This window comes from Hymenobacter fastidiosus (genome assembly GCF_039539565.1).
GTDB classification, from domain to species: domain Bacteria; phylum Bacteroidota; class Bacteroidia; order Cytophagales; family Hymenobacteraceae; genus Hymenobacter; species Hymenobacter fastidiosus.
The window spans coordinates 114145-281261 of the sequence record NZ_BAABDJ010000015.1 but is presented as its reverse complement, the minus strand read 5'-3'; the positions used below and the strand labels follow the sequence as shown (position 1 = coordinate 281261).

The following is a 167117-nucleotide window of genomic DNA, read 5'->3' as shown; positions in this document are numbered from 1 at the left end:
GGTGGCCTCCTTCCGGATAAAGGCAATTGGTTTTTGGTGGGTGGTTGTTGGTGGGTGGCCTCCTTCCGGATAAAGGCAATCAACCAGCACAGTTTCCCACATCCAGCAGGGCTAAAAACCACCCACCAAAAACCAATAACCACCCACCAAAAACCAACAATCACCTGCCAAAAACCACTCTACAGCCAGGGCTTTAACTCTTCCAGCGTGATGGTGCCTTCGTAGATGGCTTTGCCGATGATGGCGCCGTGCATCCCGATTGCCGCCAGCGCCTCCACATCGGCAATAGTTGTGACCCCGCCACTGGCAATCAGCCGGGCCTGGGGCAAGGCGAGGCGCAGCTGCCGGTAGGTAGCCGTTGACGGGCCCTGCAGCTTGCCGTCCTTGCTCACGTCGGTGCAGATGAAGGTGGTAGCGCCGGCCTGCAGGTACTCATCAATAAACTCGGTCAGGGTCCGCTCCGACTGCTCCGCCCAGGCATTGATGGAAATATGATTGTCGCGGAAATCCGCGCCCAGCAGGATCCGGTCCGGCCCGAACGTGCGCAGCCACTGCTGTACCGTCGCGGGTTCGCGCACGGCGATGCTGCCGGCCGTAATCTGGGCCGCGCCGGCGTCGAAGGCCTGCGCCAGGGCTTCCTCACTCTGCAGCCCGCCCCCGAAGTCGATGACCAGACTGGTATGGCGAGCCAGGCGCTCCAGCACCGGCAGGTTCACCGGCTGCCGGGCCCGGGCGCCGTCGAGGTCCACCAGGTGCAGGCGCTTCACGCCGTGCTGCTCGAAGCGCTGCGCCACGGCCAGCGGATCGGAATCGTAGGTGGTTTGCCGGGCAAAGTCTCCCTCGGTCAGGCGCACGCACTGGCCATTGATGAGGTCGATAGCGGGTATTATTTCCATTTTCTGGTGCTTGGTTATTGGTGCCTGGTGCTGCGTCCGGACCTGTCATCCTGAGCCGGCGAAGGACCTGGTGGGATATGAACGACCCGTTAGAGCAAATGTCGTTCAACCGTGGTAAGGTCCTTCGCCGGCTCAGGATGACAGCCGGCTACAGCTTTAAAAAATTCTCCAGGATGCGGGTACCAACCGGGCCGCTTTTCTCGGTGTGAAACTGCACGGCGTAGAAGTTCTCGTGCTGCACGGCCGCGCTGAAGGGTGTCGGGTACTCGGCTTCGGCAATGGTGTACTCCCCGACCGGGGCGTAGTAGCTGTGCACGAAGTAGACGTAGTCTTCTTCCCGCAGCCCGGCAAACAGTGGCGAGCGGAGCTGCTGCAGATTATTCCAGCCCATGTGGGGAACTTTCAGACCTGAGGCTTCCGGAAACCGCACCACGTCGAAGGGCAGGATGCCGAGCATCTGGGCGTTGTTCTCCTCGCTGTGCCGGCCCAGCAGCTGCATGCCTAAGCAGATGCCCAGGAAGGGCTGAGTCAGGGTGGGCAACAGCTGATCGAGGCCCTGGGCCCGCAACTCCTGCATCGCCGACGAGGCTTCTCCTTCGCCGGGAAACAGAATCTTATCCGCCCCGCGAATCACGTCGTGGTCGGCCGTGAGCGTGGCCTGTACCCCCAGGCGCTCCAGCGCAAACAGCACCGACTGCACGTTGCCACCCTTGTAATCTACGACTGCTATATTCATTTGAGCAACCTTTATTATTTACTCATTTGTTTAATAAAGCTGCTTATCCAGCTGCCTGCCTTATTCTTCTCCTCGTTCGCAAATCACTGCTTAACTGACTTCAACCCAGACTTATCCAAATGTTATAACATTTGGATAAGTCTTACAGGATGCCTTTCGTGCTCGGAATTTCCATCTTCCCGGCGTCGCGCACCAGGGCCATTTTGATGGCTTTTGCTACGGCCTTGAAGATGGCTTCGATCTTATGATGCTCGTTCTGCCCCTCCGCCTTGATGTTGAGGTTGCAGCGGGCAGCGTCGGAAAAGCTCTTGAAGAAATGGTAGAACATTTCGCAGGGCATATCCCCTACCCGCTCCCGCTTGAAGTCGGCTTCCCACACAATCCAGGGCCGACCGGAGAAGTCGATGGCCGCCTGAGCCAGCACGTCGTCCATGGGCAGCAGAAAACCGTAGCGGGCCAGGCCGCGCTTGTCGCCGAGGGCCTGGGTGAAAGCCTCGCCCAGAGCAATGGCCGTGTCTTCAATGGTGTGGTGCTCGTCGATGTGCAGGTCGCCTTGTACGTCGATCTTCATATCCACGCCCGAGTGCTTACTCAATTGATCGAGCATGTGGTCGAAGAAACCCAGGCCGGTGCGCATCTGCGGGCGGCCCGCGCCGTCGAGGTTCAGCTCGATGCGGATCTTGGTTTCGTTCGTGTCGCGTTGTACTACTGCCGTGCGGGCGGGCAGCCGCAGGAATTGGTATATACTTTCCCAGCTCGTGGTGCTCAGCGCGGCGCGGTCGTCGGCTTCCTCCCGGATCAGGATCGACTGGCAACCCAGATTCTGGGCCAGCTCCACGTCGGTGAGCCGGTCGCCGATGACGAAGGAGTTCTGCAGGTCGTAGCTGCCTGCCACCAAATACTGTTGGAGCATGCCCGTGCCCGGCTTGCGGGTCGGCAGGTTTTCGTGGGGGAAGCTGCGGTCGATATGCTCGCGCACGAACTCCACTCCTTCCGAGCGCAGCACGTCGAGCATCATGGTGTGAGCCGGCCAGAAGGTTTCTTCCGGGAAGCTGGCCGTCCCCAGCCCATCCTGGTTGCTGACCAGTACCAGCTCGTAGTCCAGCTCGCGGGCAATGCGGGCCAGGCCGCTGATGGCCCCGGGCACGAACTGAAATTTTTCCCGGGTCAGGGCATCCACCTGAAAATCCGTCGGCGGCTCGATCAGGATGGTGCCGTCGCGGTCGATGAGAAGTACTTTTTTCATGATTGGCAATTTCTACTTATGTGCGGCTGAACCGGCTGCAGCAGCTCTGACTCTTCGTCGATTTGCTATTGCAACGTCAGCCCGCAAAATGCTTCGTTGGCTCAGCAGGACAACTGATGTTGCTTACTGATTAGTTGAACTCGCGCAGGGCCTGCAGCAGCTGCTCGTTTTCGGCTTCGGTGCCCACGGTCAGGCGCAGTGTGCCGGCGCAGCCGGGCTGGGTGGTGCGGTTGCGGACCACGATGCCTTTCTCCAGCAGGTAGTCATACACCGCCGTGGCATCGGGACCGAAGCGCACCAGCAGGAAGTTGGCATCCGAGGGAAACACTTCCTCCACGATGGCCAACGCCGGCAGCCGCTCCGCCAGCCAGTCGCGGCCGGTTAACAGCTCCTTGCGCATCTGCTCGAACCGGGGCGCGTCGTGCAGGGCCGCCAGTGCGTGCTGCTGGGTAGCTTCCGACACATTATACGGCGGCTTGATTTTATTGAGGTAACCGATGATTTCGGGCGAAGCGAAGGCCATGCCCAGGCGCAGGCCGGCCAGGCCCCAGGCCTTGGAAAAGGTCTGGAGCACCACCAGGTTCGGGAATTCCGCCAGCCGGGTCGTCCAGCTCGGGGCGGCGGCGAAGTCGGCGTACGCCTCATCCACGACCACCAGGCCGCGGAAGCCGCGCAGGATTTCTTCGATGGCGGCGGCGTGCAGCAAATTGCCGGTCGGGTTGTTCGGGGAACAAAGCCAGACCAGCTTCGCCCCTGAAGCCAGGATCTGCGCGGTAGCCTCGGCCGAAAGCTGGAAGTCGGCGGTGAGCGGCACCCGTTCGATGGCCACGTCGTTCAGGTTCGCGGCCACCTCGTACATGCCGTAGGTGGGCGGCAGAATCAGGATGCTGTCCTGCTGGCCGGGCGTGCAGGTGAGGCGCACGAGCAGGTCGATGGCTTCGTCGGAGCCGTTGCCGAGGAAAATCTGGGTGGGACTCACGCCTTTGAGCTGCGCCAGCTCCGCCTTCACGGCCCGCTGGTGCGGGTCGGGGTAGCGGTTGAACTGCCCGGGGCCGGCGCTGCCCAGGCTGTTTTCGTTGGCGTCGAGCATCACGCGGGCGTCGCCCTGAAACTCGTCCCGCGCCGACGAATACGGTTTCATCGCGCGGATGTTGGGGCGAATAAGGCTTTCTAAATCCATAATCACTGATTTTAACTGATGGGCGCTGATGACGCTGATTATTTTGACTGTCCTGCTGAGCTAGCCGCAGCCTCTCGCCCGCTTTGTTGAGTTACTATTCTGACATCAGCCCGCCAGATGCTTCGGCTTCGCTCAGCCTGACTGTTCTTATGAAAGCTGACCCGCCAATGACTCCAGCCGCAGGGTGACGGCGCGGGCGTGGGCGCTGAGGCCTTCGGCTTCCGCCATCGTTTCGACCACCGGCCCAATGTTGTGCAGCCCTTCGGCGGTGATACGCTGGAACGTGATTTTCTTCAGGAACGAGTCGAGCGACACGCCGCTGTAGTTGCGGGCGTAGCCGTTGGTGGGCAGCGTGTGGTTGGTACCCGAGGCGTAGTCGCCCACGGCCTCCGGGGTGAGGTGACCCAGAAACACCGAGCCCGCGCTGGTGACGCCCTCGGCCAGCTGCTCCGGATTTTTCACCGCCAGAATCAGGTGCTCGGGCGCGTACTGGTTGGAGAAGAACAGCATTTCCTCCGGCGTGCGCAGTAGAATGGCGCGGCTTTCGGCCAGGGCCTGCGCCGCCACCGCGGCCCGGGGCAGCGTGGCCAGCTGGCGCTGTACTTCGGCCTGGGTGGCTTCAAGTATCGCCAGCGAATCCGACAGCAGAATCACCTGCGAGTCGGGGCCGTGCTCGGCCTGGCTGAGCAGATCGGCGGCCACGAAAACCGGATTGGCCGACTCATCGGCAATGACCAGCACTTCCGACGGCCCGGCCGGCATATCGATGGCCACGCCGTAGCGGGTAGCCAGCTGCTTGGCGGCCGTGACGTAGCGGTTGCCGGGGCCGAAGATCTTATCCACGGCCGGCACCGATTCCGTCCCGCCGCTCAGCGCGGCCACGGCCTGGGCTCCCCCGGCTTTGATGATGGTGGTGATGTTGAGCAGCTGGGCCGTGAACAGAATAATGGGGTTCACCGAGCCATCCGACCGCGGCGGCGTGCAGAGCACCACTTCGGGGCAGCCGGCCAGCCGGGCCGGCACCCCCAGCATTAATAAGGTGCTGAACAACGGCGCGGTGCCGCCGGGAATATAGAGGCCCACGCGCTGCACCGGCACGGCCCGCCGCCAGCACTGCACGCCCGGCATCGTCTCGACCCGCTCTTCCGTGGGGCGCTGCGCCTCATGGAAACGGCGGATGTTGGCGTGGGCCTGCCGAATGGCCGTTTGCAGCTCCGGGGGCACCTGGGCGCCGGCGGCCTCCAGCTCTGCGGGCGTCACGCGCAGTCCGCCGCGCAGATCGGCCCCGTCGAGCTGCTGACCATACTCGACCAAAGCCGCGTCGCCGCGCTGGCGCACGTCGGTGAAGATCTGCTGCACGCGCTGCTCCACGTCCTGAGCCTGCTGCGCGGCGGCCCGCAACTGGAGCGCCGCCCATTCCGGCTGACTGGGATATTGAAAGATCTGCATGCGGTTAATGCGGTTAATGTGCTGATGTGGGGAATGTGATTAATGTGCTGATGTGATTTAATGTGCTGATGTGGGGAATGTGATTAATGTGATTAATGTGCTGATGTGCTAATGCGGGGAATGTGACTAATGTGCTGATGTGATTTAATGTGCTGATGTGCTAATGTGGGGAATATGCTGGGGTGCTGATGTGCACAATGTGTTGACGCGCTGATATTGAACATACTACTGACAGGCAGCACATTCTCCACATCAGCACATTACCCACATCAGCACATTAATCACATTAATCACATTAGCACATTAGCACATTAATCACATTAGCTAATCATCTTCTCAATCGGAAGGACCAGAATGCCTTCGGCGCCGACGGCTTTGAGCTGGCCGGTGATGTGCCAGAAATCGTCCTCGTTCACTACCGACTGCACCGACACCCAGCCTTCCTCGGCCAGCGGCGTCACCGTAGGCGACTTGATGCCGGGCAGCAGGGCTTTCACGGCGTCGAGGGCGGCGGTAGGCGCATTGAGCAGAATGTACTTGTTGCGCCGGGCCCGGCGCACGGCCTGCATCCGGAAGCGCAGCTGGGCCAGCAGGTCCTGCTTTTCCGCGGATAATGCCTGGTGGGCAATCAGTACCGCTTCGGAGCGGAACACGGTTTCCACTTCCCGCAGGCCGTTGCCCAGCAGCGTGGAGCCCGACGAGACGATGTCGCAGATAGCCTCGGCCAGGCCAATGCTCGGCGCAATTTCCACCGAGCCGCTGATGGTGTGCAGGTGCGCCTGCACGCCCTGCCCGGCCAGGTAGCGGCCCAGAATCTGGGGGTACGAGGTGGCAATGTTCTTGCCCTGCAAATCAGCTACCGAGCTGTAGGCTTCGTTGCGCAGCACGGCCAGCGACAGGCGGCACTTGCTGAAGCCCAGCGTTTCTACTTCCAGGTCCGGGAAGCCGGCTTCAACCAGCACGTTCTGACCCACGATACCCAGGTCGGCCACGCCGTCCTGCACGTAGCCGGGAATGTCGTCGTCGCGCAGAAACAGGATTTCGAGGGGGAAGTTGGTAGCTTCGGTTTTGAGCTTATAGGTGCTGCTGACGAAGGAGATTCCGCACTCACGAATGAGATTAAGCGAATCCTCGCTCAGGCGGCCCGACTTCTGAATGGCTAAACGAATCATGGGAATGTTAACTACTGAAGGATGATGGATGAGTGGCGCTGGCTGCGGGCGTAACCGCTATTGCGGGAAGACTGATTGCGGAGCGATAACCGGGGCGGCTTGGGAAAGCCGCAAATAGCGGTCGGGCCGCCTTTGCGGGGCGGCCGGGTCGCCGGCTAGCGGCTGACCCAACGGGGGCGATATGCTGTGTTCATTCCTCTACAAAGAGGAATGGTGGCCGGGCACATGATGGTGCGCCGCGCGCAGCCAGCCAGCGGCAACGCCCACGGTGGGGGCGGCGGCTTGGGGGCGGGTGCGGAAAAGGGGCGCGACGAGGATCATGGAGGCGAATTGCTGCGCAAATGTACAAGCGACAGACTGGGAACAAAATTTTATCCCAAATAAATTATTCAAAAACCGGACCTTTGGGCTCCCGTTTTGGGCCAACCATATCTTTGGCACTATTGTTTCGGGAGACGGGCAGTGCGCCCGTCCGGCGTCCTTTTCCAGCTTCTTCCTCTCCTATGCTTTCCTCCCGCTTTTCTGCTTTGCTCCTTGGTTGCGGCCTTGCCGGCTGCCTGCTTACCGGCCGGGCTACCCAGGCGCAGACGTACGCCGAGCAGCAGCAGCTGCCCCTGCCCCAGATGAGTCCGCACGCCGTGGTGCAGCAGACCGTGGGCCTCACCGACGTCGTTATCGACTATCACTCGCCCAGCGTGCGGGGCCGCGCCATCTGGGGGGCGCTGGTACCCTACGACCAGGTGTGGCGGGCCGGAGCCAACGAGAATACCCTGATTTCCTTCGCCGACCCGGTAACGCTCAACGGGCAGGCCGTGCCGGCCGGACGCTACTCCTTCTACGTGGTGCCCCACGACGGGCAGGACTGGGAGCTGATCCTCAACCGCGTCACGACGCACTGGGGAGCCGAGGGCTACAACGCCAAGGATGATCAGCTGCGCCTGAAGGGCACCCCGGAACCGGCGGCCATGCACGAAAACCTGCTGTACTGGTTTTCGGAGCTCAAACCCAACCATGCCCGCCTCAACCTGACCTGGGAAAAGCGCACGGTGAGTTTAATAGTCGAAACCGACGTGAACACCAAGGTGCTGGCCACCATCGAAAAAACCATTACCGCCCAGCCGAAAAACTGGCAGCTGCTGGCCCAGGCCGCCGACTATCTGGTGCAGAACAGCCTGGAGTCGGAGCTGGCCCTGCGCTACATCAACGAGTCCATCCGGCTGAAGGAAGCCTACAACAACACCTGGATCAAGGCCCGGCTGCTGGCGTCCAAGCAGGATTACGCCACGGCCATTGAGGTGGGCCGCAAGGCCATCAAGCTGGGTGAGAAGCAGGATACCGCCTTCAAAACCCAGCTCCCGGGGATGCGCGTCGCCCTCACCGAATGGCAAAGCAAAGCGTACTAAGGGAATTCTGAATTCTGAATTTTTCCGTTCAGGGTTTCAGGATAAAGTGGCAAAGCAACGGGCGGCAGTTTCACTGCCGCCCGTTGCTTTGCCAGAGGCGTTACCGAGGGGTATATCCCAATTCAGACTTCTTTTAAAATCTGGCAATCACCCGCAGGTTGACCACGCGCTGCGACAGGTAGTTGGGAACGGCGTAGGTGCGGGCATTCACGTCCTGCACGTAGCTGTAGCCGGCCACGTTGTTAGCGGCCAGCACGTTGAGCACTTCCAGGCCGACCCACAGACTTTCGAGCTGGCCGGGCCGGCGGGAGGCCTCCGGCCGGTTGCCCAGAAACAGGACTTTGGAAAAGCCCAGGTCCACGCGCTTGTAGGACCGGGTGAGCCTGGTGGTGCCGCGCTCCTCCGGCAGGGCCGGTGGGCTGAACGGCAGGCCGGTACCAAACACGAAATTCACGTAGCCTTTCACCGTTGGGTTGTTCGGCAGCTGGTCCTGGAAGAAGATGCCGAAGTTCAGCCGTTGATCCGAGGGCCGGCGGATGTAGCCCTGCGCTTCGCGCCCGCTGGCCGCCCCCTGCGCATCATAGAGCGTAATAGAGTCCCCGTCGATATTCTCGCGGGTGGTGAGCACGCCCAGGCTGAACCATGATTCCGAGCCCTTCACGAACTCGCCGCTCACCCGCGCATCGAGGCCGGCGGCGTAGGCCGTGGCGTTGTTCTTGGCGAAGTAGCGCAGGCGCACGTTATCAATATCATAGGGCACCACGTCGGTGAGGTACTTGTAATAGACCTCGCTGCTGAACTTGAAAGGCCGCTCCCACTGGCGGAAGCGCAGCTCGGTGCCGGCAATGAAATGCAGGGAGCGTTGGGCCCGCAGCTCCGGATTCAGCCCGGCCCGCTGCACCAGTACGCTCCGGGGCGTGGCACGGGTGCCGGTATTCTGGTCGCGCAGCTCCCGGTAGAATGGCGGCTGGTAGTATACGCCCGTAGCCAGCTTGAACGACAAATCAGGCCGCCGGCGGGTGATAAACGAATACTGCACCCGGGGGCTCACCGTCAGCTGCCCGTTCACGGTCCAGTAGCTGGCCCGCACCCCGTAGGTAAGCGTCCGCAGCGAATCCAGGGCCAGGGTGTGCTGGCCGTAGCCCTGGTAGCGGTAGCTGGCCAGGTCGAGGTCGGAAAGCAGCCGGGTCCGGCGATAGTCGGGCACGAAGTCGGCCGAGTCGACGTAGCGGTATTCGTTGAGCTGGTCCTGAATCTGCTCCCGACCCGCTTTCAGGCCCCAGCGCACGGTATGGCGCTGGCCCGGCGTCCAGCGCCCCCGGCCTTCGAGGGTGGCTATCCGGGCCATCAGGGTGTTGCGCGAGTGGTCGAAGCGGGAGCCCACGTCGCGCTGGCGCACGGCCTGGTTGAAGTCGGGCGAATTAGGGTCGCGGTTGATTTCGGCGAAGCTGTAGCTGGCTTCCACGTCGCGGTATTCCAGCTCGCGCGACGTCATGGCCCCCGCCAGCAGCTCGCCCTGCAGGTTGCGGGTGAAGTTGTGCTTCAAGCTCAGCCCGCCCTGGTAGGTATCGTACTGCATCCGCTCGCGCCCGTCGTAGACGATAAACAGGCGCGTAGACTGGTTGGTGGCGGTGCTGAAGGTAGCCTGGCCGGTTTCGGGGGTGAGGCGAAAATCGTTGTGGGCAAAGCTGGTCAGCAAGCTCAGGCTGGTGCGCTCCAGATCTTCCTTCGGCCCCAGCGCGGCGCTGACGTACGCCTGCCCGTCGTAGAACGTCGGGTTGTAGCCGCCCTGCTGCTGCTGAAGGGAGCGAAGCACGTAGGTGGCATTCTTGTAGCGGATGCCGGCCAGGTAGCTCACCCGCTTGTTGGGCGACACGGCCTCGACGTGCATGGTGCCGCCCACCAGACTGCCCGTAGCCGAGCCGGCAAACTGCGCGGGCTTTTTATAGTCGATGTTGAGTACCGACGACAGCTTGTCGCCGTACTTGGGCTGCCAGCCGCCGGTCGAAAACTCAATCTGGCTCACCAGATCGGGGTTGACGAAGCTCAGGCCTTCCTGCTGGGCGGCCGTAATCAGAAACGGCCGGTACACCTCAATACCATTGACGTAGACCAGGTTTTCGTCGTAGTTGCCGCCGCGCACCGAGTAGGTACTGGTCAGCTCATTGTTGGCCACCACGCCGGGCAGCGTAGTCAGGATCTTGTTGAAGTCGCCGAAGGCAGAAGGCAGCTCTTTCACCGCCCGGGGGTCGAGGCGGGTGATGCTGACCTGCTCGCGGGTGTCGGCCGCGTCGTTGCCGCCGCGCACGGTCACGTTTTTCAGGGCCCGGGCGTCGGCAACCAGCGTCAGGGTCAGCTCCTGCCCGCTGGCCAGATTCAGCGGCAGGCGCACGGCCAGATACCCCAGACGCCGGGCCACCAGCACGGGCGGCTTTCCACTCAGGGGCCGCCCCACGTTGAGGGCAAAGCGGCCGCGCTCATCGGTGCTGGTCCCGCCGGCCTGGCCCTCGATGCCCACGCCCACCAGCTCCAGGGGCAGGCCGGACGCGTCGCGTACGGTTCCCGCAACCAGGACCCGGGCGGCCTGCTGGGCCCGGGCGGCGGGCCGGGTTACGAACAGAAAAATCAGGACCAGCCAGACCACGCGGCCCGCTAGTCCTTCTACTACCCTCCGGTAACGCGGCGGCATTAGGGTTGTTCTTGGGCGGCGGCCGCCATCAGGTGAGCCCGCAGATCGGCCAGGGTTTTCACCGGGTCGGGGGAGTTGAACACGAAGCTGCCCGCCACCAGCACATCGGCCCCGGCTTCCACCAGGGCACTGGCGTTGTCGAGGGTCACGCCGCCGTCAATTTCAATCAGCGCCCCGGAGCCGTTGTCGAGCAGCAGCTCTTTGAGGTCGGCTACCTTGCGCAGGGTATTCGGAATAAAGGATTGCCCCCCGAAGCCCGGGTTCACCGACATCACGCACACCAGATCCAGGTCGGCGGCAATATCGGTGAGCACCGACACCGGCGTGTGCGGATTCAACGCAACCCCGGCCCGGCAGCCCAGGGCTTTAATCTGCTGGATCACGCGGTGCAGATGCGTACAGGCTTCGTAGTGCACGGTGATGTTGGCGGCCCCCGCGTCGCGGAAAGCAGCCAGGTAATGCTGGGGTTCCTCAATCATGAGGTGCACGTCGAGCGGCTGTTGGGCGTGGCGGTGAATAGCCTGCAACACCGGAATGCCGAAGGAGATATTGGGCACGAAGCGGCCATCCATCACGTCGCAGTGCAGCCAGTCGGCGGCGCTGGTAGCCAGCCGCTCGGTTTCAAATTGAAGGTTGCCAAAGTCGGCGGCAAGCAGAGATGGGGCCAGTAGCGGGGCCAGACGTCGGGACGGGTTCATACGACGAAGGTAACGCATTGGGGGGCAGGTTTTGGTATGGCGGGCCCCGTACGGAGACTTCCTTTTTTCACGGTTGTCATCCGGAGCCGCGCGAAGGACCTTCCTCATTCCGCACTGCAAACTCATTTCGACGCACAAAGCCCTTTTCCGCGTCAACGGAAAAGGGCTTTGCTCATTTAACGCGGCTTCTGCTTTGCCCGGAGGAAGGTCCTTCGCTTTGCTCAGGATAACCGCCGATAAACGATTTACTATTTACCTTCTACCGGCTTCTTCCAGGCTTGCCAGTCCAGGTCGCCGTTTTCGCGCTTGCGCAGGAAGTAGGTCTGGTCGTCCTTCTGGGTTTTGCCGAAGGTTACGTCGCCGCGGCAGTCGAAGCACTTGACGGAGGTGTACTTGAATTTGTCCTGGGCCAGGCGCGACGACAGGTCCAGGTTGTCGGAGCCGCACAGGCCGCAGGCGGCCACATCGGGGAAGCTGAGACGGTCGTATTCGGCTACCACTTCGTGCAGGTTGGGGCCCTGGACGGTGAAGTGAAACTGGCGGCGGCCAATACGTTTAGTAATCATGAGCTGCAACATGCTGATCAGAAGGTAAAAAGGCGAATAAAATGAAACAGGCGCTGATTCCAGCTACTTCCCAACACTAATATGGTTGGAATAATTACCAATAAAAACTAAAAGGGGGAGAAAGTCAGCTGCCCGACGTTCTCCCCTTCCCGCCGCCGGCCGAAGCCACCGCTTATTCTAGAGCTTCACGAACCGCACCGTCCGCTGGGCTTTCGCCGAGCTCACCACGCAGGTATACATTCCCTTGGCGAGGTGACCCGCTGACAGCCGGATATCGGCCGCGTTGGCCGGAGCCAGCTGTAGCTCCCGCACGAGGGTGCCCCGGGAATCGAACACCCGCACCTGCAGCGGCAGAGCGCGGAAGGCTGCCCCCAGCTGCAGATTCAGCTCTTCGCCCCGGCTGGGGTTGGGATAAATAGCCAGCACCTCGTCGGCCGGCACCGGACTGGCCGAAGCCAGCGGATTGTTAGGGTTAGCCAGGTTGTAGGCCGTGACGAAGTTGGGGATGCCGTAGCCCAGCGTATTGTTGGGCGTAGCGGCCAGGGAGCCCGAACTCTGCAGGAAGCCGATAACCTGCTGCACGGTCAGCTTGCGGTTGGCCTGCCAGAAGCCGGTAGCCATGCCCGCCATAATGGGGCAGGAAAAGGAGGTGCCGTTACTGGTGGCGGTGCCCCCGGAAGAATTCAGGACAGCCGCCTGCTGCCCCTGAGCTACCACGTTGGGCTTGATGCGGCCATCGGCCGTGGGGCCGTAGGAGCTGAACGACGCGTGGTTGCGCTGGGCGTTCACGGCGCCTACCGTCAGCACGGAATCGGCATCGGCGGGGGCCGAGATATAACGCCAGCTGGAGTTGCCATCGTTGCCGGCACTGTTCACGACCAGCATCCCGACGCGGGAAGCCACTACGGCGGCCCGGGTAGAAATAGCCGTGCGCCCGTTCATGTCGGCGTAGGTGTAATCGGTGGAGGGCGCGTCGAACGTGGTGTAGCCCAACGACGAGCTGATTACGTCGACCCCGGCGGAGTCGGCGTATTCGGCGGCGACGAGCCAGTTGGCTTCCTCCACCGGGTGCTCGGAGTTGATATCCTCGGTGATGAACAGCCGGTAGGTGGCTTTCGGGGCCGTGCCAATGAAAGTACCCGGCTGGTTGGCCGCCATCGTCGACAGACAGAGCGTCCCGTGGTTGTTGCGCAGGTACACGTTCGGGATTTTGTCGACAAAGTTAAAGGTGCTGGCCAGGCGCTGCTCCTGAAACAGGGGCGCGAAGGCCGGAATCTGATTTACGCCCGGAAAGCCCGCGTCGAAAACGGCAATCTGCATTCCCTCACCCCGGAAGTTGGCGTTGTGCATAGCCACGGCCCCAATCATCTGGGCCTGGCCGTAGGCAATACCATAGTCGGCGGGGCTTTTGGCCTGGACCTGGGGCGAAACCGGCTCGTCGGTGGGCTGGCGCGGGCCGGCCAGCCCGCGGTTGAGCGTCTGCGCGCCCTGCACGCAGCTCAGATTGCGAATCAGCGTCAGCGTAGCCGAGTCGCAGGAAACGACGGCGGCGTTAAACCAGCGGGACGTATACCAGAGCTTGGCGCCGGCTACGGCCTTCACCTGAGCCACGTAAGCCGGGTTCACGGGCAGGTCGCGGGGCTTGAGCGCGATGCCCTGCCGGGTACGCCGCTGCAAAGCCCGCCCCGATAAAAAAGCCTGGGGCTGGCTGAGGCTGAAGGGCGAATTCGCCTTGTTGGTGAAATAGATCAGGTGCTTGCGCACCGTGGCCGCGGAGGGCCGGGCAGACGGGCCATCGGTTGGCTCCGCTGCAGCCAGCGTAGTTCCCGCCCCGGCCCAGAGCCCGGTGAGAAGAAGGAATTGGGAAAAGCGCATGAAGAAGAGTGAGAGTGGACGTACGGAAAGATACGGATTTGACGAGGAGTTACGCCCTGATAACCCCGGCGGGTCAGATTAACCGGGCTGAGTCGCAAACAGTGCTAAAGCAGAGGGGTCGCCTAAAAAAAGCGCGGCTGGTGAAAATCACCAGCCGCGCTTACAGACCTTGCCGGGCAGCAGCCCTGGCGGGCGCTGATCCGACAAAGGAAATTCAAGGGGTATTGCCTTTTTCCAGTAAGGCTTCCCTTCGGATCTGTCCCTGGAAAATTCGATCCGGGTCGCAGGTACCGCCATTGCAATACGCTAGTCGGCGGCGCATCCGATACACCGGCCCGCTGCCCTTGGCATAGACCTGGCGGTACTTGGCTACATTGAATACCCCATCATCGAAGGCCACAGCCTCCACATCCTCGGTGGTCAGGGTATTCTCGTAGCGCACGGGCTGGTTGTTGGCCCTGGTTTCAAAAACTTTACCGACGCGCAGATACTGGCGGTTTTCCGCGACAATAGTATCGCGGGAGTTGAAGGCATCCCGGTTCCAGCTGTGCTCCGGCCGCACCGGAAACACCAGCTCCACCGTGCGGCGGTTGTTGCGCGTGAGCTGCAGGGTTTTGTCATCGGCCCTGATCACCATTACGCTGTCGTCGCGCCAGGTATCCGTGGGCAGCGTCCGTCTGGAGCGCACGAGCCGGTAGGCCGGCTGACCGCTGGCGTCCGTGATTTTCTCCGTGAGCCGCTCCCGGAACTGAAAGCGGTTCACCGGCTGCAGCTGGTAGTTCACCCAGACCGAATCGACCACGGCAAATACCCGGTAGTCGCCGACGACCAGGGGGTAGTAATCAGTGCCGGCTTCGGGGCCGGGCTCCGATTCATTCTGGCAGCCAACGACCAGGAGCATCAGCAGGCTGGCGGTGGCAAACAGCGCCGGGGTGCCACGGAAAGAAAAGGACATCGGATAAAAGCGGTTAGGACGTAACAACGGCAGGATGAAGGGAAGATACGGGAACTTCGCCGATGACGTGACGCTCAATCCAGCCGCCGCCCAGCACATCCTGCCCGTCGTAGAACACGGCGGCCTGCCCCGGGGTCACGGCGTGCACGGCTTGCTCGAAGTAAACGTGGATTTTGTCGCCGATCTGTTCCAGAAACGCGGGGGAGCCGTCGTGGTTGTAGCGGATTTTGGTTTGGCTCGGCACCAGCCCCCGCCCTTCCAGCGACGCGAACTTACCCATGTTGAGCTTGCCCACCAGCGTGCGGGTACTGGCCAGGTCGTCGAAGTTGCCCAGCACCACCTGGTTGGTATCGGGGCGGATTTCGGTCACGTAGGCCGGGAAGCCCAGGGCAATGCCCAGCCCCTTACGCTGCCCGATGGTGTAGAACGGGTAGCCTTCGTGGTGGCCCAGCACGGTACCGTCGCGCATTATAAACTCGCCACCCGCCACCCGGGCTTCCAGTCCTTCCACCCGCCGGCGCAGAAAGCCCCGGTAGTCGTTGTCGGGAATAAAGCAGATTTCGTAGCTCTCGGGCTTGTTTACCAGCTCGGTGAACCCGCGGCGGCGGGCCTCGTCGTAGATTTCAGTTTTGCGCATGCCCCCCAGCGGGAACAGCGTGCGCGCCAGACTCTCCTGGCTCACCCCCCAGAGCGCGTAGGACTGGTCCTTATTTTCGTCGAGGCCTTTACTTACGATATAACGGCCCTCTTCGTGGCGCACGTTGGCATAGTGGCCGGTGGCAATGAACCGGCAGCCGAGCTGATCGGCGCGGCGCAGCAGGGCATCCCACTTGATGTGGGTATTGCAGAGCACGCACGGATTGGGCGTGCGGCCGGCCAGGTATTCATCGGTGAAATTGTTGATAACAAAATCCCCGAACTCCTCGCGAATGTCAATGATGTAATGCGGAAAGCCCAGCTCCACGGCAATCTGGCGGGCGTCGTTGATGCTGTCGAGCGAGCAGCAGCCGGTTTCCTTCTTGGAGCCGCCGGCCGAGGCGTAGTCCCAGGTTTTCATGGTCATGCCCACCACTTCATACCCCTGCTCGTGCAGCAGGACGGCGGCGACGGACGAGTCAATGCCGCCGCTCATGGCAACCAGGACCCGGCCTTTTGTGTCTGACGTATTCGTATTCATACAAGTGAAAAGCAAAGAGGCGAGCTGAAAGTTTCCGCCGCCGTTGCGCAAAGGTAGGAAGTCCGCGGTTGGGCGGCCCGCTGTTTCGCTCCCGGAAGCTGGCCGCCAGCATCCGGGCGGCGCCAGGCCGTCGGCGCCAGGGCCACGGGAGGCAGCAAGCTTATCCTTAAGCTATTAGCCCAGAAAAACCTTGAATTCATCCAAGTCAGCAGTTTTATTCCCAATATTGCACCGTGCTTAGGGTGGGCGCAGTCATTATTGCTTTGCTTTTGGTCTTGCCATGTCTTTGATTACGCCGGTGCTGGTTCGGGGCATCAACAACCTGTCCGATGCCCGTTACTGCGCGGGCATGGGGGCCGAATACCTGACCTTCCGTCTCGACCCGGCCCTGCCCGGCTATCTGCAGCCGGAGGCGGTGCGGGAGCTCAGCGGCTGGGTGGCGGGCGTGCAGCTGGTAGGCGAGTTCGATACGCTGGCCGTAGATGAAATCAACACGCTGGCGCAGGCCTGTGGTCTGCACTACGTGCTGCTGCACCGGCGTCGCCCCGCCGAAGAACTGGCCCGCCTGACCGTCCCGGCCCTGAAACTCATTAAGTGGATTCCGGATATGCTGCCCGAAGATGTCGAAAAGCGCTTCCACGACCAGCAGAACCAGGTGGCCGGCTTCCTGCTGGCTACTCCGCCGCCGCATCCGCTTACGCCCATGCAGCTGGCCCAGCTCACCCAACAGGCTCGCACCTATAAGATATGGCTGGGGCCCGGCTTCGCGGGTGCGACTTCTATCCGGACCTTCGTGGAACGGATTCAACCCGCTGGTCTGGTATTGGACGGGGGGGAGGAAATCAAAACCGGCCTGCGGGACTTTACCGAACTGGAAGCCATTTTCGAGCAGCTGGACGACGAATAGCCGAATTTTCATTCGGCTAACCTTACGGCAATCAGGTCATATCCCGGTTCGCCAAACCGCGGCCAGCCCGCAGCCAGCCCGTGGCTTGGCGCAGCCGGTACCTGGTACCGCCCGCCCCACCGGGGCGGGCCCGGGGCGCTGGTGGGGCGGCAAGGGGGCCATGGCAGCTTCGGAAAAAGGACGGGTTAGCTTACCTGAAACTGCAGATACTTGATCGGAATACCCTCGGCCCGGAAGCGCCGCTCGTAGTGCGTCTGGATATCTTCCGCGTGCGGGAGCAGCTCCGGGGTGGCATACAAGTCCCTGGTATGAACCCGTACGGTGGCCCCGGGGCGCTGCTGCACCACTTCCAGCGAGTAGTCGAACAGGGCTTCGTCGTCGGTCTTGAGGTGAATCAGTCCCCCGGGGCGCACCAGCTGCTGATACAGGTTCAGGAAGCGCGGGGCCGTGAGGCGGCGCTTGGCGTCGCCGAGGCGGGGGCGCGGGTCGGGAAACGTAATCCAGATTTCGCTGAGCTCGCCGGGAGCAAACTGCCCGAGCAGGTCGAGGGCGCGCATCCGCACGAAGCCCACGTTGGTCAGCCCCAGCTCCTGGGCCCGGTGGCTCCCCTTCCAGATCCGGTCCCCCTTGATGTCGAGGCCCAGAAAGTTGCGGGCGGGGTAGCGCTCGGCCAGGCCCACAGTATAGTCCCCTTTGCCGCAGCCCACTTCCAGGGTAATCGGATTGGGGCGGGCGAAAAAATCGGTTTGCCACCGGCCACCCAGCTGCTGAAAGTTTTCCTTGCCCGGCTCCACAATATCGGGCCGCTCGGCGTTGTTGGCAAAGCGCTTCTGTTTTACTCGACTCACTGAATTGGTTTTTGGTTATTCGTTGTTGGTTTTTGGCTCGTTGCCAGTCTCGGTTGGTTGGTTTTTGGTTGTTGGTTTTTGGCTCTTTGCCAGTCTCGGGTGGGGCCCACGGCGTAGAAACAGCACCGGCCATAAACCAAAAACCATAAACCAATTGGTTGTTGGTTTTTGGTTTTTGGCCGGTCTCGGGTGGGGCCCACGGCGTAGAAACAGCACCGGCCAAAAACCAAAAACTATAAACCAAAAACCAGCAGCCAGCTTTACAGGCCTTCGATTTCGGCCACCACAAAGGTACTGCCGCCAATGAACACCACGTCTTCGGGGCGGGCGGCGGCGCGGGCCGCCGCCACGGCTGCCATCACGGGGCCATACGCCTGACCCCTCAACCCAAAAACCGCGGCCTGCTGGGCGAGGTCAGCCGCCGGCAGGGCCCGCGGAATTGCGGCCTGGCAAAAGTAATAGGTTGCCGCCGTTGGCAGCAGGCTCAGCATTTTCGTCACGTCCTTATCGTTCACCACGCCCAGCACGAAGTGCAGCTGCCGGTAGGGCAGCCGCGCCAGCTGGGCCGCCACGAAACGGATGCCGGCTTCATTATGGCCCGTGTCGCAGACGACCAGCGGCTGGCGGCCCAGAATGGTCCAGCGCCCCCGAAAGCCGGTGAGTTGGCTCACGTCGCGCAAACCAGTCCGCACGGCGGCTTCGGAAATCACGAAGCCCTGGCGGCGCAGCTCATCCACCACGGCCAGCACGCCGGGCAGGTTCAGCCGCTGATAATCGCCGGCTAAGGCCAGCTCCAGCGCTTCGAGGTGGGCGGCCCCGCTGATTTGCAGCTGCTGCGCGTCCGCGTCCGGGGCCGCCTCGCCGGGTTGGGCTACCTGATACTGCTGATCGGCAAAAAGCAGCGGGGCGTCGAGGGCCTGCGCTTTTTGCTGAAACACGGCCGCCACTCCGGGCTGGGTCTGGCCGATGATGACCGGCACGCCGGGTTTGATGATGCCGGCTTTTTCGGCCGCAATTTCGGCCAGCGTATCGCCCAGCAGGTTCTGATGGTCGAAGCTGATGTTGGTGATGAGCGACACCAGCGGGGTAATGATGTTGGTGGAATCGAGCCGCCCGCCCAGGCCTACTTCCACGACGGCAATATCCACCCGCTGCTCGGCGAAGTAGGAATAGGCCAGCGCCACGCACATCTCAAAGAACGAGGGCTGCACCTGGGCAAATAACGGCCGCCATTGCGCCACCCATTCCACCAGATACTCCGGGGCCAGATCCTGACCGTTGATTTTGATGCGCTCCGTAAATTCCCGCAGGTGGGGCGAGGTATACAGCCCGACATTGTAGCCGGCGGCCTGCAGGACGGCGGCCAGCAGGTTGGAGCTGCTGCCTTTACCGTTGGTCCCCGCTACGTGCACGGCTTTGAACCGCCGCTCCGGATTCCCCGTAGCTTCGGCCAGGGCCTCGGTACGGGCCAGGCCGGGCTTGTAGCCCGCATCCCCTACCCGCTGAAACATCGGCAGCTGGTCGTAGAGAAAGGCTAGGGTTTCGGCATAGGTCATCGGAAGGCAAGGCTGAAAGCGGGGGGAAGTGGTGGTGGTGGTGCCACGAATTTTTCGGTCGTGGTACCACTATCGTTGAAGGCATCAGCAACGATAGTGGTACCACGACCGAAAAAGTCGTGGCACCACTCCTGCCCGCAAAAGTAAAACCGCCGGCCGGAGAATTCCGACCGACGGCGCTTTTTGCTGGAGTAGATAGTTTAGCGCACCGTGAAGCGGAAGGTGTAGAAGCCGGTAGCGCCGCCCGCCGTGGCGCTGGTGCGGCGGAAGTCAGCGTTTTGCAGCGCATCGCGGCACACCTTTTCCTGGGCCGGCGTCACGTTGCCGGAAACCTTGGTCACGGCTTCCACTTCCCCATCGGCGTTGATCTTGATTTTGAAGCGGGCAAAGCCGGAAGAGTTATCCACGTAATCAACGGCGGGAATCTTCACGAAGGCCCAGCCCGCCATTTCCAGGCCGCCGGAGCCGGGAGTTCTACCACTACCGCCGCTGCCGGGCTGGCCGTACAAGGCCTTGGCATCCAAAGAGCCGTTCGGGTCGCCTTGGTCGCCGACGGAGCCGGGCCGGTCGCCGTTGTTGTTGCCGGTCGGGGCGTTGCTGGTGCCGTTTTCCCCGTTGCCGCCACCGTTGGCGCTGCCTTTGGGCGTGTAGAGCGTCCGCGGCTTTTCGGCAGGCCGGGGTACTTCCTTCACTTCTTCGCGGCGCGGCGCGGCTTTCTCCACCGGCGGCACGCTCACCGGGCTTTCCTCGGCTTCGCTGGTGATGATCTTATCCTCGGACGCTTCCTGAGGGACGGGCTCCGCAGCCTGCTGCACGGGGCGCGGCGTGGGGTCGGGCGAAGAGGCGGGCGGGCGGCTGTCCTCCCGGTTTGGCGACTCGTTGGCTAGGGCCTTGCTTTGCACGTCGCCGGAGCCGGCCTCGTCGATGCCGTAATTCAGCTCCACCCCATCGCCCCCAAAGGCGGCCAGCGGCGGATCGGGTCCTTTAAAGATGGTGAAGATGAAGGCTGCGGCCAGCAGCGCATGGATAGCCACCGTGCCAATTAGCGCCTCGCGGCGGTGCTCTTCGCGGTAGTCCATATCAGTTGCCGGTTGCGGGTTGCCAGTTACCAGTTTTCATTTGCCCAACATAGCCCATGAAGCATTCGTTGCGGGTTGGAGGTGCTCGTTGCCCGTTCTGGGTGGTACTCGTTGAACAAACCGGCAACCCGCAACCCAAAACCGGCAACTCATTGGGCGGACGACTGCTGGGCCTGCGTGGCCATGACCATCTTCACCTTGAGCCGGTTGCCGATTTCGAGGATATCGACCAGCTTCTGCACGTTCAGCGACGAGTCGACCCGCAGCACGACGGTCGGGCTTTCCAGCCCCGCAATGCGCTGGGCCAGGGCCGGCTCCAGCGTGGCCGAAGTCACCGGTTCGCGGTCCAGAAAGTAGGCCCCGGCCGCATCGACCGATACGTTGATGGTTTGCTTCATCACCGCCTTGCCCGAGCGGGCATTGGGCAGCATGAGCTTAATCACGTTGGGGTTGACCATGGTGCTCACGATCAGGAAGAACAGCATCAGGAAGAACATGATGTCGTTCATCGAGCTGGTCTCGACGTGCGAGGAAAGCTTACGGCGCCGGCTGAGGTCCATTGGAATCAATTAAGAATTAACAATTAGGAATTAAGAATTAGGAATCGCTTCAGCCTGTCGGCTAATTCTTCATTCCTAATTATTAATTACTAATTATCCTGCAGGATGTCCATGAATTCGATGGCCGAGTTTTCCATGCGGAAGACGAGGCGCTCGACCATGATGCTGAGCCAGTGGTAGCCGATGTGGGCGATGATGCCCACGATCAGGCCGGCGGCCGAGGTCACCATCTTGGTGTACAGACCACCCGAAATCTGGGCGATGCCGAAGTCGCCGGTGGCGCTGATGGCGTAGAAAATCTTGATTACCCCGATGATGGTACCCACGAAGCCGAGCATAGGGGCAATACCGGCGATAATGCCCAGAATGCTGATGTTCTTTTCGAGGCGGGCAATTTCGATCTTACCCACGTTTTCCACGCTGGCTTCAATGTCCTTCAGCGGCAGGCCCACCCGGCGGATGCCCTTCTCAATCATCCGCGCCAGTGGCGACGGGTTTTGCGCGCACAGCATCTTGGCTCCCTGCAAATCACCCTTCACCATCAGCCCCCGGATACCCCCCATGAACGACTCCGGGTTGACGGCGGCCCGGCGAATGGTGATGAAGCGCTCGATCATGATGTAAAGCGACACGAACGACAGCAGCAGCAGCGGCAGCATAATCCAGCCCCCCTTCAGAATCAGGTCGAGCAGCGAGAGGTCGGTGGTAACGGTGGCGGCGGCGCCGGTGGCGGCGGCGGTAGCGGCAGTATCGGTGGCAGTGGTAGCGGCGGTGGTAATCTGCAGCAGGAATGCGGTCATGCTAGTAATTGAGAACCCAAAGATCAGAACCTAAGTGCTTCCGCACCAGGGGCAATTGTTGCTGTGCCTGCGCCTTGCTGGCAAAGTCGACGGCAGACAGGCGGTACTGGCGGCTGCCCCGGGCCGGCAACACTACTTTTGCCTCGCGGTGGCCGTGGCGAACCAGGGCTAAGCGGCCCTTTTCGGCGTGCGCCAGGGTGGTATAGGCGCCCACAATGATGAAGGAACGACCTGTGCGGCCTTTAATTGTAGTCGGACCCGCGGCGGCGGCCGGAGCAGCTACCACGGGCTTAGCGACGGGAGCCACTGACGACTTAGCCGGAGCTTTGGCTACAGCCGGCTTACGAACGGCTACGACAGCGGGAGTTTTGGCCACTACCACCTTGGCAACCGGGGCCGCAGACTCAGCCACCGACCCGGCGGCTTCAATAGATACCGCCGCCGCGGGTGATGCTTCCGACCAGCCATTGTTGGCCAGCGTGGCCTGCTGCCGGGAAATGACGGGCTCTGCCGTTGGCCCGGCTACGGGCTGACCTGACGTTGGCTGGGGAGCCCAGGCGGTATTTAGAGTAAGGCTTTCAGGCAGGTAGCCCAGCTTCAAGGCAATCTGGTAGTTAGCCGACAGAACCAGGCCCGCAATAATTAGCGTAGCGGCGGCCCGGAAGGCCCGGGCCAGCCGGCGCGAGCGGCTCACGGTGAGCAACGGCGCGGCGGGTTGCCGGTCGCGGGCCAGCAGCGCATCGGTGGCCCGGATGGGGCGCGACACCAGCTCGGGCAGGCCGTAGCTGGCCGCCAGCAGGTTCTGCTGGCCCGTGTATTCGAAGTCGAGGCCCCGGCCTGCGGAACGGCGGAAAATGCCGATACCCGCCAGCTCCGTCCGCTGACCGGTTTCCAGCTCGGCCTGCAGGCGCAATACGGCATCACGCACGAGCTGCCGGGCCTGGGTGGGCGACACATTCAGCGCCGTGCTCAGTGCGTCTACCAGCAGCCCGTCGTTACGGATCAGTGACTGATTGAACGCAATGCGCTTGGCCGGCGGAGCCAGCGTATGGCGCACGGGGTGAATGCTGGCCGGGGCGTAATCAGCAATCAGGCCCCCGAAATCAGGAATGATAACGCAGTCGTGGTCCCGGAGCAGGGTGCGGATATGGTCGGAAAGCTGCATGGGGCAATGGTGTAAGGACGGGGTGAAGCAGGGCTTTCAGGCAGGCAACGCGAAAGACCTTCCGGGCGGCCGAGCCGCTGGTGCCGAAGGGCAAAAAGCGGGTTGCGGGCGACCAGAAGGCCTTGCGGGCACTAGGATGAAGGCGAATACGGCATCAACTCAGTCGGGTTCTAGAAGTCGTAGGTTACGCCCGCCAGTACGTTGAGGCCCTTCACTGGGTAGTTCAGGAAACGCTCGTACTTGCGGTTCAGCAAATTATTGCCGGAAGCAAAGATGGACAGATTTTCCATAATACGGTAATCCGCCCGCAGGTTCAGGTCGATGACGGCATCGGTAGCGGTAGGTATTTCCCGGTACAGGACCGGCGGATCAAACACGGTAGCTTTTCGGGTGCTGGACCCGAAGCTGGCGCTATAGGTGTACAGCTCAGCGCCCAGCAGCAGCTTGCCGTACATATTGTAGGTGGCAAACAGCGTGGACTGAAAGGCCGGGCGGTGGTAGGCCTTGGCCAGAGATTTTACCTTGTAGCCATTGTAGTCGGCCTTGAAGCCGATGCGGACCTGCTCAGCGGCGTTGTACAGGATTTCGCCGTGGATGTTGACCAGCTGGGTGGCTTTCTGATCGTAGACCAGGTCGAACCGGGTGGAATCCCGGAGTGCGTTTTTGTAGAAGTACAGGTTCCGGTCGTTGCTCAGCGTCACCTTGGCATTCACGGCTAGGGCCCGGGCCGGCGTGGCGTTGAAGCCGAAGTACACCGTCGGGCCGCGGTGGGTGTCGGCCACGCGCTGGCGGCTGGCCAGCCACTGGTTTTCGGTGCTCAGGTCGTAGAGCGTGACGCGCTGCAGCGCCCCGCCCAGGCCGGCAAAGGCCACGAACTTATCCTCGACGAGGGTGTAGCCCAGGCGAATGGCCGGGTACACGTTGAACTGCTGGACCCGACGGATGGTGTCGCCGGTGTAGCCCAGCGTGGCCCCCACCGACACGTTCAGCCGATTCAGGGTCAGCTCGTAGGCCGGCGTCACCTGCACGAAGGGCCGGCTCACGGAGTAGGCCGAGTCTTTCTGGGAAATGAACGACACGTCGCCATTCACACTCACCCGGCTTTTCTCGCTGAGGGCGTAGCCGGAGCGCAGCCCGGCGTGGACGTTGCTTTCGGTGGCCTCAAAGTTGTCTTTCCAATAGTTGAAGCCCAGGCTGGCCTCATACTGGAAGGCCGCATCGGCGGCGCGGTTGCGGGCGTACACCTTGGCGGCGGCGCGGTAGAACACCTGCTTGAGGCTGTCGGTTTCGGGCGGCAGCTTCAGCGTGTTGCGGTTGTAGCCGTAGAAATTGTAGCGCTCCCGCCCCAGATCCACCTTCGCGCCCAGCGTCATCGGGCCGCGGTAAGTTTCGCCGTTCAGGCCGAGGCTGTTCTGGCTGAAGCCCGAGTTTTTCTTGTCGATGGGCCCATTGGCCGAGGCCATATGGCTGAAATCGAGGCCGTAGGAAGCCGCGTCGCTGCGGGTGTTGTGCAGGTAGATTTTGCCGTAGGTGGTGCCGTAGTTGCCCAGGCCGGCCTTCACGTAATTACCGGTTTGCAGCGTCAGCTCTTCCTGGCGGATGGTCAGCACGCGCACCGAGGGGTTGAGCCGGTCGGCGGGCAGGCGGAAATCGGGGTAGGTATAGGTGACTTTGCCCGCCTGCTTAGTAGGCGCGTCGATCCGGATTTTCTCGAAGTTGCGCGTCGCCTCGGGCAGCTGGTTTACCCGCTCCTTCACGATTTCAATCTCGGCGTCCTCAATCTTGCCCCCGGGCCTGGTGGTGCGTTGGGCCTGCGTGGTGAGGGGCGCGGCCGCCGCCAGCAGAAGGGCCAGGGCGAATGGTTGACGAAGGGTCATATGGTGGGGTCTTGGGGTCTCAGGGACTGGGGGGCTTGGTGTTCCCGCCGCGCCATTGACTTGCAGGGTTGATTTAAATAAGCAGCTCTACTCCTATTAAATAGAGCTGATTCCGATCCGCTCAGGAATGTGGAGCATCCTTGCGGCTCAACCGGTATGGTGGTTGTTTAGCCGCAAGGATGCCTCTGTACCCCTATTCCTCGCCGGGCGTAGGCGTGGCCGAAGAATCGGCCGGCGCCGTTTGGGTGGGCACCAGATTGCGGGCCGGCGCCTTGCCTTTGGCGGGCGTTTTTGGCGTGGCCGTCCTGGACGGGGCCTTCGTCGGCGGCGTTTTCGTGCCGCCCGTCGGAGTACCCGTGCCGGAGCCGCCGGCGGGAGTTTCGGCCGGCAGGGCCGCCAGCCGCTGCTTCGCGCCTTCGATGATTTCAGCCACCGGGAATTTGTTCTCGATGACGGAGGTCAGCGTGGCGCGGGCCTGGAAGGTTTCGCCCTGGGCCTGGTAGATGTCCGAAATCAGCAGGAAGCCCCGGCCCTGCCAGAGCTCGTAGTTCGAGGAGTTGGTCTTGTAGGCCGCATCCAGGGCTTCGGGGTACTTCTTCTGCTGAAACAGCACGTCGGCCAGCAGGTACTGGGCTTCGGCGCCGGTTTCGTCGGTGGCGGCGGCGGCCGTGGTCAGCTCCGGCAGGGCCTGGTCGAAGTTGGCGGCTTTGTAGCTGGCCTTGGCCAGGTAGAGCGTGGCGGCGTTGGTAGCGTTGAGCGTGGCCCCGCTCAGGGCGCGCAGCTCCTCGGCCACGCGGCGGGTGGCGGCGTAGTCGCCGCTTTCGTAGTAGCTCTTCAGCAGCCCGATGCTGGCCGTGGCCACTTCGCGCTTGTTCTGCGACGACTCCCGCAGGCGGCCGTAGTATTTGATGGCTTCGGGGTAGTTCTTGTTCTCCAGCTCCAGGTCGGCCACCCGGCCCACGGCGCGGTTCACAAACTCGCTCTTGCCTTCCTGTACCACCGCCTTCAGGCGGGCCAGGGCGTCGGTCTTCCTGCCGGTTTTCAGCAGGGCATCGGCCAGGAAGTAGCGGCCGTCGGCGGCCAGCGTGGTGGTCGGGTACTGCTTCAGGTAGGCTTCGAGGCGCGGAATGGCCTGGGCGTACTTCTCGGCCAGGTATAGCGACTTGGCCGCCTCAAACTCCACGCTTTCGGTGGCGCTGCTTTCCGGGTTCTGCTGCTTGAACTGGGCCAGGTACTGGTCAAACTCCTCCGTCTTGCCCAGGGCCGTCAGACTTTCCTGGAGGCTGAAAATAGCGCTGCCGGCCGATTTGGTGCGCGGAAACTGCGTGAGCACCTGCCGGAAGTCGGTCACGGCTTTGTCGTGCTGGTTGAGGTTGGCATACGCCACGCCGCGCTTCTGCAGGGCCGGCGGAATCAGCGGCGAGTTGGGCCGATTCTGAATCAGGCGGGTGAAGCCATCCACGGCGGGCTGGAAGTCGCCGGCCTCGTAGTCGAACTGAGCCTGCTGGAACACGGCATCGTCGGCGTAGCGCGAGGTGGGCGCGGTGCGCAGCAGGGTGCCCAGGGTTTTGGTGGCTTCCTCCCGGCGGCCGAGCAGGCCCAGCGTCACGCTCTTCTGGTAGTAGGCGTAGTCCTTATCGGCGGCATTGGCCTGAATCACGTTTTCGTAGAGGTCCAGGGCCTGCTGGTAGCTCTTGGCAATGTAGTAGGTGTCGGCCAGACGCAGGGTCACGTCGTAGTAGTTCGCGTCGGTGGGCCGGGCAATCGGGTCCTTCAGATAGGCCTGGAACTGGGTGCGGGCGCGGTCGTACTGCTGGGTGTTGTAGTAGGCGTAGCCCAGGCCGTAGCGGGCCTTCTGGTCGAAGTCGGTTTCGGCCGCGGCCCCGTCGCGGGCGGTGCGGGCGGCGGCGGTGTAGGCCTGAATGGCTTCGGGGTATTTCTGCCCCACGCTGTACACCTCCCCTTTCAGCACCTGGGCCGCGGCGCGCAGCGCGTCGTCCTGCGGGTATTTCAACGACTTGTCCAGCACCGGCAGCGCGTCGGAATACTGACCGTTATTGTAGAGCGTGGCAGCCTGCAGATAAGCCACGCGCTGGTAGGTGGCGTTGAGCCTGGTGCTGCGGTCGTCGAGCCCGTCGAGGTAGCGCAGGGCCTGGGCGTAGTCCGACGAGTTCAGGAAACTCTCGCTCAGGATGTCGTCGGCCGCGGCCCCGTTCCTGGAGCGCGGAAACTTCTTGTTGAAGTCCCGGAGGGCGGCAATTACCTCCGGCGAGTTGCCCAGCTCGTAGTTGATCTGGGCGTACTTGAGCGTGGCGTTTTCGGTGATGTTGCGGTCGAAGGCGGCCTTGCGGGCGGCGTCGAGGGCGGCCAGGGCAAACTGCTTCTGGCTGGTTTGCAGGTAGCTCAGCCCCAGGTGGTAGGCCGCGTTCTGCCCCAGGGAGTCGCGCTGGGCGGCCACACCCTTCAGGCTGCCGATGGCGCCCTTGAAGTCGCCCATCTTGTAGTTGGCGTAGCCGATCTTATACTGCACTTTGGGCTCCACCTTCTTGCGGCCCGCGGCGTACTGATCGAAATACGCGGCGGCCTGCTTGTAGTCCTGCTTCTGGTAGAAGGCGTCGCCCACCAGCAGCTGAATTTCATCGGCCCCCTGGGGCGGCGGGGTCTGGGCCAGGGCTTTGGTGCCGTAGTCGATCAGGCCGTCGAAGTTGCCTTCCTTGTAGTAGATCTGGCTCATGATGGCGGGCACCACGGGCCTGTAGGCGTCGTTTTCCTCGGCAATAGCCAGATCCTTCCGGGCCCCGGGGTAGTCGCCGGCGCGGAAGGCCAGGTAGCCCGCGTAGTAGGAGCTGGCGTAGCGGTACTGGTGGTTGCCCTGCTTGTTGCGGTCGAAGAGCAGCTTGGCCTTGTCGAACTCCTTCTGGGCGAAGTAGCTGTAGCCGAGCTTGAACTCCGACTCGGCGCGCTGGTCGTTGGAGAGGTTGTTGGCCCCCACGCGCTGCAGGTAGTCGATGCTCTTGGCGTAGTTCTTCTGGTCGAAGTAGAACTTGCCCAGCTCGAAGAAGGCCACGGCGGCTTTCGGATGGGTCGGGTTGTGGGCCGCGAAGGCCAGAATCCGGTCTTCGGCATCGGGGTGCGAGAGATTCAGGCCCGCCACGGCGTAGTAGTATTCCGCCTCAATGGTCCGGTCGCGCAGCTCGCCGGTGCGGCGCTGGGTCAGGTCGAGGTAGCGCTGGAAGGCCTGCTGGGCGGCCCCGTACTTACCGCGGTCGAAGAGCTCGAGGCCTTCCTGAAAGTGGCGTTCATCGGCGGCAAAAACCTGCGTCTGCTGGGCGTGCGCGGCTATTGGAGCCGCCGCGCTGAGCGTGGCAGCCAGCGCAATCCGGGAAATTATCTTCATTACGAGGCGTTACGGGGAGAGGGCGCAAGCGGCCCGATGCTGGCCAAAAGTAGCGAAAAAAGGCGGTGGGTTGCGCTAAAAGCCATTTTGGTCGACTCGCAGAACGCCGCCGCCGATATTTTGGTATGTCCGGCAGGCCCTGCCGGGTTGTTTGGTCCGCTAAATTCTGCTTTCCAACTGGGTTTGTCCCGCCAGCCCGCAGTAGCTCCAGCAGCTGCGGGCGTATCGCTTACTCCGGCTCCGGGGCCTTGATGCGGGCGTCGAAGCCGAATTCTTCCTGGGTGAGCAGCCGGATGCGCCTGAAATCGGGGTGGCGGGTGTATGTAATTGGCTTCCTGAGATACGATGGACGAGGGCACCCGCAGCACGACCGCCGGGCGGGCCTCGTACCAGGCGTCGCCCAAGGGCTGGCAGATAGCGTAGCGGCTGGCCTGCGCCCAGCCGGCGGGCAGCTGACCGGTGGTTATTTCGGCCACGGCCAGGTCGTCGGGCACGTCGATAACCAGGACCCGAAACTGCCCGTTGAGGCCCTCCCCGCTGCGATGGACCACGTTTTCGAGACAGGCCAGGGCGCGGGTGGCGGCGGTGTAAATCACGAACTTATCCGGGGTGTTCCAGCGGGCCCGGCGGCCGGCGGCAAACAGGTCGTCGGCGTATTTGGCCAGGCAGATGCGGTACACGAGCATACGCGGCAGTTAGGCCAGGTCGCCGTAGGCAATGCGGCTCAGCTCCTCCGCCACCAGGTCGATGCCGCCGCTGGTTTCGAGCAGGGGCAGCGGTACTTCGCCGGCCAGGCCGTGGGCGGGCTTGCCCAGCCAATGCCGGAAGGCCGGCGCGTCGCCGGACACTTCCACGCCCAGCTGGTAGAGAGCAATAATCTTGAGGGTTTTCTCGCTGCCGGCCGCGTTAAGCAGCTTTTTGCTTTGCGTATAGCTGCGCAGCGTCTTGGTGGAAAGCTCGTAGATGGCCTCCAGCTGGGGCGTTTGCAGTTCAAAAGCCTCGGCTACCTCAAACGCCGTGGCGGCCGGCAGGCCCTTACGCGCGGCCATCACCAGGGCAAACGTTGCTAAGACGCCTGTCACTAAATCGCCGCTCAGGATGACAGGCGATTTAATGACAGGTGACTTAAACCGAAGGACGGGCAGAACTTTCCACCATCTTCACCCCCCGCATCAGCGCCACATACACCACCGCCGACAGCGCGAAACCCACGAACCAGGCATAGTTATACAGCGCCACCAGCCCGGACCACACGGCGTCTTTCGGCAGCCCGCCGATGGCCACCAGGAAGCCCGGTACGTTGGGTGCAATGCCGACGAGCAGGGCCAGGATGGCGGCGGTATTGAAGCCGTTGCGGTAGGTGTAGCGGCCGTGGTACTGGTACAGATCCGGCACGTCGAGCTGCTGGTGGCGCAGCAGGTAGTAGTCGGCAATCATGATGCCGCCAATGGGGCCCAGCAGGGCCGAGTAGCCCACCAGCCAGGTGAAGATGTAGCCCGAGGGGTCGGCAATGAGCTTCCAGGGAAAAATCAGCAGGCCGATGACGCCGGTGATGTAGCCCCCGGTTTTGAAGCTGATGCGCGTGGGCGAGAGGTTGGCGAAGTCGTTGGCGGGACTCACGATGTTGGCGGCGATGTTGGTGGCCAACGTGGACAGCGCCACGGCCAGCATGGCAAAGCTCACCAGCAGCCGGCTCTCGAAGCGGGCTGCCAGCACCACCGGGTCCCAGATGGTCTGGCCATAGATGATAACCGTGGCCGAGGTCACGACCACGCCCACGAACGAGAACAGGGTCATGGACGCGGGCAGCCCAATGGCCTGGCCCAGCAGCTGGGCGCGCTGGCTGACGGCGTAGCGGGTGAAGTCGGGGATGTTCAGCGACAGCGTGGCCCAGAAGCCCACCATGCCGGTGAGGGCCGGAAAGAAGTAGGCCCAGAAGGCCGCCGACGAGGCGAACTTAGACGGCTGGGCCAGAATCGGGCCCAGACCATGACCGGCGGAAATAGCCCAGAACAGCAGGGCCAGCGCGGCCACGGGCAGGAAAAACGCCTTGAACACGAGCAGCTTCCTGATGCTGTCCACGCCCAGGTGCACCACGTACATATTCAGCCCCCAGAACAGCAGAAACGTAATGGCCGGGCCGGTAGCCAGCCCCCACGACGCGGGAAACACGGCCGGCAGCGTACCCAGCGCCGGCAGCCAGAGCACGCCCATCTGATACAGCGCGTAGCCGCCAATCCAGGTCTGGATACCGAACCAGCCGCAGGCAATCAAAGCCCGCAGCAGCGCCGGAATATTGGCCCCGCGCACCCCGAAGCTGGCCCGGGCAAACACCGGAAACGGAATGCCATACCGGGCTCCGGCCCGGCCATTGAGCAGCATGGGCACCAGCACGATGGTATTGCCCAGCAGAATCGTGAGCAGGGCCTGCCACCAGTTCATACCGCCCTCAATCAGCGAGCTGGCCAGCATGTAGGTCGGAATGCACAGGCTCATACTGATCCACAACGCGGCATAGTTGCCGGTGGTCCAGCTGCGGTCGGCCCAGGCTACGGGGGCCAGATCGGGGCTGCTGAGGCCGGCGGTGGAGGGCTCAGCAGTGGCAATGGGCAGGTCGTGGGTGGTTTCCATCGGCAGCGGGGAGGTGAATGGCGCCGGGGAATGTAGAAAGATGCACCGTGATTTCCATAATTGGCTGTCATTGCCAGGAGGCACGACGACGCACCCTACTCCTTCTCCAAGCCGGTGCAGCATTGAACGATGTAGAGACGCGACACTTCGCGTCTCGACGGCCGCGCCGTTGGCCGATATCTTCCATGCCGGGCCCAAGAGGTTGTTCAACGCCGAGACGCCGTTCGGCCCTATCTTGCGGGGCTGTATGAACGATCCGGAAATCCGCGCCCTGCTGTATCCTCTGCTCCTGGAAGGCGTCTACGTCGATGAGCTGCCCACCGGCACCACCCGCGCCGACGTGGTGCACATCACCCCCGCCTTCATGCACGGCTACGAGGTGAAGGGCGACGGCGACACGCTCCAGCGGGTGGCCAACCAGCTGCGCTGCTACGCCGAGGTCTACGACTTCGTCACGTTCGTCGTCACCGAAAAGCACCTGACCAAGCTGCTGCCCCTGCTGCCGGCGTGGGTGGGCGTACTGGTGGTATCAGCCGACGGACTACACCCGCACCGGCCCGCGGGCTACAATGCCACCGTGGAACGGGCCGCTATTGCCAGCCTGCTGCTGCTGGAAGAAGTGAAGCAGTTTCTGCTGGCCCGGGGCTTCAGCGGCGTCAGCACCCTGCGGCGGCGCGAGGTGCTGCACTTTCTGCGCCACACCCAGCTGGTGCCGCTGTCGCACCTGGCCCAGTTTGCCCGCGACCAGCTCACCCTGCGCCTACCCCAGCGGCTGTTGAATAGGGCCGAGCGCAAAGCCGAGCGGTCCGCCCGCCCGGCCCGCCCCAAACCCCACCGGCCGAAGAAGCGCAAGGCCCCGAAGAAGCCGGCCCGGGCAGGAAAGCAAGCCTAAACCTACAGAACAGTCATTCCGAGTAATAAGAACGTCATTCCGAGCGCAGCCGAGGAATCTCGCGTGCTGACGTTGGAATAGTAATCCGCCGTCAGCACGCGAGATTCCTCGGCTGCGCTCGGAATGACCGTTCTGGTTTCCCCATTACTCCCTCACAACCCCAGCACCAGCTGCCGGCCCGGTTCCTGCTCGCCTTCCAGCGTGGAGACCGTAACGCCCAGCAGGCGTACCCCTTTGTCCAGCGGCACCTGGGTACGCAGCAGCTCCAACGCGGCCAGCTCCAGAGCTTCCCGGGTGGCTACCGGTGCAAAGCCGGTGCGGCGGCGGGTGATTTGCTGGAAGTCGGCGTACTTGACCTTGAGGGTGACCGTGCGCCCCCGGGCCCCGGTCCGCTCGCAGGTTTGCCAGACCGATTCGGCCAGCGGCAGCAGGGCCGCGCCCAGCTCGGCCAGCGTGGTCAGGTCGTGCTCAAAGGTGGTTTCCGAGCCGATGGACTTGCGCACCCGATTGGGCTGCACGGGGCGGTGGTCCTCGGCCCGGGCAATGGCGTAGTAGTACGAGCCGGCCTTGCCGAAGTGCTGGCGCAGAAAGGCCTCGGGCTGCTGCCGCAAGTCGAGACCGGTAAAGATGCCGAGCTGGTTCATGCGCCCCGCCGTGACGTGGCCGATGCCGTGAAACTGACCCACGGCCAGCGTTTCCACGAAAGCCAGCCCCTGGTGGGGGCGGATGACGTACTGCCCGTTGGGCTTGCGGTAGTCGGAGGCCAGCTTGGCCAGAAACTTATTGTAGGAGATGCCCGCCGAGGCGTGGAGCTGGGTTTCCCGGAAGATGCGGCCCCGGATTTCCCGCGCCAGCTCGGTAGCCGTGAGCGGGCTGGGACTATGCGTGACGTCGAGGTAGGCTTCGTCCAGGGAAAGCGGCTCAACCAGGGGCGTGTAGTCGGCGAAGATGGCCCGGATCTGCTGCGAGACGGCCTTGTAGACCTCGAAGCGGGGTTTCACGAAAATCAACTCCGGGCACTTGCGCCGCGCCACTGCCGACGCCATGGCCGAGCGCACCCCGAACTGCCGGGCCTCGTAGCTGGCCGCCGCCACCACGCCCCGCTCCCGCGAGCCGCCCACGGCCACGGGCTGCCCCCGCAGCTCCGGGTGGTCGCGCTGCTCCACGGAGGCGTAGAAAGCGTCCATGTCGAGGTGAATAATCTTGCGCGGCGGGGTTTCCAACTATTTTAAAGCCCTGGTAGGAACGTCATGCGGAGCGAAGTCGAAGCATGACGTTCTTTTTGGCTCGTTCAGCTAACTTCTACCCCACAATGGCGCTCAGCGGCACCGGGTGCAGGATCAGGAACACCAGCTCGCGCAGGATTTCGCCGTCGGTCATCGAGCCGCTTTCCACACCCTTGCTCTGCAAATCGGCGCGGCGGATGAGGTGGATGATGGCCCGGGTGCGGCCGAAGTCGTACACCCGCATGGCCAGGGTATAGTCTTTCTGGGCGAAGCTGTGCATGATGCCGAGCTTCTTGAAGTCGGCGTCGGAGGGGTTGCCGCGCTGGTGCAGCACCAGCAGCTTGGTGAAGAAGCCGAACAGCAGCGTCAGGTTCGGGATGATGGGGTTGGCCCTGGGGTTGGCCTCGAAGTAGGAAAGGATGCGGTTGGCCTTGAGCACGTCGCGCTGGATCAACGCCTTTTGCAGCTCGAAGATGTTGTAGTCCTTGCTGATGCCCACCATGCGCTGCACCAGATCCTCGTCGATGCTGTGGCCGGGCAGCACGTTGAGCAGCAGCTTGTCGATTTCGTTGGTCAGCCGGCCCAGGTCGGGGCCGATATATTCGGCCAGCATGGCCGTGGCCTGGCCCGAAATACTCTGCTGCCGGCTGCGCACGTAGCCCGTAATAAAGGCCGGCACGTTGTTGTCGTAGATTTTCTTGCTGGTAAGCACGGCGGCTTTTTCGGCCAGCAGCTTGCCCAGCTTCTTGCGGGCGTCGAGGGTTTTGTGCTTATAGCAGAACACCAGCACGGTGCTCGTGAGCGGGTTTTTCAGGTAAGCCTCCAGAAACGGCCAGTTCTTCTCCGCCTCCAGATCGGCAATGGCCTGGGCTTCCTTCACAATCACCACCGACCGCTCGGCCATCATCGGGAAGCGGCGGGCCTGGCCCAGAATGGTGGCCAGGTCGGTATCCTTGCCGTAGAGTACCACCTGGTTGAAGCCCCGGTCGGCCTCGGGCAGCACGGTTTGCTCCAGCTTGTCGGCTATCAGGTCTACATAATAAGGCTCCTCCCCCTGCAGGAAGTACACGGGCTGAAACTGCCGCTGCTGAATCTGCTTGAGAAGGTCGTCGGCGGAGAAGGTCAAGTTTTAATTAAGAATTAAGAATTAAGAATTAAGAATTGCCGGACGGGTTCCGGGAGGGCCACAATTCTTCCCACCAAAGGTACAGCTTAGCCCTTACCTTTGCCGTCTGCCTTGGGAGACTTGCGCCTGCCGGGACCATAGATGCCCCGCATCGACCGGTTCTACTTGCCAATTCTTAATTCTTAATTCTTAATTCTTAATTCAACTTGAACCTCCTCGACGAACTCCGCTGGCGCGGGATGCTGCACGATGCCATGCCTGGTACGGCCGAACACCTGGCCGCCCAACAGCCGGTTTCCGGCTACATCGGCTTCGACCCCACCGGCGTATCGCTGCACATCGGCAGCCTGGCTACTATTATGCTGCTGGTGCATCTGCAGCGCGCGGGGCACCGGCCGGTGGCGCTGGTCGGCGGCGCCACGGGCATGATTGGCGACCCTTCCGGCAAGTCGGCCGAGCGGAATCTGCTGGATGAGGACACGCTGCGCCGCAACCAGGCGGGCATTAAGGCCCAGCTGGAGAAGTTCCTCGACTTTACGCCCGGTCCGAATGCCGCCGTCGTGGTCAACAACTATGACTGGTTCAAGGACTTCGGCTTCCTAGATTTCCTGCGCGAAGTGGGCAAGCACCTGACGGTAAACTACATGATGGCCAAGGATTCGGTGAAGCGCCGCCTGGGCTCCGGGGAGGCCGAGGGCGAGCAGCGCGCCGATGGCCTCTCGTTCACCGAGTTCAGCTACCAGCTGCTGCAGGGCTACGACTTTCTGCACCTGTTCCGCACCCTGAACTGCACCCTGCAGATGGGCGGCTCCGACCAGTGGGGCAACATCACGACCGGCACCGAGCTGATCCGCCGCCTCGGCGACTCCGACGCCAAGGCCTACGCCCTGACCACGCCGCTCATCACCAAAGCCGACGGCACCAAGTTTGGCAAGACGGAAGGCGGCAACGTGTGGCTCGACCCCACCATGACCTCGCCCTACCAGTTCTACCAGTTCTTCCTCAACGCCGCCGATGAGGACGCGCCGCGCCTGATCCGGGTGTTCACTTTGCTCACCCAGGCCGAAATCGAAGCCCTGGAAGCTGAGCACGCCCGGGCCCCGCACCTGCGCACCCTGCAAAAAGCCCTGGCCCAGGACGTCACTATCCGGGTGCATTCCGAAGCGGCCTACGAAACCGCGCTGGCGGCCTCCCAGGTGCTCTTCGGCGGTGGCGAGCTCAGCAGCCTCGACGAAGCCACCCTGCTCGACGTATTCGGCGGCGTACCCCAGGTAGAAGTGTCGCGCGCGCTGCTGGCCGAAGCCAACGTGGTAACCCTGCTCAGCGACGCCACCAACGGCGTGATCTTCCCCTCCAAAGGCGAAGCCCGCAAGATGATGCAGAGCGGCGGCGTGAGCCTGAACCGCCAGAAAGTAGCCCCCGAGCAGGTAGCCCTCGATATCCCCCTCCTGCTCGACAAGTATATGGTGGCGCAGAAGGGCAAGAAAAACTACTTCCTCATCAAGCTAAATTAATCCGGACCACGGATTCGTCCAGATTTTTCGGATTGGTCGGATTTTGTAGTTGGCGCGGATGTGAAACCCAACCGCCAGTCACGCAAAAAGGCTACCCGGACGGGTAGCCTTTCTTGTGCCGGAGTAATCGTCCACAAAATCCGACGAATCTATGGCGCGGTACTGTTTGCGCTGCCTGCGTTACTTGGTAATCGTCCACAAAATCCGACGAATCCGAAAAATCCGGACGAATCCGTGGTCCAAAATCCGGACGAATCCGTGGTTCAGCAACGGGCAACTAAAAAGGCCCTGCCGGATGGCTTGTCCTTACCCAAATCTTTTTTGGACTGCTCAGAGCCCACCAAAAGGCCTTTTCTCACCAGCTGACACGGCCTGAAAAACAGCAAATCAGTTTGGCAACCTCGCAAAAAAGCCCTTCCGGCCACATGGCCGGAGGGGCTTTTGAGTTTTGGGTAAGGACAAGGCCGGATGGCAGGGCCTTTTGGTACCGTCCACAAAATCCGCGAAATCCGAAAAATCCGCTGGAATCCGTGGTTCAGACTTACTTCTTCTTGGCGGCAGCAGCTTTCTTGGCGGCCGGAGCAGCGGCAGCTTTCTTAGCCGGAGCAGCCTTGGCAGCGTCAGCGGCCGGAGCGGCGGTGTTCTTCGCGTTCTGAACCTCGGTGCGGATGCTCTGCGCCATGTTCTTCAGCTCCTGCATGCCTTTGCGCACGCGGGTACCAGCGGCTGAGTTCTGCTTGTCGTAGAACTTCTCGAAGTCGCCTTCCAGTGCCATTACGAGGTCTTTCAGTTTGCCAAAGTTGTTCATTGGGGAGGGGTTGATTGGTGTGGGTTAATGTTTTTGACTGGGCCTAATATACAGGGATTTCAAATACAAGCAATAGTTCTACTTTTTTTCTAAACCCCCTTTCCCCGCCCCTAAAGGCATTTTTTACCCCTAAAACACCGCCTGACCAACCACTTCGAACTAGTCACCATCTGGGAATAGCACAAAAAAGCGGCCGGTAACTCCCTGAGTTGCCGGCCGCTTTTGCCACTTTTGCCTAAAAACCGCGCTGATTACACGGTAACCGTATTTTTGGAGTACAGACCCTTATCCAGCTTCACGGCCACGGCCTCGAAGGCAGCAATCGTCTCCCGCACGTCGTCCAGCGTGTGCACGGCCGTGGGGATCAGGCGGAGCATAATCACGCCCTTGGGCACGACCGGGTACACCACGATAGAGCAGAAAATACCGTGATTCTCGCGTAAATCGAAGGTTATTTGGGTGGCATCGGGGATTTCCCCGGCCAGGAACACCGGTGTTACCGGCGACTTGGTAGTGCCCAGGTTGAAGCCCTTTTCGCGCAAACCGCTCTGCAGGGCCCGCACGATCGTCCAGAGGTTGTCTTTCAGCTCGGGCTGGGTCCGCAGCAGCTCCAACCGCTTGATGGCGCCCACTACGAGCGGCATAGGCAGGGATTTGGCGAAAATCTGGCTCCGCATGTTGTAGCGCAAATATTCAATTACACTCTCCGGGCCCGCTACGAAGGCGCCGATGCTGGCCATGCTCTTCGCAAACGTCGAAAAATAAAGGTCAATACCTTCCTGGATGCCCTGCTCTTCGCCCGTTCCGGCGCCCGTAGCGCCCATTGTGCCGAATCCGTGGGCATCATCGACGAACAGGCGGAACTGGTATTTGTCCTTCAATGCCAGCACGCCCTTCAGGTCGCCCATGTTGCCCGACATGCCGAATACGCCCTCGGTAATGACGAGGATGCCGCCGCCGGTTTCGTTGGTGAGGCGGGTGGCCCGCTGGAGCTGCTTTTCGAGGCTCTCCATGTCGTTGTGCGGGTACACGAAGCGCTTGCCCTGGTGCAGCCGTACGCCGTCGATGATGCAGGCGTGCGACTCGGCGTCGTACACAATCACGTCGTGGCGGTTCACCAGCGCATCGATAATAGAAACTACGCCCTGGTAGCCGAAGTTGAGCAGCAGGCAGTCGGGCTTCTTCACGAACTCGGCCAGCTCGTTTTCCAGCTGCTCGTGCAGGTTGGAGTTGCCGCTCATGATGCGCGCACCCATGGGCAGGCCCATGCCGAAGTCGGTGGCCCCGTCGATGTCGGCCTGCCGCACTTCGGGGTGGTTGGCCAGGCCCAGGTAGTTATTCAGACTCCAGGTGAGCACCTCTTTGCCGCGAAAAATCATGCGGGGCTTGATTTCGCCTTCCAGCTTGGGAAAGGTAAAGTAGCCGTGCGCATAGTGGGAATGGCTGCCCAGCGGGCCACGGTTGGAGGCAATCTTCTCGAAAAGATCCACGGAGGAAACGTTAGTTGTGAAAGAAAGTCGGAGAGAACTGTTCTGCAAACTCCGGCAGCTTGTACAAAGTTATGGCAATTCGTAAAGGTAGCCCTTGCCCGCCTGCCGTCCAACTTCGCCTGGCCCGCCTTTAATTTAGGCATTCCGGTTTAGGAAGCCGCAGGAATGGCGTTTCTTTGCCTATTCAGTTGCCAGTTGCGAGTTGCCGGTTGCCAGTTCGTTCTTTCCAGGAACGTCTGCTAACCGGCAACCAGCCACTGGCAACCGGCAACTCACAACTCACAACTCATGAAAATCACCAAGCTCCTCGTGGCCAACCGGGGCGAAATTGCCCTGCGCGTGCTGCGCTCGGCCAAGGAAATGGGCATCCAGACCGTGGCCATCTACTCCGAAGCCGACCGCCAGGCCCTGCACGTACGCTACGCCGACGAGGCCGTGTGCGTGGGCGGGCCGCAGTCGAGTGAGAGCTACCTGCGCGGCGACGCCATCCTGGAAGTATGCCGCCGCCTCGGCGTGGATGCCATTCACCCCGGCTACGGCTTTCTTTCGGAGAATGCCGGCTTTGCCCGCAAGGTGAAGGAAGCCGGGCTGATTTTCGTGGGCCCCTCACCCGAAGCCATGGAGCTGATGGGCGATAAGCTCTCGGCCAAGCAGACCGTGAAAGCCTACAACATTCCGCTGGTGCCCGGCACCGACGAGGCCATTTCGGACGTGGAAGAAGCCAAGCGCATTGCCAGTGAGGTGGGCTTCCCGATTCTGATCAAGGCCTCGGCCGGCGGCGGCGGCAAGGGCATGCGCATCGTCAACAACGCGGCCGAGTTTGAGGAGCAGATGCAGCTGGCCATCAACGAGGCCGTGTCGGCCTTCGGCGATGGGGCCGTGTTCATCGAGAAGTTCGTGACCGGGCCGCGCCACATCGAGATTCAGGTGCTGGGCGACGAGCACGGCAACATCGTGCATTTATTCGAGCGGGAGTGCTCCATTCAGCGCCGCCACCAGAAGGTGATTGAGGAGGCGCCCTCCTCGGTACTCACGCCGGAGCTGCGGGCCGAAATGGGCCGCTGCGCCGTGGAGGTGGCCCGGGCCTGCAACTATACCGGGGCCGGCACCGTGGAATTCCTGCTGGATGATAAGCACAACTTCTACTTCCTGGAGATGAACACCCGCCTGCAGGTGGAGCACCCCGTGACGGAGCAGATTACGGGCCTCGACCTGGTGAAGGAGCAGATCCGCGTGGCCGAGGGGCACCCGCTGGCCTTCACCCAGGAGGACCTGACCATCACCGGCCACGCCCTGGAGCTGCGGGTGTACGCCGAAGACCCGGCCAACAACTTCCTGCCCGACATCGGTACGCTGACCACCTACGTGCGCCCCCAGGGCCCCGGCGTACGCGTCGACGACGGCTTCGAGCAGGGCATGGACATCCCGATCTACTACGACCCGATGATTGCCAAGCTCGTCACCTTCGGCAAAGACCGCACGGAGGCCATTGAGCGGATGCTGCGCGCCATCGACGAGTACCAGATTACGGGCATCCAGACCACGCTGCCCTTCGGCCGCTACGTGCTCCGGCACCCGGCCTTCGTGAGCGGCAACTTCGACACGAACTTCATCCGCGACCATTTCACCCCCGCCGACCTCACCCCCGCCGCCACCGACCCCAACATTGCCAAAGTAGCCGCCGTGCTCACCGCCATGCTGATGACGGAAAAGAAAGCGCCGGTGGTAGCTTCCAGTGATGCTCCGGCCGTTACGGGCTCCAACTGGAAGCGGAACCGAATGGGGGCGCGGTAGAGCAAAAAGTCATTGTAAAGCAAAACGCCCGGCCAGATGGTCGGGCGTTTCGCTTTATAGCGGTTTCGGAATCGGTGTACCGGTCATTGGCTCCGGTCCGGCGGCTTTTTCAGCCGTCGGGCCGGTCGAAGGTCGCGGATATTGTTTCATCCTGGCGGGTTGTTCTGGCGGCAACCGGCCCGACGGCTGAAAAAGCCGCCGGACCGGAGCGTACACCAATCATGAATCCGCTGTATGTGTATACTTGTGACTGGCCCACCTAATGGGGAAGCATACACTTGTAAGCTTCCCCATTAGGTGGGCCAGTCACAAATACAGGATTCAACTGCCTGGCCTACTCCGCTTCGTCTGGAGGAACCTGCGCGGCGTGGTCGTTCCGGCGGTAGGCTGCGCCTCATGCCAGAACAAGTCAAGAGTTACGGCTTCGCCTAAACTCCCCACTGGCGCGAGTTTAGCGCCGCGTAACTCGTGACCAGCCATGACGTGGAGGGTACACCTCCCCTGCCGCGCCAGCGGCAAGCCGGAAACGCGCCGCCTGAAGAAGCTTGGGTAGCGTTATCGTTATAATGGTAATGGGCAGGCGCAGCCTCCTGTTATGGCTGGGCACGAGTTACGCGGCGCTAAACCCGCGCCAGCAGCGGCCACGCTACGCTACATCCCCTCCCGGCCGCTGACGGGCAACGCTGGTGCCTCTGGGTTTTCCGCTGAGTGCGTCAGGGCTACTGCTGCCCGTGCAGCCACGCCTGGGCAGCCTCCAGTTCGGTAAAGGACTGAATGGGCAGGTATGCCTGCAGGCGGGTCAGATATTCCTGAGTCACGAACTGGTTGTACATACTCGGGGTAAACACGTGGGCGCAGGCCCGCAGACCGTACTCCTGGGCCTGGGGCAGCCACTCAAATTCCAGCCAGTCCAGGGCCTCGGTCCAGTCGCCGGTAGCCAGGCTGATGTCGTTGAGCAGCCAGCGGTACTTCAGCTGCTGGGCCAGCAGCAGGGTGGTATGCCCCCCGAAAATCACCGCGTCGGTCGTCAGATTGCTGTGCCACTGGGCGTGCATGAGCTCCTCGGCGGGGTAATAGGTGTAGCGCAGCAGCGGGGATCCGTGCTCGTCGTGCAGAAAAAGCGGCTGCTGCCCATCCCGGAGCTGTAGATACTGCTCCGGATTCGGGGCATCGTAGAAGGCTAACCCAAGGCTGGACATGACGGACGGGACGGAACAAGCTGGACGAAGGGAAGTAAAGTATACATAAAATACTATATACGCTTCCCTGGTCCAAACCGCCCCCCCCAGGGTAAACCCCACTGGCGCCCCCACTGGCGCGAGTTTAGGCGAAGCCGTAACTCGTGCCCAGCTTTGACGCGGAGGTTGAACCTCCACTGCCGCGCCAGCGGCAAGCCGGAACCGCGGCGCCTGGAGAAAGCCTAACGGCGCAGGAGCCACTCAGCCGGGCCGAGTGACGGTGGAAGCCGCTTCGTTGGCAGCCCGCCGGATGTAAAGACGCATCCTGGCGTCTCGGCGTTAAACGACAATCGGTACACCGGCGCGGCCGCCGAGACGCCAGCCTGCGGCCCTACCCGCCACGGTTCACAACACCCTCTCAGTCCCGGATGGCCTCCCAGGTCAGGTAGCGGACCTCGCCGTGCAGGCCCAGGTAGTAGAGGCTGTTGTCGGCCTGACGGACCAGGCCCCCGCCGCAGTTCTGCACGGCCCCGTACTGCTCCCCCACCCACCCGGCGGCCGCCGGCTCGGGAGCCGGGCACCACCGCGCACTGCGGATGTGGTGGCCCCGCTGGTAGAGCAAGGCACTGCTGCCGGTGACGATGATAGGCCCCCGGGCCCCTTCGGTGCCGGTCACGACAGTATGCGCGCCCCACCCCGGCGTGGCGGCGCCATAGTTGTAGCGGGCGCTGCCGATGCTCCCGGCCTGGGTGTGGTAATAGAAGACCACGTCCTCCGAATCGGGGTTGGTCTGCTCCACGGCCAGACTGCCCACGGCATCCCGGACCACGCCCGGCACCGGCTCCCAGGCTCCCCCGACCAGCCGAAGCACCTTGAGCTGGTGGTTGGCGACGTAAGCCACGGTGCCCGGGGCGGGGCAGGCAATGGCCCCCGCCGCCGAATCGACCGCCACATTCAGCGTTGCGTGCGCCCAAGTGCCGTCGGGCTGCTGCTGCACGTAGTCGAGCTGGCCCCGGGTGCTGCGGTAGAAGACGGTGGGCGTGTTGGTCCGCTGCTGCAGCCACCCGGAGGACTCAAACACCAGATCACCGCCCACGTTGGCCGGCACGGCGCTGGTAGCCGAGTCGGTGACGCGGGGCCTCCAGGATTTGGGGGCGGCCTGGTACTCGCAATACGCCACCTTATGGTCGGTGGTGCGGTAGAAAAGCAGCCCGGCCCGCAGAAACAGCAGGTCCCCCGCCGCATTGGTCACGTCCGGGATGGTGCCCAGCTTCCACTGGGGCGGCGCCGCCGCCGCGTCCCAGCGGGCGTAGCGGATCAGCCCGGATCCGGCATCCACCCAGAACAGGGAGCCGTCGGCCTCAACGGCCAGGTTGCTGGCCGCAGTATTAACGGGGCTGCTGGGGTGGTGGGCCCGCACCGGACCGGCCGGGAAGTAAGTCGCCGGCGCCGGGCTCCATAGGGCTTTAATCCGCTGCACCTCCGGGTTGCCCGGGGCATTGAACCGGTAATAGCCCGACTGCGCCCCCGACAGCTTGCGGCGTCCCGGCATTTGCAGGCGCACGGCCGGGGCGTTGCACTGCAGCCAGCCGTGGACGTAGCGCAGCCAGTCGGCGCGGTAGGCCCGGGGCTGCGCGGCAAACCAGCTGATTTCGTCCCAGCCCCACATCCGTTTATGGGCCGCCGGATTGGGGGCTGCCGGGTCGCTGAGGCTGTTATCGAGCTCCACCAGCCACAGGCGCGGATTGTCCGGGCTGCCCAGGCCACTGTTGAATTCGGAGGAGCACTGGTTGCGGATCAGCTGGGTGCCAAACACGGGGGCCCCATAAAAGCTGGGGGTGCCCCCGGTCAGGATTCCCTCCGCGCTGATGGGAGAAGAGTAAAAGTCGAACAGGTCGGTGGCGACCCCGCTGGCTCCGGCCCGAAACAGGATGGGGCGGCGGCTGTGGCAGTCCAATACCACGAAACCCCGGCGCGCCCCCCGCCGCTGGTTCAGCTGGGGGAAGCCCGGGGTGCCGTGGGCGGCAAAGTCCCGGATCTTGCGGAACAGCTCCCGGGTATAGTAGTACGGCGGATGGACCGCGGCCCCCCCTTCGTCCAGCCCCCGGGCATCGTTGACCGCCATCGTGTTCCACTGGCCCATGTGCAGGGCTTCCATATCCGCCGCCAGGTAGCTGCACGCCCGGTAGTAGAGCCACATGCGGGCCTGGAGCCGGGTAACGTCGGGCACCAGAAACGGCTGCTCCTTATCGGTGGCAGTGGGGTCGTTCGGGTCGCTTCTGCGGTAGGCAATGTCGGCCGCCGAAAAAGTCCGGCGCACCGCCGTGGGTTGCCCCCAGGCTTGCAGCACCCACTTCGGAATGGTGATAACGTCGGCGTTGAAGGTCGTAGGGCCGCCGTAGGTAGACTTGGTGGGGTCGGTTTCGCGGCCGGCAATAAACTCGAACACCCCCGCCTGCACGATGCGCTCCGGCACCGGGCCACTCAGCAGGGCCCGGGTATTGCGGTAGCTCCGGCGGAAGTGGGCCTGCTCCTCGGCGTCGCCGTAGGTGGTATTCCACCAGTAGGCGGCCCGCCCGATAAACCGGGCCCCGGTGGTATTGACCGCCGCAATATCCTGGGTGCGGGTGGCCTCCGCGTACCTATCGCTGCACACCCCCTGCATCGATATCGCCTTGCGCAGCACACGCTGCAGGGCGGCGTCGCTGATGGGCGCGGCCGGCTGCACCCGCGCCTGCCCCGTGGCGCGGAGCCCTAAGAACGCCAGCAATAGCAGCAGCAGCGCCGACTTCATAGGCATAGCAGATGGCAGGCTTGGAGGAGCGGTTTCATAAACGGGGGGCCGCTGGCAGACACCCGAAGGGTCGCGTTGCTGCACCCTGGGTATAGGGTTTGGGAAACTGCTCTAAATAGATGCTGTACGCCTGGTAGCAGCCCGAAGGCCGGGCCTGTAACCAGCCGCTTAAATCAGGTCCGTCAGCTGGCGTACGCCCACCACCCGCTCGCGGGTGAAGCCTTCGCCAAACTCCACCCCGATCAGGTGGCCGAACTCGCGGGCCCGGGCTTCCATGAACTTGGTGAACACCGGCGTAGACAGGTAGGTGACGGGCTCGGTGCTTTCCAGGTCGAAGAACTGCGTTTTGTAGGCCAGAATCGACTCCCACTTCTTCGCCCAGTGCCCGGTGATATCCACCACGAAGTCGGGGCTGATCTGGCGGTCCTGAATGAAATGATACACGTGCTTAGGCCGCCACGCGGCTTGGGGCTGGCCGTCGGCACCGAAGGTTTCAATCATCCTGAGGCCGGCCAGAAAGCAGGCGTCGGAAATGAGCTGGGCACCGCGGCCGTGGTCGGGGTGGCGGTCGTGGATGGCGTTGCAGAGCACGATGTCGGGCTGGTAGCGGCGCAGGGCGGCAATGATGGGCAGCTGATGTTCCCGGTCGTTGCGGAAGAAGCCGTCCGGCAGCCCCAGGTTCTCGCGGGCGTGCAGGCCCAGAATCCTGCTGGCCGCCGCCGCTTCGGCCGCCCGGCTGGCGGGGGTACCCCGCGTACCCAGCTCGCCCCGGGTAAGATCTACAATCCCTATTTTCTGCCCCGCCGCCGCCGCCGCCAGCATAGTGCCGGCCGCCGACATCTCCACGTCATCCGGGTGGGCCGCAATGGCCAGAATATCAAGTTTCATTGTTTTTGGGGGCTTGGGATCTTGGGGGCTTAGGGGGTTGGGGTCTTAGGGTCCTGGGAGCTTGGTTTTTATCGTCTGTCATCCTGAGCCTGCGAAGGACCTTCCTCCTAGTTTACTGCACTGGCCATTCAACGCACAAAGTCCTTTCCCGCGCAATGGTAAAGGGCTTTGCTCATTTCACCATGCTTTGTAGTGTCGAGCAGGAAGGTCCTTCGCAGGCTCAGGATGACAGACGACATAAAACCAGGCACCAGGCACCAGGCCCTACTTCACCCGGAGCGTTTTGCCGACTTGCAGGGTGCGCACGTTGCCATTGAGCCGGCGCAGCTGGGCCTGGGAGACGCCGTACTTCTGGGCCACTTCCGAAAGCGTGTCGCCGCTGCGAATGCGGTGCGTGACCACCCGGCGCGCCGACGATGGGCGGCTGGAGGAGCGGTGCGCGGCCTTGGCCCGCAGGGCGCGGCTGTAGTAGTCGAACAGTGAGGAGGTGATCTGGAAGTTATCCTGCTTGAGCTTATAGTCGGGGAAGTCGTACATGCGCTCCGGGTCGATGGGGTTGCCCTCGTAGCGGACCTCAAAGTGCAGGTGCGAGCCGCTGCTGCGCCCCGTGCTGCCCCCCAGCCCGATGACCTGTCCGGCTTTCACGAACGTGCCGGGCTTCACCAGCGCCCGGCTCAGGTGGCCGTAGAGGGTTTCAATACCGTTGTAGTGGCGCACCAGCAGGTAGTTGCCGTAGCCCCCGCCGTCCCATTTCGAAATGCGCATCACCCCGTCGAAAGCCGCCCGCACGGAGTCGCCGGTTTCCAGGTCCAGGTCTACGCCGTAGTGCCAGCGGTAGCCGCGGAAGCCGAAGTCGGAGGTGAGCGGGGTGGTGCGCAGGGGCATCTTGCCAAAGCGCTGCTTTTCGGGCTCGGTAAGGTGCAGCATGAGCGTATCCCGGATCCGGCGGCCATCTACCCGGTAGGGATTAATGTTGTGGGTGTCCCAGATGGAATAATAGCCCGCCACCTTCACCCAGGAGCTGTCGATGAGCACCTGCTCCGACACCTCCACAATCTGCTGTTCGCCCTCGTCGAGGGTCGTGGTATCCTCACTGACGAGGGACAGTTTCTTGGCCGGATTGAAGAAGATCGACTTGGCCGCTTCCGAGTTGTCGTCGGGCAGGTCCTGGGTTTCAATCAGCACCGTGGTATCGGGCCGTACGTAGCGGATGGTGGGCGACTTGATCCGAAAGAAATCCTTGCGCTGCCCGGCCGACCCCGCCTTGGCTTTCGGCACCGTGGCTTTGCGGCGCTGGGCCTGCGCCGCCCCGGGCGTGGCCCAGAACAGCATCAGCAACAGCAGCGGCCCCAGCCAGTATTTAAGCAAATGAAGCAAAGGCAGAGTGGTGAAATGTGGGTAATGTGGGTAATGTGATTAATGTGCTGATGTATTAATGTGCTAATGTGATTAATGTGCTGATGTGCTATAGCGGTTTCGCGAACGGTGTAGGTCCCGGTCCGGCGGCTTTTTCAGCCGCCGGACCGGTTTCCGTTAGCTGACGCTGTTCAGGCGGCATAGCTCAAGCGACGACCGGCCCGACGGCTGGTAGCCGCCGGACCGGCAGCCACACCGTGCGCGAAACCGCTATAATGTGATTAATGTGCTGATGTAATTAATGTGCTGATGTGGGGAATGTGAATTGATGTGCTGATGTGGGGAATGTGAATTGATGTGCTGATGTGGGGAATGGGCGGTTTCTGCTTTGCCAGGTAGGATAACTGCTTCACCAGCTACCAGAAAGGGGGTTGTCCCTTGTTGGCTTGAGCTAAAAGCCTGTTTCCAACATCAGCCCATTACCCACATTGCCCACATCAGCACATTGCCCACATTCCCCACATCAGCACATTAATCACATTACCCACATTATCAGTGTTCGCCCAGGGCGGCCAGGTAGCGCTCGGCATCCAGGGCGGCCATGCAGCCGGTGCCGGCGGCCGTCACGGCCTGGCGGTAGGTGAAATCCTGCACGTCGCCGCAGGCAAACACGCCATCAACGTTGGTTTTGGACGAGCCGGGAATGGTTTTCAGGTAGCCCTGCTCGTCGTGGTGCAGGTAGGGCTGGAAAATCTTGGAGTTAGGGTCGTGCCCGATGGCCACGAAGAAGCCCTCTACTGCCAGGTCGCGGGTTTCGTGGGTCAGCGTATTCTTTACCCGCACGGCTTCCACGGCGTGCTCGCCCAGAATCTCGTCGGTCACCGTGTTCCAGAGCACCTCAATCTTGGGGTTGTCCACCACGCGCTTCTGCATGATTTTCGAAGCCCGCATCTCCCCTTTCCGCACCACCATGTACACCTTGCGGCACAGGTTAGCCAGGTAGGTGGCTTCTTCGGCCGCCGTATCGCCGGCCCCCACAATCACCACATCCTTGCCGCGGTAGAAAAATCCGTCGCACACGGCGCAGGCCGATACGCCCGAGCCGTTCAGCCGGGCCTCCGACTCCAGCCCCAGCCACCTGGCCGAGGCGCCGGTAGCAATAATTACGGAGTCGGCCGTAATCTGCTTGCTTTCGTCAATCGTGATTTTGTGCGGGTGACTGGAAAAGTCCACCGCCGTGGCCAGCCCGTAGCGCACGTCGGTGCCAAAGCGGGCGGCCTGCTTTTTCATGTCCTCCATCATTTCGGGGCCCATCACGCCATCGGGGTAGCCGGGAAAGTTCTCCACGTCGTTGGTGATGGTAAGCTGGCCGCCGGGCTGCAAACCCTGGTACATCACGGGAGCCATGTTGGCCCGGGCCGCGTAAATGGCCGCCGTATAGCCCGCCGGGCCGGAGCCGATAATCAGACACTTAATGTGTTCGGTGGTGGTAGTATCCATTGCTTTGGAAAAGCAGAGTTGATGAAATGAATTGCAAAAGTAATCCGGCAGCCGGATTCTGCCACTGCAAGCTAACAGAACGTCAGGCCGAGCGCCGCGAAGCACCTCGCCCGTTTCGCCTGAATGGTATAACAACGAAGCGGGCGGGATGCTTCGCGGCGCTCAGCATGACGTTTTAAAGGCCGGCAGTCCGCCAACAAAAAACCCCAACTGAGGGCTGGGGCTTTTTGAGGATGAGACGGTAAAAACTATCCCAGATACGGTTTCAGCGCTTTGGAGCGCGACGTATGCCGCAGGCGGCGAATGGCCTTCTCCTTAATCTGGCGCACCCGCTCGCGGGTCAGGTTGAACTTCTCCCCGATTTCTTCCAGGGTCAGGGAATGCTCCCCGTTCAGGCCGAAATAGAGCGTAATCACGTCGGCTTCGCGCTTGGTGAGCGTGCTCAGGGCGCGCTGCACTTCCTTGCGGAGCGAGTCGTTCATCAGGCCCGTGTCGGGGCTCTCCTCGTCCTCATTTTCGAGCACGTCGAGCAGGCGGTTTTCCTCGCCCTGCACGAAAGGAGCATCCACGGACACGTGGCGGCCCGAGATTTTCAGGGTATCCACCACTTCCGAGGTGGTCAGCTCCAGCACTTCAGCAATTTCCTCGGGCGAAGGCTCGCGCTCAAATTTTTGCTCCAGCTCGGAGAAGGATTTGCTGATCTTGTTCAGCGAGCCCACCCGGTTCAGCGGCAAACGCACAATGCGCGACTGCTCGGCCAAAGCCTGGAGAATCGACTGACGAATCCACCATACGGCGTAGGAGATGAATTTGAAACCGCGGGTTTCGTCGAAGCGCTTGGCGGCTTTAATCAGGCCGAGGTTGCCCTCGTTGATGAGGTCACCCAGCGACAGGCCCTGGTTCTGGTACTGCTTGGCAACCGACACCACGAAGCGCAGGTTGGCTTTGGTCAGTTTCTCCAGCGCCTGCTGGTCGCCTTCTCTAATGCGCTGCGCCAGCGTTACCTCCTCGTCGGGAGTGAGCAAATCAACCTTGCCAATTTCCTGGAGGTACTTATCCAGCGACTGGCTTTCGCGGTTGGTGATCTGCTTGCTTATTTTAAGCTGTCTCATTGCGGGCGCGAAATTGTATTTTTGAAAGTATTAATCATCACTAGGGCCTTCCTAGAGGTCGGCAATTGTAAACAACGTGCCGACCTCCGTGAAAGTTCGCTAAGGTTGCTTTAGCCTTGAGCCTCGTCGGCGGCCCGCTCGGGCTTGGGCAGCAGGGCCTTGCGCGAGAGGCGGTACTTGCCCGTTTTCTTGTCGATGTCCATCAGCTTCACGTCGATTTCCTGGCCTACCTCGAGCACGCCTTCCAGCGCGTTCAGGCGCTCGTGCGATACTTCCGAGATGTGCAGCAGGCCATCCTTGCCCGGCATGATTTCCACGAACGCGCCGTAGGGCTGGATGCTGCGCACCTTGCCTTTGTAGGTTTCGCCCACTTCCGGCGTGGCCGCAATGGCGCGGATCCGGTCGATGGCCGCCTGCATGTCTTCCTGGTTGGAAGCGTAGATGCTTACGTGGCCTTTCTCGTCCTTCTCCTCGATGATCACCGTAGCGTTGGTGTCTTTCTGGATCTGCTGGATAACCTTGCCGCCGGGCCCGATTACCGCGCCGATGTACTCCTTGTCGATCAGCATCTTGTGCGAGCGGGGCGTGTGAGGCTTCAGCTCCGCGGCCGTCTCGCTGATGGTCTTGGCCATCTCGCGCAGAATGTGCAGGCGGCCTTCGCGGGCCTGGTGCAGGGCGGCGGTCATGATTTCGCTGCTCAGGCCCTGGATTTTGATGTCCATCTGGCAAGCCACGATACCTTTCTCGGTGCCGGTTACTTTGAAGTCCATGTCGCCGAGGTGGTCCTCGTCGCCGAGGATGTCGCTCAGCACGGCGTACTCGCCGGTTTCCTTGTCCTGCACGAGGCCCATGGCGATGCCCGAAACGGCCGCGCGCACTTTAATGCCCGCGTCCATCAGAGCCATCGAAGCGGCGCAAACCGTCGCCATCGACGACGAGCCGTTCGACTCCAGGATGTCCGACACGATGCGGATGGTGTAGGGGTTTTCGTCGTCGGAAGGCAATACCTTCTTCAACGAGCGCATGGCCAGGTTGCCGTGGCCGATTTCCCGGCGGCCGGGGCCGCGGTTCGGCTTCACCTCGCCGGTCGAGAAGGCCGGGAAGTTGTAGTGCAGCATGAACTTGCTGTAGCCCGAGGTCATGGCCGTGTCGATGATCTGCTCATCGAGCTTGGTACCCAGGGCGACGGTGGTCAGCGACTGGGTTTCGCCGCGGGTGAACAAAGCCGAGCCGTGGGCCCCGGGCAGGTAGTTCACCTCGCTCCAGATCGAGCGAATCTGGGTTAGGGCGCGGCCGTCGAGGCGGGTGCGCTCCTTGATCATCATGTCGCGGATGCCTTTCTTCTCCGCCGAAGCGTAGTAGCGGCCGAACATTTTCATGTCCAGCTCCGGGTTTTCTTCGAGCAATTGAGCCAGCAGCGGCTTCTTGATGGCGCCGAAAGCGTCCTTGCGGCCGGCCTTGCTGGGGTTGCCCGACTTGGCTACGTCGTACGCTCCCTGGTGCACGGCCTGCATGATCTGCTGCTTCAGCGCGTCATTCTCCTCGTACTGCGGATACTCGCGCTTCACGTGGGACTTTACCACCTCGGCGGCCAGCTCGCGCTGCACGCGCACCTGCTCCTTGATGGCAACGTGGGCGAAGGCAATGGCTTCTACCATCTCCTCTTCGCTCACTTCGTTCATCTCGCCTTCCACCATGGCAACCGAGTCAGCGGTAGCACCGACGATGAGGTCGATGTCGGCGCGGGCCAGGTCGGCGGTCAGCGGGTTGATCTGCAGCTTGCCGTCGATGCGGGCTACGCGTACTTCCGAAATCGGACCGGCGAAGGGAATGTCCGAAATCGACAGGGCGGCCGAGGCGGCCAGGGCAGCCAGGGCGTCGGGCTGCACGGTCTTATCGGCCGAAATCAGCGTTATCATCACCTGCACCTCGTAGTGATAGTCCTTGGGGAACATCGGCCGCAGGATGCGGTCTACAATGCGGCACACCAGGATTTCGTAGTCCGACAGGCGGCCTTCGCGGCGCTGGAACGAGCCGGGAATGTTACCGGCACCACCAAATTTCTCCTGGTAATCCACCGACAGCGGCAAAAAGTCCACGTCGCCGCGGGAGCTGGGCTGCGACACGACCGTGGCCAGCAGCATCGCGTCGCCGAGGCGCACGACGACGGCACCGTCGGCGAATTTGGCCAGCTTGCCGGTTTCCAGGGTAATCTGCCGACCGTCGGGCAGGGTAATGCTCTTGGTAATAGCGTTGTAGTTGGGCATCGAGGAGTGCTTTTTAAAAGCGTGCAGCGGGCGAGCAGCCAAAAGAACGGAACCGGCAACGGGGCCCTTCTACTCTGAAAATCAAGGTACTTCGGGAAGAAAACAACGAAAGCCGCGCAAGTGCTGACGGCTCCGAATAAAAAAAGAGTAGGGAACCCTCGCAGTGAGGGTTCCCTACTCCAGCGAGGTGGGTTACTTGCGAATGCCCAGCTCCTTGATGATGGCGCGGTAGCGGTTGATTTCGCGGTGCTGCAGGTAATCCAACAGCCGGCGACGCTTACCAACGAGCTTCAGCAAACCCAAACGGGTCGAGAAGTCCTTCTTGTTTACCTTCAGGTGCTCCGTCAGGTGGGTGATGCGGTGCGTGAACAAGGCAATTTGCGATTCAGCCGAACCCGTGTCGGTTGAGGTCTTGGCGAGGCTATTCTTTTCGAAAATAGACTGCTTGATTTCGGTAGTGAGTTTCATCGGCAGATAGGTTCCCCCGTCTTGGATTAAGCGTGAAAAAAAGAGAAAAGGACCACCCCGCATTTCGGGATGGCCGCAAAGGTACATTTTTAATTAACAATTAACAATGAGCCTACGCCTTTCTGCCCGGGCCGGGTTGCCCAATTGCTCATTGATCATTGCTCATTGATCATTGTTGGTTGACTCACACCGACCGCTGGTAGCCGCGGAACGGCCAGCGCAGCTTCGCGGGGATCAGGCGGCCGAAGTCCAGCTCGAGCAGACCCGAGTCGCGGCGGGCCTGATTGAGGAATACCAGCCCGGCAGGCAGCAACAGGATGGTGGACATCCACATGCCAATGCCAACCGGCATCACGCCCTCCCGGCCGTACTTCTCGCCCATGATGGACAGCACGTAGTAGACGATGAAAAACACGATAGAAATCAGTACCGGCACCCCCAGCCCGCCTTTTTTGATGATGGCGCCCAAGGGTGCGCCAATCAGAAACATGAGCAGAATGGCTACCGACTGCACATACTTGCGGTAAATCTCAATGCGGAAGTTGCCCGCTTCTTTGGCCAGGTTGCTCAGCCGCTCGCCCGTGCTGCCAGCATAAGCCTTCACGTTCCGGGCCCGGTTGGCGGCCTGCTCCAGAAACTGAGCATTCACCGCCGGCAGGCGGGTGGTCGCGACCTGCCAGCTTTCAATGCGACGGGCCTGCTTCTGGCCGGTAGTATCAAAGCGCAGGTAAGTGTAGTAGGGCGTCAGCTGCTGAGGCAGCTGCTTACGCTCCAGCGTCAGCCGCTGATGCAAAGAGTCGGTATAGCTTTTCAGCTGCGGCAGATTCTTCATCATCTTGTTTTCGGCGAACAGCTCCTTTTTGGTCCGGTTCAGGTCGAACGACGACAGCGAGAAGGTAATCATGTTGCGGTCAAACGCCTCGCGCACGAAGCTGGCGCCGGCCCGGTCGCGGGCATCGGGCTGCTCCACGTACATCGTGCCCCGAAACAGCTCCAGGCCCAGATACTGCCCCCCAAAGCGCGTGAACATGCGGCCGGAGTCGGCCAGAATCACGGTGGAATTGCCCTGCCCGTTGGTGTGGTCGTAGATCATGACCCCCATTAGCACGTCGCCATTCTCCCCCAGCTTCTGGTTCACCTTGATCGTGTAGCCCGGAATGCCATTATAAAACACGCCTTCCCGGATATCCAGCGCCAGCTTCTGCTGGCGCAGGTCCCAGAGCAGGCTGTAAGCGCTCAGGTTGGCCTTGGGCACAATGGTATTATTGAACCAGAACGAAAAGCCCGCCAGGGCCACGGCAACCAGCAACACCGGCCGTAGAATCCGGGTCAGGGATATGCCGGAGGTTTTAATGGCGGTCAACTCATGGTGCTCGCCCAGCGTGCCGTAGGTCATCAGCGACGAAAGCAGCACGGCCAGGGGCAGGGAAACCGGCACCATCAGCACACTGAAGTAGAACAGGAGCTGGGAAATTATGGCCACTCCCAGGTCTTTACCTACCAGGTCGTCCAGATACTTCAGCATGTACTGGGTGAGCAGAATGAACTGCACCACGGCCAGCGTCAATAGAAACGGCCCGGCAAAAGCGCGTAAAATTAATTTATCGAGTTTTTTCATGAACGGTACTCCCCGCATCCACATCGGACAGGGCCAACAAAAAAAGGAGTAAGAGTAAAACGAAGGTACGCCCCGTTTCGCTCTTACCCCTCCCGGATTTTTTTGGGCTGACTCTAGCCGCCGACTAATTCACGCAGCTTCAGCACCAGGCCCTCCCACATGTCCAGCAGCTCACTATCGTCGGTTTCTTCCGAATAATCGACGATTCGCAGGTAGACTTCCTGCGTCAGCTGCGACTCTTCCAGCGTAAAATCCAGATAGTTCGCGTCGGTGGTATGCCGCTTATTCTGATCCAGAAAGACAAAACGAACCGAACGATTCGTGCGGTGAGAGCTCATCTCGGCAAAATGAGGCTGGTTGTCCCAGATAAAGTTGTAGCGATGATCTTCATCGATGTGCACATCCTGGCAATACCATTGCGAAAGTCCCGAGGCCGAAGCCAGGTAGGGATAAAGGATTTTGGGCGAAGCATTTACGGGTAACTCTACCGTAAAGCGGTGTTTGGAACGAGTAGCAGAAAGCGGCATAAGCTGAACAAAACAAGGAAAGAGGGCTGACCTTCGGCTGACTCAATAGCGGGTCGGGGCCAATATACGCGGGTTTTTTTTCATGTAGGGCTTGCACGGGTTCGAATCTTGTTCCTACCTTTGCGGCACCAAAAACCCGGCGGGGTAGCTCAGTTGGTTAGAGCACAGGATTCATAACCCTGAGGTCGGCGGATCGTACCCGCCTCCCGCTACCTGGTGAAACCGCATCGGCCTTTCCGCCGGTGCGGTTTTCTTTTTTTCGCGGAGTGCAGTATCTCAGGCTACCTTAGGCTACCATCCTTGCCGGCTGCTGGCCGGGGCTGCTTTTCTCCCCTATGCCGCGGGAATTTAAAAACCCGTTTGGTAAGACCTGCCTCCCGACCGGATACGATACCGCCCGGAACTGGGTGTATAACAGCCGGCAGGGCCTGCTCTCGACCGACGCGGTGATTCAGGGCGGCCCGGGCGTACTGACCCTATCAGAGGCTCCTCACTGGCACTACATGCTTAATAATAATCGGGGCTAATAGGCTCGTGGCAGCAGGCCAACGACTGGATTGAGCAGCAATGGCTGCCCAAGGCTCTACGGGCCGGCCTCCAGCGCTTCGCCCACATCGTTTCCCCGGGGGTATTTAGTCAGGCCTCGGCGGAAGAAATGCACTTACGCGTGGGCAGCAAGTCCGGGATGCGCCTGTTCCAGGAGATGAGTACAGCTCGCCACTGGCTGCTGGAAGCCCTGCACCAGGTTCCTCAACGGACGTGAGCCTGCCGCTCCCATAAAGGTTTTTTTCAACACCAGGAGCACAAAAAAAGAGCCTGACCATATGGTCAGGCTCTTTTTTTGTGCTCCTGCAAAAGATCTACTTGATCTTCTCCACGATGCCTTTGAAGGCTGCGGGGTGGTTCAGAGCCAGGTCAGCCAGCACCTTACGGTTGAGCTCGATACCGGCTTTCTTCAGGCCGCCCATCAGCTGCGAGTAGGACAGGCCGTGCTCACGGGCACCAGCGTTGATACGCTGAATCCAGAGGGCGCGGAACTCCCGCTTTTTGGTTTTACGGTCGCGATAAGCGTAGAGCAGCGCTTTTTCAACGGCGTTTTTGGCAACGGTCCATACGTTTTTGCGACGGCCGAAATAGCCTTTCGCCAGACGCATTACTTTCTTGCGGCGGTGGCGCGAGGCCACATGGTTTACACTTCTTGGCATAACCTACTTTTTTTTGGCGGCCGGTGACTATTCAATAAAGTCTTCGAGACCGGACACCGGGTTGGAAAATTGTTTGGTTTTTGGTTGGCGGTTTTTGGTTTTTGGCCCGAAGAGTCAAAAACCAAAAACGGACAGCTAAAAACCAATCAGATATTCAGCATGTCCTTCACGCGGTTCATGTCCGCGGAGCTTACCAAGGTGATGTGCGTCAGATTACGCTTTTGCTTGGTCGTCTTCTTGGTCAGGATGTGGCTTTTGAAGGCGTGCTTCCGCTTCACCTTGCCCGAGCCGGTGAGCGTAAAACGCTTCTTAGCACCGGATTTCGTCTTTACTTTTGGCATTGTGGTATGATTGAGAAAAAAAGAAAAAGCTGGTTAGTGGGCCGCAACAGGCCGAAGCCTCCTTGCGGCCGACGGTAGCTACTCAGCGGCGGCCGGGGTCGGAGCCTCGGCAGCCGCAGGGGCCTCGGCCGCAACAGGAGCCGGTTTGGCGGCGGGAGCCGCGGCACCTTCTTTGGCGACCGGCTTAGGCTTCGCCACCGATGGAGCCACCTTCGGGGCCAGGTAAAGGAACATCCGCTTGCCTTCGAGCTTAGGCAGCTGCTCTACTTTGGCCAGCTCCTCGAGGGCCTGGGCAAATTTGAGCAGCAGGATTTCGCCCCGCTCCTTGAAGACGATAGAACGCCCGACGAAGTGCACGTACGCCTTGATCTTGGCACCTTCCTTCAGGAATTCCTGGGCGTGCTTCAGCTTAAAGGCGAAATCGTGGTCGTCGGTGTTCGGGCCGAAGCGAATTTCCTTGAGGATCACTTTCGTGGCCTTGGCCTTCATCTCGCGGGTGCGCTTCTTCTGCTCGTACTTGAATTTCGAGTAGTCGATAACGCGGCACACGGGCGGGACGGCGGTAGGCGAAATCTCCACGAGGTCGAGATTCTGCTCCTGGGCCATTTTGCGGGCCTGCTCAATCGGGTAAATGCCTTGCTCGATGTTTTCACCGACCAGGCGTACCTCACGGGCCGTAATCTTCTGGTTGATTTTGAACGGCTCCTCCACCTGAGCGCGGGGGATGTAGCGGCGATTTGGGGTAGCTATGAGTTGGTCCTCCTTCTGAAAGGTGAGCTTAAAAGTCTGTTTGTACTCATTGGGCCACGAAAATACGTATTTCGGCAGTCCTATGAGGGGGCGAATATCCGGCTTTTTTTCGAATCTAAAAAAGCGGCTATATAAAATAGCCCAGAAAGCCGCCCGCCACGGGTCTCTGACAAGGAATTATGAGCTGGGATAGTTCGAATACGGTGGTCATTGCCAGTAGCGCAAAGCAATCTATTCTGCGCAACCCACCTCCTTTCTCTCAGGTAGAAAGCCCCGACGGGAGTGTCCGTCGGGGCCTTCTCGAAAACTTTTGTAGCGGCAGCGAGGAAGCTTTCACGCAGGGTCTCGCAGAGGTAAAGCGCAGGGTTCCGCCGTATTTTTACTGAATGGCACTGCGAGACCCTGCGCTTTACCTCAGCGGAACCCTGCGTGAAATATATCCGGGCAAGCCCGCTCAAGATTTGGGGAATGACAAGGCGGGAGTGTCCGTCGGGGCCTTCTCGAAAAAAGAGCGGGGCTCCGTTCAGAGGACGGATCGCTTCATTCCTCGCAACGACAGCTTATGCTTTCCCGTCCATCAGCTCCGCTACCTGAGCCTGGAAGCTTTTGATGAAGGCATCGATGGGCATGGAGCCTAAGTCGCCCTCCCCGTGCTTGCGCACCGAGACGATACCGTTTTCCTGTTCCTTTTCGCCCACGATGAGCATGTAGGGAATCTTGGAGATTTCGGCGTCACGGATTTTACGACCGATTTTCTCGTCGCGGCTGTCCAGGGTGCCCCGCAGCTCGGCCTGTATCAGGCGGTCGTACACCTGCTGGGCGTAGTCCTGATACTTCTCCGAGATGGGCAATACGGCGAACTGCTCGGGCGAAAGCCAGAGCGGGAAGTTGCCGCCGCAGTGCTCGATGAGCACGGCCACGAAGCGCTCCAGCGAGCCAAACGGAGCGCGGTGAATCATCACCGGGCGCTGACGCGAGTTGTCGGAGGCCACGTATTCCAGGTCGAAGCGCTCGGGCAGGTTGTAGTCGACCTGAATGGTACCGAGCTGCCACCGGCGGCCCAGGGCGTCGCGCACCATGAAGTCGAGCTTGGGGCCGTAGAAGGCCGCCTCGCCCAGTACGGTCACGGTAGTCAGGCCTTTCTCGGCGGTAGCCTCCTGAATGGCGCTTTCGGCGCGGGCCCAGTTTTCGTCCGAGCCGATGTACTTGGTCTTGTTCTCCGGGTCGCGCAGGCTGATCTGGGCCGTGAAGTCGGGGAAATCCAGGGCTTTGAGCACGTAGAGCACAATGTCAATAACCTTCAGAAACTCCTCCTTCACCTGATCGGGGCGGCAGAAGATGTGGGCGTCGTCCTGGGTGAAGCCGCGGACGCGGGTCAGGCCGTGCAGCTCGCCGCTTTGCTCGTAGCGGTACACCGTGCCGAACTCCGCCAGACGCACCGGCAGGTCGCGGTACGAGCGGGGCTCGGTTTTGTAGATCTCGCAGTGGTGGGGGCAGTTCATCGGCTTGAGGAAGAATTCCTCGCCGGGGTTAGGCGTCTTGATGGGCTGGAACGAGTCGGCCCCGTACTTCTCGTAGTGGCCCGAGGTCACGTAGAGCTCCTTGGAGCCGATGTGCGGGGTCACGACGGGCAGGTAGCCGGCCTTCATCTGGGCCCGACGCAGGAACTGCTCCAGCTTTTCGCGCAGGGCAGTGCCTTTGGGCAGCCACAGGGGCAGCCCCGCTCCTACCTTATCCGAAAACGCGAACAGCTTCAGCTCCTTGCCCAGCTTGCGATGGTCGCGGCGCTTGGCTTCCTCCAGCTTTTCGAGGTATTCGGTAAGCTCCTTGGCTTTAGGGAAGGTGATGCCGTAGATGCGGGTGAGCTGCTTGTTCTTTTCGTCGCCGCGCCAATAGGCGCCGGCCACGTTGAGCAGCTTCACGGCCTTGATAGGCGAAGTATCGGGAATGTGGGGGCCGCGGCACAGGTCGGTGAAATCACCCTGGGTGTAGAAGGTGATGGTGCCGTCGTCGAGGCGCTCCAGCAGATCCAGCTTGTAGGGGTCGGCCTTCTCGGTGAAGTAGGCAATAGCGTCGGCCTTGCTCACGGCGCGGCGCTCGTAGGGGCTTTTCTTCTTGGCCAGCTCCAAGATCTTCTTCTCGATTTCGGGGAAGTCCTCGGAGGAAATCGTGCGGCCTTCACCCAGGTCGATGTCGTAGTAGAAGCCGTTTTCGATGCTCGGCCCGATTCCCAGCTTTACGCCGGGGTACAGCGCTTCGAGCGCCTCCGCCAGCAGGTGAGCGGAGGAATGCCAGAAGGTCGACTTGCCGTCCTCGTCGTTCCAGGTCAGGATTTCGAGCTTGGCACTTTGGTCGAGGGGCCGGTGCAGGTCGCGCACTTCACCGTTGACGCGGACGCCGAGGGCGTTGCGGGCGAGGCCTTCACTGATACTGGCGGCGACGTCGTAGCCCGTGGCGCCATCTACAAACTGGCGCACGGAACCGTCGGGGAGCGTAATGTCAATCATGTTGAAAAGGGGGAAAAGAAGCTATACAAACAGCGTGAAGCCGCAAGTTAGAAGTTAAAGTAAAGAATGGGGTAATGCCGGGCGGATAAAATGGCCGCCCTGAGGACGGCGCGGCTCCTCTGGTCCGTCCCGCTTCGGCGGAACCCCAGCCTGTCGGTCTGGCTTGAGTTATCCTCGTGGCGAAGGGGAAGACAAAAACGGCGTAGGGTGCGGGGCTTGCCCCCGCCCGTCGTTGAACGAATCACCAGGAGCTCGTTCAACGACGGGCGGGGGCAAGCCCCGCACCCTACTTCGCTACGAGGATAAAAGCCTATAACGACGGCCGGGACGCCGAAATGGGTTCCACGGGAGCAGTAGCAGCCCGCCGGATGGTGTCGGTAAAAACACCCCGGGCGCGGTTTCCGATTTTCCAGGCTTTGTAGGTCCAGCGCTTGTTGCCGGGCTGCTCCGTTACGAGCACCCGGTACTGGGCGGCAGCGGCGGGGTAACGACCAAGGGCCTCATAACTCTCGGCCAGCATCTGCCGGGCATTAGGCAGCCGGGGGGCACGGCGCAGGGCCCGTTGCAAATGGGGCAGCGCGGCGGCATAATGGCGCAGCTTGTACTCACTCAGCGCCAGGCGGTAGTCGGCACGGTACAGGGTGGTGTCGAGTTGGGCGGCCCGGCGGTAGTAGCGCAGGGCACTGTCGGGCTGGTTCTGGAGCTCGAACTGGCGGCCATGGTCGTACCAGAGCGGGCCGTAGCCGGGGGCCAGCTTCAGACCGCGGGCCGCGTAGGTGGCCGCGTTGGCGGGCAGGCGGTAGGCGTTGGAGAGAAAGGCCAGCTGATGCAGGGTTTCGGGCTGACGCGGGTCGCGGGCCAGGCTGGCCCGCAGGTAGTCCAGCGCCTGCCCGGTATCAGCCACGGAGAGGTAAGCAAGGCCCTTATAGAACAGGGCCGCGGCATGATCCGGCTCCTGCAGTAAAGTGCGGTCGAGGTGGTCGAGGGCCGCTTCGTAATTATGCGCGGCGAGGTTGGTTTCGCCCACCAGCAGGTTCAGGTCGGGCGAGGAAAAGCCTTGTTTGGAGGCCTCCCGGGCCGCGGCCAGCGTAGCCTGCAGCCGGCCCTGACTGCGCAGGGCCCGGGCCTTGGTGAAGTAATACTCCCCGGGGGCATCGTCTAACTCAATGGCCTGATTGATGTCCTGCAGCGCGGCGCCCGTTTGGCCGGCATCGAGGCGAAAAACCGCCCGGCGGGCATACAAGGCCGCGTTACCGGGTTGACGACGGATGGCCCCATCAAGTTCGCGGGCCTGAATCCGGGGTCCGCTCTGCACCGTCTGCAGGTTTACCATCCGCGCAGTCTGCTCAGCCGGCGTACGGTCGCAGCCCGTGAAGAAGGCAGCGGAGAGGGGCAGCAGCAGAAGGGAGGATGGAAGCTTCACGAAAGCAGGGACTGGAAGAGGGCGTAAAGATACGCGACGGAAGCAGGTAGACGGCGGGCGGCCGGCAGCACCAGTTATTTACCGGAAAGAAGGCTGGCGCAGACCAGTAAAACACCTGCTGAGCGTATCGCGGGAGAGCGGCCGGGTTACCTTCATCCGCTAGGTGGCCTTGATCTTACGGTGCAGCTGCCGGAGCATTTGCCGGTTGAGCTGCATGAGCAGGCTTCGGCAGCGGCGGCTCATTTCCAATTCCTCGCTCGTTACGGGCGTCAGCTGGACCGCCTCCTGCAACACGGCAACAGCCTGGCTGCGCTGGCCCTGGTTGAGCCGCACCCGGGCCAGGTCGTAGCAGAACTGGATGCGCTTGGGGTCCAACTCGTGGGCGGTGGCCAGGGCAACCAGCGCGCGCCGGGTGCTGGCCCCGTTGGGCATACCACCCAGCACCAATTTACTGAACGCCCGCTCCAGAGGGTTGTAATGGTCGACGCGGTAGTGCCAGCGGCCCAGCAGCTGCCAGGCATCGGCCCACTTCGGGGCTTTTTCAGTGGCTTTGAATACGTACTCCCGCATTTCCCTGTAGGCGATGAGCCGGCCGCGGGCACTGAGCAGCGTGGCCTGGTTCGCCAACACCAGGGCCTCGGCATAGTTGCCCTCCGCTCCTTCCGGCTTCACCACCAACGCCCGCGTAGAGTACAGCCGGGCGGCGGCGAAGTAGGCGGCTTTGCGGGTTTCGTCGGTGTAGCGGGCCCCGATCCGGACGCTCAGCACCGCCGCATTCCAGAGCGCCTCGTAATGGCCGGGTACCTGGCCCAGGATCTGCTCGTACTTAGCCAGCGCTTCCGAATCCTTGTACTGCTTCTGAAGCGCCTCAGCCTCGGCCAGCAGCTTGCCGATGTCGAAGACCGTAACGTAGCAGCCGGCAACGACGGCTGCGTTGCCGGCCTGGACCGCTACGGGCAGTATGCTGAGCAGCAAGCAGGGCCCCAGCTTCCAGATTGGACGCAACGCAAAGGGAAAGATTGACGGCAAAGTTAGCGCTTGGATAGATTGGGCCGCGGCCGTAAAAATACTGGTGGCATTTCCCGCCCAGGAACACATAGCTTCCGCCGAGGTGCGCAGCGTGCTGAGGCCCCGAAAACCACGTCTTCGCCCGCAACAACACTAAAAGAGCCCTGGTGAATCCCCCAGGGCTCTTTAATTTAGAATAATCCCAGCTGGGCCTTTGGTCGGCGCAGCACCGCCTGGGCCCGTTCCACATCCTCGCTGGTTACTTCCACCGGGCCGGTCAGCTCGGGCAGCGGGCCGGTTTCTTCCGCCGCGGCGGCCGCCGGGCGCGGAATGGTAGCGGGGCCTTTCCTGCGGGCTACCTCGCGCCGCTGGGGCTCGGGACCTTCGTCGGTGAGCAGGTTCACGGCGTGAATGCGGAAGTAGTTGAGCTTGTTGCCCATGGCCTTCCAGCCTTTCACGTCGATGAACTCGGCCAGCAGCAGCTTCTCGGTTTCCTTATCGGCCTTCTTGTCGCGCTGGAGCTTTACTTCCACCTGCGGCTCGGCGTTGGCCGTCACGACCAGCATTTTGGAGCCTTTGGTTTCGGAGATGAACGTGAAGCGCTTGCCGATGGTGGTGGTTTCGATGTGGAAGCGCTTGACGAAGTGGGTCTTGTTTTCGCCTTCCATATACACCGTCGAAACTACTGCCTCCGCGTCATTTTTGCGCAGCAGCACGATGTTGGGCACGTCGAAATGGATGGCCGGATCGGGCGCGAGCAGCTCGTAGCTGCCGTCCTTATACACCACCAGCACCGTGTTGTCGGTATCGAAGGTGCCCAGGTAGCGGCCGTGGCCGGCGGTGTTGAGGCGGCCCACCACGGCATCGAAGAACACTTCCCGGCCGCCCAGGGTGGAGTCGCCGAGGCTTTTCTGGGTGATTTTCTTGATCGGCTGCTTGGTCACGATATTGCCCATCGAGCCCTTGCCCTTGATGGCCAGCTCGGCAAAGTCGAAGTCGAACTGCTTCACCCGGGCCGGGGCCTTGTCGGTGAGCTGCACGCTCACCAGCTCCGACTCCGAGTTAGGATTAGCCGTCAGGTAGAGCACTTTGGAGCTCTTGCCGCCCTTGGTCAGGTCATATACTTTGTCGCGGGTGATGCCCGTGACGAGGAAGCGCTTGGCGTAGGCCACGCCCGAGGGGCCGTCCTGGTACATCATGTTGTACACCAGCCGGTCGTCGTTCTTGTTGTAGACGCCCACGTGCAGGATATCCTTGCCCACGAAGGTCTTTTCCGAAATGCGCACTACCGTAAAGGAGCCGTCGCGGCGGATGGCGATGATGTCGTCGAGGTCGGAGCAGTCGCAGATGAACTCGTCCTTTTTGAGGCCGTAGCCCGCGAAGCCATCCTGGCGGTTCACGTAAAGCTTCTGATTGGCCACGGCCACCTTCTGGGCCGTTACCACGTCGAAGGTGCGGAGCTGGGTTTTGCGCTCCCGGTTCACGCCGTACTTTTTCAGCAGATTCTCGAAGTAGTGAATGGCGTAGCGGGTGAGGTTGGCCAGGTGGTCGGCGACCTCGGCCAGCTCGGCTTCGAGCTTCTGAATGTACTCGTCGGCCTTGAAGCCGTCGAACTTGCTGATGCGCTTGATGCGGATTTCGGTCAGCCGCGTGAGGTCGTCCTCGGTGATGGCGCGGCGCAGCACGATGCGCTGGTCGTCGGCCTTCGCCTTTTGCCCATCAACGCGCACGAACTTGCCCAGCCCCTTCTCGATGGTTTCGAGAATGTCGGCCCAGGTTTCGCACTCCTCGATTTTGCGGTAGATGCGGTTTTCGATGAAAATCTTTTCCAGCGAGGCCGAGTGCCACTTTTCGTGCAGCTCATCCTGGCGGATTTCCAGCTCCCGCTCCAGCAGGCGCACCGTTTTGCCGGTGCTCAGCTTCAGCATATCCTCCACGCCCACGAAGCGCGGCTTATCCTCGATGATGACGCAGGTGTTCGGCGAAATCGAGATTTCGCAGTCCGTGAAGGCGTACAGCGCGTCCATCGTGAGGTCGGGACTCACGCCCGTGGGCAGGTGAACCTGGATTTCCACGGTGGCGGCCGTATTGTCGACCACCTTTTTAATCTTGATTTTATTGGCTTCCGAGGCTTTCACGATGCTTTCCATCAGCGCCGTGGTGGTGGTGCCGTAGGGAATGTCGCGGATGACGAGCATGGTCTTGTCGGCCTTCTCGATGGTGGCCCGCAGGCGGATTTTGGCCCCGCGCTGCCCGCTGTTGTAGTTGGTGACGTCGCAGAGGCCGCCGGTGCTGAAGTCGGGAAACAGCTGGATTTCCCGGCCCCGAAGCACGTCGATACTGGCCTTGCACAGCTCGCGGAAGTTGTGGGGCATGATCTTCGTGCTCAGGCCCACGGCAATGCCCTCTACGCCCTGGGCCAGCAGCAGCGGAAACTTGACGGGCAGCGTGGTCGGCTCGCGCTTGCGGCCGTCGTAGCTCATCTGCCAGGCGGTGATGTCGGGGTTGAATACCACATCGAGGGCAAACTTGCTCAGCCGCGCTTCGATGTAGCGCGGGGCGGCCGCGCCGTCGCCGGTGCGGATGTCGCCCCAGTTGCCCTGGGTTTCGATGAGCAGATCCTTCTGCCCCAGGTTCACCATTGCGTCGCCGATGCTGGCGTCGCCGTGGGGGTGGTACTGCATGGTCTGACCGATGACGTTGGCCACCTTGTTGAAGCGGCCGTCGTCCATCTCCTTCATGGCGTGCAGAATACGGCGCTGCACGGGTTTCAGGCCGTCTTCGATGGCGGGCACGGCCCGCTCCAGAATCACGTAGGAGGCGTAGTCCAGAAACCAGTTCTGGTACATGCCGGCCACGGTGGCCACGTCGTGAATGGTTTCGCCGGGGGCAAACTTGGGCTCCTCCTCGGTTTCCTCGGTCACGGGCGTGGCTTCCGTCACGGCCTCCACGTCGTCCGATGATTCGGAAAGCAACAGCTTGGAGGCGTCCGGGGCGGCGTACTCCTCGCTTTCCGGGGCTTCGGGCCGGGCAGCCGCAGCTTCGGGCTCAGCCGAAGCGGACCCGAACTCAATGGAGTCGCCGGCGCCAAACAGGTTGGGTTGCTCTTCCGGGCTCAGGTCGTGGGGGTTCTTCTCTTCTGACACAGTGGGGTGTGGCGGGCGCCACGGTTAAAGTTCTTGTACCTCTCTCCGGCAACCTATCGGAGGACTGTTTTATTAAAACCTTAATCTGCCAACAACCGCTTCGAAGCTGCTCAGATAATCGCACTGCTTTGAGCGCAACTCCAGTAGCAGCTCAGGTTTTTTAAAATCCGCCTCATTCCGGGAAACGAAGATATTTTCGGCAACCTCGTTGTCCGGTATGCCGGCATAAACGGAAGCAAAAACCAGCGCGTCCTGTGGCGTAAGGGAATGGCGTAGCTGCGCTTGCTGAGCGCCCTCCACTACTTCCGTGGTGAGGGGAAGTAGCCGGGCAATGCGGGCTAACTTTGCCGTCACGGCAAACAGGTTAGCGGTCTGAACTTCCGTGCGGGCAAGCAGCAAATCCCGCAGCAAAGTACCCAGACTTTCCATATCCGCAGTTACGACACCTACCTCCCGCAGGTGCAGCTTGATTTCCTGGCGCACAAATCGCTCTACCTCGGCTCGCTCTGTGCGGCGGCTGCCAAGCGTTTGAAAAACTTCCGGCAAACTATACACCGGCAAAAAAAGGTGAATTTGACCTGTTTCTGCCGCAAGTAACAGTTTTTCGCACGCCGAGTGTTCCTGCTGCACAAAGGCCAGCTCCAGCACGAAGTTGGACTCCACAAACACATTCATCTAAGCAGCCTCCTGTTGAATGTCACCATGAAAAATAGTGGCGTGCAGCCCGGAGGTTACCAACCATTGCTGCGCTGGATCGGCCAGCAACTCGTCCGCCGTTTTAAACTGACTGAACATCAGCCAGGAGTAGACGGCCGAGACGAGCTGCTGCTCATCCAATTGTCGCAAAGGGAAGCGGGTGGTATCCAGTTGCCGCTGTAGTACGGCGGTGGAATCCGCGCCCACTATTTGGGTTCCCAGCTCAGGGTCGCCGGGCGCAAACAGCAGCATGCGCTCCGGTGTCACTAACAGAAAATAACAGTCAAAATAGCCGTGCTGCCTACGAATTTCAGCCGGCCACTCTATATGCTGCTCATCTACCGGCTTGGATGGACGCACCTTCACATCTACCAGAAGCTTAGGTTTTCTATCCGGAGAATACACTACGATATCGGAGCGAAAAGGCGGGTTATTCATGGCTGGCGGATTTCGTTGAGGCTTTTTGCTAACTGACTGAAATTGCTCTACGCAAACGCCATATCTTCCTCGGCCACCTCACTCACCGGCAGCACGTCGGAAATCACCAGGTCCTTCTCCTGGCGCAGGTTGTCGATGATGAATTCCTGGCGGGCGGGCGTGTTCTTGCCCATGTAGTAGGTGAGCACCTGCTGGATGCTGCGGTCGGACTGCAGAATCACGGGCTCGAGCTTGATGTTGTCGCCGATGAACTTGCCGAACTCGTCGGGGCTGATTTCCCCCAGACCCTTGAAGCGGGTGATTTCGGGGTTGCGGCCCAGCTGGCGCATGGCGGCCTGCTTTTCCGCCTCGTTGTAGCAGTAGATGGTGGTTTTCTTGTTGCGGACCCGAAACAGGGGCGTTTCCAGGATGAAGACGTGGTTGTTACGGACCAAGTCGGGGAAGAACTGCAGGAAGAAGGTGAGCAGCAGCAACCGGATGTGCATCCCGTCCACGTCGGCGTCGGTGGCAATAACCACGCGGTTGTAGCGCAGCCCCTCAATGCCTTCCTCAATGTTGAGGGCGTGCTGGAGCAGGTTTAGCTCCTCGTTCTCGTACACGATTTTCTTCTTCAGCCCGAAGCAGTTCAGCGGCTTGCCGCGCAAACTGAACACGGCCTCCGTCTCCACATTGCGGCTTTTGGTGATGGAGCCCGACGCGGAGTCGCCCTCGGTGATGAAGAGTGTGGTCAGGGCTTCGGCGTCCTGCTTACCTTCGCCGAGGTGGAAGCGGCAGTCACGCAGCTTACGGTTGTGGAGGTTGGCTTTCTTGGCGCGCTGGTTGGCCAGCTTCTTCACCCCCGCCATATCCTTCCGCTCCCGCTCACTCTGCTCGATGCGCTTTTTGAGCGCCTCGGCCACCGCCGGGTTCTTGTGCAGGTAGTTGTCGAGGTGCTCCTTCACGAAGTCGAGCACGAAGCCGCGCACCGTAGGGCCGTCCTCGCCCATGTTGAGGGAGCCGAGCTTGGTTTTGGTCTGGCTCTCGAATACGGGCTCCTGTACCCGCACCGAAATGGCGGCAATGATGGAGCCGCGGATGTCGGTGGCGTCGTATTCCTTCTTATAAAACTCGCGCACGGTTTTCACCACCGCCTCGCGGAAGGCTGCCAGGTGGGTGCCGCCCTGGGTGGTGTACTGCCCGTTGACGAACGAGTAGTACTCCTCGCCGTAGTCGTTGCCGTGGGTCAGGGCCAGCTCCACGTCGGGGGCCTTGAGGTGGATGATGGGGTAGCGCAGGCTCTCGGCGTCGGCCTTGCGGGAAAGCAGGTCGAGCAGGCCGTTTTCGGAGTAGTACTTCTGGCCGTTGAAGTTGATGGTCAGCCCCGCGTTGAGGTAGACGTAGTTCCAGATCTGGTTTTCGAGGTACTCCGGGATGAAGCGGTAGTTCTTGAAAATCGTGTCGTCGGGCTGAAACACCATCAGCGTACCGTTGCGCTGGGAGCTTTTGGTGGGCTGGGGGTCCTGCACCAGCTGGCCCTGGCTGAACTCGGCCGACTTCATCACACCCTCGCGCACGCTCTGCACCAGGAAGTAGTTGCTGAGCGCATTCACGGCCTTGGTGCCCACGCCGTTCAGGCCCACCGATTTCTGGAACACCTTGGAGTCGTACTTGCCGCCGGTGTTGATCTTGCTGACCACGTCGACCACCTTGCCCAGCGGAATGCCGCGGCCGTAGTCGCGCACCTGCACCCGCTGGTCCGATATCTTGATGTCGATGGTGCGGCCGTAGCCCATCACGTGCTCGTCGATGGAGTTGTCGATAACCTCCTTCACCAGCACGTAGATGCCGTCGTCGTAGGCCGAGCCGTCGCCGAGCTTGCCGATGTACATGCCCGGCCGCAGGCGGATGTGCTCCCGCCAGTCGAGCGAGCGAATGGAGTCTTCGGTGTAGGCGTGGGGAGCGGCGGGCAGTTCTGGTTCGGACATGGAAAGCGGAAGCTAAATTTGAGGTAAAATAACGCAGAATTTCGGCTATTTCCCGTACTCGTTCGTAAGGCGGGGCACGGGTACAGCCCCGGAAACAGCCCGGCACCCAACTCGCCGCTTTGGCGAATCTGATTAGCACAACCCGGGTGCAAAAAGCCTGGATCCGCGCACCAAGCCAAATATACCGGGTTTCTCCCGCTTTTCCGTTCTCCTGATTTCCTAATTTTTTTAGCTCATGCTCCCCAGACCAAACTCTCTCAATGGTCCGCATCACCCCACCCCGCCTACTGAGGCCAGGCTGCCGCCGGTGATCCACTACACTTTCCTGCTCATTGGCCTGTCCTTGCTGGTATTCGTGCTCAACAAGCTCGACGACGTGCTGCTGCCGCTGCTGTTCTCAGTGCTGTTCGCGCTGCTGCTGCTGCCGGTGTGCCGCTGGTTTGAGAAGCGGGGCCTGGGCCGGGTGTGGGCCATTATTCTGTGTCTGCTGCTGCTGACAGCCCTGTTTGCGGGCATCGTCTACGGCTTTGGCTCCCAGCTGGGCCAGTTCCGCAACGAACTACCCAAGCTCCAGGATAAGCTACTCCAGTTTTTCCACGACGGTCAGGAGTGGGCCGCCCGCCGCTTCGGCATCGAGCCCATGAGTGAAAAAGAGCTGAAAGACTCGACGCTGAGCTCCCTGAAAAAATCGGGCGGCGGCTACCTGGGCACCACCCTGAACATGACGTCGGCCGTCATCAGCAACCTGATTCAGGTGCCCATCTACATCTTCTGTCTGCTGCTCTACCGCGACCATCTGCGGCAGTTCATGTTCCGCTTCGTGGCCCCCGACAAGCGCACCACTGTGCTGCACACCGTGGACAACATTCAGACCGTGGTGCAGGCCTACATTTCGGGCCTGCTGAAGGTGATTATGATTGTGGCCGTGCTCAATGGCATCGGGCTGCTGGCGCTGGGCGTGAAGTTCGCGGTGTTCTTTGCCATCTTCGCCTCGGTGCTGGCCGTGATTCCCTACATCGGCATCATGATCGGGGCCCTGGTACCGGCCATTATTACGCTGGTCGAAACCGGCTCCCCGCTGCGGGCGGCGGCCGTGGTGGGCGTATTTATGGTGGTGCAGTTTCTGGAAGGCAATTTCATCACGCCCATGATTACCGGCTCGCAGGTGAGCATCAACCCCATGGCCGCCATTCTGGCCCTGGTGCTGGGGGCCGAGCTGTGGGGTACGCCGGGCATGATTCTGAGCATTCCGCTGGTAGCGGTGCTCAAGGTGGTACTCGACGCCAGCAAAGCCACCGAGCCCTGGGGCTTCCTGCTCGGCGATACGGCCGAGGGCGAAGACTCCACCAAGATGCCCGAAACCCGCCACCCCGGCTTCGTCCGACGACTATGGCTGCGCGCCCTGGGCAAAGCCTGACGCCGGCAATGCGCTACTGGATATGCTTCCGCAACCCACATTCTACTTGATCGGCCGGGCAGGTACTGGTACCGGCAGCGACGTGGGACGGCTGGACCGACGGAACCTTCGGTTGAATGCGGCGGTGTCCTTGATAGTGTAAGAGCCGTTGGACGCCGTGGTTTTACTTCCGTGCTTGGCAGTTGGCTTACCCGACCGTTTTGCCGGTTGAGATTTGCCCTCAGGTGCTGGCGCTGTTTGGGCGGGAGCCGGCAGAGAAAGGCCTAACAGCACGACGAAAACAAGGAAAAAGGGATAATTTTTCATGGCAACAAGCTGAATAGCAAAGGCTGGATGTGTTGGAGCGGTTTAGAAAGTCAAGCAGTCTGTCATCCTGAGCAGAGCGCAGGACCTTATCCCGGCTGAACGGTACCCGCTCGATGAACTACCCGGCGTGGTAAGGTCCTGCGCTGCGCTCAGGATGACAAACGCTTAGAAAAACCGACTTCCTAAACAGCTTTCCTGACAGTACCCAAAGGCTCATCTGAGGTTGCACCAATAGTAATTTACGACCAACCTTATTGGTTACCTCGGCGGTAAAGCAGGAGTTCATTCGCCTGAGCCACTGTCAAAAGCCTGACCTTTTAGAAAGTCCCGTCGGATTCGTCCGGCGGGACTTTTTGCCAAGGCCGAGTAGCACATAAGCCCTAATTTTTTAACCTTTTAAAGCTAACCCCGCGCCGCGCCAGCCAGTATAAGGGGCAGGCTGCTGCGGCAGCCGAATCTGGTTTATTCCTTCATTCCCACTTAATTCTTCTTTCCATGGCTGCCATCACCGATAACACCGCCCGCGTTTTCAATGACCTGGTCGAAATCAACAAAACGGCCGTCAAAGGCTATCAGGAAGCGGCCGAAGGCGTCAGCAACCCCCAGCTGAAATCCGAGCTGAGTCATTTCAGCCAGCAGCGCGCCCAGTTTGCCTCCGAGCTGGAGCGGCACGCTCAGCAGATGGGGGTAAACACCCGTAACGAAGGCACCGTCGAAGGAGCCGCGATGGATGCCGCCGCCACCGTGCACCGGGGCTGGATCAACATCAAGTCGGCCATCACGGGCCAGGATGACAACGCCATTCTGGGCGAGTGCGAAACCGGCGACGCGGTCGCCCTGCAGACCTACGAAACGGCTTTGAAGGCCGAAGGACTGCCGGCCGAAGCCCAGGCGCTGGTGCAGAAGCAGCACGCCGAAATTCTGGCGGCTAAAAACAAAATGACGGCCATGAAAGGCCAGACGCACTAACCCTACCTTAGATTCCCTGGTAAAAGGCGTCCTGCTTCTGGCAGGACGCCTTTTTTGTTGTTCCCAGCCCGTTGCAACAGCAAAGCCGTCGCAACCCCGGCGAGCATTCGTAGTCCCAAAGCGATTGGCTACCTTCCGCTCCTGTTCTCTCCCTCCTAGCTGCTCCTCCCCATGGCGCTCATTACCGGCGAAACCGCCCGCATCTACAACGACCTCGTCGTCATCAACAAGGCGGCCGTGAAAGGCTACCAGGAAGCCGCGGAGGCCGTGGACCACCCCGATCTGAAGGTGGAGCTGACGCGCTACAGCCAGCAGCGCGCCCGGTTTGCCGCCGAACTGGAAGAGCAGGCCATCCGGTTCGGCGTGGAGCCGCCCAGCCAGGAAAGCACCGTGGAAGGCGCCCTGACCGATGCCGCCGCCGCCATGCACCGGGGCTGGATCAGCCTTAAGTCGACGCTCGTTGACCGAGATGACAAAACCATCCTGCACGAGTGCGAAAACGGCGACGTGGCCGCTCTGCTCAGCTATGATCTGGCGTTGCAGTCGGAGGAGCTGGCGGCCGGGGCCTGCGAGCTGCTGCGGCGGCAGCAGGGCGAAATTCAACTGATCAAAAACAAGTTCACCGCCCGCCGCACCCAGCCGCTGTGAGGAAAACAGCTTGTCATTGCGAGCGAAGCAAAGCAATCCGTCCCGGACAATAAGCTAAACTTTGTTTCAGCAGAAAGCCCTTACGTTTGCGAACGTAAGGGCTTTCTGGACCAACAGGGTTCCTTACTTTTCACAGGACGGATTGCTTCGGCTGACGCCTCGCAATGACAAATCATCAGCACATCAAAAAATCGGCAGATCAGCACATCAACCTCACAACCTTCCAGGGGTGTATCTTTGTTACCCATTCTATCAGCCAGTTCCTGACCCGTTTTAGCTCCGCTTTTGTACGCCATCATCGACCTTGAAACTACCGGCGGGCAGCCCACCCAGGACCGCATCACGGAAGTCGCCATTTTTATCCACGACGGCGAGAAAGTCGTGGACCAGTTCGACACGCTGCTCAATCCCGGCCGGCCCATCCCGACCTTTATCAGCCAGCTCACGGGCATCACCAACGACATGGTGCGCGACGCGCCCAAGTTCCACGAAGTGGCCCGCAAAATCGTGGAGATGACCGAGGGCTGCGTGTTCGTGGCCCACAACGTGCGCTTCGACTATTCGTTTCTGAAGAAGGAATTCGCCGACCTGGGCTTCAACTACTCGCGCAAAACGCTGTGTACGGTGCGCCTGAGCCGCTCGCTGATGCCGGGCCAGCCCAGCTACAGCCTGGGCAAGCTCTGCCAGAACATCGGTATTCCGCTGGAGGGCCGACACCGCGCCGCCGGCGACGCCGCCGCCACGGCCATCCTGTTTGACCGGCTGCTGAAAATAACCCAGCAGGACGAGGTGCTGAAAGATTCCGCCATCAGCACGGCCGAGACGCTGGCGGCCGTGGATGCCGTGGCCCCGGCGGGCCGCCAGCCCGCCAGGCAGCCCAGCCCCCGGCGAGTGACGGCGGTGCAGGAAGCCATCAAAACCGCCCTGCTCCCGCCTAACATCACGCCCGAAAAAGTAGCCTCCCTGCCCCAGGAAGCCGGCGTGTATTACTTCCACAACGAAGCCGGCGAGGTCATCTACGTAGGCAAGAGCATCAACATCTACAAGCGGATTCAGCAGCACTTCGCCGTCGACTACAAGTCGCGCAAGAGCCTGGAGTTCAAGAACAGCATCTCCGACATCACCTGGGAGCTGACGGGCTCGGAGCTGGTGGCGCTGCTTTACGAGTCGCACGAGATTAAGCGCCTGAAGCCGCTCTACAACCGGGCCCAGCGCCGGTCGGTGTTTCCGGCGGGCATCTTCCTGCGCACCGACGAGAACGGCTACAAGCATCTCTACTACGGCAAGGCCGACGACCACGCCGAGTCGCACCCGCTCATCGCGCTGGGCAACCAGTTCAAGGCCAAGGGCTTTCTGTTCCACAAGGTTTCCAAGTTCAACCTCTGCCAGAAGCTCTGCGACCTGTACAAAACCCCGGGCTCCTGCTTCGACTACCAGGTGCACCGCTGCAAGGGGGCCTGCCTGGGCCTGGAGCCGCCGCAGGAGTACAACCTGCGGGTGGAGGAAGCGGTAGAAAGCTTCACTTACGAACACGGCTCCTTCGTCATCGTGGGCCAGGGCCGGCGGGCCGATGAGAAAACGGTGGTGGTGGTCGAAAACGGCCGCTACCTGGGCTTTGGCTACGTGGACGAAACCTTCGCGGCCCGCAAGCTTCGGGACTTCACCGACGTCATCACCCGCTACCACGACAATAAGGACGTGCAGCAGATCATCCGCGGCTACCTGCGCACCAAGCACAAGGACAAGGTGAAGGTCTTCCAGTAGGTTCCTTACCTGCTGCGTTTGGTATTGCCCCGGTCAGCATTTCCTGGCCGGGGCTTTTTTGCCGTTGGTTGCCGCTGCTGCTGCCCGGGGTATATTGGGGCGGCTCAAATAAAATTCCGGGCGACGGCAAACTACACCAAAAGCTCCCGGGGATGTTGTATACTGGGGTCTGCTCTTCCTGACCTGTTGCTTTCGGCTTTTCTTCTGCTGCTCTTCCCCCGCCACTGGTTATGGCCTACCTTCTTTATCCGACCAATGCGTCGCTGTATTTTCACAACGAGCTGGCCAGTGTGCTGGAAAATGCTGATGGGTATGCCCACATCGACTGGAACCCCGTCCCGGTGCACAGCCCGGCCCTGCGGGCAGTGGCAGAACAGGTGCTGCGGCTGCTGAGCACGGCGGGCTTTACCAAGATACTTTCCGACCATCAGCTGCTCTCCCCCCTGCTCCTTCCCGACCAGCGGTGGCTCACGGAAGAATGGGTGCCCCGGGCCGTAGTGGAAGTGGGGCTCCGGCACTGCGCCATCGTGAAAGATTATGACCTGATTGCTCACTCGAATGCGGCGCAAATCGTGCAGCACCTGAGTGCATATCCCGTGACGCTACGTTTTTTCGAAGAACAGTCGCTGGCTACCCACTGGCTGCACGGCGTCTGAATTGGTTATTCCAGCGAGTCGGCAGCGGTGGTGCGGGGCTCGTTGGCCCGCCGGCTCCGCAGCCATTCCTCCGCCGAAGCTACGTCGTCGAAGAGTTGCAACTGCAGGTCTTTTCCGAAATACTGCTGGCCCAGCGTAGCCTCACCCAGCTGTGGCGGCGACATAACGTGGGCAATATAGCGCAGGCCCAATTGCGCGGCCCGGGGGCCCCACACCAGTCGTAACCACTCCACCGAATCGAACCACGGCCCCTGTACCTGGCTGTTGTCGTTGAGCAGATACGGACAGCGCAGGGTCTGCATTGCGGCCAAAAAACCGGCCGCGCCGCGGTACGCTTCCTGTGGGTCGACGTAACCCCGCCAGATGGCGTGGATCCAGCTATTGGCTTCATCAAAAACCAGCTCACAGCTGCTGCCGTCGTGCGGGTCGGTCTGTTTGGAAAGTTGCATGGGCTTCGGGCCCGGCCGGGTTGGTTCGGCGGGACGGGCCTAGATACTCATTCACCGGCAACTTTTGCGGCGGGCCTAAAAAAGCCGGTGCCGCAGCAGCCAGCCCGCGGCGTCGAATTCGGTGGCGGCAGGCACGTAGGCCCGGGTTTTGACGGGCTTCGTAATCTTCACCGTGTTGCCGTCGCCACTGTCGTACACCATCACGCTGGTGGGCTGATTGGCCGGAGTGGTCAGCGGCTTCTGCTCCACGATATCCTGGCCGGCGCCGTCATAAATCCCGATTTCAAACCGGTGGTCGGGCAGGCCGCGCAGCTCGAACACGTCGTTGCCGCCGAGGCCGAAGAGCTTGATGGACCGCGTTTGGGTAGGGCTGAAGGTGCGCTGGTTGAGCAGACTGTCGGGGCGGCCGGCGTGGATGCTCAGCACCTGCACCCGCACCTGCCCGTCGCCTACCGGCTCCAGAATAAACCGCTCGGGCTGGTCGGTGCCGGGGATTTCGATTTCGCGGGCCAGCAGCGCGTAGAATTCGGCGGCTACGGCCGGCAGCTGGTCGCGGCGGCCCCGCAGCTTGCGGTCGAATTCGGCCCCGGCCAAATCGTATACGGCCTTGGGCCACACCGTCAGCGACGCTTTGATTTCCTGGTCCGATAAGCTGGTCCGCATGGAGTCGGCAATCTGCCGGAAGTCGGCCGCCGTCAGGTAAACCAGCAGCGACTTGTCCAGGGGACGGGCGGCGCGGTTCAGGCCCTCCACGTCGCGGAGCCGGATTTCCTCGTGGAAGCTCTGGTAGTTCGATTTCACCCAGCCAATGATGTGAGTCAGCAGGCCGTCGTCGAACTTAAAGAAGGCGTGGTCCCGGTCGCGGGGAATGGGGCGGTAAATGGTCGAGCCGCCGGTACCAGGAAAACCGGCCCACCGCCACTGGTCCTCGCGCCGGCTCCAGTCGCCGAGCCACATATCAAACAGGCGGGCCCGCAGGTACTGGCGGGCATCCACGCGGTACCGGGGGTTGAAGGCCAGGTTGGTGAAGACTTTGCGGGAGCTTTCCACCCGGGCCGAGCGGCCGAAGCTGCGCACGGCGCTCTGGTTGCCCTCGGGCCGTTCCTCGAACAGGTACAAGGCATTGGCAAACTCCTGGCGGAAGGCTCCCAGAGCCGGGTCATCGGTGACGTAAACCAGCCGGGGGTTGGTATGAAACACCCCCGCCGCCGCCGCCAGCCGCGGCACGATATACGCCCCGTACGGGTTGATGACGCTGGTCTGGTCCTTCATCAGCCGGCCGATGGGGCCATCGCGCAGGTTTTCGGGCAGGGCCTTGGTGGCATCCTTATCCACGGAGCGCAGCACGTACTCGACTCCGTTGCGGTCGACGAGGCGCAGGTTTTTGGTCTGGAAGCTGCCCCCGGCTTCAGTGGGCGTAAGGCCGCCGGGCACGGCGGTGCGCAGATTGAACACTGCCGCCGGCACCGGCACGGCCCAGAGCTTGCGGTAGTGCTTGCCCCAGAAAAACTGGTGCACGGCCCCACGCATATACTGGGGGCCCGCGGCCACCTGCACCGTCGAATCGGGGCCAATGACCGGAAACGGGCCGACCGGCGCGGCGGGGGCGGAGCATGACATCAGCAGCAAACCGCCGGCAAGCAAACCAACGCCGCAGGGCAGACGCGGAAAAAAGGAAGGATAAGGCACGTAAGCGGGAATAGGCGACCAGGAAGGAGCCGGGCCGGAAGAAGAATCAAGGGCTGGCCCCGGGTCCTCCCCAGCCGTCTGCCGGACGGGCAGGACGAGCGGCGGCTCAACAGGTTCCTTATAGCGCAAACCGACGGCCAGCGGTTGTACTTCCCGTTCGGTTAGCCCGGCCGCCCACTTTTCCGGGCCGGCTGCGTTGAAGGACTCAAGACGCGTTTTTCCGCCCCCAATGACTTTTCGCTTACCTCTGCTTCTGCTCCTGCTGCTGGGTCCTGGCTGCGCCCGGCAGCATTTTTTTCAGCCCGATGCCCGCCTGCCGGCCGCCGCGGGCACTGTGCCGGCCGACAGTGCCCGCGTCACGGTAGGGCGGCATTACCAGCGCGGGGCCGTGCATAACCTTTTTCTGGGCCGCCACTACCGTCCCGTGTGGGCCGCGCCGGTGGTATTGCCGGTACTGGACCTGACGAAGGCAGTACCCGGCGGCCTGCGGCCGGGCAAAATGGGCGGGGGCTTCCAGAGTACCAGCATGACGGTCACGGAAGCCAACGGCCGGGACTATGCTCTGCGCACCCTCGACAAAGACCCCTACAAAACCCTGCCCAGGGTGATGCAGAAAACCTTTCTGCTGAACCTGGTGCGCGATGCCACCAGCGCGGCCAATCCGTTCGGGGCGTTCGTGGTGCCGCCGCTGGCCGAAGCGGCCGGGGTGCTGCACACAACTCCGCGCCTGTTTTATGTGCGGGCCGGGGAAACCGGCCTGGGCACCTCCTCAGCCTTGTTTCAGAGGAAAGTGGTGATGCTGGAAGAGAAATTCGATGGCAAAGCCAACCTCACTCCCGCTTTTGGCCCGGCCCAGGACCTGAAGGGCAGTGACCAGATGCTGCGGGCCCGCTACCGACAGCCCACCCACCAGATCGACCAGCTGGCCTTTGCCCGCGCCCGCCTGCTCGATATCTGGCTCGGCGACTGGGACCGGCACGAGGGGCAGTGGCAGTGGGCGGTGTATGAGCAACCAGACCGGACGCTTTACCGCCCCGTTCCCAAAGACCGCGACCAGGTGTTCTACCGCTTCGACGACGGCCTGATTCCGTGGGTGCTCACCCGCCGCTGGGGGGCCCGTAAGTTCCGCACCTTCAAGCCGCATTACGACGACATCGGAGGCCTGGTGCAGAATGCCCGTTTCATTGATGAGCGCGCCTTGTCCGAAGTTAGTGGCGCGCAGTTTCAGCAGCTGGCCCTCGATCTGCAACAACGGTTGACTGACGACGTAATCAGCCGGGCTTTGCGCCTGCTGCCGCCCAGCGTGTATGCCCTGGAAGGCGCCCGCCTCGAAGCAGCCCTGAAGAGTCGTCGCGCGGCGCTGCCGGCGGCCGCTCAAACCTATTACCGCCTGCTGGCCCGGCACGTCACCATCGCGGGCACCGATCAGGCCGAACGCTTCGTGGTGCAGCGTCTTTCCGATTCGACTACCCTCGTGAGCGTTTACCCCGTCACCGACGATGACGAAAAGCCGCGGGCCGGGGCCCTTCTCTACCGCCGCCTGTTTCGGACCGCCGAAACCCAGCGCCTGACCCTGCACGGCCTCGATGGGCAGGATGTGTTCGAGGTGAGCGGTGAAGTGGCCCAAGGCATCCGGGTGGATATTTTCGGGGGCCCCGATACCGACAAGCTTACCGACACCTCCCGGGTGCGCCGCGGCGGCAAGAAAACGGTATACTACGACACCAACAGCGGCAACACCATCAACGGCGGCCCCGAAGTGCGCGACCAAACCGAAAAAGGCGTGCTGATGCACGCCTACGACCGGGAAGGCTATTAAGCAATTAACAATGAACCTGTTTAGGGTTTCGGTTTTTTCGTCGTTTGTCATCCTTCATCTGGCGTACGCTTGCGAAGGACCTTCTCACGACTGCTCATTTTGGCCTAATTCCAAGTGGTACGGACGTGATAAGGTCCTTCGCTCCGCTCAGGATGACAGCTTTTTTGAAACCCTAAACAGCCTCCATGAGCAATTAACGCTCAACGATTCCTATTCGGGTCGTTGAGCGTTAATTGCTCATTGTTAATTGTCAATCAATATCTGCCAGCATATCCAGCACCATGTGTTCGGTGGGGGTCAGCACGTCGTTTTCGGTGGGGTCGGCGTCGTGCTTACGCAGGTAGTCGATGAGCTTATTGGAATTGAAGAGCTCGACGACCTGGGGGTGAATATAGTATTTGGCGCACACCGTGGGGGTGTTGCCCAGGCCCGCGGCCACGTCCTTCACGGCTTTCTTCAGCACTTTGTCCTTGGGTAGGTCCGGCTCCTGCTGCAGCACGGCCTCGAGGCATTCCACCATTTTCACGGTGCCGCCCCAAGTGCGGAAGTCCTTGGCCGACAGGCTCAGGCCGGTTACTTCCTGCAGGTAGCCGTTCACGTCGCCGGATTCCAGCTCGGCCCGCTGGCCATCGGCAGTGTAGTACTGAAACAGGTGCTGGCCGGGAATCTCCTTGCATTTCTGCACCATGCGGGCCAGCTTCCGGTCGTGCAGGGTCACGTTGTGCGGCACGCCTTTCTTGCCCACGAAGCTGAAGTGAACCCCGCTGCCTTCTACCTGCACGTGCCGGTCGCGCAGGGTGGTGAGGCCGTAGCTCTTGTTCTTTTTGGCGTACTCCTTGTTGCCGACCCGGATAAAGGACTGATCCATGAGCGTAAGCACCAGAGCCACTACTTTCGGCTTGTCCAGCTGGGGGCGCTTCAGGTCCTGCTGAATCTGCTGACGCAGCGCCGGCAGCTTTTCGCCGAACGCCCGCAGGCGGCTGAACTTGGTCAGGCTGCGGGTCTGGTCCCAGGTAGCGTGGTAGATGTACTGCTTACGGCCCTTGACGTCGCGGCCGGTTACCTGCAGGTGGGCGTTGGCGGCAGGGGAAATCCAGATGTCGGTCCAGGCCGGCGGAATCACGAAGCCGCTGATGCGGGCCAGGGTTTTCTCGTCGGTGATGGCGTCGCCCTGGGCCGTGTGGAAGGTGAAGCTGCCCTCGGGGCCCGCCTGGCGGGTCAGGCCGGGCTTGGTGTCGGTCACGTAGCGCAGGCCGGCCAGCGCGGCCTGGCGGGCGGGGTCCTTGTAGAGCGCGTGGGCTTCTTCCAAGGGCGGCAGCTTCTTCTTGCGCACTTTCAGGCGGGGCTGGGCAGTGGTGGGCATCAGGGCGGAATGAAGCGCGGCGGCCGAAGTTGGCCGAGCGGGTCATTCTGTACGCAATTGGCCCCCAAAAGGAGAAAACGTCCTGTCCGCTTCCGCCGGCAATTTCCCCCGCGCAGAAACAGTTCTTCCCCGGCCGCCGTATCGGGGCCGGAGACTTTTGGCACCGTTTTTTCATGGCCGCTTTCACCCCACCCTTTGCTTACTCCCCATTTTTCCTCTCCACCTATGCGTCAGCTACTCTCTAAATCCCTGCTTTTCCTTTCCCTGGCCGCGGCCGGCACCGGCCTTTCCTCCTGCTCCAAAGAAGGCGGCGGCGACGGCGTAGTCCTGTTCTCGGTGCAGGATGATATTGACCTGGGTGCCCGCGTGGCGGCCCAGACCGACTCTACCTACCGCGCCAGCGGCCAGCTGCTCGACCCCAAGGACCCGCGCAACGCGGCGGCCTACGCGGCCCTGAGCACCGTGGTCAACAAAGTCCTCAACTCCGGCAAGCTCGACCACCGCAACGATTTCGTCTGGGACGTTAAAATCATCAGGGACGATAAAACCCTGAATGCCTTTGCTTCGCCCGGCGGCCATATCTACGTGTTTTCGGGCCTGATTAAGTTTCTCGACCACGAAGACGAGCTGGCCGGCGTGCTGGCCCACGAAATTGCCCACGCCGACCGCCGCCACACCTCCCGGCAGCTCCAGCAACAGTATGGCATCGGTATTCTGCTGAGCGTACTGCTGGGCGAAAACCCCAACCAGCTGGCCCAGATTGCCGCCGGCCTGGGGCAGCTGAAGTTCAGCCGCGACTTTGAGACGGAAGCCGACTCTTACTCCGTTATCTACCTCAGCGGCACCGACTACGCCTGCGACGGCACGGCCGGTTTCTTTATCAAGTCGCAGGCCATGGGTGAGGCCAGCCAGCCCGTATTCCTGAGCACCCACCCCAACCCCGGCAACCGGGTGCAGGCCATTCAGGCTAAAGCCGCGGAGCTGAACTGCCAGAACAAGTCGGATAACGACACCAACCTCAACAAGCTCAAGTCGCTGTTGTAAGCGGCACGCTTTCCCGCAAAGAGGCCCGCTACTTTCGTAGCGGGCCTCTTTATTTACCACTGAAAGTCAGCGGCTTGTTTTGCCGGGGTAACATTGCGGCCGCCGGGGCGCGTATGCGGAGCTTCCGGCCTGTTTTTCTTACGCTTCCTATGGCTTCTTTCCTCAACAGGCTCGGCGACTGGGCCGAGCGCACCGACGACCTGATCCTGCGTGCCCGGCACCGGCTGGGGCTGCTCAAGCCCGTGCAGATCGTCCCGTACCGCAGCTATGGCACGCCCACCCGGCTCTACGTGAAAGGCCGGGTGCTCACCGACAAGGGCATCGGCGACCCCAGCGGCACCGAGTCGGGCCTGCGAAACCTGGTGGATATGTACCGGCGCTTCGAGAGCAACGAAATTGCCGGGGCCCAGCTCATCGTGCGCCCTGCCGACGGCTCCGAGCACCCGGTGATAACCGACGACGAGGGCTACTTCACCCTCAATCTGGAGCCGACTTCGCTGCCCGCGCCCATCAACTTTATGTGGTATCCGGTGGATATCCTGCTCCAGACAGTACCGGCACCCTTCCCCACGCCGCCCGGTCTGACGGCCATGGCCCCCGTACTCATTCCGCCTGCCGATGCCGAGTACGGTATCATCAGCGACCTGGACGACACCGTAATTCAGACTTCGGTTACCGACCTGCTGCTGATGGCCCGCACGGTACTGCTGCGCAATGCCCGCTCCCGGCTGCCGTTCAAGGGGGTGGCCGAGTTCTACCGCGCCCTGCAGCTGGGCCGCAACGGCAAGCGCAACAACCCGTTTTTCTACGTCAGCTCGTCGCCCTGGAATCTGTACGATTTGCTCGAAGACTTTCTGGCCCTGAACGAGATTCCGCCCGGGCCGCTGCTGCTGCGCGATTTCGGCATCGGCAGCCGCAAGGCCGAATCCACCTCCAGCCACCACGACCACAAGCTGCGCGAAATCGACAACCTGCTGCTCACCTATCCGCTGCTGCCCTTCGTGCTTATCGGCGACAGCGGGCAGGAAGACGCCAACATTTACCGCGAAGTGGTGCGCCGCCACCCCGGCCGCATCCTGGCCATCTACATTCGCGACGTGCTGCACCCCGGACGGGCGGCCATGGTCGAAAAGGTAACGGAAGAGCTGCGCCACGATAAAGTGGAGATGCTGCTGGTGCAGGATACGGTGCAGGCCGCCGAGCACGCGGCCAAAAACGGGCTGATCTTCACCACCGCCATTCCCGCCGTGGAAGCCGAAAAGCAGAAAGACGAAATCAATTAACAAGTATCAAGGAGCAATTTAGGACTTACGCAAAACCCTCCTGGTGCCATTTCACGCAGTGTTTCGCAGTGTTAAACCGCAGTGTTTCGCAGTGCGAGGACGTTAAACACTGCGAAACACTGCGGTTTAACACTGCGAAACACTGCGTGAAAGCATTTTGCGTAAGTCCTACAATTATCAATGAAGTTGTACGGGACACTCCAGGTGGTCATACCGTATCTGGTATCCGCCAGCCGAAGCATCCCGCTCGCGTCGTGGGAGCCGTTCAACGACACGAGCGGGATGCTTCGGTCTCTGCTTTATACCCAGAATGCTCAGCCTGACACGAAACCGAATTCCTGAACAGCTTCAATGCCTTTCAACGATTCCTTGATAACTGCTCCTTGATAATTGTTAATTGTTAATTGACCACTAGCTGGAGTGGTCGGCCACGATTACCCACTGCCCTTTGAGCCGGCGGAACACCAGCAGGAAGTGGCCTTCCAGGTCGCCGGCGGCGGGGCGGGTCAGATGCCATTTGCCGATAACCTGGGCCGCGTCGCGGCTGATGGGCGTGATGTGGAGGTTGGAAAATACCAGCTGGCCCATAGCCGCCGCATCGGGGTAGCTGCGCTTATAGTTGTCGAGGGTGGGCTGCCAGCCGTAGGTGAGGCCGCGCTTACCGATGAAGACCAGCGAGTCGGACTGCCAGTAGCCCTGCATGAAGCCCGCCACGTCGCCGCGGTTCCAGGCCGCCGTCTGGGTTTGCATCACCTGGCTGATGCTCTGGCGCCGGGCCCGGGGCTTTTGAGCCAGGCAAACGCTCAGCAGCAGGCAGGCCACCAGAGTAGTAAACAGTCGTTTCATGCGGGCTGGGTTAATCTTCGAGGATGGCCCGAATATACGTCGTGCCGCCCAGCCGGCGCATGTTGCGCATCACCCGACGCTGCTTGGCGCGGGCGGCCGGGCCGGGGTTGCTGGCCCGAAACCGCAGTGGGTTGGGCAACACGCCCGCCAGCAAAGCTGCTTCGGCCGTGGAAAGCTGGTTGGCCGGCTTATGAAAGTACCGCTCCGCTGCCGCTTCCACCCCGAAGATACAGTCGCCCATTTCCGCCACGTTCAGGTACATTTCCATAATGCGGCGCTTGCTCCACAACAGCTCAATAAGTACCGTAAAATAGGCTTCGGCGGCCTTGCGCACGTAGCTGCGGCCGTGCCACAGAAACACGTTCTTGGCCACCTGCTGCGAAATAGTGCTGCCGCCGACCAGCTTGTGGCCCTCCTGCATGTTAGTCTTCACGGCGCGCTGCAACGCGTTGAAGTCAAAGCCATGGTGCTTCAGAAAGAGCTGGTCTTCGGCGGCAATCAGCGCCAGCGGGACCTGAGGCGCTACGTCATCCAGACTCTTAAAGTCGTAGCTGATACGGCGGCCTTCCTCCCGGATGCCGTAATAGCCCTTACCTACGGGGGCGTGGGCGCGGCGGTCCAGCATCAGCCACGTGGCCGGCGGGGCCACCCAGCGGTAGACCAGCACCCAGGCCAGCGAAGTCAGAAACAGGGCGGCCATCACCTGCAGCAGTATCCGCATAGCCTGCCGGCCATACTTTTTATAATCCGTCACTACTTCCCGGGAACAAGCTGATCAAATGCCGGGGCCATTCGGGCCCCGGCGCAAAAATAGCGGAAATGTGCCCACGCGGCGGTATTTTCTGCGCTTTTTCAGGTACTTTCCCGCTTGTTCCCTGTTGTGCTCATATGCCTCGTCTGCTTGCTCTCTTCCCCCTGAACCTGGTCGTTTTTCCCGGCGAAAAGCTCAACCTCCACATCTTTGAGCCTCGCTACCGCCAGCTCGTGCGCGACTGTATCGAGTCGAATATCACCTTCGGCATTCCACCCTACCTGAACGAGGGGGTAAGCATTCTGGGCACCGAAATGAAGCTCCTGAGCGTAGAGAAAAGCTACGACAGCGGCGAGCTGGACATCAAGACCAAGGCGCTGGGCATCTTCCGCATCCGCGACTTTCACCGCCAGGCTCCCGGCAAGCTCTACGCCGCCGGCCAGATCGAAGACATCCCTGATGATCCGCAGGCCGATGAGGCCCTCAAAATCCGTATCACCGACTACGTGCGCCAGCTCTACGACGCGCTGGGGCTGCGCAAGCTCTTCCTGGATCTGGCTCCCGACTATAAGATCTATGACGTAGCTCACCATCTGGGCTTCAGCACGGAGCAGGAATACCGGCTTCTGGAAGCGACCAGTGAGCTGGAGCGCCAGGAAATCGTGGTGGAGCACCTGGAGACTATTCTGCCCATCGTGCTGGAAACGGAGCGGCTGAAAGACCGCGCCCGCCTCAATGGCCACTTCAAAAACCTGACGCCACCTAATTTTTAAGCCGCGGCTGAGGTGAGCCGGGACGATGCAGAAACGGGCGCGGGCTTGTCCCGGCAAGCTGAACATAATGGCAAAAAGTCCGGCCTCCCGAATCAGCCTGCTGCCGGCGGCCAGTCCTGTTCAGCCGTACGCTATGGTTTTACGTTAGCCAACGTCCAGGCCACCCAAGGCTTATACTCCAGAATCACTCACGTGCTGCCCTCCTCGCTCCTGCTTTTGTTCTACCTGTTCACGGCCGTGACTCTGTTGCTGGCCGGGTGGCTTTTGTACCGCTACCGGCAGGAGCGGCAGTACCGCCGCCAGCCCTTCGTAGCGGCCGTCGAGGCCGGTTGGGAAACCCGCCAGCCCGCGCCCGGCAGCGCATTGCGCCACCGCGTAGCCCTCATCGGTGACCTGGGCGCCGTAGCCACCGATGGTCCCGACCCCATCCTGGAGCTGCTGCAGGGCTGGATGCGGGAAGCCGGGGCGGAGAGTACGGTGGTGATTCTGGGCGACAACGTTTACCCCACCGGGCTGCCTGCCCCGGAACACCCGCGCCGCGCGGCCGCCGAGCTGCGCCTGAACACCCAGCTCGATGCCCTGCGCCCTTATTCCGGCCGCGTGGTGTTCCTGAGCGGCAACCACGACTGGAACAAAGGCCGGTCGGACGGCTACGAGTATCTGCTCCGCCAGGAAGCCTACGTGCACGAACAGCTGCCCGCTGCCCGGTACCTGCCGCCCCAGGGCTGCCCGGGGCCGGTGACGGTGCAGCTGGCCGAAAATCTGCTGCTGATCGTGCTTAACACCCAATGGTGGGTACAGAACGGGCCGCGCCCCCTGGGGCCGGCCGCCGACTGCTCCGCGACGGATGCCAAAGCCCCGTTCGAGGAGTTGCACGACCTGCTGACCCAAAACCAGCACCAGCAGATTGTAGTAGCCGGGCACCATCCACTCTACTCCAATGCCCTGCACGGGGGCAAGTTCACGGCCAAGCAGCACGTTTTCCCGCTCACCACCGTGCATAAAAAGGCTTATGTGCCGCTGCCGGTGATGGGCTCCTTCTTCCCGCTCTACCGCAAGCTCGTGGGGGCCGAGGAAGACATGGCCCACCCGAAGTATCGCAAGATGCGCCGCCGCCTGCTGCGGGTGCTCCATCAGTTCCCCAACGTCATCTACGCCGCCGGCCACGACCACAACCTGCAGTATTTCCAGTATCGCGCCGGCCACTACCTGGTGAGCGGAGCGGGCAGCAAAACGGCATTTGTGCAGCCTGGCGGCAAGGCCAGCTTTACGCACGAGCACAAGGGCTTTTTCAGCCTCGACTTTTACCAGAACGGGGAAGCCTGGCTGCGCACCCTGGAACCAGCTGCCGCTGCCGCCCCGGCCCGGGAAGTTTTCCGCAAGCGACTCCTGCCGGTATACCCAGCCGCCGCTAGCTTGGCGGCGGCACGGTTGGTGTCAGTACCCGAAGGCTCCGCGGACTGATTCCGATCCGGATGGGCGTATCCAGCCGCACCGACTCCCCATCCACCTGCCCCAGCACCTGAGATTGACCATTTACCTCAATTTCGGCCCAGCGGCAGCGCAGGCGCTGGGTGTAGAGCGAGGCCTCGAAGTCGCTGGTGTAGAGCTGATAGAGAATGCCCAGCGCCGCCGTGCCGGGAAAAGGGGCGATGATGCAGATTTCAAACTCCCCATCGTCGAGGCGACTGTCGGGATTGATGACGACGTTACTACCGAAGGTGTTGCCGTTGGCCATCGTTACCATAAAAGCCGGCCCCTCGAAGCTTCCCCGGTCGGTTCGGATGCGGTACGTGGCGGGCTCATAAGCCAGGTATTCCTGGGTGGCGATACGCACGTAGGTGGTAGGGCCGCGGGAGTCGCTCTGGTCGAACCGCTCTACCACCAGGGCATTGAAGCCCAGATCTGCCAGATGCGCCGAGAAATGCCCGTTGACACGTAGCGTATCGATGGCGCTGACCCCGTGCTCCCAGATCAGGTGCAGCGCCTCGGCCAGATCCTGTGGAATTTCCAGATCTTTAGAAAGGCCATTGCCCGAGCCCAAGGGCAGAATCCCCAGCAGCAGGCCGGTATCAGCTATGGCTTCCGCCACCAGGTTCACGGTTCCGTCGCCCCCACAGGCAAATACGGCATCGTAGGCCTGGCGCTTGATTGCAGTCCGTAGCCGGTTTTGATCCTGCGCGCCGGTGGTATGAAAAAAGTGCGCCTGCCGGCCGCGCTCCGCGCAGAAAGCGGTAATGGTATCTTCCAGCTCCGATTTATCAATGTCGCCCGAAACCGGGTTCAATACGAATAGGAGCTGGTGCAACGTGACGAACGAAGTCATAAGAGGGAATAAGCTGAGCTAACCCGGTGATTGTCCTACGGGCTGAAACGCCCAATGGCCGGGCACAGGCCCGGCCATTGCGGAAAAGAATACGGGGTAAGTTATTGCTTCAGGGTGCCGGGTACGCCGCCCGGAAAGTCAACGGCAATTTCCTTTTCCAGCTCCGCAATACGGTTGCCCGGGTTAGGATGGGTGCTCATGAACTCCGGCGGATTGTTGCCGCCGCCGGCCTGCTCCAGAATCCGCATCACCTGAATCATAGCCCGCGGATCATACCCGGCCTGGGCGGTAAAATCGACGGCCAGGCGGTCAGATTCCAACTCATCTTCCCGGCCGAAGCGCATGGTAATCAGCTTGCCCACCATAGCCGCGGCCGCCGCGCTAACGGCAGTACTGGGCCGTTCGGGGTCGTAGAGGCCAATGGCGGCGGCTCCGGTCAGGCCCTGCGTAAGCTGGCTTTTGGCCACCTGCTCGGCCGAGTGACGACCGACGACGTGCCCGATTTCGTGGGCCAGCACCCCGGCCACCTGCCCTTCCGACTTCATGTTTTTCAGCAGCCCGGCCGTGATGAAGATCTGTCCGCCCGGCAGGGCGAAGGCGTTAATAGTATTCTCATCGGCCAACAGGTGAAACTGGAATTTGTAGGGGCTCTGCGATGCTTTGGTATTGCGCACCAGCAGCTGACCGATTTCCTCGACCCGGGCGCCGGCCTGCCGGTCGGGGTGAATGCCGCCGTACTGCTGGGCCATTTCGGGAGCCGCCTGCAAGCCCAGGGCTATTTCCTGTTCGGCCGTCATGTCTACGTGCTGGGTTTCGCCGGTCACTTCATTCACCGACCGCTTGCAGTAGTAGGTCACAAAGGAGAACAGAGCCAGGACGAGGGCAATAATGTAACGCAGGTTTCCTCTCATAGCTGGGGGTGGTTGTGGTAAACGTAGGGCGGAACGAAACCGGCTTTAAAGTAGCCGTTGGGCCTGTAACGCGCCATGTGCGGCAGGGTTGTCCCGGACTGGCACACCCCAAATACCTCCTTCTACGGTCCACCTTCAGCCGGCAACAGTACTAGGCCCGGCCGGTTGTTATTTTCCAGCCCAGCCTTTCGGCCTGAAGCAGAAACGCGCTTGCGGCGTTCTTCTCACCATCCTGGGCGTCACCGGCATTATAGGAGGAACTGCCGGGCTTCCGCCCCAGGGCCGGGGTAAACCTGAGTCAGATCAATTCCCTGGGGCCTTTTGGCGTGGGCCGGATTTTCTTTTTCGCCGGCAGCAACCTCGTCAAGGCCACCAGGGGCCGGACTCAAGCCGGTTTCTCCCCGGCTATTCAACTCCAAAGCCGGGCTACATAGCCAGGCTTTGGAGTTGAATAGCCGGGGGCATCGCAGCACCGAATTTATTCGTCGCTCAGCCCTTTGCTTTGGGCAAAGCCTACCAGGGCCGGATCCAGCTGCTGGAAGCTCGATTCGTACTGCACGGTACGCGGGGCATGGGCATACACCACCGTGCCATTTTTGATAGCCCGGATGATGGCGCTACTCTGGTTCAATGGCAGTGCCGGACAGCCCTGGCTGCGGCCCAACCGGCCATGGGCCTGGACAAACTCCTCGCACACATAATTGGCCCCGTGGACTACCACGGCCCGGCTGGCCGCGTTGGTGTTGTACTTTGGCTCCAGCCCGTTCAACTTCAGCGACAGGCCATGCTTGCCTTCGTACGTATTGCCGGTGACGTAAAAGCCCAGGCTGCTCATTTCCGAGCCGTTCACGTTGGAAAAGGCGGAAGCGAATTCGGCACCCGTATTTTTGCCATGCGCCACCAGGGTATGAAACAGGACCCGCTGCTGCTTCACATCCACCACCCACAATCGCTTCAGACGGCTTGAGCGGTTGAAATCAATGATAGTCAGCACCTGCTTAGCCGGTGCCACGAGGCCCCGCTGCTGCAGGTTATAGAAGCCGACCAAAGCTTCCCGGTACACGTTCATCGGTAAGCCTGTCGCCGTAAGGCCGGTCTGCACGTAAGTTTGAAGCACGTGCTGCTCGAAAGCAGCCATGTAGGTGGCCCGCCGCGCCTCACTCAGCTTAACTACCTTTCCTCCCCCCGTACCAGGTGCGGCTTCGGCGGGAAAAGCGGGTAAAACCAGGGAAGCGAGCAGCAGCAGGAAGCCGGCGAAGGCAGTCGGTGAAAAAGGCATCGGCTGGAATAGTCGGTTTAGAATTAAAACGGCGGGATAAAGCTTCTTTTACTGAGTAGCCTATACAAATCTAGTACTTTAGCAGCATCATTTCTGATGGCTCCAACTATTTCCGGACGCCCCAGGTTCCCAGCTGCTCTTTCTAATGTCCATCCGCCTTCCTTTCGTCTGCCTACTTCTGGCCGTTCTCCCTTCGTGTGGCCATTCTCTGTCCAGCATTCCGGGCTTCGACCCAGTTTCCTGGCGCAAGGATGTATATGCCTGTCAGAACCAACGCGCCCGGCAGCTACCGGCCATCAATGCATATCGCGAAACGCTTTACGGCACCCGTACGGCTTCTATTGATGCCCTCTTTGGCCGACCGGATGAAGAAGAGCTCAACGAGCAGACGGAGAAAACATACTACTATTATATCGAGCCGGGCACCCAATGTGAGCCCCGGCACCAACGCTCAACCGCCAACAAGCTCACTTTCCATTTCGGCCCCACCGGTATCGTAACGGCCGTGCTTTATGAGCGGCCATTGACAGCTCAATAGGTGCGGGTTCTACCGCATAAAAAGAGCGACTCCTCTATTGGAGTCGCTCTTTTTATGCGGTAGAACAAACAGCGGCCGCTCATTAGCCTAGCCCGCCTTCATTCGGATCCGTTTGAGTCGGCACACTGTCCCGCTGCTGCTCGCTGCGGTATAAGCTCAACTGCGAGGGAGTCAGGATACGGCCGCATTCGGCTTCGTATTGCGCCTCAAGCTCTGAGAGCAGGGCCCGCCGCCGGGTAGGATCATCTTTGTGTTGCCACTGAATTTCATCCAGCCGGGCTGCCTTAATTTGGTTGGCTGCGCGCAGCCGGATGTATTGGGCTTCGTTTAAGCGTAGCCGGTCGCACATTTGCCGGGTCATGTCCTCAACCCGCGCAACGGGCACATCGCCAGTGCCCGGCCGCTCGGCGTATCGGTCGCGCATCTGAGCGGAAGCCCCGGCAGTCAGCCCGCAAAGCATGAGTAAAGTTAGAAAAAACGTTTTCATCGGATACGGGAGAGCAAGTGGAGCGAAAAGAATCTTTACTGTTTTAAACTTCTAAAAACCAAGCAACTCTAAAGACCTGGCTTTTCATCAACTACTTATAATGCAAATATATATTTCTTTAATTAAACATGCAATCTATTTATAACATATCTTTTTCCTCTTTAAGTTCCTCCGGTTCCTCAATCCGCCTGGTACGGCTACCCTGAAAACGTCAAAGGGTTGGACCCACCGGATCCAACCCTTAACTGTCCACTGTCGACTATGCCCCTAAGCTTACTCGATGCCTTCAAGGGGCTTATGGTCGGCACTTTTATAATACTGCATGGCCACCAGGGAGATGATTACCCCGGACATTCCCCCCTGCAACATCACGGCCAGAAAGGCAATGGTTACCGATAAGTCAAACCCAAACAGGTCACGGGCGCGCAGTTGGTCCATGATGCCGGGATTGATTACGGTGTAGACCACGAAAAACAGGCCGAACACCACTGACGCTACCAAGGCCGTAACAATGCCGGTACCGAAGCCCTGCAGATAGGGCATCCGGTCGTTTTTCACCCGTTTGTAGTGCGCAATGGCCATTACAATGCCGATGGTCAGGATGACTCCGTTTAGAAAGCTGAACTCAACCCGGTCGGTGAGGTGGAGCAGGGAAGCCAACAGAAAGTAAGCCGCCATGCCGGCCGCAGTAGGCAATCCATAGCGGACGCCGTTTTTTTCGGGGGTAATAGAAGCATCGTTCATAGTACAAGAAAAAGGCGTTAGACCATTCAACTAGCTCAGAATTCCGGAACTGTCGTTCGGGGTTAGGATGTTGTACAAAACCCGCGTACGCAGCGCCTTATATTCCAGCTTGCTTCTTAATACTGCTTTCCTACGGCTGAGGTTGGGAGGAAAGCAGGTTTTTTACCGAGGTAGCCTCAGCCCCAGGATCTTAACCGGGAACCCAATGAAAATGTATCTTCGATTTATCACTTTTCCTAAAAGCATCCTGTAAATCATCTGGTTCGCTACGGTAGCCCACGGCATTTTGCGTATTTTTGCGCGCTGATTACCGCCATGGCGGCCTGTTTTCTTCTCTCGCTACTTCGCTTTTCTCTGTTTCATGATCAGTACCACCAACGTTAGTCTGCGCTACGGCAAGCGCGTGCTGTTTGAAGATGTCTCCATTAAATTTCTGCCCGGCAACGTGTATGGCCTGATCGGGGCTAACGGAGCCGGTAAATCCACTTTCCTCAAGATTCTCTCGGGTGAAATGGAGCCCAACACCGGCTCCGTGGATATGCCGGCCGGGTCCCGGCTCTCGGTGTTGCGGCAGGATCAGTTTGCCTACGACCAGCACCCCGTGCTCCAGACCGTGATTATGGGCCACACGAAACTGTGGAAGGTGATGGCAGAGAAGGATGCCCTCTACGCCAAGGCTGATTTCTCGGATGCGGACGGGGAGCGGGCCGCCCAGCTCGAAGGTGACTTTGCCGACCTCGAAGGCTGGAACGCGGACTACGAAGCGGCTGAACTGCTCTCCGGCCTCGGCATCGGCGAAGACAAGCACTTCACCATGATGAGTGACCTGGGTGGTTCCGACAAAGTGCGGGTGCTGCTGGCCCAGGCGCTGTTCGGCAACCCCGACGTGCTGCTGCTTGACGAACCGACCAACGGCCTCGACGCTGAAACGGTGCTCTGGCTGGAAAACTTCCTCGACAGCTTTCAGAACACGGTGATTGTGGTCAGTCACGACCGGCACTTCCTCGACGCGGTGTGTAACTACATGGCGGATCTGGACTTTTCGAAAATCACCATGTATCCCGGCAACTACTCGTTCTGGTACGAAAGCAGCCAGCTGGTGCTGAAGCAGCGGCAGGACGTGAACAAGAAGACGGAGGATAAGCGGAAGGAACTGGAAGAATTTGTCCGCCGCTTCTCGGCCAACGCCTCCAAGTCCAAGCAGGCTACTTCGCGCCAGAAGCTGCTGCAAAAGCTCACCCTGGAAGAAATTAAGCCGTCCTCGCGCAAGTACCCCTACATTGCCTTCAAGCCCGAGCGGGAAGCGGGCAACCAGTTGCTCATGGTGGAAAACTTGGGTATGGCGGTGGAAGGACAGCGCGTGTTCCGCAACGTGTCGTTCTCGCTCGACAAAAAAGACAAGGTAGCCATCATCAGCCGCGACGACCGGGCCGCTTCCCTCCTGTTCGACATTCTGTTTGAGCAGGTTAGAACCGACACCGGTTCTTTCAACTGGGGGACGACCATCACCCCGTCATATTTCCCGCGCGAAAACGCCGAGTTCTTTGATACCGACCTGAACCTGGTAGACTGGCTGCGGCAGTATTCAACGGAAAAGGATGAGTCCTTCATCCGGGGCTTCCTGGGCCGGATGCTGTTTTCGGGCGAGGAGTCGCAGAAGAAGTCGAACGTGCTGAGCGGAGGGGAGAAAGTACGCTGCATGCTCTCCAAAATTATGATGGAAGCCGGCAACGTGCTGGTGCTCGACGACCCAACGAACCATCTCGACCTGGAAAGCATTACGGCCCTGAACAACTCCCTGCGCGACTATAACGGCACCCTGCTGTTCTATTCGCACGATCTGCAGTTCGTGGAAACCGTAGCCAACCGCATCATTGAGCTTACCCCGGATGGCATCATCGACCGCCGGATGAGCTACGAGGAGTATCTGGCCGACGACCAGATCAAGACTCTTCGCCAGCGGATGTACCACCTCGTCTCCTAATTTCGTTCCTGCCAGTTATGAAGCGCATTCTGATAGCCCTGGCCCTGGGTGGAGCCGGTACCCTGCTGGCCCCGGCTGTTCAGGCCCAGACGGATACGACCCGTACCACCGTTAAACCCCAGCTGAACACGGCCCCTCCCGGGGCCCTGCCGCGGCCGGCTCAGCCCACCCCCCGGCCGGCCGTACCCGTACCGGCCCCGACGGAGGCCCCGTTGCCCGCTCCTACCGTGAAGCCTACCCCTAATTCGCCGTCGGGGCTGGAGTTTCCCAAGGGCACCAGCGCGGCCGACCAGCCCAAGGAGCAATACAAGTTGTTTCTCTACGGCAACGTGGGCTTGGGCTACTCCAGCTACAATGGTATCGGGCAGTTCAGCGCCAGCATCGGCCCCTCTATCGGTTACCGGATCACCGAAAAATTAGCCGTGGGACCGGGTATCAGCTACTCCTACAACAACTATTCCTTTGCGGGGGCGGGCAACCTGAAGCTGAACAGCTTAGGCCTGAAGTTTTTTGCGCAATACACGGTGTATCAGCAGTTTTTCGTCCACGCGGAGTACGAAGCTACCCGGGCCGAGTCGTTCGACCTCGTCTCCGTAAACTCCACGCAGGTCGCTATTGTGCCCGTAACGCGCAATTACCGGACCCCTTTGGCGGGTATTGGCTACCGCAGCCAGCTTAGTGACCGGTTCGCGGCCGACATTGTGGTGCTTTACAACTTTAACGACGGCTACAGCGCCGACGGTAGTCCCCTGTCGCCCTACGGGCAGCCGGTTATTCGCTTCAACTTTTTGTATAATCTGAGGTGGAAGGCCAGGCTGTAACCTGGGCTGACACCCACAAAAAAGCGGCTCCCCACTTTGGGGAGCCGCTTTTTTGTTTTTCAGACAGACCTTATCGGGAGTCCAGCCGAAGCTAGACTACGCGGCCGCCGCGAATGACCCGTAGCAGAACGGCAATGATGGCAATGACCAGCAGAATGTGAATCACATTGTTGCCAGCCAGACCGGCGCCCAGAATCCCGAAGAAGCCCAGGGCCCAGATGATGATCAGAATAACGGCGATGATGTACAGCAGATTTCCCATGGTGGTTGGTGATTGGTTTGGAAAGGGGTGGAAAGAAACAAATCACTGCAGTGGCTGTTGGACCTCGTTAAGGTTAGCTGGATGGGTGATTTGCGGATTTGTACGCGGCCCTATTCAAAAGGATCTATCCGGATTAAAAAATTTAAATCCCCGGAACTCAATTCCCCGGAAAAAGGGGCAAATTCATCTGAAATACACTTTTTTACGGAGCCTACTTTTTTTGCCTTTCCGCGGTGGCAAGGGGTTGCACCAGCTTGGGTGCCCGTCAAATTCGGTTTAGCTTTGTGCCGTAAAGGCCGCTTTCCGGTTGACCCGACTCCTTCCTTCCCACCCCTTTCCCGCTCCAGATGATGAACGTTGCCGTTATTGGCTCAGGTACCATGGGCAATGGTATTGCCCACGTCTTTGCCCAGCACGGCTTTGCCGTGGCGCTGATTGACATCAACCAACCCGCGCTGGACAAAGCCCTGGCTACCATCGGCAAAAACCTGGACCGCCAGGTAGCCAAAGGCGGGCTCACCGCCGACGACAGAACGGCCACCCTGGGTCGCATCAAAACCTTCACCAGCATTGCCGACGGCGTTCAGGGCGTAGGGCTGGTAGTGGAAGCCGCCACTGAGCACGTGGACCTGAAGCTGCAGATCTTCCGCGACCTGGACCAGCATGCCCCCCAGGACGCTATTCTGGCATCCAACACCTCCTCTATTTCCATCACCAGGATTGCCGCCGTCACCAAGCGGGCCGATAAGGTGATTGGCATGCACTTCATGAACCCGGTACCGGTGATGAAGCTCGTGGAAGTGATTCGGGGCTACGCAACCTCCGACGAGGTAACGGCGCAGGTGATGGACATTTCGCGGCAGCTGGGTAAAACGCCAACGGAAGTGAACGACTACCCGGGGTTTGTGGCCAACCGCATCCTGATGCCGATGATCAACGAGGCCATCATCACGCTGTTCGAAGGCGTCGCGGGCGTGGAGGAAATTGACACGGTCATGAAGCTGGGCATGGCTCACCCCATGGGCCCCCTGCAGCTGGCCGACTTTATCGGGCTGGATGTGTGCCTGGCTATTCTGCGCGTACTGCACGACGGCCTTGGCAACCCCAAATACGCCCCCTGCCCGCTACTGGTCAACATGGTCATGGCCGGCCGGCTGGGCGTGAAATCCGGCGAGGGTTTCTACTCCTGGAGTCACGGCACGAAAGACCTCGTGGTGGCCGGGCGATTTAATCACTGATTACGCTGATTTTTCGCTGATTTCGTTGATTCGTTCCGATAGCGGGACCGGTTGCTTGTGACTTGCCACTGGCACCATACTGTTGCAAGCCGACTATCCTAATGCTGCCAGCGGCCGGATTCGTGAACAGTCGCCGGCCCTTGCGCGTTATGGTACCGACGCTGAACGAATCAGCGAAAAATCATTTTAATCTGTGATTCATGGAACAAGCCACATTTGGCGGCGGCTGCTTTTGGTGCACCGAAGCCGTATTTCAGAATCTGAACGGCGTGCAAAAAGTCGTGTCGGGCTACACCGGCGGCCGCATCGCCAACCCTACCTACAAGGAAGTATGCAGCGGCCTGACGGGCCACAACGAAGTGATTCAGATTACCTTCGACCCCACGGTGATCAGCTACGAAGAGCTGCTGGAAGTATTCTGGAAAACTCACGACCCCACGACCCTCAACCGCCAGGGCAACGATTCCGGCACGCAGTACCGCTCGGGCATTTATTTCCACAACGAGGAGCAGCAGCGTCTGGCCGAGGCTTACCGGCATAAGCTGACCGCCGCCAACGCCTTCGACCAGCCCATTACGACTGAAATCGTGCCGCTGCCGGTGTTCTACCCCGCCGAAAACTACCACCAGAACTACTACAACCTGAATGGCAGCCAGCCCTACTGTCAGTTCGTGGTGAAGAGCAAAGTAGACAAGGTGAAAGCCGTGTTCGGGGACAAGCTGAGACCACGGATTACCGCGGATTAACCGGATTTCACGGATTTTGTGGACGGCGCGAACGAGCTACCAGTAAAATCCGGGCAGACCAAAAAAGGCCACCCGAACGGGTGGCCTTTTTAGTCTGCTGTTTCGGACAATCGTCCACAAAATCCGATTAATCCGAAAAATCCGGACGAATCCGTGGTTCAGACAGCTACGTTGTGCTCCCGCAGGGCGTCGTTGAGGCTCGTTTTCAAATCCGTGCTGGGCTTGCGCTGGCCGATGATCAGGGCACAGGGCACGTGGAACTCCCCAGCCGGAAACGGCTTGGCGTAGGAGCCGGGAATCACTACGGAGCGGGCCGGCACGAAGCCCTTGTATTCCTTGGGCTCGGCGCCCGTCACGTCGATAATCCTGGTGCTGCCGGTGATGGTAACGCCCGCCCCAATCACGGCTTCCCGGCCCACGTGGCAGCCTTCGACCAGAATGCTGCGCGAGCCAACGAAAGCGCCATCCTCGATGATAACCGGAGCGGCCTGCACCGGCTCCAGCACTCCGCCGATGCCTACGCCGCCACTCAGATGCACGCCCGCGCCAATCTGGGCGCAGGAGCCCACCGTAGCCCAGGTATCGACCATGGTTCCTTCCCCCACCCAGGCCCCGATGTTCACGTAGCTGGGCATCAGGATAACGCCGGCGGCCAGATAGGCCCCGTAGCGGGCCGTGGCAGGCGGCACCACGCGCACTCCCTGGGCGGCGTAGTCGGTTTTGAGGCGCATTTTATCACGGTACTCGAAGGGCTTCAGCTCGATGGTTTCCATCTGCTGGATGGGAAAATAGAGGATGACGGCCTTCTTCACCCAGTCATTCACCTGCCACTGCCCGTCGGCGGTGGGCTCGGCCACGCGCAGGCGGCCTTTGTCGAGCTCCTCGATTACGGCGTGGATGGCGTCGGTGGTGCGGGTTTGCTGGAGCAGGCTGCGGTCATCCCAGGCAGCTTCGATAAGGGGGCGGAGGTCAGTCATGGTCAGGTTTGGCAATAAGTCAAAGTGATGGGCAAAACTAGCATCTTTGACCGCAAAAACGGCGCTAATCTTCGCTTCTATCTCCTTTCCACCTTGCTCTTGTCCCCTGCTTTCCGGGTTCTGCTGGCTTCCGTGCTCAAGCCCCTGGACGATACGCGCATGTACGGTAAGCTGGGCCGGACCCTGGCGGAACGGGCTGATTGGCAGATTCACGTAGCCGGTCGCCTGGCCCCGACCCCAGCGAACGGGCCCACCAATCTGCACACGCATACGCTGCTGGCCGGGTCGCGCCTAAGCTTCGCCCGGTTGCGGGCGCAATGGGTATACTGGCGTTTGCTAAGCCGGCTGCAGCCGGATTTGGTTGTTGTTCACGCTCCGGAACTGCTGCCCCTCACCCTCCTCTGGCAGCGGCTGGGCCAGGGTCGAAGGTTCCTGTATGATGTGCGGGAAAACTATGCCCTGAACGTCACCACCCAACACGTGTACAGCGGCCTCACGCGGCGTGGGTTGGCCGCCGGCCTGCGGTGGGTGGAAAGGCTGGCGGCCCGTAACGCCGCCGCAATTATCCTGGCGGAGCGGAGCTACGCCGCCGAGCTGCCATTCCTCCCGGTGCTGCCGGCTGACCGCGTGGTGGTGCTGGAGAATAAGTATCAGCCGGCACCTGATGAACTTCAACCTGTTCGAAACCAGCCACTACTGAAGCCCGGTGAACCTCTACGGCTGCTGTACTCGGGTACCATTTCCCACCTGAACGGAGTTTTCGCCGCCATCGACTTTACCCAACGGCTACGGCAGCACTGGCCCCAGGCCCACCTGACCATTATCGGCTTCTGCCAGCGTCCTGACCAGCTGCGGCAACTGCAGCAGGCCGTAACGGCGGCCAAGGGCGCTGTCACCCTGATCGGTGGGGCAGCGCTAATACCACACTCGCGCATCGTGGCCGAAATTCAACGGAGCCACCTGGGCCTGCTACCCTACCAGAAGCACGACAGCACCTGGCGCTGCATGCCCACCAAGCTCTACGAATATATGGCCCAGGGCCTGCCGGCCCTGATTCCACCTAATGCCTTATGGCAGCAACTGGTTGAGCAGCACGGGGCGGGAATGGTCGTCGGCTTTGAGCCAACGGCGGATTTAGCCGATTTTTCGCGGCAGCTGCCGACCACATCCTTTTACCCAAACGGCATTCCGGCGGAAGCGCTCTGGCAGTCGGAAGCCTTAAAATTGTGGAGCTTACTGGATGCTATCCGGTAACTCCTGATCTTCGCACCCCGTTTAGAGAAAACCGCCACCGCTTTTTTGCTACCTTCGGCTCCTTTTTCTGCTCTCTCTTCGCCTGTTCCCACATTCTGCTTATGAGCACCCTCCGCCATTCTGAAATTGCCGGTGTCGGCCATTACGTCCCCGACCGGGTGGTAACCAATGCTGACCTCACTACCCTGATGGAAACCACCGACGAGTGGATTCAGGAACGCACCGGTATCCGGGAGCGGCGCTGGTTTGAGGAAGGGAAAGACACCACCGCCAACATGGGGGCTAATGCCGCCCGGAAAGCCCTGGAAATGGCCGGCCTGGCACCCGACGACGTGCAGATGATTGTCTTCGCCACGCTTTCTCCCGATTACTTCTTCCCCGGTTCCGGCGTCCTGCTTCAGCGTGAGCTGGGCATCAAAGCGCCTATTCCCGCCTTCGACGTGCGCAACCAGTGTTCGGGGTTCGTCTATGCGCTGAGCATGGCCGACCAGTTCATCAAAACCGGTATGTATGATACGGTTCTGGTGGTAGGCTCCGAAATTCACTCTTCCGGCCTCGACATCAGCACCCGCGGCCGGGGAGTATCGGTTATTTTCGGCGATGGGGCCGGGGCCGTGATCCTGCGCCCCAGCACCCGCGAAGGGCACGGTATTCTGAGTACGCACCTGCACTCCCAGGGCGAGCATGCCGAGGAGCTTATCGTGAAGGAGCCCGGCTCCAACCGCAACAAGCGGGTGGAGTACGTGGTAGCCAACGAGCTGGACATGTACCCCTACATGAACGGGCAGAACGTGTTCAAGCACGCCGTAGTGCGCTTTCCCCAGGTCATTAAAGAGGCCCTCGACCAGAATGGCTTCCAGCCGGCCGACCTCGATATGCTGATTCCGCACCAGGCCAACCTGCGCATCACCCAGTACGTGCAGCAGAAAATGCAGCTGCCCAACGAAAAGATCTACAGCAACATCCAGCGCTACGGCAACACCACGGCGGCTTCGGTGCCCATTGCGCTGAGCGAGGCCGTAGCCGAAGGCAAAATCAAGCGCGGCGACCTGGTATGTCTGGCCGCTTTCGGGTCCGGCTTCACCTGGGCCTCGGCGCTGATTAAGTGGTAAAAACGAACCACCTCATTTATCAATGAGCAATTGTCAATGAGCAATGGGCAATGGGCAATTATCAATGAACAATGAGCAAATTGTCATCGGTCGGAAGCCGGTCCGGCATACCCGTTCATTGCTCATTGCTCATTGATAATTGTTAATTGATCATTACTCATTGACAATTGCTCATTGTTAATTCAACGCCAGTGCCGAGCTACACCGAGGAGAATTATCTGAAGGCTATCTACAAGCTGTCGGAAGCCGAGCCGGGCGTGGAAGTGAGCACCAATCGTATTGCGGAAGTACTCCAGACCCGGGCCGCCTCGGTAACGGACATGCTGCGCCGCCTCGGGGAAAAAGAGCTCCTGCATTACCAGCGCTACCGGGGCGTCTCGCTCACTCAGGAGGGCCAGCGGCTGGCCTTGCTCACCATTCGCAAACACCGGCTGTGGGAAGTATTTCTGGTACAGAAGCTAGGCTTTAACTGGGATGAGGTACACGAAGTAGCCGAAGAAATGGAGCACCTCCAGTCGCCCCTGCTCGTGCGCCGCCTCGATGAGTTTCTGGGCTTCCCTCAGTTTGATCCGCACGGCGACCCGATCCCCGCGGAAGATGGGGCCATCCTCCGGCCTCGCAACCGGCTCGTCGCCGACCTGCAACCCGGTGAAGGCGGCACGCTGGTAGCCGTCCGCAACACCTCGGCCCCGTTCCTGCAGTATCTGGACAAAGTCGGCCTGAGCTTAGGAGCTGACCTTAAAGTACTAGACAAGGTATCATTTGACAACTCCCTGGAAATCAAGGTTAACAATCAAAGTATTGCCTTGATTTCCGCCGAAGTCAGTCGTAACCTGTTTATCGCTGGTTGATCTTCTGCGGACCGTTGGAGCATCGCGCTTACAACCGGACTGGCGGCTGGCGGGACGTTGTCTATCTTTGCGGTTTGCTTACTTTTCCCGTTGCCGTGGCCCTTCCGCTACCTCCCGCCCTTTCCGATACCATCATTGCGCTTTCCACGCCGCCCGGCGCGGGAGCTATTGCCATGCTGCGCCTGTCCGGCCCGGCGGCCGTGTCGCTTACCGATGCGGTATTTGCCGGTAAGCGCCTACGCGACCAGCCCAGTCACAGCCTGCACGTGGGCACTATTCGCGACGGCGACCGGATCCTGGATGAAGTCGTCATTTCGCTGTTTCGGGGCCCCCATTCCTACACCCGCGAAGATGTGGTCGAAATCAGCTGTCATGGCTCCGACTACATCGTGCAACAGATTCTGACGCTACTCACCCGGCACGGCGCCCGACTGGCTGAGGCGGGCGAGTTCACCAAGCGGGCCTTTCTGCACGGGGCCTTCGATCTGGCCCAGGCGGAAGCCGTAGCCGACCTGATTGCGGCAGACTCGGCTCTTTCTCATCAGGTAGCGCTTAAGCAAATGCGGGGGGGCTTTTCGCAGGAGCTGCGCGAGCTGCGGGGTCGGCTGGTGAAGTTTGCGGCGCTGCTGGAGCTGGAGCTGGATTTCGGCGAAGAAGACGTGGAATTCGCTGACCGAACCGGGCTGGTCAGCCTGCTGCAGGAAGTGCAGGCGCTGGTTCGCCGCCTGCTGCGGTCCTTCGAGCTGGGCAACGTTATCAAGAACGGCGTTACGACCGTTATTGCGGGCAAACCGAACGCCGGCAAGTCAACGCTGCTCAATGGGCTGCTGAATGAGGAGCGCGCTATCGTCTCAGCTATTGCCGGCACCACCCGCGACCTGATTGAGGACGAGGTGAGCATCGAAGGCATCCGCTTCCGCTTCGTGGATACGGCCGGGCTGCGCGATACCACCGACGAGGTAGAATCTATGGGCGTGGAGCGCACCAAAAAGCGGGTTTTACAGGCTGCTTTGCTGCTGTATCTGTTTGATATCACGCGCACTACTCCCGATGAGGTGCAAGCAGAGATTGAAGCCCTGAATCCCGGCCGGCTGATTCCCGTGCTGGCCGTCGGCAACAAGCGCGACGTGGCTTCCGAAGAGGAAATCGCGGCTTTTCAGCATCTGCCCGAAACGGTTCTGATTGCCGCGGCCCGGGGCGAGGGCCTCGGGGAGTTGCAGGCAACGCTGCTTCAACGCGTCCGGGGCGCAGGCCTCGACGCAACGGGAGCCGCTACCATCGTCACCAATTTGCGCCACGCCCGGAGCCTCGAAAAAACCAACGAGGCCCTCGATAGCGTGCTGCTGGGTCTGGCCAATGGGATGGGAACCGAGCTGCTCGCCGCTGACTTACGGCAGGCCTTGGCGGCCCTGGGCGAAATCACCGGGGAAATTTCGTCGGACGACCTTCTCACGAGTATATTTACGCAGTTTTGCATCGGGAAGTAATCCTGGCTGCTAACCGATTAGTTTGGCCGGAGCTGATCAGCCAGCGGCTGGTTTCGATCGATAGCCCGGTTTTACGCCACGCACATTCAAACAACACCCAGGGACGAATTGCAGTATAGAGTTCAAACGTCTTGAGTTCTTTCCGGCTTGCCGGTAATTCTTTAGTTTCGCCCCGCAACCACCCTCTAACCAACCCCTATGGCAGAGTCTGCTGAGATTATCCTCGACGGGAAGTCGTACTCGTATCCCGTCATCGAAGGCACCGAAAACGAAAAGGCAATCGACATTGCCAAGCTTCGTGAACAAACCGGCTACATCACCATCGATTCGGGCTACAAGAACACCGGCGCGACCAAAAGCGCCATCACGTTCCTCGACGGCGAAGAAGGTATCCTGCGCTACCGGGGCTACCCGATTGAGCAGCTCGCTGAAAAGTCAACTTTCCTGGAAGTAGCCTACCTGCTTATTTACGGCAAACTACCTACCCAGGCGGAACTCGACAACTTTGCTGGCCAGATTACCAAGCACACGCTGGTACACGAGGATGTGCGCAAGATTTTCGACGGCTTCCCGTCCGCGGCTCACCCGATGGCTATCCTAAGCAGCCTGATTTGCTCCCTTACGGCCTTCTACCCGGAAAGTGTATCGCCCGACCTGAGCAAGGAGGAAATTGACCTGAACGTAATCCGGTTGATGGCCAAGATTTCGACCATTGCGGCCTGGACGTACAAGAACAATATGGGTCATCCGCTGAACTATCCGCGCAACGACCTGGACTATTGCTCCAACTTCCTGTACATGATGTTCAGCTTCCCCACGGAGAAGTACGCCATCAATCCTACCGTCGTTAGTGCCCTCAACAAGCTGCTCATTCTGCACGCCGACCACGAGCAGAATTGCTCGACCTCGACGGTTCGTCTGGTAGGATCGGCCAACGCGAGTCTCTACGGCTCGGTTTCGGCTGGTATCAACGCCCTGTGGGGCCCGCTGCACGGCGGAGCCAACCAGGAAGTGCTGGAGATGCTACAGGCTATTCAGAAGGACGGCGGCAACACCCAGAAATGGGTCGACAAAGCCAAAGATAAAGAGGACTCTTTCCGTCTGATGGGCTTTGGTCACCGGGTATACAAGAACTTCGATCCGCGGGCCAAAATCATCAAGAAGGCGGCGGACGAAGTGCTCTCCGCGCTGGGCATCGATGATCCCCTGTTGACCATTGCGCAGGAGCTGGAGCAGGCGGCCCTCACTGATGACTACTTCATCAAGCGTAACATCTACCCCAACGTGGATTTCTATTCGGGCATCATCTACCGGGCCATTGGTATTCCGACGGAGATGTTCACGGTAATGTTTGCCTTGGGTCGCCTTCCGGGCTGGATTGCCCAGTGGAAGGAAATGCGCGAAAACAAGGAGCCAATCGGCCGCCCACGGCAGGTCTACACCGGCGAGCTGGAGCGCGACTATGTTGGCATTGATCAGCGGTCCTAATCAGCAGCGTTTTACAGACAAACAAAAAGCCCGCTAAGTAAGCGGGCTTTTTGTTTGAAGGCATAGAGCTAAAGCTGATTAACGGTCGCTTAAAGCTAACGTACTGATTTTAGACTTATTATAGGCAGCTAGCTGTTGTGGTTTCAATAGGGAAGCCAGGTTCCAGTCGTAGTGGGCCTGAAGCTCTGCTAACTGCTCATCCATCTTATCCGGGGTGGCAGCCAGCCGTACCTTGATAGTTTCCATTTCCGTCATCATTATCAGGTTCAGACGTTTCACATTCACATACTGACCTTCGTTGAGTTTGGCAGTTTCCGCTATCCGCCGCGACAGTGCCGTGACCCGCTCATGTAAAATGGCATCGTTGGCAACCATGGTCTGGGCTACCAGGGTTTGTCCGCTGATCATTAGCAGCAACAGACAAAAAGCAGTGTAGATCTTTTTCATAACAATGGATTTGAGGTGAGGTGGCAAAGTGAAGCGGGTGTGGAAAGTCTTTACGCCTTGTTGTAATTGGAAGAACACTTGAATATACTTATATAATTAAACAATAGCAATAATTTTTATAAATAGACGGCAATAAGACGCTAAATACTATGTTTACATCACTATTTCAGGCGACTTACTGTTGCTTATGCCTCTTCCCGAAGTTCCGCTACCTCTGCCCCTGCCCTTGGGTTGCAACAAGCCAAATAAAAAGCCCGCTTGGGAGCGGGCTTTTTCAGATGAGCATCTCAATCTAGAACGACGAACCGAGAGCGGTCATGTTCGTACGTGATTGCTGATACATGGCTACCTGCTTAGGCCGCAGTAAGGAGGCAAGGTCCATCTCATAGCGCATCTGGGCTTCGGCCAAATGTTGATCCAAAATTGCCGGATCGGCAGCGAAACGGGTTTTGAGGTCATCAGCCTCCGTTAGCATCCGAACGTTAAGCAACTTCACTTTCAGATACTGCCCCTCGTCGAGTTGCACCTTTTTGGACATCAAACGAGTCATAGAAGTAGCCCGGACTTCGATGGCAGAGTTACCGTCAGAATCGGCAGCAAGAGCAACACCCCCTACGCACAGCAGCATAAAGGCGAAAATGTAGGCTTTTTTCATTGTGGTGAACGGTTTGTGAAATTTGGAAGTGAGAAATGCGGGTAAACAAAGCTTAAGGCTCGATCCAACAGACCAATAAAAGAGGAGAGCATTATAGCTATGCACCCTCTTAGGACGGTTAAACGAACACCCAAATATACCTTTTTTATTTAATAATAAAAAGATTTTTTATAACTATTCTATTTCAAAGCTTTTCCAAATCCCTAGTATACCACTCATTGTCAGACCTATAAAAATCACAGCAAAAAGGAATACTGCAATTAAAAAAACCTGTCACTGGAGAGCAACAGGTTGAAAATAGCCCTAAGCGTAGACTAGCCGCTACAGAATCCGGAACTCAATCCGCCGGTTTTGCTGCCGACGTTGCTCCGTATCGTTGGCAGACAATGGCCTGGTCTCCCCATAACCCTTATAACGCAGACGTGCAGCCTTCACCCCGTGCTCTATTAAGTAGGTGTAAACTGAGCGCGCCCGATTCTGCGACAGGGTCATATTATCGGCGTCAGCTCCGATATCGTCCGTATGCCCCGATATTTCCACGGCGACATCCTGGTACTGGCGCATAAATTGAATAAGCCGATTAAGCTCAGTGCGCGACTTAGGCTTTAAGTCAAATGCGTTGGTTTCAAAAAAAAGGTTGTTCAACACAATACTCCGACCAGCCCGCAATGGCTCAAGGTAAATATCCAAGGTGAGCGGGTCAAAGCTGTGCTTGTCGGAGTAGTCGAAGCTTAGGCTTTTCATCAGGTATTTATCAGCGGCAGCATACATAGCATACTGGCGGCCCTCGTTGAGCACTACGGTGTAGTCACCCTCTTCCAGATCTGAAGTCACATACTGCGTCAGCTCGTCCGTGAGCAGATCGTAAAGCTGTACATCCGCCTGAATAGGCTTTTTGGTAACCGCATCAAAGACCCGGCCCTGCGTGTAGGTGCTGGTTTCCCGGGCCCGTACGGGCTGGGGCACTTCAAAAGCAAATAACTCCACCGGCCGCTCCCGCTCCGACTTAACCCCTGGTTCAGCCGCCCGGGAGCGGGAGCACAAACCGCGGCGGTTGTCGGAAGAGATAAACAGTGACGCCTCATTTTCGAAGGTATTGAGCGGGTAGCCCAGATTCTGGGGGTCACTCCACTTGTTGCTGACCTGTTGTTCACACCGGTATACATCAAGCCCGCCCATACCGACCAAGCCATCGGTCACGTAGTACAGCGTAGTACCGCTGGCATGAATGAAGGGAGCCATATCCTTGCCTGGGGTGTTCACGGGCTCGCCCAGATTACGGGCGAGACTCCAGGTTCCATCAGGCTGCAGACTGGTTACGTAAAGGTCTTCCTGCCCTTTGCCACCGCGGCGGGTTGAGGTGAAATACAGCGTTCGGCCGTCGGCCGACAGCGTGGGTTGCGAATCCCATTCGGCCGAGTTGACGTTGCGGCCAAGATTCAAGGGCTTACTCCAGTTGTTGCCGGTGCGCCGCGAAATATACAGGTCGCAGTTGCCAACTGCGTTGGGCCGGTCGCAGGACGCAAACACCAGCGTTTTGCCATCGCCGGAAATTGTGCCGGCTCCCTCATTATAAGGCGTATTGATGGCGGTAGAGATTGGTACCGGCTGCCCCAGGGAGCCATCCTTATTCTGCTTGGAAATGTACAGATCCTCATCGCTCTGAGCCGTAGGCCGGGCAGTGTAGAGCAGAAAGCGGTTATCAGCCGTGAGAGCCGGAAAATACTGGAAGCGAAATGTATTCAACGGCTCCCCCAAACGCACCGGGGTTAAGCCAATGGGATTCGCTATGGCTTTGCCGGCGAAGTCGCAATTCAGCAGCTGGCGTTGGGCCCTGGAGACAAAGCGCTGACCTTTGGGAGCCGTTTTAACGTAGCGCTTGTAGTTGTCGCTGGCCGTGGCATAATCGCCAAAGCTCATCGCCAGGTCCGCCAGGGTGTAGTAGTCGAGAGAGCGGGCCGGAGTGAGGGGCAGCTTGCTGAGCCCGTTGCGATACGCTTCGTAGGCCCCGCGGCTTTCCCCCATAGCCTTAAGCAGAGAGCCTTTTAATACGTAGGGTTCCCCCATCGAAGGAAACTTCTGATTGAGCACCGTTAAGGTCTCAATAGCCTTATCGAAGTTTCGCTCCTGAGCCTGCTGCTGCGCTTTGGCGAACAGGTTACGGGCTTTGGTATTAGCAATGGGAATGTTCTGCGCCACGATCGAACCGCCCGGCAGGATACTAAGTACAGCGAAAAGCAAGGGGAACAGCAGCAAACAGCGCATAGGGCGGGAAGCTACGGAATATCAAGGTATTTATGCGTCTGTAAGGACACCTGCCAACGCGGGTTTTGCTTCACATACTCCACTATCAGCGGGGTCATTCGCGCGGCCCGGCTCCACTCGGGCTGTAAATAAAGGCGGGTGTGTTCACTCACTTGCGCGGCATGCTCTTCGGCCCACTGAAAATCACTCTGGTTGAAGACGATTATTTTCAATTCATGGGCCTGCCGGAGCACCTCGGGCAACGGGGCTTTGAATTTCTTCGGCGACACGCAAATCCAGTCCCAGTCGCCACTGAGCGGATAGGCCCCCGACGTTTCAATCCAGGTCTGGCAGTTCGCCCCGTGTAGCGCGGCCGTCAGGTCGGTCAGGTCGTGCATGAGCGGTTCGCCGCCGGTGATAACGACGTTACGGCCCGGAAAAGCGGTAACCGCCGCCACCATATCGGCTACGGCCACGCGGGGATGAGCATCCCTATCCCACGATTCCTTCACATCGCACCACACGCAGCCTACATCGCAGCCACCGAGGCGCAGAAAGTAGGCGGCCCGGCCCGCGTTGAAGCCTTCGCCCTGAATAGTATAAAACTGCTCCATCAGGGGCAGCGCGGCCACCGCCGGTCCGGAGACCGGGGGTGCCGACGTAACGGGAAGTACGTGCAGCAAAACGAAAGGAAAACAAGTAAGTCCGGTTCCGGGAATCGGCCAGAGTGCTGAAGCACCCCGGTCGGTTACCGGAACCGGACCTCAAATTTACGACAACCCACTGATTTTTGAAAGGTTGACCAGGGAATAAGTCCGCACTAGCGCGGGTAGACCTCGCCCTTGGCGGCGCGTAGCGTGTTGAGTAGCAGCATGGCAATGGTCATAGGCCCTACACCGCCGGGAACGGGAGTGATGTAACTCGTCTTGGGAGCCACCTCATCAAAGTTCACGTCGCCCTTCAAAGCCCAGCCGGCTTTCTTGCTGGCATCTTCTACCCGGGTGGTCCCCACGTCGATAACCACCGCCCCGGAACGAACCATATCGGCCGTTACGAAGCCGGGGCGGCCCAGGGCGGCCACGACAATATCGGCGGTGCGGGTGATATCGGCCAGGTTCCGGGTACGGGAGTGGCATAAAGTCACGGTGCAGTTACCGGGTTCCAAGTTCTTAGCCAGCAGAATACTAACCGGGGTGCCCACTATGTTGCTCCGCCCGATAACCACGCAATGCTTACCATCCGTTACCAGGCCGTACCTCCGCAGCAGCTCGACGATACCCGAAGGCGTGGCGGGCAGCAGCGCCGGCAGGCCGGCTACCATCCGCCCGATGTTCATGGGATGAAAGCCATCCACATCTTTCTCGGGGCGGATAGCTTCAATCACCTTTTCTGCGGAAATGTGCTTGGGCAGGGGCAGCTGCACGATGAAGCCATCGATAGCGTCATCCTGATTCAGCTCCTCCACTTTCGCCAGCAGCTCGGCTTCGCTGATATCGTCTTCGTAGCGCAGCAGGGTACTTTCGAAGCCAACCCGCTCACAGGCCAGCACCTTATTGCGCACGTAGGTCTCCGAACCCCCGTCATGCCCCACCAGGACAGCAGCCAGGTGGGGGGTTTTGAAGCCGGCCGCTTTACGCTGGGCTACTTCAGCAGCAATTTCCACCTTGATGTCTTCGGCAGTCTGCTTGCCGTCGATGAGACGGTAGGTGGCGGGGGCTTCGGAAGCGGTGGTCATAGCTAGTCTTTTTCTACCTGATTGGCTTTCTGGCTTTCTTCGTACTGGGCAATAGCCTCCCGGCCGGATTTCAGAATAGCCTTTTCCATCTCGGGCCAGTCGTCGCGCCACCGGAACTTCAGCTCCTGGCCGCGGCGGATTTTCTCCAGCTGCATTTCGGTCGTACAATCTTGGGTGAGCTTGTTGGTCATGGCATTAAGTTAGTCACACAGAGCTTTTGCAAGAATTGCATGAGGTGAAAAAGAAGTTGGCGCAAAAAAACGCGGCTCGGGGGCCGCGTTTCGGTAATCAATCAAGTTTAAGGACGGCCAAAAAGGCTTCCTGGGGTATCTCCACGGAACCGACCGAGCGCATCCGCTTTTTGCCTTCCTTCTGCTTTTCGAGCAGCTTGCGCTTACGGGAAATATCGCCGCCGTAGCACTTGGCAATTACGTTCTTGCGCAGAGCCTTCACGGTTTCGCGGGCAATGATTTTCTGGCCGATACTGGCCTGAATGGCAATATCGAACATCTGCCGGGGCAGCAGCTCGCGCAGCTTCTCGCAGAGGCGGCGGCCCCAGTCGTAGCTTTTGGAACGGTGTACGATGGCCGATAAAGCATCTACCTTCTCACCGTTGAGCATGATGTCGAGCTTCACCATGTCGGACTCGCGGAAGCCGATCAGTTCGTAGTCGAGCGAGGCGTAGCCCCGGCTGATGGTTTTAAGCTTATCGAAGAAGTCGAAAACGATTTCGGACAGCGGCAGCTCAAAGTTGAGCTCCACCCGCTCCGACGTCAGGTAGGACTGGCCCTTGATGATGCCGCGCTTCTCCATGCACAGCGTGATGATGGCGCCCACGTAATCGGCGGCCGTGATGATCTGGGCCTTGATGAAAGGCTCCTCAATGTGCTTGATCATGTTCGGCTCCGGCATTTCGGAGGGCGCGTTGATGGTCAGCAGCTGGTCCTTGGTGCCGGTAGCGTGAAACTGCACGCTGGGGACCGTGGTGATAACCGTCATGTTGAACTCGCGCTCCAGGCGCTCCTGCACAATTTCCATGTGCAGCATCCCCAGAAAGCCGCAGCGGAACCCAAAGCCCAGCGCCGCCGACGTCTCGGGCTCCCAGACCAGGGAGGCATCGTTGAGCTGCAGCTTTTCCATGGAGGAGCGCAGCTCCTCGTACTCGGTCGTCTCAACGGGATAAATCCCCGCGAATACCATCGGCTTCACGTCCTCGAAGCCGATAATGACTTCCTGAGTCGGACGGGCGGTATGGGTGATGGTGTCGCCGACCTTTACTTCCCGGGCTTCCTTGATGCCCGAAATCAGATAGCCTACATTGCCGGCGCTCATTTCCTGGCGCGGCTCCTGGTTCAGCCCCAGAATACCAATTTCGTCAGCCCCGTATTCCTTCCCGGTGGCCATGAAGCGCAGCTTGTCGCCTTTGCGCATGGTGCCGTTTTTGATGCGGAACAGCACTTCAATGCCCCGGTACGAGTTATATACCGAGTCGAAGATCAGCGCCTGCAGCGGCGCGTTCGGATCGCCTTTGGGCGCTGGAATCCGGTCACAGATGGCGTTCAGGATGTTCTCAATGCCAATCCCGGCCTTCCCCGAAGCGTGGATAATCTCGTCAATATCGCAGCCGATCAGGTCCACGATTTCGTCGGAAACTTCTTCCGGCATGGCGTGGGGCAGGTCGATTTTATTCAGCACCGGAATAATTTCCAGGTTGGAGCCGATGGCCAGATACAGGTTGGAAATGGTCTGGGCCTCAATCCCCTGCGAAGCATCCACGATAAGCAGCGCACCTTCGCAGGCCGCGATAGAGCGGCTTACTTCGTAGCTAAAGTCGACGTGGCCGGGGGTGTCAATCAGGTTGAGCGTGTAGATTTCCCCTTTGTAAGGGTACTGCATCTGAATGGCGTGGCTCTTGATGGTGATGCCCCGCTCCCGCTCCAGATCCATATTATCGAGCAGCTGAGCCTGCATGTCGCGCTTCGAGACAGTGCTGGTAAATTCCAGGAGTCGATCGGCCAGCGTGCTTTTGCCGTGGTCGATATGGGCGATGATGCAGAAATTGCGGATGTTCTTCACTGGTGGCTGATTTTCTAAAGTCAAAGGTAGGCATAAGAGCCCGCAAATGCTATTTCGGGGCCGGCCCCCGGATGAGACACCCCGGCAGCAAGTATGCTTCCGAACGCGTAGATTTAGCCCTGATCCTTCCTTGCGGCCTTAGATTCTATGTCGGAACAAACAGCTTCCCTGACGTCCGGCCAATCGGCCAAAACGACCATCACCGCCCTGAATAGCACGGTGGTCTATGTACTGTCCTACCTGATGGTCCAGGGCATTTTCCAGGCGGCCACGGTACGCATGGCCCAGCGGCTGAGTGTCCCGGGCGTGTGGCACCTGAGCAGTATCCGGTTCAGCATCTCCGATCCGGAATGGTGGCGCATGGCCGTACTGGCCGTGTACGGAGCGGGGCCCGCGGCCTGTACGGTGGTGGGGCTGCTGGCGGCGCTGTGGTTCTGGCAACGGGCCCGGCTGAAGCGGGGTCTGTTCAAGCTGGTGCTGCTGTGGGTGGCCCTGCACAGCTGCAACCTCGTGCTCGGCGCCATGGTCGGCGACACGTTCACGCAATCGGGGGTGTGGTACGTGCCGAGCTGGCTGTTTCTGGCCGGCAACCTGCTGAACGTCTTCGTGGCTATCATCTGCGGGCTGCTGCAACTCGGCTTCGGCTACGTGGCCGCCATCGGCTTCCTGCAAAGCCACGACTCGATTTCCCTGATGCGCTACCAGAACCGGCGGCAGCTTATTGTCGCGGCTATTGTGGTGCCGTGGATAACGGGCAGCCTGTTTCTGGCGGCACTAAAATGGCCGGATCTGAGCCGCAACGAAGGGCTACACCTGCTGACGATGGGCCTGCTGCTGCTGCCGATGGCCGCTCGCAGCACCAACGAGCTGTTCGAAATCACCATTCGTGCTCCGCAGAAAACCCAGATAGCCTGGGGACTGCTGGCCGCGGCCGGGCTGGCCGCCGTGGTGTGGCGGGTGGTGCTGGCTCCGGGGGTGGCCTTCTGAGGCTCCGGCCAACCTTGCGGCCCCGGGGCTGTTGTAAGCCCCTGACCAACCACCTAACCCGTATATATGATGAGTATTCTCCTCGAACAGGCCCAGACTGCCGTCCGCGCCGCCCAGCAGAAAGCCGTGGAAATCGGTGTCCGGATGAACATTGCCGTGGTCGATGCCGGGGCTAACCTCACTGCCTTCGTGCGCATGGATGGCGCCTGGCTGGGCTCTTTGGACATCTCCATCCGCAAAGCCAAAACCGCCCGCTTCTTCGACATGCCCACCGGCGAGCTGGGCAAGCTCTCCCAGCCCGGCGGGCCGCTCTACCACATCGAGCACTCCAACGGCGGCCTCATCACCTTCCCCGGCGGCCTGCCCATCCACGACAGCAACGGCCGGGTTATCGGCGCCATCGGGGTGTCGGGCAGCTCGGTAGAAGACGACCACGCCGTGGCTACGGCCGGGGTGGCCGCCGTGCGCGACGTGCATTAAAGCAGCCCGCGAAGCAGTCTAACCAACCATTTAGCCGCAACCGCCGGCCTGCTTTCGGGCAGGTCGGCGGTTGCGTTTTTGCGTATCCTAAAGCAGTCAATTCCTCTTTAGTTATGCGCCCTACGTTCACCAAAGATATCATTACCCTGCGCAGCCCGCTTTTGGCCGGCATGTCGGATGACGCGTTTTCGGGTTTTGCCAGCAGCACCCGGAGCTGCGCATTGAGCACACGGCCGACCATGAAATCCTGATTACGTCGCCCACCAGCAGCCGCTCCGGCCAACGCAATTTTCGCCTCAATCTACAACTCGGTAAATGGTGGGAGCAGCACCAGGCACTTGGGGAGGCATTCGATTCCAATACCGGCTTCCCCCTCCCCGACAGCTTCGTTCTTTCCCCGGACGCCTCCTGGGTTTCAGCCGCCAAGTGGGATGCGCTGACCATGGCCCAGCAGGATAAGTTCGCGCCGGTGTGCCCGGAATTTGTCGTCGAACTCAAATCCGCCTCTGATTCCATCAAAACTCTGCAAGCCAAAATGCTCGACTGGCTGCGCAACGGGGCGCAGCTGGCCTGGCTGCTGGTGCCCAAAACCAAAACCGCTTATATCTACCGGCCGGGCCAACCCGAGGCAGAAGTGGTGGAAGGGTTCGATACTGCGCTGCCGGGCGAAACGGTGCTGCCCGGCTTCCGGCTGGAGCGGCGGGAGTTGCGGTGATGAGGTAGTCTGTCATCCTTCGCAGGCGGACGCCAGATGCAGGATAACAGACTGAATGACGCCCCGCCGTCGCTCGGCTGCGCCGAGTGCCCCCTACGCCGGAGCGGCTGTGCCGCGAGGATCCCGCGCCGTCTGGAGCGGGTTTGCTTCCGGACGGCCCTGGGCAACCTGAAGCCAGCGGCGCGGACGGATTCGCAGCTCAGCTGCTCAAAGCATAGTAGTCACCCGGCGCAGCCGAGCGACGGCGGGGCACACACAGTATATCGTATTCTTTACCACCAAAATCTGCCCCGCTCCCACCGCCGGGGCTTTTTTCGTACCTTCGCTACCCCAAATTCCACCCTACTTCCCCGCGCTATGTCAGTAGCTCCCGCAGCTCCCTATAAGCCGAAAAACCACATCCGCATCGTCACCGCCGCCGCCCTCTTCGACGGGCACGACGCGGCCATCAACATCATGCGCCGCATCATTCAGAGCAGCGGGGCCGAAGTCATTCACCTGGGCCACAACCGCTCGGTGCAGGAAATCGTGGACTGCGCCATCCAGGAAGATGCCCAGGCCATTGCCATTACCAGCTACCAGGGCGGCCACAACGAGTACTTCAAGTACATGTTCGACCTGCTCAAGGAGCGCGGCGCGGGCCACGTGCGCCTGTTCGGCGGCGGCGGCGGCGTGATCCTGCCCACCGAAATTGCCGACCTCGAGCAGTACGGCATCGAGCGCATCTACTCCCCCGACAACGGCCGCGCCATGGGCCTGCAGGGCATGATCAACGACCTATTGGAGCGCTGCGACTTCCCCACCGGCCAGAACCTGAACGGCGAAGTCAACCACGTCAAGGAGAAAGACGCCCGCAGCATCGGCCGCCTGATTTCAGCCGCCGAAAACTTCCCCGAAGAGTTCGCTCGGGTAAGAGGCCAACTGGTTTCCGACTTCCAGCAGAACGAAGGCGGTGCCGAGAGCCAAAAACCAAAAACCAAAAACCAAACCCCAATATTAGGCATCACCGGCACGGGTGGCTCGGGCAAGTCCTCCCTTGTGGACGAGCTGGTGCGGCGCTTTCTGATGGACTTCCCCGAGAAGACCATTGCCATCATCTCCGTGGACCCCAGCAAGCGCAAGACCGGCGGGGCCCTGCTTGGCGACCGGATCCGGATGAATTCCATCAACTCGCCGCGGGTGTATATGCGCAGCCTGGCCACGCGCCAGAGCAACCTGGCCCTGAGCAAGTACGTGCAGGACGCCGTGGACGTGGTGCGGGCCGCCGAGTTCGACCTGATCATCCTCGAAACCTCCGGCATCGGGCAGTCCGACACCGAAATCATCGAGCACTCCGACGCCAGCCTTTACGTGATGACGCCCGAGTACGGCGCGGCTACCCAGCTGGAGAAAATCGACATGCTCGACTTCGCCGACGTCATTGCCCTCAACAAGTTCGACAAGCGCGGCGCCCTCGACGCCCTGCGCGACGTGCGCAAGCAGTACCAGCGCAACCACGGCCACTGGGACCAGCCGCTCGACGATATGCCGGTGTTCGGTACCATCGCCTCCCAGTTCAACGACCCGGGCATGAACCGCCTCTACCGCGCTATACTGCGCATGGTGGAGGAGAAAACCGGGGCCCAGTTTGCCTCCAAGCTCGAAACCAGCGGGGCGGACTCGGAAAAGATCTACATCATCCCGCCGCACCGCACCCGCTACCTTTCCGAAATCGCCGAAACCAACCGCCAATATGACCAGTGGGTTCTCAAACAAGCTGACGCCGCTCAGCAGCTCTACGGCATCCGACAAGCCATCGGAGCCGTCCAAAGCCTCGGAAACGCCGCTGGTGGACCTGGCGCCGGGAGCGGCGGCAGTGGACCCGAACCCGGAAGCCTCGTGGCCGGCCTGGAGAGCACCTTCGAGGAGGTCAAACTCCGGCTGGACGGGCAGAACTGGAAACTCCTGGAAACCTGGTCGGCTAAAGTAGCCGCCTACAAAGCCCCGGAGTTCGTCTTCAAGGTGCGCGACAAGGAAATCCGCATCCAGACCCACACCACCAGCCTGAGCAACCAGCAGATTCCCAAAGTGAGCCTGCCGCGCTACACCGCCTGGGGTGATTTGCTGCGCTGGCAGCTCCAGGAAAACGTACCCGGCGAGTTTCCCTACACCGCCGGCGTGTTCCCCTTCAAGCGCGAGGGCGAAGACCCGACCCGCATGTTTGCCGGCGAAGGCGGCCCCGAGCGCACCAACCGCCGCTTCCACTACGTGAGCATGGGCCTGCCCGCCAAGCGCCTCAGCACCGCCTTCGACTCAGTGACGCTCTACGGCGAAGACCCCGACGTGCGGCCCGACATCTACGGCAAGATCGGTAACGCCGGCGTGAGCATCGCCTGCCTCGACGACGCCAAGAAGCTCTACTCGGGCTTCAACCTGGCCAACCCCAGCACCTCGGTCAGCATGACCATCAACGGCCCCGCCGCCACGCTGGCCGCCTTCTTCATGAACGCCGCCATCGACCAGCAGTGTGAGCTTTATATTAAGGAGCACGGCCTGGCAGACGAGGTGAACCGGAAAATCGACGCCCTCTACCAGGGTCAGACCCGCCCCCGCTACCAGGGCGAGCTGCCCGCCGGCAACGACGGCCTGGGTTTGCTGCTGCTCGGCGTGACCGGCGACCAGGTGCTGCCCGCCGACGTGTACGGCCCCATCAAAACCCGCACCCTGAGCCAGGTGCGCGGTACCGTGCAGGCTGACATCCTCAAGGAAGACCAGGCCCAGAACACCTGCATCTTCAGCACCGAATTTGCCCTGCGCCTCATGGGCGACGTGCAGGAGTATTTTATTAAAGAGAAGGTGCGGAATTTCTATTCCGTCTCAATCTCCGGTTACCATATAGCTGAAGCAGGAGCCAACCCGCTCACCCAGCTGGCCCTGACGCTTTCCAACGGCTTCACCTTCGTGGAGTATTACGTGAGCCGGGGCATGAGCGTGAACGACTTCGCCCCCAACCTCTCGTTCTTCTTCTCCAACGGCATTGACCCCGAGTACGCCGTGATTGGCCGGGTGGCGCGCCGCATCTGGGCCAAGGCCATGAAGCTGAAGTACGGCGCCGACGCCCGCTCCCAGATGCTGAAGTACCACATCCAGACCAGCGGCCGGAGCCTGCACGCCCAGGAAATCGACTTCAACGACATCCGTACCACCCTGCAGGCCCTCTACGCCATCTACGACAACTGCAACTCCCTGCACACCAACGCCTACGATGAGGCCATTACCACGCCCACCGAGGAATCGGTGCGCCGAGCCATGGCCATCCAGCTCATCATCAACCGCGAGCTGGGCTTAGCCAAAAACGAAAACCCGCTCCAGGGCTCCTTCATCATCGAGGAGCTGACCGACCTGGTGGAAGAGGCCGTGCTGCTGGAGTTTGACCGCATCACCGAGCGCGGCGGCGTGCTGGGCGCCATGGAAACCATGTACCAGCGCGGCAAGATCCAGGAGGAAAGCATGCACTACGAGATGCTCAAGCACACGGGCGAGTACCCCATCATCGGCGTGAACACCTTCCTCTCCTCCAAAGGGTCGCCCACGGTGGTGCCCGCCGAGGTCATCCGCGCCACCGACGAGGAAAAGCAGTACCAGATTGAAATGCTCAACCTGCTGCACGCCCGCAACGCCGACCAGGCCCCGGCCCGCCTCAAGCAGCTCCAGCAAGTCGCCATTGCCAACGGCAACCTCTTCGCCGAGCTGATGGAAACGGTGAAGTTCTGCTCCCTGGGCCAGATTACGAATGCGTTGTTCGAGGTTGGCGGGCAGTATAGAAGGAACATGTAAGGCCGTTTGCAAGAACCGACTATCTTCCCAAAGCGTTAAGAGCTACATTCGTATGCTCTTAACGCGCTAATTTTCGCTGCCTCATGAATAGCAAAGTCCAAAAAGACATCGAACAGTTCGAGGCCCTGCGGCAAAGGCTGGCCCATAGCAAGCAAGCCTCCCATGACTTTCTGGTTAAGGCCGGTATTATCACTGCCAAAGGCAATCTTAAAGCCCAATACAAGCATCTGTGTATACCGCAAGAACCGGCCTGACGCTTGGGTTTCACGGCACGGATGCCAGCATCGTGCAACAGGTTCTGACGGGGCAAGCCGAATTGGAGCCGCGTAATAATCCGTACGATTGACTGGGCAACGGCATTTATTTCTGGGACAACAGCCCCAGCCGCGCCTTGCAATGGGCGACGGAATTGAGCCAACGTCCCGGCAGTCATATCCAGCAGCCCGCCGTTATCGGAGTCATTCTGGATTTGGGCAATTGTTTGGACCTGCTGGATTACGACAATCTGGAATATCTCAAATCAGCTTACCGGTTGCTGCAAACATCGTTGGAAGTAGCCGGCACCAGGCTACCCCGCAACCGGGGACGAACCGCAGATTTGCTCCTCCGTGAGCTGGACTGCGCCGTCATCCAAATGCTCCACGCCTCTTTTGAGGCAGCAGAACGGCCTGCTTTTGATTCGGTGCGCGGTGTGTTTTGGGAAGGGGAGCCCATTTACGAAACGGCGGGCTTTCGCGAAAAGAACCACATCCAAATCTGCATCCGTAACCTCGACTGCATCAAAGGCTACTTCCTGCCACTGGCCCGCATCTGATCATAACCTGCTGCACACCCGCCACGCCGACCAGGCCCCGGCCCGCCTCAAGCAGCTCCAGCAAGTCGCCATTGCTAACGGCAACCTGTTCGCCGAGCTGATGGAAACGGTGAAGTTCTGCTCGCTCGGGCAGATTACGAATGCGCTGTTTGAGGTTGGGGGGGGCAGTATCGAAGGAATATGTAAATAGCCCGTTTGGCTGAACAAGAAAGGGTGCTACCTTACTGAGGCAGCACCCGCTTTCGGGACAATCAATATCGAAATAATTTCATTGAAATGAAAAAGCATAAAAAATATCCCAACACAAGGTTTAGTGCTGAAATAATTAAAGAGGCATATAGTAAATGGCTAGAAATCACCCCAAATGAACTTTCTATTAGAAATAACTCTAAGTCAATAATTTTTCCGAATGAACAATGGGAATATGATAGCGACTTTGAATTCTACTCAGATTTACAGAGGGAGCATGAATACGCATCCCTTTTTAAAAGCAAATTCAATGACAATATCCAGTATCAATTTCAATTCGACGACAGCCCATTTGAAACTAATTTTCGAATCGAAGCACCTACACGGCATGAAATAGAAGAAGTATTTTATATAATTGACAAAGGATGGGAAAGATTCAAGTTACCTGAAAATCGACAAGCTGCAACTAATATATTTATTGGCCATGGAAGAAGTCAACAATGGCGGGATTTGAAAGATCATCTATCTGACAAACATGAATTCAAAATTGTAGCTTATGAGTCAGGAGCGCGTGCCGGTCATCACATCCGTGATATACTAGATGAAATGCTTACTAAATCGTCATTTGCAATTCTTGTTATGACAGCTGAAGATGAGCTAGCAGGAGAAAAGATGCAAGCTCGTCCAAACGTTATCCATGAGACAGGGCTCTTCCAAGGAAAGTTAGGTTTCAGTAGAGCTATTGTTCTTCTTGAAGAAGGTGCGGAAGAATTCTCAAATCTTTACGGCATTCAGCAAATACGTTACAGCAAAGGCAACATCAAAGAAACATTCGGCGAAATACTTGCAACTATTAAAAGGGAGTTTAAACAATAAAACGCCCATCTGGCGCGAGTTTAAGCGCAGCCGTAACTCGTGACCAGCCATGACGTGGAGGTTGTAGCTCCACTGCCGCAACGCGGCAAGCCTGAACCGCGCCCATCTGGCGCGAGTTTAGGCGAAGCCGTAACTCGTGACCAGCCTTGAGGTGGAGGCTGTGCCTCCACTGCCGCAACGCGGCAAGCAGGAACCGCGCCGCCTGGAATCATCCGGGCGGCGCGGTTTTGGTTTTAGCGGACCGGAGTAGCGTTGGGTGCCAGTCGTTCGGGCGGGGGAGGCGCAGCCTCCCGGCAATGGCTGGGCACGAGTTACGGCTGCGCCTAAACTCGCGCCAGTACGTGCCAATACATGGCACATATCAACCAACTCGTTGCGCTAAGCTCTCGCCAATCGTGCATCTCCCCTCTGGCGCGAGTTTAGGCGCAGCCGTAACTCGTGACCTGCATTGCAGTGGAGGTTGTCCCTCCACTGCCGCACCACGGCAAACCCGCACCGCGCCGCCCGAAGCAATCCGGGCGGCACTTTGGTTTCTTATCCTGTCCCCACCATATCAAATCGTATCGAATCGTATCATTCCCTACCTTCCCGCTATGGAAGAGCGCATGCACCCGGTTCGGGTGTAGGGTTATTCGGTAGGCCACTTGCTTATTTTGAACCTCATCAGCATATTTTTTAAATGGATACTATTTTCTGGATTTGTGTACGCCTGATGGTCATTTCTGCTCATCTATTGCACATTTCTTACCAGCAACTTAACGTGTTGCTGTTTGTCATTCTGCATCCATTATTGACTCTGTGGTGCTATTGGCGCTATAGGGTGTACAGGCGCCGTTGGCAGCTTGCTGCTCGGATTACGGTTGAATAAATGCGGTACCCAACCGGCGCGGGTTTAAGCGCAGCAGTAACCCGTGACCAGCTATGAGGTAGCGGTTGTATCTCCACTGCCGCAACGCGGCAATCTTGCGTAAGGCCCTGCCAATAAGCTGCGGCGAACCATTTTACTGTGCAGTACAGCCTCGCCCATGTCACAGGCAAACAACCGGCGATACCGAGGTTTTAATGCAGATACTGGAGCCGTTGTCGGCAAATTTGATTGGTGTTGAGCTCAGCAGGCGGGTTTCCTACTGCATTCAACACCTACGTTCTCCTCTACTTTTACTACCGCTTAATGGCTAATTCTTACTTTCCCAATGGGTGTGCACTACTATGCGGGGCAGTCCTGAGCCTACTGGTTTGTGGCTGTGATAAAAGCACAAATCGTGATACTCCCGCGCCCATTGACTCTTACATCGACGAGTTGCGCCGTGATGTACAGCAGCAGGGAACAGCTTACAATCCCACTATTGCCTGTTACGTCGACCTGACCCGGCCCGACAACACCTATCGGTTTTTTGTCCTGAACCTGACCCAGCGAAAGGTCTTACTGCAAGGTATCTGCCTGAATGGCCTAACGGATGAGCAAGGGCGCGTTCGGTATTCCAATGAAGTAAACTCTAACTGTAGCTCACGGGGGCTGGCAAGCATCGGCGAGCGTTATCGGGGTGCCTTTGGTCGCGCGTTCCGCTTGTACGGCCTGGAACCAGGCACCCGCAACCTGCGCCGACGCGCGGTGGTGCTACACTCCTGGGCGGGAGTTCCAGCCCGGCCCACCCCCGAACATCCTATCCAAAGTCAGGGCTGCCCTACCCTGAACCCGCTCGTATTGGACACGGTGGCGGGTTTTATTGCGCATTCGTCCAGACCCATTCTACTGCGCTTCAACTAGCCTGGCTCACGCCTCCCCCGCCCGAACGACAACGCCGCCCGGATTGCTCCAGGCGGCGCGGTTCGGGTTTGCCGCGTTGCGGCAGTGGAGGTACAACCTCCACCTCATGGCCTGGCACGAGTTACGGCTGCGCCTGAACTCGCGCCAGTACCGCCACCTCAGCTCCCCGGCCCGCAGCCGGCTAGGCCCCGCAGCACTTCTTGTACTTCTTGCCGCTGCCGCAGGGGCACGGGTCGTTGCGGCCGATTTTGGGCAGCACCTGCCGGGGCATGGAGTCGCGCCGGAGCCGGGCATATCGGGCCTCCTGCTGGGCCCGGCGCAGGGCAATGCCGGCCGCGTCGGGGTGGAAGGGCGAGTAGTTATCAGGGTCGTCGCGCAGCTGCTGGTAGCGGCTGAAGATGTCGGGGGCAGGCACCAGCGGATACGGCACGTCGAAGGTAATATCGTCTTCCCCGCCGGCTATGTCCTCATCCACCAGGCCCAGGCGGTGCAGCTCGCGCATCTCGGGCTCCAGCTCGCTGAAGCCCGCATCCTGCGCATCGGCCAGCAGGCCGCCCAGGTAATCCTCCGCGGTGTAGCCGTAGCTGTCGGCATCGGCCGGAAAGAGCGTTGCTGCCTGGTCGGGGTGCGCGATGATATGGCGCAGGTGCTGCTGCAAAAACGCGCTGATGGCGGGCCGCAGCGCGGGCTGCTCACGAGCCAGCAGGGTAATGGAGTCGGCGGCCACCAGGCGGTGCTGGAGCAGCAGCTGCTCATCCTCCAGCAGGGCCAGCAGCTCGGTCAGGCGGGTCTGGCCAGCGTGGGCCAGCAGGGCCGGCACCTCTTCAAACAGGGCATCACCAAACCAGAAGTCGGAGGCTACCGAGTCGAGGCGCAGCAGGCGGCGGTACACGTCCAGGGCCTCAGGGGCTTGCAGCTCGTGCAGCAGGTAGAGCACGTGAGAGAAGTAGTAATTATCCAGCCAGTCGGTGCCGGCCAGCGCGCCGCTCCGGTAGCTGGCCAGGGCGGTATCAACTATTTTCAGCAGCTCGGGCACGGCCGTTTCCGGTCCCAGTACCAGGATCTCGCGCAGCACCGCATCCTCAATAAAGTAGTCACGCTCAAAAAGCTGCTCGAATACCGGGTGCGCAAACGTGGGGCGGGTCATCAGAAAAATCGGTTTGGGAGGGAAAGTGGCGGCCGCGTGGCGCGGCTACCGTTGCAAATATCGGTTTTGGCGGGCAAACGATAAACTGCGGCCGGCTGATGAAATATGGCGCACTCGCTCGGCTGGGCCGAGTGATGACTACGCCGGAGCGGCTGTGCCGCGAGCGTCCCGGGCTATTTGCATAAAGCAGTAGCAAGCGGCGCGGCCGGATTCGCAGCAGAACTGCTCCGGCATAGTCGTCACTCGGCGCAACGGGGCCACCGCCAGCCCCGGTCCCGGCCCGGTTTACAGCGTCCCGCACCCCGTTGAGCGACAAGCACCGCCCCTCCGCCCGGCAATTGCCTAGCTTTACCCCATGCGCACGGCTTTTAATAATTGGGGAAATAGTCTGATAGCCCTGCTGCTGCTGCTGGCCGCCTGCTCCTCCCCCGACCAGCCGACCGACCGACCCGCGCAGGACGTGCGCATCCGCTACACCGCCCGCCGCGTGGTGATAGCCGATACTCTCTACCGGGGCCGCATCCTCGACCGTAACGACTCGGTGCTGGTCGCCACCCGCCCGCAGTACCTGCTGAAGCTGCCCCGCCGCCCCCCGCTCGACACCCTGGCCCTGGGCCGGCTGCTGGGCTGGGATTCGACCACCGTCCGCCGCCGCATTGCCGAGGCCCTGCCCTATCCCGGGGCCCGGCCCAGCTACCCGGTCCAACTCAGCCTCACCAGGGCCGAAGCCGGGCGGGTGCGCCAGGACAGCGGCGCCACCGTGCCCCGGCTGACCCTGACTGAGCGCCAACGTCGCGTCTACACTACTAAAGCCGGTGCCCCGGTGCTGGGCTACCTGAGTGCCGAGGCCCAGCCCTTTTTCCGCCAGGCCCGGCGCACCGGGCGCGGCCGCTTCTACCGCCTGCGCAACGGCGGCGTCGAAACCTACTACAACGGCCTGCTCGCCGGCCACCACGGCTACCGGCACCCGTTGCTCGATGCCAAAGGCCAGCAGCACGGCACCTGGGCCCAGGATACCGCCTTTCAGCAGGGCCAGGATCTGCACCTCACCATCGATGCCAAGCTCCAGGCCTACGCCGAAAAGCTGCTGGGCGGCCGCAAGGGCTACCTCATAGCCCTGGACCCGCGCACCGGCGAAATCCTGGCCTACGTTTCGGCCCCGGTGTACCCGGCCGCCACCCCCACCGCCCCCGACCAGGCCGGGGTGCGGGCTGAGCTGCTGGAGCACGAGGATATGCCCCTGCTCAACCGGCCCGCCATGCTGGCTAACCCGCCCGGCTCGGTATTCAAGCTGGTAAATGCCGCCGTGGCGTTGCAAATGGGTGCCATCAAGCCCACCACCGGCTTCCGCTGCGACCAGTCGCTGGTGAGCTGCGTGCATCACCACCCCAAGCCCAGTAGCCTGACGGTAGGCCTGAAATACAGCTGCAACCCCTACTTCTACCAGGTGATGCGCAACGTCATCGACCACGTACCCGACAGTCTGGTCCAGGATACCGTAGCCGCCCGGCATGCCAACCTGGCCCGGTGGCGCCGCTACGCCCGCTCGTTTGGCCTGGACTCGGTGCTGGGGGTGGATCTGCCCCGCGAGGCCCCCGGATTTCTGCCCACCCCGGCCTACTACGATAAAGCCCGCCAAACCCGCAACTGGACTTACCGCTCCATCTACTCGCTCAGCATCGGGCAGGGCGAAATCAACCTCACGGGCCTGCAAATGGCCAACATGGCCGCCATCATGGCCAACCGCGGCTGGTACTACCCGCCCCACCTGGTGCGCGGCATCGGGAAAAACGGGCCGCTGCCGCGCTTCACTGTAAAGCACCACACCCTCATCGACAGCGCCCATTTCGCCGCCCTGATTCCGGGCATGGTGGCCGTGCTGCAGCGCGGCGGCACCGCCGACGCCTCCAGTCTGACCGACGTGGGCATCACGGTAGCCGGCAAAACGGGGACCGTGGAAAACGACGAGGGCGACGACCACGCCGCCTTCGTCGGCTTTGCCCCGGCCGACAACCCTAAAATAGCCGTGGCGGTGTACCTCGAAAATGCGGGCTTCGGGGCCACGGCCGCCGCGCCCTGCGCCGTGCTGGTGATGGAGAAATACCTGCGCGGTACCATTGCCCCCAAGCGGAAGCGGTGGGAGAAGCGCATTCAGCGCCGGGCCCAAAGCGAGTAATCCGCGGGCCTCGCCCGCCGCAAGCTTAAAGACCTGTTCCCAAATACGCAAACATCCAAAAAAACAGAACGTCATGCTTCATCTGGCGTCCGCGAAGTCGAAGCATCTCGCGTGCTGATGTCTGATTACTAATTCTAGCGTCAGCACGCGAGATGCTTCGACTTCGCGGACGCCAGATGAAGCATGACGCCTCCTTTTTAGTATTTGGGAACAACTCTTAACCCTAAATGCCCGGTCACTGATTTCCCCGCCACCTTGAACCGACCCGGATACCCGATGGTGTCGCCGGAGTCTGCCTGACCAAGCATGACTATCGAAGAAGTCAGAATCTTCCAAAAGCGCTACTGTTCAACCCGTAAGCATAGCGCCTCGGAAGCACAGATCAACATTGCCTGGCTGCTGCCCATTCCCGGCACTTCCTCGCTGACCCATTTGCACGAAAACCTCCGGGCGGCCGATATCAAGCTCAGCACGGAGGTCCTGGCGTTGCTCAGGTAGCCGGGTCCACTGGCGTAGGACTCGCCCTGAGCTATTAGTCCGGTCAGGGAGCTGAGCCTCCGGTTCGTTCCCGCCCCGCCCCTGTCCGGCAGGGATTTTCCTTAGCCCTGACGTAACAAATTAGTTATGCTTGCATAACACTTTATCAACCGGCCCGTAGTATCTTTGCAGCCAACAAGCTGAATTGCTTCTACATATCATTTTTGCCATGAAAAAGACCACTGCCTTATCATCGCTGCTGCTACTGGGCAGCCTCGGGTCGTTGGGCTACCTGACGGCCCAAGTCCTGAACCTGAATCTGCATTTCGACCTGCACGGCGAAGACGACTGCTATTACAGCTAAGCTTCGCGGGCGCCAGGCCTCGTAAGAACAAGCTCTGCTCCGGCGGAGCTTTTTTTATGAACCGGCCGGAAAGAATCCGGGGGTCTGAATCAGGGGGTTAGCCTGGCGCGTTAAAAAAAACCGCATCCATTCCCAGCTGTTTTCGGTACTTCACAGTTCGGCGGCCCACGCGGGGCCCCGGCATTCTCCCACCGGCTGCTACTCCTGGCTGTTCTCCCCCAAACCGGTGGAAGCAGGGTACGCAGCGAAACCCCAGTGATTTATGGATCTGAGCAGTCTTAAAGACCAGATTAGCTACATCATCGGCCGCGACCTGGCCCGCAACTTCGCCCAGCAGGGACTCGACCTGGATGTGGACGTGCTGGCGGCCAGCATGAAGGAAGGCCTGAATGACGAGCCCACCCGCCTGACCCAGGAGCAGATAAGCCACGCCATGGAGCAGCTTCAGGCCCAGATGGGCGGCCCCGAAGAAGACGATGACACCCAAGACACCCCTGATATGAGCAATAACAAGCAAGCCGGCGAAGACTTCCTGGCCGAAAACAAGAACAAGACGGGCGTAACTACCCTGCCCAGCGGCCTGCAGTACGAAGTGCTGACCGAAGGCAGCGGCCCGAAGCCCGGCCCGACCTCGCAGGTAACCACCCACTACCACGGCACGCTGCTCAACGGCACCGTATTCGACAGCAGCTACCAGCGCGGCCAGCCGGCCACCTTCGGCGTGAACCAGGTGATTGCCGGCTGGACCGAAGCCCTCCAGCTGATGCCCGAAGGCTCGAAGTGGCGCCTCTACATCCCGTCGGAAATGGCCTACGGCAAGCGTGGCGCCGGCCGCGACATCGGCCCGGACTCGGCGCTGATCTTCGATGTGGAGCTGCTGAAAATCAATAACTGAAGGCTGAGCTCCGCGGCTTCCGCCGTAGCTACGGCTCCCCGGCCCCGCTGGGTGAGCACGGCTACGGCGGAGCCCTCGTTTGGCCCTGCCACTCCCATGACCATCCCGCCGCCGCCGAACGATGCTGAAGCCCCGGAGCCGGCCCGGCCCTCCGCGCCACCGGTGCCGGAGGCGGCCCCACTCCCCACGGTACGCAGCGAGGATGGCCGCGTGGTGCTGGCCAGTGACCAACTGCAAGTGCAGGGAAAAGCATTTGCCCTGCTGGAGCTGGAAGGGGTCGAGCTGACGCCGGTGCGCTGGCTGCTGTGGTTTTTGCTGGGCGGCCTTACGCTGGCGGGGTTCCTGCTGGCCTTTTTGCAAAACTGGCTGCGGACTACGCCCGCCGTGCTGGGCATTATGGCGGGCGCCCTGCTGCTGGCTTACGGTACCCGTGGCACCAACCGGTTCCGGCTGCTCCGCTTAGGGCGCGAGGCCGTTTATTTTTCTCTGCCCGGCGCGCCGGAACCGTGGCGTAAGCTGGCGGCTGAAGTAAACCGGCGCATTCGCCAGCGGCACGATGAGGCCGCCGAGGCTGCCGCCGCCCTGCTGGCCTGGCAGGCCGGGCTGGATGCCCGGTACGAGTCGGAGCTCCCGGCACCGCCCGACGACCCGCATTTCCCCAATCACTAATCCGCCTTTGGCTACCGGAGGCGCAAACGGGCTGAGACGTTTCGTTTCAGCCCGTTTGCGTTACCTTTGGCCGCTTTAAAAACACGCCTGTTCCTCTTTTACTTTTCTCATGGACGCCAAACACCGGCACACCGCCATTTCGACCGCAGGCCTGCTCATTGCCCTGGGCATCATCTACGGCGATATCGGCACCTCGCCCCTGTACGTGATGAAGGCCATTGTGCCCGAGCTCATTGACCCGCGGCTTGTTCTGGGCGGTATTTCCTGCGTGCTCTGGACGCTGACGCTCCAGACTACCATCAAGTACGTGCTGCTGACGCTGAACGCGGACAACAACGGGGAAGGCGGCATCTTTTCGCTCTACGCCCTGGTACGGCGGCGGGCGACCTGGCTCACCATTCCGGCCATCATCGGCGGGGCGGCCCTGCTGGCCGATGGCGTGATTACGCCCCCGATTTCGGTAGCCTCGGCCATTGAAGGGCTCAAGCAGGTGTATCCCTCCCTGACCCAGGATACCATTGTCTACATCGTTATTGCCATCATTGGCGGGCTGTTTCTGCTGCAAAGCTTCGGCACCCAGATTGTGGGTAAAGCCTTCGGACCGATCATGCTGCTGTGGTTCAGTATGCTGGGCGTGCTGGGCGTGAGCTGGATCGTGCAGAACCCGATGATTCTGAAGGCGGCGAATCCTTACTACGCCTACGAGCTGCTGGTGGAATACCCCGGCGGTTTCTGGCTCCTGGGCGCCGTATTTCTGTGTACTACCGGCGCGGAAGCCCTGTATTCGGACCTGGGCCACTGCGGCAAGGGCAACATCCGCATCAGCTGGATTTTCGTCAAGTCTGCGCTGGTACTCAACTACATGGGCCAAGGGGCCTGGCTGCTGTCCCACCAGGGGGAGCAGCTCAACGGCCGCAACCCGTTTTATGAGCTGATGCCGTCGTGGTTTCTGCTCATCGGTATCGGCATTGCCACCATTGCCGCCATCATTGCCTCGCAGGCCCTGATTACGGGCTCGTTTACGCTGGTGGCCGAAGCTATCCGCCTGAACCTGTGGCCCAAGGTGAAGCTCAACTACCCCACCGACGTGAAGGGGCAGCTCTACGTGCCCAGTATGAACCGCCTGCTGCTGCTGGGCTGCGTCGGGGTGGTCCTGTACTTCCGCGAGTCGTCGAACATGGAAGCGGCCTACGGACTGGCCATCACGCTCACCATGCTCATGACCACGCTGCTGCTTACCGTCTGGCTCCGTTCGCGCCGGGTACCGATGGTCGTGGTGGTGCTGTTTGCCCTGATTTATGGCGGCATTGAAGCCTCCTTCCTGGTAGCTAACCTCATCAAGTTTCCCCACGGCGGCTGGGTTTCCCTGGCTATTGGCGCGGCCTTGATGGCGGTGATGTATACCTGGCTGCGGGCCTACTACATCAAGCGCCGGCTCACGGAGTTCGTGAAGATTGAGCCCTACATGGAAGCCCTCAAGCAGCTTAGCAGCGACGAATCGGTACCGAAGTATTCCACCCATCTGGTGTTCATGACCTCGGCCGAGCGGGCTTCCGAAATCGAGTCCAAGATCATCTACTCCATCTTCCAGAAGCGCCCCAAGCGGGCCGACATCTACTGGTTCGTGCACGTGGATACCACTGACGAGCCCTACACGATGGAATATAAAGTGGTGGAGCTGGCCCCGGACGATGCCTTCCGCATCACCTTCCGCCTGGGCTTCCGGGTGGAGCAGCGCATCAACCTCTACTTCCGCAAGGTGGTGGAAGACCTGGTTCGCAACAAGGAAGTAGACATCACCTCGCGCTACGAGTCGCTCAGCAAGCAGCACGTTACCGGCGACTTCCGCTTCGTGGTGCTGGAGAAATTCCTGTCGGTGGAAAACGATTTCCCCGTGGTGGAAAAGCTCGTGATGCAGGCCTACTTCTACATCAAGCAGTTCATTGCCTCCGAAGACAAGTACTTCGGCCTCGACACCAGCTCGGTGAAAGTGGAGAAGGTGCCCCTCGTAATTACGCCGGTGCGCGACGTGGCCCTGAAACGGGTGATGTAGCCAGGCTGGAGACTTCTCCTTACCTGCAAGCCGAATTCCCTGCACCAGCCCTGACGCCCCGCGTCAGGGCTTTTTTTTATATCAGTGTAGTCGCCCAACAAAAAGCCCGATTCAATGTGAATCGGGCTTTTTGTTGGAAATCAACGCTGAGCTTATCCAATCAGACCGTCATACGCAGTAAGCATGACCAGTTAAAGCGACCTGCCTCTTTGCTTCGTCACCGGCAGCCACTTGTTGAGTACGCGCTGCTGCTGCTCGGTAGGATTGGGCAGCCGCTCGATGCGGTAACGCTGAGTCGTGCCCGCCACCAGCGGGATAGTTACTTCCTTTATCTGGCCGTCGCGGTTTACCAGCATAGCTACCTGAGCCCCAACGGGCGCGCCAACCAGGGCTTTGTTAGGGTCGTCGGTAACGCGGGTGCCGTTCAGGGCCAGGATTTCGTCGCCGACGCTCAGTCCGCCCTGCCAGGCGCTGCCGTCGCGGACCACGCTGCTCACGGTGTACTTACCGCCCGCCGGGCTCACATTGGCGCCCAGCACGGCGTCGGTAGTTACCGGCGTGCTGGTAAGCTTGAGGCCGGCGTAGCCCAGGGCCGTACCGTAGTCCAGCGTCTGGGTGCCGTACACGTGGTTGCGGAAGAAGTCGTCGAAGCGGCGGCCGGCCACTTTAGCCACGGCATCCTGGTATTCGGCATCGGTGAAGCCGCGGCCCAGCTTCTGGTAGTACTGCGCGTAGAGGTAGCGCATCACGTCGTCGAGGCGTTTGTCGCCGTTGGTGGCGTTGATCACCATCAGATCGAGCACGGCCCCGATAACCTCGCCCTTGTCGTAGTAGCTGATACCGGTGTTGGCCGAGTTCTCATTAGGCCGGTAATACTTGATCCAGGCATCGAAGCTCGACTCAGCCGCCGACTGCAGCTTGTTGCCGGGCGTGTTCTCCACCCGGCCGATACCGTTGCTCAGGTCGGCCAGATAAGCGTCCGGGGTCAGGAAGCCCGCCCGCTGCACAATCAGGTTCGAGAAGTACTCGGTGCCGCCTTCGCTCACCCATAGCATGCGGGTGTAGTTTTCCGTGTCGTAATCGAAGGGTCCCAAAGCTACCGGCCGGATGCGCTTCACGTTCCAGAGGTGGAAGTATTCGTGGGCTACGAGGCCCAGGAAGCCCTTCCAACCCGCTTCCGAGCTGTAGGAGTTGCGTGACACCGACAGCGTAGTGGAGAACAGGTGCTCCAGGCCGCCCGTACCCCGGTCGATGTTGTGGATGATGAACAGATAGCGGTCCAGCGGATTCTGGCCCACTACCCGGTGAGCTTCCTCGCATACCTCCTTCATGTCGCGCAGCAAACGGGCTTCATCGTACTGCACCGTGCCGAACATAGCCACCGTGTGCGGCGTGCCGTTGGCCTCAAACGAGAGGATCTTCTGGTTGCCGATTTCGATGGGCGAGTCCGCCAGCTCATCGTAAGAGGCCGAGCGGAACGTGAAGGGCGCGCCGCCCGGCACGGGCTTCAGGCTGGTGCTGACCTGGGCCCAGCCCGGAGCGGGCTGCACGGTGAGCGTACTGGGCAGCTTTACCTCGTCGGCCGGATACATAAACACGCTGGTGCCGTTCACGTAGCCGTGGGCGGCGTCGAGGAAGCTGGTGCGCACGCTCAGCTCGAAGGCGTATACGCGGTAGCTTACCGTAAAATCCCGGGCTTTGGGATGGTAGATGCGCCAGGTGTTCTTGGCCACTTTCTCCGTGCGCAGGGTTTCACTGCCGGCTTTGGCCGTCAGACCTTCCACGCCTTTGGCAAACTCCCGCACCAGGTAAGAGCCGGGGGCCCACACGGGCATTTTCACGTCGGTAAACTGTTTGCTGAAGCCGGCTAACGCCATTTCCACCTCAAAGTAGTGGGTTTGCGGAGCCGGCATAGCCAGCGTGTAGCGGAGCGTGGCAGCGGCCCAAACGGGCGTGAACTGACTGAGCAGCAACACCACGGCCACGGCCAGCAGTCGGCGAAAGAAAGAATGCATCATGCGGGAAAAGATGAGAAAATAAGAAAAAACAACCCTGCGCGGGCAAGCGCCACTATCCTGACGGCAAAATCCAACCGGGGTTGCAAGATACAAGCGAAACCCAGCCGCGCCGCTGCCTATCCGGCTACCACCTTCCCAACCCCAGAAACCCCGATCCAACCTTCTCCGTTAGGGCAGTGCGGCCTATTCCGCTTTCTCCGGGGTTTGTGTCGGTTACCTTATGCGTTACGTCTGGCTTACTTTCTTTGCCCTGGTCACGGGAATTCTGGCGGTTGTGGGCTGGCAGCACTTTGGCTCGTCCTCCCAGCGGGCAACAGACTCCGGGCCGGCCCCGCTGCGGTTTAGCGCCGCCCCGGATACCACCCCAGGTGCCGGGCCCCAGACGCGCATGGCTTCCCTGATAACCATCAGCCCTTTGCCCCAGGCCGATAGCCTTATTCACTTTGCGCTGCAGCAGCTGGGGTCCCCGTATAGCTATGCCGGCACTACTCCCACCGGCGGCTTCGACTGTTCCGGCTTTCTGCTGTTCGTGTATGGGCGCTTCGGCATTGCCGTGCCGCACTCCACGGCGCTGCTCATCGACACCGGCCGGCCAGTGCCCCGGGCGCAGGCCCGCCGGGGCGACATGGTGGTTTTCACCGGCACCGCCACCACCTCCACCACCCCCGGGCACGCCGGCATCGTGATTTCGGAGCCCGGGGAGCCGCTGCGGTTTATTCATTCCTCCTCCGCCCGGCGTGAATCGGGGGTGAAGATCAGCCAGGTAGAAGGCACGGGCTACGAGCGGCGTTTTATGGGAATCCGGCGGGTGCTGGGCGAGCAGCCGGGGGCTGATAAAACGGCCGCAGCGACGACCGAACGGGTTAAAGAGAAAGTAAAAGCCAAATCGGCAACGACGACTTCCAGGCAGAAGTCCATTGGGCCAGCGCAGCGGTAGGCCCGTGCGCTGCACAGGTAAGGGGTACAAAAAAACGATGCCCGGTCGCCTGTGCAAAACCTCCAGAGAGGCTGCTGGGCGAACCGGGCATCTAATCCTTCAAATCTTACCAAGCGGCGAAGCTGGGGTACAGCCCCGTCATCCTTTGTGTAAGACCTTGCCAGAATGCGGGAAAAAGCCGGAATTGAGCTGGTTCCGCGCGAAAGCTGTTGTTAGGCGCGTCCGGCGGTGAAGCGGACTACATTCGACAGGCTTGGCAGGATTTGTTTGGGACTACTAGACATTGTGTACCTCCTTTCTTTAGATCCGACATGCCCCCGCCGGCGCTACCCAGCAATTTAGAGCTGCTTGGGCGGGGTCGTAGCACTCACTACTGGCTGGTAAAGTTAAAAGCCCCCCGGATGGTTCAAAATTAAAAACCCTTTATTTTAGCCCGGGGGACATCTTATCCACCATTATCCTGACTATCAGCCGCTTCTTTTTTCCGAAAGTTGCCGGTTTTGGGGCATCTGGCATTTCGGCCTCAAACTTGCCATTGGACTCTTCAACAGCCTTCTGGGCGGCCGGGCGGCCCTTCCAGCGTTTCCCTCATCTTTTTTTCCAAAAACCCACCATTGCTCCTCTCCATGAAAAAAACCCTGTTCCTTTGTCTGACCATGCTGCTGGGCTTCACTGGCCTGGCCTCGGCCCAGAAACTCTCTCCCCTCGGCATCTGGACGAATGCAGAAAAGAAAGCGACGTTTGAAATCTACCAGAGCGGTAATAAACTCTATGGCAAGATCGTGTCGCTGACCGTTCCCAACGACCCGGCTACCGGCAAAGCTAAGCTCGACTCCCAGAATCCGGATCCGAAGCTGCGCAACCGGCCGCGTATGGGTCTGGTGTTCATGAAAGACTTCGAGAAGGATAGCCAGAACAAGTGGGACGACGGCACCATCTATAACCCGGAAGATGGCAAAACGTATTCCTGCTACATGAAAGTCCTGAATGCCAACACGATGGAGGTAAAAGGCTACATCGGCTTTTCCCTGATCGGCAAATCCCAGACCTGGACGCGGATCAGGTAACCACCGCCACCCCAGGCTGCAGCAAAGCGACGTTCCAAACTGGAACGTCGCTTTTTTTGTTACCTTCCCAATTCCTCCCGCCCCTCCTTTTTCCGCCGATTTTTCTTCTTTCCTTTCCCCTTGACTTCCCTGCTGTTTAGTCTGCTGCTCTGGCTACTGGCACCGTTGAACCGGCCAGGTCAGTCGCCGGTACCCCTTGGGGTGTGGGCTGACGATACGGGCGATACGCATACTGAAATCTACCGCTGCGGCGAGCGGCTTTGCGGGCGCGTTGTCTGGCTCCGCGTTCCGCAGGACCCGAATACCGGCCGGCCCAAGCTGGACCAGCGCAATCCCAGCCCCGACCGGCGTAGCCAGCCGCTGCAGAACCTGATAGTCCTGCAGGGACTGCGCTACAACCCCGATGCCGAGCGTTGGGAAGATGGGCAGATTTATGACCCCACCAGCGGCCGGACTTACTCCTGCTACGTGAGCCTGAATACCAAGGATCAATTGGAAGTGAAGGGCTACATTGGCTTCTCGCTTATTGGTCGTTCCCACTACTGGACCCGGGTGCGGTAAGGCCGGCAGCAAGACCTGGTACTGAGCAGACGCCCAACTCCTGAGCTTAGCTACCTCCCGCCGGTTTTTAGTGGGCCGGGCTTACCTCGGCCTAAGCCGGGCCGGAAACCTGTTGACCTTAGCTAGCTGATAGCTACCGCGCACGGGATAACGCCCCAATTTGCCACTATAAATATTTGGATAATTTTATTGGTTTAATCACGACGAAATGATTTGTCCGCAAGGGCTGGCAAAAACTATTTCAGCAAGCTGATGTTCATCACTAAACTGCTCCAGCTCCCTTGTTCGGATTTTTAAAACGTATTCTGCCTATTTCTGAGCCCCAGGAAGCGGCGCAGTGGCGGCCGTTGGCACGTACGCCCAACCAGGTGCAGGCCCATGATCAATGGGTGAATGAGCAGGTGTACCTCAACTGGATGGGCCCTTATTTCAAGGCGTATCACTTTCGCAAAACCGGCGTGTGTGGTCGGGGGTTGCGGGTGCAGTTACTCAACGAGTGTGGGCGACAGGGGGCCTTGTTTTTCTTTGACCCCAGCATCGGGCCCGGCAACTTCCGGCACCTGTTCGATTTTGTCCGCGACCGGGTGCTGGCTTTGGGGTACAACCTTTCTACTTCGGATCAGCGCACGCTTCGTCATGACCGCTACACCGAAACCATTGACAAGCATTTCCTGAAGCCCCAACCCAAAGACTGTACGCAGTCCGGGCGTTGCAACCAGCAGTTTGGAACTGTTACGGTAGATATGGTAAGCGTAAACGGGCAGCCGGGCTTCATCCGCTTTTCGGCCAACGCCTATCATGACTCCATTTTCACCTCCGCCCAGTCGTTCGACGAGCTAATGGATAGCGTGTTTAACCTGCCCCCGGCCCCCGAGGAAGTACAGGCCCGCATTCAGCAGTACGCCAACGCCAGATAACCATTCCCGCGCCCATCCGGCGAAAGAACCGCTGGCTCACCTGCCCGCATCAAAAAATCCCCGGCAGAATCTGCCGGGGATTTTTTGATGCGGGCAGGTGAGCGCCGCTACTCGCGCACGAAACGGGCCAGCGACACCTCCCCTTCAGTGGTGGTGAGGCGCAGATGATACAGCCCGGCGGCCAGGGCCCGGGTATCGAGTCGGGGCTGCGCGGAGCTGACGGTCTGCCGGAGCAGCACCCGGCCGGTAGCATCGGTAACTTCCGCCTGGGCCGGGCGGGCACTCAGGGCAGTGAGCCGGAGCACGTCGCGGCACGGATTGGGATACACCACCAGCGGGGCCGGCCGGGAGGCTACCTGACTGGCCAGGATAAGGGCATTGTCGCGCACCACGGTGCCCGCTCCGTTCAGAATCCACTGGTCAGGGTCGACCTGGATACTGGTTACCGTGCCGGCAACGGGTACCGTGAAGGAAGAGACCATCTGGCTTTGGCGCAAACGTACCAGCTGAGTGCTGCCCGAGCTGAGCGTAATCCGGTAATCAACTTCCGTGTCGAAAAACGGGGTTACGGCCGGCATCGAAACTGACTCCGTAGTACGCAGGTACAGGTCGTTGCCGGCCTGGTTCCAGCGCACGGCAAAGGTTGGAAACCCTTCGCCCGCGTACCACTGCTGAAAGAAATAGGCCAGCGAAGTTCCGGCCTCGGCTTCAACGATGCGCTGCAGGTCGCGGGTACGGGCCGTGCCGCCGCCGTAAGTGGTCTGGTACGTGCGCAGGGCCCGGAAGAACTTCACATCGTCGTGGAGCAGGTAGCGCAGCATGTGCACCACGGCGGCCCCCTTCTTGTAGGAAAGACGGCCGCTGAAAATCCGGCCGACGTTGGTCGTGTCCCGCACCTGCACACTGCCGCCGGGAACCTGCATCGTGGTGGCATGCGCATTATTCATCCAGGCCCGGGCCGAAAACGGGGCCGTGCTGGCAAAGGCATTGAGGGCGAGGTACTCGCCATAGGAGGCAAAGCCTTCGTTGAGCCAGATATCCTGCCACGAGGCGCAGGTCACATGGTTGCCGAACCACTGGTGAAACAGCTCGTGGGCCGTCAGCGTGAAGGTGAAGCCGTCCTGCGTGGTCATCGTCTGGTGTTCCATGCCCCCCCCGATGGGAGCCATGCTATGACCATATTTCTCGCTGGCAAACGGGTACAGTCCGACCAGGCTGGAAAAGTTTTCAATAAAGCCGGGCGTACGGTCCAGCTCCACCTGGTACCTGGCCTGGGCAGCGGCGCTGTACAGATAGTTCACGATGGGAATCCGCGGGCCGCCGGCCGGGTTAGCATAGTTGGTATATTCGATGTAGGGCGCGACGGCCACTGAAATCAGGTAGTAGGCAATAGGCTTACGGGACTTCCATTCGTAGCGGCTCTTGCCGTTGGGCCGCGGCGTGACCCGCTCCAGCGTACCATTCGAGCCCACCTTGTTGAGGCTGGCCGTCGTGACCCAGACGTCCGAGGAGTCGGCTTTATCGGTCAGAATCTGCTTGCAGGGCCACCACTCGTAGGCGTTGAAGGGCTCACTCAGGCTCCAGGTTACGTTTACGCCGTAATCGGTTTCGAACTCAGTGTCGAGGGCATTGCCGATGGCGGCGGAATTGCCGTTGGGGGCCGTACCGCGGTAGTAGATATAGGCGTTGAACAGGGAATTAGCCGCCACCGCCTGGGCCAGGCCCACCGTCACGTCGCCAGCGACGCGACGCAGGCCGGGACTTTTACGGCCGTTCACCACTACGGAATCGATAATGAAGGTGGGGTACAGCTCGAAGGACAGGGAATCGAGCGGCTGCCCCTGGGCCAGGGCCTGCATCCGCACGGCACCCGACACCGTGCGGGCATTGTTTTCCAGGGCAATGTCGAGCTTATAGTATTTCACATCGTAGCGTTCCATCTTGCGGGCATGCCGCACGGTGGTGGCAGGCTGCCGCAGGGCCGACGCCTGGTGCATCTGAGCACAGCTCAATCCCGCGTCGCTGAGCTCAGGCGTAGGAATAGGGTGGGGAGTCAGGCTCTGGGCCCCGGCGGATACCGCCAGGAACACCCCCAACAGGGTTGAGTAAAACAAACGCTTCATAGAGGGAATTTGGGAAATGGGAGGGGCAGCACCGAATGGGCTGCCAAGGTACGCAGCCCGCCAGATAAACCTCCCCTTACCGGGGCGGGTTCCGCGCTGGCAGTTGTATCTTTCAGGAGCAACTCACGGACCAAGCCGCTTGCCGATGCTACCTCGTATCCTATCGCTTCGTAAGATCACCCTATGCCTGACGCTGCTTGTGCTGGTCAGCTGGAGGAGCCAGGCCACCCACATCGTGGGCGGCGAGTTAGACCTGCAGCACGTGGCGGGCAGTCGGTACCGGATTTCCCTGAATCTGTACTTCGATGCTATCAAAGGCAACCCCGGAGCCTTAGACAATGACCTAACAGTCAGCCTGTTTGAAAAGAGCTCAAACCGGCGGATGCAGGACGTGGTGCTGCCCCTGACCGGCAATTCCTTCGTGACCTATTCCAACGTGGCCTGCACCGTACCAAGCCTGAGTACCCGCCGGCTGGTCTACTCCCGTCTGCTTGAACTGCCGGCGGGGACCTACACCAGTCCGGCGGGGTATTATGCCGCGGTGGAGCGCTGCTGCCGCAACAACGGCATCAGCAACATCCAGGACCCCGGTGATTCCGGCCAGGCCTTCTACCTGGAGTTTCCGGCCGTCGTGCGGAATGGACAAGCGTTTATCAACTCCACTCCCCAGATATTCCCCCCCCTGAGCGACTACGCCTGCCGGGGGGAGCTGTTCTACTATGACTTCGGGGGGCAGGATGCCGACCAGGATTCGTTGGTATACGAGCTGGCCACGCCCCTCAACGGTCATTCAACCCCGGGCCTGCCCAAGCCGGCAACGGCGGCTCCGGCCCCCTACACCCCGATTCTGTGGCAGGCGGGGCAGAATGTGCTGAATCAGATTCCGGGTAATCCGGCCCTGACCATCGGCCGGCAGACCGGCCGGCTGCAAGTATTGCCCACCCGGCTGGGCCTGTTCGTTTTCGGCATCAAATGCTCGGAATACCGCCGGGGTATCAAGATCGGGGAAGTGCGGCGCGACTTTCAGCTGCAGGTGCTGAACTGCCCGCGCAACACGACGCCCAGCATGAGCGTGCTGGTTTCGGGGAAGGGGCAGCCCTACCGCCCGGGCCTCGACACCCTGCGGCTGACGCCGGGCAGCAACCGCTGCATCACCCTGCGCTTCACGGACCCCGACCCGACCACGACGCTGAGTCTGACGCTGAACCCGGTGAACTACACGGGCGTGCTGCCCACGTTGACTCTGCTCAAAGGGATGGTACGCACCCCCGGAGCCCCCGATACGCTGGTGTCGCGGCTGTGCTTTCCGGAGTGCATCAACACCCGGGGGCAGGTTTTTGTGCTCGACGTAGTTGTGGCCGACGACGGGTGCAGCCTGCCCAAGCGGGACACGGTGCGGATAGCCTTCACCTCCGTGCCCGACCCCAACTTCAACCCGGTTATCAGCACTACGGCGGGCCCGACGCTGCCTCTGCGGGCGCGTCCCGGCGACCTGATCAGCTTTGCGCTCACGGGCACCGATCCGGATAAGGACCCGGTAACGCTCGAAATGCGGGGGCGGGGGTTTTCTGCCGCGGCGTTTGGGGCGCAGCTGGCCCAGACCCCCACCAGCACCGAAACCCGGGGCGTCTTCACCTGGCGGGTAGAGTGCCCGGCGGTGAATAAACCCATCTTCGAGTTTGAGTTCACCGCGGCGGCTACCCCCTGCAACGAGCGGCAGGCGACCAGCCTCGTCGTCCCCATTCAGATCGACTACTCGAATACCGAACCCCAGCTTACCACCAGTCTGCCGCCGGACTCGGCGGGGCGCCCCCCGGTGATCCGGCGGCGGCTGGGCGAAGTATACGAAGCCACCCTGACCGGCGTGGACCCCGATTTAAATCCGCTGGTCCTGACGGCTGCGGGCCGGAGCTTTGAGCTGGCCGCGGTGGGCATGCGCTTCACGTCCCGGAACGGGCCGGGGCGGGCCACCGCGCTTTTTCGCTGGGACCCAACCTGCGAAGCGGTGCAGTTGAACAGTCTGGAGGTTACTTTCCGGCTGCAGGAAACCACCTGCCTGCCGCTGCCCCAGACCCGTACCGTGCGCTTCGAGGTTATGCCGCCCGAGGCGCCGCCTTTTCTGCCACCCAACATCTTCACCCCCAATGGAGACGCCCTCAATGCCTGGTTCACCCTGCCCAACCTGCCCCCGGATTTCTGCGCGTCCCGCCTGGCCACTATCAAGATTTTCAGCCGCTGGGGCACCGAAGTGTATAGCACCGCCGACCGGACCTTTAAGTGGGATGGCGGGGGCCTCCCGGCGGGCGTGTATTTCTACCTCATCGACTATACTGACAAACGTTTCAAGGGCACGGTGACGATAGCCCGCTGATTTTTGGCCCAACGAAGAAGCCCTGACCATTTTCATGATCAGGGCTTCTTTGTCGGGGTATAACCGCCAGGAAAACGCTCAGTACAAAAACAGGAACAGCGCAAACAGCACGACCCAGAGCCCATCGATAAAATGCCAGTACAAACCCAGCATCCGCAATTGCATCCGGCGGTAGGGGTTGCGGATGAATACCAGACTGCGCACCGCGTCGCGCGAGGCGTGCAGGGTGCGCAGCAGCAGCGAAAGCAGAAACAGCATGCCCCCGAGCAGGTGAGCCACGTGCAGGGCCGAAATCAGATAGACGTAGGTGCCGCTGGCGGCCCCGGTGAAGAACACGCCCTGGGTTATCAGCTCGCGCCAGCCCAGCACCTGCAAACCGGTGAAGATGCCGCCCAGCAGTAGCGTAGCTGCCAGGCAGCGCGCCAGTTTCACCATATCATCCTGCCGGTAGATGCGCTGGGCCTGGCTGAGCGTATAGCTACTGGCCAGCAGCACGATGGTGCTCAGGGAGAAATAGCGCGGAAACGGATGTAGCCCACTGGGCAGGCTGCTCAGATGGCGGGTTTGGGCATACGCCGCCACCAGAATAATAAAGAGCACCGTGATACCCGCCATTCCCAGATACAGCAGCATGAGCAGCGGGGGCACCCGCTCGATGCGGGCAAAAGTCGATGCGGGCGCCCCGGCCCCCACTTTGTCTCTGCGTTCTGGGTCGGAATTCATCATGGGGAAGGTGGTGAGCAACGTATCTTCTGGCAAACCAAACAAGAGGCCATAAGTTCCGCTCCCAACCACTCTCTCCCCCTGCCGGCCTCCCGATAAGATACGCAAAAACCCTGCCTCCGGACCGTCAAGATTTCGGTCTTTTGGGCCCGGAGGATCAGGAAAAAAAGGAGCCTATTTTTCCCAGTACGGCATGGAGCGAAATCTTGGGCGTGCGCGCCGTGCCGAAGGTCACGTAGGTCTTGCCCGCCACCCGCAGATCCAGAATCAGCCCGAGCTGCCGGACCACGTCATTGATCTGCTGCAGCGGGTCAGGCCCCGGGGCTTTCGGCTTTTTCTCCCCCGGGGGCCCGGGCGGACCAGCCGTGAGCTTATCGAGAACGCGCTGACTCGGAATGTTTAGAATAAGGTAAGTACCCGAGCCCGCCAGCTGGATATCGTCGCCGGCGATGGAAATGACCAGCCGCGCTTCAACCTCGAGGCCGCTAGCCAACGGTGGTCGGGTTGGCCGGGGGCAGCTGGGGAGTAGCGGCGGGCGGATTTTCGCCCCGGGTGCGAATGCGTACCGAGCCATTCAGGCGCCAGGTGGCGGGCGCCGCCGATGGATTCTGAGGATTGGGCACCTGCAGCTCCATCTGGTCGAAGGCGCAGGACAGCTCTACGCCCCCCGAAAGCTTGGCCAGCAGAGAAGCGGCCATATCGGCGAAGTTGCTGGAGGATGAGGAAGAATCAGCCATGGATTGAGGGAATAAAGAAAATGAAAAGCAGCGTACCCGAAGAACGGGACCGGGCGGCACAAGTTACGGGCTCAGGCGGGTGTTGCTACGCCATGGCCGATAAAAAGCCTCTGGCAGGGCTTTTGCCTGAGAGGTCGTTACTGCTCCGCCCCGCGGCGGAGCGGGTTAAAATCTAAACCGGCCGGGCTGCGTATGTGGCCCAACGCCCGATCTTATTTCCTGCTTCATGAAAATTCCTGCTCTGCTGTCCTTTCTGCCCCTGCTGACTCTGGGAGCCGCCCATGCCCAAGCCCCCACCGCTGGCACCGACACGGCGGCCGCGACGGCCCGGGCTACGGAAGCCAGTGCCGCCTGTGCCCACCCCTTTGGGTTATACGACAACATGGAGCTGCTATATAAGGTAACCAATGCGGCGGGCAAATCGACCGGGGAGCTGCGCCAGCGGGTGGTGCGCCTGGGCTCGGAAATGAACAAGAAAAAGACCCGCGCCACGACGACGGTGCTGCTCAAAAGCGGCCGGTACGACGAGAAAAACCGCTTGTCTTCCCAGCAGGACCTCACGTTTAACTGTTCCCGCGACACCACTTTTACCGATGGGCTGACCCAGTTCGACCCCGAAAGCCTGAAGTCGTTCCGGGACCGGATATTCGACTTCGCGCCGGTAAATATCGCGTGGCCCAATCAGCCTACCGTCGGCAGCAAGCTGCCGGCTGGCGGCTCTCAGATCCAGGTTCGCAGCTCGGCGGTAGATCTGGCCAAAGTGAGTACCATGGTGCAGAAGCGCCGCGTAGTAAGTGGCCCCGAAGCAGTGAAAACACCCGCCGGTACCTTCCAGTGCTACAAAGTGGAATCAGAGCGGGAGTCGATGACCAGGGCCCGCGCCGACGTAGCCTTCCGCACGACGGTACGCCTGGTTGATTACTACTCGCCAACCGTGGGCGTGGTGAAAACCGAGGTGTATGATAAGAAGGGCAAGCTGGCCGAAACCCGGACGCTGGCGGCTATTTCCAAAGGCAAGTAGCGGGCCGGCCGGAAATCCGTATTTTCGGCCTTCAACCCGTTACCCTCATTTCCATGAGCTTCAAGAATAGTGTTCTGACCGCCACCCTGGCGGCCATGGTCGCCTGCCAGGCGGCCCCGGCCACCGAAACTGCCGCCGCTACTTCAGCCCCGAAAACCGAAACCGCCACTCCTACCGGCAAAACCTACGGCGCGGCCATCACCGCCGACGGAGCCCGGCCGATGAGTGACCTGAGTAAAGCCCTGGGCACCCAGGATTCGGCGCGGGTGAAGCTGATAGGCAATGCCACCGGCGTGTGCCAGGCCAAGGGCTGCTGGCTGACCATGGCTACGCCCGACGGCCACGAAATGCGGGTCCGCTTCAAGGATTACGCCTTTTTTGTCCCTAAGAACATTACCGACAAAACCGTGGTCATCAACGGCTGGGCCCACCGCGAGGTGGTGCCGGTGAGCGACCTGCAGCACTACGCCAAAGACGCCGGCAAGTCGGCCCGGGAAATCGCGGCCATCACCGAGCCCGAGGAGCAGCTCAACTTCGAGGCCGACGGCGTGCTGGTGCAGGAGTAATCCGGCAGGTTCCAAGCCTGGCTCTCCTACTGTAATCGTCTGTCATCCCGAGCACAGCGAAGGACCTTCCTCGTAAATACCAGTCAGCTTTTGATTATAGCGAAAACGCGGTAGGGTGCGGGGCTTGCCCCCGCCCGTCGTGGAACGAACTCCTGGTGTTTTGTTCACCGACGGGCGGGGGCAAGCCCCGCACCCTACGGCGCTACGAGTATAATTTCCAAAGCCCTTTACCGCTCACTGGTGAAGGGCTTTGCGTTGAAAAAAGGGTAACAGAGAACGATGAGGAAGATCCTGCGCAGGCTCAGGATGACAGACGTAGTGGAAGATGCTTGGGCACCGGAAACATTTACCTTGAATTGCCGACCCTGACCTCCTGCCGGTTATTTTTGCCCCATGCCCGACCCGAATTCCATCCAGCACCGCATCAGTACGCTTACCGCGCGCCTGCACCACCTCAACTACCAGTACTACCAGAACGATATTTCCGAAATCCCGGACCAGGAATTCGATCAGCTGCTGGCCGAGCTGCAGGCCCTGGAAAAGGTCCATCCGGAGCTGGCGTTGGCCAACTCCCCTACCCAGCGCGTGGGCGGCACCATCACCAAGCAGTTCCCCACGGCCCAGCACAAGTACCCCATGCTCAGCCTGGGCAATACCTACTCCGAAGCCGACCTGCGCGACTTCGACGAACGAGTGCGCAAGGGGCTGGAGGGGGCGGAGTTTGCCTACGTCTGCGAAATGAAGTTCGACGGCGTGGCCATGAGCCTGACCTACGAACACGGCCAGCTCACCCGGGGCGTCACCCGCGGCGACGGCACCCGCGGCGACGTGGTGACCAGCAACGTGCGCACCATCAAGAACCTGCCTCTGCACCTGCGCGAGACGCCCGCTCCGCCCCCGGAATTTGAGGTGCGCGGCGAGATATTCCTGCCCCTGCCCGTATTTGAGGACCTGAACCGGGAGCGGGAGCAGAATGGCGAAGCCCTGCTGGCCAACCCCCGCAACGCGGCCAGCGGCACGCTCAAGCTCCAGGATTCGGCCGTGGTGGCTTCCCGCCGCCTGCGCTTTTTCGCCTACAGCTTCCTGAGCCCGGAGCGCAACGTATTTCCCAGCCACAGCGCCGCCCTCGAAGCCCTCAAAGCCTGGGGCCTGCCCGTGTCGGACACCTGGCGGCGCTGTACCTCACTGGCCGAGGTACTGGACTTCATTCATACCTGGGAAAAGAAGCGCTTTGAGCTGCCCGTGGCCACCGATGGCATCGTGATTAAGGTGGATGATTTCCAGCAGCAGGAAGCCCTGGGGTTCACGGCCAAAAGTCCGCGCTGGGCCATTGCCTACAAGTACCCCGCCGAGGCCGGCCGCACCCGCCTGAACGAGGTGCACTACCAGGTGGGCCGCACCGGGGCCGTGACGCCGGTGGCCCTGCTCACACCCGTGGCCCTGGCCGGCACGGTGGTCAAGCGGGCCTCCCTGCACAACGCCAACCAGATTGCCGCCCTCGACCTGCGCCTGGGCGATATGGTGTTCGTGGAGAAGGGCGGCGAAATCATTCCCAAAATCACCGGCGTCGACCTGACGGCCCGGCCCGAAGGCAGCCAGCCCATTCAGTACCCCACGGCCTGCCCGGCCTGCGGCACGCCGCTGCTCCGGCCCGGGGGCGAGGCCCACTTCCGCTGCCCCAACGACGAAAGCTGCCCGCCCCAGCTCAGGGCCCGCCTGGAGCACTACGTGTCGCGCAAGGCCCTGAACATCGACGGCCTGGGCGCCGAAACCGTGGGCCGCTTCGCCGAGCTGGCCCTGGTGCGCACCCCGGCCGATATCTACGACCTCACGGCGGAGAAGCTCACCGGCCTGGAGCGCCTGGGCGAAAAGTCCATTCAGAACCTGATCAACGGCATCGACGCCAGCAAGCAGGTGCCCTTCGACCGGGTGCTGTTCGGGCTGGGCATCCGCTACGTGGGCGAAACCGTGGCCGAAAAGCTGGCCGCCCACTACCGCACTATCGACGCCCTGCTGGCCGCCACGGCCCCCGAGCTGGCGGCGGTGCCCGAAGTCGGCGGCGTCATTGCCGAGTCGCTGGCCGCCTGGGCTACGCACGCCAGCAACCGGCAGCTTATCGAGCGGCTCCGCGCCGCCGGGGTGCAGCTGGCCCTGACGGGCGAGGCCCCGCAGGCGGTGAGCGACCGGCTGACGGGCCTCACGTTCGTGCTGTCGGGCGTATTTGAGCAGCACAGCCGGGAAGACTTGCAGCAGCTCATCACTCAGAACGGCGGCAAAATCACGGGCTCCATCAGCAAGAAGCTCAGCTTCCTGGTAGCCGGCGACAAGATGGGCCCCGCCAAGCGCGAAAAAGCCACCGAGCTCAAAGTGCCCATCATCTCCGAAACGGACCTGCTGGCCATGATTCCCGGCAGTACGGAACCTGATTCGGCCGACGAGGCTTTAGAGGCGGGTAGTGCGGGTGACCCTGAAGCTGCGCCCGAAGCCTTTCCTCCTACACCGTCCGGCAGCCCTGGAAAGCAGGCTTCACTGTTTTAACGCCTGATCAAGACCGTTATGCTGAGCGCAGCCGAAGCATCTTGCACTAGCCGTTTGACTTAGTAATCCAGCGTCAGCACGCGAGATGCTTCGGCTGCGCTCAGCATGACACCCATTTTTACATTTTCTTCCCCACCCTTATGCTCCGCCCCTTCCTTTCTACCATCACCAGCCTGCTGGTTTTCGCCCTGTCAACCGCCACCCCGGCTATGGCCCAGACCAAGGTTCCGGTGACGGACCTGGCCGTCACTCAAAAGCTGGTGAAGCAGCGGCAGGTAGTCGTGCTCGACGTGCGCACACCGGCCGAATATGCCACCGGCCACCTGCGCCAAGCGCAGAACCTGGACTTTAAAGCCGCTGACTTCCCCGCCAAAGTAGCCGCGCTGGACCCCGCCAAAACTTACGTGCTCTACTGCGCTTCCGGCAACCGCAGCGGCCAGGCTGCCGCGCTGATGCAGGAAAAAGGCTTCCCGAAAGTGGTGAACGGCGGTGCGTTTAAGGACCTTAAAGCCGCTGGCGTGAAAACAGAGTAGTGAGCTTTACCCCAACCTGTCATTGTGAGCATTCTACGCCTCAAGCAGAGACGAAGCAATGCGTCTTCTGAAATGCGTTAAGCCCCATGTAAAGCAAAAGCCCCGACGTGAATTCACGTCGGGGCTTTCTGCTGTTACAAAGTTTGGCTCATTTCACAGGACGGATTGACGCCGCTTGATGCGCGGAATGTCTCGCCTGCTCGCAAGGACAGGCTAGAAACTCTGCACGATGCTGTTGTGCAGGGTGCGGGGGCTCCAGTAGCCGCTGGCAATGATGCGGCGGATGGTGAACAACGGGTCAATCGGGTCGCGCTTCTCGGCCAGAATGTAGGCGCCCACGAAGCCGCGCTTCTTGAGCTCCGGAATAGCCTGCTGGTTCCAGAGGCCGAAGGGGAAGGCGAAGTACTTGATCTTCTTGCCCGTGATTTCCTCCAGCGTCTTGGTTGGCTTTTCGATCTGCGTCACCCAGTCCTGGCCCTGGTACTTCTTCACGTTGTGGTGGTCCCAGGTGTGGGAGCCGATAACGTTGCCTTCGTCGGAAAGCTGCTTCACCTGCGCCTTGCTCATGTAGTTCGGGCGGCCCAGGCTTACGGTCATGATGAAGTAGACGGCTTTGAAGCCGTACTTATCCAGCGTGGGGCGGGCCACGGTGAACTGGTCGAGGTCGGTGTCGTCGAAGGTGAGCATGATGGGCTTGCTCGGCAGCTTGGCCCCAGTGGTGAGGTAGGCGTAGAGCTGGTCGGGCAGCACGGTGTGGTAGCCCGAATCGGCCAGCATCTTGATCTGGTCGCGGAAAGCCTGCTCGGGTACGATGTAGTCCTTGGCGTTTTTCGAGTCCTTGGGCCGCCAGTTGCGGATCTGGTGGTAGCACAGGATGGGCACCTGCGGGCGGGCCGTGATGGTGGCCGCATCGGCGATGCTGCCGGCCGGAATGCTCGACGGGTCGGGGGCGGGCGTGGCGTTGGCTTCGGCCTCGGCGGTGGCGGCGGTGCCCGAGGTTACGGGCGTGCCGGCGGAGTCGGCGGCCAGGGCTTCGGCAGTGGGGCTGGCGGCTTCCGAAGCGGTGGCGGGCTTGGTTTCGCAGGCCGTGAAGAGCGTGCTGGCGGCCAGGGCGGTGGCGGCCACGAAAAGCGGGGTACGGAACAAAATCGGGCGGAAAAATAACGCCGGCGGGAAGCCGACCAGGTACTTTTGAGAAGAGAAAGACGCGGGCAACGGCCGGGGCCGGCAGCTTTGTACCTTTGCCCGACGTTCCCGCCTACAAAACAACAGCTTAATTCCCGCATGGACAAACTCCGTGGCACCGGCATTGCCCTCATCACGCCCTTCACCCCCGCTCCCGACCACGCCGTAGACTACCCCGCCCTGCGGCGGCTGCTCGATTTCTGCATTGAGGGCGGCGTGGAATACCTCGTCGTCAACGGCACTACCGGCGAGTCGCCGACGGTGACGGCGGAGGAAAAAACCGAGATTCTGCGCGTCTGCAAAGAGCACGTCGCCGGTCGTGTGCCGCTCGTATACGGCATCGGCGGCAACGACACGGCCGGCCTCGAAACCCTGCTGCGCACCACCGACCTCGACGGCATCGACGCTATCCTGTCGGCCAGCCCGGCCTATAGTAAGCCCAGCCAGCAGGGAATCATCCAGCACTACCTGCGCCTGGCCGATCTGAGTCCGCTGCCCATCATCCTCTACAACGTACCCGGCCGCACCAGCTCCAACCTGACCGCCGACACCACGCTGCGCCTGGCCCAGCACCCCAACATCATCGGCATCAAGGAAGCCAGCGGCAACCTGGAGCAGGGCATGGCCATTGCCGCCCGCAAGCCCGCCGGCTTTATGCTCATCAGCGGCGACGACATGCTGACCACGCCCATGATTTCGTTCGGGGCCGTGGGCGTCATCAGTGTCCTCGGCAACGCCTTCCCGAAGCGTATGAGCGACATGACCCGCGCCGCCCTGGCCGGCGACTTCACCCGGGCCACCGAGCTGCTGTTCGGGTTGCTGCCCCTGAACCCGCTGATGTATGAGGAAGGCAACCCCGTGGGCGTGAAAGCCGTGCTCGAAGCCCAGGGCATCTGCGCCGGCGCCGTGCGCCTGCCCCTGCTCGAAGCTACCAGTGGCCTGAAGGAGCGGATTCACCGGGTGATGTGAGCCTCACCCCAACCCTCTCCTAAGGGAGAGGGAGCCTGACGGCGCTAACGAACCAACGCCACTGCTTCTCAGCAGTGGCGTTGGTGTTGTGCGGAACCTGTGGTAGCAGTTGCGGAGGCGTAAGCCGACGTAGCTGCGCAGAACCGGGGCGTCAGGCTCCCTCTCCTTTAGGAGAGGGCCGGGGTGAGGCCCTACCACCCGCTGGCCAGCACATCGGCGACGTGCATGGTTTTGATGGGCTTTTTCTCGCGGCGGATGTAGGCGTCCAGGTGCATCAGGCAGCTGGTGTCGGTGCTGATGAGGTAGTCGGCGCCGGTGGCCAGGGCGTGCTCTACTTTCTGCTGGGCCATGGCGACCGAAATGGCTTCGAACTTCACGGCGAAGGTGCCGCCGAAGCCGCAGCAGGTTTCGGTCTCGGCCATTTCCAGGCGCTCCAGGCCCTGCACCGCGTCGAGCAGCTGGCGCGGGGCCGCGCGGATGCCGCACTCCCGCAGCGCGGCACAGGAATCGTGGTAGGTGTACTTGCCGGCGAGCTGCGCGCCGGCAATGCTCGGCACGCCCAGCACGTCCACGATGAACTCGGTCAGCTCGAAGATGCGGCGCTGCACGCCATGGTAGCGGCTTTGGTCAGCGGTGCCCTCAAACAGCCCGGCGTAGGCGTTGCGCACCATGCCCACGCAGGAAGCCGAGGGGCTCACGATGTAGCGGCCCTCGGCCGGGGGGAAATCGTTGAGAAACTTGGTGGCTACCTCGCAGCTTTCGGTCTTGTAGCCAGCGTTGTAGGCCGGTTGGCCGCAGCAGGTCTGGTTGCCGTTGTAGTGCACCGCGCAGCCCAGCTTTTCGAGCACCTTCACCATATTCATGGCGGTGGACGGAAACAGCTGATCCACGAAACAGGGAATGAACAGGTCGACGGCAGTAGGCATGGCGTGTGGTGTGGTGTGGTTCGTTGGTAACGTCTGTCATCCTGAGCAGAGCGAAGGGCCTTCCCCTTGGTTCTCAGCGAAGCTCGTTGAAAGCCCAAAGACCGCTATTTTTGGTCGGAAAAGGGTTTCGGGTATTGAAATGAATTTCCCGGGCGGCAAGAGGAAGGTCCTTCGCTCTGCTCAGGATGACAGACGATTTCTCAGATCAAACAGATTAGAAGTGGAACACGCTGCCCGCCGCCGCCTGTGCCCGCGCAAACGCGCCCAGATCCAGCCCTAGCTCTTCTCCCTGCTCCGCGAAATACGCCATCAGGTTCTCGGTAGCCATATTCCCCGTCAGCTCGTCGGCGGCCATGGGGCAGCCGCCGAAGCCGCCGATAGCGCCGTCGAAGCGGCGGCAGCCGGCCTGGTAGGCGGCCGCCACTTTCTCGCGCCAGGTGGCGGGCGTGGTATGCAGGTGGGCGCCGAACTCCAGGGCGGGAAAAGCCGGAATCAGCTGGCTGAACAGCGGCGTGATGGTAGCCGGCGACGAAGCCCCGATGGTATCGGACAGCGCCACGATGCCCACGCCCAGATCTGACAGCGTCTGGGTGAACCCGGCCACGATTTCGGGGTTCCACGGGTCGCCGTAGGGGTTACCGAAGCCCATCGACAGGTAGGTAACCAGCTGCTTGCCGGTCCGCTCGCACAGGCTCTGCATCCGCGCCAGCTCGGCCAGCGCCTCCACGATGCTCTTGTTGGTGTTGCGCTGCTGAAACGTCTCCGACACCGACAGCGGGAAGCCGATATACTCGATTTCGGGAAAAGTGGCCGCCGTTTCCGCCCCGCGCAGGTTGGCCACGATGGCCAGCAGCCTGGTTTTAGTCTGGCTCAGATCCAGGCCCGCCAGCACTTCGGTAGTGTCGCGGAGCTGGGGAATGGCTTTGGGCGACACGAAAGAGCCGAAATCCAGGGTATCGAAGCCTACGGCCAGCAAAGCCTGGAGGTAGGCGGTTTTGGTGGCGGTGGGAATGAACCCGGTCAGGCCCTGCATGGCGTCGCGGGGGCATTCGATGAGCTTCATAAGCGGGAGCAGTTGGTGGACGAGGCCCCAAAGGTAGCGGCTGCCATGACAACCGCGCCGCGCCCCTTTTGTCCCGCCTACTGCACCACCCCGAACCGGGAGCCCCGCACGTCCGGGATAATGGTGCGGGTGGTGAAAGGCTCGTTGCCGAGCATGCCGCCCAGGCCGGAAAAGCGCGTCAGCAAATTCTGCATTACGGTGGTGCCCTCCACGTAGGTCACCGTTTGGAGCGGCACGGTAGCGGGGCCCAGGTGCAGCGCCTCGGCCGTAGCTACCGTGTAGGACGTGAGCGTTTTGCCCCAGGAATTTACCGGCGTGATGCGCGTCTGCACGAAGTCCGGGTCGGCGCGCAGGGCCGGGGCGACGGGCAGCCGCACCAGCGCGGGCGCAGCGGCGGGCGCCAGGCCGTTTTCGGTCCGGTCCACCGGCAACGGCTCCGGCCGGAAGTCTTCCAGGGCCACGCCGAGCGCCGCCGCCAACGCCCGTACCGTGTGGCCGCGCGGCACCGTGTCGCCCTGCTCCACCCGCTGAATGGTGCGCAAACTCACTCCCGACTGCTCGGCCAGCAGCTCCCGGGAAAAGCCTTTACTCTTGCGGATGGTCTGAATACGGACAGCAGAAAACATAGCGGGTAAGGTAGGAGCCTAACAATCGGCTAATAACACGGCTTTCTGCCGGGGCTTACCCGCGGAATATCCGACCTGGCCGGCAGCCCGACCTTTACCTCCGCTCCACGCAAAGGCGTACCAGGCCCGGGCCGCCAAACGAACTACCCACCCCCAAACCGGGTTTATGGGCTTGTATCAATTCCCGTCGATGTCCGCTATCCGCCTGTCCTTCCGCCTACTGCTCTTCGTATTCCTCATCTCCGCCTGCGGCAAGCAGCAAACCCTGCGGGGCATCTTCCAGAAAGGCACCGCCCACCAGGAATATGCCCGCCGCCTGCGCCAGGCCCACCTCGACGAAACGGCCCTGGGCCGCGACTGGCTGGCCGCCGCCGATCAGGCCCTGCGCGACTCGCTGGTCGTGACGCTGCCCTTCCGGGAAACCGGCTTTTTCCGTGCCGACCGCGCCACCGCGGCGGCTTACCGCTACGCCGTGCGGACCGGCGAGCAAATCAACATCACCCTGCAGCTGGCCCCCGGCTCCGATGCCCACGTCTTTCTGGATGCCTTCGAGCTGAGCCCCGACCGGACTGCCCCGCGCCTGCTGGCATCAGCCGATACCGCCGCGCTGTCGTTCAGCTACACCGTGGCAGACGACCGCCAGCATTTGCTGCGCGTGCAGCCCGAGCTGCTGCGCACCGGCCGCTACACTCTGCGCATTCAGCGGGCTCCCTCCCTGGGCTTCCCGGTGCAGGGCAAAAGTGACGCCGCCGCCGGCAGCTTCTGGGGTGCCGACCGCGACAACGGAGCCCGCCGCCACGAGGGCATCGACATTTTTGCCCGGCGCGGCACGCCCGTAGTGGCAGCCGCAGCGGGCCTGATTACCCGCACCGGTGAAACTCCGCTGGGTGGCAAGGTGGTCTGGCTGGCGGATGCCACCCACGGGCAGCATCTCTATTATGCTCACCTCGATAAGCAGCTCGTGCAGGCCGGGCAGCTCGTGAAAGCCGGCGACACGCTGGGGCTGGTAGGCAACACCGGCAACGCCCGCACTACCCCGCCCCACCTGCACTTCGGCGTGTACCGCGCCGGCCGCGGGGCCGTAGACCCGTTTCCGTTTGTGCGCCGCGCCGACGCCGTGCCGGCCGCTCCCACCACCCAACCCGAACGCCTGGGCCAGTGGGTGCGGGTGAGGGACAAACAAGCTGCCCTGCGGCTGAGTCCGGGAGCAAAGGGCGCTGCCGCCGCCGTACTGGCCCGCAACACGCCCCTTTTCGTGGTGGGCAGCCAGGCCAGCTGGTACCGCGTGGAGCAGCCCGACGGGCGCGTGGGCTACGTGGCGGCGAAGTCGGTGGTGCCCGCCGCGCCCCTGCGCCGCGAGTCCTTAACCGCCGCCGCCGATCTGTACACCCTGCCCCGGGCCGGCGCCACTGCTTTGGATTCCCTACCGGCCCGGAGTACGGTAGCCGTGCTGGGTGAATTCGGGGGCTTCCGGCTGGTGCGCAACGGGGCAGGTTTGGTGGGCTGGCTGGGCCCGCAGGGTTGAGCGGAACCCGAGCACCAATGGCCAGCATCGGCAAACCTGGCTGCCGGACAATTTCAGGTTGTACCAACCAAAAAGCCGCCCCGCTGAAAATTCAGCGGGGCGGCTTTTTGGTTGACCACTGCGGCCGGTACTATTCGGCTACCACTACGGCTTTCTGCTGCTTTTTGTCGAAGGCAATGCGGCGCTCCTTGCCGGCGGCCGTCACGTAGTCGAAGCCGACGGCGCGGGTATCGGCTTTCACCGACGTCCAGGCCTGGGCATCAACTTCCCCGGGCTGGGTAGCCGTTTTGGCCACGGCGGGCTGCACGAAACGGTCGTCGGCGAAGAAACTGTTCATGCCGCGCAGGATGGCAATTTCCTTGTCGCGCACGGTGGCGGCCTGCGGGTCGTCAAGCTGGCGCTCATCGAGCAGGGCCGTGGCGGGCATCACTTCTTTGCGCAGCGTGTCGCCGGCGCTGTTCAGAATGATGAAGCGGGCCTGGCCGTTCATGATTTTGGGGCCCTGCAGCTGAAGGATGAAGTTATCCTTGGTTTTGGTGTTGGAGAAATAATGCGCCGCCCGGACCGTATTGAGCACCGTCCGGCCGGTTACGCGGGCCGTGGTGGTGGGGGGCGTGTACACTCTGTCGGCGTTCCGGGACGTGCCAACTTCACGCTCCGTATTCAGACACGAGGTCAATTGGAGCAGTACGGAGGCCGAAACGGCACAAAGAACTAGTTTTTTCATTGGGGGGTAAGCAACCATCGTCTAATCAGTTCGGCAAAATACAAAACCTCCCGGCACCACGCGTAAGCAAAACCGGGAGTGGAGAAGCGTCTGGCTTGGAGGCCGGCCGGTTGGCGAAATCGTGTACAGCAAAAATAGCCCCAGGGTTGCGCGCGGTAAACCGAGGCGGGATGAGAGGGTGCAATAGTGCGTTTGACGTTCCGCCGGCGCAGATTGTGCATCAGGCCCGGACAGAACAACTCCCCATTTCACCTTACAGCCAGCTCAGCTCCAGACCCAGCACCCAGCGGGGTAGCTCGGGGTAGCGGGCCTGATCGGCGGGGCGAAATACGTCGGAGAAGCGGTAGCGGCCTACCAGCGCGTAGCGGCCCGAGCCCAGCCGGGTGCCCGCGCCATAGGTCCAGCGGTTCACGTAGGTCAACCCGCGCTCCGCAGTTTGCACCCGGCGGGCGCCGGCAGTGGCGCCATCTGCATAATGATGCACCGAGCTGATAACCCAGCCGCCCCAGCCCAGCACATCCACGTAGCGGCCGATGGCGTTGCCGCGCCGGCCGAAATTCAGCCGCAGGAAACCCTCGGTCTGCACCTGGGGCAAAGCCAGATACTCCCGGCGGTGCAGCCTCGGGTTGGGCACCACTTTCTGCGCGTTCTGCGCCAGCTGATACACCGGCCGGGCGTAGCGGGCATCCAGGCCCAGCGCCACCTGCCGGGTGAGCCGCCACTTGTTGCGCACCCCCAGCTGCACCTCGGCCGAGCGGCCGTAGCGCAGCTGCGCCCCTTCCCGGCTGGCACCGGCCACGAAGCCATAGCTCAGGTAGGCGTGGTTGTAGTAGGCCCGGTTCGGCCCAAAGGTGGCCCGCACCGTATCCTCGGCCACACTTTCGCGCAGCAAAACGCGCTGAGCGAGCGTACTCAGCGGAAGCAGGCTTAACAGCAGGCCCGGCAAAATCAGACGTAGCGGGCGCCTCATTGCACGAAATAGCTTTGGGTGAAGCCCCGGTACTGCACCCGCACCGTATCGCCGGGGTGCAGCTGGCGGCGCGGGATGCGCAGCACGGCGCGCTGGGTAACGGCGCGCACCTCGTAGGCGCGCAGCACGTTGCGGCGGTCGGCAACGTGCCAGTAGAGGTAATCGGGGTGGGCGGGCGGCAGCGGCGCGGGGTCTGCTGGGGTGAAGGGTGCAGCCCGGGCGGTTTCGCTGAGCACCGGCCCTTCCCGGCCCAAAGCGGGCACTTTGGCCGTTTCATCGGCCCGGGGCATCATCTCCGCAGAGTCGGCGTAGAGTGGCAACGAGCGGACCGCCAGCAGGGCGGCTTCGGGCCGGATCAGGACGGCCAGCAGGCTGTCCTGAAGCACAAAATCGAAGGTCGGAGCCAGCGTAGGGTCGGCTGACTTTTGGGTGAAGAAGCGGGCCTGGGGTGTGCCGTAGCCATGGGCGTAGTCGAAATACGGGTAGAGGTCGGCTGACTCCTGGATTTTCCCGAACAGCTGCATCACCGTGAGGCCCCGCTCCTGCTGCCAGGCGCAGGCCGCGAACCCCGCCAGCAGCGGACTGGCGAAGGACGTGCCCTCCACCACCGAATAGCCCCCGGGGGCCGCGGCCAGCACCGAGCCAAACGCCACTACGTTGGGCTTCAGCCGGCGGTCGGCGCTGGGACCGTAGCTGCTGAAGCCGATGTGCAGGTAAGTGTCCGGGTCGAGGCCACCCACGGCCAGCACCGAGTCGCCGTCGGCGGGGGTGCCGATGGTGCGCCATTCGTCCCGGTCGCCGTCGTTACCGGCGGCATTCACTACCAGGATGCCCTTGCGCACGGCCAGCGCGGCGGCCCGGGCCACCAGGCTGGTGCGGCCATTCATCTGCTCGGGGAAGTAGCGGCGGTCGGTGTAGCCCAGGGAGGAGTTGATGATGTCGGCCCCGTGGCGGTCGGCCCACTCGGCGGCGGCCAGCCAGGCTTCTTCTTCGGCGTAAATCTCGCGCAGGGCCCGCTCGGTGCGGGCCAGCAGAAACTCCGCCTGGGGGGCCAGCCCCAGCGGGGTGCCATCGGGCAGCCGGCCCGCCAGGCACGACAGCACCTCGGTACCGTGGGCGCCGCCGACGAATACGTTGGACTCGTCGCGGACGAAATCGTGAGTGAGCACCACGCGCTTGTCCTGAAACAGCTGCTGAAAAGCCGGATGCTTGTCGGCCCCGCTAAAGCCTACGTCGAAGATGGCGATGCGCAGCCCCTGCCCGGCGAGGTTGGCCTGCCGAAAAGCGGGGCCACCCAGGCTGGCAGTCTGCCGCCGGGCCAGCTGCCGGTCGGCCGCCGACACCGCCATCTTTCCCCCATCCCGCATGAGCCGGCCGGCCGGGATGAGCGGGGCCGCCGGGCGCAGCTCCACCGCCAGCACGCCAGGCAGCCGCCGCAGCGCCGCCGCCTGGACGGGCGTGGCGCGGCAGGCCACGGCATTGAACCAGCGGCTGACCAGCGTCACGGTATCGGCCACGGCGCGAATCTGACGTACGTAGTCGGTCCGCACGGGGAAGTCGGTACTGTCGCAGGCGGGCAGGTGCTGGCGCCGGCGGCGGGCCTGAGCGGGCGGGGCGAAGTAGCGGGCGGCATCGAAAGTCACCCCGGCCTTGTCGCGCAGCCGCACCCAGTACGCGGCGGGCGCTGGTTGAGCTACCGCGGACCCGGACCCGCTAAAAAGGACGACCGCACAGCCGACCAGCCCCAGCGGGCGGGCGAAAGCACGCAGAGAAGACAAAAAAGCAAGGACTGCCATATACGGGGCCGAAGGTACGACGCGCACCGGGTAGGGCCGGCATTTCCTTTTACTCTCCTTTACTGCCCGGCCGTCATTTCCTTTTACTGCCCGGCCGTCATTTCCCGCAGAGGTCCGCAGAGGCATGCGCAGAGGTGACGCAGAGGGTGGGCGCCCGGCATAGCCTAGGAATATAACTCGCCAAAGCTCAGGAACCGAGTGGGAAATCTTCCACCCGGATCCACTGCTGACCATCGTGGCGGAACAGGGTGAGCGTGCGCACTTCGAAAGTGGCGGCGAAGGTGCGGGCGGCAAAATCCTGGCGGAGCGCCGGCACCTGGGCGGCGGGCAGGTCGCGGGTAGCCAGGGTCAGGTGCGGCGTAAATGGCCGGGCTTCGGGCGCTACGGCGGGCAGCCGGGTAGCGCACCAGGCCAGCAGGGCGGCGTGGCAGCTGCGCAGGGCGGCGGCTTCGGTTACGCGCACGAAAAGCGTCCGGTCGCCGAACCAGTCAAAGTTTTCCAGCCCTACCAGGAATGGCTGCCGGGCCGCGGCAAAAGCCCGCAGCGTTTGGCGGCAGCTGGCCTCGAACTCCGCGGGTTGGCGCGTGGGCGGAATCAGGGTGATGTGGGCGGGCAGCCGGACGGCGTTGCGGCTGCCGGTTCGCTGCCGCACTGCCTGCTTCAGCGCCCACACCTGCCCCAGCACGGGCTCCGGCGGCAGCAGCGCAACAAGAAACAGCTGTTTCACTGAGAGCAACGAACAAGTAGGAATGATCAATTAGCGGCACTTGTTACTTCGCGGGGCTGGGCAGGACAAGACCTGCACTACTTGCTCGTTGGCTTATAAGCCGTACTTGCTGAGCAGGTAGATCAGGCTGGCCATGCTGGCTCCGCCGAGCTCCAGCTCCCGCCGGTTCACTTTGTCGAAGGTGTCGGCGGCGGTGTGGTGGATGTCGAAGTAGCGCTGGGAGTCGCAGTCGTAGCCAATCAGGGCGTTGGCTTGGTCCTTCAGCGGGCCAATATCGGTACCGGCGTGGCCGGCGGAAAACAGGCCGCTGAAGTAGGGCCGCAACAGCGGCTGCCACTGCTGAATGCGCTGCACCGTAGCCGCGGGCGCCTCAATGTTGAAGCCCCGAGGGGTGAAGCCGCCCCCGTCCGACTCCATGGCGGCCAGATGCTTTTCGTTGGCCGCCCGGGCCAGCTCGGCGTACCTGGTGCCGCCCCGAACGCCGTTTTCCTCGTTCATGAAGAGCACGGCCCGCACGGTGCGCTCGGGCTTAAGGCCGGTGGCACGTAGCAGGCGCAGCACTTCCATGCTCTGCACGCAGCCCGTGCCATCGTCGTGGGCCCCCTGGGCCAGGTCCCAGGAATCGAGGTGGCCCCCGACGGCAATGATTTCGCCGGGGTATTTGGAGCCCTTGATTTCACCCACCACGTTGTAGGATTTCACCTCGGGCAGAGTTTCGCAGCTCATTTCCAGCTCGAAGGTCAGGCCGGGGTCGGCTTTGAGGAGCTGGCTGAGCTCATCGGCCCCGTTGGTGCTGAGGGCGGCGGCGGGCACTTTGGTCACGGCTTCGTCGTAGCGCATGGCGCCGGTGTGGGGGAAGTCGTCGTGGGCCAGGCTCAGGGAGCGGACCAGGGCGCCTGCGGCCCCGCGCCGGGCCGCTTCCACGGCCCCGTTGCGGCGCTGATCCCCGGCTTCGCCGTAGGCCTTGCCCGTCTCGATGTGCACCGGGTTCATGGGGCGGTTGAAGAACACGAACTTGCCCTTTACCTTGTCGGCGGGCAGGGCGGCCAGCTCGGCCCAGGTTTTCACCTCCACTACCCCGGCCCGCAGCTTGCCACCGGTACCCACCGAGCCCCCCAGCGCGCAGATGTTCATACTGATACCCTTGCCTTTAGCGGGCTTGATCTCGCCTTTTTCTTTAGCTCCCCGCACCCAGTGCGGCACCATCACTTCCTGCAGGTACACGCGGTCGAGGCCCAGCTTTTCCATCGTCACCTTGCCCCAGTCCACCGCCAGCTGGGCCTGGGGCGAACCGCTCAGCCGCCCGCCGATGCGGCCCGTCAGGTAGCGCAGGTTTTCGTAGCTCTGCCCGTGGAGCAGGGCCTCGTCGTAGATTTTGCGGATGTTGACCGAGTCAGTTTTGGCAGTGGTCTGGGCGTGGGCCGTGAGGGTCAGGAAGCCAAGGCCCGAAACCAGCAGGCTCCGACGGAAGATTGAGCGCATAACGAATGATATTCAGCGAGGAAAAAGCCGGGCAGACCGCTGCAGGAAGTTCTGACGGGGCAGCCCAGACGGGCTAAGGTAACAGGAAACGTGAGCGGGGCGGCTTCTGAGGTGGTATTTGGGGTGGTGCCACGACTCAAAGTCGTGGTACCACTATCGTTGCTGATGCCGGACGGTCGTTCAACGATAGTGGTACCACGACTTTGAGTCGTGGCACCACCCCCCCGGGCTTTACTGAGGTTTTGGAGCCGCCGACCCCGAAGCCGCGCCGTACTGCCGGGCCTTGGCCGTAGCGGTACCCGTCGGGGCCAGCTTCACTTCCAGCAAATAGCTGTACTCGGCATCGGCTACGGTGGGCACGGGCCGGGGGGCGCCCAGGGCTTCGGCCGTTTCCAGAATGGTGTTGGAATGACCAATCACAACCACCGTTTTGCCCGCATACTCCGTCCGGATGCGGGCCGCCAAAGCGGGCAGCTGCCGGGCATCATACACCCGCGGGGTCAGATTCAGCGTGGCGGCCAGGGGCGCGACGGTGGTGCGGGTGCGTTTGGTATCGGTGGTGAAGATGGCCGCCACGGGCCGCCGGCGCAGCTTTTTCTGCAGCGCCCGAGCCCGCTGCTCCCCGGCCGGGGTTAGCGCCGGGTCGGGGAGGCCGGGCGTGAGGTCTTTTTCGGCGTGGCGCACGATGTAGACGGTGGTAGCCTTGGGGCGGGACTGGGCCCACAGCCCGGATGCGCTAAGCAGCACAACCAGGGCAGCCAGCAGGCAGCGAAACGAGAAGGCAAGGCGCATTACGAAAGCACGTTATTTCAGGGTCAGAATCTGATTCAGCTCGGCGGGGCTCACCGTGAGCAGGCCCACCTTGGGCAGGCGGCCGGTGAGGGTGCGCCAGTTGGGCTCCTGCCGGAAAATGGGACCCAACAGGGCCAGCGCCGCAGGCAGCTGCTGCTTGTTGGCCAGCGCAATGGCGTGCCAGTACTGCATTTCCAGGTTCTGCGGAAACATCTTCTCCGCCGCCTCATATTCGCGGATGGCCCCGGGCATGTCGTTTTTTTCCACGGCCAGGTCGCCGGCGTTCATGTGCTCATAGGCCCGGTGCAGGCTCAGCAAACGGTCCAGCTCCGCCAGGGGGGCGGCGTGGTCGTCGACCCGCAGGTCGATGAGACGGTCGTCCCAGGGCGTGGCGGTGGCTTTGCCGCGCACCACCAGCAGCGCGGCCGACTGCCGGCCCCGAATGTCGCCGCCCGCGGCCTGGGCCGCCGCCAGGGCCGCCAGCACCCGCTCGGCCAGGGGCAGCGTCGCGTTCTGCTCGTAGGCTTTAGCCATGGCGGGCCACACGGTGGCGTTCAGCATCATGTTGGCCTGCACCGAAAACTGCCTTCCGGTCTGCTGGCCGGCCAGGTCGATACATTTTTTGCCGGTATGAGTGGCCACGTTACCCTTGGCATCGAGGATGGATACCTGGCGTACGTCGCGGCCTTCATCGGTAGCCAGCAGCTCGGTGAGCGTCTGCTGCGCGGTTTTGCCGCTTTTCAGCAAGGCCAGTCCGCGCGGCCCGAAGGACTTGTTGGTGAACGACTGCGTGGCCACCACGCCCACGCCGGCCTCGCCCCAGCTGACGGCGGTGCCCACCGAAAACCAGTGGCTCTGCACGGCCACGGCCATATCACCGGTGAGCGGGTCGCGGGCCACGATGGAAAAGGTGTGGGCCAGCGGATCGGTGGTGGAGTACACCTGGGCCGAGGCGCCGGGGCTTAGCAATACGGTGCATACCAGGGCTAGCAAAGACAAGAACTTAATCATAGATAAAAGAGGATTGGGTTGAAAAGTGGTTCAAGGTAAGCCTGAAAGAGGATAGTGGATTCTGAAGAATACATTCAGAATTCCGGATATCTATTTGCGGGCCGGCTCAATCAGTTCTGAATGAAGTAGTAATATGCCGAACCGAAACCGCCCCCGATTGAGAGTTCCCCCTTCATACTTCAGCCTCTGCCTTTGTCTCCTCCCCTGATCAGTGCCCGGCACCTGGGCAAACGCTACGCCGGCCGCGCCGTGGTGCAGGACGTATCGTTTGAGCTGGCGGCGGGCGAAACCCTGGTGCTGCTGGGACCCAGCGGCTGCGGCAAAACCACCCTGCTCAAGCTCCTCAACCGCCTGCTGGAGCCCGATACCGGCACCATTGAGGTATTGGGGCAGGACGTGCGCACCCTGGCGCCGGAAAAGCTGCGCCGCGGGATGGGCTACGTAATTCAGCAGGTCGGGCTGCTGCCCCACTACACCGTGGCCGAAAACGTGGCCGTGGTCCCGCGGCTGCTGGGCCACGCCCCCGCGGCCATCGCGGAACGCACTCACGAGCTGCTCAACCGGCTGCACCTGCCGCCGGCGCGCTTCGCGGGCCAGTATCCGCACCAGCTCAGCGGCGGGCAGCAGCAGCGCGTGGGCCTGGCCCGGGCCCTGGCCGCCGACCCACCCATCATCCTGCTCGACGAGCCTTTCGGGGCTCTCGACCCCGTCACCCGCACCGCCATCCGCCGCGACTTCCGCGAGCTGGAGGAGCTGCTGCGCAAAACCGTGGTGCTGGTCACCCACGACGTAGTGGAAGCCTTCGAGCTGGCCGACCGGATTCTGCTGCTGGACGCGGGCCAGGTGCAGCAGCTGGGCACCCCGCACGAGCTGCTGTTCCGCCCCGCCAACGACTTCGTGCGCCGCTTTTTCGCCCACGAGCGGCTCGCCCTGCAGCTGCGCACCCTGCGGCTGGCCGATCTGGAGCCGTTTCTGCCCGGCCCCGCTCCGGCGGCGCTGCCGCTGACCATGTCGGTGCAGCAGGCGCTGGAATACCTGACTGATTCCGTCGAGGGCCCCGCTACCGCCGACGCGGCTTCCCCGACGGCCCCCGCTCCTGCCGGGCGGGCAGCGCTGGCCGGCCTCACCCTGCCCCACCTGATGGCCGCCTTCGGGCGGGCCCTGCAACACGAAGAAGCCGCGTGGAAACTCTAACCGAACTGCTTGCTTTCTGGCAAACCCAGGCCGGCAAGCTGGCCCAGCAAACCGTGCAGCACATTGGCCTCACGGCCGCTTCCCTGCTGCTGGGCGCGGTGGTGGGCATTCCGCTCGGCATCTGGCTGACGCGCCGGCCGCGCTGGGCCCCAGTGGTGCTGGGCTTCACGGGCGTGCTGCAGACCATTCCCAGCATTGCCCTGCTCGGCTTCCTGATTCCGGTGCTGGGCATCGGCCCCGGGCCGGCCATTTTCGCCCTGTTTCTGTACTCGCTGCTGCCGATCGTGCGCAACACGCTCACCGGCATTCAGGGCGTGAGTCCGGCGGTGGTGGAAGCGGCGCGCGGACTGGGGTTCACCGACTGGCAGCTGCTGCGCCGGGTGGAGCTGCCGCTGGCGCTGCCGGTGCTGTTTGCCGGTATCCGCACCGCCACCGTCATCAATGTGGGCGTGGCCACGCTGGCGGCTTACATCGCGGCGGGCGGCCTGGGTGAGTTTATCTTCGGCGGCATTGCCCTGAACAACCCGGCCATGATTCTGGCCGGGGCCATTCCGGCGGCCGTATTGGCGCTGGTATTTGATGCGGCGCTGGCGGGAGTGCAGCGGCTGTCGGGGCGGCGGCTGATGCGGGTGGGCGCGGCGGCGCTGGTGGTGGTGCCCCTGCTGGCGGGGCTGTACTGGCTGCCGCGGGCCTCCAGCCGCCTGCTGGCCGGGTTCAGCCCCGAGTTCGTGGGCCGGGCCGATGGGCTGCCGGGCCTGCGCACCACCTACGGCCTGCGGCCGGTGAGCGTGGTGCTGGCCCCGGCGCTGGTCTACGAAGCGGCCCGCCACCACGACGTGGACCTGATCGACGGCTACTCCACCGATGGCCGCATCAAAGCCTACCACCTGCGCGTGCTCCGCGACGACCGCCACGCCTTTCCGCCCTACTACGCGGCTCCCGTAATCCGGCCCCAGGTGCTGGCGGCCCACCCCGAGCTGGGACCGGTACTCGCCAAACTAACCGGCCAGATCAGCGACTCGGTGATGACGGAGCTGAACTACCGCGTGGATTATCTGCACCAGGAACCCCGCGCCGTGGCCCGGGCCTTCCTGCGCCAGCGGGGCCTGTGGCGCGCCCCGCAGCCGGTACGGGGGGCGACCATCACGCTGGGCTCCAAGATTTTTGCCGAGCAGTACATCCTCACCGAAATGTACGCGGCCCTGATCCGGGGCTACACCACCCTCGATGTGGCCACCAAAACCGGCCTCGGCGGCACCAGCATCTGCTTCGAGGCCCTGCGCACCGGCGCCATCGACATGTACCCCGAATACACCGGCACCGGGCTGCTGGTGCTGCTCCAGCCCTCCGCCGCGGCCCTCGATTCGCTGGGTGGCGACCCGCGGGCGGTGTATGAGTTTGTGCGCCAGGGTTTCCGGCAGCGCTACGGGCTGGAATGGCTGGCCCCGCTGGGCTTCAACAACACCTACGCCCTGCTCATGCGCCGGCAGCAGGCCGCCCAGCTCGGCATTACGTCCATTTCGGATCTGGGCCGCTACCTGGAGAAATAACGATTCGGGGCAGTGGTCTACCGCGAGGTGGTGCCACGACTTTTTGGTCGTGGTACCACTATCGTTGAACGACCATCGGGCATCAGCAACGATAGTGGTACCACTATTCTTTGAGACCATCGGGCATCAGCAACGATAGTGGTACCACGACCAAAAAGTCGTGGCACCACCTCGCGGTAGCCCACTATCTTACCAGTATAAAAACAGAAAGGCCCTGAACCTATAGTTCAGGGCCTTTCGCTCGGGTGGCTTGCACCAGCGCCTACTTCCGGGCAGCCTTTTTAGGCTTGGCCGGCAGCTTGTCGGTCGCGGCAGCTTTGGGTGCCGACTTGGCGGTCGGAGCAATGCCGTCCAGGCTCAGCGTCCAGTTGGTATTCATCTGGGTCAGACCGTGCCGGGCGGTCAGGTCGAACTGGCAGGGCACGATGGATACGTAGTTGTTAGCCAGGGCAAACTCATCGGTGTCTTCGCCCTGGTCATGGTTTACGAAGCTGCCGATCAGCCAGTAATACGGGCGCTTGTAGGGGTCGAGGCGCAGGTCGAATTCCTCCTGCCACTTGGCGTTGGCCTGGCGGCATAGCTTCGCGCCTTTAATGGCCTGGGCCGATTTCTTGGGGATGTTCACGTTCAGCGCCGTGCCGGCCGGAATGCCGTTTTCCAGCGCCTGGCGGGCAATGTGCTCCACCCATTCCTCGGTGTGGGAAAAATCGGCGAGGTGGCCGTAGTCGCAGAGCGAGAAGCCGATGGCGGGCAGCCCTTCGATGGCCGCCTCGATGGCTGCCGACATGGTCCCCGAATACAGCACGTTCACCGACGAGTTGGAGCCGTGGTTGATCCCCGACACGACCAAGTCGGGGCGGCGGTCCTTCAGCACGTGGTGCTTGGCCAGCTTCACGCAGTCGGCGGGCGTGCCGCTGCACTCGTAGGCTTCGATGCCCTCGAAGATGGTACTTGGGTCGAGGCGCAGGGAGCTGCCGATGGTGATGGCGTGGCCCATGCCCGACTGGGGCGAGTTGGGGGCTACCACCACTACTTCGCCCAGGCGCTGCATCACGCGCACGAGCATGGCAATACCGGGAGCCGTGATGCCGTCGTCGTTGGAAATCAGAATCAGAGGTTTGCGTTTTTTAGCAGCCACGGCAGCGGGGGTTGGGTGAAAAGTGCAGCGCAAAGGTACGCACGGCCGGGGCTTCCGGCTGCTAGGGTTGGCATTTCGCGGCGGCTTTTCCAACGCCTGCCCCCCCGGGCGCGTATAGCCCGGCTATGCTTCCACGCCTGAATTTCCTGCTCCCGGCGGCTCTGCTGGCCCTGATCTGCCCCGCCTGCGACTCCGCCGGCAACCAGGGCCGTACCGCGGCCAGGGCCCCGGCTCCCTTTCTGGCGGCCGACGCCCCCGCCGACCCGCAGGCCGCCGCGGCCCGGCTGGCCACCGTGAGCACCAGACCCGATTCGCTGCACCTGCTTAGCCCCGGCCGCGCGGGTCGGCTGAGGGTGGGCATGAGCGAAAAACAGCTGCTGGCGGTGGTGCCGGCCGCTCAGCTCACCAAAACCACCTGTCAGTATCAGGGCGTCACGTACCCGGCGTACTGGCTCACCGATGCCCAGCAGCCCACGGCCCCCCGCAGCCGGCTGGAGCTGGTCGGCTCCGCGACGGAAGGCTACGCGCTGCGGCGCATCCGCATCACCGACCCGCAGTACCGCACCGGCGAAGGCATCGGGGTGGGCTCGCCATTCGGGGCGGCCCGGCAGGTGTACGGCTTCACCCGCGCGCGGGCCAGCGAAGGCGATTTTGTCGCCGTTTCCGCCCTGCAGCGCATGGGCTGGATTCTGGACGAGAAGTCGTTACCCCCGGGCCACTCGGCCGATATGCCCTCTGCGGCCATTCCGACCGCGACGCGCATCAGTGGAGTATTGCTGGTAAAATAAGAGGCAAACCGTATATAGTGCTGCAATCCGCGTTATTTCCTGTACTTTGGCTCCGCCGGATATGTTACTATACCCGGATTTATCTCCTCTAAGCGTTCAGCCGGCTTCTTTTTTATGACCCTGTTTGAAAACCGGTACCGCACCCACGACCTCGGCCTACTGCTGTTGCGCATCGGTATTGGCGTGATGTTCACCGTGCACGGCTACCCCAAGCTGATGGGCGGGCCGGAGCAATGGACGCCGCTGGGCGGCACCATGAAGCTGGTCGGCCTCGACTTCGCTCCCACTTTCTGGGGCTTTATGGCCGCCGCGGCCGAAGCAGTAGGAGGCCAGCTGCTGGCGCTGGGGCTGTTTTTCCGCCTTACCTGCGGGCTGCTGCTCACCACCATGATCATGGCCACCATCATGGACCTGACCAAGGGCAACGGGTTCAATGGCTACTCCCACGCCCTGGAATCGGGTATCCTGTTTCTGAGCCTGATCCTCATCGGCCCCGGCCGCCTGAGCCTCGACCAGATTCTGTTTCCGCCGCGCCGCCGGCTGTACTAGAGCGTGTGGACACTTAACGAAAAAGGCGGTCATGCTGAGCTTGTCGAAGCATCTCTACCGCTTTTTTGCGGCAAAACGTTCGGTAGAGATGCTTCGACAAGCTCAGCATGACTGTTTCGATGGCTGCAAAGGCCCTTTTAGCTAAGTATCCACACGCTCTAAGGGAATTCTGAATTATGAATTCTGAATTGATAGTTCAGGCCTGCGTTGCTGGTACCGCTTGCCCCCGATAATTCAGAAGTAAGAATTCAGAAGTAAAGAATGCTTTCATTCCTGCTTACGGCCCTGCTGCTGGCCGCGCCCGCGCCCCGGGACGACTGGCGCACGCCTTTCGAAAAGGGCACCGGCAACACTACCGCCACCTACGCCGAGTGCCTGGCCTACTACCAGCGGCTCGACGCGGCCTACCCCGAAATAACCATGCGCGAGGCCGGGCCGACTGATTGCGGCCAGCCTCTGCACGAAGTAGTGGTGTCGCTGGACGGGGACGCGGAGCCGGCATCGGTGCGGGGCAAAAACCGCCGGGTGGTGTTTATTCAGAACGGCATTCACCCCGGCGAGCCCGAAGGCATTGACGCCTGCATGGCCCTAGTGCGCGACTACGTGCAAAAGAAGGCGCTGCGCCGCCAGCTGGAAAACGTGACGCTGGTCGTTGTTCCGGTCTACAACGTGGACGGCATGCTCAGCCGTAACTCCACCAGCCGGGCCAATCAGAACGGCCCGGCCGAGTACGGCTTTCGGGGCAACGCCCGCAACCTCGACCTGAACCGCGACTACCTCAAGCAGGACTCGCGCAACGCCCGCAGCTTTGCCCGGCTGTTCAGCCGCTGGCAGCCCGACGTGTTCGTGGATACCCATACGTCCGACGGGGCCGACTATCAGTACACCATGACGCTGATTGCCACCCAGAAGGATAAGCTGCCCCCGGCCCTGAGCCAGTATATGCAGCGCAGCCTGCTGCCCGCGCTCTACGGCGGCATGGCCCGGCGCAAGACGGTGATGACGCCCTACGTGGATTTTGAGGGCCGCACCCCCGATGCCCGCGGCCTGGTGGGCTTTCTGGAAACGCCGCGCTACGCCACCGGCTACACCACGCTGTTCAACACCCTGGGCTTCATCACCGAAACCCACATGCTCAAGGCCTACGCGCCCCGGGTGCAAGCCCAGTACGATTTTCTGGATCTGATGGTGCGCACCGTGCACGCCCAGGCCGGGGCGCTGGCCGAAGCCCGCGCCGCCGCCGCCGAGCAGCTGCAAACCCAGACCACTTTTCCCCTGGCCTGGCGGCTGGACACCACCCGCGCCGAAAAAATCAGCTTCCGGGGCTATGAGGGCACCCTGAAGCCCAGCGGCGTGAGCGGCCAGCCCCGCCTGTACTACGACCGCACCAAGCCCTACGTCCGCACCATCAACTACTACAACACCTTCCGGCCCGCGGTGAGCGTGACCCGGCCGGTCGCCTACCTGATTCCGCAGGCCTGGGGCGAAGTGCTGGACCGCTTGCGCCTCGCGGGCGTGCAGCTCCAGCGCCTGGCCCAGGACACCGTGCTGACGGCCGAAACCTACTACATCGCCGACTACAAAACCGGGCCCCGCCCCTACGAAGGCCACTACGTGCACACGGCAGTAGACCTGCGTACCGAGCAGCAGCCCCGGCCCTTCCGCAAGGGCGACTTCGTGGCCTACCTCAGCCAGCCCGCGGCCCGCTACCTGGTGGAAGCCCTGGAGCCCCAGGCCACCGACTCGTTTTTCGCCTGGGGCTTTTTCGACAGCATCCTGCAGCAAAAGGAGTACTTCTCCGACTACGTATTCGAGGATATTGCCACCGAGCTGCTGCGCCGCGACCCGGCCCTGCGAACCCGCCTGGAACGCCTGACGGCGCAAAACCCGGTATTCGCCAAAAGCGGCGCGGCTCAGCTGGATTGGGTGTACCGCCAGTCGCCGTACTACGAAAAGTCGCACCTGCGCTACCCCGTGGCCCGCTGGCTGGGGGGGCGGCTGCCGCTGGAATAGCGTATACTTGCGGCACTGCTTTCCGCTGTGCTTTTCCGAACTATGGCTCTGCTCGAACTCGATAATCTTTCCAAAAGCTACGGCGGCACCCCGGCCCTGCGCGGGCTCACGCTCCGGATTGAGGCCGGCAGCGTGTACGGGCTGCTGGGCCCCAACGGCAGCGGCAAAACTACCACCCTGGGTCTGGCGCTGGGCGTGCTGCAGGCCAGCGGCGGCACCGTGCGCTGGTTCGGGCAGCCCCTGTCTTCGGCCAGCAAGCGGCGCGTGGGCGCGCTGCTCGAAACCCCAAACTTCTTTCCCTACCTCTCGGCCCGGCAGAATCTGCTGCTGGCCGCCGACGTGAAGCGCGCCGACCATGCCACGGTGGATACCGCCCTGGAGCTGGCCGGCCTCAGCGCCCGCCAGCACGACGCCTTCCGGGGCTTTTCGCTGGGCATGAAGCAGCGCCTGGCGCTGGCCTCCACCCTGCTGGGCAACCCCGAAGTGCTGGTGCTCGACGAACCCACCAACGGCCTCGACCCCCAGGGCATTGCCGAAGTGCGGGAGCTGATTCAGCGGCTGGCCGCCGAGGGCAAAACCATCATCATTGCCAGCCACCTGCTCGATGAAGTTGAGAAGGTGTGCACCCACGTGGCCGTCCTCCAGCGCGGCGAGCTGCGGACCGCCGGCGCCGTGCGCAGCATTCTGGCCGCCACCGACCGCGTCGCGGTGCGCGTGGCCCCGGACCTGCCGCCGGTGGCCCTGGCCCAGGCCCTGAGCCAGCTGCCGTGGGTGAGCGACGTGAAAACCGAAGCCGCTGGTACTTTCAGCGCCGTGCTGGCGGCCGGCCACAGTCCCGCCGACCTGAACCGCGCCCTCTTCGCCCAGGGGGTAATCCTGGCCGGGCTGGAGCTGCGCCACCGCACCCTCGAAGCCCAGTTCCTGGAAATAATTAAAAACTGAGAAGTAAAAATCAGGAATGGGCACAAGTCCCAGTGCTTCACGCTTGATTGACGTTCCCAATTTTTAAGTCGTAATTCTTAATTTTTAATTGAAATGAAAGCTGAGCTTCGTAAGATTCTCCCCTACCGGACGGTCTGGATTATTCTGGCTTTGTACGTGGCGTTGCTGGCCCTTTTCGTGTCGGTGGGCAGCGGGGTAGTGATAAACGGGCAGCCGGTGGGCAATACCCTGTATGCGTTTCCCGAGCTGTGGAGCCGGCTGGTGTACGTAGCCAGCTACTTCAACCTGCTGCTGGGCATTCTGCTCATCATCCTCATCACCGACGAGTTTCAGTTCCGCACCTTCCGCCAGCAGGTGATTGATGGCCGCTCGGTAGCGGGGCTGGTGCAGGGCAAGCTGGCCGTAGCGGGCCTACTGGCGGCCTTCGGGATGCTGGTCGTGCTGGGCGTAGGGCTGTTCTACGGGCTGACCCGCTCCCCCGCTTCGGCCGGGCAGGCCGCCCAGCAGCTGGGGGCCGTGGCCCTGTACGGAGCGCAGGCCATGGGCTACCTGGCGCTGGCGGCCTTATTGGCATTCCTGCTGCGTAAAAGCGGACCGGCCATTCTGGCCTTCATGCTGTATGGCTGGGTGGTGGAACCCGTGGTACGGCTGCTGATTCCCGACGACATTGACCGGTACTTTCCCACCAAGGTCTTCGCCAGCCTCACGCCCACGCCCGGCCAGGAACTACTCGACACCGTAACGGGTCCGTCCGGAGCGCTGCTGCCGGTTCAGGCCCTGCCGCTGGCCCTGGCCTACGCGGCCCTGTTCTGGGGATTAAGCTACCTGCTGCTCCGTAACCGGGACCTGTAATTGCCCGCTCCCGGGGCCATCCGACGCGGCGCGGCCTCCCTCTGGTAGCTGTTGCAACAGCCGAAATGTGCCGGGCACAACGGCTGGTTTAATCGCCGACTACCTCGGCCGGCTTTGGTTTTTGCAGGTAGTTGGCGTAGTTCACGATGAAGGCCAGGTCGCGGGGCTCGGTGAAGCTGAGCTTGTTCTCCCGGGCATATTGCTCCAGCTGCCTGGCCTGGGAACGGAACACGGCCAGCACGTCTTTCCTGGGATTTCGCAGCGGCACCACGGTACCATTGGGCGTGCCGAGGTAAAACTTGTCCTGAATTTCGGTGTAGGTGCCCGCGTAGCGCGGAATACCGCCGTAGCCGGCCCCGTAACCGTAGGCTCCCGGCGCATTGTTTACCGACCGCTCCACCTGAATTTCGCGGCGGAGCAGCACCTGCGGGCCCCGGCTGAGCTGCTCGAAAAAGCCCGGTGACTTGAAGTCGCTGTAGTCGTTGTCGTGGTTCCAGCGGTAGGTCCGGTATACCCGCACCAGGCTGGTGTCGACCCGCTCGCGGCGCTGCCGGGGGGCTATATCATTGTAATAGGGGTTACCGTAGTAATAGCCCTGGCGGGCGTCGTAGAAATCATTGAAGGAGCTGCGGCGCTGGGCTTTTTCGCCTTTCACGGCAAAGCTCTGCACCGCCACGGCCGAGAGCGTACTCACCGAGTTGTCGGGCAGGGTGATCAGGACTACATCCTGGGCGTGGTGCAGCGCCAGCGGGCCCTGCAGCGTGTCGCCGTTGGCCAGCAGCACCGTACTCCCGGCAAACTGCTGCACGTAGGTATTCCGTTGCGCCCGCGCCGCGCCGGGCAGCATCAGCAATCCGGCCAGCAGGGAAAGGAAGGGAAAATGATGCGTTTTCATAGCCGGGGAAAGATAGCCGAATAAAAGACTTGAGCCACGGTCAGACCGTGGTTTTTCGGGCTCCTGGCCCCGCCCTTCTGCTCCTACGCTAACCCGGGCGAGCCGTCCCGGGTTCAGCCGGCACCGGCGGGGCTGGCGGAGGCTATTCGCTGACTGCCAAAACTGCTACGAAAGGCCAGACCCGCACGCGCCGCCTGACCGGCTAGGACAGCACCGTGACCTGCGCCGCATCATACCGCGCAAGCCCGTCGCGGCGGAGAATGGCGTAGAGATATGCACCGCTGTTGCGCGGGGCATCACTGAAACCCTGTTTGAGGAGTCAGGAGTTAGAAGCTGGAAGTCAGCATACGGGCAGGCAGCCGGGGGCCACCCGGTTCAGCCCCAGCACCCCGAAGGCCAGGTAAAACAGGTAGGGTTTGCGGCGGGGCGTGATGCCCCGGCCGCGCGGGTGCCGAAAAATGTCGGCCCCGGTGGAGCCCGCCTTCTCCTCCCAGCAGTCCACCGTCAGCAGCGGCATCCCGGCCAGCGTACTATTCAGCAGCGCGTAGAAGCCGACGTTGGTACGCCGGCCGTTTGCGTAGCGGGGCCGGTAGTTGCGGAACAGCGCCTCCCGCATCGGCCTGGAATCGGGGAAGCCCTGGAACAGGTCGCAGATCTGCGGCAGATTGTCCTCATTGATGAGGTGCAGGGTAATCGAGTCGGACCACAGGGCGCGGAACATGAGCGTAAATAGCGGATTGACTGCCCAAAAACAAGCCCCGGCCGTTACTATCGGTTATGCCCCGCCGTCGGGGCCAGCCCAGCGCCGTCTATCCCCGCCGCTAGTGAAGCGGCCGCTTTTTGAGCATCCCGCCCACCGCGTCGTCTACGCGGTGCTGCACGATGAACGCGTGGGGGTCGAGGCGTTTCACCTCCTCGCGCAGCCGGGGCAGCTCCAAACGCGTAACGACGGTAAACACGATGTTGATTTCCTCCTGCTCACCGGGCTTGCCGTAGCCACTCTCGCCCTTATACATAGTGACGCCCCCGCCCAGCCACCGCGTGATAACGTGGCGGATATCTTCGCTACGTTTGGAAATGATGGTTACTCCGGTGTACTGCTCGATGCCGGTGAGAATAAAGTCCAGGGTTTTGGACGCCGCCACGTAAGTGAGGATGGAATACAGGGCCTCCGTGACGCCCAGCACGAAAGCCGCCACCCCGAAAATAACCATATTGAGCAACAAAACCACATCACTGACTTTGAGCAAAGAGCTGCGCTTGCTGATGAGCAGGGCCACTATCTCGGTGCCATCGAGCACGACCCCGCCGCGCATGGCCAGCCCAATGCCGGCCCCGATAAATACGCCCCCGAATACGGCCGTAATCAACAGGTCGGGCGTTACATCGGGGTAAGGCACGACGGCCAGGCACAGGGCCAGACCGGCAATGGCCGCCGCGCTTTTCAGCGCGAAGCGCAGCCCCATCTGCCGGTAGCCCAGCAGCAGAAACGGCAGATTTATGAGCAGAATCCCCCAGGACA

142 protein-coding genes, 1 tRNA gene and 3 pseudogenes (1 of these 146 running past the window's edge) are annotated in these 167117 nt (G+C 61.3%); 59 read left to right on the top strand and 87 right to left on the bottom strand.

The window, feature by feature from the left end:
- Positions 1-179 precede the first annotated feature (179 nt).
- From hisA to hisG, 6 genes are all read right to left on the bottom strand, one after another.
- Positions 180-896: a 1-(5-phosphoribosyl)-5-[(5-phosphoribosylamino)methylideneamino]imidazole-4-carboxamide isomerase gene (gene hisA / locus ABD833_RS10170; RefSeq protein ID WP_345072751.1), complete on the bottom strand. Its 717-nt coding sequence runs from the start codon at positions 894-896 to the stop codon at positions 180-182.
- Between the two features lie 148 nt (positions 897-1044).
- The gene (hisH, locus tag ABD833_RS10165) at positions 1045-1632 is read right to left on the bottom strand and encodes an imidazole glycerol phosphate synthase subunit HisH (protein WP_345072749.1); all 588 of its coding nucleotides are present in this window, start codon (positions 1630-1632) and stop codon (positions 1045-1047) included.
- 142 nt (positions 1633-1774) lie between these two features.
- Complete coding sequence (gene hisB / locus ABD833_RS10160; protein WP_345072747.1) at positions 1775-2878, bottom strand: bifunctional histidinol-phosphatase/imidazoleglycerol-phosphate dehydratase HisB; 1104 nt, start codon at positions 2876-2878, stop codon at positions 1775-1777.
- A gap of 130 nt (positions 2879-3008) precedes the next feature.
- The gene (gene hisC, locus ABD833_RS10155) at positions 3009-4058 is read right to left on the bottom strand and encodes a histidinol-phosphate transaminase (protein ID WP_345072746.1); all 1050 of its coding nucleotides are present in this window, start codon (positions 4056-4058) and stop codon (positions 3009-3011) included.
- Positions 4059-4205: 147 nt separating this feature from the next.
- The gene (gene hisD / locus ABD833_RS10150) at positions 4206-5507 is read right to left on the bottom strand and encodes a histidinol dehydrogenase (protein ID WP_345072745.1); all 1302 of its coding nucleotides are present in this window, start codon (positions 5505-5507) and stop codon (positions 4206-4208) included.
- Positions 5508-5827: 320 nt separating this feature from the next.
- Positions 5828-6679, bottom strand: a complete 852-nt coding sequence (hisG, locus tag ABD833_RS10145) for an ATP phosphoribosyltransferase (RefSeq protein WP_345072743.1) — start codon at positions 6677-6679, stop codon at positions 5828-5830.
- Between the two features lie 503 nt (positions 6680-7182).
- Between hisG and ABD833_RS10140 the strand changes: the two genes are divergently transcribed.
- Positions 7183-8082: a DUF2911 domain-containing protein gene (locus ABD833_RS10140; protein WP_345072742.1), complete on the top strand. Its 900-nt coding sequence runs from the start codon at positions 7183-7185 to the stop codon at positions 8080-8082.
- Positions 8083-8215: 133 nt separating this feature from the next.
- Here ABD833_RS10140 and ABD833_RS10135 read toward each other — a convergent pair whose 3' ends face one another.
- The 6 genes from ABD833_RS10135 to mnmA all read right to left on the bottom strand — a co-directional run bounded on the left by ABD833_RS10135 (position 8216) and on the right by mnmA (position 16042).
- Complete coding sequence (locus ABD833_RS10135; protein ID WP_345072740.1) at positions 8216-10771, bottom strand: TonB-dependent receptor; 2556 nt, start codon at positions 10769-10771, stop codon at positions 8216-8218.
- Positions 10771-11469: a ribulose-phosphate 3-epimerase gene (rpe, locus tag ABD833_RS10130; RefSeq protein ID WP_345072739.1), complete on the bottom strand. Its 699-nt coding sequence runs from the start codon at positions 11467-11469 to the stop codon at positions 10771-10773. Before rpe ends, ABD833_RS10135 begins: the two co-directional genes overlap by 1 nt.
- A 248-nt stretch (positions 11470-11717) precedes the next feature.
- Entirely contained in the window at positions 11718-12035 is a 318-nt protein-coding gene (locus tag ABD833_RS10125) for a hypothetical protein (RefSeq protein WP_345072737.1), read from the bottom strand.
- Between the two features lie 177 nt (positions 12036-12212).
- Entirely contained in the window at positions 12213-13910 is a 1698-nt protein-coding gene (locus ABD833_RS10120; protein ID WP_345072736.1) for a S8 family serine peptidase, read from the bottom strand.
- A gap of 214 nt (positions 13911-14124) precedes the next feature.
- The gene (locus ABD833_RS10115; protein ID WP_345072734.1) at positions 14125-14865 is read right to left on the bottom strand and encodes a hypothetical protein; all 741 of its coding nucleotides are present in this window, start codon (positions 14863-14865) and stop codon (positions 14125-14127) included.
- A 13-nt stretch (positions 14866-14878) separates the two neighbouring features.
- Entirely contained in the window at positions 14879-16042 is a 1164-nt protein-coding gene (gene mnmA / locus ABD833_RS10110) for a tRNA 2-thiouridine(34) synthase MnmA (protein WP_345072733.1), read from the bottom strand.
- A gap of 280 nt (positions 16043-16322) precedes the next feature.
- On the opposite strand from mnmA, the gene ABD833_RS10105 reads away from it, so the two are divergent.
- On the top strand, positions 16323-16949 hold the full coding sequence (locus ABD833_RS10105; protein WP_345072732.1) for a beta/alpha barrel domain-containing protein: 627 nt from the start codon (positions 16323-16325) through the stop codon (positions 16947-16949).
- A gap of 185 nt (positions 16950-17134) precedes the next feature.
- Here ABD833_RS10105 and trmB read toward each other — a convergent pair whose 3' ends face one another.
- The 11 genes from trmB to ABD833_RS10050 form a co-directional block, all read right to left on the bottom strand.
- Entirely contained in the window at positions 17135-17797 is a 663-nt protein-coding gene (gene trmB / locus ABD833_RS10100; RefSeq protein WP_345072731.1) for a tRNA (guanosine(46)-N7)-methyltransferase TrmB, read from the bottom strand.
- 260 nt (positions 17798-18057) lie between these two features.
- A complete protein-coding gene (locus ABD833_RS10095; RefSeq protein WP_345072730.1) occupies positions 18058-19353 on the bottom strand; it encodes a bifunctional folylpolyglutamate synthase/dihydrofolate synthase in 1296 nt (431 codons plus the stop codon).
- Between the two features lie 200 nt (positions 19354-19553).
- Positions 19554-20432 carry a hypothetical protein gene (locus ABD833_RS10090; protein ID WP_345072728.1) on the bottom strand — a complete coding sequence of 293 codons (879 nt, stop codon included), beginning with the start codon at positions 20430-20432 and terminating at the stop codon, positions 19554-19556.
- Between the two features lie 149 nt (positions 20433-20581).
- Positions 20582-20992 carry an ExbD/TolR family protein gene (locus tag ABD833_RS10085; RefSeq protein ID WP_345072727.1) on the bottom strand — a complete coding sequence of 137 codons (411 nt, stop codon included), beginning with the start codon at positions 20990-20992 and terminating at the stop codon, positions 20582-20584.
- Between the two features lie 89 nt (positions 20993-21081).
- A complete protein-coding gene (locus ABD833_RS10080) occupies positions 21082-21792 on the bottom strand; it encodes a MotA/TolQ/ExbB proton channel family protein (RefSeq protein ID WP_345072726.1) in 711 nt (236 codons plus the stop codon).
- Between the two features lies 1 nt (position 21793).
- Entirely contained in the window at positions 21794-22957 is a 1164-nt protein-coding gene (locus ABD833_RS10075; protein ID WP_345072724.1) for an HU domain-containing protein, read from the bottom strand.
- A gap of 170 nt (positions 22958-23127) precedes the next feature.
- Complete coding sequence (locus ABD833_RS10070; protein WP_345072723.1) at positions 23128-24834, bottom strand: TonB-dependent receptor; 1707 nt, start codon at positions 24832-24834, stop codon at positions 23128-23130.
- Between the two features lie 193 nt (positions 24835-25027).
- A complete protein-coding gene (locus ABD833_RS10065) occupies positions 25028-28231 on the bottom strand; it encodes a tetratricopeptide repeat protein (RefSeq protein ID WP_345072722.1) in 3204 nt (1067 codons plus the stop codon).
- A complete protein-coding gene (locus tag ABD833_RS10060) occupies positions 28231-28917 on the bottom strand; it encodes an RES family NAD+ phosphorylase (protein ID WP_345072720.1) in 687 nt (228 codons plus the stop codon). The genes ABD833_RS10065 and ABD833_RS10060 overlap by 1 nt, the downstream gene beginning before the upstream one ends.
- A gap of 9 nt (positions 28918-28926) precedes the next feature.
- Positions 28927-29313 (bottom strand): type II RES/Xre toxin-antitoxin system antitoxin, encoded by a 387-nt coding sequence (gene parS / locus ABD833_RS10055; protein ID WP_345072718.1) that lies wholly within the window; start codon positions 29311-29313, stop codon positions 28927-28929.
- A gap of 43 nt (positions 29314-29356) precedes the next feature.
- The gene (locus ABD833_RS10050) at positions 29357-30862 is read right to left on the bottom strand and encodes an NCS1 family nucleobase:cation symporter-1 (RefSeq protein ID WP_345072717.1); all 1506 of its coding nucleotides are present in this window, start codon (positions 30860-30862) and stop codon (positions 29357-29359) included.
- 247 nt (positions 30863-31109) lie between these two features.
- Here ABD833_RS10050 and ABD833_RS10045 point away from each other — a divergent pair, with 247 nt between their 5' ends.
- Positions 31110-31754 (top strand): sce7726 family protein, encoded by a 645-nt coding sequence (locus ABD833_RS10045; RefSeq protein WP_345072715.1) that lies wholly within the window; start codon positions 31110-31112, stop codon positions 31752-31754.
- A 152-nt stretch (positions 31755-31906) separates the two neighbouring features.
- On the opposite strand, the gene dinB is transcribed toward ABD833_RS10045, so the two are convergent.
- Together dinB and holA are read right to left on the bottom strand one after the other, a co-directional pair.
- The gene (gene dinB, locus ABD833_RS10040; RefSeq protein ID WP_425553624.1) at positions 31907-32941 is read right to left on the bottom strand and encodes a DNA polymerase IV; all 1035 of its coding nucleotides are present in this window, start codon (positions 32939-32941) and stop codon (positions 31907-31909) included.
- A gap of 115 nt (positions 32942-33056) precedes the next feature.
- On the bottom strand, positions 33057-34106 hold the full coding sequence (gene holA, locus ABD833_RS10035; protein WP_345072712.1) for a DNA polymerase III subunit delta: 1050 nt from the start codon (positions 34104-34106) through the stop codon (positions 33057-33059).
- Between the two features lie 206 nt (positions 34107-34312).
- Here holA and tyrS point away from each other — a divergent pair, with 206 nt between their 5' ends.
- Positions 34313-35620 (top strand): tyrosine--tRNA ligase, encoded by a 1308-nt coding sequence (tyrS, locus tag ABD833_RS10030; RefSeq protein ID WP_345072710.1) that lies wholly within the window; start codon positions 34313-34315, stop codon positions 35618-35620.
- A 637-nt stretch (positions 35621-36257) separates the two neighbouring features.
- Here the strand turns inward: tyrS and ABD833_RS10025 are convergent.
- Both ABD833_RS10025 and ABD833_RS10020 read right to left on the bottom strand, forming a co-directional pair.
- Positions 36258-36428 (bottom strand): annotated as a pseudogene (locus tag ABD833_RS10025) (histone H1); the annotation flags it as partial.
- 251 nt (positions 36429-36679) lie between these two features.
- Positions 36680-37918: an aminotransferase class I/II-fold pyridoxal phosphate-dependent enzyme gene (locus ABD833_RS10020; RefSeq protein ID WP_345072708.1), complete on the bottom strand. Its 1239-nt coding sequence runs from the start codon at positions 37916-37918 to the stop codon at positions 36680-36682.
- Between the two features lie 288 nt (positions 37919-38206).
- On the opposite strand from ABD833_RS10020, the gene accC reads away from it, so the two are divergent.
- Complete coding sequence (accC, locus tag ABD833_RS10015; protein WP_345072706.1) at positions 38207-39712, top strand: acetyl-CoA carboxylase biotin carboxylase subunit; 1506 nt, start codon at positions 38207-38209, stop codon at positions 39710-39712.
- Between the two features lie 719 nt (positions 39713-40431).
- On the opposite strand, the gene ABD833_RS10010 is transcribed toward accC, so the two are convergent.
- From ABD833_RS10010 to ABD833_RS09965, 10 genes are all read right to left on the bottom strand, one after another.
- Positions 40432-40911 (bottom strand): hypothetical protein, encoded by a 480-nt coding sequence (locus ABD833_RS10010; RefSeq protein WP_345072704.1) that lies wholly within the window; start codon positions 40909-40911, stop codon positions 40432-40434.
- Between the two features lie 397 nt (positions 40912-41308).
- Positions 41309-43684, bottom strand: coding sequence for a hypothetical protein (locus ABD833_RS10005; RefSeq protein WP_345072702.1), 2376 nt, complete (start codon positions 43682-43684; stop codon positions 41309-41311).
- A 168-nt stretch (positions 43685-43852) separates the two neighbouring features.
- Positions 43853-44572 carry a bacillithiol biosynthesis deacetylase BshB1 gene (gene bshB1, locus ABD833_RS10000; RefSeq protein WP_345072700.1) on the bottom strand — a complete coding sequence of 240 codons (720 nt, stop codon included), beginning with the start codon at positions 44570-44572 and terminating at the stop codon, positions 43853-43855.
- A gap of 264 nt (positions 44573-44836) precedes the next feature.
- Positions 44837-45940 (bottom strand): peptidoglycan DD-metalloendopeptidase family protein, encoded by a 1104-nt coding sequence (locus ABD833_RS09995; RefSeq protein ID WP_345072699.1) that lies wholly within the window; start codon positions 45938-45940, stop codon positions 44837-44839.
- 540 nt (positions 45941-46480) lie between these two features.
- Complete coding sequence (trxB, locus tag ABD833_RS09990) at positions 46481-47428, bottom strand: thioredoxin-disulfide reductase (RefSeq protein ID WP_345072698.1); 948 nt, start codon at positions 47426-47428, stop codon at positions 46481-46483.
- A gap of 248 nt (positions 47429-47676) precedes the next feature.
- Positions 47677-48540, bottom strand: coding sequence for a sigma-70 family RNA polymerase sigma factor (locus ABD833_RS09985; protein ID WP_073111364.1), 864 nt, complete (start codon positions 48538-48540; stop codon positions 47677-47679).
- A 110-nt stretch (positions 48541-48650) separates the two neighbouring features.
- Positions 48651-50807: a polyribonucleotide nucleotidyltransferase gene (gene pnp, locus ABD833_RS09980; RefSeq protein WP_345072759.1), complete on the bottom strand. Its 2157-nt coding sequence runs from the start codon at positions 50805-50807 to the stop codon at positions 48651-48653.
- 192 nt (positions 50808-50999) lie between these two features.
- Complete coding sequence (gene rpsO / locus ABD833_RS09975; protein WP_135499481.1) at positions 51000-51275, bottom strand: 30S ribosomal protein S15; 276 nt, start codon at positions 51273-51275, stop codon at positions 51000-51002.
- A 184-nt stretch (positions 51276-51459) separates the two neighbouring features.
- Positions 51460-52893, bottom strand: a complete 1434-nt coding sequence (locus ABD833_RS09970; protein ID WP_345072691.1) for an LptF/LptG family permease — start codon at positions 52891-52893, stop codon at positions 51460-51462.
- Positions 52894-53006: 113 nt separating this feature from the next.
- Positions 53007-53420: an START-like domain-containing protein gene (locus tag ABD833_RS09965; RefSeq protein ID WP_345072689.1), complete on the bottom strand. Its 414-nt coding sequence runs from the start codon at positions 53418-53420 to the stop codon at positions 53007-53009.
- A 138-nt stretch (positions 53421-53558) separates the two neighbouring features.
- Here ABD833_RS09965 and ABD833_RS09960 point away from each other — a divergent pair.
- Positions 53559-53632, top strand: a tRNA-Met gene (locus ABD833_RS09960).
- Between the two features lie 648 nt (positions 53633-54280).
- On the opposite strand, the gene rplT is transcribed toward ABD833_RS09960, so the two are convergent.
- From rplT to ABD833_RS09910, 10 genes and pseudogenes are all read right to left on the bottom strand, one after another.
- Positions 54281-54625: a 50S ribosomal protein L20 gene (gene rplT, locus ABD833_RS09955; RefSeq protein ID WP_345072688.1), complete on the bottom strand. Its 345-nt coding sequence runs from the start codon at positions 54623-54625 to the stop codon at positions 54281-54283.
- 146 nt (positions 54626-54771) lie between these two features.
- A complete protein-coding gene (gene rpmI / locus ABD833_RS09950) occupies positions 54772-54966 on the bottom strand; it encodes a 50S ribosomal protein L35 (protein WP_345072687.1) in 195 nt (64 codons plus the stop codon).
- A gap of 201 nt (positions 54967-55167) precedes the next feature.
- Positions 55168-55716: pseudogene (gene infC / locus ABD833_RS09945) on the bottom strand (translation initiation factor IF-3); the annotation flags it as partial.
- Between the two features lie 560 nt (positions 55717-56276).
- On the bottom strand, positions 56277-58223 hold the full coding sequence (gene thrS / locus ABD833_RS09940; protein WP_345072686.1) for a threonine--tRNA ligase: 1947 nt from the start codon (positions 58221-58223) through the stop codon (positions 56277-56279).
- Positions 58224-58533: 310 nt separating this feature from the next.
- A complete protein-coding gene (locus tag ABD833_RS09935; RefSeq protein WP_345072685.1) occupies positions 58534-59646 on the bottom strand; it encodes a tetratricopeptide repeat protein in 1113 nt (370 codons plus the stop codon).
- Positions 59647-59805: 159 nt separating this feature from the next.
- Positions 59806-60651 (bottom strand): tetratricopeptide repeat protein, encoded by an 846-nt coding sequence (locus ABD833_RS09930; protein ID WP_345072684.1) that lies wholly within the window; start codon positions 60649-60651, stop codon positions 59806-59808.
- Positions 60652-60845: 194 nt separating this feature from the next.
- A complete protein-coding gene (locus ABD833_RS09925; protein WP_345072758.1) occupies positions 60846-63578 on the bottom strand; it encodes a DNA gyrase/topoisomerase IV subunit A in 2733 nt (910 codons plus the stop codon).
- A 294-nt stretch (positions 63579-63872) separates the two neighbouring features.
- The gene (locus ABD833_RS09920) at positions 63873-64463 is read right to left on the bottom strand and encodes a hypothetical protein (protein ID WP_345072683.1); all 591 of its coding nucleotides are present in this window, start codon (positions 64461-64463) and stop codon (positions 63873-63875) included.
- Positions 64464-64475: 12 nt separating this feature from the next.
- A complete protein-coding gene (locus ABD833_RS09915; protein ID WP_345072682.1) occupies positions 64476-64934 on the bottom strand; it encodes a hypothetical protein in 459 nt (152 codons plus the stop codon).
- 47 nt (positions 64935-64981) lie between these two features.
- Positions 64982-66898, bottom strand: a complete 1917-nt coding sequence (locus tag ABD833_RS09910) for a DNA topoisomerase IV subunit B (RefSeq protein WP_345072681.1) — start codon at positions 66896-66898, stop codon at positions 64982-64984.
- A 235-nt stretch (positions 66899-67133) separates the two neighbouring features.
- Between ABD833_RS09910 and ABD833_RS09905 the strand changes: the two genes are divergently transcribed.
- The 5 genes from ABD833_RS09905 to ABD833_RS09885 all read left to right on the top strand — a co-directional run bounded on the left by ABD833_RS09905 (position 67134) and on the right by ABD833_RS09885 (position 72658).
- The gene (locus ABD833_RS09905; RefSeq protein ID WP_345072680.1) at positions 67134-68315 is read left to right on the top strand and encodes an AI-2E family transporter; all 1182 of its coding nucleotides are present in this window, start codon (positions 67134-67136) and stop codon (positions 68313-68315) included.
- 801 nt (positions 68316-69116) lie between these two features.
- The gene (locus ABD833_RS09900; RefSeq protein WP_345072678.1) at positions 69117-69590 is read left to right on the top strand and encodes a PA2169 family four-helix-bundle protein; all 474 of its coding nucleotides are present in this window, start codon (positions 69117-69119) and stop codon (positions 69588-69590) included.
- 171 nt (positions 69591-69761) lie between these two features.
- The gene (locus tag ABD833_RS09895; protein WP_345072677.1) at positions 69762-70238 is read left to right on the top strand and encodes a ferritin-like domain-containing protein; all 477 of its coding nucleotides are present in this window, start codon (positions 69762-69764) and stop codon (positions 70236-70238) included.
- A 285-nt stretch (positions 70239-70523) separates the two neighbouring features.
- Positions 70524-72002 (top strand): exonuclease domain-containing protein, encoded by a 1479-nt coding sequence (locus ABD833_RS09890; RefSeq protein ID WP_345072676.1) that lies wholly within the window; start codon positions 70524-70526, stop codon positions 72000-72002.
- A 230-nt stretch (positions 72003-72232) separates the two neighbouring features.
- Positions 72233-72658 carry a hypothetical protein gene (locus ABD833_RS09885; RefSeq protein WP_345072675.1) on the top strand — a complete coding sequence of 142 codons (426 nt, stop codon included), beginning with the start codon at positions 72233-72235 and terminating at the stop codon, positions 72656-72658.
- Positions 72659-72663: 5 nt separating this feature from the next.
- Here the strand turns inward: ABD833_RS09885 and ABD833_RS09880 are convergent, their stop codons facing one another.
- Together ABD833_RS09880 and ABD833_RS09875 are read right to left on the bottom strand one after the other, a co-directional pair.
- The gene (locus tag ABD833_RS09880) at positions 72664-73107 is read right to left on the bottom strand and encodes a hypothetical protein (protein ID WP_345072674.1); all 444 of its coding nucleotides are present in this window, start codon (positions 73105-73107) and stop codon (positions 72664-72666) included.
- 75 nt (positions 73108-73182) lie between these two features.
- A complete protein-coding gene (locus ABD833_RS09875; protein WP_345072672.1) occupies positions 73183-74727 on the bottom strand; it encodes a hypothetical protein in 1545 nt (514 codons plus the stop codon).
- Between the two features lie 298 nt (positions 74728-75025).
- On the opposite strand from ABD833_RS09875, the gene ABD833_RS09870 reads away from it, so the two are divergent.
- Positions 75026-76615: a hypothetical protein gene (locus ABD833_RS09870; protein ID WP_345072671.1), complete on the top strand. Its 1590-nt coding sequence runs from the start codon at positions 75026-75028 to the stop codon at positions 76613-76615.
- Positions 76616-76865: 250 nt separating this feature from the next.
- Here the strand turns inward: ABD833_RS09870 and ABD833_RS09865 are convergent, their stop codons facing one another.
- On the bottom strand, positions 76866-77978 hold the full coding sequence (locus ABD833_RS09865; RefSeq protein WP_345072669.1) for a DNA topoisomerase IB: 1113 nt from the start codon (positions 77976-77978) through the stop codon (positions 76866-76868).
- Positions 77979-78203: 225 nt separating this feature from the next.
- Here ABD833_RS09865 and ABD833_RS09860 point away from each other — a divergent pair, with 225 nt between their 5' ends.
- Together ABD833_RS09860 and ABD833_RS09855 are read left to right on the top strand one after the other, a co-directional pair.
- Positions 78204-79022 carry a M48 family metalloprotease gene (locus ABD833_RS09860; protein WP_345072668.1) on the top strand — a complete coding sequence of 273 codons (819 nt, stop codon included), beginning with the start codon at positions 78204-78206 and terminating at the stop codon, positions 79020-79022.
- 149 nt (positions 79023-79171) lie between these two features.
- Positions 79172-80305 (top strand): App1 family protein phosphatidate phosphatase, encoded by a 1134-nt coding sequence (locus tag ABD833_RS09855; RefSeq protein WP_345072666.1) that lies wholly within the window; start codon positions 79172-79174, stop codon positions 80303-80305.
- A gap of 411 nt (positions 80306-80716) precedes the next feature.
- Here ABD833_RS09855 and ABD833_RS09850 read toward each other — a convergent pair whose 3' ends face one another.
- Both ABD833_RS09850 and mtgA read right to left on the bottom strand, forming a co-directional pair.
- Positions 80717-81151 (bottom strand): YybH family protein, encoded by a 435-nt coding sequence (locus ABD833_RS09850; RefSeq protein WP_345072665.1) that lies wholly within the window; start codon positions 81149-81151, stop codon positions 80717-80719.
- A 10-nt stretch (positions 81152-81161) separates the two neighbouring features.
- Positions 81162-81872: a monofunctional biosynthetic peptidoglycan transglycosylase gene (mtgA, locus tag ABD833_RS09845; protein ID WP_345072663.1), complete on the bottom strand. Its 711-nt coding sequence runs from the start codon at positions 81870-81872 to the stop codon at positions 81162-81164.
- A gap of 167 nt (positions 81873-82039) precedes the next feature.
- On the opposite strand from mtgA, the gene ABD833_RS09840 reads away from it, so the two are divergent.
- Together ABD833_RS09840 and ABD833_RS09835 are read left to right on the top strand one after the other, a co-directional pair.
- Entirely contained in the window at positions 82040-82675 is a 636-nt protein-coding gene (locus ABD833_RS09840) for an LON peptidase substrate-binding domain-containing protein (RefSeq protein ID WP_345072662.1), read from the top strand.
- 192 nt (positions 82676-82867) lie between these two features.
- The gene (locus tag ABD833_RS09835) at positions 82868-84139 is read left to right on the top strand and encodes a metallophosphoesterase (RefSeq protein WP_345072661.1); all 1272 of its coding nucleotides are present in this window, start codon (positions 82868-82870) and stop codon (positions 84137-84139) included.
- Here the strand turns inward: ABD833_RS09835 and ABD833_RS09830 are convergent.
- The 3 genes from ABD833_RS09830 to ABD833_RS09820 form a co-directional block, all read right to left on the bottom strand.
- Positions 84087-85001 carry a diacylglycerol/lipid kinase family protein gene (locus ABD833_RS09830; RefSeq protein WP_345072659.1) on the bottom strand — a complete coding sequence of 305 codons (915 nt, stop codon included), beginning with the start codon at positions 84999-85001 and terminating at the stop codon, positions 84087-84089. The genes ABD833_RS09835 and ABD833_RS09830 overlap by 53 nt on opposite strands.
- 101 nt (positions 85002-85102) lie before the next feature.
- Positions 85103-85912, bottom strand: coding sequence for a M48 family metallopeptidase (locus ABD833_RS09825; protein ID WP_345072657.1), 810 nt, complete (start codon positions 85910-85912; stop codon positions 85103-85105).
- Between the two features lie 478 nt (positions 85913-86390).
- Complete coding sequence (locus ABD833_RS09820; protein ID WP_345072656.1) at positions 86391-87191, bottom strand: murein L,D-transpeptidase catalytic domain family protein; 801 nt, start codon at positions 87189-87191, stop codon at positions 86391-86393.
- Positions 87192-87336: 145 nt separating this feature from the next.
- Between ABD833_RS09820 and ABD833_RS09815 the strand changes: the two genes are divergently transcribed.
- Positions 87337-87729: a hypothetical protein gene (locus ABD833_RS09815; protein WP_345072655.1), complete on the top strand. Its 393-nt coding sequence runs from the start codon at positions 87337-87339 to the stop codon at positions 87727-87729.
- 82 nt (positions 87730-87811) lie between these two features.
- On the opposite strand, the gene ABD833_RS09810 is transcribed toward ABD833_RS09815, so the two are convergent.
- Together ABD833_RS09810 and ABD833_RS09805 are read right to left on the bottom strand one after the other, a co-directional pair.
- On the bottom strand, positions 87812-88216 hold the full coding sequence (locus tag ABD833_RS09810; protein WP_345072654.1) for a hypothetical protein: 405 nt from the start codon (positions 88214-88216) through the stop codon (positions 87812-87814).
- Between the two features lie 273 nt (positions 88217-88489).
- Complete coding sequence (locus tag ABD833_RS09805; protein ID WP_345072653.1) at positions 88490-88960, bottom strand: DUF4199 domain-containing protein; 471 nt, start codon at positions 88958-88960, stop codon at positions 88490-88492.
- Between the two features lie 361 nt (positions 88961-89321).
- Here ABD833_RS09805 and ABD833_RS09800 point away from each other — a divergent pair, with 361 nt between their 5' ends.
- Positions 89322-90944 (top strand): ABC-F family ATP-binding cassette domain-containing protein, encoded by a 1623-nt coding sequence (locus ABD833_RS09800; protein WP_345072652.1) that lies wholly within the window; start codon positions 89322-89324, stop codon positions 90942-90944.
- A gap of 17 nt (positions 90945-90961) precedes the next feature.
- On the top strand, positions 90962-91765 hold the full coding sequence (locus tag ABD833_RS09795; RefSeq protein WP_345072651.1) for a hypothetical protein: 804 nt from the start codon (positions 90962-90964) through the stop codon (positions 91763-91765).
- Positions 91766-91856: 91 nt separating this feature from the next.
- Here the strand turns inward: ABD833_RS09795 and ABD833_RS09790 are convergent, their stop codons facing one another.
- A complete protein-coding gene (locus tag ABD833_RS09790; protein WP_345072650.1) occupies positions 91857-92027 on the bottom strand; it encodes a lmo0937 family membrane protein in 171 nt (56 codons plus the stop codon).
- Positions 92028-92374: 347 nt separating this feature from the next.
- Here ABD833_RS09790 and ABD833_RS09785 point away from each other — a divergent pair, with 347 nt between their 5' ends.
- On the top strand, positions 92375-93265 hold the full coding sequence (locus tag ABD833_RS09785; protein WP_345072649.1) for a 3-hydroxybutyryl-CoA dehydrogenase: 891 nt from the start codon (positions 92375-92377) through the stop codon (positions 93263-93265).
- A 200-nt stretch (positions 93266-93465) separates the two neighbouring features.
- Positions 93466-94011 carry a peptide-methionine (S)-S-oxide reductase MsrA gene (gene msrA, locus ABD833_RS09780; RefSeq protein WP_345072647.1) on the top strand — a complete coding sequence of 182 codons (546 nt, stop codon included), beginning with the start codon at positions 93466-93468 and terminating at the stop codon, positions 94009-94011.
- Positions 94012-94169: 158 nt separating this feature from the next.
- On the opposite strand, the gene ABD833_RS09775 is transcribed toward msrA, so the two are convergent.
- A complete protein-coding gene (locus tag ABD833_RS09775; protein WP_345072645.1) occupies positions 94170-94988 on the bottom strand; it encodes a 2,3,4,5-tetrahydropyridine-2,6-dicarboxylate N-succinyltransferase in 819 nt (272 codons plus the stop codon).
- Between the two features lie 99 nt (positions 94989-95087).
- Here ABD833_RS09775 and ABD833_RS09770 point away from each other — a divergent pair, with 99 nt between their 5' ends.
- The 5 genes from ABD833_RS09770 to ABD833_RS09750 all read left to right on the top strand — a co-directional run bounded on the left by ABD833_RS09770 (position 95088) and on the right by ABD833_RS09750 (position 101180).
- Positions 95088-96242 (top strand): glycosyltransferase, encoded by a 1155-nt coding sequence (locus tag ABD833_RS09770; RefSeq protein ID WP_345072644.1) that lies wholly within the window; start codon positions 95088-95090, stop codon positions 96240-96242.
- 101 nt (positions 96243-96343) lie between these two features.
- On the top strand, positions 96344-97354 hold the full coding sequence (locus ABD833_RS09765) for a 3-oxoacyl-ACP synthase III family protein (protein WP_345072643.1): 1011 nt from the start codon (positions 96344-96346) through the stop codon (positions 97352-97354).
- Between the two features lie 191 nt (positions 97355-97545).
- Complete coding sequence (locus tag ABD833_RS09760) at positions 97546-98205, top strand: metal-dependent transcriptional regulator (protein ID WP_345072642.1); 660 nt, start codon at positions 97546-97548, stop codon at positions 98203-98205.
- A 95-nt stretch (positions 98206-98300) separates the two neighbouring features.
- Positions 98301-99692: a tRNA uridine-5-carboxymethylaminomethyl(34) synthesis GTPase MnmE gene (gene mnmE / locus ABD833_RS09755; protein WP_345072641.1), complete on the top strand. Its 1392-nt coding sequence runs from the start codon at positions 98301-98303 to the stop codon at positions 99690-99692.
- A 198-nt stretch (positions 99693-99890) separates the two neighbouring features.
- A complete protein-coding gene (locus ABD833_RS09750; protein WP_345072639.1) occupies positions 99891-101180 on the top strand; it encodes a citrate synthase in 1290 nt (429 codons plus the stop codon).
- A gap of 78 nt (positions 101181-101258) precedes the next feature.
- Here the strand turns inward: ABD833_RS09750 and ABD833_RS09745 are convergent, their stop codons facing one another.
- The 7 genes from ABD833_RS09745 to lepA form a co-directional block, all read right to left on the bottom strand.
- A complete protein-coding gene (locus tag ABD833_RS09745; protein ID WP_345072638.1) occupies positions 101259-101627 on the bottom strand; it encodes a hypothetical protein in 369 nt (122 codons plus the stop codon).
- Between the two features lie 292 nt (positions 101628-101919).
- Complete coding sequence (locus ABD833_RS09740; protein ID WP_345072636.1) at positions 101920-102282, bottom strand: hypothetical protein; 363 nt, start codon at positions 102280-102282, stop codon at positions 101920-101922.
- Positions 102283-102603: 321 nt separating this feature from the next.
- Complete coding sequence (locus ABD833_RS09735; RefSeq protein ID WP_345072635.1) at positions 102604-104523, bottom strand: OmpA family protein; 1920 nt, start codon at positions 104521-104523, stop codon at positions 102604-102606.
- 35 nt (positions 104524-104558) lie between these two features.
- On the bottom strand, positions 104559-105209 hold the full coding sequence (locus tag ABD833_RS09730; protein WP_425553619.1) for a 7-carboxy-7-deazaguanine synthase QueE: 651 nt from the start codon (positions 105207-105209) through the stop codon (positions 104559-104561).
- 137 nt (positions 105210-105346) lie between these two features.
- Entirely contained in the window at positions 105347-106261 is a 915-nt protein-coding gene (locus ABD833_RS09725) for a bifunctional 5,10-methylenetetrahydrofolate dehydrogenase/5,10-methenyltetrahydrofolate cyclohydrolase (protein ID WP_345072633.1), read from the bottom strand.
- A 2-nt stretch (positions 106262-106263) separates the two neighbouring features.
- Positions 106264-106452, bottom strand: a complete 189-nt coding sequence (locus ABD833_RS09720) for a hypothetical protein (RefSeq protein WP_345072632.1) — start codon at positions 106450-106452, stop codon at positions 106264-106266.
- 97 nt (positions 106453-106549) lie between these two features.
- A complete protein-coding gene (lepA, locus tag ABD833_RS09715) occupies positions 106550-108337 on the bottom strand; it encodes a translation elongation factor 4 (RefSeq protein ID WP_345072756.1) in 1788 nt (595 codons plus the stop codon).
- Between the two features lie 147 nt (positions 108338-108484).
- Between lepA and ABD833_RS09710 the strand changes: the two genes are divergently transcribed.
- The 9 genes and pseudogenes from ABD833_RS09710 to ABD833_RS19345 all read left to right on the top strand — a co-directional run bounded on the left by ABD833_RS09710 (position 108485) and on the right by ABD833_RS19345 (position 117982).
- Positions 108485-109324, top strand: coding sequence for a hypothetical protein (locus ABD833_RS09710; RefSeq protein WP_345072630.1), 840 nt, complete (start codon positions 108485-108487; stop codon positions 109322-109324).
- 69 nt (positions 109325-109393) lie between these two features.
- Positions 109394-109804 carry a GlcG/HbpS family heme-binding protein gene (locus ABD833_RS09705; protein ID WP_345072755.1) on the top strand — a complete coding sequence of 137 codons (411 nt, stop codon included), beginning with the start codon at positions 109394-109396 and terminating at the stop codon, positions 109802-109804.
- 214 nt (positions 109805-110018) lie between these two features.
- Positions 110019-110519 (top strand): Uma2 family endonuclease, encoded by a 501-nt coding sequence (locus ABD833_RS09700; RefSeq protein WP_345072754.1) that lies wholly within the window; start codon positions 110019-110021, stop codon positions 110517-110519.
- A 357-nt stretch (positions 110520-110876) separates the two neighbouring features.
- The gene (locus ABD833_RS09695; RefSeq protein ID WP_345072628.1) at positions 110877-114335 is read left to right on the top strand and encodes a methylmalonyl-CoA mutase family protein; all 3459 of its coding nucleotides are present in this window, start codon (positions 110877-110879) and stop codon (positions 114333-114335) included.
- 83 nt (positions 114336-114418) lie between these two features.
- Complete coding sequence (locus tag ABD833_RS09690) at positions 114419-114589, top strand: hypothetical protein (RefSeq protein ID WP_345072627.1); 171 nt, start codon at positions 114419-114421, stop codon at positions 114587-114589.
- A gap of 227 nt (positions 114590-114816) precedes the next feature.
- Positions 114817-115149 (top strand): hypothetical protein, encoded by a 333-nt coding sequence (locus ABD833_RS09685; protein WP_345072626.1) that lies wholly within the window; start codon positions 114817-114819, stop codon positions 115147-115149.
- 10 nt (positions 115150-115159) lie between these two features.
- Positions 115160-115335: pseudogene (locus ABD833_RS19350) on the top strand (methylmalonyl-CoA mutase family protein); the annotation flags it as partial.
- A gap of 90 nt (positions 115336-115425) precedes the next feature.
- On the top strand, positions 115426-116214 hold the full coding sequence (locus tag ABD833_RS09680; protein WP_345072625.1) for a TIR domain-containing protein: 789 nt from the start codon (positions 115426-115428) through the stop codon (positions 116212-116214).
- Between the two features lie 1171 nt (positions 116215-117385).
- A complete protein-coding gene (locus tag ABD833_RS19345; RefSeq protein ID WP_425553616.1) occupies positions 117386-117982 on the top strand; it encodes a murein L,D-transpeptidase catalytic domain-containing protein in 597 nt (198 codons plus the stop codon).
- A gap of 181 nt (positions 117983-118163) precedes the next feature.
- Here ABD833_RS19345 and ABD833_RS09675 read toward each other — a convergent pair whose 3' ends face one another.
- The gene (locus ABD833_RS09675) at positions 118164-119129 is read right to left on the bottom strand and encodes a YecA family protein (protein ID WP_345072624.1); all 966 of its coding nucleotides are present in this window, start codon (positions 119127-119129) and stop codon (positions 118164-118166) included.
- Between the two features lie 355 nt (positions 119130-119484).
- On the opposite strand from ABD833_RS09675, the gene ABD833_RS09670 reads away from it, so the two are divergent.
- The 6 genes from ABD833_RS09670 (at position 119485) to ABD833_RS09645 (ending at position 125763) form a co-directional block, all read left to right on the top strand.
- Complete coding sequence (locus ABD833_RS09670) at positions 119485-121305, top strand: peptidoglycan D,D-transpeptidase FtsI family protein (protein WP_345072623.1); 1821 nt, start codon at positions 119485-119487, stop codon at positions 121303-121305.
- Positions 121306-121611: 306 nt separating this feature from the next.
- Positions 121612-121803: an aldo/keto reductase gene (locus ABD833_RS09665; protein WP_345072622.1), complete on the top strand. Its 192-nt coding sequence runs from the start codon at positions 121612-121614 to the stop codon at positions 121801-121803.
- Between the two features lie 208 nt (positions 121804-122011).
- Positions 122012-122146, top strand: a complete 135-nt coding sequence (locus tag ABD833_RS09660; protein WP_345072621.1) for a hypothetical protein — start codon at positions 122012-122014, stop codon at positions 122144-122146.
- A gap of 262 nt (positions 122147-122408) precedes the next feature.
- Positions 122409-123041 (top strand): BamJ family beta-barrel-assembly machinery protein, encoded by a 633-nt coding sequence (gene bamJ / locus ABD833_RS09655; RefSeq protein ID WP_345072620.1) that lies wholly within the window; start codon positions 122409-122411, stop codon positions 123039-123041.
- 96 nt (positions 123042-123137) lie between these two features.
- Positions 123138-123710 (top strand): hypothetical protein, encoded by a 573-nt coding sequence (locus ABD833_RS09650; protein WP_345072619.1) that lies wholly within the window; start codon positions 123138-123140, stop codon positions 123708-123710.
- Positions 123711-123819: 109 nt separating this feature from the next.
- Entirely contained in the window at positions 123820-125763 is a 1944-nt protein-coding gene (locus tag ABD833_RS09645) for a KUP/HAK/KT family potassium transporter (RefSeq protein ID WP_345072618.1), read from the top strand.
- Positions 125764-125954: 191 nt separating this feature from the next.
- Here the strand turns inward: ABD833_RS09645 and ABD833_RS09640 are convergent, their stop codons facing one another.
- On the bottom strand, positions 125955-127781 hold the full coding sequence (locus ABD833_RS09640) for a M61 family metallopeptidase (RefSeq protein WP_345072617.1): 1827 nt from the start codon (positions 127779-127781) through the stop codon (positions 125955-125957).
- Between the two features lie 220 nt (positions 127782-128001).
- Here ABD833_RS09640 and ABD833_RS09635 point away from each other — a divergent pair, with 220 nt between their 5' ends.
- From ABD833_RS09635 to ABD833_RS09620, 4 genes are all read left to right on the top strand, one after another.
- Positions 128002-128718: a C40 family peptidase gene (locus ABD833_RS09635; protein WP_345072616.1), complete on the top strand. Its 717-nt coding sequence runs from the start codon at positions 128002-128004 to the stop codon at positions 128716-128718.
- Positions 128719-129344: 626 nt separating this feature from the next.
- Positions 129345-129785 carry a DUF2147 domain-containing protein gene (locus ABD833_RS09630; protein ID WP_345072615.1) on the top strand — a complete coding sequence of 147 codons (441 nt, stop codon included), beginning with the start codon at positions 129345-129347 and terminating at the stop codon, positions 129783-129785.
- Positions 129786-129905: 120 nt separating this feature from the next.
- Positions 129906-130346, top strand: coding sequence for a DUF2147 domain-containing protein (locus ABD833_RS09625; RefSeq protein WP_345072613.1), 441 nt, complete (start codon positions 129906-129908; stop codon positions 130344-130346).
- A gap of 281 nt (positions 130347-130627) precedes the next feature.
- On the top strand, positions 130628-131263 hold the full coding sequence (locus tag ABD833_RS09620) for a hypothetical protein (protein WP_345072612.1): 636 nt from the start codon (positions 130628-130630) through the stop codon (positions 131261-131263).
- A gap of 107 nt (positions 131264-131370) precedes the next feature.
- On the opposite strand, the gene ABD833_RS09615 is transcribed toward ABD833_RS09620, so the two are convergent.
- The gene (locus tag ABD833_RS09615; RefSeq protein WP_345072611.1) at positions 131371-133386 is read right to left on the bottom strand and encodes a M1 family metallopeptidase; all 2016 of its coding nucleotides are present in this window, start codon (positions 133384-133386) and stop codon (positions 131371-131373) included.
- Between the two features lie 145 nt (positions 133387-133531).
- Here ABD833_RS09615 and ABD833_RS09610 point away from each other — a divergent pair, with 145 nt between their 5' ends.
- Complete coding sequence (locus ABD833_RS09610) at positions 133532-135757, top strand: T9SS type B sorting domain-containing protein (protein ID WP_345072610.1); 2226 nt, start codon at positions 133532-133534, stop codon at positions 135755-135757.
- 78 nt (positions 135758-135835) lie between these two features.
- Here ABD833_RS09610 and ABD833_RS09605 read toward each other — a convergent pair whose 3' ends face one another.
- The 3 genes from ABD833_RS09605 to ABD833_RS09595 form a co-directional block, all read right to left on the bottom strand.
- A complete protein-coding gene (locus tag ABD833_RS09605) occupies positions 135836-136483 on the bottom strand; it encodes a cytochrome c oxidase subunit 3 (RefSeq protein WP_345072609.1) in 648 nt (215 codons plus the stop codon).
- 154 nt (positions 136484-136637) lie between these two features.
- Positions 136638-136973 (bottom strand): hypothetical protein, encoded by a 336-nt coding sequence (locus ABD833_RS09600; RefSeq protein WP_345072608.1) that lies wholly within the window; start codon positions 136971-136973, stop codon positions 136638-136640.
- The gene (locus tag ABD833_RS09595; protein ID WP_345072607.1) at positions 136966-137217 is read right to left on the bottom strand and encodes a hypothetical protein; all 252 of its coding nucleotides are present in this window, start codon (positions 137215-137217) and stop codon (positions 136966-136968) included. Before ABD833_RS09595 ends, ABD833_RS09600 begins: the two co-directional genes overlap by 8 nt.
- Before the next feature lie 226 nt (positions 137218-137443).
- Here ABD833_RS09595 and ABD833_RS09590 point away from each other — a divergent pair, with 226 nt between their 5' ends.
- From ABD833_RS09590 to ABD833_RS09575, 4 genes are all read left to right on the top strand, one after another.
- Positions 137444-138238: a TapB family protein gene (locus ABD833_RS09590; protein ID WP_345072606.1), complete on the top strand. Its 795-nt coding sequence runs from the start codon at positions 137444-137446 to the stop codon at positions 138236-138238.
- 53 nt (positions 138239-138291) lie between these two features.
- Entirely contained in the window at positions 138292-138804 is a 513-nt protein-coding gene (locus ABD833_RS09585; protein ID WP_345072605.1) for a DUF4920 domain-containing protein, read from the top strand.
- A 393-nt stretch (positions 138805-139197) separates the two neighbouring features.
- Positions 139198-141342: an NAD-dependent DNA ligase LigA gene (gene ligA, locus ABD833_RS09580; RefSeq protein WP_345072604.1), complete on the top strand. Its 2145-nt coding sequence runs from the start codon at positions 139198-139200 to the stop codon at positions 141340-141342.
- A 140-nt stretch (positions 141343-141482) separates the two neighbouring features.
- The gene (locus tag ABD833_RS09575) at positions 141483-141875 is read left to right on the top strand and encodes a rhodanese-like domain-containing protein (protein WP_345072603.1); all 393 of its coding nucleotides are present in this window, start codon (positions 141483-141485) and stop codon (positions 141873-141875) included.
- A 213-nt stretch (positions 141876-142088) separates the two neighbouring features.
- Here the strand turns inward: ABD833_RS09575 and ABD833_RS09570 are convergent, their stop codons facing one another.
- The gene (locus ABD833_RS09570; protein ID WP_345072602.1) at positions 142089-143021 is read right to left on the bottom strand and encodes a polysaccharide deacetylase family protein; all 933 of its coding nucleotides are present in this window, start codon (positions 143019-143021) and stop codon (positions 142089-142091) included.
- A gap of 138 nt (positions 143022-143159) precedes the next feature.
- Here ABD833_RS09570 and dapA point away from each other — a divergent pair, with 138 nt between their 5' ends.
- Positions 143160-144029 carry a 4-hydroxy-tetrahydrodipicolinate synthase gene (gene dapA / locus ABD833_RS09565; protein ID WP_345072601.1) on the top strand — a complete coding sequence of 290 codons (870 nt, stop codon included), beginning with the start codon at positions 143160-143162 and terminating at the stop codon, positions 144027-144029.
- A 191-nt stretch (positions 144030-144220) separates the two neighbouring features.
- On the opposite strand, the gene ABD833_RS09560 is transcribed toward dapA, so the two are convergent.
- The 3 genes from ABD833_RS09560 to ABD833_RS09550 all read right to left on the bottom strand — a co-directional run bounded on the left by ABD833_RS09560 (position 144221) and on the right by ABD833_RS09550 (position 146644).
- Positions 144221-144955: a (Fe-S)-binding protein gene (locus tag ABD833_RS09560; RefSeq protein ID WP_345072600.1), complete on the bottom strand. Its 735-nt coding sequence runs from the start codon at positions 144953-144955 to the stop codon at positions 144221-144223.
- Positions 144956-145169: 214 nt separating this feature from the next.
- Positions 145170-146018: a hydroxymethylglutaryl-CoA lyase gene (locus ABD833_RS09555; RefSeq protein WP_345072599.1), complete on the bottom strand. Its 849-nt coding sequence runs from the start codon at positions 146016-146018 to the stop codon at positions 145170-145172.
- Between the two features lie 77 nt (positions 146019-146095).
- A complete protein-coding gene (locus ABD833_RS09550) occupies positions 146096-146644 on the bottom strand; it encodes a helix-turn-helix domain-containing protein (RefSeq protein ID WP_345072598.1) in 549 nt (182 codons plus the stop codon).
- A 190-nt stretch (positions 146645-146834) separates the two neighbouring features.
- Here ABD833_RS09550 and ABD833_RS09545 point away from each other — a divergent pair, with 190 nt between their 5' ends.
- Positions 146835-148169 (top strand): peptidoglycan DD-metalloendopeptidase family protein, encoded by a 1335-nt coding sequence (locus tag ABD833_RS09545; RefSeq protein WP_345072597.1) that lies wholly within the window; start codon positions 146835-146837, stop codon positions 148167-148169.
- 130 nt (positions 148170-148299) lie between these two features.
- Here the strand turns inward: ABD833_RS09545 and ABD833_RS09540 are convergent, their stop codons facing one another.
- The 7 genes from ABD833_RS09540 to ABD833_RS09510 form a co-directional block, all read right to left on the bottom strand.
- Positions 148300-148896, bottom strand: a complete 597-nt coding sequence (locus ABD833_RS09540) for a hypothetical protein (protein WP_345072595.1) — start codon at positions 148894-148896, stop codon at positions 148300-148302.
- A gap of 253 nt (positions 148897-149149) precedes the next feature.
- Positions 149150-149866, bottom strand: coding sequence for a hypothetical protein (locus tag ABD833_RS09535; protein ID WP_345072594.1), 717 nt, complete (start codon positions 149864-149866; stop codon positions 149150-149152).
- Complete coding sequence (locus ABD833_RS09530) at positions 149863-151644, bottom strand: S8 family serine peptidase (protein ID WP_345072593.1); 1782 nt, start codon at positions 151642-151644, stop codon at positions 149863-149865. The genes ABD833_RS09535 and ABD833_RS09530 overlap by 4 nt, the downstream gene beginning before the upstream one ends.
- A gap of 205 nt (positions 151645-151849) precedes the next feature.
- Positions 151850-152389 (bottom strand): 2'-5' RNA ligase family protein, encoded by a 540-nt coding sequence (locus ABD833_RS09525; protein ID WP_345072591.1) that lies wholly within the window; start codon positions 152387-152389, stop codon positions 151850-151852.
- Between the two features lie 93 nt (positions 152390-152482).
- Positions 152483-153871, bottom strand: coding sequence for a M28 family peptidase (locus ABD833_RS09520; protein ID WP_345072590.1), 1389 nt, complete (start codon positions 153869-153871; stop codon positions 152483-152485).
- Positions 153872-154102: 231 nt separating this feature from the next.
- Positions 154103-154663: a histidine phosphatase family protein gene (locus ABD833_RS09515; RefSeq protein WP_345072589.1), complete on the bottom strand. Its 561-nt coding sequence runs from the start codon at positions 154661-154663 to the stop codon at positions 154103-154105.
- A 12-nt stretch (positions 154664-154675) separates the two neighbouring features.
- Positions 154676-155674 carry a DUF1028 domain-containing protein gene (locus tag ABD833_RS09510; protein WP_345072587.1) on the bottom strand — a complete coding sequence of 333 codons (999 nt, stop codon included), beginning with the start codon at positions 155672-155674 and terminating at the stop codon, positions 154676-154678.
- Positions 155675-155866: 192 nt separating this feature from the next.
- Between ABD833_RS09510 and ABD833_RS09505 the strand changes: the two genes are divergently transcribed.
- Both ABD833_RS09505 and ABD833_RS09500 read left to right on the top strand, forming a co-directional pair.
- Positions 155867-156868 carry an ABC transporter ATP-binding protein gene (locus tag ABD833_RS09505; RefSeq protein WP_345072585.1) on the top strand — a complete coding sequence of 334 codons (1002 nt, stop codon included), beginning with the start codon at positions 155867-155869 and terminating at the stop codon, positions 156866-156868.
- Complete coding sequence (locus ABD833_RS09500) at positions 156856-158418, top strand: ABC transporter permease/substrate-binding protein (protein WP_345072584.1); 1563 nt, start codon at positions 156856-156858, stop codon at positions 158416-158418. The genes ABD833_RS09505 and ABD833_RS09500 overlap by 13 nt, the downstream gene beginning before the upstream one ends.
- Positions 158419-158680: 262 nt before the next feature.
- On the opposite strand, the gene surE is transcribed toward ABD833_RS09500, so the two are convergent.
- Complete coding sequence (gene surE, locus ABD833_RS09495) at positions 158681-159484, bottom strand: 5'/3'-nucleotidase SurE (protein WP_425553623.1); 804 nt, start codon at positions 159482-159484, stop codon at positions 158681-158683.
- 197 nt (positions 159485-159681) lie between these two features.
- Between surE and ABD833_RS09490 the strand changes: the two genes are divergently transcribed.
- From ABD833_RS09490 to ABD833_RS09470, 5 genes are all read left to right on the top strand, one after another.
- Positions 159682-160344: a hypothetical protein gene (locus ABD833_RS09490; RefSeq protein ID WP_345072582.1), complete on the top strand. Its 663-nt coding sequence runs from the start codon at positions 159682-159684 to the stop codon at positions 160342-160344.
- Positions 160345-160458: 114 nt separating this feature from the next.
- Positions 160459-160893 (top strand): DoxX family protein, encoded by a 435-nt coding sequence (locus ABD833_RS09485; RefSeq protein ID WP_345072581.1) that lies wholly within the window; start codon positions 160459-160461, stop codon positions 160891-160893.
- Positions 160894-161154: 261 nt separating this feature from the next.
- Positions 161155-162906 (top strand): M14 family zinc carboxypeptidase, encoded by a 1752-nt coding sequence (locus ABD833_RS09480; protein WP_345072580.1) that lies wholly within the window; start codon positions 161155-161157, stop codon positions 162904-162906.
- Positions 162907-162948: 42 nt separating this feature from the next.
- Entirely contained in the window at positions 162949-163848 is a 900-nt protein-coding gene (locus ABD833_RS09475; RefSeq protein WP_345072579.1) for an ABC transporter ATP-binding protein, read from the top strand.
- Between the two features lie 93 nt (positions 163849-163941).
- Entirely contained in the window at positions 163942-164700 is a 759-nt protein-coding gene (locus ABD833_RS09470) for an ABC transporter permease (RefSeq protein ID WP_345072578.1), read from the top strand.
- Positions 164701-164788: 88 nt separating this feature from the next.
- On the opposite strand, the gene ABD833_RS09465 is transcribed toward ABD833_RS09470, so the two are convergent.
- The 3 genes from ABD833_RS09465 to ABD833_RS09455 form a co-directional block, all read right to left on the bottom strand.
- Positions 164789-165595 (bottom strand): hypothetical protein, encoded by an 807-nt coding sequence (locus ABD833_RS09465; RefSeq protein WP_345072577.1) that lies wholly within the window; start codon positions 165593-165595, stop codon positions 164789-164791.
- A 340-nt stretch (positions 165596-165935) separates the two neighbouring features.
- Positions 165936-166316 carry a hypothetical protein gene (locus ABD833_RS09460; RefSeq protein ID WP_345072576.1) on the bottom strand — a complete coding sequence of 127 codons (381 nt, stop codon included), beginning with the start codon at positions 166314-166316 and terminating at the stop codon, positions 165936-165938.
- A gap of 100 nt (positions 166317-166416) precedes the next feature.
- A protein-coding gene (locus tag ABD833_RS09455) for a YitT family protein (RefSeq protein ID WP_345072575.1) crosses the window boundary here: on the bottom strand, positions 166417-167117 show its 3' portion. 148 nt of this gene lie beyond the right edge of the window; only the last 701 of its 849 coding nucleotides appear in the window; the start codon falls outside the window, past its right edge; its stop codon occupies positions 166417-166419.

Bases quoted from the DNA above. Each gene is read 5' to 3' on its own strand.
- ABD833_RS09740 (WP_345072636.1), bottom strand. From the start codon at position 102,282: ATGAAAAAAGCCTACATTTTCGCCTTTATGCTGCTGTGCGTAGGGGGT.
- hisB (WP_345072747.1), bottom strand. From the start codon at position 2,878: ATGAAAAAAGTACTTCTCATCGACCGCGACGGCACCATCCTGATCGAG.
- pnp (WP_345072759.1), bottom strand. From the start codon at position 50,807: ATGCCCAACTACAACGCTATTACCAAGAGCATTACCCTGCCCGACGGT.
- ABD833_RS09615 (WP_345072611.1), bottom strand. From the start codon at position 133,386: ATGAAGCGTTTGTTTTACTCAACCCTGTTGGGGGTGTTCCTGGCGGTA.
- ABD833_RS09610 (WP_345072610.1), top strand. From the start codon at position 133,532: ATGCTACCTCGTATCCTATCGCTTCGTAAGATCACCCTATGCCTGACG.
- dapA (WP_345072601.1), top strand. From the start codon at position 143,160: ATGGACAAACTCCGTGGCACCGGCATTGCCCTCATCACGCCCTTCACC.
- hisC (WP_345072746.1), bottom strand. From the start codon at position 4,058: ATGGATTTAGAAAGCCTTATTCGCCCCAACATCCGCGCGATGAAACCG.
- ABD833_RS09535 (WP_345072594.1), bottom strand. From the start codon at position 149,866: ATGAGGCGCCCGCTACGTCTGATTTTGCCGGGCCTGCTGTTAAGCCTG.
- ABD833_RS09970 (WP_345072691.1), bottom strand. From the start codon at position 52,893: ATGAAAAAACTCGATAAATTAATTTTACGCGCTTTTGCCGGGCCGTTT.
- ABD833_RS09670 (WP_345072623.1), top strand. From the start codon at position 119,485: ATGCGCACGGCTTTTAATAATTGGGGAAATAGTCTGATAGCCCTGCTG.
- dinB (WP_425553624.1), bottom strand. From the start codon at position 32,941: ATGGACGCTTTCTACGCCTCCGTGGAGCAGCGCGACCACCCGGAGCTG.
- ABD833_RS10135 (WP_345072740.1), bottom strand. From the start codon at position 10,771: ATGCCGCCGCGTTACCGGAGGGTAGTAGAAGGACTAGCGGGCCGCGTG.
- ABD833_RS09485 (WP_345072581.1), top strand. From the start codon at position 160,459: ATGACCCTGTTTGAAAACCGGTACCGCACCCACGACCTCGGCCTACTG.
- ABD833_RS09875 (WP_345072672.1), bottom strand. From the start codon at position 74,727: ATGTCATGCTCCGCCCCCGCCGCGCCGGTCGGCCCGTTTCCGGTCATT.
- ABD833_RS10050 (WP_345072717.1), bottom strand. From the start codon at position 30,862: ATGGAAACCACCCACGACCTGCCCATTGCCACTGCTGAGCCCTCCACC.
- ABD833_RS09510 (WP_345072587.1), bottom strand. From the start codon at position 155,674: ATGATTAAGTTCTTGTCTTTGCTAGCCCTGGTATGCACCGTATTGCTA.
- ABD833_RS09645 (WP_345072618.1), top strand. From the start codon at position 123,820: ATGGACGCCAAACACCGGCACACCGCCATTTCGACCGCAGGCCTGCTC.
- ABD833_RS10010 (WP_345072704.1), bottom strand. From the start codon at position 40,911: ATGTCCAGCCTTGGGTTAGCCTTCTACGATGCCCCGAATCCGGAGCAG.
- ABD833_RS09725 (WP_345072633.1), bottom strand. From the start codon at position 106,261: ATGACCACCGCTTCCGAAGCCCCCGCCACCTACCGTCTCATCGACGGC.
- ABD833_RS09915 (WP_345072682.1), bottom strand. From the start codon at position 64,934: ATGAATAACCCGCCTTTTCGCTCCGATATCGTAGTGTATTCTCCGGAT.
- ABD833_RS09590 (WP_345072606.1), top strand. From the start codon at position 137,444: ATGAAAATTCCTGCTCTGCTGTCCTTTCTGCCCCTGCTGACTCTGGGA.
- ABD833_RS09720 (WP_345072632.1), bottom strand. From the start codon at position 106,452: ATGACCAACAAGCTCACCCAAGATTGTACGACCGAAATGCAGCTGGAG.
- ABD833_RS10090 (WP_345072728.1), bottom strand. From the start codon at position 20,432: ATGGACTACCGCGAAGAGCACCGCCGCGAGGCGCTAATTGGCACGGTG.
- ABD833_RS09775 (WP_345072645.1), bottom strand. From the start codon at position 94,988: ATGACTGACCTCCGCCCCCTTATCGAAGCTGCCTGGGATGACCGCAGC.
- ABD833_RS10005 (WP_345072702.1), bottom strand. From the start codon at position 43,684: ATGAAGTCGGCGCTGCTGCTGCTATTGCTGGCGTTCTTAGGGCTCCGC.
- ABD833_RS10070 (WP_345072723.1), bottom strand. From the start codon at position 24,834: ATGACCCTTCGTCAACCATTCGCCCTGGCCCTTCTGCTGGCGGCGGCC.
- ABD833_RS09850 (WP_345072665.1), bottom strand. From the start codon at position 81,151: ATGAAACGACTGTTTACTACTCTGGTGGCCTGCCTGCTGCTGAGCGTT.
- hisD (WP_345072745.1), bottom strand. From the start codon at position 5,507: ATGCAGATCTTTCAATATCCCAGTCAGCCGGAATGGGCGGCGCTCCAG.
- ABD833_RS09560 (WP_345072600.1), bottom strand. From the start codon at position 144,955: ATGCCTACTGCCGTCGACCTGTTCATTCCCTGTTTCGTGGATCAGCTG.
- ABD833_RS09745 (WP_345072638.1), bottom strand. From the start codon at position 101,627: ATGAAAAAGATCTACACTGCTTTTTGTCTGTTGCTGCTAATGATCAGC.
- ABD833_RS09695 (WP_345072628.1), top strand. From the start codon at position 110,877: ATGTCAGTAGCTCCCGCAGCTCCCTATAAGCCGAAAAACCACATCCGC.
- ABD833_RS09860 (WP_345072668.1), top strand. From the start codon at position 78,204: ATGCGTCAGCTACTCTCTAAATCCCTGCTTTTCCTTTCCCTGGCCGCG.
- ABD833_RS09855 (WP_345072666.1), top strand. From the start codon at position 79,172: ATGGCTTCTTTCCTCAACAGGCTCGGCGACTGGGCCGAGCGCACCGAC.
- ABD833_RS09465 (WP_345072577.1), bottom strand. From the start codon at position 165,595: ATGAAAACGCATCATTTTCCCTTCCTTTCCCTGCTGGCCGGATTGCTG.
- ABD833_RS09900 (WP_345072678.1), top strand. From the start codon at position 69,117: ATGGCTGCCATCACCGATAACACCGCCCGCGTTTTCAATGACCTGGTC.
- ABD833_RS10095 (WP_345072730.1), bottom strand. From the start codon at position 19,353: ATGACCTATGCCGAAACCCTAGCCTTTCTCTACGACCAGCTGCCGATG.
- ABD833_RS09790 (WP_345072650.1), bottom strand. From the start codon at position 92,027: ATGGGAAATCTGCTGTACATCATCGCCGTTATTCTGATCATCATCTGG.
- ABD833_RS09635 (WP_345072616.1), top strand. From the start codon at position 128,002: ATGCGTTACGTCTGGCTTACTTTCTTTGCCCTGGTCACGGGAATTCTG.
- ABD833_RS09555 (WP_345072599.1), bottom strand. From the start codon at position 146,018: ATGAAGCTCATCGAATGCCCCCGCGACGCCATGCAGGGCCTGACCGGG.
- ABD833_RS10125 (WP_345072737.1), bottom strand. From the start codon at position 12,035: ATGATTACTAAACGTATTGGCCGCCGCCAGTTTCACTTCACCGTCCAG.
- ABD833_RS10085 (WP_345072727.1), bottom strand. From the start codon at position 20,992: ATGGACCTCAGCCGGCGCCGTAAGCTTTCCTCGCACGTCGAGACCAGC.
- ABD833_RS09985 (WP_073111364.1), bottom strand. From the start codon at position 48,540: ATGAGACAGCTTAAAATAAGCAAGCAGATCACCAACCGCGAAAGCCAG.
- hisA (WP_345072751.1), bottom strand. From the start codon at position 896: ATGGAAATAATACCCGCTATCGACCTCATCAATGGCCAGTGCGTGCGC.
- mtgA (WP_345072663.1), bottom strand. From the start codon at position 81,872: ATGCGGATACTGCTGCAGGTGATGGCCGCCCTGTTTCTGACTTCGCTG.
- ABD833_RS10115 (WP_345072734.1), bottom strand. From the start codon at position 14,865: ATGTCCTTTTCTTTCCGTGGCACCCCGGCGCTGTTTGCCACCGCCAGC.
- trxB (WP_345072698.1), bottom strand. From the start codon at position 47,428: ATGGATACTACCACCACCGAACACATTAAGTGTCTGATTATCGGCTCC.
- ABD833_RS10045 (WP_345072715.1), top strand. From the start codon at position 31,110: ATGAACGATCCGGAAATCCGCGCCCTGCTGTATCCTCTGCTCCTGGAA.
- ABD833_RS09905 (WP_345072680.1), top strand. From the start codon at position 67,134: ATGCTCCCCAGACCAAACTCTCTCAATGGTCCGCATCACCCCACCCCG.
- ABD833_RS09675 (WP_345072624.1), bottom strand. From the start codon at position 119,129: ATGACCCGCCCCACGTTTGCGCACCCGGTATTCGAGCAGCTTTTTGAG.
- ABD833_RS09690 (WP_345072627.1), top strand. From the start codon at position 114,419: ATGAATAGCAAAGTCCAAAAAGACATCGAACAGTTCGAGGCCCTGCGG.
- ABD833_RS09630 (WP_345072615.1), top strand. From the start codon at position 129,345: ATGAAAAAAACCCTGTTCCTTTGTCTGACCATGCTGCTGGGCTTCACT.
- ABD833_RS09880 (WP_345072674.1), bottom strand. From the start codon at position 73,107: ATGCAACTTTCCAAACAGACCGACCCGCACGACGGCAGCAGCTGTGAG.
- bshB1 (WP_345072700.1), bottom strand. From the start codon at position 44,572: ATGAAACTTGATATTCTGGCCATTGCGGCCCACCCGGATGACGTGGAG.
- ABD833_RS10080 (WP_345072726.1), bottom strand. From the start codon at position 21,792: ATGACCGCATTCCTGCTGCAGATTACCACCGCCGCTACCACTGCCACC.
- ABD833_RS09765 (WP_345072643.1), top strand. From the start codon at position 96,344: ATGAGCACCCTCCGCCATTCTGAAATTGCCGGTGTCGGCCATTACGTC.
- rplT (WP_345072688.1), bottom strand. From the start codon at position 54,625: ATGCCAAGAAGTGTAAACCATGTGGCCTCGCGCCACCGCCGCAAGAAA.
- ABD833_RS09490 (WP_345072582.1), top strand. From the start codon at position 159,682: ATGCTTCCACGCCTGAATTTCCTGCTCCCGGCGGCTCTGCTGGCCCTG.
- ABD833_RS09545 (WP_345072597.1), top strand. From the start codon at position 146,835: ATGTCCGCTATCCGCCTGTCCTTCCGCCTACTGCTCTTCGTATTCCTC.
- ABD833_RS09885 (WP_345072675.1), top strand. From the start codon at position 72,233: ATGGCCTACCTTCTTTATCCGACCAATGCGTCGCTGTATTTTCACAAC.
- ABD833_RS09640 (WP_345072617.1), bottom strand. From the start codon at position 127,781: ATGATGCATTCTTTCTTTCGCCGACTGCTGGCCGTGGCCGTGGTGTTG.
- ABD833_RS09750 (WP_345072639.1), top strand. From the start codon at position 99,891: ATGGCAGAGTCTGCTGAGATTATCCTCGACGGGAAGTCGTACTCGTAT.
- ABD833_RS09965 (WP_345072689.1), bottom strand. From the start codon at position 53,420: ATGCCGCTTTCTGCTACTCGTTCCAAACACCGCTTTACGGTAGAGTTA.
- ABD833_RS09870 (WP_345072671.1), top strand. From the start codon at position 75,026: ATGACTTTTCGCTTACCTCTGCTTCTGCTCCTGCTGCTGGGTCCTGGC.
- ABD833_RS09605 (WP_345072609.1), bottom strand. From the start codon at position 136,483: ATGATGAATTCCGACCCAGAACGCAGAGACAAAGTGGGGGCCGGGGCG.
- ABD833_RS10060 (WP_345072720.1), bottom strand. From the start codon at position 28,917: ATGCTCGTGTACCGCATCTGCCTGGCCAAATACGCCGACGACCTGTTT.
- ABD833_RS09800 (WP_345072652.1), top strand. From the start codon at position 89,322: ATGATCAGTACCACCAACGTTAGTCTGCGCTACGGCAAGCGCGTGCTG.
- ABD833_RS09865 (WP_345072669.1), bottom strand. From the start codon at position 77,978: ATGCCCACCACTGCCCAGCCCCGCCTGAAAGTGCGCAAGAAGAAGCTG.
- ABD833_RS09650 (WP_345072619.1), top strand. From the start codon at position 123,138: ATGACCATCCCGCCGCCGCCGAACGATGCTGAAGCCCCGGAGCCGGCC.
- ABD833_RS09550 (WP_345072598.1), bottom strand. From the start codon at position 146,644: ATGTTTTCTGCTGTCCGTATTCAGACCATCCGCAAGAGTAAAGGCTTT.
- ABD833_RS10065 (WP_345072722.1), bottom strand. From the start codon at position 28,231: ATGAAGATAATTTCCCGGATTGCGCTGGCTGCCACGCTCAGCGCGGCG.
- ABD833_RS09585 (WP_345072605.1), top strand. From the start codon at position 138,292: ATGAGCTTCAAGAATAGTGTTCTGACCGCCACCCTGGCGGCCATGGTC.
- ABD833_RS10105 (WP_345072732.1), top strand. From the start codon at position 16,323: ATGTCTTTGATTACGCCGGTGCTGGTTCGGGGCATCAACAACCTGTCC.
- ABD833_RS09660 (WP_345072621.1), top strand. From the start codon at position 122,012: ATGAAAAAGACCACTGCCTTATCATCGCTGCTGCTACTGGGCAGCCTC.
- mnmA (WP_345072733.1), bottom strand. From the start codon at position 16,042: ATGAATACGAATACGTCAGACACAAAAGGCCGGGTCCTGGTTGCCATG.
- rpe (WP_345072739.1), bottom strand. From the start codon at position 11,469: ATGAACCCGTCCCGACGTCTGGCCCCGCTACTGGCCCCATCTCTGCTT.
- ABD833_RS09595 (WP_345072607.1), bottom strand. From the start codon at position 137,217: ATGGCTGATTCTTCCTCATCCTCCAGCAACTTCGCCGATATGGCCGCT.
- rpmI (WP_345072687.1), bottom strand. From the start codon at position 54,966: ATGCCAAAAGTAAAGACGAAATCCGGTGCTAAGAAGCGTTTTACGCTC.
- ABD833_RS09680 (WP_345072625.1), top strand. From the start codon at position 115,426: ATGAAAAAGCATAAAAAATATCCCAACACAAGGTTTAGTGCTGAAATA.
- ABD833_RS09520 (WP_345072590.1), bottom strand. From the start codon at position 153,871: ATGCGCTCAATCTTCCGTCGGAGCCTGCTGGTTTCGGGCCTTGGCTTC.
- ABD833_RS09665 (WP_345072622.1), top strand. From the start codon at position 121,612: ATGACTATCGAAGAAGTCAGAATCTTCCAAAAGCGCTACTGTTCAACC.
- ABD833_RS09475 (WP_345072579.1), top strand. From the start codon at position 162,949: ATGGCTCTGCTCGAACTCGATAATCTTTCCAAAAGCTACGGCGGCACC.
- surE (WP_425553623.1), bottom strand. From the start codon at position 159,484: ATGCTCGTGCGCGTGATGCAGCGCCTGGGCGAAGTAGTGGTGGTAGCC.
- ABD833_RS09830 (WP_345072659.1), bottom strand. From the start codon at position 85,001: ATGACTTCGTTCGTCACGTTGCACCAGCTCCTATTCGTATTGAACCCG.
- ABD833_RS09480 (WP_345072580.1), top strand. From the start codon at position 161,155: ATGCTTTCATTCCTGCTTACGGCCCTGCTGCTGGCCGCGCCCGCGCCC.
- ABD833_RS09575 (WP_345072603.1), top strand. From the start codon at position 141,483: ATGCTCCGCCCCTTCCTTTCTACCATCACCAGCCTGCTGGTTTTCGCC.
- ABD833_RS09825 (WP_345072657.1), bottom strand. From the start codon at position 85,912: ATGAGAGGAAACCTGCGTTACATTATTGCCCTCGTCCTGGCTCTGTTC.
- ABD833_RS09840 (WP_345072662.1), top strand. From the start codon at position 82,040: ATGCCTCGTCTGCTTGCTCTCTTCCCCCTGAACCTGGTCGTTTTTCCC.
- ABD833_RS09810 (WP_345072654.1), bottom strand. From the start codon at position 88,216: ATGAAAACGTTTTTTCTAACTTTACTCATGCTTTGCGGGCTGACTGCC.
- hisH (WP_345072749.1), bottom strand. From the start codon at position 1,632: ATGAATATAGCAGTCGTAGATTACAAGGGTGGCAACGTGCAGTCGGTG.
- ABD833_RS10075 (WP_345072724.1), bottom strand. From the start codon at position 22,957: ATGCAGCTTTCCGACCATATCCGCACCCTGCTCCGGGACCACGACTGC.
- ABD833_RS09910 (WP_345072681.1), bottom strand. From the start codon at position 66,898: ATGTCCGAACCAGAACTGCCCGCCGCTCCCCACGCCTACACCGAAGAC.
- ABD833_RS09515 (WP_345072589.1), bottom strand. From the start codon at position 154,663: ATGCGCCTTGCCTTCTCGTTTCGCTGCCTGCTGGCTGCCCTGGTTGTG.
- thrS (WP_345072686.1), bottom strand. From the start codon at position 58,223: ATGATTGACATTACGCTCCCCGACGGTTCCGTGCGCCAGTTTGTAGAT.
- ABD833_RS09540 (WP_345072595.1), bottom strand. From the start codon at position 148,896: ATGAAAAAACTAGTTCTTTGTGCCGTTTCGGCCTCCGTACTGCTCCAA.
- ABD833_RS10120 (WP_345072736.1), bottom strand. From the start codon at position 13,910: ATGCGCTTTTCCCAATTCCTTCTTCTCACCGGGCTCTGGGCCGGGGCG.
- ABD833_RS19345 (WP_425553616.1), top strand. From the start codon at position 117,386: ATGGCTAATTCTTACTTTCCCAATGGGTGTGCACTACTATGCGGGGCA.
- ABD833_RS09470 (WP_345072578.1), top strand. From the start codon at position 163,942: ATGAAAGCTGAGCTTCGTAAGATTCTCCCCTACCGGACGGTCTGGATT.
- ABD833_RS09820 (WP_345072656.1), bottom strand. From the start codon at position 87,191: ATGCCTTTTTCACCGACTGCCTTCGCCGGCTTCCTGCTGCTGCTCGCT.
- bamJ (WP_345072620.1), top strand. From the start codon at position 122,409: ATGGATCTGAGCAGTCTTAAAGACCAGATTAGCTACATCATCGGCCGC.
- msrA (WP_345072647.1), top strand. From the start codon at position 93,466: ATGGAACAAGCCACATTTGGCGGCGGCTGCTTTTGGTGCACCGAAGCC.
- ABD833_RS09815 (WP_345072655.1), top strand. From the start codon at position 87,337: ATGTCCATCCGCCTTCCTTTCGTCTGCCTACTTCTGGCCGTTCTCCCT.
- ABD833_RS09795 (WP_345072651.1), top strand. From the start codon at position 90,962: ATGAAGCGCATTCTGATAGCCCTGGCCCTGGGTGGAGCCGGTACCCTG.
- ABD833_RS09785 (WP_345072649.1), top strand. From the start codon at position 92,375: ATGATGAACGTTGCCGTTATTGGCTCAGGTACCATGGGCAATGGTATT.
- ABD833_RS09710 (WP_345072630.1), top strand. From the start codon at position 108,485: ATGTCGGAACAAACAGCTTCCCTGACGTCCGGCCAATCGGCCAAAACG.
- ABD833_RS10140 (WP_345072742.1), top strand. From the start codon at position 7,183: ATGCTTTCCTCCCGCTTTTCTGCTTTGCTCCTTGGTTGCGGCCTTGCC.
- ABD833_RS09460 (WP_345072576.1), bottom strand. From the start codon at position 166,316: ATGTTCCGCGCCCTGTGGTCCGACTCGATTACCCTGCACCTCATCAAT.
- ABD833_RS09805 (WP_345072653.1), bottom strand. From the start codon at position 88,960: ATGAACGATGCTTCTATTACCCCCGAAAAAAACGGCGTCCGCTATGGA.
- hisG (WP_345072743.1), bottom strand. From the start codon at position 6,679: ATGATTCGTTTAGCCATTCAGAAGTCGGGCCGCCTGAGCGAGGATTCG.
- ligA (WP_345072604.1), top strand. From the start codon at position 139,198: ATGCCCGACCCGAATTCCATCCAGCACCGCATCAGTACGCTTACCGCG.
- rpsO (WP_135499481.1), bottom strand. From the start codon at position 51,275: ATGAAACTCACTACCGAAATCAAGCAGTCTATTTTCGAAAAGAATAGC.
- accC (WP_345072706.1), top strand. From the start codon at position 38,207: ATGAAAATCACCAAGCTCCTCGTGGCCAACCGGGGCGAAATTGCCCTG.
- ABD833_RS09895 (WP_345072677.1), top strand. From the start codon at position 69,762: ATGGCGCTCATTACCGGCGAAACCGCCCGCATCTACAACGACCTCGTC.
- ABD833_RS09705 (WP_345072755.1), top strand. From the start codon at position 109,394: ATGAGTATTCTCCTCGAACAGGCCCAGACTGCCGTCCGCGCCGCCCAG.